At 74.3% G+C, this 229,019-nt stretch carries 195 protein-coding genes, 8 tRNA genes, 2 pseudogenes and 1 riboswitch (2 of these 206 only partly in view); of the genes and pseudogenes, 98 read left to right on the forward strand and 107 right to left on the reverse strand.

The window, feature by feature from the left end:
* Positions 1-809: the 3' portion of an anti-sigma-D factor RsdA gene (locus NLX85_RS26865; RefSeq protein ID WP_254339701.1), read on the forward strand. It extends 31 nt beyond the left edge of the window; 809 of the gene's 840 nt are visible here — the last part of the coding sequence; its start codon lies beyond the left edge, outside the window; the stop codon is at positions 807-809.
* A 41-nt stretch (positions 810-850) separates the two neighbouring features.
* On the forward strand, positions 851-2,461 hold the full coding sequence (locus NLX85_RS26870) for an ATP-binding protein (protein WP_254339703.1): 1,611 nt from the start codon (positions 851-853) through the stop codon (positions 2,459-2,461).
* Between the two features lie 52 nt (positions 2,462-2,513).
* On the opposite strand, the gene NLX85_RS26875 is transcribed toward NLX85_RS26870, so the two are convergent.
* The 4 genes from NLX85_RS26875 to NLX85_RS26890 all read right to left on the reverse strand — a co-directional run bounded on the left by NLX85_RS26875 (position 2,514) and on the right by NLX85_RS26890 (position 6,488).
* The gene (locus tag NLX85_RS26875; RefSeq protein ID WP_254339705.1) at positions 2,514-3,407 is read right to left on the reverse strand and encodes an SPFH domain-containing protein; all 894 of its coding nucleotides are present in this window, start codon (positions 3,405-3,407) and stop codon (positions 2,514-2,516) included.
* A 155-nt stretch (positions 3,408-3,562) separates the two neighbouring features.
* Entirely contained in the window at positions 3,563-3,988 is a 426-nt protein-coding gene (locus tag NLX85_RS26880; protein WP_254339707.1) for a hypothetical protein, read from the reverse strand.
* A gap of 37 nt (positions 3,989-4,025) precedes the next feature.
* Positions 4,026-5,810 (reverse strand): hypothetical protein, encoded by a 1,785-nt coding sequence (locus tag NLX85_RS26885; protein WP_254339709.1) that lies wholly within the window; start codon positions 5,808-5,810, stop codon positions 4,026-4,028.
* 87 nt (positions 5,811-5,897) lie between these two features.
* The gene (locus NLX85_RS26890; RefSeq protein ID WP_254339711.1) at positions 5,898-6,488 is read right to left on the reverse strand and encodes a TetR/AcrR family transcriptional regulator; all 591 of its coding nucleotides are present in this window, start codon (positions 6,486-6,488) and stop codon (positions 5,898-5,900) included.
* Between the two features lie 69 nt (positions 6,489-6,557).
* Between NLX85_RS26890 and NLX85_RS26895 the strand changes: the two genes are divergently transcribed.
* Positions 6,558-6,956: a nuclear transport factor 2 family protein gene (locus tag NLX85_RS26895; protein WP_254339713.1), complete on the forward strand. Its 399-nt coding sequence runs from the start codon at positions 6,558-6,560 to the stop codon at positions 6,954-6,956.
* Positions 6,957-6,975: 19 nt separating this feature from the next.
* On the opposite strand, the gene NLX85_RS26900 is transcribed toward NLX85_RS26895, so the two are convergent.
* From NLX85_RS26900 to NLX85_RS26960, 13 genes are all read right to left on the reverse strand, one after another.
* Positions 6,976-7,797: a CoA ester lyase gene (locus NLX85_RS26900; protein WP_254339715.1), complete on the reverse strand. Its 822-nt coding sequence runs from the start codon at positions 7,795-7,797 to the stop codon at positions 6,976-6,978.
* Entirely contained in the window at positions 7,797-8,990 is a 1,194-nt protein-coding gene (locus NLX85_RS26905; protein ID WP_254339717.1) for a CaiB/BaiF CoA-transferase family protein, read from the reverse strand. Before NLX85_RS26905 ends, NLX85_RS26900 begins: the two co-directional genes overlap by 1 nt.
* On the reverse strand, positions 8,987-11,134 hold the full coding sequence (locus NLX85_RS26910) for an alpha/beta hydrolase-fold protein (RefSeq protein ID WP_254339718.1): 2,148 nt from the start codon (positions 11,132-11,134) through the stop codon (positions 8,987-8,989). The genes NLX85_RS26905 and NLX85_RS26910 overlap by 4 nt, the downstream gene beginning before the upstream one ends.
* Positions 11,131-13,080: an SUMF1/EgtB/PvdO family nonheme iron enzyme gene (locus NLX85_RS33565; protein WP_254339720.1), complete on the reverse strand. Its 1,950-nt coding sequence runs from the start codon at positions 13,078-13,080 to the stop codon at positions 11,131-11,133. The genes NLX85_RS26910 and NLX85_RS33565 overlap by 4 nt, the downstream gene beginning before the upstream one ends.
* Positions 13,077-14,009, reverse strand: coding sequence for a PfkB family carbohydrate kinase (locus NLX85_RS26920; protein ID WP_254339722.1), 933 nt, complete (start codon positions 14,007-14,009; stop codon positions 13,077-13,079). The genes NLX85_RS33565 and NLX85_RS26920 overlap by 4 nt, the downstream gene beginning before the upstream one ends.
* Positions 14,006-15,385 (reverse strand): ADP-ribosylglycohydrolase family protein, encoded by a 1,380-nt coding sequence (locus NLX85_RS26925; RefSeq protein WP_254339724.1) that lies wholly within the window; start codon positions 15,383-15,385, stop codon positions 14,006-14,008. Before NLX85_RS26925 ends, NLX85_RS26920 begins: the two co-directional genes overlap by 4 nt.
* A complete protein-coding gene (locus tag NLX85_RS26930; RefSeq protein WP_254339732.1) occupies positions 15,382-16,515 on the reverse strand; it encodes an ADP-ribosylglycohydrolase family protein in 1,134 nt (377 codons plus the stop codon). Before NLX85_RS26930 ends, NLX85_RS26925 begins: the two co-directional genes overlap by 4 nt.
* A 2-nt stretch (positions 16,516-16,517) precedes the next feature.
* Positions 16,518-17,813, reverse strand: a complete 1,296-nt coding sequence (locus tag NLX85_RS26935; protein WP_254339734.1) for an ABC transporter substrate-binding protein — start codon at positions 17,811-17,813, stop codon at positions 16,518-16,520.
* Between the two features lie 36 nt (positions 17,814-17,849).
* Positions 17,850-18,689, reverse strand: a complete 840-nt coding sequence (locus NLX85_RS26940) for a carbohydrate ABC transporter permease (RefSeq protein WP_254339735.1) — start codon at positions 18,687-18,689, stop codon at positions 17,850-17,852.
* 1 nt (position 18,690) lies between these two features.
* On the reverse strand, positions 18,691-19,623 hold the full coding sequence (locus NLX85_RS26945; protein WP_254339736.1) for a carbohydrate ABC transporter permease: 933 nt from the start codon (positions 19,621-19,623) through the stop codon (positions 18,691-18,693).
* On the reverse strand, positions 19,620-20,708 hold the full coding sequence (locus NLX85_RS26950) for a LacI family DNA-binding transcriptional regulator (RefSeq protein WP_091306455.1): 1,089 nt from the start codon (positions 20,706-20,708) through the stop codon (positions 19,620-19,622). The genes NLX85_RS26945 and NLX85_RS26950 overlap by 4 nt, the downstream gene beginning before the upstream one ends.
* Before the next feature lie 120 nt (positions 20,709-20,828).
* Entirely contained in the window at positions 20,829-21,269 is a 441-nt protein-coding gene (locus NLX85_RS26955; RefSeq protein WP_254339737.1) for a DUF4395 domain-containing protein, read from the reverse strand.
* 114 nt (positions 21,270-21,383) lie between these two features.
* Entirely contained in the window at positions 21,384-21,830 is a 447-nt protein-coding gene (locus NLX85_RS26960; RefSeq protein WP_254339738.1) for a thioredoxin family protein, read from the reverse strand.
* A gap of 234 nt (positions 21,831-22,064) precedes the next feature.
* On the opposite strand from NLX85_RS26960, the gene NLX85_RS26965 reads away from it, so the two are divergent.
* From NLX85_RS26965 to NLX85_RS27030, 14 genes are all read left to right on the forward strand, one after another.
* Entirely contained in the window at positions 22,065-23,198 is a 1,134-nt protein-coding gene (locus NLX85_RS26965) for an N-acetylmuramoyl-L-alanine amidase (RefSeq protein WP_254339739.1), read from the forward strand.
* A gap of 142 nt (positions 23,199-23,340) precedes the next feature.
* Positions 23,341-23,754: a VOC family protein gene (locus tag NLX85_RS26970; protein ID WP_254339740.1), complete on the forward strand. Its 414-nt coding sequence runs from the start codon at positions 23,341-23,343 to the stop codon at positions 23,752-23,754.
* A gap of 97 nt (positions 23,755-23,851) precedes the next feature.
* The gene (locus tag NLX85_RS26975) at positions 23,852-24,937 is read left to right on the forward strand and encodes an endonuclease/exonuclease/phosphatase family protein (protein WP_254339744.1); all 1,086 of its coding nucleotides are present in this window, start codon (positions 23,852-23,854) and stop codon (positions 24,935-24,937) included.
* Between the two features lie 195 nt (positions 24,938-25,132).
* Positions 25,133-28,324 (forward strand): penicillin acylase family protein, encoded by a 3,192-nt coding sequence (locus NLX85_RS26980; RefSeq protein WP_254339749.1) that lies wholly within the window; start codon positions 25,133-25,135, stop codon positions 28,322-28,324.
* A 60-nt stretch (positions 28,325-28,384) separates the two neighbouring features.
* Complete coding sequence (locus NLX85_RS26985) at positions 28,385-29,134, forward strand: ABC transporter permease (RefSeq protein WP_254339750.1); 750 nt, start codon at positions 28,385-28,387, stop codon at positions 29,132-29,134.
* A gap of 40 nt (positions 29,135-29,174) precedes the next feature.
* Positions 29,175-31,325: a glycogen debranching N-terminal domain-containing protein gene (locus tag NLX85_RS26990; protein ID WP_254339751.1), complete on the forward strand. Its 2,151-nt coding sequence runs from the start codon at positions 29,175-29,177 to the stop codon at positions 31,323-31,325.
* Positions 31,326-31,380: 55 nt separating this feature from the next.
* Positions 31,381-31,875, forward strand: coding sequence for a DUF2231 domain-containing protein (locus NLX85_RS26995; protein ID WP_254339753.1), 495 nt, complete (start codon positions 31,381-31,383; stop codon positions 31,873-31,875).
* A 108-nt stretch (positions 31,876-31,983) separates the two neighbouring features.
* Positions 31,984-32,901 (forward strand): NADP-dependent oxidoreductase, encoded by a 918-nt coding sequence (locus NLX85_RS27000; protein ID WP_254339755.1) that lies wholly within the window; start codon positions 31,984-31,986, stop codon positions 32,899-32,901.
* A 38-nt stretch (positions 32,902-32,939) separates the two neighbouring features.
* Entirely contained in the window at positions 32,940-34,127 is a 1,188-nt protein-coding gene (gene dinB, locus NLX85_RS27005) for a DNA polymerase IV (protein ID WP_254339759.1), read from the forward strand.
* A gap of 21 nt (positions 34,128-34,148) precedes the next feature.
* Positions 34,149-34,544 carry a VOC family protein gene (locus NLX85_RS27010; protein ID WP_254340304.1) on the forward strand — a complete coding sequence of 132 codons (396 nt, stop codon included), beginning with the start codon at positions 34,149-34,151 and terminating at the stop codon, positions 34,542-34,544.
* A 118-nt stretch (positions 34,545-34,662) separates the two neighbouring features.
* Positions 34,663-35,595 carry a hypothetical protein gene (locus NLX85_RS27015; protein ID WP_254339761.1) on the forward strand — a complete coding sequence of 311 codons (933 nt, stop codon included), beginning with the start codon at positions 34,663-34,665 and terminating at the stop codon, positions 35,593-35,595.
* Positions 35,592-36,041 (forward strand): ABA4-like family protein, encoded by a 450-nt coding sequence (locus NLX85_RS27020; protein ID WP_254339762.1) that lies wholly within the window; start codon positions 35,592-35,594, stop codon positions 36,039-36,041. The genes NLX85_RS27015 and NLX85_RS27020 overlap by 4 nt, the downstream gene beginning before the upstream one ends.
* Before the next feature lie 9 nt (positions 36,042-36,050).
* Positions 36,051-37,307 (forward strand): sensor histidine kinase, encoded by a 1,257-nt coding sequence (locus tag NLX85_RS27025; RefSeq protein ID WP_254339764.1) that lies wholly within the window; start codon positions 36,051-36,053, stop codon positions 37,305-37,307.
* Complete coding sequence (locus NLX85_RS27030; RefSeq protein WP_254339766.1) at positions 37,304-37,930, forward strand: response regulator transcription factor; 627 nt, start codon at positions 37,304-37,306, stop codon at positions 37,928-37,930. Before NLX85_RS27025 ends, NLX85_RS27030 begins: the two co-directional genes overlap by 4 nt.
* 13 nt (positions 37,931-37,943) lie before the next feature.
* Here NLX85_RS27030 and NLX85_RS27035 read toward each other — a convergent pair whose 3' ends face one another.
* The 4 genes from NLX85_RS27035 to NLX85_RS27050 form a co-directional block, all read right to left on the reverse strand.
* Positions 37,944-38,657 carry an RraA family protein gene (locus NLX85_RS27035; RefSeq protein ID WP_254339768.1) on the reverse strand — a complete coding sequence of 238 codons (714 nt, stop codon included), beginning with the start codon at positions 38,655-38,657 and terminating at the stop codon, positions 37,944-37,946.
* Positions 38,658-38,775: 118 nt separating this feature from the next.
* Positions 38,776-40,095 carry an FUSC family protein gene (locus tag NLX85_RS27040; protein WP_254339776.1) on the reverse strand — a complete coding sequence of 440 codons (1,320 nt, stop codon included), beginning with the start codon at positions 40,093-40,095 and terminating at the stop codon, positions 38,776-38,778.
* A gap of 79 nt (positions 40,096-40,174) precedes the next feature.
* Complete coding sequence (locus tag NLX85_RS27045) at positions 40,175-40,810, reverse strand: maleylpyruvate isomerase family mycothiol-dependent enzyme (RefSeq protein ID WP_254339778.1); 636 nt, start codon at positions 40,808-40,810, stop codon at positions 40,175-40,177.
* A gap of 49 nt (positions 40,811-40,859) precedes the next feature.
* Positions 40,860-41,612: a dienelactone hydrolase family protein gene (locus NLX85_RS27050; protein WP_254339780.1), complete on the reverse strand. Its 753-nt coding sequence runs from the start codon at positions 41,610-41,612 to the stop codon at positions 40,860-40,862.
* A gap of 127 nt (positions 41,613-41,739) precedes the next feature.
* Here NLX85_RS27050 and NLX85_RS27055 point away from each other — a divergent pair, with 127 nt between their 5' ends.
* The 5 genes from NLX85_RS27055 to NLX85_RS27075 all read left to right on the forward strand — a co-directional run bounded on the left by NLX85_RS27055 (position 41,740) and on the right by NLX85_RS27075 (position 44,658).
* Positions 41,740-42,078 (forward strand): hypothetical protein, encoded by a 339-nt coding sequence (locus NLX85_RS27055; protein WP_254339782.1) that lies wholly within the window; start codon positions 41,740-41,742, stop codon positions 42,076-42,078.
* Between the two features lie 80 nt (positions 42,079-42,158).
* Positions 42,159-42,917 (forward strand): L,D-transpeptidase family protein, encoded by a 759-nt coding sequence (locus NLX85_RS27060; protein WP_254339784.1) that lies wholly within the window; start codon positions 42,159-42,161, stop codon positions 42,915-42,917.
* A 245-nt stretch (positions 42,918-43,162) separates the two neighbouring features.
* Positions 43,163-43,858: a response regulator gene (locus tag NLX85_RS27065; protein ID WP_254339786.1), complete on the forward strand. Its 696-nt coding sequence runs from the start codon at positions 43,163-43,165 to the stop codon at positions 43,856-43,858.
* 118 nt (positions 43,859-43,976) lie between these two features.
* Complete coding sequence (locus NLX85_RS27070) at positions 43,977-44,375, forward strand: DUF2267 domain-containing protein (protein WP_254339788.1); 399 nt, start codon at positions 43,977-43,979, stop codon at positions 44,373-44,375.
* Positions 44,376-44,388: 13 nt separating this feature from the next.
* Positions 44,389-44,658 carry a hypothetical protein gene (locus NLX85_RS27075; protein ID WP_254339790.1) on the forward strand — a complete coding sequence of 90 codons (270 nt, stop codon included), beginning with the start codon at positions 44,389-44,391 and terminating at the stop codon, positions 44,656-44,658.
* Between the two features lie 4 nt (positions 44,659-44,662).
* Here NLX85_RS27075 and NLX85_RS27080 read toward each other — a convergent pair whose 3' ends face one another.
* On the reverse strand, positions 44,663-45,592 hold the full coding sequence (locus NLX85_RS27080) for a diacylglycerol kinase family protein (protein ID WP_254339793.1): 930 nt from the start codon (positions 45,590-45,592) through the stop codon (positions 44,663-44,665).
* Positions 45,593-45,654: 62 nt separating this feature from the next.
* Positions 45,655-46,878 (reverse strand): multidrug effflux MFS transporter, encoded by a 1,224-nt coding sequence (locus NLX85_RS27085; protein ID WP_254340305.1) that lies wholly within the window; start codon positions 46,876-46,878, stop codon positions 45,655-45,657.
* A gap of 167 nt (positions 46,879-47,045) precedes the next feature.
* Between NLX85_RS27085 and NLX85_RS27090 the strand changes: the two genes are divergently transcribed.
* Both NLX85_RS27090 and NLX85_RS27095 read left to right on the forward strand, forming a co-directional pair.
* A complete protein-coding gene (locus NLX85_RS27090) occupies positions 47,046-47,810 on the forward strand; it encodes a DUF427 domain-containing protein (RefSeq protein WP_254339795.1) in 765 nt (254 codons plus the stop codon).
* Between the two features lie 187 nt (positions 47,811-47,997).
* Positions 47,998-48,768 (forward strand): alpha/beta fold hydrolase, encoded by a 771-nt coding sequence (locus NLX85_RS27095; protein WP_254340307.1) that lies wholly within the window; start codon positions 47,998-48,000, stop codon positions 48,766-48,768.
* On the opposite strand, the gene NLX85_RS27100 is transcribed toward NLX85_RS27095, so the two are convergent.
* The 4 genes from NLX85_RS27100 to NLX85_RS27115 form a co-directional block, all read right to left on the reverse strand.
* Complete coding sequence (locus NLX85_RS27100; RefSeq protein ID WP_254339797.1) at positions 48,734-49,936, reverse strand: low temperature requirement protein A; 1,203 nt, start codon at positions 49,934-49,936, stop codon at positions 48,734-48,736. The two genes, NLX85_RS27095 and NLX85_RS27100, sit on opposite strands and share 35 nt — an antisense overlap.
* A 174-nt stretch (positions 49,937-50,110) precedes the next feature.
* Positions 50,111-50,878, reverse strand: a complete 768-nt coding sequence (locus NLX85_RS27105; protein ID WP_254340309.1) for an NAD-dependent deacylase — start codon at positions 50,876-50,878, stop codon at positions 50,111-50,113.
* A 23-nt stretch (positions 50,879-50,901) separates the two neighbouring features.
* Positions 50,902-51,183 carry a DUF1905 domain-containing protein gene (locus NLX85_RS27110; protein ID WP_254340311.1) on the reverse strand — a complete coding sequence of 94 codons (282 nt, stop codon included), beginning with the start codon at positions 51,181-51,183 and terminating at the stop codon, positions 50,902-50,904.
* Between the two features lie 10 nt (positions 51,184-51,193).
* Entirely contained in the window at positions 51,194-51,841 is a 648-nt protein-coding gene (locus tag NLX85_RS27115) for a DUF998 domain-containing protein (RefSeq protein WP_254339799.1), read from the reverse strand.
* Positions 51,842-51,972: 131 nt separating this feature from the next.
* Here NLX85_RS27115 and NLX85_RS27120 point away from each other — a divergent pair, with 131 nt between their 5' ends.
* Both NLX85_RS27120 and NLX85_RS27125 read left to right on the forward strand, forming a co-directional pair.
* Positions 51,973-53,262, forward strand: a complete 1,290-nt coding sequence (locus tag NLX85_RS27120; RefSeq protein WP_254339801.1) for a histidine kinase — start codon at positions 51,973-51,975, stop codon at positions 53,260-53,262.
* The gene (locus NLX85_RS27125; RefSeq protein ID WP_254339802.1) at positions 53,250-53,909 is read left to right on the forward strand and encodes a response regulator transcription factor; all 660 of its coding nucleotides are present in this window, start codon (positions 53,250-53,252) and stop codon (positions 53,907-53,909) included. Before NLX85_RS27120 ends, NLX85_RS27125 begins: the two co-directional genes overlap by 13 nt.
* Before the next feature lie 4 nt (positions 53,910-53,913).
* Here the strand turns inward: NLX85_RS27125 and NLX85_RS27130 are convergent, their stop codons facing one another.
* The 4 genes from NLX85_RS27130 to NLX85_RS27145 form a co-directional block, all read right to left on the reverse strand.
* Entirely contained in the window at positions 53,914-54,336 is a 423-nt protein-coding gene (locus tag NLX85_RS27130; protein WP_254339803.1) for a thioesterase family protein, read from the reverse strand.
* 41 nt (positions 54,337-54,377) lie between these two features.
* On the reverse strand, positions 54,378-55,217 hold the full coding sequence (locus tag NLX85_RS27135; RefSeq protein WP_254339804.1) for an amino acid ABC transporter ATP-binding protein: 840 nt from the start codon (positions 55,215-55,217) through the stop codon (positions 54,378-54,380).
* Positions 55,218-55,221: 4 nt separating this feature from the next.
* On the reverse strand, positions 55,222-56,016 hold the full coding sequence (locus tag NLX85_RS27140; protein WP_148425599.1) for an amino acid ABC transporter permease: 795 nt from the start codon (positions 56,014-56,016) through the stop codon (positions 55,222-55,224).
* A gap of 68 nt (positions 56,017-56,084) precedes the next feature.
* Positions 56,085-56,903, reverse strand: a complete 819-nt coding sequence (locus NLX85_RS27145; protein ID WP_254339805.1) for a basic amino acid ABC transporter substrate-binding protein — start codon at positions 56,901-56,903, stop codon at positions 56,085-56,087.
* 213 nt (positions 56,904-57,116) lie between these two features.
* On the opposite strand from NLX85_RS27145, the gene NLX85_RS27150 reads away from it, so the two are divergent.
* Both NLX85_RS27150 and NLX85_RS27155 read left to right on the forward strand, forming a co-directional pair.
* The gene (locus NLX85_RS27150) at positions 57,117-57,716 is read left to right on the forward strand and encodes a TetR/AcrR family transcriptional regulator (RefSeq protein ID WP_254339806.1); all 600 of its coding nucleotides are present in this window, start codon (positions 57,117-57,119) and stop codon (positions 57,714-57,716) included.
* Positions 57,713-59,341, forward strand: coding sequence for an acyl-CoA dehydrogenase family protein (locus tag NLX85_RS27155; protein ID WP_254339807.1), 1,629 nt, complete (start codon positions 57,713-57,715; stop codon positions 59,339-59,341). The genes NLX85_RS27150 and NLX85_RS27155 overlap by 4 nt, the downstream gene beginning before the upstream one ends.
* Positions 59,342-59,363: 22 nt before the next feature.
* Here the strand turns inward: NLX85_RS27155 and NLX85_RS27160 are convergent, their stop codons facing one another.
* Positions 59,364-59,963: a TetR family transcriptional regulator gene (locus tag NLX85_RS27160; RefSeq protein ID WP_254339809.1), complete on the reverse strand. Its 600-nt coding sequence runs from the start codon at positions 59,961-59,963 to the stop codon at positions 59,364-59,366.
* 139 nt (positions 59,964-60,102) lie between these two features.
* Here NLX85_RS27160 and NLX85_RS27165 point away from each other — a divergent pair, with 139 nt between their 5' ends.
* From NLX85_RS27165 to NLX85_RS27200, 8 genes are read left to right on the forward strand one after another with little or no spacing between them, the layout of a single operon-like run.
* Positions 60,103-60,873, forward strand: coding sequence for an SDR family oxidoreductase (locus NLX85_RS27165; protein ID WP_254339811.1), 771 nt, complete (start codon positions 60,103-60,105; stop codon positions 60,871-60,873).
* Positions 60,873-61,655, forward strand: coding sequence for an SDR family oxidoreductase (locus NLX85_RS27170; protein WP_254339813.1), 783 nt, complete (start codon positions 60,873-60,875; stop codon positions 61,653-61,655). The genes NLX85_RS27165 and NLX85_RS27170 overlap by 1 nt, the downstream gene beginning before the upstream one ends.
* An 11-nt stretch (positions 61,656-61,666) precedes the next feature.
* Positions 61,667-62,674 (forward strand): zinc-binding dehydrogenase, encoded by a 1,008-nt coding sequence (locus NLX85_RS27175; RefSeq protein ID WP_254339815.1) that lies wholly within the window; start codon positions 61,667-61,669, stop codon positions 62,672-62,674.
* Positions 62,671-63,426 (forward strand): 3-oxoacyl-ACP reductase FabG, encoded by a 756-nt coding sequence (gene fabG, locus NLX85_RS27180; protein WP_254339816.1) that lies wholly within the window; start codon positions 62,671-62,673, stop codon positions 63,424-63,426. The genes NLX85_RS27175 and fabG overlap by 4 nt, the downstream gene beginning before the upstream one ends.
* A gap of 17 nt (positions 63,427-63,443) precedes the next feature.
* On the forward strand, positions 63,444-63,896 hold the full coding sequence (locus NLX85_RS27185) for a MaoC family dehydratase (protein ID WP_254339818.1): 453 nt from the start codon (positions 63,444-63,446) through the stop codon (positions 63,894-63,896).
* A complete protein-coding gene (locus tag NLX85_RS27190) occupies positions 63,893-64,921 on the forward strand; it encodes a phosphotransferase (protein WP_254339819.1) in 1,029 nt (342 codons plus the stop codon). The genes NLX85_RS27185 and NLX85_RS27190 overlap by 4 nt, the downstream gene beginning before the upstream one ends.
* The gene (locus NLX85_RS27195; protein WP_254339821.1) at positions 64,921-66,171 is read left to right on the forward strand and encodes an acyl-CoA dehydrogenase family protein; all 1,251 of its coding nucleotides are present in this window, start codon (positions 64,921-64,923) and stop codon (positions 66,169-66,171) included. Before NLX85_RS27190 ends, NLX85_RS27195 begins: the two co-directional genes overlap by 1 nt.
* Before the next feature lie 10 nt (positions 66,172-66,181).
* Positions 66,182-67,426: a MalY/PatB family protein gene (locus NLX85_RS27200; RefSeq protein WP_254339823.1), complete on the forward strand. Its 1,245-nt coding sequence runs from the start codon at positions 66,182-66,184 to the stop codon at positions 67,424-67,426.
* A gap of 159 nt (positions 67,427-67,585) precedes the next feature.
* Here NLX85_RS27200 and NLX85_RS27205 read toward each other — a convergent pair whose 3' ends face one another.
* Positions 67,586-67,948, reverse strand: a complete 363-nt coding sequence (locus NLX85_RS27205; RefSeq protein ID WP_254339825.1) for an STAS domain-containing protein — start codon at positions 67,946-67,948, stop codon at positions 67,586-67,588.
* A 306-nt stretch (positions 67,949-68,254) separates the two neighbouring features.
* Between NLX85_RS27205 and NLX85_RS27210 the strand changes: the two genes are divergently transcribed.
* Positions 68,255-68,959 carry a GAF and ANTAR domain-containing protein gene (locus tag NLX85_RS27210; RefSeq protein ID WP_254339828.1) on the forward strand — a complete coding sequence of 235 codons (705 nt, stop codon included), beginning with the start codon at positions 68,255-68,257 and terminating at the stop codon, positions 68,957-68,959.
* 78 nt (positions 68,960-69,037) lie between these two features.
* Here the strand turns inward: NLX85_RS27210 and NLX85_RS27215 are convergent, their stop codons facing one another.
* Entirely contained in the window at positions 69,038-69,598 is a 561-nt protein-coding gene (locus NLX85_RS27215; RefSeq protein ID WP_254339830.1) for an NADPH-dependent FMN reductase, read from the reverse strand.
* A gap of 138 nt (positions 69,599-69,736) precedes the next feature.
* On the opposite strand from NLX85_RS27215, the gene NLX85_RS27220 reads away from it, so the two are divergent.
* A complete protein-coding gene (locus NLX85_RS27220) occupies positions 69,737-70,201 on the forward strand; it encodes a MarR family winged helix-turn-helix transcriptional regulator (RefSeq protein ID WP_254339832.1) in 465 nt (154 codons plus the stop codon).
* A gap of 81 nt (positions 70,202-70,282) precedes the next feature.
* Here NLX85_RS27220 and NLX85_RS27225 read toward each other — a convergent pair whose 3' ends face one another.
* Positions 70,283-71,320: an LLM class flavin-dependent oxidoreductase gene (locus NLX85_RS27225; protein WP_254339833.1), complete on the reverse strand. Its 1,038-nt coding sequence runs from the start codon at positions 71,318-71,320 to the stop codon at positions 70,283-70,285.
* Positions 71,321-71,356: 36 nt separating this feature from the next.
* Positions 71,357-72,046, reverse strand: coding sequence for an NADPH-dependent F420 reductase (locus NLX85_RS27230; RefSeq protein WP_254339835.1), 690 nt, complete (start codon positions 72,044-72,046; stop codon positions 71,357-71,359).
* Positions 72,047-72,333: 287 nt separating this feature from the next.
* Between NLX85_RS27230 and NLX85_RS27235 the strand changes: the two genes are divergently transcribed.
* Positions 72,334-77,793 (forward strand): carboxyl transferase domain-containing protein, encoded by a 5,460-nt coding sequence (locus NLX85_RS27235; RefSeq protein ID WP_254339843.1) that lies wholly within the window; start codon positions 72,334-72,336, stop codon positions 77,791-77,793.
* 111 nt (positions 77,794-77,904) lie between these two features.
* On the opposite strand, the gene NLX85_RS27240 is transcribed toward NLX85_RS27235, so the two are convergent.
* The 3 genes from NLX85_RS27240 to mmsA are packed head-to-tail and all read right to left on the reverse strand — an operon-like array spanning position 77,905 to position 81,908.
* Positions 77,905-79,011, reverse strand: coding sequence for a sugar-binding protein (locus tag NLX85_RS27240; protein ID WP_254339845.1), 1,107 nt, complete (start codon positions 79,009-79,011; stop codon positions 77,905-77,907).
* 54 nt (positions 79,012-79,065) lie between these two features.
* Positions 79,066-80,364, reverse strand: coding sequence for a multiple monosaccharide ABC transporter permease (mmsB, locus tag NLX85_RS27245; RefSeq protein WP_091306330.1), 1,299 nt, complete (start codon positions 80,362-80,364; stop codon positions 79,066-79,068).
* Positions 80,361-81,908 carry a multiple monosaccharide ABC transporter ATP-binding protein gene (gene mmsA, locus NLX85_RS27250; protein ID WP_254339847.1) on the reverse strand — a complete coding sequence of 516 codons (1,548 nt, stop codon included), beginning with the start codon at positions 81,906-81,908 and terminating at the stop codon, positions 80,361-80,363. The genes mmsB and mmsA overlap by 4 nt, the downstream gene beginning before the upstream one ends.
* A gap of 362 nt (positions 81,909-82,270) precedes the next feature.
* Here mmsA and NLX85_RS27255 point away from each other — a divergent pair, with 362 nt between their 5' ends.
* Together NLX85_RS27255 and NLX85_RS27260 are read left to right on the forward strand one after the other, a co-directional pair.
* Positions 82,271-83,299, forward strand: coding sequence for a LacI family DNA-binding transcriptional regulator (locus tag NLX85_RS27255; RefSeq protein ID WP_254339849.1), 1,029 nt, complete (start codon positions 82,271-82,273; stop codon positions 83,297-83,299).
* A gap of 61 nt (positions 83,300-83,360) precedes the next feature.
* A complete protein-coding gene (locus tag NLX85_RS27260) occupies positions 83,361-84,104 on the forward strand; it encodes an N-acetyltransferase (RefSeq protein ID WP_254339851.1) in 744 nt (247 codons plus the stop codon).
* Between the two features lie 9 nt (positions 84,105-84,113).
* On the opposite strand, the gene NLX85_RS27265 is transcribed toward NLX85_RS27260, so the two are convergent.
* Positions 84,114-84,419: a DUF1330 domain-containing protein gene (locus tag NLX85_RS27265; protein WP_107074760.1), complete on the reverse strand. Its 306-nt coding sequence runs from the start codon at positions 84,417-84,419 to the stop codon at positions 84,114-84,116.
* 62 nt (positions 84,420-84,481) lie between these two features.
* Positions 84,482-85,555, reverse strand: coding sequence for a DUF6081 family protein (locus tag NLX85_RS27270; RefSeq protein WP_254339853.1), 1,074 nt, complete (start codon positions 85,553-85,555; stop codon positions 84,482-84,484).
* 294 nt (positions 85,556-85,849) lie between these two features.
* On the opposite strand from NLX85_RS27270, the gene NLX85_RS27275 reads away from it, so the two are divergent.
* The 3 genes from NLX85_RS27275 (at position 85,850) to NLX85_RS27285 (ending at position 87,798) form a co-directional block, all read left to right on the forward strand.
* Entirely contained in the window at positions 85,850-86,920 is a 1,071-nt protein-coding gene (locus NLX85_RS27275; RefSeq protein ID WP_254339855.1) for a hypothetical protein, read from the forward strand.
* A gap of 56 nt (positions 86,921-86,976) precedes the next feature.
* Positions 86,977-87,309, forward strand: coding sequence for a putative quinol monooxygenase (locus NLX85_RS27280; protein WP_254339857.1), 333 nt, complete (start codon positions 86,977-86,979; stop codon positions 87,307-87,309).
* Positions 87,310-87,438: 129 nt separating this feature from the next.
* Complete coding sequence (locus NLX85_RS27285; protein WP_254339859.1) at positions 87,439-87,798, forward strand: hypothetical protein; 360 nt, start codon at positions 87,439-87,441, stop codon at positions 87,796-87,798.
* Between the two features lie 46 nt (positions 87,799-87,844).
* Here the strand turns inward: NLX85_RS27285 and NLX85_RS27290 are convergent, their stop codons facing one another.
* The 3 genes from NLX85_RS27290 to NLX85_RS27300 form a co-directional block, all read right to left on the reverse strand.
* Positions 87,845-88,684: a S1 family peptidase gene (locus tag NLX85_RS27290; protein ID WP_254339861.1), complete on the reverse strand. Its 840-nt coding sequence runs from the start codon at positions 88,682-88,684 to the stop codon at positions 87,845-87,847.
* 113 nt (positions 88,685-88,797) lie between these two features.
* Complete coding sequence (locus NLX85_RS27295; protein ID WP_254339863.1) at positions 88,798-90,372, reverse strand: Na+/H+ antiporter; 1,575 nt, start codon at positions 90,370-90,372, stop codon at positions 88,798-88,800.
* 76 nt (positions 90,373-90,448) lie between these two features.
* A complete protein-coding gene (locus NLX85_RS27300; RefSeq protein ID WP_254339864.1) occupies positions 90,449-91,069 on the reverse strand; it encodes an L-threonylcarbamoyladenylate synthase in 621 nt (206 codons plus the stop codon).
* Between the two features lie 119 nt (positions 91,070-91,188).
* Here NLX85_RS27300 and NLX85_RS27305 point away from each other — a divergent pair, with 119 nt between their 5' ends.
* Both NLX85_RS27305 and NLX85_RS27310 read left to right on the forward strand, forming a co-directional pair.
* Positions 91,189-91,512, forward strand: a complete 324-nt coding sequence (locus NLX85_RS27305) for a hypothetical protein (protein WP_254339865.1) — start codon at positions 91,189-91,191, stop codon at positions 91,510-91,512.
* A 184-nt stretch (positions 91,513-91,696) separates the two neighbouring features.
* A complete protein-coding gene (locus tag NLX85_RS27310; protein WP_254339867.1) occupies positions 91,697-92,806 on the forward strand; it encodes a glutamate--cysteine ligase in 1,110 nt (369 codons plus the stop codon).
* An 11-nt stretch (positions 92,807-92,817) separates the two neighbouring features.
* Here NLX85_RS27310 and NLX85_RS27315 read toward each other — a convergent pair whose 3' ends face one another.
* Positions 92,818-93,093, reverse strand: a complete 276-nt coding sequence (locus NLX85_RS27315; protein WP_254339869.1) for a YegP family protein — start codon at positions 93,091-93,093, stop codon at positions 92,818-92,820.
* A gap of 44 nt (positions 93,094-93,137) precedes the next feature.
* Positions 93,138-94,922, reverse strand: a complete 1,785-nt coding sequence (locus NLX85_RS27320) for an N-acetylglutaminylglutamine amidotransferase (RefSeq protein ID WP_254339872.1) — start codon at positions 94,920-94,922, stop codon at positions 93,138-93,140.
* A 265-nt stretch (positions 94,923-95,187) separates the two neighbouring features.
* Between NLX85_RS27320 and NLX85_RS27325 the strand changes: the two genes are divergently transcribed.
* Positions 95,188-98,670, forward strand: a complete 3,483-nt coding sequence (locus tag NLX85_RS27325; protein WP_254339879.1) for a glycosyl hydrolase — start codon at positions 95,188-95,190, stop codon at positions 98,668-98,670.
* Between the two features lie 42 nt (positions 98,671-98,712).
* On the opposite strand, the gene NLX85_RS27330 is transcribed toward NLX85_RS27325, so the two are convergent.
* Both NLX85_RS27330 and NLX85_RS27335 read right to left on the reverse strand, forming a co-directional pair.
* Positions 98,713-99,093 (reverse strand): VOC family protein, encoded by a 381-nt coding sequence (locus NLX85_RS27330; protein ID WP_254339881.1) that lies wholly within the window; start codon positions 99,091-99,093, stop codon positions 98,713-98,715.
* A gap of 38 nt (positions 99,094-99,131) precedes the next feature.
* The gene (locus tag NLX85_RS27335; protein WP_254339887.1) at positions 99,132-99,758 is read right to left on the reverse strand and encodes an SGNH/GDSL hydrolase family protein; all 627 of its coding nucleotides are present in this window, start codon (positions 99,756-99,758) and stop codon (positions 99,132-99,134) included.
* 285 nt (positions 99,759-100,043) lie between these two features.
* On the opposite strand from NLX85_RS27335, the gene NLX85_RS27340 reads away from it, so the two are divergent.
* Genes NLX85_RS27340 through NLX85_RS27360 form a run of 5 tightly spaced genes read left to right on the forward strand, consistent with a single transcriptional unit; the run spans position 100,044 to position 103,874 of the window.
* Positions 100,044-101,222, forward strand: a complete 1,179-nt coding sequence (locus NLX85_RS27340) for a sensor histidine kinase KdpD (RefSeq protein WP_254339889.1) — start codon at positions 100,044-100,046, stop codon at positions 101,220-101,222.
* Positions 101,222-101,671 (forward strand): roadblock/LC7 domain-containing protein, encoded by a 450-nt coding sequence (locus NLX85_RS27345; protein WP_254339896.1) that lies wholly within the window; start codon positions 101,222-101,224, stop codon positions 101,669-101,671. Before NLX85_RS27340 ends, NLX85_RS27345 begins: the two co-directional genes overlap by 1 nt.
* Before the next feature lie 20 nt (positions 101,672-101,691).
* Positions 101,692-102,033 (forward strand): DUF742 domain-containing protein, encoded by a 342-nt coding sequence (locus NLX85_RS27350; protein ID WP_148425567.1) that lies wholly within the window; start codon positions 101,692-101,694, stop codon positions 102,031-102,033.
* Entirely contained in the window at positions 102,011-102,616 is a 606-nt protein-coding gene (locus NLX85_RS27355; RefSeq protein WP_254339898.1) for an ATP/GTP-binding protein, read from the forward strand. The genes NLX85_RS27350 and NLX85_RS27355 overlap by 23 nt, the downstream gene beginning before the upstream one ends.
* 19 nt (positions 102,617-102,635) lie before the next feature.
* Positions 102,636-103,874 (forward strand): styrene monooxygenase/indole monooxygenase family protein, encoded by a 1,239-nt coding sequence (locus NLX85_RS27360; protein ID WP_254339900.1) that lies wholly within the window; start codon positions 102,636-102,638, stop codon positions 103,872-103,874.
* A 10-nt stretch (positions 103,875-103,884) separates the two neighbouring features.
* Here NLX85_RS27360 and NLX85_RS27365 read toward each other — a convergent pair whose 3' ends face one another.
* The 5 genes from NLX85_RS27365 to NLX85_RS27385 all read right to left on the reverse strand — a co-directional run bounded on the left by NLX85_RS27365 (position 103,885) and on the right by NLX85_RS27385 (position 111,564).
* The gene (locus NLX85_RS27365) at positions 103,885-104,763 is read right to left on the reverse strand and encodes an SDR family NAD(P)-dependent oxidoreductase (RefSeq protein WP_254339901.1); all 879 of its coding nucleotides are present in this window, start codon (positions 104,761-104,763) and stop codon (positions 103,885-103,887) included.
* Between the two features lie 141 nt (positions 104,764-104,904).
* Complete coding sequence (locus NLX85_RS27370; protein WP_254339902.1) at positions 104,905-107,235, reverse strand: glycogen debranching N-terminal domain-containing protein; 2,331 nt, start codon at positions 107,233-107,235, stop codon at positions 104,905-104,907.
* Positions 107,157-108,179 (reverse strand): nitronate monooxygenase, encoded by a 1,023-nt coding sequence (locus tag NLX85_RS27375; RefSeq protein WP_254340313.1) that lies wholly within the window; start codon positions 108,177-108,179, stop codon positions 107,157-107,159. The genes NLX85_RS27370 and NLX85_RS27375 overlap by 79 nt, the downstream gene beginning before the upstream one ends.
* Before the next feature lie 145 nt (positions 108,180-108,324).
* On the reverse strand, positions 108,325-108,747 hold the full coding sequence (locus NLX85_RS27380; RefSeq protein ID WP_254339903.1) for a glutaredoxin domain-containing protein: 423 nt from the start codon (positions 108,745-108,747) through the stop codon (positions 108,325-108,327).
* A gap of 24 nt (positions 108,748-108,771) precedes the next feature.
* Positions 108,772-111,564: an FAD-binding and (Fe-S)-binding domain-containing protein gene (locus NLX85_RS27385; RefSeq protein WP_254339904.1), complete on the reverse strand. Its 2,793-nt coding sequence runs from the start codon at positions 111,562-111,564 to the stop codon at positions 108,772-108,774.
* 189 nt (positions 111,565-111,753) lie between these two features.
* Here NLX85_RS27385 and NLX85_RS27390 point away from each other — a divergent pair, with 189 nt between their 5' ends.
* A complete protein-coding gene (locus tag NLX85_RS27390; RefSeq protein ID WP_254339909.1) occupies positions 111,754-112,611 on the forward strand; it encodes a trypsin-like serine protease in 858 nt (285 codons plus the stop codon).
* A 62-nt stretch (positions 112,612-112,673) separates the two neighbouring features.
* On the opposite strand, the gene NLX85_RS27395 is transcribed toward NLX85_RS27390, so the two are convergent.
* The 3 genes from NLX85_RS27395 to NLX85_RS27405 are packed head-to-tail and all read right to left on the reverse strand — an operon-like array spanning position 112,674 to position 115,581.
* Positions 112,674-113,771 carry a hypothetical protein gene (locus NLX85_RS27395; protein WP_254339910.1) on the reverse strand — a complete coding sequence of 366 codons (1,098 nt, stop codon included), beginning with the start codon at positions 113,769-113,771 and terminating at the stop codon, positions 112,674-112,676.
* 55 nt (positions 113,772-113,826) lie between these two features.
* Positions 113,827-114,600 carry a nucleotidyltransferase domain-containing protein gene (locus NLX85_RS27400; RefSeq protein WP_254339912.1) on the reverse strand — a complete coding sequence of 258 codons (774 nt, stop codon included), beginning with the start codon at positions 114,598-114,600 and terminating at the stop codon, positions 113,827-113,829.
* 45 nt (positions 114,601-114,645) lie between these two features.
* Positions 114,646-115,581 (reverse strand): diacylglycerol kinase family protein, encoded by a 936-nt coding sequence (locus NLX85_RS27405; RefSeq protein WP_254339914.1) that lies wholly within the window; start codon positions 115,579-115,581, stop codon positions 114,646-114,648.
* Positions 115,582-115,733: 152 nt separating this feature from the next.
* On the opposite strand from NLX85_RS27405, the gene NLX85_RS27410 reads away from it, so the two are divergent.
* Together NLX85_RS27410 and NLX85_RS27415 are read left to right on the forward strand one after the other, a co-directional pair.
* Positions 115,734-117,113: a hypothetical protein gene (locus tag NLX85_RS27410; RefSeq protein ID WP_254339916.1), complete on the forward strand. Its 1,380-nt coding sequence runs from the start codon at positions 115,734-115,736 to the stop codon at positions 117,111-117,113.
* A 141-nt stretch (positions 117,114-117,254) separates the two neighbouring features.
* On the forward strand, positions 117,255-117,941 hold the full coding sequence (locus NLX85_RS27415; protein ID WP_254339918.1) for a hypothetical protein: 687 nt from the start codon (positions 117,255-117,257) through the stop codon (positions 117,939-117,941).
* Positions 117,942-118,000: 59 nt separating this feature from the next.
* Here the strand turns inward: NLX85_RS27415 and NLX85_RS27420 are convergent, their stop codons facing one another.
* Positions 118,001-119,260 (reverse strand): glycoside hydrolase family 6 protein, encoded by a 1,260-nt coding sequence (locus NLX85_RS27420; RefSeq protein WP_254339920.1) that lies wholly within the window; start codon positions 119,258-119,260, stop codon positions 118,001-118,003.
* A 233-nt stretch (positions 119,261-119,493) separates the two neighbouring features.
* Here NLX85_RS27420 and NLX85_RS27425 point away from each other — a divergent pair, with 233 nt between their 5' ends.
* The gene (locus NLX85_RS27425; RefSeq protein ID WP_254339922.1) at positions 119,494-121,812 is read left to right on the forward strand and encodes a transglycosylase domain-containing protein; all 2,319 of its coding nucleotides are present in this window, start codon (positions 119,494-119,496) and stop codon (positions 121,810-121,812) included.
* A 40-nt stretch (positions 121,813-121,852) separates the two neighbouring features.
* The gene (locus NLX85_RS33570; protein WP_254339925.1) at positions 121,853-123,256 is read left to right on the forward strand and encodes a CoA transferase; all 1,404 of its coding nucleotides are present in this window, start codon (positions 121,853-121,855) and stop codon (positions 123,254-123,256) included.
* A gap of 11 nt (positions 123,257-123,267) precedes the next feature.
* Here NLX85_RS33570 and NLX85_RS33200 read toward each other — a convergent pair whose 3' ends face one another.
* The 4 genes from NLX85_RS33200 to NLX85_RS27450 form a co-directional block, all read right to left on the reverse strand.
* Positions 123,268-123,861 carry a TlpA disulfide reductase family protein gene (locus NLX85_RS33200; protein ID WP_254339928.1) on the reverse strand — a complete coding sequence of 198 codons (594 nt, stop codon included), beginning with the start codon at positions 123,859-123,861 and terminating at the stop codon, positions 123,268-123,270.
* Positions 123,858-124,289, reverse strand: coding sequence for a hypothetical protein (locus tag NLX85_RS27440; RefSeq protein WP_254339930.1), 432 nt, complete (start codon positions 124,287-124,289; stop codon positions 123,858-123,860). The genes NLX85_RS33200 and NLX85_RS27440 overlap by 4 nt, the downstream gene beginning before the upstream one ends.
* Positions 124,290-124,425: 136 nt before the next feature.
* A complete protein-coding gene (locus tag NLX85_RS27445) occupies positions 124,426-126,483 on the reverse strand; it encodes a M6 family metalloprotease domain-containing protein (protein ID WP_254339932.1) in 2,058 nt (685 codons plus the stop codon).
* A gap of 161 nt (positions 126,484-126,644) precedes the next feature.
* Positions 126,645-127,547 (reverse strand): dihydrodipicolinate synthase family protein, encoded by a 903-nt coding sequence (locus NLX85_RS27450; RefSeq protein ID WP_254339934.1) that lies wholly within the window; start codon positions 127,545-127,547, stop codon positions 126,645-126,647.
* 183 nt (positions 127,548-127,730) lie between these two features.
* Here NLX85_RS27450 and NLX85_RS27455 point away from each other — a divergent pair, with 183 nt between their 5' ends.
* Complete coding sequence (locus NLX85_RS27455) at positions 127,731-128,957, forward strand: CdaR family transcriptional regulator (protein WP_254339936.1); 1,227 nt, start codon at positions 127,731-127,733, stop codon at positions 128,955-128,957.
* 36 nt (positions 128,958-128,993) lie between these two features.
* On the opposite strand, the gene NLX85_RS27460 is transcribed toward NLX85_RS27455, so the two are convergent.
* From NLX85_RS27460 to NLX85_RS27475, 4 genes are all read right to left on the reverse strand, one after another.
* Positions 128,994-130,910, reverse strand: a complete 1,917-nt coding sequence (locus tag NLX85_RS27460; RefSeq protein WP_254339937.1) for a Xaa-Pro dipeptidyl-peptidase — start codon at positions 130,908-130,910, stop codon at positions 128,994-128,996.
* A gap of 220 nt (positions 130,911-131,130) precedes the next feature.
* Positions 131,131-135,186: a ThuA domain-containing protein gene (locus tag NLX85_RS27465; RefSeq protein ID WP_254339938.1), complete on the reverse strand. Its 4,056-nt coding sequence runs from the start codon at positions 135,184-135,186 to the stop codon at positions 131,131-131,133.
* A gap of 189 nt (positions 135,187-135,375) precedes the next feature.
* Entirely contained in the window at positions 135,376-136,533 is a 1,158-nt protein-coding gene (locus NLX85_RS27470) for a multicopper oxidase domain-containing protein (protein ID WP_254339939.1), read from the reverse strand.
* Between the two features lie 67 nt (positions 136,534-136,600).
* The gene (locus NLX85_RS27475; protein WP_254339940.1) at positions 136,601-139,726 is read right to left on the reverse strand and encodes an OmpL47-type beta-barrel domain-containing protein; all 3,126 of its coding nucleotides are present in this window, start codon (positions 139,724-139,726) and stop codon (positions 136,601-136,603) included.
* Between the two features lie 967 nt (positions 139,727-140,693).
* Here NLX85_RS27475 and NLX85_RS27480 point away from each other — a divergent pair.
* Complete coding sequence (locus tag NLX85_RS27480) at positions 140,694-142,751, forward strand: M4 family metallopeptidase (protein ID WP_254339941.1); 2,058 nt, start codon at positions 140,694-140,696, stop codon at positions 142,749-142,751.
* A gap of 99 nt (positions 142,752-142,850) precedes the next feature.
* On the opposite strand, the gene NLX85_RS27485 is transcribed toward NLX85_RS27480, so the two are convergent.
* The 3 genes from NLX85_RS27485 to NLX85_RS27495 all read right to left on the reverse strand — a co-directional run bounded on the left by NLX85_RS27485 (position 142,851) and on the right by NLX85_RS27495 (position 146,283).
* The gene (locus NLX85_RS27485) at positions 142,851-143,309 is read right to left on the reverse strand and encodes a YbaB/EbfC family nucleoid-associated protein (RefSeq protein WP_254339942.1); all 459 of its coding nucleotides are present in this window, start codon (positions 143,307-143,309) and stop codon (positions 142,851-142,853) included.
* A 168-nt stretch (positions 143,310-143,477) separates the two neighbouring features.
* Entirely contained in the window at positions 143,478-144,134 is a 657-nt protein-coding gene (locus tag NLX85_RS27490; RefSeq protein ID WP_254339944.1) for a transglycosylase family protein, read from the reverse strand.
* Positions 144,134-144,306: riboswitch (cyclic di-AMP (ydaO/yuaA leader) on the reverse strand. Its footprint overlaps the gene before it by 1 nt.
* A gap of 144 nt (positions 144,307-144,450) precedes the next feature.
* Complete coding sequence (locus tag NLX85_RS27495) at positions 144,451-146,283, reverse strand: glycoside hydrolase family 3 protein (protein WP_254339946.1); 1,833 nt, start codon at positions 146,281-146,283, stop codon at positions 144,451-144,453.
* A 165-nt stretch (positions 146,284-146,448) separates the two neighbouring features.
* Here NLX85_RS27495 and NLX85_RS27500 point away from each other — a divergent pair, with 165 nt between their 5' ends.
* The 4 genes from NLX85_RS27500 (at position 146,449) to NLX85_RS27515 (ending at position 149,685) form a co-directional block, all read left to right on the forward strand.
* A complete protein-coding gene (locus NLX85_RS27500) occupies positions 146,449-148,017 on the forward strand; it encodes an LLM class flavin-dependent oxidoreductase (RefSeq protein ID WP_254339947.1) in 1,569 nt (522 codons plus the stop codon).
* Between the two features lie 74 nt (positions 148,018-148,091).
* A complete protein-coding gene (locus NLX85_RS27505; RefSeq protein WP_091306214.1) occupies positions 148,092-148,562 on the forward strand; it encodes a helix-turn-helix domain-containing protein in 471 nt (156 codons plus the stop codon).
* Between the two features lie 34 nt (positions 148,563-148,596).
* On the forward strand, positions 148,597-149,295 hold the full coding sequence (locus tag NLX85_RS27510; RefSeq protein WP_254339949.1) for an SDR family oxidoreductase: 699 nt from the start codon (positions 148,597-148,599) through the stop codon (positions 149,293-149,295).
* 30 nt (positions 149,296-149,325) lie between these two features.
* The gene (locus tag NLX85_RS27515) at positions 149,326-149,685 is read left to right on the forward strand and encodes a hypothetical protein (protein ID WP_254339951.1); all 360 of its coding nucleotides are present in this window, start codon (positions 149,326-149,328) and stop codon (positions 149,683-149,685) included.
* Positions 149,686-149,782: 97 nt separating this feature from the next.
* On the opposite strand, the gene htpG is transcribed toward NLX85_RS27515, so the two are convergent.
* Positions 149,783-151,675 carry a molecular chaperone HtpG gene (htpG, locus tag NLX85_RS27520; protein WP_308210837.1) on the reverse strand — a complete coding sequence of 631 codons (1,893 nt, stop codon included), beginning with the start codon at positions 151,673-151,675 and terminating at the stop codon, positions 149,783-149,785.
* 135 nt (positions 151,676-151,810) lie between these two features.
* Here htpG and NLX85_RS27525 point away from each other — a divergent pair, with 135 nt between their 5' ends.
* From NLX85_RS27525 to NLX85_RS27535, 3 genes are read left to right on the forward strand one after another with little or no spacing between them, the layout of a single operon-like run.
* Positions 151,811-152,539: a FadR/GntR family transcriptional regulator gene (locus NLX85_RS27525; RefSeq protein ID WP_254339953.1), complete on the forward strand. Its 729-nt coding sequence runs from the start codon at positions 151,811-151,813 to the stop codon at positions 152,537-152,539.
* Positions 152,536-153,363 carry a sterol desaturase family protein gene (locus tag NLX85_RS27530; RefSeq protein WP_254339955.1) on the forward strand — a complete coding sequence of 276 codons (828 nt, stop codon included), beginning with the start codon at positions 152,536-152,538 and terminating at the stop codon, positions 153,361-153,363. Before NLX85_RS27525 ends, NLX85_RS27530 begins: the two co-directional genes overlap by 4 nt.
* Complete coding sequence (locus NLX85_RS27535; RefSeq protein WP_254339957.1) at positions 153,360-154,013, forward strand: lysoplasmalogenase; 654 nt, start codon at positions 153,360-153,362, stop codon at positions 154,011-154,013. The genes NLX85_RS27530 and NLX85_RS27535 overlap by 4 nt, the downstream gene beginning before the upstream one ends.
* A gap of 171 nt (positions 154,014-154,184) precedes the next feature.
* Here NLX85_RS27535 and NLX85_RS27540 read toward each other — a convergent pair whose 3' ends face one another.
* The 3 genes from NLX85_RS27540 to NLX85_RS27550 all read right to left on the reverse strand — a co-directional run bounded on the left by NLX85_RS27540 (position 154,185) and on the right by NLX85_RS27550 (position 157,149).
* Positions 154,185-155,627: an MFS transporter gene (locus NLX85_RS27540; protein WP_254339959.1), complete on the reverse strand. Its 1,443-nt coding sequence runs from the start codon at positions 155,625-155,627 to the stop codon at positions 154,185-154,187.
* Positions 155,628-155,682: 55 nt separating this feature from the next.
* Positions 155,683-156,141, reverse strand: coding sequence for a MarR family winged helix-turn-helix transcriptional regulator (locus NLX85_RS27545; protein ID WP_254339961.1), 459 nt, complete (start codon positions 156,139-156,141; stop codon positions 155,683-155,685).
* A gap of 135 nt (positions 156,142-156,276) precedes the next feature.
* Complete coding sequence (locus tag NLX85_RS27550) at positions 156,277-157,149, reverse strand: NAD(P)-dependent oxidoreductase (RefSeq protein WP_254339963.1); 873 nt, start codon at positions 157,147-157,149, stop codon at positions 156,277-156,279.
* 178 nt (positions 157,150-157,327) lie between these two features.
* Between NLX85_RS27550 and NLX85_RS27555 the strand changes: the two genes are divergently transcribed.
* The 4 genes from NLX85_RS27555 to NLX85_RS27570 all read left to right on the forward strand — a co-directional run bounded on the left by NLX85_RS27555 (position 157,328) and on the right by NLX85_RS27570 (position 161,952).
* Positions 157,328-159,481 carry an FUSC family protein gene (locus NLX85_RS27555; RefSeq protein WP_254339970.1) on the forward strand — a complete coding sequence of 718 codons (2,154 nt, stop codon included), beginning with the start codon at positions 157,328-157,330 and terminating at the stop codon, positions 159,479-159,481.
* 62 nt (positions 159,482-159,543) lie between these two features.
* Positions 159,544-160,026, forward strand: coding sequence for an SsrA-binding protein SmpB (gene smpB / locus NLX85_RS27560; RefSeq protein WP_254339972.1), 483 nt, complete (start codon positions 159,544-159,546; stop codon positions 160,024-160,026).
* Positions 160,027-160,102: 76 nt separating this feature from the next.
* The gene (locus NLX85_RS27565) at positions 160,103-160,678 is read left to right on the forward strand and encodes a helix-turn-helix domain-containing protein (protein WP_254339974.1); all 576 of its coding nucleotides are present in this window, start codon (positions 160,103-160,105) and stop codon (positions 160,676-160,678) included.
* A complete protein-coding gene (locus tag NLX85_RS27570) occupies positions 160,675-161,952 on the forward strand; it encodes an MFS transporter (protein ID WP_254339976.1) in 1,278 nt (425 codons plus the stop codon). Before NLX85_RS27565 ends, NLX85_RS27570 begins: the two co-directional genes overlap by 4 nt.
* Positions 161,953-162,162: 210 nt before the next feature.
* Here the strand turns inward: NLX85_RS27570 and NLX85_RS27575 are convergent, their stop codons facing one another.
* The gene (locus NLX85_RS27575; RefSeq protein WP_254339978.1) at positions 162,163-164,808 is read right to left on the reverse strand and encodes a glycoside hydrolase family 3 N-terminal domain-containing protein; all 2,646 of its coding nucleotides are present in this window, start codon (positions 164,806-164,808) and stop codon (positions 162,163-162,165) included.
* A gap of 224 nt (positions 164,809-165,032) precedes the next feature.
* On the opposite strand from NLX85_RS27575, the gene NLX85_RS27580 reads away from it, so the two are divergent.
* The gene (locus NLX85_RS27580) at positions 165,033-166,271 is read left to right on the forward strand and encodes a ricin-type beta-trefoil lectin domain protein (RefSeq protein ID WP_254339980.1); all 1,239 of its coding nucleotides are present in this window, start codon (positions 165,033-165,035) and stop codon (positions 166,269-166,271) included.
* Positions 166,272-166,369: 98 nt separating this feature from the next.
* On the opposite strand, the gene NLX85_RS27585 is transcribed toward NLX85_RS27580, so the two are convergent.
* Entirely contained in the window at positions 166,370-166,828 is a 459-nt protein-coding gene (locus NLX85_RS27585; protein WP_254339982.1) for an Lrp/AsnC family transcriptional regulator, read from the reverse strand.
* 111 nt (positions 166,829-166,939) lie between these two features.
* Between NLX85_RS27585 and NLX85_RS27590 the strand changes: the two genes are divergently transcribed.
* The 5 genes and pseudogenes from NLX85_RS27590 to NLX85_RS27605 all read left to right on the forward strand — a co-directional run bounded on the left by NLX85_RS27590 (position 166,940) and on the right by NLX85_RS27605 (position 170,446).
* Positions 166,940-167,998 carry a Glu/Leu/Phe/Val dehydrogenase dimerization domain-containing protein gene (locus NLX85_RS27590; RefSeq protein WP_254339984.1) on the forward strand — a complete coding sequence of 353 codons (1,059 nt, stop codon included), beginning with the start codon at positions 166,940-166,942 and terminating at the stop codon, positions 167,996-167,998.
* Positions 167,999-168,065: 67 nt separating this feature from the next.
* A pseudogene (locus NLX85_RS33780) lies at positions 168,066-168,461 on the forward strand (DUF2000 domain-containing protein); the annotation flags it as partial.
* A 138-nt stretch (positions 168,462-168,599) separates the two neighbouring features.
* A complete protein-coding gene (locus NLX85_RS33785; RefSeq protein ID WP_374628539.1) occupies positions 168,600-169,049 on the forward strand; it encodes a DinB family protein in 450 nt (149 codons plus the stop codon).
* A 19-nt stretch (positions 169,050-169,068) separates the two neighbouring features.
* On the forward strand, positions 169,069-169,587 hold the full coding sequence (locus NLX85_RS27600; RefSeq protein WP_254339988.1) for a GNAT family N-acetyltransferase: 519 nt from the start codon (positions 169,069-169,071) through the stop codon (positions 169,585-169,587).
* Positions 169,588-169,603: 16 nt separating this feature from the next.
* Positions 169,604-170,446: a PhzF family phenazine biosynthesis protein gene (locus NLX85_RS27605; protein ID WP_254339990.1), complete on the forward strand. Its 843-nt coding sequence runs from the start codon at positions 169,604-169,606 to the stop codon at positions 170,444-170,446.
* A 52-nt stretch (positions 170,447-170,498) separates the two neighbouring features.
* On the opposite strand, the gene NLX85_RS27610 is transcribed toward NLX85_RS27605, so the two are convergent.
* Both NLX85_RS27610 and NLX85_RS27615 read right to left on the reverse strand, forming a co-directional pair.
* The gene (locus NLX85_RS27610; protein WP_254339992.1) at positions 170,499-180,170 is read right to left on the reverse strand and encodes a hypothetical protein; all 9,672 of its coding nucleotides are present in this window, start codon (positions 180,168-180,170) and stop codon (positions 170,499-170,501) included.
* Positions 180,171-180,450: 280 nt separating this feature from the next.
* Positions 180,451-186,246, reverse strand: a complete 5,796-nt coding sequence (locus NLX85_RS27615) for a TIR domain-containing protein (protein WP_254339994.1) — start codon at positions 186,244-186,246, stop codon at positions 180,451-180,453.
* Positions 186,247-186,354: 108 nt separating this feature from the next.
* On the opposite strand from NLX85_RS27615, the gene NLX85_RS27620 reads away from it, so the two are divergent.
* Positions 186,355-187,587, forward strand: coding sequence for an SLC13 family permease (locus tag NLX85_RS27620; RefSeq protein ID WP_254339995.1), 1,233 nt, complete (start codon positions 186,355-186,357; stop codon positions 187,585-187,587).
* Positions 187,588-187,672: 85 nt separating this feature from the next.
* A complete protein-coding gene (locus NLX85_RS27625; protein ID WP_212835500.1) occupies positions 187,673-187,996 on the forward strand; it encodes a nuclear transport factor 2 family protein in 324 nt (107 codons plus the stop codon).
* A 3-nt stretch (positions 187,997-187,999) separates the two neighbouring features.
* Here NLX85_RS27625 and NLX85_RS27630 read toward each other — a convergent pair whose 3' ends face one another.
* Entirely contained in the window at positions 188,000-188,449 is a 450-nt protein-coding gene (locus tag NLX85_RS27630) for a hypothetical protein (protein ID WP_254339997.1), read from the reverse strand.
* Entirely contained in the window at positions 188,442-189,761 is a 1,320-nt protein-coding gene (locus tag NLX85_RS27635) for a molybdopterin-dependent oxidoreductase (protein ID WP_254339999.1), read from the reverse strand. Before NLX85_RS27635 ends, NLX85_RS27630 begins: the two co-directional genes overlap by 8 nt.
* A gap of 181 nt (positions 189,762-189,942) precedes the next feature.
* Here NLX85_RS27635 and NLX85_RS27640 point away from each other — a divergent pair, with 181 nt between their 5' ends.
* Entirely contained in the window at positions 189,943-191,004 is a 1,062-nt protein-coding gene (locus NLX85_RS27640) for an NAD-dependent epimerase/dehydratase family protein (RefSeq protein ID WP_254340001.1), read from the forward strand.
* 138 nt (positions 191,005-191,142) lie between these two features.
* Here NLX85_RS27640 and NLX85_RS27645 read toward each other — a convergent pair whose 3' ends face one another.
* Positions 191,143-191,673, reverse strand: coding sequence for a GNAT family N-acetyltransferase (locus tag NLX85_RS27645; RefSeq protein WP_254340003.1), 531 nt, complete (start codon positions 191,671-191,673; stop codon positions 191,143-191,145).
* A gap of 97 nt (positions 191,674-191,770) precedes the next feature.
* Positions 191,771-193,234 carry a hypothetical protein gene (locus tag NLX85_RS27650; RefSeq protein WP_254340005.1) on the reverse strand — a complete coding sequence of 488 codons (1,464 nt, stop codon included), beginning with the start codon at positions 193,232-193,234 and terminating at the stop codon, positions 191,771-191,773.
* 145 nt (positions 193,235-193,379) lie between these two features.
* Between NLX85_RS27650 and NLX85_RS27655 the strand changes: the two genes are divergently transcribed.
* From NLX85_RS27655 to NLX85_RS27670, 4 genes are all read left to right on the forward strand, one after another.
* The gene (locus NLX85_RS27655; protein WP_254340009.1) at positions 193,380-194,054 is read left to right on the forward strand and encodes a glycosyltransferase family 2 protein; all 675 of its coding nucleotides are present in this window, start codon (positions 193,380-193,382) and stop codon (positions 194,052-194,054) included.
* Positions 194,051-194,836: a DUF2064 domain-containing protein gene (locus tag NLX85_RS27660; protein ID WP_254340011.1), complete on the forward strand. Its 786-nt coding sequence runs from the start codon at positions 194,051-194,053 to the stop codon at positions 194,834-194,836. The genes NLX85_RS27655 and NLX85_RS27660 overlap by 4 nt, the downstream gene beginning before the upstream one ends.
* Entirely contained in the window at positions 194,833-195,462 is a 630-nt protein-coding gene (locus NLX85_RS27665) for a class I SAM-dependent methyltransferase (protein ID WP_254340015.1), read from the forward strand. The genes NLX85_RS27660 and NLX85_RS27665 overlap by 4 nt, the downstream gene beginning before the upstream one ends.
* 63 nt (positions 195,463-195,525) lie before the next feature.
* Positions 195,526-196,425 carry a GNAT family N-acetyltransferase gene (locus NLX85_RS27670; protein WP_254340016.1) on the forward strand — a complete coding sequence of 300 codons (900 nt, stop codon included), beginning with the start codon at positions 195,526-195,528 and terminating at the stop codon, positions 196,423-196,425.
* Between the two features lie 52 nt (positions 196,426-196,477).
* Here NLX85_RS27670 and sigJ read toward each other — a convergent pair whose 3' ends face one another.
* Entirely contained in the window at positions 196,478-197,356 is an 879-nt protein-coding gene (gene sigJ / locus NLX85_RS27675) for an RNA polymerase sigma factor SigJ (RefSeq protein WP_254340018.1), read from the reverse strand.
* A 158-nt stretch (positions 197,357-197,514) separates the two neighbouring features.
* Between sigJ and NLX85_RS27680 the strand changes: the two genes are divergently transcribed.
* Entirely contained in the window at positions 197,515-198,297 is a 783-nt protein-coding gene (locus NLX85_RS27680) for an SDR family oxidoreductase (RefSeq protein WP_254340020.1), read from the forward strand.
* Positions 198,298-198,374: 77 nt separating this feature from the next.
* On the opposite strand, the gene NLX85_RS27685 is transcribed toward NLX85_RS27680, so the two are convergent.
* The 9 genes from NLX85_RS27685 to NLX85_RS27725 form a co-directional block, all read right to left on the reverse strand.
* A complete protein-coding gene (locus tag NLX85_RS27685; protein WP_254340022.1) occupies positions 198,375-199,106 on the reverse strand; it encodes a dienelactone hydrolase family protein in 732 nt (243 codons plus the stop codon).
* A 141-nt stretch (positions 199,107-199,247) separates the two neighbouring features.
* Positions 199,248-199,706: a GNAT family N-acetyltransferase gene (locus NLX85_RS27690; RefSeq protein ID WP_254340024.1), complete on the reverse strand. Its 459-nt coding sequence runs from the start codon at positions 199,704-199,706 to the stop codon at positions 199,248-199,250.
* Positions 199,707-199,757: 51 nt separating this feature from the next.
* Positions 199,758-200,402, reverse strand: a complete 645-nt coding sequence (locus NLX85_RS27695; RefSeq protein WP_254340026.1) for a peptidoglycan DD-metalloendopeptidase family protein — start codon at positions 200,400-200,402, stop codon at positions 199,758-199,760.
* A gap of 16 nt (positions 200,403-200,418) precedes the next feature.
* Entirely contained in the window at positions 200,419-201,315 is an 897-nt protein-coding gene (locus tag NLX85_RS27700; RefSeq protein ID WP_254340028.1) for an inositol monophosphatase family protein, read from the reverse strand.
* A gap of 21 nt (positions 201,316-201,336) precedes the next feature.
* A complete protein-coding gene (locus tag NLX85_RS27705) occupies positions 201,337-201,990 on the reverse strand; it encodes a hypothetical protein (protein ID WP_254340030.1) in 654 nt (217 codons plus the stop codon).
* On the reverse strand, positions 201,987-202,988 hold the full coding sequence (locus NLX85_RS27710; RefSeq protein WP_254340032.1) for an LppA family lipoprotein: 1,002 nt from the start codon (positions 202,986-202,988) through the stop codon (positions 201,987-201,989). The genes NLX85_RS27705 and NLX85_RS27710 overlap by 4 nt, the downstream gene beginning before the upstream one ends.
* 55 nt (positions 202,989-203,043) lie before the next feature.
* The gene (locus NLX85_RS27715; RefSeq protein WP_254340034.1) at positions 203,044-203,835 is read right to left on the reverse strand and encodes a bifunctional 2-polyprenyl-6-hydroxyphenol methylase/3-demethylubiquinol 3-O-methyltransferase UbiG; all 792 of its coding nucleotides are present in this window, start codon (positions 203,833-203,835) and stop codon (positions 203,044-203,046) included.
* 148 nt (positions 203,836-203,983) lie between these two features.
* A complete protein-coding gene (locus NLX85_RS27720; RefSeq protein WP_254340036.1) occupies positions 203,984-204,949 on the reverse strand; it encodes an LpqB family beta-propeller domain-containing protein in 966 nt (321 codons plus the stop codon).
* A 184-nt stretch (positions 204,950-205,133) separates the two neighbouring features.
* Entirely contained in the window at positions 205,134-206,093 is a 960-nt protein-coding gene (locus NLX85_RS27725) for an LpqB family beta-propeller domain-containing protein (protein WP_254340038.1), read from the reverse strand.
* A gap of 135 nt (positions 206,094-206,228) precedes the next feature.
* On the opposite strand from NLX85_RS27725, the gene NLX85_RS27730 reads away from it, so the two are divergent.
* Positions 206,229-206,822: an HD domain-containing protein gene (locus NLX85_RS27730; RefSeq protein WP_254340039.1), complete on the forward strand. Its 594-nt coding sequence runs from the start codon at positions 206,229-206,231 to the stop codon at positions 206,820-206,822.
* Between the two features lie 9 nt (positions 206,823-206,831).
* On the opposite strand, the gene NLX85_RS27735 is transcribed toward NLX85_RS27730, so the two are convergent.
* Positions 206,832-207,827: a DUF5937 family protein gene (locus tag NLX85_RS27735; RefSeq protein ID WP_254340040.1), complete on the reverse strand. Its 996-nt coding sequence runs from the start codon at positions 207,825-207,827 to the stop codon at positions 206,832-206,834.
* Between the two features lie 73 nt (positions 207,828-207,900).
* On the opposite strand from NLX85_RS27735, the gene NLX85_RS27740 reads away from it, so the two are divergent.
* The 5 genes and pseudogenes from NLX85_RS27740 to NLX85_RS27765 all read left to right on the forward strand — a co-directional run bounded on the left by NLX85_RS27740 (position 207,901) and on the right by NLX85_RS27765 (position 212,884).
* Entirely contained in the window at positions 207,901-209,160 is a 1,260-nt protein-coding gene (locus NLX85_RS27740) for an MFS transporter (RefSeq protein WP_254340041.1), read from the forward strand.
* Positions 209,161-209,277: 117 nt separating this feature from the next.
* Positions 209,278-209,832 carry a hypothetical protein gene (locus tag NLX85_RS27745; protein WP_254340042.1) on the forward strand — a complete coding sequence of 185 codons (555 nt, stop codon included), beginning with the start codon at positions 209,278-209,280 and terminating at the stop codon, positions 209,830-209,832.
* Positions 209,833-209,924: 92 nt separating this feature from the next.
* The gene (locus NLX85_RS27750) at positions 209,925-210,605 is read left to right on the forward strand and encodes a response regulator transcription factor (protein ID WP_254340043.1); all 681 of its coding nucleotides are present in this window, start codon (positions 209,925-209,927) and stop codon (positions 210,603-210,605) included.
* Between the two features lie 115 nt (positions 210,606-210,720).
* Positions 210,721-212,003, forward strand: a pseudogene (locus NLX85_RS33790) (ATP-binding protein).
* The gene (locus NLX85_RS27765; protein WP_254340044.1) at positions 211,991-212,884 is read left to right on the forward strand and encodes a Gmad2 immunoglobulin-like domain-containing protein; all 894 of its coding nucleotides are present in this window, start codon (positions 211,991-211,993) and stop codon (positions 212,882-212,884) included. Before NLX85_RS33790 ends, NLX85_RS27765 begins: the two are co-directional and overlap by 13 nt.
* A gap of 29 nt (positions 212,885-212,913) precedes the next feature.
* Here the strand turns inward: NLX85_RS27765 and NLX85_RS27770 are convergent.
* Both NLX85_RS27770 and NLX85_RS27775 read right to left on the reverse strand, forming a co-directional pair.
* Positions 212,914-212,985, reverse strand: a tRNA-Cys gene (locus tag NLX85_RS27770).
* 11 nt (positions 212,986-212,996) lie between these two features.
* Positions 212,997-213,069 (reverse strand) — tRNA-Arg (locus tag NLX85_RS27775).
* Between the two features lie 57 nt (positions 213,070-213,126).
* Here NLX85_RS27775 and NLX85_RS27780 point away from each other — a divergent pair.
* Genes NLX85_RS27780 through NLX85_RS27790 form a run of 3 tightly spaced genes read left to right on the forward strand, consistent with a single transcriptional unit; the run spans position 213,127 to position 213,988 of the window.
* A complete protein-coding gene (locus NLX85_RS27780; RefSeq protein WP_091306103.1) occupies positions 213,127-213,606 on the forward strand; it encodes a DUF2975 domain-containing protein in 480 nt (159 codons plus the stop codon).
* Positions 213,606-213,827, forward strand: coding sequence for a helix-turn-helix transcriptional regulator (locus NLX85_RS27785; RefSeq protein WP_148425500.1), 222 nt, complete (start codon positions 213,606-213,608; stop codon positions 213,825-213,827). Before NLX85_RS27780 ends, NLX85_RS27785 begins: the two co-directional genes overlap by 1 nt.
* Complete coding sequence (locus NLX85_RS27790) at positions 213,824-213,988, forward strand: hypothetical protein (RefSeq protein WP_254340046.1); 165 nt, start codon at positions 213,824-213,826, stop codon at positions 213,986-213,988. The genes NLX85_RS27785 and NLX85_RS27790 overlap by 4 nt, the downstream gene beginning before the upstream one ends.
* A gap of 6 nt (positions 213,989-213,994) precedes the next feature.
* Here NLX85_RS27790 and NLX85_RS27795 read toward each other — a convergent pair.
* From NLX85_RS27795 to NLX85_RS27825, 7 genes are all read right to left on the reverse strand, one after another.
* Positions 213,995-214,067: transfer RNA gene (locus NLX85_RS27795), tRNA-Gln, on the reverse strand.
* A 24-nt stretch (positions 214,068-214,091) separates the two neighbouring features.
* A tRNA-Arg gene (locus NLX85_RS27800) sits at positions 214,092-214,164 on the reverse strand.
* A gap of 42 nt (positions 214,165-214,206) precedes the next feature.
* Positions 214,207-215,406 carry an RtcB family protein gene (locus tag NLX85_RS27805; RefSeq protein WP_254340047.1) on the reverse strand — a complete coding sequence of 400 codons (1,200 nt, stop codon included), beginning with the start codon at positions 215,404-215,406 and terminating at the stop codon, positions 214,207-214,209.
* Positions 215,407-215,436: 30 nt separating this feature from the next.
* Positions 215,437-215,510: transfer RNA gene (locus NLX85_RS27810), tRNA-Gly, on the reverse strand.
* 25 nt (positions 215,511-215,535) lie between these two features.
* Positions 215,536-215,608 (reverse strand) — tRNA-Glu (locus NLX85_RS27815).
* A gap of 28 nt (positions 215,609-215,636) precedes the next feature.
* Positions 215,637-215,709: transfer RNA gene (locus NLX85_RS27820), tRNA-Pro, on the reverse strand.
* Between the two features lie 106 nt (positions 215,710-215,815).
* A tRNA-Trp gene (locus NLX85_RS27825) sits at positions 215,816-215,887 on the reverse strand.
* Between the two features lie 352 nt (positions 215,888-216,239).
* On the opposite strand from NLX85_RS27825, the gene NLX85_RS27830 reads away from it, so the two are divergent.
* Positions 216,240-216,851: a DUF6058 family natural product biosynthesis protein gene (locus NLX85_RS27830; RefSeq protein WP_254340048.1), complete on the forward strand. Its 612-nt coding sequence runs from the start codon at positions 216,240-216,242 to the stop codon at positions 216,849-216,851.
* Here NLX85_RS27830 and NLX85_RS27835 read toward each other — a convergent pair.
* Positions 216,829-218,835 (reverse strand): translation factor GTPase family protein, encoded by a 2,007-nt coding sequence (locus NLX85_RS27835; RefSeq protein ID WP_254340049.1) that lies wholly within the window; start codon positions 218,833-218,835, stop codon positions 216,829-216,831. The genes NLX85_RS27830 and NLX85_RS27835 overlap by 23 nt on opposite strands.
* Positions 218,836-219,136: 301 nt before the next feature.
* Between NLX85_RS27835 and NLX85_RS27840 the strand changes: the two genes are divergently transcribed.
* The gene (locus NLX85_RS27840) at positions 219,137-219,529 is read left to right on the forward strand and encodes a spore photoproduct lyase family protein (RefSeq protein WP_254340050.1); all 393 of its coding nucleotides are present in this window, start codon (positions 219,137-219,139) and stop codon (positions 219,527-219,529) included.
* Here the strand turns inward: NLX85_RS27840 and NLX85_RS27845 are convergent.
* On the reverse strand, positions 219,517-219,909 hold the full coding sequence (locus NLX85_RS27845) for a hypothetical protein (RefSeq protein ID WP_212835468.1): 393 nt from the start codon (positions 219,907-219,909) through the stop codon (positions 219,517-219,519). The genes NLX85_RS27840 and NLX85_RS27845 overlap by 13 nt on opposite strands.
* 164 nt (positions 219,910-220,073) lie before the next feature.
* Here NLX85_RS27845 and NLX85_RS27850 point away from each other — a divergent pair, with 164 nt between their 5' ends.
* Positions 220,074-220,853 (forward strand): alpha/beta hydrolase family protein, encoded by a 780-nt coding sequence (locus NLX85_RS27850; protein WP_254340051.1) that lies wholly within the window; start codon positions 220,074-220,076, stop codon positions 220,851-220,853.
* A 56-nt stretch (positions 220,854-220,909) separates the two neighbouring features.
* On the opposite strand, the gene NLX85_RS27855 is transcribed toward NLX85_RS27850, so the two are convergent.
* Positions 220,910-221,950 carry a zinc-dependent alcohol dehydrogenase family protein gene (locus tag NLX85_RS27855; RefSeq protein ID WP_254340052.1) on the reverse strand — a complete coding sequence of 347 codons (1,041 nt, stop codon included), beginning with the start codon at positions 221,948-221,950 and terminating at the stop codon, positions 220,910-220,912.
* A 106-nt stretch (positions 221,951-222,056) separates the two neighbouring features.
* Positions 222,057-222,563 carry a DinB family protein gene (locus NLX85_RS27860; RefSeq protein ID WP_254340054.1) on the reverse strand — a complete coding sequence of 169 codons (507 nt, stop codon included), beginning with the start codon at positions 222,561-222,563 and terminating at the stop codon, positions 222,057-222,059.
* A gap of 100 nt (positions 222,564-222,663) precedes the next feature.
* Between NLX85_RS27860 and NLX85_RS27865 the strand changes: the two genes are divergently transcribed.
* Positions 222,664-223,701 carry a M36 family metallopeptidase gene (locus NLX85_RS27865; RefSeq protein WP_254340056.1) on the forward strand — a complete coding sequence of 346 codons (1,038 nt, stop codon included), beginning with the start codon at positions 222,664-222,666 and terminating at the stop codon, positions 223,699-223,701.
* A 37-nt stretch (positions 223,702-223,738) separates the two neighbouring features.
* On the opposite strand, the gene NLX85_RS27870 is transcribed toward NLX85_RS27865, so the two are convergent.
* Entirely contained in the window at positions 223,739-224,611 is an 873-nt protein-coding gene (locus NLX85_RS27870; RefSeq protein ID WP_374628508.1) for a M15 family metallopeptidase, read from the reverse strand.
* An 85-nt stretch (positions 224,612-224,696) separates the two neighbouring features.
* Between NLX85_RS27870 and NLX85_RS27875 the strand changes: the two genes are divergently transcribed.
* Positions 224,697-225,722 carry a LacI family DNA-binding transcriptional regulator gene (locus NLX85_RS27875; RefSeq protein WP_254340059.1) on the forward strand — a complete coding sequence of 342 codons (1,026 nt, stop codon included), beginning with the start codon at positions 224,697-224,699 and terminating at the stop codon, positions 225,720-225,722.
* Positions 225,723-225,734: 12 nt separating this feature from the next.
* Here the strand turns inward: NLX85_RS27875 and NLX85_RS27880 are convergent, their stop codons facing one another.
* Positions 225,735-227,021 (reverse strand): D-alanyl-D-alanine carboxypeptidase family protein, encoded by a 1,287-nt coding sequence (locus tag NLX85_RS27880; RefSeq protein ID WP_254340062.1) that lies wholly within the window; start codon positions 227,019-227,021, stop codon positions 225,735-225,737.
* Between the two features lie 98 nt (positions 227,022-227,119).
* Positions 227,120-229,019, reverse strand: the 3' portion of a protein-coding gene (locus tag NLX85_RS27885) for a copper resistance protein CopC (protein ID WP_254340064.1). The gene runs 26 nt beyond the window's last position; the window shows 1,900 of its 1,926 coding nt (coding positions 27-1,926); its start codon lies beyond the right edge, outside the window; the stop codon is at positions 227,120-227,122.

Here is a 229,019-nt window from a genome sequence, read left to right on the forward strand (position 1 = left end):
AGGCGATGGACCTGGGGACCATCGCCCGCGACGACGCGCTGCTCGACGCGCTCGGCCGCGGCGAGCCCGCGCCCGACGGCGACGCGCTCGCCGGGCTGCTCGCCGCGTGGCGGTCCGACCTCGCCGAGGAACCCACCGGGGTACGTCCCGCCGCGCCCGACGTTGTCGAGGAGGCGCCCGCGCGGCGGGCGGCCCGGCGGCCCCGTCCCTGGGCGCTGCGGCTGGCGGCCGCCGCCGTGGTGCTGCTGGCGCTGGTCTCCGGGCTCGGCATCAGCAGTCGCGACGCCGGCCCGGGCAGCCCGCTCTGGTCGCTGACCAAGCTGCTGCACCCGCAGCAGGCCGAGGTGCGCGGCATCGAGGACACGGTCGACCGGGCCCGCGCAGCCCTGGACGCCGGCCGGCTCGACGACGCCGAGGCGCTGATCGCGCGGGCCCGCCGGGACCTGGCCCGGGTCGAGGACCCGGCGGCCGTCGCCCGGCTGGGCGCCGCGCTCGACGTGCTGGCCCGCGACCTGGCGGCGGCCCGTGGGGTCACCGCGCCGCCGAGCGCCGCGCCGGCCGGCTCCGTCCCGGCCACCCCCGCGCCCACCGCCGTCCCGAGCCCCAGCGGAACCGGCACGCCCCGGCCGGACCCCGCCACGTCGGGCGGCTCGCCGAGGCCCGGGACGAGCAGCTCGCCCGACCCGGCCGACAGCCCGCTGCTGCCGCTGCCCCGGCTGCCGCTGCCGTCGGTGTCCGTGTCGGTCTCCGTGCCGGGGCTGCCGCTGCCCGGTCTGCCGCTGCCCACCGGGGGCGGGCTGCTCGACTGAGCGCCGCGCGACGAACCGGACAGTTCCGTTACTGTGCTGCCGTGAGCAGCACTCCAGCGGCGTCCAGGACCGCCACCGCGGAACGCGGGGCGCGGATGACCACGAGCCGCCGGCTGAGCGTCATGATGCTCGGGATGACCGTGCTGGTGCTGGCCGGCGGCGGGGTCGGCGCGGTGGCGCTGTCCCACACCGCCGCGGTCTCCAACCGGCTGGCCGACCGGATCTCCCCGGCCCGCACGGCGGTGAGCCGGCTGGAGAGCGGGCTGCTGGAGCAGGTGGCGGCGGTCCGCGGGTACGTCATCACCGGCGACCCGGAGCTGCTGCGCCCGTACGAGGAGGGGGTGGCCGCCGAGCGCGCGACCGCGCGGCGCGCCCGCGACCTGCTCGCCGACGAGCCGGCGGCCCGGCGTGAGCTGGACGCCGCGCTGGCCCTCGCGGACCGCTGGCGGGCCGAGTACCCGACCCGGCTGATAGCCGCCCGCCGGGCCGGCACCAGCGCGGCGGAGCTGGCCCCGGTGGTACGGCAGGGCCGGCTCGCGTTCGACGCGGCGCAGGCCGCGCTGACCGGCCTGGAGGCCCGGCTGGACCGGGTGCAGGCGGCCGGCCGGGCCGACCTGGACCGGGCCCGCGCGCTGCGGGACCTCCTCTTCGTGGCGATCCTGGCCACCCTGCTGCTGTCCAGCGTCGTCATCTCGGTGCTGGTCCGGACCACGGTGCTGCGCCCGCTGGACCGGCTCGGCGCCTCGGTGCGGCGGGTCGCCGGCGGCGACTTCGAGCACCGCCTCGCCCCGGAGGGTCCGGCCGACATCGCCCGGCTCACCGTCGACGTGGAGACCATGCGGCAGCGGGTGGTCGACGCGCTGAACACCAGCCGCCGGGACCGGGACGCGCTCGAACAGCAGGCCGCCGAGCTGCGCCGGTCCAACGAGGACCTGGAGCAGTTCGCCTACGTGGCCTCGCACGACCTCCAGGAGCCGCTGCGCAAGGTGGCGTCGTTCTGCCAGATGCTGCAACGCCGCTACGCCGACCAGCTCGACGACCGGGCCCGGCAGTACATCGACTACGCGGTCGACGGGGCGACCCGGATGCAGAACCTGATCAACGACCTGCTGGCGTTCTCCCGGATCGGCCGGGTCTACCGCGACGACCGGGAGGTGGACCTGGCCGCGACGTTCGCCCAGGCCGAGTCGAACCTCTCCGAGGCGATCACCGAGGCGGGCGCCGAGATCGCGGCGGACCCGCTCCCGGTGGTGCACGGCGACCCGACGCTGCTCACCATGCTCTGGCAGAACCTGCTCGGCAACGCGGTGAAGTTCCGCAGCCCCGACCGGCCGCCCCGGATCCGGGTGGCGGTCACCGAGGACACGGCCGGCTGGGAGTTCGCCGTGGCGGACAACGGCATCGGCATCGACCCCCGGTACGCCGACAAGATCTTCCTGATCTTCCAGCGGCTGCACCCGCGGGGCGCCTACGACGGCACCGGGATCGGGCTGGCCATCTGCAAGAAGATCGTCGAGTACCACGGCGGCACGCTGCGCCTGGACGACGCGCACGCCGACGGCGCCCGGTTCGTCTTCACCCTGCCGAAGCCGGCCCCGACGGTGAGCGTGCCGGAGCAGGCGGGCGAGCTGACGCCGGTGGCTCCGGGCTGAGCGCTCATCGTTTCCGGCCGGCGGCCGGGTTGTCGGTGTACACGCCTGCGCGTCACCGCGCGGGGCGGCGTCCGTCCCCGTCGGCGGCCGCGGCGACGTTCTCGGTGACCGGTCCGAGGGACGGGGCCTGCTCCGCCGGGCCCTGCCCCGCCTCCCCCGCCGGACGGGCCACCTCGCTCTCCCCGCCGGCGAGCCGGTCGAAGAAGCGCAGCAGCTCGACCGGGAACGGCATGACCAGGGTGCTGTTCTTCTCCGCCGCCACGTCCACCACCGTCTGGAGCAGCCGCAGCTGGTACGCCCCCGGCGTCTTCGCCATGGCCCGGGAGGCGTCGGCGAGCCGCCGGGACGCCTGGTACTCGCCGTCCGCGGCGATCACGCGGGCCCGGCGTTCCCGTTCCGCCTCGGCCTGCCGGGACATCGACCGCTTCATCCCCTCGGGCAGCGACACGTCCTTGACCTCCACCCGCTCGATGAGCAGGCCCCAGGGCTTCTCGGTGGGCGCGTCGATCACCGACTTGAGCTCCGCGTTGATCCGGTCCCGGTCGCGCAGCAGGGTGTCCAGGTCCGCCTTGCCGATCACCGACCGCAGCGCGGTCTGTGCGACCTGGAGCACCGCCGACGGGTAGTCGCGCACGTTGACCAGCACCTTCACCGGGTCGACCACCCGGTAGTAGACGACCGCGTCGACGGTGAGCGTGACGTTGTCGCGGGTGATCACCCCCTGCGCGGGCACCCCGATCACCGTGGTCTGCATGCTCACCCGCACCATCCGGTCGGCGACCGGGACGATGAGCTGGAAGCCGGGCTGGCGGATGCGCTCCAGCACCCGGCCGAAGCGGAACACCACGCCGCGCTGGTACTGCTGCACCAGCCGGATGCTCAGCGAGGCCACGAGCACCACGAGCGCGATGACGATGACCAGCGCGATGACGGCGGCGGCTGCCATGGTCCCCTCGATCCCGGAGGCGCCCGCCTCCCGGCCGCGCGCGTACCCGCTCCCCCGCGCTTCACGCCTGCCGGGTCACGCGCACCCGTCCTCGCAGTCTTGGAGAGTTGCCGCCAGCAGCGAACGGAAACTCGCCAAGATCTCCGTTCCCGGTGTCAGGATCCGGGATTCCTGGCGTAGGACCCGTCGCGGAACTCGAAGACGGTGAGGTCGGTGTCGTACACCTCGCGGAAGTGCCCGCCGTACCCGTCCTCGACGACGTGCGGCGCGATGAGGTCGAGGATGGTGACCAGCTCGCCCAGGTCGTCGTCCAGCCAGTAGTTGCGGCTGTGCAGGCCCCACTGGTACACGTCGCCGGCCGCGGTGAAGCCGACCCGCTGCCGGCGCAACGACGCCACGTCACCGCCCGGCAGGTAGCTGTCCGGGTCCGGCGACAGCAGTGGGTACGGGTGCTCGTCCGCGTTCGGCGTGGCCGGCGGCTGGTCGCGCATCCCGAGGTGCCACCGGAGGGCGTCGAGGACGTCGGGCGGCGTCTCGTCGTCCAGGAAACAGCTGAAGACGACCTCGTAGTGCAGGCTCACCTACCACTTCCCCTTTCCTCGTGGGCGCCCGGCACGGTCAGAAGCGGCGGGCCGGGGGGATGCCGCGCGGTGGGGGCTGGCGCAGCAGCCAAACCGGGTTGCCGGCCCCGATGATCACACCGTCCCGTCCCCGGACCTGCGTCCGCAGGTAGGTGCCCGCACCGGGCGAAACCGGCAGGTCGTGCCAGCCCTGCCGGAGCTGCCGCCACGCGACCTGTCCGGTATTGATCGCCGGGGTGGGGTCGGCGACGCCCGCCAGGTCGACCGTGCCGGTCACCACCTCCAGGGTCGCGCCGGCCGGCAGGTCGGTGGCGCGCAGCCGCACGGTCAGCTCACCGGCGTCGGTGGTCACCACGGCGCCCATCGCGCTGCGGCCGCCGATCTCCAGGTCGAGGGCGCCCCGGTAGCGGGCCAGGTCGGTGAACCAGGCCTGACCGGCCCGCAGCGCCGTTACCAGGTCGTCGCGGCCCGTGGAGGCCGCCCAGACGTATGTGACGTGCCGGTCCCGCCCGGCCCGCCAGTCGGTGCCGTCGTGGTCGTCGGTCACCCCGACCGCGGTGACCGGGACGGCGTTGCGGGCCGCCACGTCGTACGCCCAGAGGTGGTCGTCGACCGGTTCGCGGCCGATCTCGATCAGGTCGGCGCCGAGCGCGTGCCGCTCCACCAGCAGCCGCGCGAGGGACTCGCGGCGTTCCACGTCGAGCGGGTGGTTCCAGCAGACCACCCCGCCGTGGCCGTGCAGGAACTCGACCATCCGCTCGGTGGCCCCGACGTCGTTGTCCCGGTACGGCGGGGACGGGAAGCGCGGCAGCGTCTGGTCGCCGCCGAACCAGTTGAGGTGCCGGACCATCGACACCTCGTAGGCGCGGTGGTGGGTCACGCCCGGGTACGCCCCGGCGTAGCCGCTCAGCACCTCGGCGCGCAGTTCCTCGCCGGCCTGCCCGGCGCGCCGGGCCCGGTCGAAGACCAGCCGGTCGACCACGTACGCGCCGCGCGCGCCGGCCGCGACCTGCACCCCGAGGCGCAGCCCGCGCAGCGAGTTGTCGCCGGCCACCAGGTCCGGCCAGAGCCGCCGCACGTCGGCCAGCAGGTCGAGGGTGTGCCGCCGCCAGGCGCCGGCCGGGGCGGGCACGTCGACGGTGCCGTGCCGGCCGTCGGCGCGGTGCCGGGTGCCGGTCGCCGCGCCGAGGCGGTAGCGGAGCACGAGCTGGCCCGCGGGGCGGCCGGCGCCGGCCGGGTGGTGCGACAGCGCGATCTCGACGATCAGGTTGGCGTCGGGGCCGGCGGTCTCGGGCAGCACGTCGAGGTGCAGGGTGGTGTCGGAGATGTTCCCGGTGTGCGTCCAGTTCCACGCCTTGCCGGCGTACCAGAGGGTGCCGGCGCCGGCGGCGGTGAGCCGCAGCGCGCGGCCCGGGTCGTCGACGGCGTGCGGGGTCGACACGAAGTCGGCGGCGGAGGCGGTGAGCGCGCCCTCGGTGGACTCCTTCCAGGTCCACGCGAGCCCGCCCTCGGCCTCCTCCGGCCCGTCGAAGTGGACGACCCGGCGGTGGTCGTGGGCGGCCACCCGGAAGTCGTGGTCGGTCCACCAGATCACGTCGACGGCGTTGCGCCGGGCCTGGTCGAGGTGGGCGGCGTAGCTGGCGACGCCCTCGCTGAACGAGGCGTGCAGGTGCATGGCCATGCTGATCGGCCGCCGTCCGCGGGCGACCGGCGGCGGGTCGCCGGTGGCGGCCAGGCCCACGGGTACGCCGATCCCGGCAACCGCCAGCCCGCCGGCGGCGGCGAGCAGGCTGCGCCGGTCCAGCCGTGCCCGATCCCCCATGCCGCTCCCCCGCTCCCCTGCCGGCCCGGGCCAGCGTACGGGCGGCGGCAGCGGCTCGGCATCCGGCGATCGTGCCGGTCGGCCCGGTCAGCCGGCGGGCGGCCGCGCGCCGTACAGCCGCAGCACGCCGACCCGCAGCGCGGCGTGCGCCTCGGTGGCGGGCAGCCGGCCGGCGGTGACCTCCGCCCAGGCGGCGTGGCCGAGCGCGATGGTCGCGGCGATGAGCCATCCCGGGGCGGCGTCCCGGTCGAACTCACCGGCCTGCTGTCCGCGAACGATCAGCCGGGTGAGCCGGCCGAAGATCGGCTCGTGCAGCTCGGCGTCGTCGGCGGCGGCGGGCGCGGGGAGCGGTGGGTACCGGTCGAAGGTCCGCCAGCTCACGTCCAGCAGGCGCAGGAGTGCGGCCGGTGCGGGTCCCTCGTCGAGCCGGGCCGCGTCCATCGCGGCGAGGACCTCGTCCGTCATCCGCCGGAACACGGCGGCGACGAGCGCGTCGCGCGTCGGGAAGTGCGCGTAGACGGTCTGCCGGGACAGGCCGGCGGCGGCGGCGACGTCCTCCATGGTGGCCTGCGGCCGTTCCCCGAGCACCTGGATCGCCGCGTCGAGGATCGCAGCCACGCTCCGGCGGGCCTCGGCACGCATCCGGCGGCGCCGCTCCGGGAGATTTTGCTCGGACACGGTTGTCAAGGCTACCAAAGCGCCTTAACCTTGACAGCCACGTCAGAGTTAATGGAATCGGAGGAGCAGATGCACACCGAGGCAGATCCCACTCCCCGCGATGACCTGGCCCACTACCTGCGGTCCTACGTGCAGGAGATGGCCTTCGGCGACGAGGCTCCGGACCTGGTGCTGGACCGCTACCACACATCCGACATCGCCTGGCTCACCGACGGGCTGCACCTCGACCGGGCGCGCCTGATCGCGCACGCGCGCCCGGCCCGCCGCAACGTGACCCGGTGCGACCTCGACGTGCACGACACCCTGGTCTGCGGCGACCGGGTCGCCGCCCGCTACACCATGACCGCGGTGACCCGCGGCCGCACCATCGTCACCGAGATCCACATGTTCGGCCGGCTGGCGCCGGACGGCCGGCTGCGCCGGATCGACCAGCTCACCCGCACCCCGCCCGCCACCGCCCAGCGGTGAGCCGACCGAACCGGCCGGGTCAGGCGGCGTAGCGGGCGGCCAGGTCGACGACCCGGCGGGCGGCCGCCACCATGGCCCGGTCGGCGAACCGGCCGTCGGGCAGCACCACGGTGCCGGAGTCGCGGGTCTGCGCGTCGGCCAGCGCGGCGAGCAGTTCCCGGGCCCGGTCCACCTCCCGATCGGCGGGACGGAACGCGCCGTCGATCACCGGCAGCTGGCGCGGGTGGATGGCGGCCCGCCCGAGGAAGCCGAGCCGCCGGCCGGCCGCACAGGAGGCGGCCAGGCCGTCGAGGTCGGTGACGTCGGCGTACACCGACATGGCCGGCGGCGGCAGGCCGGCCGCGCGGGCCGCGACCACCACCCGCCCGCGGGCCCACAGCAGGCCGTCGTCGTCGGCGACGCCCAGGTCGGAGCGGAGGTCGGCCTCGCCGAGCCCCAGCGAGGCCACCGCCGGGTGGGCGGCCGCGATGGCGTACGCGGACTCCAGCCCGACGGCCGACTCGACCAGCGGGTGCAGCGGGGTGTCGACCCGGGCGGCCACGGCGGCGACGGTCGCCGGGGACTCCACCTTGGGCAGTCGCAGCCCGGCCAGCCCCGGCCGCCCGGCGACGGCGGCCAGGTCGGCGGCGACGTCGGGGCCGGTCAGCTCGTTGACCCGGACCTGCACGGGCAGGGGCTGCGGGTCGGCGAGGAACTCGGCGACGGCCTCCCGGGCGTACGCCTTGCGGCCGGCGACGACGGCGTCCTCCAGGTCGAGGATGACCGCGTCGGCGCCGGCGGCGACCGCCTTGGCGAACCGGTCGGGCCGGTCGCCGGGCACGTAGAGCAGGGTGAGCAGCATCAGATCACCCCGCGCTCCCGCAGCGCGGCCAGTTCGTCGCCGGTCAGCCCGAGCGCGCCGAACACGGCGTCGGTGTCCTGGCCGTGGCGGCGGCCGGCGTGCCGGATCTCGCCCGGGCTGTCCGACATGCGGAACGGCACGTTCTGCATCCGGACCTCCCCCAGTTCCTCGTCGGGGACGGTGACCACGGTGCCGAGCGCCGCGTACTGCGGGTCGGCGAGGATGTCGCGCACGTCGTAGACGGGGGCCACGGCGGCATGGGCCGCCTCGAACGCGGCCACCACCTCGTCGCGGTCCCGCTTCGCCACCCAGCCGCCGACCGCCGCGTCGAGTTCGTCCGCGTGGGCGGCCCGGCCGCTGCCGGTGGCGAACCAGGGCTCGTCGACCAGGTCGGGGCGGCCGACGAGGCGGACCACCCGCTCGGCGATGCTCTGCGCGCTGGTGGACACGGCCACCCACCGCCCGTCGGCGCACCGGTAGGTGTTGCGGGGCGCGTTGTTGTTGGACCGGTTGCCCAGCCGGGGCTGGACGTAGCCGAGCTGGTCGTACCAGGTGATCTGCGGGCCGAGCATCGCCATGATCGGTTCGATGATGGCCAGGTCGACGACCTGGCCCCGGCCGGTGAGGTCGCGGCCGCGCAGGGCCAGCATGACCGCGTACGCGGCGGCGAGCGCGGTGACCGAGTCGGCCAGCCCGAACGGCGGCAGGGTGGGCGGCCCGTCGGGCTCCCCGGTGGCCGCGGCGAAGCCGCTCATCGCCTCGGCGAGGGTGCCGAACCCGGGCCGGGGCGCGTACGGGCCGACCTGCCCGAAGCCGCTGATCCGGGCGATCACCAGCCGCGGGTTGACCGCGTGCAGCTCGTCCGGGCCGAGACCCCAGCGTTCCAGCGTGCCCGGGCGGAAGTTCTCCACCAGCACGTCGGCGTCGGCGAGCAGCCGGCGCAGCAGTTCCGCGCCCTCCGGGTCGGAGAGCTTGAGCGTGACGGTGCGCTTGTTGCGGCCGAGCACCTTCCACCACAGGCCGACGCCGTCCTTGGCGGGGCCGTGGCCCCGGGACGGGTCGGGCTTGGCCGGGTGCTCCACCTTGACCACGTCGGCGCCGAAGTCGCCGAGGAACGCGGCGGCCAGCGGGCCGGCGAAGAGGGTGGCCAGGTCGACGACCTTGACGCCGTGCAGCGGGGCGGTCGTGGTCACGGGGTCCCCTTCGCCGGGTCGACGGCGGCGAGGAACACGTCCCCGTTGCCGAGCGCGGCGCCGCCGTCGGGGGTGCCGGCGGTGCGGCCGCTGACCAGCACCCGGCCGTCCGGCCCGACGGTGGCGTAGACGTTCTCCTCGCCGAACGGGTCGGCCGCGTCGTCGCGGGCGGTGCCGTACTGGGCGACGGCGACCTGCCGGCCCCGGGCGTCCAGACGCAGGGTGAGCACGTCCGCGCCGCCGGCCGGCACGCCGAGGGTGCTGCCGGTGAAGCCGACCACCGCGAGGGTGCCGTCGGCGAGGGCCAGCACGTCGGTGCCGGCGTCCGCGCCACGCCCGCCGGTGACGGTCCGCCAGCGCTGCGCCCCCTTGGTCGTGTACGCCACGGTGAGCACGTCCCCGGCGGTGGCGCCGGTGGCCACCACCTGGCCGGCGCCGGTGACGGTGACCCCGCCGAGCAGGTCGTCGCCCGTGCCGCCGGCGACGGTGAGCCAGTCACGGGCGCCGTCCGGGGTGAACCGGGCGAGCCAGCCGTCGGCGCCGCCGAGCGGCGTGGTCCCGGGCAGCGCGCCGGAGGTGCCGCCGGCCACGTAGACGCCGTTCGCGTCGGCCGCGACGGCGTACGCCTTGTCCTCGCCGGGGCCGCCGAACTGCCGGGTCCAGGCCAGCGTGCCGTCCGGTGCGATCCGGGCGAGCACCGCGTCCTTGTCGCCGGCGCTGGTCCCGCCGAACGCGCCGCTGGTGTAGCCGGCGACGTACGCGCCACCGTCGGGGGCGGCCGTGATCGCGTAGAACCGGTCGGCCTTGGCGGGGTCGCCGGCCTGGGTGAGCCAGGCCCGCTGCCCGGTGGCCGTCAGCTTCGCCACGAACGCGTCGTCGGCGGGGCTGCCCGGGTGCCGGCCGTCGAGGTCGCCGCGGGTGTACCCGGCGGTGAGCACACCGCCGTCGGCCAGGGGCACGGTCCCGTACAGCCGGTCGTTGGCGCTGGTGCCGAACTGGCTGGTCCAGCGGACCGTGCGGTCGGCGGCGAGCCGGGTGACCACGGCGTCGAGGCCGCCCGCGTAGGGCTGGCCGGCGACGGCGCCGGAGGCCGCGTAGCCGAGGGTGACCTCGCCGTCCGGGTGGGCGGCGACCCCGCCGGCCCAGTCGGCGCCGGCGGTGCCGTGCAGCGGGGCGGGCAGCCCGGCCGGCGGGGTGACGCTGAGCGTGGTGGCCAGGTGCTTCAGGCCGTCGACGAACGCGGGCCGCCAGACGTCCCAGTCGTGCCCGCCGTCGAGGACGCGGAACTCGGCGGCGACGCCGTCGGCGCGGCGGACCGTGTTGTAGAGCGTCGCGGCCTCGTAGTCGAGGTCGTGCGCGGCGTCGGCCGGGTCGGGGTTGGCCCACTCGTCGTCACCGACGGCGATGAACATCCGCACCGGCGACTCCGGGTCGAGGCCGGGCAGCAGGGCCGGGTAGTTCAGCCGCTCGTACACCTCGTCGGAGAAGGGTTCGTCGCCGTCGCCGAACGCCCCGAACTCGCGGGCCGAGGAGTCGGCGGGCGGCAGCGGCCGGTAGACGGCGGGACTGAGCACCAGCGCGTTGGCGAAGAGGTCCTGGTGGGCGAGGGCGTACCGCAGCGCGCCGGCACCGCCCATGGAGTAGCCGCCGACGAGCCGGGCGTTGCGGTGCGCGGCGGTGCGGTAGGTGGCGTCGACGTGCGCGACGAGGTCGCGGGTCAGCGCGGTCTCCACCGGCCGGCCCGGACGGTCGGCGCCGGTGTACGCGGAGTCGACGTACCAGTTGCCGCGCTCGCTCCACGGCGCGTCGGGCAGCACGGCGATCACCGGCGGCACCTCGCCGTCGGCGATGAGCCGGTCCAGGTCGCTCTTCACCCGGGTCCACGCCTGCATGGTGTCGCCGCGCCCGTGCAGCAGGTACAGCACCGGGTAGCGGGTGCCGGCCTGCGCCGCGTCGGCGTAGCCGTCCGGCAGGTAGATGGTGTAGTCGATGCCGGCGCCGAGGGCCGGCGAGGGGGCGGTGGCGGTGGTCAGGGTGCCGGACCGCTCCCGGCCGGCGACGGCGGTCTCCGGCGCGAGGCCGGCCAGCCCGACGGCGGTCAGCAGGGCGACCAGGGCGGCGCCGGGGCGCCAGGCTCGTCTCATTCGAGGGCTCCTTCGGGCAGGTCGGCGGCGCAGCGGAAGCCGATCGACGTGGAGCGGCCGAGGCCGGCCCCGGTGAGCAGCAGCTTCACCGACACGTCCGGCGGCTGCGGGCCGCCGTCGAGGTACCAGTCGGAACCCTCCGCCCGGTAGGCGCAGCCGCCCTTGAGGATGACGAAGCGGGTCCGCCCGTCGGAGTGCTCGCTCTCGGTCAGGTTCCAGACGAGGGGCTCCCGCCGGACCAGCAGGCCCGCCTCGGCGGCCACCTGCCACTCGTCCTCGGTGGGCAGGCGCAGCCCGGCCCAGTCGGCGTACGCCCGCGCGTCGGCGAGGTCGACCCCGGTGACCGGGGCGTCGGCGGGGCCCTGCCCGGCCGTGAACCGTTCGGGCCGGACGGGCCGGTAGCCGGTGGCCGCGAGGAAGCGCGCGTACTCGCCGTGGGTGACCTCGTGGGTGTCGATGGCGAACCGGCCGAGCCGGACCTGCCGGCGCAGCGTGCCGGTGTGGTGCAGGCGCGGCGGCAGCGGCTTCCACTCGTCGACGTACGGGGCCTCGCCGTAGAGGCCGGTCTCCCGGACCCGGTGGCGCACGGTCAGCTCGTGCCGGCCACCGTCCACGGTGACCATGCCGTCGGGCAGGGCGGCCAGGGGCGACCACGGGGTGCGGGCGCGCACGGCGGCGCGGGCCGGGAAGGACGGGTCACCGGTCGGCGGTTCGTGCCGGGGCACCGGGGTGTCGGTGGCGACCACGGCGGCGATCGCCCCGGCGGGCAGCGGCCCGCCGACCGCGACCCGGCCGTCCTCGAGTTCGGTGACGGTCAGCTCGGCGCCGGTGACCAGGTCGACGAAGCGCCCCGGCCGGCGGTCGGTGAGCAGCCAGGGGCCGTCGTGGTCGGCGCCGCGGTTGACCACCGTCCACAGCGGCTGGTCGTCGTGGGTCCAGCGGGACGCGTACACCTGGCCGGCGCCGGGGTGGTCGGCGAGCGGGGCCCAGTCCTCGGCGCGCAGCCACGCGGCGTGGCTGGCCTGCACCCGGCGCATGGCCCGCAGCACGGCCCGGTCCCGCTCGTTCCAGCCGACCCAGACGCCGAAGACGCTCTCCCAGACCAGCACGCCGCAGCCGTTGAGCCAGGCCGAGTGCAGCTCGTCGAGGTGGTCGCGGTGCCAGCGACGGGTGTGGTGCAGGACGTGCCGGCGTTCGAACCACTTGGCCCGCAGCACGCCGGGGGTGTCCGAGTCGGCGAACCACTGCGCCCAGGACATGGCGTGGTCGGCGATCCGGGCCAGCGGCACCCGGCTCTCGCCCTCCAGCACCAGGCCGGGGCGGACCGCGTCGAGCGCCTTGCGCAGCTCGCCGGCGCCCTCCTTGAGGGTGTCCAGGAAGACGCCGTCGACGCCGAGCCGGTCGGCCAGCGCCGCGACCTCCTCGGCGTCGGCGCCCGGCTCGCGCCGCGTGCCGGTGTCCCACGGGTTGTAGTCGACGAACACCCGGACGCCGGCGGCCTGGAACGCGCGCACCACCTCGGGCAGTTCGGGCACGTCCCGGTACCAGTCGAACTGGTTGCGCTCGTCCAGCCCGATCACCGGGTACGCGTGCCAGAGCACCACCCCGTCGAAGCCGCCGAAGTCGCGCCGCGCCGCGTCGAGGAACGCCTCGACGGTGAACTCGCCGCGGTGGTGGTCGTAGAGCGTCTCGTCCCAGAGCCAGGCCAGGCAGACGGTGAAGCAGTCTCCGGCTATCTCGTCGTAGTGCGCGCCCGTGTAGCCGAGCCGGGCGCGGGCGTCGGCCCGCCACCGGGTGAGCTGCTCCCGCCACGCCGGCCAGTCGGCGGGGTCGTCGGGTGCCGCGAAGATCTTCGCCTCGTCCAGGGTGGTCAGGTCGGCGTGCGCGCCGAGCGGCACCTCGGTGGGCCGGTCGATCGGCCGGGGCACGTACGGGTTGAAGCTCACTCGACCTCTCCGTAGGTGGCGGCGGACAGCGCGTCGATGGCGGCCCGCTCGGGCAGGGCGGTGGAGGCGCCGGGGCGCTCGGCGCAGGCCGCGCCGGCGGCGCACGCCCAGCGCAGCACGGCCGTGGCGGTGTTCCCGGTGAGGCCGCCACGCTCGGCCAGGGCGACCGCGAGCGCGCCGGTGAACGCGTCACCGGAGGCCGTGGTGTCGACCGCGTCGATCTTCGGGGCGGCCACCTCGATCCGGGCGCCGTCGCGGTCGGCGTAGGCGGCGCCGCGCGCGCCGAGGGTGAGCACCACCCGGGGCACGAGGCCGACCAGGGTGTCGAGCAGCGCCGCCGGCTCGTCGGTGAACACCCCGGCCACGACCGCGGCCTCGTGCTCGTTGACCACCAGCACGTCGACGAGGTCGAGCAGTTCGGGCGGCAGCGGCCGGGCCGGGGCGGCGTTGAGGACCACGGCGGCGCCGCCGGCGCGCGCCCAGCCGGCGGCCCGGGTGACCTCGGCCAGCGGCACCTCCAGTTGCAGCAGCAGCACGCCGGCCCCGGCCACCGCCTCCCGGTCGGCGTCGTGCAGCGTCAGCGCGGCGTTCGCGCCGGGCGCGACCACGATGCAGTTCTCCGCCGCGTGGTCGACGGCGATCAGCGCGACCCCGGACGGCCCGTCGACGGTGCGCAGGCCGCGCAGGTCGACACCGGCGCCGGCCAGGTTGTCCCGCAGCAGCCCGCCGAACCCGTCGCCGCCGACCGCGCCCACGAAGGCGCAGTCCGCGCCGGCCCGGGCGGCGGCGACCGCCTGGTTGGCGCCCTTGCCGCCGGGCACCATCCGGAAGTCGTCGCCGAGCACCGTCTCACCGGGCCGGGGCAGCTGCGGCGCGGTGACCACGAGGTCCAGGTTGGCGCTGCCGACCACCACCACCCGGGCGCTCATGTCCGGTTCCCGTGGGCCAGGGCGAGGGTACGGTCGGCCAACTCGTCGAAGCCGATGCCGTCGAACCCGGCGATGCTGCTGGCAAGCCGGTTGCGCAGCGGCGCGACCCAGCGCCCCGGCAGCCGGGCGGCGCCGGTGAGCGCCCCGGTGACCGCGCCGACGGTGGCGCCGTTGGAGTCGGTGTCCCAGCCGCCGGCGACCACCGCGCAGATGGAGCGTTCCAGGTCGCCCCGCCCGTACGCGAGGGCCGCCGCGACCAGGGCGGCGTTGTTGCGGACGTGCACCCAGTGCAGGTGACCGTGCCGCGCGTAGAGGGTGTCCACGATGCTCTCCCAGTCGTCGCCCCCGGCGCCGAGGGCGCGCGCCTCCCGGACGGCCGCGGTGAACCGGCTGCCCGGGGGCAGCACCGACTCGCCGGCGTCCAGCACCGCGTCCACGTCGCCGGCCACCGGGGCGGCCGCGGCCAGGGCCGCCACCCAGATCGCCCCGTACGCCCCGGCCCGGACGTGGCTGACGGCCGCGTCGCGCCAGGCGGCCTCGGCGGCCCGGTCGGGGCGGCCCGGGTTGGTCCAGCCGTACACGTCGGTGCGGATCTGCGCGCCGATCCACTCCCGGAACGGGTTGTGCCGGCGGGCGGTGTCCGGCGGGGTGAGGCCGAGCAGCAGGTTGCGGTAGGCGACCCGCTCGGCCGTGAAGACCCGCCCGGCGGGCAGCCAGTCCAGCCACGCCTGGGCCACGTCGGCGCTGGTGAAGCCGGGTCCGTGGGTCTCCAGGACGCGCAGCGCCAGCAGCGCGAAGTTGAGGTCGTCGTCCTCGGGCATGCCGGCGATGTTCTCGGCGAGGCTGGTCGGCGCGCTGCGCCGGTTCCACGGCCAGCGGGCGGCCACGTCGGCCGGCAGCCCCCGCGCGGTGAACCAGTCGCGCAGCGGCCACCGGCCCGTGGCGGAGAGGATCTCCCGGATCCCGTGGCGGGGGATCTTCTCCACCGGCTTGCCGAGCAGGCAGCCGGCCGCCCGGCCGAGCCAGGCCCCGTGCAGCCGGTCCCGCTCGACGGTGGTCGGCAGGTCCCAGGCGCCCGGCCAGGTCTTGCGGACCGCGTCGAGGTCGTCGGGCTCGTCCGCGCCGTCGGGGCCGGGCAGCGCGTCGGCGGCGTCGAGCAGGTCGACGGCGAGGGCCCGCAGTTCCGGCGGGGCCGGCACCGGCGAGGCCCCGCTGACCGGGGCCGTGACGTCGCCGCCGGCCGCCGTCCAGCGCTCGGCCAGGGCGGTGACGTCGCGGCCCTCGTCGCGGCTCGCGGCCAGTTCGTGCGGCAGCAGGTCCTCCGGCTGCACCCAGGTCAGCCGGAGCCCGCGGGCCGGTGTCCCGGCAGCGCTCATGCCAGCCCGCCGAACCGCTCGGCGCGCCGGGCGAAGCGCTCCCGGTCGCGGTCGAACACCTCGGTGGCCACCCCGGCGAGGACCCGGGCGGGCTCGACCAGGTCGGTGCGGGACGCCGTGGCGACCACCTCCGACCACTCGGCCGGCACGGCCGCCGCGCCGCCGAGCGCACCGGCGATCGCGCCGGCCATGGTGGCCGTGGAGTCGGCGTCCCGGCCGTAGTTGACCGAGCCGAGCACCGCCGCCCGGTAGTCGCCGCCGGCCACCACGAGCATGCCCAGCGCCACCGGCAGTTCCTCGATGGCGTGCAGCCGGCTCGGGCGGCGGGCGCCCAGGCCGGGGCTGCGGTACTCCTCCCCCACCGTGTCGTAGGGGGCCACGGCGGCGCGCAGCGCCGGGATGGCGGCCTTCCAGTCGTCGTGCCCGCGGGCCTCCTTGACCACGGCGTCGATGGCGGCGCGGGTGCCGTCGCGGGCCAGGTCGAGGGTGGCGGCCACGACGTCGTCGACACTCGCGCCGGGGGCCGCGGCGGCGGCGACCGCGGCGGCGAAGACCGCCGCTGCCTCCCGCCCGTAGCTGTGCTGGTGCGCCCCGGCGATCTCCACGGCCTCGGCGTACGCCCCGGCCGGGTCGCCGGCGTTGACGATGCCGACCGGCGCTATGTACATGGCGGCGCCGCAGTTCACGATGTTGCCCACGCCCGCCTCGCGCGGGTCGGCGTGGGCGTGGTGCAGGCGGGTGACCAACCACCGCTCGGCCGCGGCCAGCCGGTGGAAGGTCACCCCCTCCCGCTCCAGGTCCGGGATGTACACCACCCGCTCGATCAGGTCGGGGACGAGCAGTTCCACCACGTCGTACGCGTCGAGGTGGTCCCGCTTGGCCGCGTACGCCCGGACCAGGGCGTGGGTCATCAACGTGTCGTCGGTGATGTGCCCGTCGCCCTTGTGGTACGGCGCGAGTGGCCGCGCGGTGGCCCAGTCGGCGTGGTACGGGGGGACGATCCCCTCGACCCAGCCGCCGAAGCGGGCGCGGATCTGCTCCGGAAGGGCCGTCTCGGTGGCCCCGCCGAGGGCGTCGCCCACGGCGGCGCCGACCAGGCATCCGACCGACGTGTCGAGCAAGAGTGACATGGTTACCTCAGAACCTGCTTGCCACCGTCGACCAGCTGCGTGCCGAGCTGGTCCAGGGTGATCTTGTTGGCGAAGTACTGCTGGAGGGCCGGGGTGGCGTACTTGGTCTTCCACTCCGGGTAGCCGTCGGCCTTCTGGAACGGGGCGACGGTCAGGTCGGCGGCGCTGTCCGCGGCCACGTCCCAGCCCTGCTTGCCGCCGGTGGCCTTGACCAGCTCCTCGTTGGCCTGCTTGCCGGTGGGCACCAGCCAGTCACCCTTGGCCAGGGTGGCCATGTTGGTCGGGTTGAGGAACCACTCCAGGAACTGCGCGGCCTGCTTCTTGTGCTTGCTGTCCTCGGTGATGGACAGGGTCTGCGGGTTGGCGGCCTGCTTGCTGGAGAGGCCCTTGATCGGCGGGAGGGTCACCCACTCGAAGCCGGCGGGGGCCTGCTCGACCATCTGCTGGCGCAGCGAGACCGAGCCGGGGAGCATGGCGTACTTGCCGCCGAAGAAGCCGGGCAGGGTGTCCGCGCCGCTCATGCCCAGCGCCTCCGGGGAGGCCGACTTGCTGGTGTAGAGCATGTCGTGGATCCGCTTCGGCACCTCCTTCTCCGCGTCGCCGACCTTGACCTCGGTCTTGCCGCCCTCGGTGTAGAAGAACTTGCCGTCGTAGTTCAGCGCCAGGTTCAGCACCCGGTTGGTGGGCGACTTGAGCGCCCAGGCGGCGCCGTACTGGCCGGGCTTGGTGAGCTTCTGGGCGTTGGCCTGGAACTCGTCCCAGGTCCAGCCGCCGTCGGCGGGCGGGACGGCGATGCCGGCGGCGTCGAGCAGCTTCTTGTTGGCGATGACGACCTGCGACTCCAGCAGGAACGGCACGCCGGTGACCTTGCCGTCGAAGGTGGCGGTGTCCCAGACGCCCGGGTCGATCTGGCCCTTGAAGTCGTCGCCGAGCAGCTTGGAGAGGTCGGCCAGGTAGCCCTGCTTGCTGAACTCGCCGATGGCGGAGGCCTCGTAGTGCACGATGTCGGCCACGTCGCCGCCCTCGAACGAGGTGACCAGCTGGTCGTGGATCGAGTTCCAGTCACCCTGGACGTACTCGACCTGGATGTCCGGGTGCTCGCTGTTCCACTTGGCGACCAGGTCCTTGTTGGCCTGGAGCGACTCCTTCTGCCAGGCGAGGCTGAGGAAGCGCAGCTTGGCCGGGCCGGACGAGTTCTCGTCCTCGCCGCCGCCGTCACCGCACGCGGTGAGGGCGCCGAGCCCGACGACCGCGACCGCGGTGGCCGCGGCGAGTCGGCGGAATCTGCTACGGAGCATGGGGGATTCCTCCTTGGTGGTGGTTGGGGGATGTGGTCAGCCCTTGACCGCGCCGGCGAGCGACCCGGACGAGAGGCGGCGTTGCATGACCGCGAAGAAGATCAGGCTGGGCAGGGTGGCCAGCAGCGAACCGGCGGCCAGCGGGCCCAGGCGGGCGGTGCCCTCGATGCCGACGAACCGGGCCAGGGCGACCGGCAGGGTCGCCAGCTCGGGGGTCTTGACCAGCACGAGGGCGAAGAAGAACTCGTTCCAGGCGGAGATGAAGGAGAACAGCGCGGTGGCCACGATGCCCGGCGCGAGCAGCGGGAAGACCACCCGGCGCAGCACCTGGAGCCGGCTGGCGCCGTCGACGCTGGCCGCCTCCTCCAGCTCGCGCGGGATGTTGCGGACGAAGCCCTGGAGCATCCACAGGGCGAACGGCAGCGCCCAGACCACGTAGATCAGCACCAGCCCGGCGTGCGTGTTGGCCAGCCCGACCTGCCGCAGGATCAGGAAGATCGGGATGATCAGCAGCACGAACGGGAAGAGCTGCGACAGCAGCACCCAGCCCAGCGCCACGGTGCCGAGTTTGGTCCGGAACCGCGCGAGGGCGTACGAGGCCGGCAGCGCGACCAGCACCGTGAGCACCGCCGAGGCGAGCGACACCTGGAGGCTGTTCAACGCGGCCCGGCCGAGCTGCTGCTCGGTGAAGGCCTGCACGAAGTTCTGCACGGTGGGGTTGCTCGGGATGAGCGTGGGGTGCAGCCGCACCAGCTCGCGCGGCGGCTTGAACGCGGTGGAGAGCAGCCAGACCAGCGGGAACCCGAGGAAGATCAGGTAGCCGGTCAGCGCGACGTACTGGAGCGTCCGCCCGGTGCGGCTCGGCTTTCCGAACATGTCAGTTCGCCTCCCTCAACCGGCGACGCAGGTAGACCGCGAGCAGCGCGACGATGAGCACGACCATGACGTTGCCGAGGGCGGCGGCGTAGCCGTAGTTGCCGTAGCGGAACGCCTCCTCGTAGGCGAAGAGCATCGGCAGCATGGTCTTGCCGCCCGGCCCGCCCGCGGTGAGCACGTAGACCAGGCCGAACGAGTTGAAGTTCCAGATGAAGTCGAGCGAGGTGATCGCCACGACGACCGGCGCGATGGCGGGCAGCGTGACGTTGCGGAACCGGTGCCACGTGGAGGCCCCGTCCACCGCGGCCGCCTCGTGCAGCTCGCGCGGCACGCCCTGCAATCCGGCCAGGAGGACGACGGTGGTCTGCGGCATGCCGGCCCAGACGCCGACGACGATGACCGCGACCAGCGCGGTGCTGAAGTCGCCGAGCCAGTTGGTGCGCAGCCCGTCGGCGCCGACGCGGTGGAAGAACTCGTTCAGCAGGCCGGCGTCCGGGTGGTAGACCAGCTTCCAGAGGATGCCGACGACCACGGGCGGCATCGCCCAGGGCACCACGGCCAGCACCCGGGCCAGCCCGCGGAAGCGCAGCTGCTGGTTGAGCAGTAGGGCCAGGCCGAGGGCGAGCACGAACTGGAGCACGGTCACCCCGACCGCCCAGAGCAGGCCGATCTTGAACGAGTTCCAGAACAGCTCGTCGCCGAGCAGTTCCCGGTAGTTGGCCAGCCCGGTGAAGCTGATCTCGACGTTGCGCCCGGCCCGGGCGTCGGTGAAGCCGAGCCAGATGCCGCGCAGCAGCGGGAAGACCGACAGCACCACGATGGGCAGCAGCGACGGGAGCAGCAGCAGGTAGATGCCGAGCCGGTCGGAGCGGGACCGGGCCCTGCGGGGCCCGTCGGCGCGGGCGACGTCGGGCCGTTCGGCCAGCGTGGTCATGCCGTCACCTCCGGGGTACGCGGCGCGGGCGCCGGCTCGGCCGGCGCGGGGACGAACGGCGTCGCGGCGCTGGAGGCGCGCACGGCGAGGCTGGGGGCGACCTGCTCGCGGCGCGGCGGCAGGGTCGGGTCGGCGATGCGCTGGAGCAGCAGTTCGGCGGCGCGGCGACCGCGCTCGGCCGAGCCGAGGGAGACGCTGGAGAGCTGGGGGAACATCATCCGGGCCAGCTCGGTGTCGTCCATGCCGACGACCGCCACGTCCTCGGGGACGCGCCGGCCGGCGGCCAGCAGGGCGTGCAGCGCGCCGACGGCGATGAGGTCGTTGGCGCAGACCAGCGCGTCGGGCTCGGCGCGGGCGAGGAGGCGCTCGGTGGCGGCCCGGCCGGGCTCGTACCGGAAGTCGCCGACCTCGACGAGGCGCTCGTCGAGCGCGATGCCGTGCCCGGCGAGGGCGGCCCGGAAGCCGGCGTCGCGGGCCGCGCCGGGCACCGTGTCCAGCGGGCCGTTGACGAAGCCGATCCGCCGCCGCCCCGCCGCGACCAGGTGGTCGACGGCCAGCCCCACGCCGGTACGCGAGTCGGTGCGGACGTTGTCCACGGGCGCGTCGGCGGCGAGCTGGCCGACCACGACCACCGGCACCGGGCTGTCGACCAGCGCGGCGAGGTGGTCGTCGGTGACCCGGATCGGGGAGACGATCATCCCGTCGACGTAGCGGTGGGCCAGCCGGCGCAGCAGGGCGGTCTCGTTGGCGATCTGCCCGCCGGTGGCGTGCACCAGCAGCTGCCGGCCGGACGCGGCCACCACGGACTCGATGGCGCGCATCATCTCGACGTACACCGGGTTGCCGATGTCCTCGACGGCGAGCGCCACGAGGCCGGTGCGCTGCGACTGGAGCGAGCGGGCGATCGCGTTGGGCACGTAGCCCACCTCGGCCGCGGCCTCGCGCACCTTGCGGACGGTCTCCGGGCTGCCGCCGACGCCGTTGAGCACGCGGGAGGCGGAGGCGATGGAGACACCGGCGCGGGCGGCGACGGTGTGGACGGTGGGCCGGCCGTCGGCCGACTCCTGTAAACGTTTACGACCCACGCCCCGCACCTCCGCCTGTCTGCTGTAAACGTTTCCGGGAGTCTGCGCCCGACCCGACGGTCAGGTCAAGGGCTCGTTACGAAAACGTTTCCAACACCGGTGAGCTGGGCGGGGACGTGGTCAGCCCGGGCGGGCCGGGGTCCGCGCCTCTAGGGGGCGGCCGGTGAGGCGGCGGACCGCCAGGTAGCCCTCGCAGCCGAGGCAGAGCCCGAAGGCGGCGTTGAGGAAGGCGGCGGCGAGCGCCGCGGCGGTGGCGACCAGCCCGAGCAGCGGCGCGCCGGCCAGCCAGCCGGCCGCGCCGACCGTGGCGAAGGCCAGGCCGACGAGCTGGGCGAAGCGGACCGGCGCCGCCGGCTCCAGCTCGGCCGGCGGGGCCAGCCGAGGCGCGACCAGGGCGCGGAAGAGCAGACCGTACGGGCCGAGTCGCGGGTGGGCGGCGGTCAGCGCGAAGACGACGGCCTGCGCCAGGACGAGCCAGCCGGAGCCGGTGACCAGGGCGACGGCGAGGACGACGGTGGTGAGGGCGGCGGCGAACCGCGGCCCACGGGGGTCGAGCAGCATGGGGGCTTCCGTTCGGCGGCGAAGGGGTCGGTCAGGCGGCGGCGACCGGCGCACAGAGGCTCGCCGCGAGCCGCCCGTGGTCGACCACCCGCCGCCGGATCAGCCGGACGCCTGTCACGCCCGCGTCCCGGCGGCCAGCGGCGCGAGCACGGCGAGCAGGTCCGCCCGGTCGGGCACGCCGGCGGCCCGCCGGACGATCCGGCCGTCGCCGGCCACCAGCAGCACCGTCGGGGTGCGCCACACGTCCAGCTCGCGGGCCCGGTCGAGATGCTCGTCGACGCCGACCTCCAGGAGGGCCACCCCGTCGAGGCGGCCCGCGACGTCCTCCAGCACCCGGCGGGCGGCCCGGCAGGGCGCGCAGACCGGGGCGGAGAACTGGACCAGGGTGACCACGCCCGGGCGGACGCCCAGAGCGGCCAGCGCGGCCCGGTGCGGCGCGGCGGCGGTCGGGGACACGGCACGCAACCGGCCGTCGCGACGGCGTCGCCACCAGCCGAAGACGGTGGCGGCCGCGAGCACCGCGACGAGCACGAGGACACCGGTCAGGCGGGGCGGCTGCACGGGTCCAGGCTGCCACGACGACCGGCGGCGGGAATCCCACCGTCTCACCCACCGGACGTGACATCGCCTACTCCGGCGGTGGGAATGGAGGGCCGACCGACGGCCCCGCGATCGACAGTCGTCGCATTTGTCCTCTGGCGCGCCGACCGACCCTGGCAATATTCTCCACTTCGCGCGCAGCTTTTGGAGTTCCTTTACACGCCCGCAGACCCGTCGGGCCACCGAGGAGATGCCATGCACTTCGACCACCCCGAGCTGGACCGCCGTACCCTGCTGCGGGCCGGCCTCGGCGCCGCCGCGGTCGCCGTCGTCGGGAGCGAACTCGCCTTCCCGGCCGCCGCGCAGGCCGCGCCGGGCGCGGACCTCGACTGGATCATCAGCTGCGACGAGTGGGGCGCCCGCCCGCCGGCGGACCCGCTGTCGATCAGCGCGATCGCGACCAACAAGATCATCGTGCACCACATGGCGTTCCCGAACAGCACGGACTACTCCGAGGAACACGCCAAGCAGCTCGCCCGCGACTGCCAGGACCTGCACATGGACGTGAACCGGTGGTCGGACACCGGGCAGCACTTCACGGTCAGCCGGGGCGGCCACGTCCTGGAGGGCCGGCACGGCAGCCTGGAGCGGTTGCAGGCCGGCGACCGGCAGATGATCTCGGCGCACTGCCCCGGCGAGAACGGCCGGGCCATCGGCATCGAGAACGAGGGCACCTACGTCACCGACACGCCGCCGCAGGAGCTGCTCGACTCCCTCGTGAAGCTCTGCACGACCATCTGCCAGCAGTACGGGCTGCACGCGCACGACATCTTCGGCCACTGGGACTTCCGGGCCACCCAGTGCCCGGGCGCCACGTTCTACCGCGAGTTCCCGGCGCTGCGCCGGCGGGTCTTCGCGAAGCTCGGCACCGACCTGGGCGACGTGCCGGCCCGCCGCTGGCCGGACATCTGGCGCTTCGTCGGCGGCCCGGTGGTGAAGGTGGCGCAGTACCTGCTCACCTTCCGCGGCTACACCGTCCCGGTCACCGGCGTGTTCGACGCCGCCACCGTGGCGGCCGTGCAGGACTGGCAGGCGCGCAACGGCATCCCGGTCGACATCGACGCCACCCTGACCGCGCCGACCTGGGAGACCCTGGCGCCGGAGCTGGAGAAGGACGCCACCGGCATCCCGGTGCAGGCGGTGCAGTTCATGCTCAACTCCAAGGGCTACGCCGACGTGGCGATCACCGGCGAGTACGACCACCCGACCAAGAAGGCCCTCCAGGACCTGCAGGAACTGCACGGGCTGGACACCAACGGCAAGGTCAGCACCACCACCTGGTGCGCCCTGGTGGGGGGTGTGGTGCGCCAGTCGTTCCAAGAGAGCTGACGGCGCACCGGCGGGGAAGACGGTGGGGGTGGCAACGGCGCCACCCCCACCGTTGCCGTCCACACTCGCCCGTCGCGCCTCGTAGGCCGCGGCCCGTCTCTCTGCGACGATGCCCAGGTCACGACACCGAGGAGGCGAGACGATGACGTCCAGACTGAATCCGTACCTGAGCTTCCGGGACAACGCCCGGGAGGCGATGGAGCACTACCAGCGGGTGTTCGGCGGCGACCTGCGGATGAACACCTTCGGCGAGTTCGGCAACCCGGACCCGCAGTTGGCCGACCGGATCATGCACGCGCAACTGGAGACTCCCAGCGGTTTCACGCTGATGGCCTCCGACACACCGCCCGGGATGGAATCCACCCCGGGCACCAACATGGCGATCAGCCTGAGCGGCGACGACGCGGACGACCTGCGCCGCTGGTGGGAGCAGCTCGCCGAGGGCGGCACCGTCACCATGCCGCTGGAAAAGCAGATGTGGGGCGACGAGTTTGGCATGTGCGTGGACCGGTTCGGCATGTCCTGGATGGTGGACATCGGTCAGCCCCAGGCCTGACCGCCGGGCTGAGGTGACCCGAACGGCGGTGTCCACGCTGGTGTGACCGGCGTTAGCGTACGCGGATCCACGGATCCCGCCGGAGAGGACGACAGTCATGGACGGCAGCCCTCGCGCACACCTTCGACACCTGGCCAGGCTGGCCACCGCGGCCGCCCTCGCGGTGGCCGGCCTGGGGCTCGTCGCCCCGCCGGCACACGCGGAAGCCGGACCCAAGGTCACCGTGCTGACCCGCAACCTCTACCTGGGCGGGGACCTCACGCCGTCGATCGCCGCGCCAACCCTGCCGGCGTTCCTGGCCGCGAACTCCGCGCTGCTGAGCCACGTGGACCTGGTCGACTTCCCGGCCCGGGCGGCGCTCATCGCCGACGAGATCCGCGAGCGCAAGCCCGACCTGGTCGGCCTCCAGGAGGTGGCGCTCTGGCGCACCGGGCCGCTCGGCGACCCGGCCCCGGCCACCGAGGTCCGGTACGACTACCTGGCCCTGCTCATGGCGGAGCTGGCGAAGTCCGGCCACCCGTACGACGTCGTCGTGGCGCAGGACGAGGCGGACCTGGAGGCCCCGGCCGGGGCGCCCCACCTGCGGGACGTCCGGCTCACCATGCGCGACGTGATCCTGGTGCGGCACGGCGGCCGGATCAAGGTGAACGGCACGTCGTCGGGCAACTTCGTCAACAACCTGGTCTTCCCGCTCGCCGCCACCGGCGGCACCGCCACGAGCACCCGCGGCTGGACGGCGGTGGACGCCGCGCTGGGCGGCCGCGCCTTCCGGTTCGTCAACACCCACCTGGAGGCGTTCCACCCCGGCGTACGCCTGCTCCAGGCGCAGGAACTGCTGCGCGGCCCGCTGAGCGTGCCCGGCCGGCTGATCCTCGTCGGCGACCTGAACAGCGGACCCGAACTGCCCGACCCGAACAACCGGCTCGCGTACCTGGCCCTGGTCGCCGGCGGGATGGTCGACACCTGGCCGATCCTGCACCCCGGCGACCCGGGCTACACCTCCGGCCTGGGTGACGACCTGACCGAGCCGGCCGACGACGTCGAGCACCGGATCGACATGGTGCTGGTCCGTGGCCCGGTGGCGCCGGTGTCCAGTGAGGTCTTCGGCAATGAGCGGCAGACCGCCGGCGGCCGGTGGGCGTCGGACCACCTGGGACACCAGGCCGTGCTCGCGCTGCCCTGATCGAGGCGAAACGTCGGCATTCGCGCGTGGTGAACGGCACCTATCCCGAGGCATGGAACGCCATCAATCATTACCCGGAGGTAGACATGAGTCACTCTCACCTCCGGGTATGACGCCCGGGCACGGAGGGCGAGACGTCGGCAAGCGGTAGCCGGGCGTACGACCGGCCCGACTCCGCACCCCGGAGGAATCGCCATGCCCCGTCCCACCACCCGTGCCCGGCTCGCGGCGCTGGCCGCCGCCACCCTCACCGCCGGCGCCCTGACGGTCGTCACACCGTCACCGGCCGCCGCCGCCACCACCTTCACCGCCAACGACTACTGCCTCGGCCAGTGCGCCGACATCCTGCCGCCCGGGGAGAACGGCAACGCCACGCTCGCCGCGATCCTCGCCCACCAGGCGCTCGGCACCCGGCCCGCCCACTCCAGCGACCAGCTCGACGAGTACGCCAACCTGGTCTACGGCTACGCCGGGCTCACCGACGAACAGATCGCGCAGTTCTACAACGACGCCTCGTTCGGCGTGCCCGACGCGCAGGTGGAGAGCACCGTGCGGCCCCGCGCGGACGTCACCATCGTGCGGGACAAGGCGACCGGCGTGCCGCACGTCACCGGCACCACCCGTTCGGGCACCATGTTCGGCGCCGGCTACGCCGGGGCCCAGGACCGGCTCTGGGTGATGGACCTGCTGCGGCACGCCGGTCGCGGCACGCTCACCTCCTTCGCCGGCGGCGCACCGGGCAACCGGGAGCTGGAGCAGAGCATCTGGGCCAACTCGCCGTACACCGAGGCGGACCTCCAGGCCCAGGTCGACGCGCTACGCCAGAAGGGCGCCCGCGGGCAGCAGCTCTACACCGACGTCACCGACTACATCGCCGGCGTCAACGCCTACATCGACCAGTCCATCAGCGCCGACAACTACCCCGGCGAGTACCTCCTGGCCGGCGCCGGCAAGCCCCAGCACTTCACCATGACCGACCTGATCGCCACGGCCGGCGTCATCGGCGGGCTGTTCGGCGGGGGCGGCGGCTCCGAGATCCAGTCCGCCCTGGTCCGGGTGGCCGCCCGGGCCAGGTACGGCGCCACCGAGGGCGACCGGGTCTGGCAGGCGTTCCGGTCCCAGAACGACCCGGAGACGGTGCTCACCCTGCACGACGGGCAGAGCTTCCCGTACGGCGCCACCCCGGCCGGCGCGACCGGGGCGGTGCTGCCCGACGCCGACAGCGTCGTCGCCGAGCCGCTCGCCCACGACCAGACCGGCGGGGCCACCACCGCCCGGACCACCGCCGGCAGCGCCAGCACCGAGCCGCTGCTCAGCGGCCTGGCCGGGCTGCGATCGCACGGCATGTCCAACGCCGTGGTGGTCTCCGGACGGCACACCACCACCGGCAACCCGGTCGCCGTGTTCGGCCCGCAGACCGGCTACTTCGCCCCGCAGCTGCTCATGCTCCAGGAGTTGCAGGGGCCGGGAGTCAGCGCCCGCGGCGCCGCCTTCGCCGGGCTGAACCTCTACGTGCTGCTCGGCCGCGGCCAGGACTACGCGTGGAGCGCCACCTCCGCCTCCCAGGACCTCACCGACACCTACGCCGTGCCGCTGTGCACCACCGACGGCAGCGCACCGACCCTCGCCTCCAACAAGTACCTGTGGCACGGGCAGTGCGTGGCCATGGAGGTCCTCCAGCACACCAACTCCTGGTCGCCGACCCTGGCCGACTCCACCCCGGCCGGCTCCTACACGCTGCGCGCGCTGCGCACGCGGTACGGGCTCGTCGCGTACCGGGGGCTGGTGAACGGGCAGCCCACCGCCTTCACCAAGCTGCGCTCGACCTACCGGCACGAGGCCGACTCCGCGATCGGCTTCCAGGCGTACAACGACCCGGCCGCCATGGGCTCCGCGGCGGCCTTCCAGCAGTCCGCCGCGAGTGTCGGCTACGCGTTCAACTGGTTCTACGTCAACTCGACCGAGGCGGCCTACTTCAACTCCGGGTCGAACCCGGTCCGGCCGTCCACCGCCGACCCCAACCTGCCCACCCGGGCCGAGGCGGCCAACGAGTGGGTCGGCTGGGACGCGGACACCAACACCGCCACCTACACCCCGGCCGCCGCCCACCCGCAGTCGGTGAACCAGGACTACTACGTCAGCTGGAACAACAAGCAGGCAAAGGACTTCGGCGCGGCCGACGGCAACTTCAGCTTCGGCTCCGTGCACCGCGGCCAACTCCTCGACGGCCCGGTGCGCGCCGCGATCGCCCAGCTCAAGCTCGGCCGGGCCGACGTCGTGCGGATCATGGCCGACGCGGCGGTCACCGACCTGCGCGGCCAGCAGGTCCTCGACGACCTGCTGCGGGTGCTCGGCAGCGCCCCGGTCACCGACCCGGCGCTGGCCGACGCCGTGACGAAGCTGCGGGCCTGGCAGCAGGCCGGGGCCCGGCGCGTGGAGACCGCACCCGGGTCCAAGGTCTACCAGCACGCCGACGCCATCCGGATCTTCGACGCCTGGTGGCCGCTGCTGGCCGCCGCGGAGTTCCGGCCCGGCCTCGGCCCCGACCTCTACGCCGCGCTGGTGGACGCCATCGAGGTGAACGAGGCGCCGTCCGGCGGCCAGAACGGCGGCCGCGACGGCACCGCCGTCTGGGCCCTCGCCGGCCAGCCGCACAAGGGCTCCTCGTTCCAGTACGGCTGGTGGGGCTACGTCGACAAGGACATCCGCGCCGTGCTCGGCGACCCGGTGGCCGGCGGTCCGGGCCGGACGTACTGCGGCGGCGGCACCCTCGGCGCCTGCCGGCAGAGCCTGCTCGACACCCTGGCCCAGGCGGCCGCCGCGCCGGCCACCACCGTGTACCCCGGCGACAAGTCCTGCGGGGCGGGCGACCAGTGGTGCGCCGACGCCATCGCCCAGTCCGGGCTCGGCGGCATCACCCACCCGCTGATCGCCTGGCAGAACCGCCCCACCTACCAGCAGGTCGTCTCGTTCCCGGCGCGCCGCGGCGACGACGTCACCAACCTGGCCCAGGGGCGCCCGGCCACCGCGTCGAGCACCCAGTTCCTCACCAGCAACACCCCGGACAAGGCGGTCGACGGCAGCCTCGGCAGCCGCTGGTCCAGCAGCTACAACGACAACCAGTGGATCCGGGTGGACCTCGGCACGGCCCGCACCGTCGGCCGGGTGGTGCTGCGCTGGGAGGCCGCATACGGCAGCGCGTACCGGATCGAGGTTTCCGCGGACGGCAGCGCCTGGCAACCGGTGTTCAGCACGACCGCCGGCAACGGCGGGACGGACAACGTCACCCTCGCCCCGGTCAGCGCCCGCTACGTGCGGGTGTACGGGGTCAAGCGGGCCACCTCGTACGGCTTCTCGCTCTACGAGTTCGAGGTCTACGGGCGGTGACACCGGCGGCCGGCCGGCGGGACCCACCCGCCGGCCGGCCACCCGGCATAAGGTCGTCGGATGGGCGGCGGCGGCACGGTACCGATCGGCGCGGCGCTCGTCGTCGCGCTCACCGCGCTCACCCTGGCCGGCGCCGCCGTGCTGCGGCTCACCGGGCTCGGCCGGGCCCGGACCGTGCTCACCGCGGCGGCCCGGGCCACCGTCCAGCTCGGCGCCGTCTCGCTGGTCATCGTCGCCGTCCTCCGCGCCTGGTGGAGCACCGCGGCGTTCGTACTGCTCATGTACGTCGTCGCCGCCCTCACCGCGCGCCGGCGGATCGGGGCCGGCGGGCCGGCCCGGGTCGCCCCGCTGGCCGTCGCGGCCGGGGTGGCGCCCAGCCTGGCCGTGCTCCTGGCCAGCCGGGCCCTGCCCGCGACCCCGCTGGTGGTGCTGCCCACCGCCGGCATCCTGATCGGCGGGGCGATGACCGCGACCAGCCTGGCCGGCCGGCGTACCCTCGACGAGCTGCGCGCCCGGCACGGCGAGTACGAGGCCGGGTTGGCCCTGGGGCTGCTCCCCCGCGACGCCGCGCTGGAGATCTGCCGCCCGGCCGCCGGGCAGGCCCTCGTCCCGGCGCTCGACCAGACCCGCACGGTCGGGCTCGTCACCCTGCCCGGGGCGTTCGTCGGCGTGCTGCTCGGCGGTGCCGGGCCGGTCCGCGCCGGGGCCACCCAGCTGCTGATCCTGCTCACCCTGCTGGCCGTGGAGGCGGTGGCCATCGCGGTGGCCGTCGAGCTGCTCGTGCGGGACCGGGCCCGCACCGCGCCCTGACCGGGGTGTAGCGGGGGCGCGAAGGGGTAACGGCGGCCCGATGACCTGGGTCCGCAACCTGCGCGTCCGGCCCGACCTGCTCTACGTCGCGAGCGGGTGGAGCACCCTGGTCACCGACGTCCGCGGCCGTATCGTCGGGGCGGACCCGCAGGGCTTCTTCGCCCGCAACACGCGGGTGCTCAGCCGGGAGCGGATCACCCTGGACGGCCGCGAGCCGGTGCCGTTCGCCACCGCAAACGTGGGCGGACACGCCCAGCTCTCCTATGCCGAGCTGGGCGACGGGGAGGCGCTGCCGTCGCGGGCCGCGTACCTGACCGTCGAGCGGTTCGTCGGCCCCGGGCTGCGCAGCCGGTTCACCGTGGTCAGCTACGCCGCGCGGCCGCTGCGGTTCCGGCTGGGGCTGGCGGTCGAGGCGGACTTCGCCGACACCAGCGAGGCCGAGGCGGGCCGCCGGCTCCAGGTCGGCGAGGTGCGCAGCCGGTGGGATCCGGCCGGCGGGGAGCTGCTCCTCACCTACCGGCACGAGGGGCTGGACCGGGCGGTGGCGATCCGGCTGCGCGCCGACGCCCCGGTGGCGTACGCCGACGGCGGGTTCACCGTCGAGCTGGTGGTGCCGCCGGGCGGCCGTGCCGGGGCGGACCTGCTTGTCGAACCGGTCTTCGACGGCACCCGGCTGCCCGCGCCCCCGGCCACCTTCGCCGAGCCCGACGACCCGGCCGCCCGGGCCCGGGCCCGGCTGGACGCCGAGCTGGCCCGGCTGAGCAGCAGCAACTTCGACGTCGCCGCGGCCTGGCGGTGCGCCGTGCGGGACCTGGCCGTGCTGCCGCTCGGCGAGCCGGCCGGCCCGACGGCGCCGATCGCCGGCCTCCCCATCTACCAGGAGATCTTCGGCCGGGACACGATGACCGCCTCCTGGCAGGCGCTGCTGGCCGGCCCTACCATGCTGGCCGACAGCCTCCGGCTCAACGCCGGGCACCTGGGCCGGCGGCTGGACGACTGGCGAGACGAGGAACCCGGCAAGCCGCTGCACGAGGCCCGGGAGGGGCCGGTCTCGCTGCTCGGCCTCAACCCCTACTCCGCCTACTACGGCGACTGGTCCACCGCCCCGGACTTCCTGGTCTTCCTCGGCCAGTACCTGGCGTGGACCGGCGACCTGGACACGGTGCGGGAGCTGCTGCCCACGGCGGGCCGGGCGCTGGAGTGGATCGACCGGTACGGCGACCCGGACGGCGACGGCTTCCTCGACTACCACTGCCGCTCGCCGGGCGGTCTGAAGAACCAGGGCTGGAAGGACTCGGACACGGCGATCGTCGACGAGCGGGGCGAGGTGGTGCCGAACCCGATCGCCAGCAGCGAGCTGCAGGGCTACTGGTACGCCGCGCTGCGGCACGCCGCCGTGGTGTACACCGTCACCGGGCACCCGGCCCGGGGCGCCGCCCTGCTGGCGCGGGCCCGGGGGCTGCGCCGGCGGTTCCACCGGGCGTACTGGCTGCCCGACCGGCGCTGCTACGCCATGGCGCTGGGGCCGGACCGGCGGCCGGTCCGCTCGACCAACTCCAACGACGGTCACCTGCTCGCCACCGGCATCGTGCCCACCCGGGTCGCCGAGAAGGTGGCCGACCGGTTGCTCGCGCCGGACATGTTCAGCGGCTGGGGGGTGCGGACCCTGTCGGCGGAGCATCCGGCCTACAACCCGTTCAGCTACCACCGGGGCAGCGTCTGGCCCGTGGAGGCGGGCACCATCGGCCTGGGGCTGGCCCGGTACGGCTGCTGGCCGCACCTGCACCGGGTGGCCGAGGGCATGGTCGGCGCCGCGGCGCTCTTCGCGGAGCACCGGCTGCCCGAGGTGCTCAGCGGGCTGCCCCGGGACGCCGCCCACCCCCACCCCGGCGTCTACCCGAACTCGTGCTCCCCGCAGGCCTGGTCGGCCAGCGCCGTGGTGGCCCTGGTCCAGGCCCTGCTGGGGCTGCGCCCGGCCGCGCCGCTCCGCGCGGTCCTCGTCGACCCGCACCTGCCCGCGTGGCTGCCCGACCTGCGGCTGGAGGGCGTACGGGTGGGCGGCGCGACGGTGGACCTGACGGTGCGGCGGCGGCGCGGCGGGCGTACCTCGGTGCGGGTGCGCGGCGACCGGCTCGCCGTGGTCCGCCGCCCGCCGCGGCAGGCGATCACCCTGACCCGGCGAGAGGTGTAGTCGGCGCAGGGCGGGGAAACCGGCCGCGCCTGGGGGCCGAGAAGGAAGGATCGGCATGGAGAGTCGCGCGAAGTCGATGGGGCACGCAATCCACCCCATCCTGATCGTGTTTCCGCTCGGACTGCTCGCCACCTCGGTGATCTTCGACATCCTGTACCTGATCACCGACCGGACGGGCTTCCAGGTCTCCGCCGCGTACACCATCGCCGCCGGCGTGATCGGCGGCCTGGTCGCGGCGGTGTTCGGCCTGATCGACTGGCGGGCCATCCCGGCCGGCACCCGCGCCAAGCGGGTCGGGGCGACGCACGGCCTCGGCAACGTGGTGGTGCTGGTGCTGTTCGCGGTGAGCTGGCTGCTGCGCCGCGGGGCGGACAACTGGGACCCGAACGCCGGCGCGCTGGTCTGCAGCTTCGCCGGCATCGTGCTGGCCGGTTTCACCGGCTGGCTGGGCGGCGAACTGGTCGAGCGGCTGGGCGTGAGCGTGAGCGACGGTGCGGGCGTGAACGCGCCGAGTTCGCTGTCCCGCCGGCCGCGCGCCCGCGGCGCCTGACCGCCGGTCCCGATCCCGGCGGGGTGTAGCCGCTCCCCCGCCGGGAAACCCGCCCCGGCCCGGGTGGCCGACGAGGCGCCACCCGGGCTTGCGAGAAGGGACGGGCGGATGCGGGCGATCACTCTCGACCGGGACGGGGCGGCGCCGGCCGCCCGGGACGACCTGGCCCGGCCCAGCCCCGGCCCGGACGAGGTGCTGGTCCGGGTGCGGGCGTCCTCGGTCAACGCCTTCGACCGGAAGGCGGCGGCCGGGATGATGCGCGGGTCGATGGACTACCGGTATCCGGTCGTGCTCGGCAAGGACTTCGCCGGCGAGGTCGAGGCCATCGGCGGCACCAGCCCGTTCCGGGTCGGCGAGGCGGTGTTCGGTGTGCTCATGCGTCGCTACCTGGGCGAGGGCACGTGGGCCGAGTACGTGACCGTCGGCGGCGGGGACGGCATCACGCGCGTCCCCGACGGTGTCGAACTGTCCACGGCGGGCGTGCTGGGGCTGGCCGGTGTCACCGCCCTCGACGCGCTCGACGCGCTGGCCGTCCGCCCGGACGACACGGTGCTGGTTGCCGGGGCGACCGGCGGCGTCGGCGCGCTGGCCGTGCAGTACGCCCGGCTGGCCGGCGCCCGGGTCGTCGCCACGGCCCGTCCCGGCCCGGCCACCGACTTCGTCCGCGACCTGGGCGCCGCCGAGGTGGTCGACTACACCGGCGACCTGACCGGTCAGGTGCGGGCCGTCGCGCCGGACGGCGTCCCGGCCGTGGTGCACCTGGCCGGTGACGGCGCGCCGCTGGCGGGGCTGCTCGCCCCCGGCGGCCGGCTGGCCTCCACCATCGGCTTCGGCCCCGACCAGCACCCGGCGGCCGTCTCGATCTTCGGCCGGCCGGAGCGGGCGACGCTCGACCGGCTCGCCGACGACGTGCTGGCCGGCCGGGTCCGGGTGCCGGTCGACCGCCGCTACGAGCTGGACGAGGTGCCGCAGGCCCTCACCGAGTTCTCCGGCGCCCTGGGCAAACTCGCGGTCAGCATGCCCTGACCGGCCCGTCGTTCGAACATCTGTGCGAACATGTGCTGGTGTCGAGCGAGGCCACCATCCTGCACGCCGACCTGGACGCGTTCTACGCCTCCGTCGAGCAGCGCGACGACCCCCGGCTGCGGGGCCGTCCGGTGATCGTCGGCGGCGGCGTGGTCCTCGCCGCCAGCTACGAGGCGAAGGCCCGCGGCGTGTGCAGCGCCATGGGCGGCCGGCAGGCCCGCCGGCTCTGCCCGGACGCCGTCGTCGTGCCACCCCGGATGGCCGCCTACACGGCCGCCAGCCGGGCGGTGTTCGAGATCTTCCGGCGGACCACCCCGCTGGTCGAGGGGCTCAGCATCGACGAGGCGTTCCTCGACGTGGGCGGCCTGCGCCGGCTCGTCGGCCCGCCCGCCGACATCGCGGCGGAGCTGCGCCGGGAGGTACGCCGCCAGGTCGGCCTGCCGATCACCGTCGGGGTGGCCCGCACCAAGTTCCTCGCCAAGGTCGCCAGCGGGGTGGCCAAGCCGGACGGGCTGCTTGTCGTCGCGCCGGAGGGCGAGCTGGCCTTCCTGCACCCGCTGCCGGTGGAGCGGCTCTGGGGCGTCGGCCCGGTCACCGCCGCGAGGCTGCGCGAGCGGGGCCTGCGCACGGTCGGGCAGGTGGCCCGGCTCGACGAGCCGACCCTGGTGTCGCTGCTCGGCGCCGGGGCCGGCCGCCACCTGCACGCCCTCGCCCACAACCGCGACCCGCGGGCCGTGCAGGTCGGGCGGCGGCGCTCCTCGATGGGCGCCCAGCACGCGCTGGGCCGCGAGCCGCACTCCCCCGCCGAGCTGGACGCCGTGCTGGCCGGGCTGGTCGACCGGGTCACCGGGCGGATGCGCACGGCCCGGCGCACCGGGCGCACGGTGACCCTGCGGCTGCGGTTCGCCGACTACACCCGCGCCACCCGCGCGCACACCCTGGACAAGCCGACCGCGCAGACCGGCCCGCTGCGGGCCGCCGCCCGGTCGCTGCTGCGCACCGCGCTGCCGGAGATCGAGACCCGGGGCATCACGCTGATCGGGGTCGCCGTCGGCAACCTGGACGACGGGCACGTGCAGCTCACCCTGCCGTTCACCCGCGACCCGGGGCCGGCGCTGGACGCCGCCGTGGACGCGGTGCGGGACCGGTTCGGGTCGCGGGCGCTCACCCGCGGGGTGCTGCTGGGCCGCGACCCGGGGTTCGAGATGCCCATGCTGCCCGACTGAACGTAGGCTCCAGCGGTGTCGATGTTCCGCACCCCGCAGGTGATCCTGTTCAGCGAGGACGTGTCCCGGGCCGCCGCCTTCTACGCCGGGCTGGGCTTCACCGAGACCTTCCGGGTGCCGGCCGAGGGTCCGCCGATCCACGTCGACCTGACCCTCGACGGCTACCGCATCGGCATCGCCTCGGTCGCGTCCACCCGCGACGACCACGGCCTCGACCCGGTGCCGAGCGGGCAACGCGCCGCCGTCGTGCTCTGGACCGACGACACCGCGGCCGCGTACGCGACGCTGACCGCCGCGGGCGCCCCGGCGCTCGCCGCCCCGCACGTCTGGCTGGACCGGCTGCTCATCGCCTGGACGGCCGACCCGGACGGCAACCCGGTCCAGCTCGTCCAGCCCCTGCCGGGCGACCGGACGTGAGCGCGGTGACCGGCGCACGGCTCCTCCCTGGGTAGGAGGCGGCGTCTCGGACCTGCGGCCGGCATCGGGGCCGCCGGTCGGGCGCGCCGGTGCGGCCGCGCCACCAGCATCTACAGGCATGACTACCGTGCTGAACCGGGCGGCGCGCTGGCACCGCCCCCTGATGCTCTTCGTCGCGGCGATGGCGGCGCTCACCGTCGTCGCGGCCGTCGGCGTGCTGGCCGACCCCCGGGTGCTCACCGGCGTGCCGATCTGGCTCAAGCCGCTGAAGTTCGCCATCTCGTTCGTGCTCTACGGCACCACCCTCGCCTGGATGCTCACCCTGCTGCCGCGGCGCAGCCGGATCGCCGAGTGGGCGGCCACGGTGATCGTCGCCATGTCGGTGGTCGAGATGGCGATCATCGTCACCCAGGTGGTGCGCGGCACCACGAGCCACTACAACGGCACCACCCCGCTGAACGGCGCGCTGTTCTCGGCGATGGGCGCCGCCATCATGGTGCTGTTCGTCGCCCAGTTGGTCATCGGGATCGTGGCGCTGCTGCGGCCGCCGGCCGACCGGGTCGCCGCGCACGCCGTCCGGCTGGGCCTCGGCCTGTCCCTGCTCGGCATGCTGGTCGCCATCCCCATGGTGACCCGTACGCCCGACTCGGCGGCCGAGGGGATCAGCGGGGCGCACAGCGTCGGCGTGGCGGACGGCGGGCCGGGGCTGCCCCTGGTCGGCTGGAGCACCACCGGCGGCGACCTGCGGATCGGGCACTTCGTCGGGCTGCACGCCCTCCAGGCGCTGCCGCTGCTGGCGATGCTGCTGAACCGCTTCCTCGGCGACCGGCTGGACGAGCGGACCCGGGCCCGGCTGCTGCTCGTCGCCGGCGCGGCGTACGGCGCGGCCACGCTGCTGCTCACCTGGCAGGCGCTGCGCGGGCAGCCGCTGCTGCGGCCGGACGCGCTCACCATGGCCGTCGCGGTCGCCCTGGTGGCGGCGACGGCGACCGCGACCGGCGCCGTGCTGGCCCGGGGGCAGCGCCGCGCGGACGTGGTGGTGGTCGCGTGACCGGGACGCTGTTCACCCTGACCTTCGCGGTCGCCGCGCCGTTCTGGGCGCTGATGATCCTGCTGCCCCGCTGGTCGTGGACCGCCCGGATCGTCGGTTCGCCGCTGATCGTGCTCCCGGTCCTGCTGATCTACGCGGTCCTGGTCCTCCCGGTGCTCGGCCGGGTGCTGCCGGTGGTCACCGCGCCGACCCTGGAGGGCGTCCGCGAGCTGCTGGGCAGCGCGGACGGCGCGACGGCGGCCTGGGCCCACATGATCGGGTTCGACCTGTTCGTCGGCCGCTGGATCTGGCGGGACAGCCGGGACCGGGGCATGCCGGCGCTGCTCGTGGCGCCGGTGCTGCTGCTGACCATCCTGCTCGGACCGCTCGGCCTGGCCGTTCACCTCGGACTGCGGACCCGCTGGGCCCGGCCGGCCGGTCCCCCGGTTCCCAAGCGCACCGCCTAGGCTGGCGGGGTGGGCTGGGTGGGACGCCTGTTCGACGCACGCGACACGCTCGCGCGGATGCTGCTGCTGGACCTCAGCGGCCTCGGCTACCTGGTCTTCGGCGGGGGCCAACACGCCCCGACGACCACGCAGTGGGTGCTGGCCCTGGTCGCGTTCGGCACCGCCCTGGCGTGTCACCGCCGGCCGCTGGTGAACCTGGTGGCGCAGGCCGCGCTCCTGGCGGTCGCCTTCCCGCTGGTCGAGGACACGACGATCAACCAGGTCGGAGCCAGCTGGGCCCTGCTGGAGCTGACCATGTGGGCCGGACGGCCCCGGACCATCTGGCTGGCCGCCGGCCTGCTGGCCGCGGTCGACCTGACCGACTCGATCGGCGATCCCGCCCGGCGGGTGCTCTCCGGTGTCTTCGGCCTGACCGTGGAGGTCGGCCTGCCGCTGCTGCTCGGCCTGGTCATCCGAACCACCCGGGAGCTGGCCCGGCAGGCCGAGGAGCGGGCCGCCGCGGAGCAGCGCCGGCGGGAGTCGGAGAGCCGCGCCGCCCGCGCCGGCGAGCGCAGCGCCATCGCCCGCGAGCTGCACGACGTCGTCGCGCACCACGTCGCGTCGATGGTGCTGCGGGTCGGGGTGGCCCGGCACGTGCTGGCGGACCTGGATCCGCGGGTGAGCGAGGTCTTCGACGACGTGCACGGCACCGGCACGGCCGCCCTGAACGACCTGCGCCGCCTCGTCGCGGTGCTGCGCGACCCCGACGGGGTACGCGGCGACGCCGCGCTGACCGCTATCGAGCCGGCGGCGCTCCCGGCGGCGCTCGACGCGGCGGTGGACCGCGCCCGCCAGGCCGGCATCACCGTGGAGGCCGACGTCGACCCGGCGGTCGGGACGCTGGACGCGGTGCGGGGCCAGGCGGTGCTGCGGCTGACCCAGGAGGCACTGACCAACGTGGCCAAGCACGCCGGCACCGCCGCCCGGGCCCGGCTGGCCGTGGCGGTGGTCGACGGCGCCGTGCACTGGGAGGTCTCGGACGACGGCCGGGGTTCGGTCCCGGCCGCGGTGCCGGTCGGCGGCGGCCACGGCCTCACCGGGATGCGGGAGCGGGTCGAGGTCCTCGGCGGGCGGCTGGAGGCCGGCCCGACCGCCGCCGGCTGGCGGGTCCGCACGGTCCTGCCGACCGGGGGCGTGGCGGGAACGCCCAACTCCCCCGCCCCGACGCCGGAACCGGCGGCGCCCCGCCCGCGCCCGGCCGGCCCGCACGCGCCGGAGCCGGCATGATCCGCGTCCTGCTGGTCGACGACCAGCACCTCATCCGCGCCGGCCTGCGCATGCTCTGCGACGCCCAGCCCGACCTGGAGGTGGTCGGCGAGGCCGACAACGGCCGGGAGGCGATCACCCTCGCCGCGCGGCTGCGGCCCGACGTGGTCGTCATGGACCTGCGGATGCCCGGCGTCGACGGGATCACGGCGACCAGCCGGATCCTCGCCGACCGTCCCGCCACCCGGGTGCTGGTGCTCACCACGTTCGGCGACGACGACCACCTCTACCCCGCGCTGACCGCCGGCGCCTGCGGGTTCCTGCTCAAGGACGCACCCCCCGCCGACCTGCTCGACGGCGTACGCCGGGCGGCCGCCGGGGACAGCCCGTTCAGCCCGGAGGTGCTGCGGCGGCTGGTGCAGCGGGCGGTGCACGCGCGCGCCGGGGCGCCCCGACCGGCGAACGGCCTCACCACGCGCGAGCGGGACGTGCTGGACCTGGTGGCCGAGGGCCTGTCCAACACCGAGATCGCCGACCGGCTGCACATCGGCGTCACCACGGTCAAGACCCACATCACCAGCCTCATGACCAAGACCAGCAGCCCGAACCGGGTCCGGCTGGCCCTGTGGGCCCGCGGCGCCTGAGCGCCGGCCGACCTCACTCCTCGATGGCGCCGCCCACCGCGCGCAGGTGCTCCCGGAACGTCAGCGCCGGGTTCTCGGCCCGGCCCGCCAGGTACGCCCCGAACCCGACCTGTGCCCGCAGCGGCTCACCGGCCCGGATCCGGTCGGCCTGCCGCCGCTCGGTGTCCCGGATGGACTCGGCCAGGTCGAACAGCTCGCCGACCCGGCCGGCCGGCACGAAGAGCACCCCGTCCTCGTCGGCCAGGGCCACGTCGCCGTGGTCGACCGTCCACCGGCCCACACGCGCCGAGGCCAGCGCCTCGGCCGGCCGCGCGTCCAGCCGCTGCGGCCCGGTGGGGGTGGCGCCCAGGCTGAACACCGGCAGCCCCACCGACCGGATGTCGCCGGTGTCCCGGTGCAGCCCCCACACCACGAGGCCGGCCAGGCCGGCGGCCCGCGCCTCCAGCACCACCAGGTCGCCGACGCACGCCTCGTCGGTGCGCCCGTCGTTGTCCACCACCAGCACGTCGCCGGGTGCGGCCCGGTCGATGGCCTCCAGGAAGATGTCGACGCTGCCGACGTGCCGGGCCGGCAGCACCCGGCCGGCCAGCCGCCCGCCGGCCAGCACCGGCCGTACGCCGGCCGGGGCGCAGCGCACCGGGACGGCGGCCCGCAGGCAGGCGTCGGCGACGTGGGCGGTGGTCAGCGCGGCGAACCGCCGGGACAGCTCTGCGCGGTCGATGCTCATGGCCCGACGCTAGCCAGCCGGCCCGACCGTGGGAGGGGCCAGTTCCCGGCCCGTGGCTCCGGTTCGTCGCCGGCGCCGCCGGGGTCAGGCGGGCGGGCGTCCGCGCCGGCCGCCCGGGTCAGGCCGGGCGAGGCGTGCGGGTCGGCGGGCGGTACGGGTCGGGACGGCCGCGGGCGCGCCGGGCCACCCAGGTGCGCCGCCGGGACCGCGGGGTGCGCCGGACCGTCCGGTGCATCTGCGCCCGCAGCGGCGGGCGTCGTTCCGCCTCGCCCGCGCCGGCCGCCCGGCGCACCATGCGGTTGGCGTCGTCCGGGTCGCACCCGGTGGCGCGCAGCAGCTCGCTGTCCGCCGTCCGCAGGTCGGTGATCACGCCGTCGCCGAAGGAACGCACCCCGTGCGCCCAGGCCCGCCCCGCCAGCTCGGCGCTCTCCTGGACCAGCCGTCGGGTGCCGGCCAGGTCCTCGCCGTTTCGGCACTCCCGGCGCATCACGCGGACGGCCGCACCGAGGCGGGTCACGGCGTCGGCCAGCGTCGGCGGGATCGGCTCGCCGTACTGGAGGGCGGTGGCGGAGCGGCGGGCCACCGAGCGGGCGTACAGGATCACCCGCTCCAGGTGTTGCGCGGCGGCGGCGTACCGGTGGAACTGGGCACGGCGGCGCCAGCGGACCGGCGCGAGGGTGACCACCTCCTCGGCCCCGCTGAGCGCCTCGTTGAGCCGCCCCACGTCGGCGTCGAGCCCGCGCATCCGCTCCAGGGACCGGACCGCCGCGTCGGCGTCCCGGGTGGTCAGCGCGCGGGCGACGGCGTCCAGCTCGGTGGTGAGCGTGGTGACGATCGGCTCGGTCGCCCGGTCCAGCACCCGCAGCGGGTTGACCGGCAGCAGCAGCGCCACCACGAGGAGGCCGACCAGACCGCCGACCAGCGCGTCGAAGATCCGGGGCAGCTCCAGGCCGGGCTCGACCGGGGCGAGGGTGGCGATCAGCACGGCGGTGCCGCCGGCCTGGCCGACCAGGGCGCCGCCGCGCCCGGCGACCAGCAGCGCGGTCGCGATGGCCAGGGTGACCACGAGGCCGGTCTGCCAGGACCCGGAGCCGAGCAGGGCGCGCAGCACGTCGCCGACCACGATGCCGAGCCCCACCCCGACCAGCAGTTCGAAGGTACGCCGGGCCCGCTGGCCGATGGCGGTGGCGATGGTGCCGACCGCGGCGGCCGGCGCGAAGACGTGCGCGCCGGGGCCGAGCAGGCGCTGGGCGAGCAGCGCGGCGAGCGCGGCGGCGAGCCCGGACTGGACGGCGACCACCACGGTGACCTCCAGTTGGCGCAGCCGCAGCCGGCCGGCCGCACCCCCCTCGGCGCGGGCGTGGGTCAGCGCCCGCCCGGTCCGCTCGGTGGCCCGGTCCAGGGGCGAGCGGACGGTGTCGGGGCGGTCGTCGGCCATGGCGGCGCTTACCCGGCGCGGCGCGGGTGAATCGTCCGGGTTGCGGCGCGCATGCTCTGCCGGCCGGCTCTGCGCGGCGTCAGCCGGCCCAGCGGCCGGCCAGCACCGTGACGCCGTCGCCCTCCAGTTCCGGCAGGACGACCCGGCGACCGGTCAGCGTCAGCAGCATCGCCTCGCCGGTGCCCCGCACCACCGGCCCGGCCCCGGACGCCCAGCCCAGGTCGGTGGCCTCGAACCGCAGCCCGGCCACCCGGCGCCGGTCGACGAAGCCGACCGCCCGGCCGCCGGCCAGGAAGTCCAGCGAGGTGCGCACCCGGTCGGGGTCCAGGTCGGCGGGGAGGCCGAGCGGCCGGCGGATGTCGAGCCCGTGCACCTGGAGGTCGGTGAGCTGGCCGAAGTATCCGACCACGGGCGGCCGGAACCGGTGCTCCGCGTGTTCGCGCAGGGCGGCGGCCAGCTCGGCGGCGGGTCGCCGGGCCACCTGCTGAGCCAGCCGCGCGTTGGCCACGTGCAGCCGGAAACCGGCGCGCACCACCAGCGACAGGAGCACCCACGGTGACCCGACAAGTGGCGACACCAGGTGCCCGGCGACCTCCCGCACCGTCCACGAGCCGCAGAGGCTCGGAGTGTCCAGTTGCGCCGGAGTGAGCGAGTCGATCAGGTCGGCTGTCCGGCGCCGCTCGGCGGCGATCATCGGCAACAGATCGGTTTCCACGGCGCCATTCTGGCCGTCGGCCGCCACCCCGCCGACGCCCGGGACGGGGTCAGCGCCGGAAGGTGCGGTCGAGCAGGTCGAACAGGGCGGCCCAGTGCCGCTCGGTGGCCCGCTCGTCATACATCGGGGTGTCCGCCTGGGTGTAGCCGTGGCGGGCACCGGTGTAGACCTCCGAGCGGTATGTGACGCCGGCCGCGTCGAGCGCCTTCTCCAGGGTGGCGATCTGCTCGGCGGTCATCGACGGGTCGTGGTCGGCGTGGCCGAAGTACAGCTCGCCGCGGACCGCGCCGACGCCCAGGTGCGGGCTGTCCGGCGCGTCGGTGACCACCCGACCGGCGTGGAAGGCGGCCGCCGCGGCGATCCGGTCCGGGTGCGCCTCGATGGCCCGCAGCGCATTCGTGCCGCCCATGCAGTAGCCGGTGATCACCACCGGGCCAGGCGCGACGCCCGGCTGCGCGGCGAGGAAGTCCAGGTAGGCGTCAGCGTCCCGGGCGATCACGTCCGGGGTCAGCGAGCCGATCATCGGGGAGAGCTTCCCGAACAGCTCGCCGCGCCGGTTCTCGTCGCTCAGGCCGGAGAGGTCGACCAGCGGGGCGCGGCCGAAGCGGTGGAAGAGGTTCGGCACCAGCACGACGTATTCGCGCGCGGCGATCGTCTCGGCCATCTCGGCCATCCGCGGGCGCAGCCCGAACGCGTCCATGAAGACCAGGACCGCCGGGAAGGGCCCGTCCCCGTCGGGTCGGACGAGGAGGGCGTCCGCCACGCCGTCGTCGGTCGGCACGTCCACGGTCGTCGTCTGCATCGGCGGGGCCTCCCTGTGCTTCGCGTTCCAAGGTCACGCTACCCCCGGTTCGGAGGGCCCGGCGCGGCGAGCCCTTCCGGCCGGCCCGCCGACCGGGCATCCTGGGTGGATGGGAGAGGTGCGACCGATGCCCAGTTTCGGGGACCTGTTCACCGACCTGCGCGGCGAGGACCGGACGCTGCGGGTCAGCTACCACCCCGACCGCGGCGCCGTGGTGCTGTCGCTGTGGAACGGCACGCTGTGCCGCGGCTCGTTCCGGATGCCCGCCGACGACGTGGACCGGCTCCTCGCGCTGCTGACCGCCGTCCGGATCGCCGCCGGCGGGGACGACGCGGACGATGCCGGGACGGTCGCCGACGGGAGCACCGCCCCGGTCCTGGAGCCGTCCGTGGAGCGCACCGGCGACGTGTCGGGCACGGCCCGGCGCGTGGTCCTGCCGGCCCTGCCCGCGCCCCGGGTGGCCTGACCGGGTGGAAACCGGACGAAGAGGCACCTCTCTCCGCTTTCCGAACTAGCGTCCGGCTAGGACCTCGGAAGGGAGGGACGATGCGTCCCGTCTCACCACACGTCATCCGCCACCGCCGCCCCGCCGCGCACGCCGCGCTCGGGACGGCCCTCCTCGTCGCCGGCCTGGCCGTACCGGCCGCCCCCGCCTCGGCAGCTCCCGTCGCGGCCGCTCCCGTTTCGGCCGCTCCCGTCGCGGCCTCCGGCGCCGCCGTCACGCTCGCCACCACCGTCCAGCCGATGCTGCGGCAGGGCTCCCGGGGCGCGGCGGTCAGGGCGCTGCAGGCACGGCTCACCGCCCTGCGCTACGACGTGGGCGGGGTCGACGGAATCTTCGGGCCGTCGACGCACCACGCGGTGGTCGCCTTCCAGAAAGTCAACGGGCTGGTCCGGGACGGCATCGTGGGGCCGCGCACGCGGGCGGCGCTCGACCGGCCGGTCGTCCCGAGGCCGAGGTACACCCACCCCGGCTACTCGGTGGAGGCCGACCTCACCCGGCAGGTGCTCTACCTGGCCAGGCGCGGGGTGGTGGTCCGCATCCTCGACGCCTCCAGCGGCAGGGCCAGCACCCCCACACCGACCGGCGACTGGACGGTGGGGCGGCGCATCGACGGCTGGCGGCAGAGCGACCTGGGCCTGCTGTGGCGGCCGAACTACTTCCACCGCGGCTACGCGGTGCACGGCGCGACCTCCGTGCCCACCTATCCGGCCAGCCACGGCTGCGTCCGCGTGCCCGTCCCGGCGATGAACCGGCTGTGGACCACCATCCGAGTCGGCACCCCGGTGCACGTCTACCGCTGACCGTTGCCCCGGCCGCGGCTGCCCGTTGCCGGCCCGCGTGGCGGCCCTGGTGGCGCTGCGCCGTTCCGCCGCCCGTCCACCGGACGGACTGGCAGGGATTGCCCGGCCCAGTGCCACGATTCAGCCCGCTTTCGGGAATTGTCGAAATCAATCGACCGGGAGATCCGTGTCGCGGCTGCATCCAACCCGAGCTTGGTCTATTGATGGTCGTACGGCGAATGTTCGCCGCGCACGGAAGGACCATCATGTCCGAGCCAGTCCTGACGACGCTCATCAAGACGATGCCCGGCCTGCTGTGGGTGGTCTTCGCCGCGACCGTGTTCTTCGTCCTGCGCCGGCCCATAAAGGAGCAGCTCGCTCGGTTGCGTTCGGCCGCCATGCCGTTCGGGACCTTCACTTTTGAGGTGGCGCTCGACCTGGTTGAGCGAGCGGGCGAAAGCCAGGACGGACGGGCCGGCGGCGACGTTCCGTCCCGCGCCGAACGTCGCGCGGTGGCCACCCGGCTGGAACATGCCGCCCTGTTCCTCGACGGCGGTCGGATCCTCTGGGTCGACGACGAGCCCGCCGACAATGCGTCCCTCGTGGACCTCTTCAGGCAGGCCCGTCTGACGGTACGCACAGTGCGCTCGACCGACGCCGCCTTGGCGGAACTCAACGATGGGCAGTTCGACCTGGTCATCACAGACATGGCCCGCCCGGGAGCGCCGCAGGCCGGATTCGATCTGGCAGACCTAATGCCGGCGCGGGGCAAAAAGCCTTTGATCATTCTGTACACCCTTCGCTTCGATCCGTCACGGGGCGTGCACCCGGGCCTGTTCGCTTACACCACCGCCTACGACGATCTGATCCATCTGGTGATCGACGCAATGGAACGAATCAGGTTCGGCGCACCCGATGGCCGATCGCCCCTGCCGCTTCCCCTCGCCAGGCGAGGGCGCTGACCGCTGGACCAGCCGGTCCAGTGGCCGCCCCTCCACCGCCTCCCGGATTGCGGGTCGCTCGTTTGCGGCGGCGGAGCGCGGGAACACGCCTTTCTCCAGCCGAGAGGGAGGCGTCGAGGTGGACCAGGACGAGTTCATCGGCTCGGTGGCGAAACGCTGCGGGATGTCGTCGGAGCAGGCCACCGCCGTCACGCGGGCCACGTTGACCACGCTGGCGGAGCGTATCGACGGCGGGGAGGCCCGGGATCTGGCCGACCGGCTCCCGGAGGCGCTGCGGGCGTACGCGTTCGGCGGCAGCGAGACCAGCGAGCGGTTCGGGCTCGACGTCTTCGTGGAGCGGGTGAGCGGGCGCGCCGACATCGACGTGGACCGGGCCAAGGACGGCGTGACGGCCGTCTTCGACGTGCTCCGCGACGCCGTCGACCCGGCCGGCTACGCGGACGTCGTCGCCCAACTCCCGGCGGAGTACGGCGAGGTGGCCGACCAGACCGCGCCCTTCGTGCAGCGCAGCCAGTGACGGGCGGCGGGCGATGAGCGTCGGCGACGAGGAACCGCTGCGCCGGCCGCCGGAGGCCGACGCGCAGGAGCAGCGGCAGGACGAGACGGTGGTCGGCCCGCCGGACACCATCTCGGACGCGGTGCCCGAGGCGACCGAGGCGGACCTGGCCGAGCAGGGCGTGCTGGTCCCGCCCAGCGACCGCACGGGCCTGGCCGACGCGGTGCGCGACGACCTCACGCCGGCGGACGCCCTGGAGCAGAACCAGGAGATCCCGACCCCGGACGAGGACCGCCGGGACTGACCGCTCAGCGGTCCGGGCTGTCCGCCGCCGCCATCACGCGCAACGCGTTCGGGTCCAGGCCGATGCGCACCGGCGTCTGCCCGTAGGGTTCGCCGTCGACCTCGATCCGCGCGGGCCGGTCGGTCTCCAGCCAGAGCTGGCGGACGGCCAGGAACGGCTTGTCGCCCAGGGTGCGGCGGTGGCCGGCCGCCGCGTTGCGCGCCGTCTCGCGCAGCAGGCCGCGCCGGGTCGGCCCGCCGACCGGGTACGCGACCAGCAGCCGGTCGTCGGCGTTGGCGTCGGCGGTGATCGGGCGGCCGGCGTGGAAACCGCCGTTGGCCACGTACACCTGGTGGGTGTCGAAGGCGTGCTCCCGCCCCTCGGCGCGCACCGTGACCCGCAGCGGCCGGTGCCGGGCCAGCAGCCCCAGCGCGGTCAGCGGGTACGCGAGCCGGCCGACCACCCGCTTCAGCCGCGGCGGCGCGGTCAGCATGATGTCGGCCGACAGCCCGATCCCGACGTGGTTGGTGAACCGGGTGTCGCCCACCAGCCCCAGGTCGACGTCGATGACCTTGCCGTCGGTGAGCAGCCCCACGGCGGCGTCGAGGTCGAGCGGGACGCCGACGGTGCGGGCGAAGTTGTTGGTGGTGCCCAGCGGCAGCAGGCCCAGCGCCATGTCCCGGTGGGCGAGCAGCCGGGCGGCCGTGCCGATGGTGCCGTCGCCGCCACCGGCGACCAGGAGGTCCGGCCCGAGACCGGCGGCCTCGGCGAGCACCCGGTCCAGCTCGCCGGGCCGGTCGACGGGGTACGCGCCGAGCAGCGTGAAGCCGGCCGCGCGCAGTCGGGAGTGGACGGTCTCGTAGAGCCGGCGGCCCCGGCGGGAGTGGGCGTTGACGACAAGCGCCGCCCGCCGCCCGCCCCGGATGGCCGCCCCCAGCTCCTGCTTGGTCCGCACGGTTCCCGACCCTATCCGCCGATCCGCCCCGCGAGCCGGAAACCGCGGGCCGGTGGCGCCGGTCAGTGTGCGGCGACGGCGACCGCGACCGGCTCGACCTCCGCCAGCCGCGCCGGCCGGACCACGGTGAGCAGCACGACCAGGGCCACCGCCATGCCGCCGGCGACCACGGCGGCCATCGCCACGCTGCCGGTGCCGAGCACGCCGACAAGCGGCGCGGCGAGCGCGCCCACACCGAACTGGACGGCGCCCAGCAGCGCGGCGGCGGTGCCGGCCGCCTCCCCGTGCCGCGACAGCGCCAGGGCCGGCGCGTTCGGCATGGCGAGCCCGGCCGCGGCGAGCACCACCCAGAGCGAGGCCAGCACGGCAGCCAGGCCGCCGACGCCGGTGGCGGCGAAGCTCAGCAGCACCAGCCCGGCAGCGGTGCCGACGGCGAGCGCGGTGACCAGGATCCGCTGCGGGGTGTACCGGCGCAGCAGCCGCACGTTGAGCTGGGTGGCGGTGATGAGGCCGACCGCACCGGCGCCGAAGGCCAGCCCGAACTGCTGCTCGTCCAGCCCGTACCGCTGCTGGAAGACGAACGACGACCCGGCCACGTACGCGAAGAGCGCCGCCATGGCGAGCCCGGCGACGAACACGAGCCCGACGAACGTCCGGTCCCGCAGCAGCGCGCGGTAGTCGCGGCCGACGGCGGCGACGCCGCCGTGGCGGCGGCGCTCCGCCGGCAGGGTCTCCCGGAGTCCGACCGCCGCGACCACGACGAGCAGGAGCCCGAAGACGGCGAGGGCCACGAACACGCCCCGCCAGTCCGACCAGCGCAGCAGCCCGGAGCCGAGGGTGGGCGCCAGGATCGGTGCGGCGCCCATCACGAGCATGAGCCGGGAGAAGAGCCGGGCGAACGCGGCGCCGCTGAACAGGTCGCGGACGACGGCCATGGCGACCACCGAGGTGGCCGCGACGCCCAGCCCCTGGAGCACCCGGAGCACGCCGACCACCTGGACGGTCGGGGCGACCACGCAGAGCAGCGAGGCCACGATGTGCAGCGCGATCCCGGCGAGCAGCGGCAGGCGCCGGCCGACGGCATCGGAGAGCGGGCCGATCAGCAGCTGGCCGAGGGCGAGCCCGGCCAGGGTGCCGGTGAGGGTGAGCTGCACGGCCGCCGAGGTGGTCTCCAGGTCGGCGGTGATGGCCGGCAGCGCGGGCAGGTACATGTCGATGGTCAGCGGCCCGATCGCGATCAGCGAACCGAGGACCAGCACGAGGCGCAGCTGCTGCCCGCGGCTCATCAGGTCACCGGGTGTCTCGACGGTCGGGGCGGGTGAGGACTGCGCAGTGGTCACACCTGGCAGCAAATCCCCCGCGGCCGATCTCATTCCCCACCGGGGCGAAGGTGCCCCAGGTCACATCGGATCGTTGAACCATCCGCCGCACGTCCCCAGCGGAAGGAGACACCGTGCCCGACCACCCGCGGCCGGCCGCCGAGGTCGGCCGGATCGAGCCGGCGCCCCGCCGGATCCGCGCCTTCCTGGCCGGTGAGACGGTGCTGGACACGGGCCGGGCGCGGTACGTCTGGGAGTGGCCGCCCTACCCGCAGTACTACGTCCCCGCCGCCGACGTCAGGCAGGACCTGCTGGTCGACGAGGGACGAACCGAGGAGACCGCGCTCGGCGTCGCGCGGCTGCACGGGCTGCGGGTCGGCGAGTTCGCCCGGGCCGCCTGCGCCCGGTGGTACGGCGCCGGCGCGCCGCCCGGGCTGGCCGACACCATCCGGTTCGACTGGGCCGCGCTGGACGCCTGGTTCGAGGAGGACGAGGAGGTCTTCGTCCATCCACGCAACCCGTACGCCCGGGTGGACGCGCTGCGCTCCACCCGCCACGTCCGGGTGGAGCTGGACGGGACGGTGCTGGCCGAGTCGACCTCGCCGGTGCTGGTCTTCGAGACCGGCCTGCCGACCCGCTACTACCTGAGCCGCACCGGCGTGCGCTTCCGGCACCTGGTGCCGTCACGGACCCGGACCGCCTGCCCGTACAAGGGCCGCACCAGCGGCTACTGGTCGGTGCGCGCCGGCGACCGGCTCCACCCGGACCTGGCCTGGTCGTACGACTTCCCCACCGCCGCCCTGCTGCCGATCGCCGGGCTGGTCGCCTTCTACAACGAGAAGGTCGACCTGGTCGTGGACGGGGAACGCCTCCCCCGGCCGCGGACGCACTTCTCCTGACCCGGCGCGGCGGGCAGCGGGCGACGCCACCGTCTGCGTAGGGTGGGGCCGCAGTCCGTGACCTCGCGGCCGCGCCGTCGGGGCCACGTCGCCACCGCCGAACGCGCACGGGAGGAGCGTCAGCGTGACCGCCACTGACTGGACCACGGACGTCGAGGGCACCGGCCGATACGCCGAGGTCAACGGCATCAACCTCTACTACGAGACGCACGGCGCCGGGCACCCGCTGATCCTGCTGCACGGCGGGCTGGGGTCGGGCGAGATGTTCGGGCCCGTGCTGCCCGCGCTGGCCGCGCGGCACCAGGTCATCGCCGTCGACCTCCAGGGTCACGGCCGCACCGCCGACGTCGACCGCCCGCTCGACCTGCGCACGATGGCCGACGACATCGCCGCGCTCATCGATCACCTCGGGCTGGACCGGCCGCACCTGGTGGGCTACTCCCTGGGCGGCGGCGTGGCGCTACGCGCCGCGGTGGCCCACCCGGACAAGCTCGGCCGGCTCGTCGCGGCGTCCGCGCACGTGCGGTCGGACGCCGTCTACCCGGAGATGCGGGCGCAGCAGGGCCAGGTGACCGGGGCCGCCGCGGAGTTCATGAAGGACACCCCGATGTACCAGCTCTACCAGCGGGTGGCGCCGCGCCCGGAGGACTTCCCCCGGCTGCTCGACAAGATCGGCGCGCTCATGGCGGAGGACTTCGACCTGACCGAGGAGGTCAGCGACCTGCGGGTGCCCACGCTGATCGTCGCGGCCGACGCCGACATGGCGCCGCCGAGCCACTACGTGGAGGTGTTCCGGCTGCTCGACGGCGGCCTGCGCGACGGCGGCTGGGGGAACGAGGGCCGACCCAAGGGCGGGCACGCTCTGGCGATCCTGCCCGGGCTCACCCACTACAGCATCTTCACCTCGCCGCTGTTCGCCGCGGTCACGCTCGCCTTCCTCGACGAGCTGGCGGGCTGACGCCGCCCCTCCCCGACGGCTCGTGGAGGTGGTGCCCTCCACGCAGCCGCTCGGCGGCGACGGCGGCGAGCAGGAGCAGCGCGAGCACGCCGAGGGCCGCGGCGGGCGGCAGCAGCACCCCGAGCGGTAGCAGTAGCAGGGTCAGGACGGCCACGGCCGGCTGGGCCGGCGGGACCGGCTGCCCGGTGAGCCGGAGGAACAGCAGCCGTCCGCCCAGGTAGAGCGCGGCGCCGCCGTACAGGGCGACCGAGGCGGACCAGCTCAGGGCGGCGCCCCCGGCGTGCCCGGCGCCGCCGTGCGCGCCGGCCACGTGCGCGAGCACCTGCTCGATGCCGAGCGCCAGGTAGATGACCGCGGTGATCAGCAGCAGGTGGGTCTGGCTGTAGGCGTCCGCGGCGATGCGGTCCCGCCGGTCCCCGGTGGCGGCGGCGAGGACGCGGGCGGCGGCGGGCGCGACCCGGTCGAAGTACAGCCACCAGAGGCAGACGGTGACCGCGAAGCCGACCAGCGCCACGCCGAGAACCGGCGGCGCGGTCACCGCCGACGCGGCGCCGACCCCGGCGGCGACGACCGACTCCCCCAGCGCGATGATCAGGACCAGGCCGTGCCGCTCGGTGAAGTGGCTCGCGCTGCGCAGCGGCCAGGTGCCGCGCCGCGCGTACGACAGGCGTTGCCCGCCGATCTCGATGACGAACGCCGCCACCCACAGCGCCGCGTGCGCCGCCCCGCTCAGCAGCGCGCCGAGCAGCAGCGGCACCCAGCCGGCGACGCTGACCGCCGCGAAGAACCGGATCCGCGCCCGCAGCCCGGGCACACCGGCCGCCGCCCAGTGGTAGAGCGCCAGGTGGATGGCGCGCAGCAGCACGTAGGCGAGCGCGACGAGCAGCGGGCCGTCCAGTCCCGGCCCCGGCGTCCACGCCTCCGGCATGGCCAGCGCGGCCACGAACAGCGCCGCCATCGCGGCCAGGAACCCGCCGCGCACCACCCCGACCTCGGCCCGCGTCTGGTTGCCCAACCAGGTGTACGAGGACCAGGCGAACCAGAGCAGCACGAGCAGGATCAGCCCCTGCCCCATGGTCGTCGGGGTGGCCTCCGGCCCGATCAGCGCCATGATCCGGGTGAGCGCGAAGACGAAGACCAGGTCGAAGAAGATCTCGAACGGGGTCACCCGGCGCCCGGCCGGCGCCGGACCGGGCGGCCGCGGCCACGCCGGACGCCGCCGTTCCCCGTCCCGCCCCACGTTCGTCGCCCCCGTTCACCCGACCGACCGGTCGCCTCCGCCGACGGTAGGCGGGCGCGGCGCAAGCGGTGCGTGGATTCCGGTGATTGGCCCGGCCCTCGGTCACACCCCTGCGGCGTCACCCCACGCGGCCCGCACGAGGGCCGGCAGCACCACGGCCGCCGGTCCGTGCAGGTTCAGCTCGCACACCGCGTCCAGCGGTGTCTCCTCCGGGTTGACCTGGATCACGGTCCCGCCCCGGCGGGCCGCGACCTGCGGGATCTCGGCGGCGGGATACACCAGCCCGGACGTGCCGACGGTGAGCAGCACGTCGCAGCGGTACGCCGCCTCGACGGCGGCCTCGAGGGCCCGCTCGGGCAGCGCCTCGCCGAACCACACCACCCCGGGTCGCACCGGGGCGGCACAGCGCCCGCAGGGGGGCGGTGCCAGCCGCCCGCCCTCCCCCGGCTCCGCCGTGCCGTCGGGCACGGGCGCCGGCTCGGCGCAGGCCGAACAGCGCGGCGCGAACAGGCTGCCGTGCAGGTGGACCGGCGCGGCGCAGCCGGCACGCTCGTGCAGGTCGTCGACGTTCTGGGTGACCACCACCGTCTCCGGGACGCGGGCCGCCAGGGCGGCCACGGCCCGGTGCCCCGGGTTCGGTTCGGCGCGCCGGACGGCGGCCCGCCGCCACTCGTACCAGCCCCAGACCAGCGCGGGGTCGGCACGGAACGCCTCCGGGGTGGCGAGGGTCCGCGGGTCGAACCGCGCCCACAGTCCGGTGCCGGCGTCCCGGAAGGTGGCGATGCCGCTCTCGGCCGACATGCCGGCGCCGGTGAAGACCACCAGCCGCCGCGCCCCGGCGAGCAGCTTCGCCGCCTCCGCCAGATCCATCCGCTCCCGCTCCCGTCGACCGGTCACCGCGCGACGCTCAGGTGGACGTCCACCCGGTCACCCAGCGCGATCCCCTCGGCCCTGCGCACCGCCGTCTTCAGTGGCACGACGTAGCGCCCGTCCCTGGGCCAGAGCGACGTCTGCCAGCCCGTGGCCCCGATCCGCGCGGTCACCGGGATCATGCCCCAGCCGTAGGTCACCGACGCCGAGGCCGCCTCCAGCTCGGCGCAGAGCTCGTCGGGGACGGTGACGAAGTGCCACGGCGCCGGTCCCCGCCAGAACCACACCTCGCCGGTGAACTCCATTTCCACCCGCTCAGGATAGGCGGCGGGCCCGCCCCGCCCGGACCACCCGCGCCCCCACCAGCACCGTCCACAGCAGCAGCGGGAACACCGCCACCCGCTCCATCCCGCCGACCCCGATGCCCACGTCGACCTGCCCGACAAAGAGCAGGACGCCGGCCACCCCGGTCGACCCGAGGAGCAGGCTCGCGGCCCGCATCCCGCCCAGCACCGGCGACCGCCCGGCCAGCGCCGCCGCCAGCATCCCGAGGTTGCCCGGCACGAAGATCAGCAGCGCGGCCAGGAAGTGCCGGTTCTCGTCCACGTCCGCCGGTGCGGCGGCGGCCAGCGCGTACCCGGCGGCGGCGGCGAGCGTGAGCAGCCGCGCCGCGGTGGCGGCCACGCCGCGACCGAGCCCCGGCCAGGTGAGCAGCACCCCCAGTGCGAGCAGGGCCGCGGTGGCGGTCATCGCCCCGTTCATGGCGTCGTGCCAGGGCGAGCAGACCGGGCGTGGGCGCGTGCTGTCCCACAGGCCGCAGGTCACGTTGCCGAGGTCGCTGATGTTGTGGGTGGCCCAGCTGAACGGGGGCTGTCGCCAGGCCAGCCCGACGACGACGTTCGCGGCCAGGAACAGGGGTGCGGCGAGCAGCCAGCAGGCGGCGCCGAGACGGTCACGATCCATCTGCCCAGTCCAGCGTGCGGGAACGGCCGGCGCACGGGGCGTGACGGGCCGGAACGGGGTAGGGCCAGGCATACCCGGGGAGGGGGTCCAGACGGCTGGGCTGCCCGGAACGGCCTGGCTAGCGTGACGACATGACCTTGGACGAACCCCGCCACCTGGCGGAGGCCCTGCGCCGGCGCCGCTACCTGATCTCCGCGTGGCCCTGGCGTGCGCTGGCCTACGCCGTCACCACCGTGCCGTTCGCCGGCGTCCTCGCGGTCGGGTTGTCCGTGGTCGGGGCGCCGCTGCTCGCGGTGGTCAGCGCGGCGCGGCAGGACCGCCCCGTGGCCCTGCCCGTCGTCGTCGGCCTCACCGTCGTCGCCCTGGCCGCGCTGGCCGTCGCTCCACTCGCGAGCGCCCCGCTGGCCGTGGTCGAGCGGTGGCGGCTCGGCGTGGTCGACGGGCGACCACTGCCCGGTCCCCGGGTACGGGGGCTGGCCGCCCGGTACACCACGGCCGACGGCTGGCGGGAGGTGGCGTACGCGGCCTGGCTGGGCGGTGTCGTGCCGCTGGCGTACGCGATGTTCGCCCTGCTCGCCCTGCTCGACGTCGTGCTGGTCGCGGGCCCCTGGCTGGCCGGCGGCGCCGACCGGATCGTGCTGGTCTGGACCACCGTGGACACCCCGGGCGCGGCGGTCCCGTACGCCGTCGCGGGGCTGCTCGCCGTGCCGGGACTGGGCTACCTGGCCGGCGTGCTCGTCGCGGGGCAGGCCGCGGTGGCCCGCCGGCTGCTCGGCGCCCCGCCGGACGGGACGGCGCTGCGCGAGGTCACCCGCTCCCGCGCCCGCCTGGTCGGCGCGTACGAGGCGGAACGCCGCCGGATCGAGCGGGACGTGCACGACGGGGCCCAGCCGCGGCTGACCAGCCTCACCCTCCAGCTGGGGCTGGCCCGGCTCGACGTGCCCGCGGACTCCCCCGCCGCGAAGCCCCTGGCCGTCGCCCACGAGCAGGCCAAGGAGCTGATGGTCACGCTCCGCGGGATCGTGCAGGGCATCCGCCCGCAGCAGCTCACCGAACTCGGCCTGGCCGGGGCCGTGCGCGAGCTGGCCGCCCAGGCCACCGTCCCGGTCACCGTGCGCGCCGAGCTCACCCGGCCGGTGCCGGAGCTGGTCGAGACCACCGCCTGGTACGTGGTGTCCGAGGCGCTGGGCAACGTCGCCCGGCACGCCGGGGCAAGCCGCGCCGAGGTACGCCTCACCCCCTCCGACCGCCGCCTGGTCGTGGAGGTGGCGGACGACGGCCGGGGCGGCGCCGACCCGGCCCGGGGCACCGGGTTGACCGGGCTCGCCGACCGGGTCGCCGCGGTGGACGGGCGGTTGCTGCTGGCCAGCCCGCCCGGTGGCCCTACCCTCGTCCGGGTGGAGTTGCCGTGCCGCCCGTGACCCGGGTCGTGCTCGCCGAGGACGAGGTCCTCCTGCGGGAGGGCCTCGTCGGCCTGCTGACCCGGTTCGGCTTCGCCGTCGTCGCCGCCGTCGGCACGGCGCCCGCCCTGCTCGACGCGGCCCGCACCCACCGGCCGGAGCTGCTGGTGACCGACATCCGGATGCCGCCCGAGCACCGCGACGACGGGCTCCGCGCGGCGGTCACGCTGCGCGCGGAACGGCCCGACCTGGCCGTGGTGGTGCTCAGCCAGCACGTGCAGAGCGGGTACGCGGCCGCGCTGCTCGACAGCGGCGACGGCCGACGGGTCGGCTACCTGCTGAAGGACCGGGTCGCCGACGTCGCCGAGTTCGCCGACACCCTGCGCCGGGTGGCGGCCGGCGGCACCGCGGTCGACCCCGACGTGGTGCGGCACCTGCTGCGCCGCCCCCGGGATCCCCTCGCGGCCCTGTCACCCCGGGAGCGGGAGGTGCTCGCGCTGGTCGCCGAGGGCCACTCCAACGGGGCGATCGCCGCGCGGCTGCACGTCACCGAGGCGGCGGTCGGCAAGCACGTCGGGAACATCCTCACGAAGCTGGACCTGCCGCCGGCCGAGGACACCAACCGCCGGGTGCTGGCCGTGCTCGCCTACCTGCGCGCCGGCCGTTAGCGGCTCAGAGGTTCATGGGCGCGGGGTCGGTGGCCAGCTGGCGGAACCGCACGCGCGGGTCGGGCACCAGCCGCCGGGAGGCCAGGTCCAGCAGGCCGCCCACCCCGGTGATCGTGGCGGCCTGGGTGCCGTCCGGCAGGGTGAGCTCCTGCACGATCTGGAAGGTCTTCCCCTCGCCCCAGCGGAACTCGCAGGACACGTCCACCTCGTCGCCGCCGCGCAGCTCCCGCAGGTAGCGCACGGTGACCTCCAGGGCCACCGGCCCCACCCCGCCGGCGAGGAGCCGGTCCTGTGCGATGCCGGCGGCGCGCAGGCACTCCCACCGGGCGTGCTCGCCGTACTGGAGGTAGACGGCCTGGTTCAGGTGGCCCTGCGTGTCCAGCTCGTAGCCGCGGACGGTGACGCGCACCCGGAACGGATCTGCCATGCGGTCGAGCCTAGACCGGAGTTACGACACCGCCGCGGCGGTCACAGCTGGTGGCGGTCGTCGGCCGGCAGCGCCGGCGCCGCGGGCGGCTCGGCGGTCTCGTCGGGCCGACCGAGCTGCGCGACGTGGGTCGGGTCGAGGACCCGGGAGAGGAACGAGCGGGTCCGCTCGTGCCGCGGCGCGCCCAGCACCTCCTGCGGTGGCCCCTGCTCGACCACCACCCCACCGTCCATGAACACGACCCGGTCGGCGACGTCGCGGGCGAACGCCATCTCGTGGGTCACCACCATCATGGTCATGCCGTCCTCGGCGAGCTTGCGCATGACGGTGAGGACGTCGCCGACCAGCTCGGGGTCGAGCGCGGAGGTCGGCTCGTCGAAGAGCATGAGCTTGGGGTCCATCGACAGCGAGCGGGCGATGGCCGCCCGCTGCTGCTGCCCGCCGGAGAGCTGGGCCGGGAAGGCGGCAGCCTTGTCGCTCAGGCCGACGCGTTCCAGGTTGGCGCGCGCGACCCGCTCGGCCTCGGCGCGTCCGCGCCGGAGCACCCGGCGCTGGGCGACGGTGAGGTTGTCCAGCACGGTCAGGTGCGGGAAGAGGTTGAACGACTGGAAGACCATGCCGATGCCGCGGCGTACCGCGTCGATCTCGACGTCCGGGTCGGTCATCTCGGTGCCGTTCACCCAGATCTTTCCGGCGGTCGGCTCCTCCAGCAGGTTGACGCACCGCAGCAGCGTCGACTTGCCGGACCCGGACGGTCCGATGACGCAGACCACCTCGCCGTGGCCGACCTCGAAGTCGATGCCCTTGAGCACTTCGAGCGGGCCGAAGGACTTGTGCAGGTCGCGGATCTCGACGGCGGGCTGGGACTGGCTGGTCGTCATGGGGTCACCGAGCCTTGGCGTAGCGGAGTTCGAGGCGGCGTACCACCTGGGACAGGGGCAGGGTGATGATCAGGTAGGTGAGGCCGGCCACCAGCAGCGGGGTGGCGTTCACCCGGTCGTTGAGCGTGTCCCGGCCGAACTTGGTCACCTCGATGGTCTGCGCCGTCACGCCGAGCACGTAGGCCAGCGACGAGTCCTTGGTGAGCAGGATCAGCTCGTTGGTGAGCGGTGGGATCACGATCCGGAACGCCTGGGGGATGACGATGGTGCGCATCGCGGTGAAGTGCGACATGCCGAGGGTGCGCGCCGCCTCCATCTGCCCCTTCGGCACGGCCTGGATGCCGGCCCGGATGGTCTCGGCCATGTAGGCCGCCGCGGTCAGCCCGAGACCGATGGTGATCGACCCGAACACGCCGCCCGGGATCTCGCGCTCGGGAAAGGCGATGGGGATGCCGTACCCGACGAGGAAGAGCACCAGCAGCGCGGGCAGACCCCGGAACAGCTCGATGTACGCCGTGGCCACCCAGCGGTAGGGAGCGACCCGGGACAGCCGCATCAGCGCGAGGACGGTGCCGAAGACGAGGCCGAAGGCGAACGCGCCCAGCGTGTAGAGGATCGTGTTGCGCAGCGCGACGGTGATGATCGTCGGGAACATCGACTCGATGATGTCGACGCGGAAGAACGCTTCCCTCAGCCGGCCCCAGTCCGCCGCGAGGATCACCACGGCGATGACGGCCACGAAGGCCAGGTACTGGAGCCAGAGGGACAGCCGCTCCCGTTGGCGGCGTCGCAGCTTCACGGTTCGGCGCTCCTAGGCAGGTGCGGAGGGCGCGCGCGGGGCGCGCGCCCTCCGGCCGGGTGGGTGGCTCAGGCGTTCGGCTTCTTGCCGATCCACTTCTCGTAGATCGTGTCGTAGGTGCCGTCCTGCTTCGCCTTGGCGAGCACCTCGTTGATCTTCTTGAGCAGCTCCGGGTTGCCGTCCTTCTTCACCGAGAAGCCGTACTGCTCACCGGTGTCGAACTCGGCGGTCACCTCGAACCCGCCCGGGTGCTCCTTGATGTACTCGGTCCAGACCGGCAGGTCGTTGATCGCGGCCTCGATCTGGCCGTTGGCCAGGGCCTGCTGCTCGGCGGCGAGGTCCTCGAACTCGACGAGCTGGAGGCCCTTCTCCTTCTCGAACTTCTTGGCGTAGTCGCGGCCGGTGGTCGCGGCCTGGACGCCGACCTTCTTGCCCTTGAGGTCGTCGAGCGACTTGTACGCCTTGCCGGTCTTGACCAGCAGGGCCTGCGTCGCGTCGAAGTAGGGAGCGGAGAAGTTCATGACCTTCTGCCGTTCCTCGGTGATGGTCATGCCGGCGGCGGCCGCGTCGCACTTGCCGGTGTTCAGGTCCTGACCGGACTTGATCCCCTCGAACGGCGTGTCGACGATCTTCTGCTCGACGCCCAGGTCCTTGGCGACCAGGTCCATCACGTCGACGTCGAACCCGACCACCTTGCCGGCGCTGTCCTTGGACTGGAACGGCGCGTACGGCAGGTGGGTGCAGACGGTGAGCTTGCCCTTCTCGACGAGCTTGACCCCGCTCGCCTGGGTCTCGCCCTCGTCCTTCTTGGCGCATCCCGCGGTAGCCGCGAGGGCGGCGATCGCCACGATGACGCCAGCCCTGCGGACCGCGCTGGAGAAAGTCACGGCAGTGTCCCTCCGATCGACCCCGGTGTGACAGGCAGCCAGGGGTGGTGCAAAGACGATGTGCCAGGGGACGGTACCCGATCAGCGGAGGCACACCAAGATCACCGCGGGTGGCCGCGTCCAAGCTGTGACCGATCCGGCCGGTGAATCCGGCACCCGGCACGCAACCGGGCGGCCTTGCCGGCAAGGACTGAACGGTGGTTCACTTCTTGCGTGGCCTACCGGAGCACCGAGCGCGTGCAGGCTCGGCTGAGCGCCTCGCGCGAGCGGATCATCGCCGCCGCGCTGGCGATCATGGCCGCGCACGGCTACGCCGGCTGCTCGGTCGCGGCCGTCGCCGAGCGGGCCGGCGTCGCCACCGGCAGCGTCTACCGCCACTTCCCCACCAAGGCCCACCTGTTCGCCGAGGTGTTCCGCACCGCCTCCCAGCGCGAGGTGGACGCCGTCGCGCGCGCCGCCGCCCTGCGGGCCACCGCCGCCGCGCAGGTGTCCGCCGTCGTCGAGACGTTCTCCGGTCGCGCCCTGCGCTCCCCGCGGCTGGCGTACGCCCTGCTCGCCGAGCCGGTCGACCCGGCGGTCGACGCCGAGCGGCTCACCTTCCGCCGCGCGTACGCCGACCTGATCGCCGGCTACGTCGCGGCCGGCGTGGCGAGCGGCGAGCTGCCCCCGCAGGACCCCGAGCTGACCGCGACCGCGCTGGTCGGCGCCCTGGCCGAGGCCATGGTCGGCCCGCTGGCCGCCGGGGTCGCCGGCCCGGGCACCATCCCCGACCTGATCAGGTTCATCCACCGCGCGCTGGGAGTGTCACCGTGACCACACACGAGGTCGTCAACCAGGTTCCCGCGCTGGCCGGCTACGACGCGGCGGACGACCCGGCACTGCTCGACGGGCTGGCCCGCGAGGACGCCGGCTGGGCCGCCGCGGAGCTGCACGAACTCGGCCGGCTCGGCGGCGCCGCGCCGGCGATCGAGCACGGGCGGCTGGCCAACGAGCACCCGCCGGTCCTGCGCACCCACGACCGCTACGGCCACCGGATCGACGAGGTGGAGTTCCACCCGGCCTGGCACGAGCTGATGGGTACCGCGGTCACCCACGGCCTGCACGCCGCGCCGTGGGCGGACGACCGGCCGGGCGCCCACGTGGCCCGGGCGGCCAAGTTCTACACCTGGCGTCCCGACGCCGGCCACGGCTGCCCGATCTCGATGACCTACGCGGCCGTCCCCGCGCTGCGGCATGCCCCGGACCTGGCCGCGCGGTACGAACCGCTGCTCACCGCGACGGCGTACGACTTCGGGCTGCGCGCGCCGCTGACCAAGCGGGGCCTGCTGGCCGGCATGTCGATGACGGAGAAGCAGGGCGGCTCGGACGTGCGCGCCAACTCCACCGTCGCGCACCCCGACCCGGACGGCACCTACCGGCTCGTCGGGCACAAGTGGTTCACCTCGGCGCCGATGTGCGACATCTTCCTCACCCTCGCCCAGGCGCCGGGCGGGCTGACCTGCTTCCTCGTCCCGCGGGTCCTGCCGGACGGCACGCGCAACCCGATGCGGCTCATGCGCCTCAAGGACAAGCTCGGGAACCGGTCCAACGCCTCGGCCGAGATCGAGTACGAGCACGCGGTCGCCTGGCGCGTCGGGGACGAGGGCCGTGGCGTGCGGACCATCATCGACATGGTCAACCTGACCCGCCTCGACTGCGTCATCGGCGCGGCGGCCGGGATGCGGCAGGGGGTGATCACCGCCGTCCACCACGCCACCCACCGGGGGGCCTTCGGCCGGTACCTGGTCGACCAGCCGCTGATGCGCAACGTGCTCGCCGACCTCGCGGTCGAGTCCGAGGCGGCCACCGTCCTCATGATGCGGCTCGCCGGAGCCACGGACCGGTCCGCGCGCGGCGACGCCGGCGAGACGGCGTTCAAGCGGCTCGCCCTCGCCGTCGGCAAGTACTGGGTGTGCAAGCGCTGGCCGGCCCACGCCGCCGAGGCCCTCGAATGCCTGGGCGGCAACGGCTACGTCGAGGAGTCGGGCATGCCGCGGCTGTTCCGGGAATCGCCGTTGAACTCCATCTGGGAGGGCTCGGGCAACGTCGCCGCGCTGGACGTCCTGCGCGCGGTCGCCAGGGAGCCCCAGGTCATGGAGACGTTCCAGGCGGAGGTGGGCGCCGCGGCCGGCGCCGACCCGCGGCTCGACGCCGCGGCACGCCGGCTGCGGGCCGACCTGTCCGACCGCGACGACCTGGAACTGCGGGCCCGCCGGGTCGTCGAACGGCTCGCCCTGGTCCTGCAGGGCTCGCTGCTGGTGCGGCACGGCCACCCGGCCGTCGCGGACGCGTTCTGCGCCTCCCGTCTCGGCGGCGACCACGGCCAGGCGTTCGGCACCCTGCCGAGCGGTGTCGACTTCGCCGCGATCATCTCCCGCGCCGCACCGAAGGTGGGCTGACCGGACCCGGTCGCGCCCGAGGTCAGCGGGCGCCGACGATGCGCAGCGCCATCTCGGCGTAGCGGGCGGCGATGTACTCGGGGACCAGGTCGCCGCCGTCCCGGTACCACCGGCCCACGTCGACGCCGAGGGAGAGCAGGGCGGCGGCCGCCATCCGCGGGTCCGGGGTCTCGAAGACGCCGGCGGTGACGCCGGCCTCCACGAGCTGCCGGATCGCCTGCTCGATGCGGTGGCGGATCTCCCGGATCTCGGCGAGGTGCGCGGGGCTGAGGGCGGCCAACTCGTAGTTCACCACCCGGGTGGTGGTGTGGTCCCGGGCGTGGGTCACGACGAAGTCGTGGACCACCCGCCGCAGCGCGGCGGCGGGGTCGGTGGACGAGACGACCGCCTCCCGCACCAGCCGCAGCACGTGCTCGTGCCCCGAGCGCGAGATCAGGTAGAGCAGCTCCTCCTTGGACCTGTGGTGCACGTAGAGCGCGGCGGGGCTCAGCCCGGCCGCGGCCGCGATGTCGCGGGTGGTCGTGCCGTGGAAGCCCCGCTCGGCGAAGGCGGTGACGGCCGCCTCGAGCAGCCGGGCGCGGGTCGCGTCGGCGCGGGACTGTTCGGCGCTGTCGGTCACCACGCGTCCACCCTTCCCCTCCTGAGCCTCGGCCGGCATTGATACCACAACCGGCCGGCGGCGACCTGTTGACGACGCCCGCCAGGCTGTCGCACACTCCCTCAGACACATTCTAAGCAAGCGCTTAGTAACTTCGGAGGGGGTGGCCGTGTCGGAGGCCGCGTCGCGCAGATTCGCCGGTCGCACGGCGATCGTCACCGGTGCCAGCCGCGGCATCGGCCTGGCCGTCGCCGAGCGGCTGGTCGCCGACGGCGCCAAGGTCGTCGTCACGGCACGCAAGCGGGAGGCGCTGGACCAGGCGGTCGCCCGGCTGGGCGCCGAGCACGCGATCGGTGTCGCCGGGCACGCCGACGACCCCGACCACCAGGCCGAGGTGGTGGCCCGGGCCGTCGACACCTTCGGCAGCGCGGACTTCCTCATCAACAACACCGGCATCAACCCGGCGTACGGCCCGTTGGTCGACCTGGACCTGGCCGCGGCCCGCAAGGTCTTCGAGGTGAACTGCCTCGCCGCGCTGTCCTGGGTGCAGCAGGTCCACCGGGCCTGGATGGCCGGGCACGGGGGCGCTGTGGTCAACGTCTCCTCGGTGGCCGGCGTCCGGCCGGCGGCCGGCATCGGCTTCTACGGCGCCAGCAAGGCGATGCTCACCCACCTCACCCAGCAGCTCGCCGTCGAGCTGGGCCCGGACATCCGGGTGAACGCCGTCGCCCCGGCCGTGGTGAAGACGGCGTTCGCCACCGCCCTCTACGAGGGCCGCGAGGAGCAGGTCGCGGCCGCGTACCCGCTCAAGCGGCTCGGCGTCCCCACGGACGTCGGCAGCGTCGTCGCGTTCCTGCTCTCCGAGGACGCCGCCTGGATCACCGGTCAACTGCTCGTCGTCGACGGCGGTCTCACCCTGAGCGGAGGTGTCTGATGCCGGTACGGGACAGGGGCGTCGTGGTCACCGGCGCCGGGCACGGTATCGGCCGCGGGCTGGCCACCCGGCTCGCCGCCGAGGGAGCGCGGGTCGTGGTCAACGACCTCGACGGCGACGCGGCCCGGGCGGTGGCCGAGGAGATCGGCGGCCGGGCCGCCCCCGGCGACGCCGCCACCGAACAGGGCGTCGCCGCGCTCGTCGAGACGGCCCGCGGCCACCTCGGTGACATCGACGTCTGGTTCGGCAACGCCGGGATCGACCGGGGGCGCGGGCTGGACGCCGGCGAGGCCGAGTGGGCCGCCAGCCACGAGGTGAACGTCATGGCCCACGTACGGGCCGCGCGACTGCTGGTCCCCACGTGGGTCGAGCGCGGCGCGGGCCGCTTCGTGGTGACCGCGTCCGCGGCCGGGCTGCTCACCACACTCGGAAATCCGGCGTACGCGGTCAGCAAGCACGCCTGCGTGGCGTTCGCCGAGTGGCTGTCGGCGACGTACCGGCATCGCGGGATCGTGGTGCAGGCCGTCTGCCCGCAGGGCGTGCGGACCCGGATGCTCGACGACTCCGGGCCGCTGCGGGACCTGCTCAGCCGCGACGGGGCGCTCACCCCGGAGGACGTGGCCGAGGCGACGTGGCAGGCCCTGCACGACGACCGGTTCCTGGTCCTGCCGCATCCCCGGGTGGCCGACTACTACGCGCACCGCGCCACCGACCCGGACCGCTGGCTGGGCGGCATGAACAGGATCCAGCGACAGCTCGAGGACCAGGGGGCGTTCCGGTGAAGGCATGGCGGGTGACCGAGCTGGGCGAGCCCCGCGACGTGCTGCGGCTCGTCGACGTGCCCGACCCGGAGCCGGGCCCCGGACAGCTCGTGGTCCGGGTGCTGGCGTCGCCGGCCAACTTCCCCGACGTCCTCATGTGCCGCGGCGAGTACCAGGTCCGGCCGGAGCTGCCGTTCACGCCGGGGGTCGAGCTGTGCGGCGAGGTCGTCGCGCTCGGCGCGGGGGTGGCCGGGTTCGCCGCCGGCGACCGGGTGCTCGGCGGCGCGGCGCTGCCGCACGGCGGGTTCGGGGAGTTCGCGCTGCTGGAGGCCGCGACCACGTTCCCCGCGCCCGCGGCGCTCGACGACGCCGAGGCCTCCGCCCTCTACATCGGCTACCAGACCGGCTGGTTCGGCCTGCACCGGCGCGCCGCGCTGCGTGCCGGCGAGACGCTGCTGGTGCACGCGGCGGCCGGCGGCGTCGGCAGCGCGGCCGTCCAGCTCGGCAAGGCGGCCGGCGCCCGGGTGATCGGCGTCGTGGGCGGTCCGGAGAAGGCGGCGGTGGCCCACGCGCTCGGCGCCGACGTGGTGGTGGACCGCCGGGACGAGGACTTCGTCGAGGTGGTCCGCGCCGAGACCGGTGGGCGGGGCGCCGACGTCGTCTACGACCCGGTCGGCGGGGACACCTACCAGCGTTCGACCAAATGCGTGGCCTTCGAGGGCCGGATCCTCGTGGTCGGCTTCGCCGGTGGCCGGATCCAGTCCGCCGCGCTCAACCACGCCCTCGTGAAGAACTACTCGATCGTCGGCCTCCACTGGGGCCTCTACCAGCGCCACGACCCGGCCGCCGTCGCCGAGTGCCATCGCGCCCTCACCGCGCTGGCCGACCGGGGCGCCGTACGGCCCCTGGTCAGCGAGCGCCTCCCGCTCGACGAGGTGGCCGCCGGGGTGCAGCGGCTCGCCGACGGAGCCACCGTCGGCCGGGTGGCGTACGTCCCGACCCACCCCGTCCCCACCCACCGAGGAGTTGACGTCCCATGACCAGCACCCGCACCGCCGTCGTCACCGGAGCGGCCCGTGGCATCGGGGCCGGCGTCGCGAGGCGGCTGGCCCGCGACGGCTTCGCCGTCGCCGTCGTCGACCTGGACGAGGCGGCGGCCCAGCCGGTCGTCGGCGAGATCGAGGCCGCGGGCGGCCGGGCCCTGGCCGTCGGCGCCGACGTCGCCGACGAGCAGGCCGTACGGGCGGCCGTGGACCGGATCGCCGGTGAGCTGGGCGAGCCCACCGTCCTGGTCAACAACGCCGGCATCACCCGGGACAACCTGCTGTTCAAGATGACCGCCGACGACTGGGACGCGGTCGTGAACGTGCACCTGCGGGGCTCGTTCCTGATGACCCGCGCCGTGCAGGGCTACATGACCGGCGCCGGCTGGGGGCGGATCGTCAACCTGTCCAGCACGTCCGCGCTGGGCAACCGCGGCCAGGCCAACTACGCGGCCGCGAAGGCGGGGCTCCAGGGCTTCACCAAGACCCTCGCCCTGGAACTCGGGAAGTTCGGGGTCACGGCGAACGCGATCGCCCCGGGCTTCATCGAGACCGAGATGACCGCCGCCACCGCGGCCCGGCTCGGCGTGCCGTTCGAGGAGTTCAAGCGGGCCGCCGCGGCGCAGATCCCGGTCGCCCGCACCGGCACGCCGGAGGACATCGCGCACGCCGTGTCCTTCTTCGTCAGCGAGGGCGCCGGCTTCGTCAACGGCCAGGTGCTGTACGTCGCCGGCGGGCCGAAGGCCTGAGTGGGAGGGGCGGGACGATGAGGGTCTTCCAGGGCATCGAGGAGCTGGAGCAGGCGGTCGGCACCCACCTCGGGCACTCCGGCTGGCACCGGATCACGCAGCGGCAGATCGACGCCTTCGCCGAGGCGACAGGCGACCACCAGTGGATCCACGTCGACCCGGTGCGGGCCGCCCGCAGCCCGTTCGGCGGGACCATCGCACACGGGTACCTGACGCTGTCGCTGGTGCCCATGCTGGTCTGGCAGGTCTACCGGGTCGAGGGGCTGACCATGGGAGTGAACTACGGCGCCAACAGGCTCCGCTTCCCCGCTCCGGTCCCGGTCGACTCCGAGGTGCGGGCCGGCGTGGAGCTGCTGTCGCTGGCGCCCGGCGGTGGCGGCTACCAGCTGACCGCGAAGGTGACCGTCGAGCTGGCGGGCGGCGGTAAGCCGGCTTGCGTCGTCGAGACCGTCAGCGTCCTGGTCCCGTGACCGCCCCGACGCTCCCGGACCCGCCGGGCCTCGATCTGGCCCGGCTGGCCGGCTGGTTCGCCGCCTCGGTGCCCGGGGCGGCGGGGGTGTCGAGCGCCCGGCTGATCGCCGGCGGGAAGTCCAACCTCACCTACGAGGTCGGTGACGGGCGGACGACCTGGATCGTGCGGCGGCCGCCGCTGGGGCACGTGCTGTCGACCGCGCACGACATGGCCCGGGAGTACCGCGTCATGTCGGCGCTGCACGCCACCGACGTGCCGGTCCCGGCGACCTACGCGCTCTGCGCGGACACCGGCGTGCTCGGCGCGCCGTTCTACGTCATGGAGCGGGTCGCCGGCACGGCGTACCGGCACGCGGCCGAACTCGAACGGCTCGGCCCGGAACGCACCCGGGTGATCTCGACGAGGCTTGTCGACACCCTGGCCACCCTGCACGCGGTCGACCCGGCGGCCGTGGGGCTCGCCGACTTCGGCCGGCCCGAGGGGTTCCTGGCCCGGCAGGTGCGGCGGTGGCGCAGGCAGCTCGACGCGTCGTACTGCCGGGACCTGCCGGCCGCCGACGAGCTGTACGCCCGCCTCGCGGCCGACGTGCCGGCCGATTCGACGCCGGGCATCGTGCACGGCGACTACCGCCTCGACAACGTCCTCGTCGACGACGGCGACCGCCTCGCCGCGGTCATCGACTGGGAGATGGCCACCCTCGGCGACCCGCTCACCGACCTGGCGCTGCTGGTGCTCTACCAGCGCCTGGGCCGGCTCGTGGGCACCGCGGTGGCCGAGGCGTCGTCCGCGCCCGGCTTCCTGACCGAGGACGAGATCCTCGACCGGTACGCGACCGCCCGCGGGCGCGCCCTCCCGCCGCTCGGTTTCCATCTCGGCCTGGCGGCCTTCAAGCTGGCCGTGATCCTCGAGGGCATCCACGTCCGCCACCTGCGCGGCCAGACCGTCGGCGCCGGCTTCGAGCAGGTCGGCGAGGTCACCGAACTGCTGCTCGACGCCGGCCTGACCTACCTGAAGGAGCACTGATGGACTTCGCCCTGGACCCGCGGACCGAGGGGCTGCGCGACAACCTTCTGGACTTCATGGACACCCAGGTCCACCCGGCCGAGCAGGTCTTCCACGAGCAGCTCGGGCAGCTCGACGACCGCTGGGCCTGGGACTCGGCGCCGGTCCTCGCGGAGTTGCGCACCGCGGCGCGCAAGCGGGGGCTGTGGAACCTCTTCCTGCCGGGTGAGCACGGTGCCGGCCTGACCAACCTGCAGTACGCCCCGCTCGCCGAGATCACCGGGCGGAGCCACCTCGCGCCGGCCGCGGTGAACTGCGCCGCGCCGGACACCGGCAACATGGAGGTGCTGGCGATGTTCGGCACCGGCCAGCAGCGCAGGCAGTGGCTGGAACCGTTGCTGGACGGCGAGATCCGGTCCTCGTTCGCCATGACGGAGCCCGACGTGGCCTCGTCGGACGCCACGAACATCGCCACCCGGATCGAGCGGGACGGCGACCACTACGTGATCAACGGCCGGAAGTGGTGGATCACCGGCGCCATGAACCCGAACGCGCGGATCCTCATCGTGATGGGCAAGACCGATCCGCACGCCGAGCGGCACCGCCAGCAGTCCATGGTGCTGGTCCCGCGGGACACCCCGGGCCTGGAGATCACGCGGGGCATGGAGGTGTTCGGGTACGACGACCACGACCACGGCGGGCACGCCGAGCTGGCGTTCCACGACGTACGGGTGCCGGTCGAGAACCTGATCGGCGCCGAGGGCGACGGGTTCGCGATCGCCCAGGCCCGGCTCGGCCCCGGCCGCATCCACCACTGCATGCGCTCCATCGGCCTGGCCGAGCGGGCCGTCGAGCTGATGTGCGCCCGCGCCGAGCAGCGGGTCGCGTTCGGCCGGCCGCTGGCCGAGCAGGGCGTGATCCGGGAGTGGATCGCCGAGTCGCGGGTGCGGATCGAACAGCTGCGCCTGCTGGTGCTCAAGACGGCCTGGCTCATGGACACCGTCGGCAACAAGGGCGCGCACACCGAGATCCAGGCCATCAAGATCGCCACCCCGGCGACCGTCCAGTGGATCCTGGACAAGGCGATCCAGGTGCACGGCGCCGCGGGGCTGTCCCAGGACTTCCCGTTGGCGAGGGCGTACGCCGGCATCCGCACGCTGCGCTTCGCCGACGGACCGGACGAGGTGCACCGCAACGCCCTGGCCCGCCACGAGCTGCGCCGCCAGGCCGCCGCCCGGAGGGGGAACGACAGCGGGAGGGGCACGGCCTAGGGTGGTGGGCATGGCTGGCCCCGCCCCCTCGGCCGACGGCTCCGCGGCCCGGAATCCGCTCACCGTGCTCACGCTGGACGACCTCCGGCAGCGCAGCAGCGTGAAGTGGCGGATGCACCCGCCGGACGTGCTTCCCCTCTGGGTCGCGGAGCAGGACGTGCCCCTGGCCGCGCCGGTGGCCGACGTGCTGCGCCGCGCGGTCGACCTCGGTGACACCGGCTACTCGCACGGCACGGCGTACGCCGAGGCGCTCGGCGAGTTCGCCGCCGGCCGCTGGGACTGGCACGACTTCCGGGTCGAGCGCACCAGCGTCGTTCCCGACGTGATGATGGGCGTCGTCGAGGTGCTCCGGCTGGTGACCGCTCCCGGTGACGCCGTGGTCGTCTGCTCCCCCGTCTACCCGCCCTTCTACGCGTTCGTCGACCACGCCGGTCGGCGGGTGATCGAGGCCCCGCTGGGACCCGACCTGCGGATGGACCCCGCCGCTCTCGACGAGGCGTTCCGCCGGGCCCGGGCCTGCGGCAGCCGGCCGGCGTTCCTGCTGTGCAACCCGCACAACCCGACCGGCGTGGTCCACCGCCGCGACGAGCTGGAGGCGGTCGCCGAGCTGGCCCGCCGGCACGGGGTGCGGGTGGTCTCCGACGAGATCCACGCCCCGCTGGTGCTGCCCGGGGCGCGTTTCACCCCGTACCTCACGGTGTCCGGCGCCGAGGACGCGTTCGCCCTCACCTCCGCCTCCAAGGCGTGGAACCTCGCCGGCCTCAAGGCGGCGCTCGCGGTCGCCGGGCCGGAGGCCGCCGCCGACCTGCGCCGCATGCCCGAAGAGGTCAGCCACGGGCCGAGCCACCTGGGCGTCCTCGCGCACACCGCCGCGTTCCGTGCCGGCGGGCCGTGGCTGGACCTCCTCCTCGACGGCCTCGACGCCAACCGCACCCTGCTGGAGACCCTGCTGGCGAAGCACCTGCCGGCCGTCACCCACAGCCGGCCCGAGGGCACCTACCTCGCCTGGCTGGACTGCACCCGCTTGGGCATCCCCACCGAGCAGCCCGCCGGCGGGCCCGGGGTGGCCAGCGACCTCGCCGGGCCGGCGAAGTGGTTCCTCGACCAGGCGCGGGTCGCCCTCAGCTCGGGGCACGTCTTCGGCACCGGCGGCACCGGATTCGTACGCCTCAACTTCGCCACCTCGCCCGCGATCCTCACCGAGGCCGTCACCCGGATGGGCCGGGCCGTCGACGGGCGCCTCCCCACGGGCTGAGCCCGCGGCCCCCGGCCCGACGGCCGGCGTGGGCGGCCCCGTGGCTGCGGTCACGGGGCCGTTTCGGGCTGATCCACCTCGGGTATCAGCCGCACGCCGGCGGGCAGCGGTCCGATGTGATCGCCGCCCTCCGCGGACGGACGTGGAGGGAAAGGCAGGTCACTCGGTGGTGAATTCGTCCTTGAGGCCGACGATGTCGAGGACCTTGACGGTGATCCGGGAGGGCTCGCGCACCACCAGGGTGCAGCCCGCCGAGGCGACTCGCCGGCGAACCGTCAGCAGCGCGTTGACGCCGGCGGCGCAGAAGAAGGTGACCCCGCTCAGGTCGAGCACCAGAACCGGGGCCGGTCCGCCACCCATCAGCCGGTCCACGAGGGCGACGAGCCGGCCGACGGTCGCCAGGTCGAGCGGGCCCCCGACCAGCACCACCACCGCCGGGCCCTCCCGGGCGAGCGCCAGGGACAGGGTTGGCGGGCGGGCGGTCTCCCGGGCCTCGGAATGCTGCGCGTGGTCGACGGACATGAGCTGCTCCTCCGGTGAGGACGTCAGACCGGGTTGATGCGCGCGCCCACCATCGGCCGCGCGGCACTGGTCCTGGGCTCATGTCCGAACCCACCCCGACAGTAGCCCCGTTCCGTCCGATTGGCACCCCGCCGATCGCGGAAACGTGGGCTCCTCGACAGAAAAGGCACCGGTCACGCTCCCTCGGGGGCGGGCCGGAGCAGTGACGTCGCCTCTGGTGCGACCGAACAGGCACATGGATTACAGGAGGTAGCGGTGGTAGCCGGTGCTGCTGACCCGTCTCTGGCCTCGGCCTACGGCCGACTGTTGGCGCTGCTCGCCGACTCACCGCACGTCGACGTGTTCCTGGACCGGATCGTCCGGGTGGCGGCGGAGGTCGTCGCCCCCGCGGTGGCGTGCGGGCTGACCGTGCGCCGCGACGGCGGCGCCATGACGGTCGCGAGCAGCGGCGACCTCGCGGCGCAGGGCGACGAGATCCAGTACGGGACCGACGAGGGCCCCTGCCTCGCGGCGCTGCGGCAGGGCCAGGTCGTCGAGGTGTTCGACCTGCGCGACGACCAGCGCTGGCGCGGCTACCGCGAACACGCGCTCCGGCTCGGCATCCGCAGTTCGCTGTCGCTGCCGGTGACTGTCGACCGCGAGACGGTCGGCGCGTTGAACCTCTACGCCACCCAGCCGCGCGCCTTCACCGAAACGGCACACCGGCACGCCCTGGCGTTCACCGAACAGGCGTCGGTGGCGCTGACCGTCATTCTCCGGCAGACCGACCAGGCGCTGCTCCAGCAGCAGCTCACCGACGCGATGGCCTCACGCAGCGTCATCGACCAGGCCCTCGGGGTGATCATGGGCCAGCAGCGGTGCACCGCCACAGAGGCGTTCGCCCTGCTCCGGCAGGCGTCCCAGAACCGCAACCGCAAGCTGCGGGACGTGGCCGCGGAGATCATCACCCAGGTCACCGGCGAGTCCCCGCAGCCGGCCCCCGGATTTCAGACGCCCCGCCAGCAGGCCTGAGCGGGGCCACCGCCCCGACGGTACGACGACGGCCGCGGAGGTTCCGCGGCCGTCCTCGGTTTCGGGTCGGGAAGATGTTCAGCGGTCACGCAGCGGGGCGAGCGCGGTGCTCCAGGCCACGACCTGGTCGAGGGTGGCGTTGAGGGCGTCCTGCTGGAACTGGCTGGGCTTGAAGACGCTGAAGTTCTCGAAGTCGGTGAAGAGCGACAGCGCCACCTGGGACCGGACGTCGGCCATCTGCAGCTCGCCGGCGATCAGCCGCAGGTGCTCCACGGCTCGGGTGCCGCCGGCGGAGCCGTAGCTGACGAAACCGACGGCCTTGTTGTTCCACTCCGCGTAGAGGAAGTCGATGGCGTTCTTGAGGGCGCCCGAGGTGGAGTGGTTGTACTCCGGGGTGACCATCACGAACCCGTCGAACGACGCGATGGTGTTGGCCCAGCGCAGCGTGTGCGGCTGGGTGTACTGACCCATCGCCGGCGGGTACGCCTCGTCCAGGTGCGGCAGCTGGTGGTCGAGCAGGTCGATCAGCTCGAACTGCGCGTCGCTGCGCTGCTTGGCGACGTCGAACACCCAGCGGGCGACCGACTCGCCGTTACGGCCCGGGCGGGTGCTGCCGAGGATGATTCCGATCCTGGTCATGTCGTGGAGACCCTTCCAAAGTCCTTGACTGGTCAAGGACACGCTAGCCATTCATTGCTTCGTCAAGCAACTAAGCGTCGCGTGGCGACAGTCACCGTCGGACGTGTGATTGCTCGGTCAAGCAAGTACGATGGGGACATGTCCGCCGTCGCACCGGAATCGCCGCGCCCCCTCAATGCCGAGGAGGAAGCGCTCGTCCGCTCGCTGGGCCGGATCATGCACGTGCTGCCCCGCACGATCGACGCCGACATGGTGGGTGACCACCAACTGCCCCTCACCGAGTACACGGCGCTGATGCACCTCTCCGAGGCGCCGGGCCGGCGGATGCGGATGAGCGAGCTCGCGGCGTCGTGCCAGCTTTCGCTGAGCGGGATGACCCGCACCATCGGTCGGCTGGAGACGCAGGGCCTGGTCGAGCGGGCCAAGTGCGCGGAGGACGCGCGCGGTTGGAACGCCGTCCTCACCGACGCCGGTCTCGCCCGGCTCCAGGAATCGTGGCCGAGTCATCTGGCCAGCGTGCGGCGGCGGTTCCTCGACCACTTCGAGGGCATCGACCTCGTCCAGTTGGCCCGCGCGTTCCAGCGCGTCGGAACGGCCGACTGAGCCCTTCCCCGGCCCCCCGACGGCCGGCCGCCGCCGATCGATCCGGCCGCCCGCGGCGCGGACGGCCGGACCGGGAGCCGGTCAGCTCAGCAGTTCCCGGACGCGCGGGATGACCCGGGTGCCGTAGAGCTCGATGGCGGTCATCAGGGCCCCGTGCGAGAGGCCGCCCATGCCGTACTTCATCTCGAAGCGGTTCGCGCCGAGCACAGGGAGGTTCGCGGCGATCTTCCGAGCGACGGTCTCGGGCGACCCGACGTAGAGCGCCCCGTGCGGCCCGACCTCCCGCAGGAAAGACTCCCGGGTCGGCACGGCGAATCCGCGGGTCCGGGCGACCCGGCGGACGACCTGCTGGTAGCGGGGGAAGAACTCCTCGCGGGCCTGCTCGTCGGTGGCGGCGACATGCCCGGGCGAATGCACGCCGATCGGCAGAGGATCCTTGCCGAGCTGCGTGAGCGCCTGGTGGAAGAGGCGGGAGAAGGGCGCGAAGCGGGCCGGCGACCCGCCGATGATCGCGAGCATCAACGAGTAGTCGTAGCGGGCGGCGCGGATCACCGACTGCGGGTTGCCGCCGACGCCGATCCAGGCCGGGAACGGTCCGGACTCGGTGTGCGGCACGACGTCCTGCTCGTGCAGCGGCGCGCGCACGGTGCCCTTCCAGGTGACCGGCCCGCCCTTGAGCAGCTCGGCGAAGAGCTGCGCCTTCTCCTCGAAGAGCTGCTCGTAGTCGGCCAGGTCGTAGCCGAACAGGGGGAACGAGTCGATGCTCGACCCGCGGCCGAGGATCACCTCCGCCCGGCCGTCGGAGACCGCGTTCAGGGTGGAGTAGCGCTGGAAGACCCGCACCGGGTCGTCGGAGCTGAGCACCGTGACCGCCGAGCCGAGGCGGATCCGGGTCGTGCGGCCGGCGATCGCGCCGAGCACCACGTCGGCGGCGGAGAGCGGGAAGTCGTCGGTGTGGTGCTCACCGATGCCGAAGAAGTCCACGCCCACCTGGTCGGCCAGGACACCCTGCTCGACGATGTCGCGGATGGTCCGGGCGTGGGAGACCGGGCGGTCGTCGGCGTCGTGGGTGACGTCGCCGAACGTGTCCAGGCCGAGCACGAGGGGAAAGGAAGTCACGATGAGCCTCTGTCTCTGTGGTGGGAGCGGGAGCCGCTAGCCGGCCAGCGCCCGCGCGAACTCGGTCCTGCCCAGCGACACCCCGAAGACCGGGCCGCCGGGTTGGAGCAGGCGGCCGGCGCGTAGACCGTCGAGCCGGACGGCGTCGTAGCCGATGCGCTCGATCAGGTCCGCCACGATGCGCAGCGCGGCGCCGTCGTCACCGGCCACACCCAGCGCGCGGCGGTCCGGCGCGCCCGGCGGGCGGCGGTCGTCCTCCAGCTCGTGGTAGCCGATGTGGTTCAGCGTCTTCACGACGGTCGAGCGGGCGAGCCGACGCTGGACGATTTCGCTGCTGCCGTACCGGGGATCGTCGAACATCTCCTGGACGCCGTCGACGGGCGGCCAGTAGTTCATCGTGTCGACCACGAGCCGGTCGGCGAGCAGGGCGGGGTCGAGGCTCGGGAGCCGGTGCAGCGGTATCGCCAGCACGACGATCTCGGCGTCCGCGACGGCGTCGGCCGCCCAGCGGGCCTCGGCGCCGGGGGCAAGCACGTCGGCGATCAGCGCGATGTTCACCGGGTCGCCGGAGGCCGCGATCGTCACCGGGTAACCGGCGGCCGTCGCGACCCGGGCGATCACCGGCCCGGTGTGCCCGGCGCCGAGCACGGCCAGCCGCGGCCGGGACGACAGGGTCGCCGTCGCGGCCGGAGCGGGACCCGCCGTGGCGAGATCGTCGTTTCCCATGCGTGCAACCTCATTTCCTTGACTGGTCAAGCATATCTCGCATGCTTGACCAGTCAAGGAAGCCCCGGTTCGCTGACGGTACTCCCCGGTAGCCGGACCGGGCCCCGCGCGAAGCCGCCCAGCCCTCAGGAGCGCCAAAAAGTTTTGTTCGGTTCCTACAACTCGCGCCGCTCAGGGTTCGGCGGTTACGACATGGCGCCGCCGGCCGGCACGCGGAAAGGTGATCACTGCCGGGGGTTGTCGCCTCGCGGCGCGTACATCGTGGGTCCAACGGAGGGGTCGGTCGGGTGTTCAGCCGTGTCGCCATCGTCAACCGTGGAGAGGCCGCGATGCGGCTCATCCACGCCGTCCGGGAGCTGGCCGCGGAGACCGGGACCCGGATCGAGACCGTCGCCCTGCACACCGACGTCGACCGCGACGCCACGTTCGTGCGCGAGGCGGACGTCGCGTACGACCTCGGGCCGGCGTCCGCGCGCCCGTACCTGAACCTGGCGGCGCTGGAACGCGCGCTGGTGGAGACCCGGGCCGACGCCGCCTGGGTGGGCTGGGGTTTCGTCGCGGAGGATCCGGCGTTCGCCGAGCTGTGCGAGAAGATCGGGGTCACCTTCGTCGGACCGAGCCCCGAGGCCATGCGCCAGCTCGGCGACAAGATCGGCGCCAAGCTGATCGCCGAGGAGGTCGGCGTGCCGGTCGCGCCGTGGAGCCGCGGCGCGGTCGAGACGCTGGACGCCGCCCGGGCGGCGGCGGCCGAGATCGGCTACCCGCTGATGCTGAAGGCCACCGCGGGCGGCGGCGGTCGCGGCATCCGCGTGATCACGAACGAGGCCGAGCTGGACGACGCGTACGAGCGCACCAGCCAGGAGGCGGCGCGGGCGTTCGGCAGCGGGATCGTGTTCCTGGAGCGCCTGGTCACCGGCGCCCGGCACGTCGAGGTCCAGGTGATCGCCGACGGCCAGGGCACCGCGTGGGCGCTCGGCGTCCGGGACTGCTCGGTGCAGCGGCGCAACCAGAAGGTCATCGAGGAGTCGGCGTCGCCGGTGCTCAGCCCGGAGCAGGCCGCCGAGCTCAAGGCGTCGGCCGAGCGACTGGCCGTCGCGGTCGGCTACCGCGGCGCGGCGACCGTCGAGTTCCTCTACCACCCCGGCGACCGGCTGTTCGCCTTCCTCGAGGTCAACACCCGCCTCCAGGTGGAACACCCGATCACCGAGTCCACCACCGGGTTCGACCTGGTCAAGGCGCAGTTGCACGTGGCCGCCGGCGGGCGGCTGCTCGGCGAGCCGCCGGCGGAGCGCGGGCACGCCATCGAGGCCCGGCTGAACGCCGAGGACCCGGACCGCGACTTCGCGCCCTCCCCCGGCCGCATCGCCCGGCTGGACCTGCCCGCCGGGCCCGGCATCCGGGTGGACACCGGCGTCAGTGAGGGCGACACCATCCCCGCCGACTTCGACTCGATGATCGCGAAGATCATCGCCTACGGCCGGGACCGCGACGAGGCGCTCGGCCGGCTGCGCCGGGCCATGGCGAACACCACGGTGGTCATCGAGGGCGGCGCGACGAACAAGAGCTTCGTGCTCGACCTGCTCGACCAGCCCGAGGTGATCGACGCCAGCGCGGACACCGGCTGGATCGACCGGGTCCGCGGCGAGGGCCGGCTCGTCGCGCACCGGCACTCCGCCGTCGCGCTGGCGGCCGCCGCCATCGAGACGTACGAGGAGGAGGAGCGCGTCGAGCGGCAGCGGCTGCTGTCGACGGCGTCCGGCGGCCGCCCGCAGGTGCAGCACTCCAGCGGCCGTCCGCTGGACCTCAAGCTGCGCGGCGTCGCCTACCGGATGCGCGTGGCGCGGGTCGGCGCGCACCGGTTCCGGGTCGGCATCGAGACGGGCGAGGGTGTCCGCACGGCCGACGTGGAGCTGGACCGCTTCGACCGGCACACCGGGCAGATCGTGGTCAACGGCGTCCGGTACCGCGTGCTCACCGACACGTACGGGCCGACCCACCTGGTCGAGGTGGACGGCGTGACGCACCGGGTCAGCCGCGACGAGGGCGGCGTGCTCCGCTCCCCCATGCCCGCACTGGTCGTGGCCACGCCGCTGGCGGTCGGCGCCGAGGTCGAGGCGGGCGCGCCGGTGCTGGTGCTGGAGGCCATGAAGATGGAGACGGTGCTGCGGGCGCCGTTCCGGGCGCGGCTGAAGGAGTGCGCCGTCGCCGTGGGCACCCAGGTGGAGGCCGGCGCGCCGCTGCTGCGGCTGGAGCCGCTCGCCGATGAGGGCGCCGAAGCCGCCGACGATCCGGCCGCGGCCACCGTCGAGCTGGACCTGCCCGCCGGGCCGGTGGAGATTCCGGCGCGGCAGCGCGCCGCCCGTGGCCAGGAGGACCTGCGCGGCCTGCTGCTGGGCTTCGACGTCGACCCGCACGACGACCGCCGGGTGCTCGACGACTACCTCGCGGCCCGGCAGGCGGCCACCGAGGAGGGCCACCGGCCGCTGGCCGCGGAGCTGGAACTCGTCAACGTGTTCGCCGACCTCGCCGAGCTGAGCCGCAACCGGCCGACGGGCGAGGACGGCGACGGCCACGTCCCGAGCGCCCGCGAGTACTTCCACACCTACCTGCAGAGCCTCGACATCGAGCGGGCCGGGCTGCCGGCCGCGTTCCAGGCCAAGCTCGGCAAGGCGCTCGGCCACTACGGGGTCAGCGACCTGGAGCGCTCCCCCGCGCTCGAGGCCGCCGTCTTCCGGATCTTCCTGGCCCAGCAGCGCGCGTCCGCCGACGCCGCGGTCGTCGCGACGCTGCTGCGGTCGTGGCTGCGGGAGCCGCCGCCGGACGAGGCGCTGCGGGAGCCCGCCGGCCTCGCGCTGGAGCGGCTGGTGGCCGCCACGCAGGTCCGCTTCCCGGTGGTCGCCGACCTCGCGCGGGGCGTGGTGTTCGCCTGGTTCGCCCAGCCGCTGCTGCGCCGCAACCGCGCCCGCGTCTACGCCGAGGTCCGCCGGCACCTGCGCCACCTCGACGCGCACCCGGACGCGCCGGACCGCGCCGACCGCGTCGCGGCGATGGTGCGCAGCACCGAGCCGCTGGTGCGGCTGCTCGGCCAGCGGCTCGTGCGCGACCACCTGGACAACGCGGTGATGCTGGAGGTGCTGACCCGGCGCTACTACGGCAACAAGGGACTCACCGGCGTCCACACCCGCGAGGTCGCGGGCTGCACGTTCGTGGTCGCCGGGCGCGCGGACTCGACGGTGGTCTCCGCCGCGGTGCGCTTCGACGCGCTCGGCGGCGCGCTGCGCGGGCTCGCGGAGCTGGCGGGCGGCACGGACGCCGTCGACGCCGACATCTACCTGGCGTGGGAGGACCAGCCGGAGGGCTTCGACGCCATGGCGGCCGCGCTGCACGAGGTCGTCGCCGCGCACCCGTTGCCGCCGCAGGTCCGCCGGGTCACCACCACCGTCGCGGGCCGCGCCGGCGCGGTGATGCACCACCACTTCACCTTCCGGGCGTCGGACACCGGGATGACCGAGGACCGGCTGATCCGCGGCCTGCACCCGTACATCGCGCAGCGGATGCAGCTGGAGCGGTTGAGCAAGTTCGACCTGACCCGGCTGCCGTCGGCGGACGAGGAGGTCTACCTCTTCCAGTGCGTGGCCCGGGAGAACCCGTCGGACCAGCGCCTCGTGGCGTTCGCGCAGGTGCGCGACCTGACCGAGCTGCGCGAGCAGGATGGGCGGCTGGTCGCGCTGCCGACGACCGAGGACACGGTGGCCGCCTGCCTCGACTCGATCCGCCGCGCGCAGTCGCGGCGGCCGTCGAAGTCGCGCTTCCAGACCAACCGCATCGTGATCTACGTCTGGCCGCCGAGCGAACTCACCCGCGAGGAGATGGAGATGATCGCCGGGCGGGTGCGCCCGACGACCGCGGGCGCCGGGCTGGAGGAGATCCTGTTCATCGCGCGGCAGCGCGACCGCAGGACCGGCGAGCTGACCAAGATCGCCGTACGGATCTCCTTCACCGCCACCGGCGGCGCCGAGCTGAGCGTCGGTGAGCCGCCCGTCGAGCCGGTCGAGCCGCTGGACGACTACCGGCTGAAGGTGCTGCGCGCGAGCAGCCGCAACACGGTGTACCCGTACGAGCTGACCGGCCTGCTCGGCGACTTCGTCGAGCACGACCTCGACGAGAAGCACGCGCTGGTGCCGGTCGACCGGCCCCGGGGGCGCAACAGCGCGGCGATCGTCGCGGGCGTGGTCACCACGCCGACCCCGCGGCATCCGCAGGGCGTCACCCGGGTCGTGCTGCTCGGCGACCCCACGAAGTCGCTCGGCGCGCTGTCGGAGCCGGAGTGCCGCCGGGTGATCGCCGCGCTGGACCTGGCCGAGCGGATGGGCGTGCCGCTGGAGTGGTACGCGCTGTCCGCCGGCGCCCGGATCTCGATGACCTCCGGCACGGAGAACATGGACTGGGTGGCGGCCGCGCTCAAGCGGATCGTCGAGTTCACCCAGGACGGCGGGGAGATCAACATCGTCGTGGCCGGCATCAACGTCGGTGCGCAGCCGTACTGGAACGCCGAGGCGACGATGCTCATGCACACCAAGGGCGTCCTGGTGATGACGCCGGACTCGGCCATGGTGCTGACCGGCAAGCAGTCGCTCGACTTCTCCGGCGGCGTGTCGGCCGAGGACAACTTCGGCATCGGCGGCTACGACCGGGTGATGGGCCCGAACGGGCAGGCCCAGTACTGGGCGCCGACCCTGCCCGCCGCGCGCGACGTGCTGATGGCGCACTACGACCACACGTACGTGGCGCCGGGCGAGTCGGCTCCGCGACGGGCGGCGACGACCGACCCCGTCGACCGGGACATCTCGGACTTCCCGCACACCGTGGCGGGCAGCGACTTCACCACGGTCGGCGAGATCTTCTCCGCCACGGCCAACCCCGACCGGAAGAAGCCGTTCGACATCCGGACCGTGATGCGGGCGCTCGCCGACCAGGACCACCCGGTCCTGGAGCGCTGGGCGGGCATGGCCGACGCCGAGACCGCGGTGGTGCAGGACGTGCACCTCGGCGGCATCCCGGTGTGCCTGCTCGGCATCGAGTCCCGGTCGGTGCCCCGCCGCGGCTTCCCGCCCACCGACGGCCCGGACACCTACACGGCCGGCACCCTGTTCCCGCGCTCGTCCAAGAAGGCCGCGCGGGCGATCAACGCGGCCAGCGGCAACCGACCGCTGGTGGTGCTGGCGAACCTGTCCGGCTTCGACGGCTCGCCCGAGTCGATGCGCAAGCTGCAACTGGAGTACGGGGCCGAGATCGGGCGCGCCATCGTGAACTTCCGCGGGCCCATCGTGTTCTGCGTGATCTCGCGCTACCACGGCGGCGCGTTCGTGGTGTTCTCGAAGGCGCTGAACCCCGACATGACCGTGCTGGCGCTGGAGGGCTCGTTCGCCTCGGTGCTGGGCGGGGCTCCGGCCGCCGCCGTGGTCTTCTCCGGCGACGTGACCGCCCGCACGGCGGCCGACCCCCGGGTCCGTGACCTGGAGGCCCGCGTGGCGGCCGCCTCCGGCGCGGACCGCGCCGCGCTGACCGCGGAACTGGACGAGCTCCGCTCGTCGGTGCGCGCGGAGAAGCTGGGCGAGGTGGCCACCGAGTTCGACCGGGTGCACAGCATCCAGCGCGCCGTCGAGGTCGGCTCCGTCGACGCGGTCGTCCGCGCGGCGGAACTCCGCCCCCGGGTCATCGAGGCCATCGAGTCCCACCTGCGGTGACCGCCCGGCGCGGCCGGGAGCGGGCGCTCCCGGCCGCGCCGCGGTCGCGGCCCAGCCGCACGAGGAAGGGCCCCGGAGCGAACTCCGGGGCCCTTCCGTTGTGCGTGGGAATTACTTGGTGAGCGAGGACAGCTTCGGGTCGTTGGCGTACGCCTCGGCCGCGTTGGCCTTGGTGACCGCCACCGGCGGGAGCAGGTAGGTGTCCACGACCTTGACGCCGTTGTTGTACGACTTGGTGTCGTTCACCTCGGGGGCGTTACCGGCCTGCAGGGACTTCACCATGGCGATGGTCTGCTTGACCAGGTTCCGGGTGTCCTTGTTGATCGTCATGTACTGCTCGCCAGCCATGATCGACTTGACCGACTCGACCTCGGAGTCCTGGCCGGTGACGACCGGGATCTTCTTGCCGGCACCCTTGATCGACGTGATGATCGCGCGGGCCAGGGTGTCGTTCGGGGAGAGGACGCCGTCCAGCTCCTTGTTGCCGTAGGTCGAGGTCAGCAGCTGGTCCATGCGGGCCTGGGCGCCCTCGGCCTTCCAGCCCTGGATGGCGGTCTGCTTGACGTCGGTCTGCTTCGAGGCGACGACCACGTTGCCCTTGTCGATCTCCGGCTTGAGCACGCTCATGGCGCCGTTGAAGAAGACACCGGCGTTGTTGTCGTCCGGCGAGCCGGAGAACAGCTCGATGTTGTACGGGCCGTTCGGCTTCTTGGCCTTCATGCCGTCCAGCAGGGCCTGGCCCTGGAGCTGGCCGACCTTGAAGTTGTCGAACGCGACGTAGTAGTCGAGGTCCGCGGTGTTGGTGATCAGGCGGTCGTACGCGATCACCTTCGCGCCGGCGGCGTGCGCGGCGGCGACCTGGGTCGACAGCTGCGCGGCGTCGGTCGCGCCGATGACGATGACCTTCGCGCCCTTGGTCACCATGGCGGTGATCTGGGCCTGCTGGTCGGCGACGGTGGTCGACGCGCCGGCGTACTGGACGTCGCTCTTGAAGCCGGCCTCCTTGAGGCCGTTGGTGAACAGGTCACCGGCGAGGACCCAGTTCTCCGAGGTCTTCGACGGCAGGGCGACGCCGATCAGGGAGTCGGCCGCGAAGCCCTTGGTGTCGCCCTTGGCGCCGCCGGTGTCGCCGTCGCGGCCGGAGCCGCAGGCGGTGGCGGTCAGGGCCAGCGCGGCGATGGCGCCGATGGCCATCGACTTGCCGATCAGTTTACGCATGGCTGGTGGTGCCCTTCTGGAGAGGTGTTACGGGGTGTGAGGCGGGGTGGAACGTCAGCTCGGCACGGCCGTGCGGGCGGTCTCCCGGTCCGCGCCGGGTGGTGCCGTGGGCGGGGCGGGAGTGTCGCGGCGGAACGAGCGGGTGAGGCTGCCGATGACCGAGAACTTGCCCTGCTTCTTGTTGTAGACGTCGAGAGCGACGGCCAGCAGCAGCACCAGGCCCTTGATGATCTGGACCCGGTCGGTGCCGACGCCGAGCAGCTGGAGGCCGTTGTTCAGCACGGCCATGACCAGACCACCGACGATCGAGCCGCTGATGGTGCCGATGCCGCCGGCGACGGCCGCGCCACCGATGAAGACCGCGGCGATCGCGTCCAGCTCCCAGCCGTTGCCGTCCTGCGGCCCGGAGGCCGCCGACCGGGCCACGAAGATCATGCCGGCCAGCGAGGCCAGGACGGCCATGTTCATCATGACGAAGAAGTTGACCCGCTTGAGCTTCACGCCGGAGAGCTCCGCGGCCCGGGAGTTGCCGCCGACGGCGTAGATGTGCCGGCCACCGGCGGTGTTCCGGGTGTAGAAGGAGTAGGCCAGCACCAGCGCCACCAGGATGATGCCGGAGACCGGGAAGCTCGTGCCGACCCGGCCGCTGGCGAACCGCAGCGACGCGAAGACGATCACGCCGACCATGACGGCCATCCGGAGCACCGAGATCCACATCGGGGCCGGCTCGGCGTCCATCTCCCGGCGGGTCTTGCGGGCCTGGAACTCCCGCCACACCACGGCCACACACGCGGCGAGGCCGAGCAGGAGCGTCAGGTTGTTGTAGCCGGTGTTCGGGCCGACCTCGGGCAGGAAGCCCGAGCCGATGACCCGGAAGCCCTCCGGCACCGAGATCGTGTTCGCGTTGCCGATGAACTGGTTGCCGCCCCGGAAGAGCAGCATGCCGGCCAGGGTGACGATGAACGCCGGCACCCCGACGTAGGCGACCCAGAAGCCCTGCCAGGCGCCGATGATCGCGCCGATCACCAGGCCGAACAGGATGGCGGCGGGCCAGGGCAGCGACCACTCGGCCATCGACTTGGCCACCAGGATGCCGGTGAAGGCGGCGATCGAGCCGACCGAGAGGTCGATGTGCCCGGCGACGATCACCATCAGCATGCCGATGGCCAGGATGAGGATGTACGAGTTCTGGTTGAACAGCGCGATCAGGTTGTCCGATCGCAGGGTCAGGCCGTCCGTGAGGATCTGGAACAGGACGACGATCGCCACCAGGGTGAAGATCATCCCGAACTGGCGGGCGTTGGACGTGGTCCCTCCGAAGAGGTTCTTCTGCAGGTCCTTGATTCGGCTCATCGTGTCTGCATCTTCTTCGTCGAGGTCATCTGCTTCATGAGGGTTTCCGGGTCCGCGTCCTGGCGGGCGATCTCGCCGGTGATGGCGCCTTCGAACACGGTGTAGATGCGGTCGCAGAGCCCGATCAGCTCGGGCAGCTCCGAGGAGATGACGACGACGCCCTTCCCCTGGTCGGCGAGCCGCTGGATGATGCCGTAGATCTCGTACTTGGCGCCCACGTCGATGCCGCGGGTCGGCTCGTCGAGGATCAGGAGGTCCGGGTCCGTGAACATCCACTTCGCCAGGACGACCTTCTGCTGGTTGCCGCCCGAGAGCTTGGAGACGCCCTCGTCGACCGTCGGCGCCTTGGTGCGCAGGTCCCGCCGGTAGGACTCGGCCGCCTTGTACTCGGCCACCTCGTCCAGGACGCCGTGGCGCGAGATCTTCGACAGCTTCGCGGCCACCGTGGAGGTCTTGATGTCGTCGAGGAGGTTCAGGCCGAGCGCCTTGCGGTCCTCGCTGACGTACGCGAGCCCGTGGGCGATCGCGTCCGCCACCGACTTCAGGACGATCTCCTTGCCGTCCTTGATGATCGTGCCCGACTCGTACACCCCGTAGGAGCGGCCGAAGACGCTCATGGCCAGCTCGGTGCGGCCCGCGCCCATCAGCCCGGCGAAGCCCACGATCTCGCCGCGCCGGACGGTGAAGCTCTCGTTCTTGCAGACCTGGCGCTCCGCCGAGATCGGGTGGCGGACGTTCCAGTTGCGGACCTCGAAGAAGACCTCGCCGACCTTCGGGGTGTGGTCCGGGAACCGGCTGCTCAGCTCGCGGCCGACCATGCCCCGCACGATCCGGTCCTCGTCGACGCCGTCCGCCTCGACGTTCAGCGTCTCGACGGTCCGGCCGTCGCGCAGGATCGTGATCTGGTCGGCGATCGCCTCGATCTCGTTGAGCTTGTGCGAGATCATGATCGAGGTGATGCCCCGCGACCGGAAACCGCGCAGCAGGTCGAGCAGGTGCTGCGAGTCGGCCTCGTTGAGCGCGGCCGTCGGCTCGTCCAGGATCAGCAGCTTGACGTCCTTGGCGAACGCCTTGGCGATCTCCACCAGCTGCTGCTTGCCGACGCCGATGTCCTTGATCAGGGTGTCCGGGTCCTCCCGCAGGCCGACCCGGGCCATCAGGTCCAGCGCCATCCGGTTCGCGGCCTTCCAGTCGATCGCCCCCCGCTTGCGGGGTTCGTTGCCGAGGAAGATGTTCTCGGCGATCGACATGTCCGGGATGAGCGCGAGCTCCTGGTGGATGATCACGATCCCGGCGTTCTCGCTCGCCCGGATGTCCGAGAAGCGGGTCTCCGCGCCCTGGTAGATGATCTGGCCGTCGTAGCTGCCGTACGGGTAGACGCCGCTGAGCACCTTCATCAGCGTCGACTTGCCGGCGCCGTTCTCACCCACGATTGCGTGGATCTCGCCGGCACGGACCACCAGGTTGACGTCGGCCAGGGCCTTGACGCCGGGGAACTCCTTGGTGATGGAGCGCATCTCCAGGAGGACGGGCAGATCGCTCATCGCTCCCACCACCTTGCCAACGTCATGGCCGCCTCCCGCGATGGGTTATGACCTTCGCTCACTTTTCGTTGTCGTCGGCAACCCAATCTCGCCGGGGGCTGTTCCGCAAGTGCTCAAGTCACTCTTTTTCGTAACAAGTCGGTAATATCGACCGCCACGCTGAGTGACCTTTGCGACGCGCCCCGCTCTTGCCGACAAGCGCCGAGGTGGTGCTACTGATCAACTAATGACATCGTTGACGCGCATCGTATACCGCTGTTTCGCGAACCGCCCTCGTGGCCCGGACCCCCTGGTGAACCGGTGTGACCGGCCACCCACCCGAGCCTTCGACCGGGCCTCGCGCGGGTGTCATAATCGCGGCCATGACCGCTGACCCGAAGGCTGGTCGACCGAGCCTGGCGCAGGTCGCGGCGCTGTCCGGGGTGTCGGTGAAGACCGCCTCCCGGGCCCTGGGCGGCGAGCCCCGGGTGGCCGCGGACACCCGCTCGCGGGTGCGCGACGCCGCCGACCAGCTCGGCTACCGGCTGAACGGGGTGGCCCGCGAGCTACGGCGCGGCGCGAGCACCTCCACGCTGGTCGGCCTGCTCATCGGCGACCTGGCGAACCCGTTCTACTCGCGGCTGGCCGGTGGGCTGGAGCGCGAGCTGCGCATGCGCGGCCTGCAACTGATCACCGCCAGCACCGACGAGGACCCGGAGTGGGAGCGGCGACTCGCCGACGCGCTGCTGGAGCGGCGGGTCCGGGGACTGGTGATCGCCTCGACCGCGACCGAGCACGCCCACTTCGCGGCGGAACACCGCCACGGCATCCCGTTCGTGTTCGTGGACCGGCCGCCGGTCGAGCTGGCCGCGGACACCGTGCTGCTGGACAACCACCACGGCGCCCGGCTGGCCGGCGCCCACCTGGGCGCGCTCGGCCACCGGCGGATCGGGGTCGTCGGCGACCTGTCCCGGCTCAGCACCCACCGGGACCGGCTGGACGGCTTCGCCGAGGCCATGGGCGCGGCCGGCGTGGCGAACTGGGCGGACTACCTGGTGGAGAACGCGCACGACGTCGCCGCCGCCGAACGGGCCGTGCGCGAGCTGCTGGACCGTACGCCCCCTCCGACCGCCCTGTTCACGATGAACAACCGGATCACCCTCGGCGCCCTGCGGGCCCTGCGGGGTCACCCCGCTCCCCCGGCGCTGGTCGGCTTCGACGAGGTGGATCTCGGCGACGTCCTGGGTGTGAGCGTCGTCGCACACGACCCGGAGGACATGGGGCGGCGGGCGGCACGGCTGTTGCTCGACCGGATCGACGGCCACCGCGGGCCGGCCCGGCAGGTGGTGATCCCCACACGACTGCTGGCCCGGGGTTCCGGGGAACGGCCGCCGGGGACGGCCGGCGCCTGACGGCCCCGGCCCCGCCGAAAACGGCGTGCGGCTCCCGCGGGACCGCTCTACCGTGCCCGGCGTGACCCTGGACATCGTGAGCCTCGCGGAGCGCCCCGACCTGGCCCCGCTGCTCGACAGCGACTTCGACGGCGCCTGGCCGCAGTTCATGCTCTGGGACCCGATGGGCTCGGTGTACTACAGCGTCGCCCACGACCTCTACCCGGAGTTCGTCTTCGCCGCGGTCGACCCGGCCGAGCCGGGGCGCGCCGTCGCCCGGGCGTACGCCGTGCCGCTGCGCTGGACGGAGGACGAACTGCCCGACGGCGGGTGGGACCGGGTGATCCAGCGGGCCACCGTCAACCGGCTCACCGGCGCCACCCCGAACCTCGTCTCCGCGCTGGAGATCTGCGTGCGGCCGGACCGGCGCGGCGGCGGCGTGTCCGGGCTGATGCTCGCGGCGATGCGCGAGGCGGCGGCCCGCCAGGGCTTCGACACCCTGGTCGCGCCGGTGCGCCCGAACGGCAAGGCCGCCCTCCCCGACCTGCGGATGACCGAGTACGCGGCGCGGGTCCGCCCCGACGGCCTGCCGGTCGACCCGTGGCTGCGGGTGCACGTGCGGGCCGGCGGCGTGATCGAGCGGGTCGCGCCCCGGTCGATGGTGGTCACCGGCACCCTCGCCGACTGGCGGCGGTGGACGGGGCTGCCGTTCGACACCAGCGGACCGGTGCACGTGCCGGGAGCGCTGGCGCCGGTGCTTGTCGACGTGGCGCACGACCACGCCGCCTACGTCGAGCCGAACGTCTGGGTGCGGCACCGGCTGTAGCGCCGGCGGTCAGGCCGGCCAGGCGTGGCCGATCCCGTCGAGCAGGAGGACCACTCCCTCGGTGGCCGCCTCCCGGTCCCGGGAGATCTCCCGGTATTCCGGCGAGGTGGACCAGCGCTCGAAGTCCTCGCGGTTGTCGAAGGACATGAGCACGGCCTTCTCGTGCGGCCAGCTCCCCTCGACCACCCGGGGGGACCCGTCGGCGGCGAGCAGCCGGCCGCCGTGCCGCGCCAGGACGGGCAGGAAGGCGGCGACGTAGCGGTCGTAGCGCGCCCGGTCGTGGATGGTGATCTGCGCGAGGGCGTAGACGGTCACCGGCCCAGGTTACGGACCGGTACGCGTCCCCGGTGTCCCCCGGCCCGGCAGCACCGGGCGGCCTACCGGCCGACCGTGCGGACCGTGAAGTCGCGGAACGAGCCGACCGCCCCCTGGCCGAAGGCCCGCTCGGCGGGCGCGATGGAGACGCTCCAGGGCGCGTACCGGGGGTCGCAGGCGCCCGGGCCGGTGGCGTCCGGCGGGGTGCACCCGTACTGGAACGGGAACGCGTCGAGCAGGCTGAACAGGCCGTGCGCCATGCTGAACGAGCGGATCCGGCCGGCCAGCGGCTCGCCGGCGCCGAGCGACGGATAGGTGCCGGTGTACGCGGCGCCCTGCCGGTCCAGCGGCACGCCCACCCGGTCGACCCGCGCGACCGTCACGCCGTCGAGCAGGTACGTCACGCTGGCGTGCCCACCGGCCTGCCGGTAGCGGATCGCCACGCGGTGCGGCACGCCCGGCGTGACCGGCACCTCCCGGACGATCTGCGTGTACGCCCGGTCCAGGCCGACCTCCGTGGCGCCCGGACAGTCCGGGCTTGTGGTGTTGCCGGTGACGGTGCTGGGCAGCCGCTCGATCAGCGGGAAGGCGCGGGTGCCGGAGACGAACCAGTCGTAGAGCTGCCCCGTGCAGAAGTCGATCATGTTGAGCACCACGGCCGCCTGCTGCCCCTCCAGCACCGGGCCGGCGTAGGGGCGCGCGGTCGGTTCGGCGACCGCGGCGGAGCCGGGTGGGCCGTACCGGCCGTGCACCACGTGCCCGCCCGTCGCACCGGGCGTGCGGGCGGTGATGTCCACGGAGAACTCCACCGACCCCTGGCGCGGCGCCGGGAAGGTCCGGTTGCTGACGGCCATGTACTTGAGGTGGTCGTAGACGCTGAAGTCCACCCCGGTCTTGAACGGCACGTCGCTGACGGTGAGCACCCCGTCGTCGAGGCTGCGGGTCGCCCCGTCCAACGGGCCGTAGATGTTCGACCACTTCCGCTCGTACTCGGCCAGGTCGGCCGAGTCGTAGTGCACCACGCTCGGCCGCGACCCCGGCGCCGCCACGGCCGGCGAGGCCGTTCCCGGGCAGCCGACCACGACCACGACCATCGCCGCCCCCAGCAGCCGGCGGGGCCCGTCCTGTCTGCGCACGTCGTCCTCCCCGGGGTCGTGGCGGCGCGTCCACTCCACCTCGAACCATCGTCCGAGATCGATGCCGATCGGGCATCCACCGCACGGTGCGGCCCGGCGGCCCGGACGGCGGGCCGTCCCGCCGGGGCGGCGGCACCGGGCCGACGCGGGGCCGCGCCACCGTGGACCGTCGGGCCGGGGATCCTGTGCCACGGCAGCTGTCAACTGCCCGAACTGCCCTGGCCATATCGGCCCTGGCCTGCGGATACTGGACAGAGGGCGGCGGGGCGAACCGCGCCGGTGGGGGGCAGTCAGATGATCGACCAGGAGACCCAGCCCGAGGACACACCCGACACTCCCGCCCCGGCGGCGCCCGCCGGCGGTCCCGGCAGCGGCGGTGGCGCCGGCAGCGGCGGTGCCGCCGGGAGCGGCGGAACTGCCGGGAGCGGCACCGTGCCGGCCGGTGGCGCCGGAAGCGGCGGGAGCGGCGGGTCCGGCGTGCCGGCCGCGGTGTGGCAGGTGCGGGTGCGCACCAAGCTCGACGATCTGCACCAGCAACTGAGCTTCCTTGAGAGCCGTGCCGGCGGGAACCCCGCCCGGGTCGCCGTGCTGCGCGCCCAGTTGTCCGGCGTGGAGGCCGTGCTCGGCCGCAGCGGGGTGGTCGAGTGGCTGCGCGGCGGCAGGCTGGAGTACGCCTGGCAGAGCATCCACTCGGTGGAGCGGGCCATGGTGGAGCTGCGGACGCCGGAGGAGCTGCTCGGCCTGCTGCCGGCGTACCAGGGCGCGGCCGCACAGTTCCTGAAGGCCGACGACAAGGTGCTGACCGCCTTCGACGCGTCGACCGACGTCGGGGCGCCGGCGCTGTTCCAGGCCAAGGTGCGGGCGCTGCTGGTGCAGTACCACGCGGCATCCGACGAGTTCCACGAGTCGGTGCGCCGGTTGCGCAACCGGATGCTGGGGCTGTCCGTCTTCGCGCTGGTCGCCGAGGCGCTGATGGTGCTGGTGCAGTGGCGCAGCCGGGACGTGCAGCTGCTCAAGCCGCCGACCGACGCTGCCGGCGTGCCCGCCTGGCGGCTGCTCTTCTTCGTGCTCATCGCCGGGGCGCTCGGGGCGTTCATCAGCGCCCTGCCCTCGATGATCACCTCGCGCTCCGGCGGCCTGCCCTACAAGCTCCCCTTCCAGCAGGGCCTGCTGAAGCTGGCCATCGGTCCGCTGGTCGCGGTCGTCGGGATCATGCTGGTGATCGGTGGCCTGGTGGAGACCACGGTGAACAGCACCGCCGCCCTGCTGGGGGTCGCCATCGTCTTCGGCGCCGGGCAGCAGGCGGTCACCGCGTTCGCCGACCGCCGGGCGTCGGAGCTGCTCACCCCGGTCACGAAGAGCTGAGCGGGGACGGCGGCGAGCCGCTGCCGAGCCTCGCCGGCCTGGGTAGCCTGAAGCGCATGATCTTCATTACCGCGAAGTTCCGGGTCCGGCCCGAGGACGCCGACCGCTGGCCGCAGATCGCCGCCGAGTTCACGACGGCCACCCGGGCCGAGCCGGGCTGCCTGTGGTTCGACTGGTCCCGCAGCCTCGACGACCCGACGGAGTACGTGCTGGTCGAGGCGTTCCGGGACGACGATGCCGGCGCGGCGCACGTGCGGTCGGCGCACTTCGCCGAGGCGCAGCGCACCCTCCCGCCGCACCTGGCCGAGACGCCCCGGATCGTCAACACGACCGTGCCCGGCGAGGACTGGTCGCGGCTCGGCGAGATGGCCGTCCCCGACGGCAGCTGACGGGCGGGCCGACGCCGGCGTCCACCCTGAAACTTTCCGACAGACACCGGGGCAGGTATTGAAGCTTGTTTGCATCTGCGGCTACCCTCCGGAGAAGTGATCCACTATCCACCTTGGAGGAGTCGGAGCATGCGCAAGCTGATGTCGGCGGTCGGTGCGGGGGCGTTGCTGACGGCGGGGCTGTTCGTCGGCGCCGCACCGGCGCAGGCGGCGGCCTGCACCCTGGTGCAGTCCGAGATCTACAACGGGGCCAACATGATCGCGTGGGCCCGGGGCCTGGAGGGCTGCTCCGGCGACGTCTACTGGGAGATCCAGTCGGGCGACGGCGGCGCCTGGCAGGTCACCGAGAGCGGCACGACGCACTACGACAACCAGACCGTCAGCTACTACGGCGACGTCGAGCTGCCGTGCTACCTGCGGCTGTACGCGAAGTTCGGCACGCAGGAGAAGCTCACCCAGCCGGTGCGCAACTACAACTGCGCCGGCTGACCCGACGGGCCGGGCGGGGATGCCTTCCGCGCCCCGCCCGGCCCGGTCACGGGATGGTGAGGCCGTACGCGGCGAGGATCTCGGTGATCGGCTGGTAGTAGCTGGTGCCACCGCTGGTGCAGTTGCCGCTGCCGCCGGAGAGGATCCCGAGCACCGTGCCGGTCGACGCCACGTAGAGCGGGCCGCCGCTGTCGCCGGGTTCGGCGCAGATGTTGGTGCGGATCAGCCCGTACACGGCGCCCTCGGCGTAGTTGACGGTCTGGTTGAGGCCGGTGACCGAGCCGCATCGCACCCCGGTGGTGGCGCCGCTGCGGCAGACCGCCTGGCCGACGTACGCGTTGCCGGCGCCGTAGACGGTGACCTGGCCGGGATAGGTGTACACGGCGCTCGGGTGGGCCACCGTCCCCGTGTAGCGGACCACGCCGTAGTCGTTGCCGGGGAAGCTGGTGCCGGTCCGGCTGCCCAGCACCGTGGTGCGGGCGCTGTCGGCGTACCAGGTGCCGGCCAGGTTGGTGCAGTGCCCGGCCGTGACGAAGTAGTAGGTACCGCCGCTGCGCACGTTCGCGCCGAGCGAGCAGCGGCCGCCCCCGCCGTAGACGGCCTGGCCGCCGGCGATCAGGGTGCGCAGCCGGCCGGGTTCGTGGCGGAGCACCGCGCCGGCGCGGGTGGCGGTGCGGCGCAGCGTGGCCAGGTCGGCGCCGGTGACGGTGTCGTCGACGGTGAGGGTCAGCCGGCCGTCGGCCGGGTCGACTCCCCAGGCGGTTCCGGGGGTACGCACCGCGGCGAGCCCGGCGGGCCCGGGTTCCGGTGCGGTGCCGGCCCGCGCGGCGGTCGGGACGCCGGCGAGCAGGGCGGTCAGGGCGAGGACGGCGAGCGATCGGCGCATCCGGGATGCCTCCTCCATCGTCGAGGATCGATGCCCGTCCAGCATCCGCCCCGGTCGATCCCCGTTCAACCCTCCCCCGGCGTCCACCTCCCGAGACCCGCGCCCCCTGACGCTCAGTCCTCCGGCTCCGGGCCGAGCAGCCGGATCTCCTCGATGTCGATGGCCGCCTGCAGCTGCCGCAGCACCACGTCGTCGATCTCGTTCCTGTTGCGCAGCCGGGTGATCTCCTGCCGCTTGCGGTCCAGCACGCCGAGGCGCAGCCGTCGGGTCATCTCGCGCTCCTCGTCGGCCTCGTCGCTGCGGGGTGAGCGGACGTCCGCAAGGTGGTCCTGGTAGTCGCTGCGGAGCCGGTCGACGGTGTCCGGGGACGCGCCGAGTTCGGCGGCGACCTCGGGCAGCGCGTCCAGGGCCGCCTCGGTGGCCCGGATCCGGGCCCAGCGCACCTCGTCCTCCCGCTCCCGGTCCCCCATGAGGCAGGCCCAGCTCACCACGGCCGGCAGGGTGGTGCCCTGCACCAGCATGATCAGCACGATCGCCACCACGGTGACGAAGATGATCAGGTCGCGCTCGTGCACGGGGGTCCCGGCGTGCGTGGTGACGGGAACGGCCAGCGCGGCCGCGAGCGAGACCGCGCCCCGGAACCCGGCCCAGCCGGCGGCGGTGCGGACCCGGGCGTCGAAGCGGCGCGCGCGCCGGGACTCCCGGCGGTCCAGGCCCTGCAACCCGGCCACCGACAGGTGCACCCAGATCATCCGGGTGGCGGTCACGACCAGGACGACCAGCACCGCGATGCCGAACGACTCCAGCGGCGAGTGGCTGGTGATGCTGCGCAGCGACCGGGGCACCTGCATGCCCAGCAGCACGAAGAGGCTGCCGTTGATCATGAAGGTGGAGAGGTCCCAGAACGCGTACGCGGTGACCCGGGAGCGGGCCCGGATCACGCGGGGCCCCGCGTAGGAGAGCACGAGGCCGGCGACCACGACCCCGAGCACCCCGCTGGCGTGCACCGCGTCGGCCAGCAGGAAGGCGACGAACGGGGTGAGGATGCTCAGCCCGCCCTCGCGCATCGGGTCGTCGACGTGCTTGCGGATCAGGACGACCGCGCCACCGACGAGCAGGCCCGCGAGGATCCCCCCGAGCGCCTTGCCGACGAACTGGCCGCCCAGCTCCAGCGCGTTGGGCACCGCGCCGCCGGCGATCACCCCGACGGCCACCGAGAACAGCACCAGCGCCGTGCCGTCGTTGACCAGGCTCTCCGTGCGCAGCGTGGTGAGGATGCCGCGGGGCATCCGCTTGGCCAGGCCGGCCACGGCCGCGGCGTCGGTGGGCGCGAGCACCGCGCCGAGCACCCAGGCGGCGGCCGGCTCGACGCCGAGGGCCTGGGCCACGTACGCCACGGCGACCATCGTGAGGATCACCAGCGCGACGGCGAGCAGGGCGATCACCACGAGGTTGGCCCGGATCTCCCGGAGGCTGATGACCAGGCTCTCCCGGTAGAGGATCGCCGGGAGGAAGAGCAGCAGCACCACCTCGGGCTCGAGGATCACGTTGTCGAACGGCGGCAGCAGGCCGAGCCCCGCCCCCATGGCGATGAGCAGCACGGGCGGGGCGACGCTGTACCGGCCGCCGATGGTGGTGCCGATGAGCACGGTGGCGCCGAGCACCGCGATCAGCACGAGTGCGCTCATGCCGTACCCCCGTCACCGTCCGCCGGCTCCCACGGTGCCGCACGGCCGCGCCGCGGCGGGGTGGAACGGACGATCGCTACTCGAAGCGGGACGGATCGGCGGCGCCGCGGCGCAGGATCTCCGGTTCCGGCCCGGACAGGTCGACCACGGTGGTCGGCTCCAGGCCGCAGTCCCCCGCGTCGACCACGGCGTCGACCAGGTGGTCGAGCCGTTCCTTGATCTCCCAGCCCTGGGTCAACGGCTCCTCCTCGCCCGGGAGCAGCAGGGTGCTGGAGAGCAGCGGCTCGCCGAGTTCGGCCAACAGCGCCTGGGTCACCGTGTGCTTCGGCACGCGGACCCCGACGACCCGCCGCCGCGGGTCCTGCAGGCGCCGGGGCACCTCGGCGGTGGCCGGCAGGATGAACGTCCAGCTGCCCGGAATGGCGGCCTTGACCTGGCGGAAGACCGCGTTGCTGAGTTTGACGAACTGGCCGAGCTGGGCGAAGTCGGCGCACACCAGGGTGAACGGGTGCCGCGCGTCGAGGCGGCGGATCTCCCGGATCCGCTCGACGCCGGCCCGGTTGCCCAGCCGGCAGCCGAGGGCGTAGCAGGAGTCCGTCGGGTAGGCGATCACACCGTCGGCGCGGAGCAGGTCCACGAGTTGCCGGAGCACCCGGGGCTGGGGATTGTCCGGGTGCACGTCGTAATACCTGGCCACGTCGACGAGCCTATTCCGCCGGCCGGGCTGAGGCGAGCGGAGAAGATCTCGCGTGACCAGGTTTGGCGTACGGGCGTTCTGGAAACAGAGGGGCGGCTCGAATGAGGGGGGACCTTTCCATGTCCGAAGCCAGCACAGACCGCGCCGACCGTCCGGCCGAGGTGACCGATCCGCTGCTGTGGGACCTGTCCGCCGCCGTGGCCGACGCCCACCAGCCCGACGAGGACCGGATCTGCACCAGCCCGAGCTGCGTCGGCGCGGCCTGGCCCTGCACCGCCTGGAACAACGCCCAGGAGGGGCTGCGCGCGGCCCAGGCTCCGCGTCCCGCGCCGCCGGCCGCCGTCGCGACCGGGGAGCCGGGCCACGGCGACCCGCTGACCGGCTGGTCCACCGATCTGGTGCCGGCCGCCCGTTCGGAGGCTCTCGCCGCCAGCGCCGCCTGACGGCGCCGCCCGAGCGGGGGGTGCCAGGGGAAACGTCCACCCGCACGCCCGGACGCGCCGTACCGTCGAGGTGAGGCGGCCGGCGCGCCCCGCGGTGCGACAGTCGCCGACCTGCCCGCGCGGCACGCCGGCACGCGTCCGACCGCCGCCGCGCCGTGCGCCCGCCGCACCCGGAGGTGAGCCCGTGGCGCCCGACCCGGCGGTCCGCACGCTCGGCGTGGAGGAGGAGTACCTGCTCCTGGATCCGGTGACCGGGCAGAGCCTGCCCGTGGCCGACCGGGTGCTCGCCGCGCTCGCCGGCCCGAGCCGGGAGCAGAGTCGGCAGGAGTTCCGGCACAGCATGGTCGAGATGGTGACGCCCATCTGCACCGACCTGGCCGAGCTGCGGGAGCATCTGGTGGCGCTCCGCCGGGCGGCGGCCGAGGCGGCCGAGGCAGCCGGAGCGCGGCTGGTGGCGGTGGCGGCGACGCCGGTGTGCGAGCCGCACCGGTCGGTGCCGGACAAGGACCGCTACCGGGCCATGTCGCACCGGTTCGGGCCGGTGGCGCACGACCCGGCGGTCTGCGGCTGCCACGTCCACGTCGGGGTGCCCGACCGCGAACTCGCCGTGCAGGTCTGCAACCACCTGCGGCCCTGGCTGCCGGTCGTGCAGGCGCTCACCACCAACTCGCCGCTGCACGACGGGCGCGACACCGGGCACGCGAGCTGGCGCGCCATCCAGTTCGACCGCTGGCCCAGCGTCGGGCCGACCCCGCACTTCGACTCCGCGGACGACTACGACCGCACGGTCCGGGACCTCGTCGACGCCGGCATCATGCTGGACGCCCAGATGGTCTACTGGTACGCCCGCCCGTCCGTCGCCTACCCGACGGTGGAGATCCGGGTGGGCGACGTCTGCCCGACGGTCGACGACACGCTGCTGGTGGCCGCCCTGCTGCGGGCCCTGGTCGCCACGACGGCGGAGGACGTGCGCTCCGGCCGGGCCGCGCCGCGGATCCGGGACTGCCTGGTGGCGGCCGCGCACTGGCGCGCCGCGCACGACGGGGTGGACGGGGACCTGGTCGACCTGCGGGCGGGCGGGTCCCGGCCGGCCTGGGAGCTGGTCGACGACATGGTCGCCGCCGTGACACCCGCGCTGGCCCGCTACGGGGACCTGGACGTGGTGCACCACCAGCTCGACCGGCTGCGCCGCGACGGCAGCGGGGCGACCCGGCAGCGGCGGATCCTGGCGGACACCGGCGGGGACGTCCGGGCGGTCCTGGACGAGCTCGCCGCCCGCACCCTCGACGCCTGAGCCGACGGCGGTCAGACGGGCGGGATGCCGGACCGCCCGATCCGGGCCAGGTCGGGTTCGCCGTCGACCGTCCGGCTGGGCGGCGCGGCGGCCGGCCCGGTCGGCTCGGTCGTCTCGGTCCGGTCCTCGATGGCGGCCCCGCCGACCTCGCGCATCAGGTCCGCCACGACGGCGAGGGCGGTGGCCTTGTCGGCGTACTGCCGGCCGGTGGCGACGACCTGTCCGTCGTCGCCCACCAGCGTGAACCGGTAGCCGCCGGTGTCGCCGGCGGCGATGAGGAACTTCACCCCCGCCCCTTACCCGGGCGGCGCGCGCCGACACCCCGGCCCGGTCAGTCGATGCCGTGGGCCTGCAACCACAGCTCCAGCAGCCCGAGCTGCCAGAGCTTGTTGCTGCCGGCGGCGGCCTGGGCGCGGTCCGGCTCGGCGAGCAGTTCCGCCACGTACTCCGGCCGGAACAGCCCACGCCGCCGGGCGGCCGGCGCGGCGAGGGCCTCGGCGACCATCTCGCGGACCGGGCCGTCGACGTTGCGCAGCGCCGGGACCGGGAAGTAGCCCTTGGGCCGGTCGATGACCTCGGTCGGCAGCACCGACCGGGCCACCTCCTTGAGCACGCCCTTGCCGCCCTGGGCCGTCTTGTGCTCGGGCGGGCAGGCGGCGGCGAGGGTGACGAGGTCCTGGTCCAGGAACGGCGTACGCACCTCCAGCCCCCAGGCCATGCTCATGCTGTCGACCCGCTTGACCGGGTCGTCGGGCAGCATGAGGTGGGTGTCCAGGCGCAGCACGGCGTCCAGCGCCGTCTCGGCGCCGGGTGCGGCCAGGTGCGCCGCCAGCACCTCGCGGCTGGCGTCCCGCGGGCAGGCGTGGGCCGCGCCGACCACCCGTGCCAGCTCGTCGTGCGTACGGTCGAAGAAGGCCTCGGCGAAGGCGTCGGCCACCGCGTCGCGGGGCACGCCCACCAGGGGCTGGTGGTAGCCGTAGCCGGCGAAGACCTCGTCCGCGCCCTGGCCGGACTGGGCCACCTTGACGTGCCGGGCGACCTGCTCGGAGAGCAGGTGGAACGCGACCACGTCGTGGCTGCCCATCGGCTCGGTCATCGCCGTCACGGCACGGCGCACCGCCGGGACGAGATCCTCGTCGCCGAGCCGGATCCGGTGGTGGTCGGTGTCGAAGGCGGCCGCCACGAGATCCGAGTAGTGGAACTCGTCGCCGGGCTCGCCGTCGCGGCCGCTGAAGCCGATGCTGAAGGTCTGCAGGTGGTGCTGGCCGGCCTCGGCGAGCAGCGCCACGATCATGCTGGAGTCGAGGCCCCCGGAGAGCAGCACCCCGACGGGCACGTCGGCCACCAGGCGCCGCCGCACGGCCGTCCGCAGCGCGTCCCCCACGGCCGCCGTCCAGTCCTCGGCGGCCAGGCCGGCGTGCGCGGGGTCGCGGACGTAGTCGGGCTGCCAGTAGACGCGCTCGCGGGACCGGCCGTCGGCCTCGACGATCCGCAGGGTGGCCGGTGGCAGCTTGCGCACTCCGCGCAGGATCGTGCGCGGCGCCGGCACGATCGAGTGCCAGGACAGGTAGTGGTGCAGCGCCACGGGGTCGATGTCGGTGTCCACCTCGCCGGCCCGCAGCAGCGCGGGCAGCGTGGAGGCGAAGCGCAGCCGGCCGGGCGACTCGGCCAGGTAGAGGGGCTTGATGCCGAGCCGGTCGCGGGCCAGCACGAGGCGGTCGCGCCGGTGGTCGACCAGGGCCACCGCAAACATCCCGACGAGGTGCTCGACGAAGCGCTCGCCCCACTGGGCGTACGCCACCAGGATCACCTCGGTGTCCCCGGTGGAGCGGAAGGTGTGGCCGGCGGAGATCAGCTCCTCGCGCAGCTCGGGGTAGTTGTAGACGCAGCCGTTGAAGACCAGCGTCAGCCCCAGGTCCTCGCGGGTCATCGGCTGCGCCGCCGCGTCCGACAGGTCGATCACGGTCAGCCGGCGGTGCCCCAGCGTCACCCAGCCCTCGGGGCGCAGCCCCTCGCCGTCCGGGCCGCGCGAGCGCATGGCCCCGGTCATCCGCTCGACGGCGGCGGTGTCCGGCCGCGACCCGTCGAAGCGGGCCTCCCCACTGATGCCGCACATGGTCGGCGGCCACCCCCGTCGCTCGGTGCCAGTCGGCGGGCCGCGACTACCCGGGCCGGCGTCCGGGAAACCTGATCGCGCTGGTCAGGCGACTCTCGGGCGCTGTGCCGGGGTCGACCGGACGGGTCGAGAGAGCGCTCTCTTTGGACACGAAACATTGACGAGCGCGTAACCGGAACCTAACCTCGCTCCTCAAGAGAGCGCTCTCACGACTGGTCGGACCCCACCCCCGCACCTCCACTCCCCCATTGGTGAAGGGAACCCCATGACACTCTCCCTCCGGGACTTCTCGCCCGGTGATCCTCCACTGGCGAGCCCCGCCCGGCGCACCGGCGGCCGGCGCGCGCTCGCCCTCGCCACCGCGTCCGTCCTCGCGGCCGGCGTGCTCGGCGTCGTCGTGGCCGGCGGCGGCACCGCCACCGCCGGCACGGTCGGCGCGGGCAGCTACACCGAGACGCTGCCGCCCGGCGCCGTCCTGCCCAGGGGCTGCGGCGACATCAGCACCAACCCGCGGCTGTTCACGACCGCCGACGCCCCGAAGGGGGCGATCCCGACCAACGACTGGTGGTCGTCGCTGATCTGGAAGCGCAACAACTGCGCCACCAGCGAGAACATGCAGGCCCACCCGCTGGCCTACCACGCGGAGAACAACGGGCTCGGGCTGTCGTACACCACCACGCCGGCGATCAGCGGCAGCGCCACCGGGGTCGGCGAGTACCACTTCCCGTACACCGAGGACGTCCGGGTCGGCGTGGCCGGGCTCGCCGCGCCGGTCGTCAAGGCCGCCGACTGGACGGACTGGACGGTCACCGCCGACTGGAGCGACGGCACTCGCACCATGCGCGCCACCATCGGGCACGGCCTGCCCTTCAGCTACTACACGGTCAGCGGCGGCGCCGCGCAGCTCACCGCCGCGGCCACGCCCACCGTGTGGACCAACTCCGGCTCGACCATCGGCTTCACGGTCCACGGCCACGACTACGTGGCGTACGCGCCGACCGGCGCGACCTGGAGCGTCAGCGGCGCCGGCATCAGCTCCACCCTGGCCGGCAAGGGCTACTTCTCGGTGGCCGTGCTGCCCGGCGGCGCCGACCGGGCCGCCCTCGCCACCGAGTACGGCCGCTACGCCCACGCGCACGTCACCGGCACGAAGATGACCTACGCGTACGACCCGGCGACCGGCACCGTGCGCACCACGTACGCCGTCACCACCACCCCGCGCGAGGGCACCGAGACCCGGTCGGTGGTGGCGCTCTACCCGCACCAGTGGCGCAGCCTGACCGGCGCCACCCCGATCACCCCGACGTACGTCTCGGCACGCGGCGCCATGCGGGTCCTCACCGGCGTCTCGTCGTTCACCACGAGCATGAGGTACACCGGCGTGCTGCCGGAGGTGCCGGCGGTCGGCGACTCGTCCGGCGCGGACCTGACCACGGTCACCAACTACCTCAACGCCGAACTCGCCAACCCCGAGGGGATCAGCGGCAAGGACACCTACTGGGCCGGCAAGGGCCTCGGGCGGGCCGCCCGGATCGCCGAGATCGCCGACCAGCTCGGCCTCACCGCGGTCCGCGACGCGGCGGTCGCCGCCATGAAGGCCCGGCTGACCAACTGGCTCACCGCGAGCGCCGGCGAGACCGGGCAGCTCTTCCACTACGACCGGAACTGGGGCACGCTGATCGGCTACCCCGCCTCGTACGGCTCCGACGAGGACCTCAACGACCACCACTTCCACTACGGCTACTTCGTGGCCGCCGCCGCCACCGTCGCCAAGTTCGACCCGGCCTGGGCCGACGACACCCGCTACGGCGGCATGGTGGACCTGCTCATCCGCGACGCCAACAACTACGACCGCGCCGACGCCCGCTTCCCCTACCTGCGGGACTTCGACATCTACGCCGGCCACGACTGGGCCTCCGGCCTCGCCCCCTTCTTCGCCGGCAACAACCAGGAGTCCTCCTCGGAGGGGATGAACTTCGCCAACGCCCTGATCCAGTGGGGACAGGCGACCGGTGACACCGCCGTCCGCGACGCCGGTGTCTTCATCTGGACCACCCAGGCCGCGGCCATCGCCGAGTACTGGTTCGACGTGCGCGACGAGAACTTCCCGGCCGCCTTCGGCCACCGGACCGTCGGCATGGTGTGGGGCGACGGCGGTTCCTACTCGACCTGGTTCTCCGCCGCGCCCGAGATGATCCAGGGCATCAACATGCTGCCGATCACCGGCGGTCACCTCTACCTCGGCGACGACCCCGCCTACGTGAAGGCCAACTACAACGAGCTGGTCACCAACAAGGGCGGCCCGCCGACGGTGTGGCAGGACATCCTCTGGGAGTTCCTGGCCCTCGGCGACGGCGACCAGGCGCTGCAGAACCTCCGTGCCAACAGCACGTTCGCCAGCGAGGAAGGGGAGAGCAAGGCCCACACCTTCCACTGGATCCGCAACCTGGCCGCGCTGGGCACCGTGGACCCGACCGTCACCGCGAACCACCCGCTGGCCAAGGTGTTCAAGAAGGGCACCGCCCGCACGTACGTGGCGTCGAACATCACCGCCCAGCCGCTGACCGTGACCTTCTCCGACGGCACGACGCTGGCCGTCCCGGCCGGCCGCACGGCCACCTCGGGCGCGCTCACCTGGAGCGGCGGCAACGCCACCGGCGGCGTCGTCGTCCCCACCGGACCGCCGCCGACCCCGACGGGCACGCCCACGCCCACGCCGACCAGCCCCAGCCCGTCGCCGACCAGCCCGAGCCCGTCGCCGACCACACCGCCCCCGTCGCTCTCTCCCACCCAGTACCTGCTTGCGGGTGGCGCGCTCGGTGGCACGGCCGGCGCGGCCGGCACGGTGTCGGTGGCCGCCGCGAACGGCAACCACGACGGTGTTCCGGCCAACCCGCAGGTGTTCACCGCCACCGGGCTGACCGGCGCGTACAACGGCGGGTCGACCGTGTTCGACCTGGCCGTGGACGCCGGCACCGCGGTCGGCAACGGCGTCCAGGCCCGGGTCTCGTACGACCTGACCGGCGACGGCACCGCCGACCGGGTGGAGACCTACTCCTACTACGCCACCGACCCGGTGACCGGGGTCGAGCACTACCGGCAGACCCAGGGCCTGAAGTCGGCCACCGGAACGCTCGGCGACCTCGTCGACGGCACCGTGAAGGTCGAGGTCTGGAACGCCATCGGCAGCGGGGCCACCACGCTGGGCGTCGGCAACTCCTCCCAGCTCGTGCTCCCGTACACCGGAACCGGTTCGACCACGCCGCCGCCGCCGGGCGGCTTCGCCGCGGACCTGTACCTGACCGGTCAGACGCTGACCGGCGCGGCGGGCGCCGCGGGCGGCGTGCCGGTGCCCGCGGCCAACGGCAGCTGGGTCGGCAGCCCGCACAACCCGCTGGTCTACACGGCCACCGGGGTCACCGCGGCCTACGCCGGCGGGCAGACCCGCTTCGACCTGTTCCTCGACGCCGGCACGACCGTCGGGAACGGCACCCAGGTACGGGTCTCCTACGACCTGACCGGCGACGGCGCCTTCGACCGGATGGAGACGTACCAGTACTTCGCCACCGACCCGGTCACCGGATGGGAGCACTACACCGAGGCCCGCGGGCTCTACTCGGGCGTGGGCACGCTCGGGAACCTGGCGGGCGGGACGGTGAAGGTGGAGGTGTGGAACGCCATCGGCGGCGGCGCCACCACCCTGGGCACCGGCAACCGCTCGAAGCTCACCCTGCCGTACACCGCCTGACCGCTCCGGCGGCGCCCCGGCCACCGCGGCCGGGGCGCCGCGTCAGTCCCACCGGGTGGCGGTCGCGGCGAACAGCTCCGGGTCGCTGGCCACCGGGATCACGCAGAGCAGGTGACCGCCCGGCGCCCGCAGCACGTGGCAGTCGAGCCACCGGGAGACCGGCGTGGCGCCGAGGCGCACCAGCCGCTCCACCTCGGCGGCCACGTCGTCGGTCTCGATGTCCAAGTGGTGCCGGGGCGCGTCGTCCACCGACTGCACCGCGGTCACCAGTCCGGGCACCACGTCCACCAGGCCGGTGAACTGCGGCTCGGTCGGGTCGGTGCGGGTCGGCGCGCCGAGCGCCGCGGACCAGAACCCGACCGCCGGCGCGGCGGCGTCGCGGGGGGCGTCGAGGATCAGGGCGTACAGCCGGGAGCGGTGCATCGGCCGAGCTTAGCCACGATCGGCGTCGATGGGGGGGCTCAGGCCGACGGGCTGACCGCGCGCAGCCACGCCTGGGCGATCAGCGCGTGGCCGAACGGGGTGGGGTGCACCCCGTCCCGGGTCCACACCCGCCCGTCCACACCGGCGGCCTGGAACAGCTCGTCCACCGCCACCAGCGTCGCGCCGAACTCGGCGGCGAGCTCGCGGACCACCTCGACCTTCGGGTCGAGGTCCTCCCGCCACGCGTGCTGCGCGTCGTCCAGCGGGACCACGAACGGCTCGACGAGGACCAGCCGGGCGTCCAGCGGCCGGGTGGCCTCCAGCAGGTGGCGGTAGTCGCGGGCGAAGTCGGCGGCGCTGGTCGGGTCGTCACGGGTGTAGCGCCGCCAGGTGTCGTTGATGCCGATGAGCACCGACACCACCTGCGGGGCGAGGGCCAGGCAGTCGGTCGCCCAGCGGTCCCGCAGGTCGCGTACCCGGTCGCCGCTGATCCCCCGGTTCAGGAAGGTGGCCCGGTGGTGGGGGTGACGGGCGGTGAACCAGGCGGAGGCCATCATGGCGTACCCGGTGCCGAGGTCGTCGGCGCAGGACCGGTCCCGGCCGGCGTCGGTGATGCTGTCGCCGATGAAGAGCACCCGGCCGCCGCGCGGCACCTCCACCGTCATCCGCCCGTCCCCCGCCCGCTCGACGCCGTTCCCATGATCATGCCGCACGCCGCTCGGGCGAATCCCACCGGGCACCCGGCCGACTGACGGCCGATCCGCCGGGAAAAATTCGCCGTCCGGCTGTTGCGTTTCGCGACCGCGGAACGATCACCCAACTGTGGCAGCGCGGCGACCGGTGTGTGAAAACCTCCCCAAGTTGGCCCGCACCGTTGCAATCAGCGCACACCCGGTGGTTGACTGCTGCACCATGCCAGAGCCGAAGATCACGGACAGGCCGGTCTTTTCGTGAGAAGCAGTGACATCATCCGGCGGAGCACCTGGCGGCAGCGGGCGGCACGCTGGTTGGATCCGACGGTCGCCCGGTGGGACGTCTCTCCACCGGAGACACCCGAACCGCCACCGCCGGAGGACGCGGGCCGGGGCCCGTGGCCCGCCATCTGCGAGCAGTTCGCCCTCCGGATCCTCGCCTCGGCGTACCAGATGGGCGCCCACCTGGAGGCCGTCGAGGCCGACGAGCAGGACCCGGAACGGCTGGAGCGGCTCTACCGCATCGACCACGCGAACACCCGGATCCGCCGGCACGCGGAGAACCTCCAGGTGCTGCTGGGCCGGCGGGTCGAAGACGCCGACCCGCAGACCGTCCCCCTCGTGGACGTGGTCCGGGCCGCCGCCTCGGCGGTCGAGCACTACCCCCGCATCCGGGTGGGACACGTGGTCGAACTGGCGGTGGTCGAGTTCGCCGCCGACGACGTGATCCGGGTGCTCACCGAACTGCTGGACAACGCCACCCGGTTCTCCCCGCCCACCGCCCCGGTGACCGTGTCGGCGTTCGTCACCGAGGACGGCGGCGTCCTGCTGCGGGTCGAGGACGCCGGGGTGGGCCTGCACCCCGACCACCTGACCCAGCTCAACGCCCTGCTCAGCGGCCGGCCCACCGCCCCGGTCGCGCTCGACCCCGCGGCCCACCTGGGGCTCGCCGTGGTCGCCCACCTGGCCGTCGCCCAGGGGCTGCGGGTCGCCCTCACCACCCGGCCTGCCGGCGGGACCATCGCGACCGTGGCCGTTCCCGGCGCGCTGCTCTGCGAGATCCCGGCCCCGGGCCTGGACGCCGCGGCGCCCGCGCCGCCACCGGCCTGGCCAACGACCGGGCACCGAACCGACCCCTGGAGTGCGCCGATGGCCACGCCCCACCACGGTGCCGACACCCCGACCGTCCGGCTGGCCACCCTCGACTCGCCGGCCGGCGAGCCGCCGCCCGCCACCAGCCCGCCCACCACCAGCCCGCCCACCACCGGGCTGCCGCGACGGGTGCCCGAGAGCGTCCGTGACCGGGTCGCGGCGCCCCGACCCCCCGCCGACACCGGCGCGGGCTCCCCGCCCGAGGCGTGGCCGGACGAGATGGCCGCCTTCGCGGCCGGCGTCGGCGACGCCCGCACCCCCACCGACGGAGAAGGACGGCAGTGATGAGCCACGCCTACCCGAGAACCGGCGCCGGCAACGGGACGCCCGACTGCGCCTGGCTGATCCGGCAGTTCGTCGAGGACGTGCCCGGGGTCAGCCACGCGATGCTGGTGTCGCTGGACGGCCTGCAACTGGCCGCCTCGCAGGGCGTCGGCCGCGACCTGGGCGACCAGCTCTCCGCGCTGACCGCCGGCCTGCTCAGCATGGCCGACCGCAGCGCCGCGCTGCTGGAGCTGGGCGCCGCCGAGTACCTGACCGTCCGGCTGCCCCGCGGGCACCTGCTGTTCATGCGGGTGGGCGAGTCCGCGGGCCTCGCGGTGGCCGCCGCGCCCGGCTGCGACCTGCGAGTCGTGTCGTACCGGATGACGCAGTTCGTCGGCGCCGTGTGGCACGCCCTCACCCCGGCCGTCCGGCACGAGCTGCACCGCATGACCGCCGCCCAGGCCCGCTGACCGGCCGGAGGAGGAGGATCATGCAGCTCAGGTACTGGAAGGTCCGGCCGTACGTGCTGACCGCCGGCCGCACCCGCACCCGGCAGCCGCTGCTCGTGCACACGCTGGTGTCGGTGCCCTACTACGACGCCGTGTTCGCCGCCGGCCTGCTGCCCGAGGCCCGCTCGCTGTACGAGCAGGCCCGCCGGACGGCGCGTTCGGTGGCCGAACTCTCCGCGGTGTGCGGGATTTCGCTGGGGGTGACCCGGGTCGTCGTCGACGACCTGGCCGCCACCGACCGGCTGCTGGTCCACACCGACCACGACAACGTCGACTTCCGCCTCCTGGAGAGACTGCGCGATGGCCTCCGCAAGCTTGCCTGACAGCCCGCTGCTGACCTCGGCGAAGATCGTCATCGCCGGCGGCTTCGGGGTCGGCAAGACCACCTGCGTCGGCTCCATCTCGGAGATCCCGCCGGTCAACACCGAGGCGTGGATGACGGCGGCCAGCGAGACCGTCGACCGGCTGGACCCCGGCATCGACAAGACGACCACCACCGTGGCCATGGACTTCGGCCGGCTCACCATCGGCCCCGACCTGGTGCTCTACCTGTTCGGCACGCCGGGCCAGCCCCGGTTCTGGCCGATGTGGGACGACCTGTGCCGGGGCGCCGTGGGCGCTCTGGTGCTCGCCGACACCCGCGACCTGGCCGCCTCGTTCCCGGCCGTCAACTACTTCGAGCAGGACAGCGACGTGCCCTTCGTGGTCTGCGTGAACCTCTTCGACGGGGTGCTGCACCACCCGCTCGAGGACGTCCGCGCCGCGCTCACGCTGCCGGCCCGCGTACCCCTGACCGCCTGCGACGCCCGCGACCCGTCGTCGGTGGCGCGGGCGCTGCTGACGGTCGTGGAACACGCCATGTCCCGCACCCCCCGGCCCGCCGCGGGCGCGCTCGCGGCGCGGTAGCTCAACCCCTGGAGGAACCATGCGCAGAATCCTGATCGTCGGGGCCGGACAGTCCGGGCTCCAGCTCGCCCTCAGCCTGCAGTCGGAGGGGTACGACGTCACCGTGATGTCCGCCCGGACCCCCGACGAGATCCGCCGGGGCTGGGTGATGAGCACCCAGGCCATGTTCGGCGCCGCGCTCGCCACCGAACGCCGGTACGGGTTGGACCTGTGGCGGGACCGGGCGCCCCGGATCGACGGGCTGCACGTCTCACTCTCCGCGCCGCCCGGCGAGCGGGCGCTGCGCATCGCGTGCCCGCTGGACGAGCCGGCGCAGAGCACCGACCAGCGGGTCAAGATGGCCGACTGGCTGGAGCTGTTCGAGGTGCGCGGCGGGACGGTGCTCTACCAGACGGTCACCACCAGCGATCTGGACGGCCTGGCCCGGCTCGGCCGCTACGACCTGACCGTGGTGGCCGCCGGCAAGGGCGACCTGGTCGGCGTCTTCGACCGCGACCCGGCCCGCTCCGTGTACGAGGCGCCGCAGCGCGGGCTGGCCGTGGCGTACGTGCACGGGATGGCCCCGGACCCGCTGCTGCCCGTGCCGCACGTCAGCTTCAACGCGGTGCCCGGGCTCGGCGAGCTGTTCGTCATCCCCGCCCTGACCCACTCCGGTCCCTGCGAGATCCTGTTCTGGGAGGCGGTGCCCGGTGGGCCGCTGGACCTGTGGACCGAGCGGCGGGACCCGGCCGAGCACTTGAAGCTCACCCTCGACCTGGCCCGCCGCTACACCCCGTGGATCTACGAGCGATGCGCCGAGGTGGAGCTGACCGACGGGCGGGCCACGCTGTCCGGGCGGTACACCCCGACGGTGCGCCGCCCGGTGGCGGAGCTGCCCTCGGGCGGGCTGGTGCTGGGCATGGCCGACGTGGTGGTGGCCAACGACCCGATCACCGGCCAGGGCAGCAACACCGCGGCGAAGTGCGCGTCCGCGTACCTGGGGTCGATCCTGGAGCACGGCGACCGGCCGTTCGACCGGGACTGGATGGCGCGGACCTTCGAGCGGTTCTGGGCGGAAACCGGCGAGGCCGTCACCGGCTGGACGAACGCCATGCTGCAACCGCTGCCGCCGCACGTGCAGCAGCTGCTCGGCGCGGCCGCCGGCAACCCGGTGGTGGCCCGGCGGTTCGCCAACGGGTTCAGCGACCCGAACGACTTCCGGGACTGGTTCCTCACCCCGGACGCCGCCGAGCGCTACCTGGCCTCGGTCGCCGGCTGACCGCCGCCGGTCAGGCGGTCACGTGGGCGCTGTCGCCGGCCGTGGCGGCGAACGCGGTGCCGCTGACCATCCTGGCGCCGTCCGAGGCGAGGAACACCACGAGCGGCGCGACGTCCTCCGGCTGGACCCAGGGCACCCCCAGCGGGGTCTTCGCGCGCAGCGCCTCGACCGCGCTCCGCTCGTCGTTGGCGGTGTCCCCGGACGGCGTCTTCCCGCCCTCGACGATGGCCTGCGCGTAGCGGTCCTGGTGCCGGGTCAGGGCGGTGTCGACCAGACCGGGGATCACCGCGTTCACGGTGATCCCGTGCGCCCCGAGCTCCAGCGCCGCCGACTTGACCAGGCCGATGAGCCCCCACTTCGACGCCGAGTAGGCCGCTCCGTTCGTGGTGCCGTGCTGGCCCTGCGTGGAGGAGGTGACCACGATCCGCCCGCCGCCGCGGCTGACCAGCAGCGGGGCGAAGACCCGCAGCACGTTCGCGGTGCCGGTGAGGTTGACGTCGATCTGGTCGTGCCAGTCCGGGTCGGCCATCTCCAGCAGGGGCTTGAAGGCCTGGATGCCGGCGTTGGCGAAGAGCACGTCGAGGCCGCCGTGGTCCCGCTCGACCGCCGCGGCCACCGCACGCACCGCGGCGATGTCCCGCTGGTCGGCGACGTGCGCGGACCAGCGCACTCCGGCGGCGGTGACCCGCCGGCCCGTCTCGGCCAGGTCCTCCGGGGTGGCGGGCGGGAAGTCGAGGATCGGGCTCACCGGACCGGCCACGTCGACCCCGGCCACGTCCGCGCCCGCCTCGGCGAGCGCCACGGCGGCGGCCCGGCCGATGCCGCGCGCCGCGCCGGTGACCACGGCGACCCGCCCGGACAGCGGTCGCGCCGCCGGTGCTACGGACATCGGAGCCGCCCCCGTTCCGCCGCCCGTCGACGGCACCCTCTCGCACCGTAGACCCGTCCGGCCTCGCCCCGCCCGGGGATCGACGCCACACCGCCGCCGGCTGCTGCGGATCTTGGGGACGAATGTCGCCGGCGCGACCGGTCAGGGCTCGGCCAGCCGGACGTATCCGGTGGAGCCCACGGCCTCGATGTCCCAGTGCCGACCGAACGCCCGCGCCCCGCTGATCATGATCCGTCCGATCTCCTTGGGGACCTGCGGGTCGACCACCAGCTTGCCGCCTATCGCGTCGAGGCCGAGCATGCACCGGAGGAAGTTCAGCGGCGCACCCGCCGCCCAGGCCTGCGGGCTGCACGCCGTGGGATACTGCACCGGCCAGGTCGAGCGCCCCCGCTGATAGCCGGCGATCGCCTCCGGCAGTCGGAAGCTGAATGCCTTCGCGGCCTCCAACAGCGCCAGGCAGACCCGGTTCGCCTCCTCCCGGTAGCCGTAGCGTGCCATTCCGAGCGCCGCAATGGAGTTGTCGTGCGGCCACACCGTGCCGAGGTGGTATCCGATCGGGTTGTACGCCGCTTCGTCCATCGACAGCGTGCGGATCCCCCAACCGGAGAACATCGAGTCCGCCATCAACTGCCGCACCGCCTGCCCGGCGCGCTCCTCCGGCACGATCCCACTCCACAGCAGGTGTCCCATGTTGGAGGTGATGGAGTCGATCCGATTCTTGTCACCGTCGATCCCGACGGCGTAGTACCCACCCCGCTCCTCGACCCAGAAATCCCGGTTGAACGCGGCCCGGAGCCGCTCGGCGTCCGCCCGCAGGCGGCGTGCCAGGTCAGGATCGTCGAGGGGACCCTCGGACAGCTCAGCCAGGCGCAGTTTCGCGTCGTAGGTGTAGCCCTGGATCTCACATGTGGCGATCGGCAGGACCGGCAACCGGCCGTCGGAGAACCGGACCCCGTCCCACGAGTCACGCCAGCACTGGTTGCCCAGCCCTTCCGGGGACCGGGTCAGGTACTCGACGTAGCCGTCGCCGTCGCGGTCGCCGTACCGGTCGATCCACTCGAGCGCGGCGAGGGCGTTGGGGCGCAGCGACCGGACCAGTTCGTCGTCGTGGGTGAACCGCCAGTACTCGGAGAGCAGGATGAGCCAGAGCTGGGTCGCGTCCGCGGTGCCGTAATACGGGCCGTAGGGCCTCTGCCCGGTCCGGGTCAACTCGCCGTTGCGCACCTCGTGCAGGATCTTGCCCGGCTCCTCGTCGGTGAAGTCATCGACCTTGCGGCCCTGCAACCCGGCGAGCGCCACCAGGGCCCCCTTGGCCAGGCGTGGGCCGCCGAGGAGTGTCTGGTAGGCCGTGATCAGCGTGTCCCGTCCGAAGAAGGTGAGAAACCACGGCAGTCCGGCTGCCGGCAGGGCGACTCGTTGTCCGTTCATTTCGGCTTCCAGGCGCAGTGCGACCAGGTCCGTGAGGGTCTGCTCGACGACCTGCTCGAACAGGTTGCTGTCGCTGCTGAAGCGCCCGACCACCGAGCGCCACCGGGCGGCAGGATCGACGGCGCTGTGCCGGAAGACGTCCTCGAAGTCCCCCCGTACCGGCTCCACCACCCCCATGCCCGGCGGGAGGGAGACCTTCAGATCGACACACCAGTCACCACCGGCCGGAAGTTCGAGCACCCAGACGAAGTCGTCACCGTCCACCCGGTCCGGTACCGGCGACGCATGCACCTCGGTCTGGGCGACGAAGTCGCCGTTCTCGTATCGGAACAGCAGTCGACCGCTGTCCGCTCGATGCCGTCGGGCGATGGCCTCGGCGCGTTCCCGCACACCGGACTTGATCTCCAAGAGGTCGGCGAAATCGCTGCCGACCCCCAGCCGCAGCTCGACACGGACGGGTTCAGTGGCTGAGTAGTGCAGTTCGATCCGTTCATGCACGCCGTCCCCGAGATAGCGGCGTCGGCGGACCGTGAGGGCGTCCGCCGGCAGGTCCGGCAGTTCCGGATTGGCCAGGTAGAACTCCGCCGAGTAGTGGTCGACCGTACCGGAGCGGAGAACCAGCAGCGGTGCTCCGTTCACGGTGAGCATCCACCGGTTCAGCAGCCGGGTGTCGAGATGAACGAGCCCACCGATCGAGCCCACCGGGATGTCACCGACGGGGTCGGAGTACATGAAAGTGGCACCACTGAGCACGGCGATCGAACCCGGGTCGAGTTCGGGCGGAAGATCCCGCTGCCGCGCGCCGTTCCGCTTCGCCGCGGCGAGGTGAGGCGTCGGATCGGCAGGCGTCGGACGGTCGTCGGCCATGCGTTGACCGTAGGAACACAAGTTGTCGCTGGGCATCACCCGCACCGGGTGATTTCCCAAAGGTGCTCGGCAGTCGACAACGCCTTGTTCTGTGTGGGTCAGAGGGTGCGGGTCAGGTCCGTGAGGACGTCGGCGGCCGGGGCGGCCCGGGCTCCGCGCCAGCCGGTGCCGGCCCACAGGTGCAGACGTTCGGCGTCCCCGGCCTGCGCCGCGGCGACCCGCAGCGGCCGGGTCAGGTGGTGCAGCGCGGGGTAGCCCAGCGGGGCCGCCGTCTCGTGCCGGTCGATGAAGTCGTTGCGCAGCCCGCGTGCCGGCCGGCCGGTGAAGGCGCGGGTGACCACCGTCCGGTCCCGCCGCGGGTCGGCCAGCGCGTCACGGTGGGTCTGGCCGGTGCCGCTCTCGTCGGCCCGCAGCAGCACCGTGCCGACCAGCACCCCGACGGCGCCGGCGGCGAGTGCGGCCCGGACGTCGTCGGCGACGCCGACCCCGCCCGCGCCCAGCACGGGCAACCCGGCGCGGCCGGCGATCAGCGCGACCAGTTCGGGCAGCGGGCGGAGCGGCGGCGGGGCGGCCGGGGTGAAGGTGCCCAGATGCCCGCCGGCGGCGCCGCTCTGCGCAACCAGCCCGTCCACCCCGAGGTCGGCCGCGGCCGCCGCCTCGGCCGGGTCGGTCACCGTGACCAGCACCCGGCTGCCGGCCCGCCGCAGGTCGCGGACCACCGGCTCCGGGGGCAGGCCGAACGTGAAGCTGACCACCGGCACCGGGTCGGCGAGCAGCAGGTCCAGCTTCGCCGCCCAGTGGTCGTCGTCCTCGGTGCGCACGGCGGCCGCCAGGTCCAGGCCGTAGGGCGTGCCCTCGGCGGCGATCCGGGTGGCGTAGCGGCGGAACTCCGCCTCCGTCACCGGCACCGGGGTGGGCACGAAGACGTTCACCCCGAACGGCCGGCCGGTGGTGCGCAGGTCGGCGACCTCCGCGGCCAGCGCCTCCGGCGTCTTGTAGCCGGCCGCCAGGAACGCGAACGCCCCGGCCGCGCCCACCGCCGCCGCCAGCCCGGTGGTGGTCGGCCCGCCGGCCATCGGCGCCGCGACGACCGGCACGTCCACCCCGAGCAGTTCCCGCATCCCGTCCACGGCACCAGTCTGCCCGTCCGCCGCCGGCCGCACCCCGGCACCCCGCGCCCTCGCCCGGGAGATCCGCACCGGCCCGGCGAGCCGCAGCGCTCGCGTCGGGCGCGCCGGTTCCGGGAGGCGCCGCCGCGGCGGACCGTCAGGCCGGCAGGCGGTCGCGCAGCCAGGCCGGCTCCGGGTTCACCACGGCCTCGTCGCGCAGCACCACGGTCGGGACGGTCTCGTCGCCTCCGGTGACCGCCCGGACCGCCGCCGCCCCGTCGGGGTCGCGCCAGATGTTCACCCAGTGTGCCCGGCCGGCCCGGCGACCCAGCCGGAGTCGCAGGCGCAGGCAATAGCGGCAGCCGGGCCGCCAGTAGACCACCGGCCGGCCGTCGCGCGCGCTGCGCTCCCGCGCCTCGGCGGCGGGCAGCGACCTGGGGAACGCCAGCGGCGAGAAGAGCACCGCCAGCACCACGAAGACCAGGAACTCGACGGCCCCCACCACCGGGGTGGCCGCGCGGAGCGCGGCGAGCACCCCGACCACCAGCATCAGACCGGCCATCCACCAACTGCGCAGCACGTCGCGGGATGCTACCCGCCGCCGTCAGGCGGTCGCGTCGGCCAGCAGTTCGAGCAGGTGGCGGTACGGCTGCCCGGTGGCCCGGGCCATGCCGATCTCGCAGGTGCGGTTGACCGAGGCGTACCCGTCGAAGGAGCGGGTGGTGACGGCGGCGGCCTCGGCGCGGGTCGCCGACGCGGTCAGCTCGGGATGCAGCAGCCCCCGGTCGCCCGCGAAGCCGCAGCACTGCCAGCCGTCGGGCACCACCACCTCGTCGGCGACGGCGCGGGCCACGGTGAGCAGCGCGTCGTCCAGCCCGAGCCGGGTGGACGAGCAGGTCGGGTGCAACGCGAGGGAGCCGAGCCGGCGGCGCACGGTGAGCCGGGGCAGCAGCTCGGTGGCCGCGTACGCGACGGCGTCGACCACCCGCAGGTCGCCGGCCCCGGCGAGCAGCTTCGCGAAGCCCTCGGTGCAGGAGGCGGCGTCGCTGACCAGCGGCAGCGCGCCGTCGCGGCTGGCCGCGCGCAGCGCCGGCGGCACCCGGTCGCGCACCGCCTCGTAGCCGGCCGTGAGGCCCTTCGAGGACCAGGGCGTGCCGCAGCACATGCTCCCGATCCCCTCGGGCACGAGCAGGCGTACGCCGGCCCGGTCGGCGAGGGTGAGCAGGGCGGCGGCCACGCCGGAGCCGCCCTCGGCGGGCGCGAACAGGGTGCCGAGGCAGGACGGGACGAAGACCGCGTCCGGCTCGTCGGCCGGGCGGGGGCGGCGCGGCCGGCCGCCCCGGGGCAGGTCACGCCGCCACTGCGGGACCCGGTCGGCGCCGAGGACCGCGCGGGCGGCCCGAGTGGCGGCCTCGGGCAGCGCGGGCGGCAGCGCGCCGGCCAGGTCGAGCCCGCGGGCCATGCCCCGGGTGGTGGCGCCCCAGCCGCGCGCGGCGCCCCGCCAGCCGGCCTGCGCCACCCCGCCGGTGCGGTCGGCGCGCAGCCGCCGCACCAGGTCGCCGGTGTTGATCAGGACCGGGCAGGCGGTGGCGCACATGCCGTCCACGGCACACGTGTCCACCGCGTCGTAGTCGTAGGCCTCCTCCAGCTCGCGGGCCAGGGCCGGGTTCCCGTCGGCGCGGGCCGCGGCGATCTCCCGGCGCAGCACGATCCGCTGCCGGGGCGTGGTGGTCAGGTCGCGGCTGGGGCAGACCGGCTCGCAGTAGCCGCACTCGACGCACCGGTCCACCTCCTCCTCCACGGTGGGCACGGTCTTCAGGTGCCGCATGTGGATCTCCGGGTCGTCGCTGAGCAGCACCCCCGGGTTGAGCACGCCGTCCGGGTCGCAGAGCGTCTTGACCTCGCGCATCACCGCGTACAGCTCGTCGCCGAACTGGCGGCGCACGTACGGGGCCATGACCCGGCCGGTGCCGTGCTCGGCCTTGAGCGTGCCGCCGTGGCCGAGGACCAGGTCGACCATCTCCTCCGTGAAGTCGGCGTAGCGCGCCGGGGCCGCGCCGCCGGCGAACCGCTCGTTGAGCATGAAGTGCAGGTTGCCGTCCTTGGCGTGGCCGAAGATGACGCTCTCCTCGTACCGGTGCCGGTCGAAGAGGTCGGCGAGCGCGGCGCAGGTGCCGGCGAGGGCCTCGACCGGGACGGCGATGTCCTCCAGCAGCGCGGTGGTGCCGGACGGGCGCGCGCCGGCCACCGCCGCGTACAGGCCCTTGCGGATGTGCCAGAGCGCGGCGCGGGCGGCGGCCTCGCCGCTGAGCCGGGCCGGGGTGGTCAGCGGCAGGTCGGCCAGGACCAGCCGGGCGGCGGCGACCCGCTCGGCCAGCGCCTCCGGGTCGGACTCCTGCCACTCGACCAGCAGCGCCGCGTGGTCGCGGACCGCCAGGCCGCGCAGCGCGGCGTCCGCCCGCGGGTCCCCCTGCGCCACCCGCAGGGCCGCCGCGTCGAGCAGCTCGATCGCCGCCGGCCCGGCGGCCACCAGCGCCGGCATGGCGGCCATCGCCGCGCCCAGGGTGTCGAAGACCAGCAGGCCGGTCGCGGCGTGCCGGTGCACGGGTACGGTGCGGAACGTCGCCGCCGCGACGAAGGCGAGCGTGCCCTCGCTGCCCACCACCAGCCGGGTCAGCAGGTCGGCGGGGTCGTCGTGGTCGAGGAAGGCGTTCACCCCGTACCCCATGGTGTTCTTCATGGCGTACTGGGCGCGGATCCGGCGCACCGAGTCGGGGTTGCCCCGGACCCGGTCGCGCAGCCACTGCAGGCCGGCGTGCAGCTCCGGCTCGGCGGCGCGCAGCCGGGCGTCGGCGTCCGGGGCGCCGGTGTCGAGCACGGTGCCGCTGGGCAGCACCAGCAGCAGCGACTCCAGCGTCCGGTACGTGTTGAACTCGGTGCCGCAGGTCATCCCGCTGGAGTTGTTGGCGACCACCCCGCCGACCGTGCAGGCGGACTCGCTGGCCGGGTCCGGGCCGAGCTTGCGGCCGTACGGGGCGAGCCGGGCGTTGACCTGCCGCAGCACCACCCCGGGCTGCACCCGCACCCGGCGGCCGTCGTCGAGGACGTCGAGGTCGCGGAAGTGCCGCCGGGTGTCGACCAGCAGCCGGTCGGTGACCGCCTGGCCACTGAGGCTGGTGCCGCCGGAGCGGAAGGTCAGCGGGGTGCCGGTGCGGCGGCTGTGCCGCAGCAGGGCGGCGACCTGGTCGGCGTCGGCCGGCGTGACCACGGCGCTCGGGTGCAGCAGGTAGTGCGACGCGTCGTGGGCCAGCCGGAGCCGGTCCGCGGCCCGGGTGGCCACCCCGCCGGGCACCACCGCCTCCAGTCCGTCCCGCGCGTCGCCGCTCAGTTCGACCATGGTCGCCGCACCTCCCGCGACCCACCCTAGTCAGGAGCGGACGGCGCGCCGCCGACCCCTTGCCCCGACATCGACCTGGGTGGATACTCGCCGCTACAGCGTTCGTCGAGGTCGCACCCCGAACCGACCCCGGCGGCACGGCATGGACGCCGACGCAACCGGCGGCCTTCACCGTCCGAGGAGAAGACCGTGAGAATCCGCCGAAGCCGACTCACTCCCCTGCTCGCCGCGACCGTCGGCCTGGTGGCCGCCGGCGCCTTCGCCGTTCCCGGCGCCGCCTCGGCCGCGCCGAGCTACACCGCCGACCAACTGGCCCGCGCCGACGCCGCCGTCGCCGCCTCCGGCGTGCAGGGCATCGCCTGGCGCGTGGACGCCGGCTCCGGCCGCGTCGTGGTGACCGCGGACGACAGCGTCTCCGCCGCCGAGGTGGCCGCGGTCAAGAAGAGCGCCGGCACCGCGGCGGGCGCCATCCGGGTCGACCGGGCCCGGGGCACCTTCCGCCCGCTGCTGTCGGCCGGCAACGCCATCTACGGCGGCGGATACCGCTGCTCGCTCGGGTTCAACGTGGTGAAGTCGAACGTCTACTACTTCCTCACCGCCGGGCACTGCGGCAACGTCGCCAAGACCTGGTACACCGACTCGGGGCTCAAGACCCTGATCGGCCCGACCATCAGCTCCAGCTTCCCGGGCAACGACTACGCCCTGGTCCGATACGACAACGCCGCGCTCAGCCACCCGGGCGGCTACACCGCCGCGAACGCCGTCGTGGGTGAGTCGGTGAAGCGGACCGGGTCGACCACCGGCACCCACAGCGGCACGGTGACCGCGTTGAACGTGACCGTCCGCTACCAGGGCGGCGGCACGGTCCGGGGCATGATCCAGACCACCGTCTGCGCCGAGCCGGGCGACTCGGGCGGCCCGCTCTACGACGGCACCAAGGCGCTGGGCATCACCTCCGGCGGCAGCGGTGACTGCCGCACCGGCGGCACCACCTTCTACCAGCCGGTCACCGAGGCGGCGAGCGCGTACGGCGTGACCGTCTACTGAGCAACCACGCAGGGGACCCGCACCCGGTCGAGGGTGCGGGTCCTTTGTGCGTGGTGGTCGGGTCAGCCCTGCCGCAGCGCCGGCATGGGCACCGGCACGGCGAGCGCGGTCGCCCCGGCGCCCGCGCCGCCCTCGCAGGTGTTCGGCGGCACGGTGCCGATGCCCCGGGTGGCGGGCCGTTCCGCCGCCCAGAACATGAAGCCCAGCATGCCGGCCGTGCTGCCCGCGCCGTGCGGCGCGACGCTCTGCACGTACGGGGCCGCGGCCTTCTGCACCGAGGTGGCGTAGTCGACGCACTCGGGCAGCGGCTTGCCGCCGTAGGCGAGGTAGACCGCGCCGGTGAACTTGGCCGGGGCGAGCGGGGGCACCGGCGGGCTGTACTGCGCCTTGCCGTCGACGTGCTCCTGCCAGTTCGCCTGGGCGGTGCTCGCCGAGACGGGCCGGGCGGTCACCATGGCGTTGGCGTAGTCGAGGACCGGCGTGTCGGTGCGCAACCAGTCGGCGGTGGCCTTGCGGTTGAGGTCGATCAGCCAGCGGTCGCCGGCGGCCACGTCGATGGTGAGCCGGGCCGGCGCGCGGGCGCCGGTGGCGTCGTACGGGTGGACGGCCCGGTAGGCGTCGATGAAGGACTGGAGGCCCGCCAGGTTCGGGCCGGTGTTCTGCTCGTAGTCGATCTCGATGCCGACGCCCAGCCGGGTGGCCACGGCGGCGGCCCGCTGCCCGAGCAGGGTGGGGTTCTCGGCGAGCGCGGTGTCCCAGTCGTCGGTGTAGGTGATGCCGCCGATGGAGAGCATGACCCGGACGCCGCGGGCGGTGAAGTACTGCACGATCTCGCCGGTCATGCCGCGCGGCACCCCGTCGAGGGTGGTGGCGTCGGTGGTCTGGCGCAGCAGGTCGAGCGGGTTGACGAAGCTCAGCACCACGAGGTTGACCGAGGGGCGGCCGTCGCCGCGGTCGACCAGCCAGTGGTTCTGGCTGTCGAACTGGGCGACCGTGCGGGCCGTGCCCCAGGTGCAGAAGTCGTCGCCGCAGTGCCAGGCGCCGTATATCTGGATCGGGGTGGCCGCCAGCGGCGCCGGCGCGGACGGGGGCGCGGCGACGGCCGGGCCCGTGGTGGCGAGGACGAGCAGGAGTGTGGCCAGGAGTACCGAGCGTCGCATGGGAACCTCCCCGACTTTTCAGTACGCCTTGTTTACAGTAGAGCGACGACCTGCGTCAATGCGTCCCGGCGAGCCGCTCCAGCACCCGCTGCTGGAAGGCGCGGGCCTCGGGTCCGGCCGGCGGCGGGCCGCCCCGGCGGGCCGCGATCGACCGGTGGATCAGCCCGCCGTCCGGGTCGTCGGCCGCGAGCCGCCGTCCGGCGTCCACCTTGCCCAGCCAGACGCCGTCGCGGCAGCGGACCAGGGCGCGGCAGGCGCCGAGCACCGCGTCCTCGGCGCCGGGGGCGGGGGCGTCGCCGGGCGGGGTGGGCAGCGCCAGCCACCAGCGCAGCGCCTCGACCAGCAGCCGCCGCAGGTCCTCCGGCCCGGGGTCGGCGAACACGCCGGCGGCGGGCGGGCCGAGCAGGGCCAGCCCCGACTGGCGCAGGATGCTGCGGTCGAGCGCGTACCAGAACCGCCCGTCGGCGGCGGGCCGGTCGGCCGGGTCCCAGGTGGCCCGGAACGGCATGGTGGCGCCGGTGTTCAGCTCGACCTCGAAACCCGGCTCGGGCGTGCCGGAGCCGGCCACGTCCCGCCGGTAGACCACCAGTTCCAGGCCGCGCGCCGGGCAGGGCAGCGCCTCGTGCCGCAGCCGGTCCACCAGCGCCCGCTTCACCGGCCCGGCGACCGGCCGGACGACCACCAGGGCCACGTCCACGTCACTGCGCCCCGGCTGGTACGCGCCCAGCCCCACCGAGCCGGCCGCATACGCGCCGACGAGGTCGTCGCCGAGCACCGCCCGGGCCCGCCCGACCAGCTCGTCGAGGTAGCGGCGCACGTCGGAGTCCATGCCCGCATCCTGCCCCGTCCGGTTCGGGGCGGCGCGGGCCGGGGGTCACTCCGCCGGGTCGGGGCAGCAGACGGTCAGCGCACCCGGAACCGTCTTCACCTTCAGCTTCTTCGCGGTGCCCCGCGCGCCCCCGTCCAGCTCGTACGTCTTCGGCTCGGCGAAGCGGACGGTCACCTTCCGCCCCCGGGTGATCCGGACGAACGGCGACTCCTCGGAGCGGCCGGCGGCCATCCGACCCAGCGTGCGGGCCCAGTCCACGGCGCCGCTCGCGGTGGAGACACCGATCTCCAGCGCGCCGTCGTCGGGGCGGGCGTCGTCGAAGGCGGGGATGCCGCCGGTGATGGTGCCGACGTTGCCGAAGAGCACGCAGCTCGCCTCGCCGTCGAACCAGTCGGCGCCGTCGACCCTGATCCGGGTCCGTACGCACTCGCCGCGGACGTGCCGCAGCCCGGTCCAGACGTACGCGATCCGGCCGAGCCTGCCCTTGAGCTCGCGGTCGGCGTCGCGGATCAGGTCGCCGTCGAACCCGGCGCCGGCCATCACGGCGAAGTGCTCCCCGTTGAGCCGGCCCAGGTCCAGCTCGCGCCGCCGGCCGTGCAGGGCGATCCGGACCGCCTCGGGCAGGTCGGCGGGGATGCCGAGGTTCGTGGCGAAGAGGTTGGCCGTGCCCGCGGGCAGGATGCCCATCGGCACGTCCGATCCGGCGAGGGTGTCGGCACAGCGCTGCACCATGCCGTCGCCACCCCAGACCAGCACCAGCTCGGCGCCCTTGCCGAGCGCCTTGCGCACCTTCTTCGGCGCCTTGCGGCTCTTCGGCACCTCGTACCAGAGGAGCTGGCCGACCCCGGCGGCGACCAGGTTGGCGCGCAGCTCGTCGAGGCCGCCGCCGAAGGTCTTCTTCCGGTGGGCGACGACCGCGACCACGCCGGCCGGCGGCGCGGAAGTCTCAGTGGCGGGGCGGTCGACAGTGCTCGTGCTCATGACCCCCGGTGGTACCCCGCCGCCGGATTTTCCACTCCTGTCGGATCTGCGACGCGCCCGATTTCGATCAGCGGCGGGCTGTGATCAACCGACTTCGTTCGGTAGAGTGCGGGCGGATCGCCGGCGCTGGCCGGAGATCGGGGGGTGCCGGGATGACTCGACGGGCCGCACGGCTGGTGGGCGTCACGCTGCGCCTCGGCCTGCTGCTCGGCGGGGTCGCCCTGGCCTGGTCCGCCCACGAGGTCGCCACCGGCGCCGCCGCCCACGCCGCCGAGCGCGCGCCCGCCGGGCCGCTGACCGCCGTCGCCGACTTGGTCACCGACACGCTGCACCCGCTCCTCGGGGCCGTCACCACTCCCCCCACGTCCGCCGAGGCCCCCGTCGGCGGGGCCCCGGACGCCACCCGGCCCGCGACACGCGACCACGCCACCGCACCCGCGCCGTGCGACCGCGCCGCCCCGCACACGCCGCGCCAACACGCCACCCGACCCGCGACACGCGACCGCGCCACCGCGCCACGCGAGCGAGCCACCCCGCGCGACCGTGCCGCCCGGCCCGCGCCGCGGCACCGCGCCACGCCGACCCGCGAGCGGTTCCGCCCGCGGCCCGACCAGCCCTCCGCCCCCCGGGCGGAGGGCCGGCGGCCCGCTCCGGCCGCCCGTCCCGGATCGACAGGGGACGGCGCAGGGCGACCGGCTCCCGACGCGGGCACGCCGGCACCGCGGGCACCCCGGCCGGGCCACGGTGGCGCGCTCAACGCGATCGTCGGGCCGGTGCGCGCCGGGGTGCTCACCCCGGTGACCGACGCTCTCCGGCCGGTCACCGACCCGCTGCGCAACGGGGTGCTCGCCCCCGTCGGCGCCGTTCTCGGGCCGGTCACCCGGCCGATCGGTTCCGGCGTGCTCACCCCGGTGGCCGGGGTGCTCGTCCCGGTCACCACACCGCTCGCACCGGTGCTCCGCCCCGTGTGGCGTGGCCTGGAGCCCGTGCGTGAGCCGCTCGGCCCCGTGCTGAAGCCGGTCAAGCCGGTGACCGACCTCCTGGACCCGCCGGCCGACCGGGAGACCACGCCGCCACCCGCCGAGCCCCCGGCGACCGGCATCCCCGGCGCACCCGGCACTCCGCCCCACGCCGACGCCGGCGACCCCGCCCCGGACGTCTCCGCCGGCGACCGCGGCCTCCCGGCCGGCGCCGGCGGGCCCGGCCACCCGCCCGCTGCCGGAGACCCGGTCGCGCCCGGCCCGCACCGGACGACCGTGGACCGCCCGGCGCAGGCCACCGCCGCAACGGGGCCCACGCCGGCCGGCGCCGAGCGGCCGCGCCCGGTGCAATCGGAGCGGGACCGGGTCCCGGCGACGCCGGTCCCGACCGGCAACGGCGGCGCCGGATCGGCCGGAGCGGCCCACGGCGATGCCGCGGTCGCCGGCGCCGCCGCATGGACCCCGCCGGCCCTGACCGGCCACCGCTGCCGCCCGGCCGACGGCCCGGCGCCCGCGTCCCGCTCGACCCGCCCGGGCACCCGGCCCGCCTGACCGGCCCGCTGTGGCGGCCGCCGCCGCCCACCGCCCCGGCTCCCTCCACCGACAGCTGCACGGCCGCTCACGGCCGGCGCCGGCCGACGACCACCCCGGCGCCCTCCACTTGTCGATGACCCTGGTGACCAGGAGTTCTTCATGAGCACAGCTACACCCGTCGTCCGGGCCCGCTGGTGCGACATCGGCCGGATAGCCGATCTCGTCGCCGAGGCCCTCTCCCCCACCGCGCTCGCGGCCTGGCTCGTCCCCGACGCGCAGCGGCGCACCGCCGTGCTCGCCGCCGTGGCCCGGATCTGGACCGAACACGCCATGCTCTTCGGCGACGCGTTCCTGCTGCGGGACGGCACGGCGGCGACCGTCTGGTTCCACCGCTACCGGCCCATCCCGGCGCCCAACCGGTACGCCGACCGCCTCGCCGCGGCCGCCGGCCCCGACGAGGAACAGTTCCTCCGGCTCGACGAGGCGCTCGCCGCCCGGCGACCGGCTGAGGCGCACAACCACCTCGCGCTGCTGGCCGCGCCCGGCCCGGCGGCCGTCCGCCGGGCCGCCGCGGCGCTCATCGGATCGCAGCGCTGGATGGACACCCTGAGCCTCCCGACGTACGCGGAGGCGTTCACCGAGGCCGACCGGGACCTGTTCCGGCGGCACGGGTACGCCGACCGGGAGGCCATCGCCATCGCGGGGCCGGGCGACACCACCACCCACCCGATGTGGCGGCTCTCGCCGTTCTGGGTCGGCCGTTCGGGCGGCAACGGCCGCTGGCCGGCCCGCCGGATCACCAGCCGGACCCGCAACGGCCGGGCCAGCGGGTGGGCGCTGCGCTGATCTGGCGCGCGCGGCCGGGCCGGGGCATTGTTCGAGCCGCCCCGGCCCGGTCCGGCGGGTCAGCGCAGCGGCGGGTTGGCGTACCGGACCAGTTCGAGGGCCTGCTCGTCGAACCAGGCGCCGGCAGCCGGGTCGGCCGTGCCGCCGCGCGCCGGGTCGAGCCCGGTGCCGGTGCCCCGGTCGCACTGCCCGTCGGACTGGCCGGGCGTCTTCACCCAGAGGAACGCGTCGGCCAGCGGGTCACCGGTCGCGGTGGTGGGGCGCACGCCCAGGCCCCGGTCCGGCGGGTTGCACCAGGTCTGCGGGTCCGGCCAGCCCGCGCCGGCCGGCGGGGTCCACGGGCCCTGCCCGTTGCGGCTCGTGTCCACCACGAAGTGGGCGAGCCGGTCGGCCGGCACCTCCCCGACGTTCTCGGCGTACCAGGCGTCGGTGCGGCCCCAGGTGCTGAAGTCGGCCGGGTCGGCCGGGTAGTACTGGCTGGCGCACCAGTCGAAGTGGCCGCGCGCCCACTCGGGACCCGCGGTGCCGTAGTGGACGCACTTGGAGATCCAGTCGCCGTACTTGAGCTGGCGCTCGGTGGTCTCGTAGTTGGAGACGTTGAGGAAGAAGCCGTCGGCCTTGGCGACGCCGGCCTTGACCAACCGGTCGGCGGCGTCTCCGACGCCCAGCCAGGCGCTGTGCGTGCCGTCGAGGTAGACGCTGGTACGCGGCAGCGCGGCGAGCCGGTCGACGGCGTGGTGGAGCATGGCGAACCGGTCGGTGGCGGCGGTGGCCGCGTCGGCCTCGGCCGGGCGGCACCAGTCCTGGGTGCCGTTGATGGTGGTGTACCAGGGGATGATGCCGAGGCCGTCCGGCTCCAGGATGACGGCCACCTCGTGGCCGCCGATGCCCCGGGCGAAGGCGTCGATCCAGGCCTCGTACTCGGCCACCGAGGTGGCGCCGCCGGCCGAGTACTGCGAGCAGTCGCGGAACGGGATGTTGTAGGCCACGAGCACGGGCACGGTCTTCTTGCCGGCCGCGCGGCGCACCTCGGCGTTGACGGTCCGGGTGACCTCGGCGGGGGAGCCGCCGGTCACCCAGACCGCCTGGGGCGTGCGGATCATGGCGCGCAGCCCGGCCGCCTCCTGGTAGCGCCCGGCGGCGGTCAGCTCGGCGATCTGGGTCACCGCCCCGTGGTCCGGTCGGGGGGTGTAGAAGGTGACGCCGTCGCGGAGTTCCGCGCCGGCCGGTGCGGGCGAGAAGGGTACGGCCGCGGCGAGGGTCGCGGCGACGGCGGCGAGACCGGTCACGGCGCGCCGCCGGAAGGGAGTCAGGGCCACGTCATTGCTCCTGAGGGACGGGGGAACGGGCGATGGGAGCGTTCCCGCAGCTCGTCAGAGCCTGCCCGGAGCAGCCGCGACTGTCAATGTCTCCCGGCGGGCCGCCGCATCGCGTCGCGCCGGGCACCACCGCGCGGCACGGCGGGAAGCCTGTGCCGTCGCCGCAGCTCCGCTAGCCTGCGAGCCGGGCAGGGACACGATTCGGCCGAGCAGTCGGAGGGTATCGGGTGCGGATGCTTCAGACCGGTGACAACGACGACGCCGTGGGCGCCGCGACCCCGACCCCGGGGCGGAAGCGCCGGCGACACCGCCTGGCGATCTTCCTGGCGGTGTTCGCGCTGCTGGCCGGCTCCGGCCTGGTGGCCGGTGGCTACTACTTCGACAGCGTGCCGACTCCCACCGACCTCAAACTGCCGGAGTCGACCACCGTCTACTACGCCGACGGCCGCACGCCCATGGCGAAGCTGGGCGCCGAGAACCGGACCATCGTCCCGTACGACCAGATGAACGACTCGGCCAAGCAGGCCATCGTGGCGGCCGAGGACCGCACCTTCTGGACCAACAAGGGGGTGGACTTCAAGGGCGTGCTCCGGGCGGCCTGGGCGAACGTCACCGGCGGGCAGCGGCAGGGTGCCTCCACCCTCACCCAGCAGTACGCGCGGGTCGCCGCCGACCTGCGCGGGGTCACCTACTCGCGGAAGCTGCGCGAGGCGGTCATCGCGTGGAAGCTGGACGACACGTACAGCAAGGACGAGATCCTCGGCTTCTACCTGAACACCGTCCCGTTCGGGCGGGGCGCGTACGGGATCGAGGCGGCCGCGCAGACCTTCTTCGGCAAGACGGTGCGCCGGGACGCCCCGCCGCAGCAGCAGCTCACCCAGGCCGAGGCCATGGTGCTGTGCGCCATGGTGAAGCAGCCGGAGGCGGACCCGGCCGACCCCGAGGGCTCCCCCGGCTACGACCCGCGGCGAAACGCCACGGCGAAGCAGAACTCGATCGACCGCTGGAACTACATCCGTGACGGCATGGTGAAGCTCGGGTACCTCACCGCGGAGCAGGCGGCGAACCTGGCGTACCCGGACTCGGTGCGACCCGTCGACCCCAACGCGGGCCGCTCCGGGCTGGACCGCCCGACCGGCCTGGTGGTCAACCACGTGCTCAGCGAGCTGCGGCAGACCGAGCCGTTCCGCGGCCAGCCCGACGAGGCGATCCGGGACGGCGGCTACAGGATCGTCACCACCATCGACAAGCGGGTGCAGGACGCCGCGGAGGCCGCCGCCGACATCCGGCGGGACACCGCACCGGAGGCGGTCCGCGGCCAGCCGAAGAACTGGCAGGCCGCGCTCGTCGCGGTGGAGCCGGGCACCGGCCGGGTGCTCGGCTACTACGGCGGCGACAAGGGCTCCGGCGCCGACTACGCCGGCTGGTACACCGACGAGAACGGCCAGGCCCGCGGGTTCGGCCAGCACCCGCCGGGCTCCTCGTTCAAGGTGTACGACCTGGCCGCCGCCGTGGAGAACAAGATCTCGGTGAAGCAGCGGTTCGACTCGCCGGACACCAAGGAGTTCCCCGACTCCGGGCGGACCAAGGGCAGCCCGGCCGGTCCGATCCGCAACGCCGAGCACGCGCCCTGCCAGCCGAACTGCGCCCTCTGGGAGGCGACCGTCGCCTCGCTGAACGTCACCTACTTCGAGCTGACCGAGAAGCTCGGCACCGCCAAGGTCATCGACATGGCCAAGCGGGCCGGGGTCGAGTCGATGTGGGAGACCGTCAAGGGCAACCCCCAGCCGCAGCGGGTGGACCTGCGGGACAAGCCCGCCGAGGAGGTGGCCGGGCGGTTCTCCACCGAGGTCGGCATCGGCCAGTACGGCATCAGCGTGCAGGACCACGCCAACGGGATGGCCACCTTCGCGGCCGGCGGCAAGCGCGCCGAGGCGCACTTCGTCCGGTCGGTGACCAAGGGCGACGAGAAGGTGTGGGGCGAGCAGCTCAAGCAGACCGAGCTCGGGCTCGACCAGGAGGCGATCAACCAGCTCGACTGGACGCTGCGCCGGGTCCGGGCGGCCAAGCTGGACAACGACTGGGACTCCGCCGGCAAGACCGGCACCTGGCAGGCCGGGCAGAGCACCACCCAGAACGTGCACACCTGGATGGTCGGCTGGACCGGGGCGCTCGCCTCCGCCGTCTGGCTCGGCACCACCGACGGCAAGCCGCTCCGCACGACGGCCGGCAGCTACGAGGTCTACGGCTCCACCGGGCCCGGGCCGATCTGGCGGCAGTTCATGGAGCAGGCCACCGCGGCGCTGAAGCTCGACCCGGACAAGTACCGGTTCGCCGATCCGGCGTTCCCGGACGACGCCCCGGAGACCCCCGCCCCGACGACCCCACCGGCGACCTCCTCGCCCACCCCGTCGGCGCCGCCGACGCCGAGCCCGACCCCGTCGCGCCCGAGCCCCAGCCCGACCGAGCGGCCGACCTCGCTGCCGACCGTCTCCCCCTCGCTCAGCCCGCTGCCGACCCTGTCTCCGTCGAAGACCCGGCGACCCCGGTGACCGCGGGGCCGCGGCCGGCGGCGGGTGCGATGATCGACCGGTGGTGAACCCGACGACGCAGGCGATCGGATCGGCCTGGGCGGCGCTGGGCGGGGACCCGGCCGCCGCCGCGGCGGTGCGGACGGCCGGGCCGGCCGGGACGCTGCCGGCCCGGCTGCCGGTCACCGACCTGGCCGTGGCCTGCGTCGCCGCCGCCGGGCTGGCCGGCCTGGAGCTGGCCCGGGCCCGCGGGACCGGGACGGACGGCCCGCTCACCGTCGACAGCCGCGCCGTGGCGGTCTCCTTCACCAGCGATCGGCACCTGCGGGTGGAGGGGCGGGCCTTCAGCGGTTTCGCCCCGCTGTCCCGGTTCTGGCCGACCGCCGACGGCTGGGTGCGTACCCATGCCAACTATCCGCACCACCGGCGGCGGCTGCTGACCGCGCTCGACCTCGACCCGGCGCGCCCCGACGACGCCCTGGTGGCGGCGGTGGGCGAGCGGCTCGGCGGCCGCCCGGCGGCCGAGGTCGAACAGCGGGTGACCGCGGCCGGCGGCCTCGCCGTCGCCGCCCGCACACCGGACGAGTGGGACGCCCACCCGCAGGCCGCGGCCGTCGCGGCGGAACCCCTGGTCCGGCTGCGGGCCGACGCCCCGGCACCGGTCCGCCCGGCGCCGCCCGCGCCGCCCGGGCTGCCCGCCACCGGGGTACGCGTGCTCGACCTGACCCGGGTGATCGCCGGCCCGGTGGCCACCCGCTTCCTCGCCCTGCTCGGCGCCGACGTGCTGCGCGTCGACTCCCCCGGGCTGCCCGAGCTGGAGCCGCAGCACCTGGACACCGACGCCGGCAAGCGGTCCACCCTGCTCGACCTGGGCCGGGACGCCGACCGGGCCCGCTTCGCGACGCTGCTCGCCGACGCCGACGTGGTGGTCACCGGCTACCGGCCGGGAGCGCTGGACCGGTGGGGTCTGTCCCCCGAGGCGCTGCGCCGGCACCACCCCGACCTGGTGGTGGCGCGGCTGTCCGCCTGGGGCGGCGGCGGCCCGTGGGCCGGCCGGCGCAGCTTCGACAGCCTGGTGCAGGCCGCCACCGGCATCGCCGAGATCGAGCGGCGGCCGGACGGCGCGCCCGGCGTGCTGCCCGCCCAGGCGCTCGACCACGGCACCGGCTACCTGCTCGCGGCGGCGGTGCTGCGGGCGCTGGCCCGCCGCGCCGTCGACGGGGGCGCGTGGACGGCCGAGCTGTCGCTGGCGCGTACCGCGCGGTGGCTGCGGCAGGAACTGCCGGCCGGGCCGGTCACCGACGCCGCGCCGCCGGACCCCGACCCCTGGTGCGCCGAGCGGGACTCGCCCGCGGGCCGCCTCCGGTACGCGCTGCCGCCGGTCACCCTGCCCGACGGCCGGCCGGACTGGGCGAGCCCGCCGACCCGGTGGGGCGGCGACCCGCCGGCCTGGCCGGCCCGCTGAGCCCGGCCGGTTCAGGGGGCGAGCACGAGCCTGCGCAGCTCGGCGTCGAGGGTGGCCGCGTCCACTCCGCCCGGCCAGCCCCGCAGCAGCGCGCCGCCCTTGGCGACGACGACCACGGCCGGGGGTTCGCGGACCGCGTACGAGCGCCAGATCCCGCCGTCGGCGTCGAGCACGATCGGGTACCCGACCCGGTGCTCCCGCAGGTAGCGCTGGACGTCCTCGGGCTTGTCCTCGGTGGCCACCCCGACGAAGACGACCTCGTCCCGGTGGCGGCGGGCCAGCTCGCCCAGTGCCGCCTGGCGGTCGGCGCAGAGCGCGCACCAGGAGGTGAAGAAGACCAGCACGACCGGGCGGTCGGCCCACAGGTCGGCGAGGGCCACCGGGCTGCCGTCGGTGAGCGCGCCGGTGACGGCCGGCGCGCCGGCCGCCCCGGACGGCGCCGGGCGCAGCGCGAGACCCGCCGGCGCCGGGCCCGGCAGCGCCGCGGCCCCACCGGCGACCGGCTCCGGCCGGGCGGGCGCGTCGTCGCCGCCGGAGCAGGCGGTCGCCGTGAGCGCCGCGGCGAGGGCCACGGCGGCGAGGCGGACGGCGTACCCCCGGATCACGACGGCACCACGGCGACCAGCGCCGGTCCCTCGCTGTCGTTCGGGGTGAGGTCGACCGGCGGGTGGCCGTCCACGACCAGCCGGTAGGCGTCCCGCGCGGCCAGGTCGACCGGCACGGCGAACTCGCAGTACGTCGGCACGCGCGTGACCTCCAGGTCCTCGGCGAAGGTCGCCACCGACCGGCCCGGGGACAGCGCGCCCTCGGCGAGCGTCCGGCCCGCGGCGTCGACCACCTGGAACGGCGCCCGGTTGTGGAAGTGCGTGTAGGGGCCGGTGCCGGCGCACTCGACGCCCGCCGGCCGGATGTTGATGTCCCGGACGAGCACCCGCACGGTCATGGCCGACCGGGCCTCCTCGGCGTCACCGCACGCGGCGAGCGCGCCGGTCAGCAGCGTCGGCAGCAGCAGCGCTGGCAGCAGGCGGCGCATCTGTCCTCCTGGTCGTCGGGGTGGTTCCCGGGGCGGTGCGGCACGCGGGTGTCCGCACCGCCCCGGGATGGATCAGCCGAGCAGGGGCGGTGCGACACGGGATCCGCACCGCCCTGGCCAGCCGAGCAGCGGCGGGTCAGCCGAGCAGCGCCCGGGGTCGTTCGACCCGGCACTGGCTCGTCACGGTCCTGCTCCGGTCGCTCTCCGAGGTGGCCGTGAGGGTCACCAGGGTGGTGGCGGTCGCGCCGGAGCCGGCCCCCACCGAGACGGCGACCGGGGTGCTGGCGCCGAACTCGGCCGTGGCCAGCTCGTTCGGCAGCTCCACCCGCCAGCCCTGGCCGCCGACGGTCGCCGACAGCCGGTAGACGTCCGAGCGCAGGTACGCGCCGGCGTCCTCCGGGTGCGGCTGGCCGCCGGCCGCGTACGTCCCCGTGTTGGTCAGGTCGAACGCGCAGGTGGCGCCCTTGCCGGTGGGCTCGCCGCGGGTCACCAGGTGGCCCTTGGACAGCGCCACCCCGTGCGTGCTCGGCCCGGCGCCGTCCAGCGACCGGACCGCCACCGTGTACGAGAGCACCCCGTCGCCGTCGCGGCGCAGGTTGAGCACGTAGAAGTGCAGCCGGTTGGCCTCGTCCACGTACTCGTACTCGCTGCCGGAGTTGGCCCCGGCGTGGAACAGCGCGTCGGACAGCTGCCGGTAGTCGCCCATGGTGATCTTCTGCGGGGTGCCGTTCGGCTGGTAGAAGTCGACCATGTCGATGTCCTGCGGGTTGGCGTCGACCACCCACACGAACGGTGCGCTGTCGGTGTTCTTGGTCTTGCTGATGAGCACGCCGTCGTCCGGGGTGAACGAGTCCGCGCCCATCCGGTCGACGACCTCGACCGTGTAGTTGTTGTACCGGCCGCCGTCGCAGAGCGGGTCGGCCGTGACGGTGCACGCCGGCGAGCGGTCGGCGTTCATGGCGATGTTGAGCCCGGTCAGCCCGCCGGGTCCGGCGTCCACGGCGCGGGCGGTCACGTCGGCGACCACCATGCCGGAGGTGGCCAGCCCCTCCCGGGAGAGCCGCAGCACGTGCTCCTCACCGAGCAGCCCGATCTTCAGCTTGTCCCGCAGCGTGTGCAGCGAGCCCATCGAGCCGCCGTTGACCGGCGGGATCTGCCAGCGGGTGTGCGGTCCGCCCGGCCCGTTGAACGAGCCGCGCGACATCATGCTCCAGATGCCGGTGTACGCGCGGCGCAACGGTGTGCCGTACGGGTTGTTGTAGTTGTCCCCGATGCTCAGCAGGTGGCTCAGCTCGTGGGCGTACACGCCCATGCCGGAGCTCTCCGCCTGGGTGGACGAGCCGCCGCCGGCGTTCGGCCAGATCGTGGCGGCCGCCTTCCACGAGGTCCACTCGACGTAGCGGGTCTTCGCGTAGTTGGGCAGGGTGGGGTCCGGCGGGCCCCACGCGTCCGGCACGTCCTCCTTGGTCTGGAACATCATCTGGCCGAACTCCTGCCAGGTGGACGACTCGTCCTGGCCGGCCGAGAGGATGAAGACCAGCTCGAAGCTGTCGGCCACCGCGTCGCCGACCGCCGCGCGCCAGGCGCCCAGCCCGTCGGTGCGGATGTTCTTGGCGCACGCCTCCCCGGTCGGGCAGGCGCCGGGGTTGAAGCCGTTGTCGATGCCGTACTGGTAGGACTTAGCCGGCATCTCGTACGGGCCGAAGCCGCTGAGGTCCACCCCGTACCGGCCGTTGGAGTCCTGCATCCAGTACTCGTGCAGGGTGTGTCCGCGGTTCAGGTCACCCGGCTTGTTCAGGAAATCCGTGTAGAACCGCGCGACCTGGTTCCGGGGCACGTTCGCGGCGGTCGCCTGCGGGTTGCCGAACACCGTCGAGCCGGCCGGCTGCGTGATGACGAACGGCTGGTCCACGTAGTCCAGCGTGACCAGCGCGATCTTGAAGTTGCGGACCGAGCCGCGCACGGTCGGGTCGGCCCAGTTCCGGTTCGGCACCTGCCGGTAGTCGTCCCAGGTCATCGTGTCGGGGTTCTGCCAGTGCTGGGGGTCGAGCGGCTGGAACGGGGCGGGCCCGTCCGGCGGGTCGCCCGGTGCGGCGGAGGCCGGCCCGGCGGAGCCGGTCGCGACCAGGACGGTCGTCACGGCGGCGGCCAGGACCGAGCGCCACACCGCACGCCTGGTGGGCAGAAGGTGCATCGAGTCACCTCTCAGGTCGGGGGCGGGAGGGGGCGGGGCGGTCAGGGGGCGCTCGCCGTCCCGCATGATCACGCTCGATCCGACCCTAGGAGCCGGCCGGCGCGGCGGTCACCGTGCAGATGTCGGCAGGTGGACCGGCGACTTCCGACACGTGCAGGACGTCACGCCGTGGGCACCGGCCCGGCGTCGGCCCGCTCGGCCCGCCGCAGGTCCCGGCACAGCCGCTCCTCCAGGTCGGGCGGCAGCGCGCCGCGGGGCGGCCGGCACGGGCCGCCGTACCGGCCGGTGAGCCCCATGGCCAGCTTCACCGCCTGGACCCCCTCGGTGCGGGCGCCCCAGCCGAGCAGGGGATGCAGGCGGGCGTAGAGCGGCAGGGCGGCGGCCAGGTCGCGGGCGGCGCAGAGCCGGTGCAGACGCAGGCAGAGCCGGGGCAGGGCGTTGGGGCTGCGCGCCAGCCATCCGGTCGCCCCGCAGACGGTCAGTTCCAGCAGCACGTCGTCGGCGCCGGCCAGCACGTCCAGGTGCGGGCAGAGGTCACGGACCCGGTGCAGCCGGCGGACGTCGTCCTCCCGCACCGCCACGACGCCGTCGGTCTCGGCGACCCGGGCGAGCAGGTCCGGGGTGAGGTCCACGGTGGATTCGGCCGGATCGCGGCACACCACCACCGGCAGCCCGACGGCGGCCACCTCGCGGTAGTGGGCCACCACCTCGGCCGGACCGCCCGGGTAGCCGACCGGTGGCGGGGCGAGCACCGCCTGCGCCCCGGCGTCGCGCGCCTGCTCGGCCCAGTGCCGCGCCTGCCGGCTGCCGTACCCCCCGACCGCCGGCAGCACCGCGCAGCCCGGCGGCGCCGCCTCCAGGGCGGCGCGGACCACGTCGGCGCGCTCCCCCTCGGACAGGGCCGGATATTCGCCCAGCGGGCCGCACGGGGTCACGCCCCGGCAGCCTGCGTCGCCGAGCCACCGCACGTGCTCCTGGAGCCGGTCGTAGTCGACGGAGAGGTCACCCCGGAACGGCGTGGGGAGGGCGACCACGACGCCCTGCCAGGGCCTGGTTGCGGCCACGACGGTGTTCCCTTCTCGGCGGACCCGGCCCCGCACACGTTAGGGGCGTGCCGGTCCGCGGTCTTCCGACAGATGCCGGAACCACCGCGGCCGTGCCGGGTACGGGTGTCGCGGGGGTATTGCGCGCCCGCCAACATCATCGGAAGGTAGGCCCAGGGTCCTATCCGGGGGAAGCGCATGCGCATGGAGCTGCAACGCATCGTCGACCGGGTCGCGGCGCGGGTGAAGCGCCCGGCACTCATCGAGGACCGGCGCCAGCGCGTCGTCGTCTACAGCGAACACACGGGGTTGATCGACGGGGTCCGCCGCAGCTCGATCCTGCGCCGGCACACCACCCCGGAGGTGATCGCCTGGGCCCGGGAGATCGGCATCATGGACGCCCGGCAGCCGGTGCGTACCCCGGCCCGCCCCGACCTGGACCTGCTCCCCCGGGTCTGCGTGCCGATCCGCCACCAGGACCTGCTGCTGGGCTTCGTCTGGTTCATCGACGCGGTCGACGGAATGACCGACGACGACATCTCGGTGGTGACCGAGGCGATGCCGGACCTGTCGCTGGCCCTCTACCGCGAGAACCTGCTCGGCGAGCTGACCTCGCAGCGGGAGGCGGAGGCCACCCGCACGCTGCTGGTCGAGTCCCCGGAGGCCCGGCGGGAGGCGGTCCGGTCGCTGCTCACCGACGGCGTGGTGGCCCGCGACGGCCAGGTCACCGCGCTTGTCGCCCGGCTCGCGGTGACCCGGGACGACGTCCTGGACGACGCGGCCCGCGTCGCCCTGGAGCACGCGCTGGTCGCCACCCGGCAGTGGGTCGGGTCGCGCGAGACCCTGCACCTGGTGCGGCACGACCACGGGGCGCTGCTGCTGTGCGGCGGGCGGGCCACCGGCCGGGCGGCGGCCGGGGATGCCGCCGGGCACCTGGACCAGGCCCTGCGCGCGGCGACCCGGGGCCTTAAGTCGGTGAGCCGGACGGTGGTCGGGGTCGGCGACGACCGGCCCCGGCTGTACGACAGCCTGCTGTCCTACCAGGAGGCGTTCCAGGCGGCCCGGGTGGGCGTGCAACTGCCCGCCCTGGGCCCGGTCGTGCCCTGGGCCGAGCTGGGCATCTACCGCTTGTTGTCCGGGGTGGACGCCCGGCACCTGGACGTCGCGCGGGTGCACCCGGGGCTGGGCGGGCTGCTCGGCGACGAGGCGCACCAGGTGCTGCTGGAGACCCTGGAGGTCTACCTGGACCTGGCCGGCAACGCCCACGCCACCGCCGAGCGGCTGCGGCTGCACCGGACGACGCTGTACTACCGGCTCCAGCGGGTGGAACTGCTCGCCGGCACCGACCTCAAGGACGGCAACGAGCGGCTCTGCCTGCACCTGGCGCTGAAGCTGGGCCGGCTCACCGGCCGGTACCAGCCGGGCCGGTAGCCGGGGCGGGGCGACGTTGCCCCGCCCCGGACTCTCCTACAGGCCGGCGGCGACCGCCGCGGTCCGGCCGCCGACCACCGGCAGGGTGATCCGGCTGCGGTCGAAGTGGACGGTGATGTGGGCCCGGTTCTGCTTCGCCCGGCTGCTGTAACCGGAGTACGAGCCGAGCAGGACCACGCCGATCTGGTGGCCGGCCTCGAAGACGTAGTCCTCGGGGAGCAGGTTCAGGTCGACGGCGGTCTTCTGCCCGGGCACCAGCGGCGTCGACACCGACGGCGAGTCGAGGTTGAGGCCGTCGATGATCCCCTTGGTGACCAGTTCCTGCGGGTTGGACGCCACGGTCTTCTCGGTCTTCCGGTAGCAGGCGTTCTCGGCGAAGCCGCCCCAGGTCGCCGTCGCGCCCCAGCAGTCCTCCTCGGTCAGCGTCCGGATGCCGTCACCGCTGGTGCTGAACCGCGGGCGGGTGCCGTAGTCGACGAGGAGTCCGGCGAAGCTGGTGTCCTCGCCGTCGACGGTGGCGCTGATCTTCACGACCGGGGTGCCGGAGACGTGCAGCGGCGCGGTCAGCGGGCCGGAGAGGAACACCAGCCGGTTGTCGGTGTTCGCCGCCGGGTCCGACGGGTGCCGGATGGCGTTCGTGGCGGTCATCGTGGGGGTGTCCTGGAAGGTCGCCGACCCGTTGCCGGGGCCGGAGCGGACGGCGAGCCCGCCGACGTTCCCGGCCGCCGGCGCGCGGAGGAACACCTGGGTCGGTCGGGCGTCGGGCAGCGGCCAGGCAGGTGCGGTCTCCCAGACGTCCGGGGCCCGCTCGATGTCGACGGCCGGCTCCCGCATGATCCCGTTGTCGACGCCCTGGAGCCAGTGGTCGAGCCAGCGGTGCAGGGTGTCCACCCAGGCGCCGCGCCGGAAGTCGAACGGGTCGACGTGGCCGGTGCCGGTCAGCCAGAGCTTGCGGGGCACGCCCTGTTCGCCCAGCGCGGCCCACCACTTGCTGAAGTGGTCCGGGCGGACGTTGTCGTCGTTGATGCCGTGCACCACGAAGACGCTGGCGCGGACCCGGTCGGCGTGCGGCACGTAGTCCCGCTCCGCCCAGAAGTCGTTGTAGTCGCCCGTGACGTCGTCGCCGCCCTGCCCGAGGGCGGCCCGCACCGGGGCGCAGTACGCCCGGCGGGCCGGGTTGGTGACCGTGTTCGCGAGGCTGCCCGAGTAGTTGTTCGCCCGGGTGACGAGGCCGTTGCTCCGGGAGTAGTCGTACCAGCTGGAGATCGCCGAGATCGGCACGATGGTGGTCAGCCCCGCCACCCCGTCGGCCGCCGCGGCGTTGGCCAGGGTGCCGTCGTACGACTTGCCGATCATGCCGGTGCGGCCGTTGTGCCAGTCCGCCACGACCTCCCGGCCGGCGGCGTCGACGCCCGGCCGCCGCCCGTTGAGCCAGTCGATGGCCGTCGGCGCGCTGATGTTGTCGGCCCGGCCACCGGTGACCGGGCAGCCGGTCGAGTTGTTGGTGCCGATCATGTCGAGCAGGACCACCGCGTAGCCGCGCGGGACGAAGTAGTTGTCGTAGAACAGGGGCCAGGTGTCGTTCAGCCCGTCGCCGTCGACGTCGGCCTTGCACTCGCCCTCGTTGCCCCGGCAGACCGTCGAGTAGTACGGGCTGGCGTCCATCACCACCGGCACCTTGAGCCCGTTCTCGCTGGCCCGGGGCCGGATCACGTCCATCGCCACGATGTCACGGGCGCCGTCGCCGTCGGTGTCCACGTCCGAGGTGACGAAGACCCGTTCCCGGACCGCGTCGGCGTAGCCGAACACCGGCTGGGTGACCCCGTCCTCGACCACCAGCCGGGCGTGCTCGTCCGCGCCCGGTTCGGCCAGGGCGCCGGTCGCCGGCAGGCCGGTGATCGCGACCGCCAGTGCCACCACGGTGGCCCGCCAGGCATGTCTTCCGCTTCGCATCCGCATGCTCCTTCTCCCCGCGCCGGCCGCCGACCGGCGGCGTACACAGGGGAGACGCCGCCGCGGCGGTCGCCCCGAACCTACGGATCGACGGGTGTGCGGGTCTTCGGACACCTGTGGAAGAAGCCCGCCCCCGGCTCCTACGCCTGTCGCAGGCCGCCCGCCGCAGCACAGGGCGCCGGACACGGGGTGGACCCCGTGCCCGGCGCCGCCGGTGCGACTACAGGTCGCGCACCCGCACGTCGCGGAACTCGATCAGGTCGTTCGTGCCGTGGTTCTGCAACCCGACGAACCCGCTGAGGAACTGCCGCAGGTCGGTCGGCGGGTCACCGGCCCGGGAGGACGCCTTCCCGGGCGTGTTGTCGAACTCGTTGATCACCACGCCGTTGCGGATGATCGTGTAGTGCTGGCCGACCACCCGGACCTCGTAGTCGTTCCAGGTCCCCTTCGGGGTTGCCCCGGCCTTGTCGAGCCCCTGCGGGTCGAAGTTGTAGATCGACCCGGTCTTCTGCGGCTCGCCGGTGGGCCCGTCGTAGATCTGGATCTCGTGACCGCAGTAGATCGCCACCCAGGCCTGGGACGACGCGGCCGAGCCGACCGTTCCGCAGCTGCCGGCAGGTCGCTGGTCCAGGGGGATCCGCGGATCCGGGAACCGGGCGAAGACCCCGCTGTTGGCGTACGTGGTGCCGGCGGAGACGTCGCGGAACTTCAGCCGCAGCGAGAAGTCCGCGAACTCGTCCTTGGCGTACCACAGCATGCCGAGCCCGCCGGAGCTGCGGATGGTCCCGTCCGGCTGCAGATTGAACGACCCTCCGGGCGCCTGCCGCCAGTCGGCGAGGGACGCCGCGGTGCCGTCGAAGAGCGACCGGTAGCCGGCGACCTTGCCGATCGGCGACTGGGCGGCGGCGGTGTTCAGCTTCGTCGCCTCCCGGTTGTCCAGCACGCCGTCGGCGCGCAGGTCGTTCACCACGTCGGCGACGTGGCTGACGAACTGGCCGTGGTTGGTCCAGCTCCGCTCGTCGTCGATCAGGTCGTTGACGGTGCAGCCGCCGCCGACCTGGTGGTTGGCCACCCCGGTGTCGGCGTCCAGCAGCTGGACGGTCGCACGGGTGTCCGGCGCGGGGCAGCCTGTGGTGACGGTGATCTTCGCGGTGGACGTGGTGCCGTCGGCGAATGTCACCTTCAGGGTGGCCTCGAAGGTGCCGTAGCCCGCGTAGGTGTGGGTGGGGTTGGCCTCGTGCGACGGCGCGCTGCCGTCACCGAAGTTCCACTCCCACGCCACGCCGCCGGCCCGGGCCGCCGAGAACGCGATGGTCTTCGGCCTGCTCGGCGAGACGGCCCGCCAGGTGGCGTCGCTCGCCCGGGGCGTCGCCTCGCCGCCGGTGTAGGCGATCCGGATCAGCTTCTGGTTGCTGTGCAGGCTGAAGAAGCCACCCGCGTAGTCCAGCATGTAGAGCGCGCCGTCCGGGCCGAACTTGGCGTCCATCCAGGACTGGAGCTGGTTGCCGCCGGAGCCGCCGCGGATGATCTGGCGCAGGTCCTCGGCGAACGCGGGCGGGGCGTGCTCGTCGACCGTGCCGGGGTCGACGGTGACGGCCACCCGGTTGTTGGCGTTGGACTGGTCGCCGATGAACCACTTGTCGTCCCAGTACGCCGGCCAGGCCACCCCGCTGCCGGTGTCGACCTTTTCCCGCTGGTAGGTCGGGCCGTCCATGATCGCCTGCCCGCCGCCCTTGAGGTACGGCTGGGTGAAGGTCTCCTGCCCGAGCTGGTACGTGGGCAGCCCGCTGCCGTCGGTCCGCTTCGGGTAGACCGGGCCACCGCCCTGCGGCGAGTACCAGATCATGTTGTCCCGGGCCGGCGGGAGGTTCACCAGACCGGTGTTGCGCGGCGAGGTGTTCTTCAGGTTGTCGCAGTCGTACCAGCCGGTCAGCACCGTCGCGTCGGTGCTGCTGCGATCCCGGTACGGCTGCCGGTTGCCCATGCAGTACGGCCAGCCGTGGTTGCCGGCCGAGGTGATGATCGTGGCGGTCTCGTACTTGGCCGGGCCCAGCTCAGGGTCCGGGGCGCCGGCGTCCGGGCCGACCCAGGCCGCGGTCAGCCAGTGGTGGACCGGGTCCCAGGCGATCCGGGCGATGTTGCGCACGCCCATCACGTAGATCTCCGGGCGGGCCTTGCCGCCGCCCTCCTCCTTGCCGGTGAACAGGTTCCCGGCCGGGATGGTGTAGGTGCCGTCGGCCTCCGGGTGGATGCGCAGGATCTTCCCGTTGAGGTCGTTGGTGTTGCCGGCGGTACGCCGGGCGTCCTGGAACGAGGTGCCCTTGAACTCCTGCGTCCAGTTGTTGCCGGAGTAGCCGTTGGAGCCGCCGGAGGAGTTGCTGTCACCGGAGCCGATGTACAGGTTGCCGCTCTCGTCGAACGTCATCCCGCCGCCGGCGTGGCAGCAGCTGTGGATCTGGGTGTCCCAGTGCAGCAGGTCCTTGCGGGTGCCCTGGTCGATGGCCTGCTTCGCGGCGTCGTAGGTGAACCGGGAGACGGTCCGCTGGCCGATCCGCCGGTCCCGGTCGATGGACTCGTGCGGCATCCAGTAGACGTAGACCCAGCCGTTCTCGGTGAACTTCGGGTCGAGGGTGATGCCGACCAGGCCCTCCTCGTTCTTCACCAGTTCGCTGCCGCTGCCCCGGTTGCCCATCACCGCGAGGGTGGTGAGCAGCTTGGGCTGCTTTGTCTTCGGGTCCCACCGGTGGATGGTGCCGCAGCCGAGGCCGACCTTGGGGTCGTCCCAGCTCACCACCGGGCCGCTCGGGCAGGCCGCCTTGCCGATGTAGAACACCCCGCCGTCGGGGGCGACGGTCAGGCCGTGCGGCTCACCGATCTGGTCGAGCTGGCCGGGCTGGTTGGCGGCGGTGAGCCGGTCGACGCGGTAGTTCGCGGCGATGGTGGCCTGGCAGTCACCGCGGACCAGGCCGGCCGACCACTTGATGGCGCCCGCCAGGTGCCCCTGGAACTGCTTGTCGCTGGTCCAGCTCGCCTCGGTGCGTCCCATCCCGGTGTAGAAGGACCGGCCGCCGTCGTAGTCCTGGCACCAGGAGATCGGGTGGAAGGCGCCGTTGCCGCTCAGGCCGGCGTTGTAGGTGCCCTCCTCGACCTGCGCGACGGTGTGCACCCGTCCGGTCGGGCTCGGGTCCCAGTTGATCCACTGGTCGGCGCGGGTCCAGGTCAGCGGCAGGCCCTTGTTGGCCGGGTGCTGCCGGTCGGTGACGTCGACCTTGGCCTGCTGCACGGTGGTGTCCGGCGGCGGCCCGGCGTCCGGGCCGATCAGCCACAGCTCGGCGAGCTGGATCAGCGGCTCCCCGCTGTTCGCCGTGACGTTGAGCCGGTAGTGCTGGTAGGCGGTGGTGTTGGTGAAGCTGAACTGCCTGGTCTGGAACCGCTGCGGGAAGGTCTCGTTGCTGCGGGTGTCCAGGTCGGTCCAGGTGGTGCCGTCCTGGGAGCCCTGCAGGGTCCAGTTCTTGGGGTCACGGCCGGGGAAGTCGTTGGCCGAGGTGAGCGCGTAGCGGCTGACCACCACCGGCTTGGCCAGCTTCGCCGCCAGCCAGCCGGTCGGCGAGAACGTCAGCCACTTGGTGCCGGTCGAGCCGTCGATCGCCTTCGCGGCGGTCTCGTTCGGCGGGTTCTCCGCGCTCGCGGTGGCCGAGACGGGCTTCTCGGCGTTCGGCAGCCCGGCGGCCGGCCGGGTGCCGATCAGGCCGGTGAACCAGGACGAGTCCGGCTGGGCCCGCGCCGCGTCGTGCACGCCGACGAAGCCGCCGCCGTTCTTCACGTACGCCTGGAAGGCCGCCTCCTGCGCGTCGTTGAGAGTGACGCCGTTGGCGGAGAGGAACACCACCGCCCGGTAGCGGGCCAGGTTCCCGAAGCTGAACACCGCCGGGTCGGCGGAGTCGTCCACGGTGAAGCCCTGCTGCTCGCCCAGCTCGCGGATGGTGGCGGTGGCCTTGGTGACCGGGTCGTCCTGCTTGTCCACCGGGCCGTGGAAGACCAGCACCTTCACCGCCGGCGCGGCCTCGGCGGCCGCCGCGGGGGTCGGCATGAGGTTCTGGCCCGGCAGGGCGAGCACGCCGAGCGCCAGGGTGGCGCTCGACGCCAGGGCGCCGAGCCGGCGGCGGGCGCCGGGGCGACGCGGGGCGGTCGGTGGGGGCGGTGTGGTGGTGGCTCCCGTCGGGCCGGCGTCGAGGCCGACCCATCGGGAGAACCGGAAATGGCGTCTGTCGGCCATCTCGACTCCTCCTGTTGTGAGGTTTCCGGGTTCGTCGATTCCGCCGGTGACGTGAGGCGGTCACCGGAGGAAGGGCGTACGCGTCCACCGGCGCCACCCGTGGCGGGCGGCCGGTGCGGCGGTTTCGGAGGTGAAGGTCGTCCGGTGGCTGCCGGTCCTCGGCGCTGAGGGCCGGCAGCCGCGGACCCGTCAGTCGTGCTGGTGCGCGCCGCCGTCGGCGGCGGTCGCCGAGGTGGCCCCGGCGACGCCGTGCTCGTGGTCCATGCCGGGCGGCATGTTCCCGTTCTCGTCCAGGACGTGCAGCATGGTGGACATCCCGGCGTCGGAGTGGAACTGCATGTGGCAGTGCAGCATCCAGTGGCCCGGCCCGACCGAGTCGCCGGCCACCACCTGGGCGCCGAACGAGTCACCCGGGCCGAGCGTCTTGTTGTCGATCACCGGCACCGAGTCGGCGAACGGCTGGCCGTTGTGCACCGTCCCGGTCCGGGTGTCCGCCCAGGAGTGCCCGTGCAGGTGGAAGGTGTGCATGTCGTTGCCGATGCCGACCACCACGAACTCCACCCGCTCGCCCTTGCGGGCGACCAGGCAGGTCGGCCCGGGCTGCGGGTCGACCTCGGTGCAGGTGTCGGTGGCCTCGCCCCGGCGCAGGTTGATGCTCTGCCGGTCACCGAAGGCCACCGTGTAGGTCCGGTCCGGCTTCGGGTCGCCGGGCCGGCGGACCACCAGGCCGCCGAAGAGGCCGGCGGAGAGCCCCTGGGTGCCGTGCGGCCCGCCCACCACGTGGTCGTGGTACCACCAGTAACCGGCGGTGCCCGGCGTCCCGGTCCTGTTGTTGCGCGGCTGGGCGTACCAGGTGTAGGTGCGCGAGCCGCCCGACGGGACGTACGAGCCGCTCTGCACCGTGCCGTCGGAGTCCTGGGTGTACTTGACCCCGTGCACGTGCAGCGAGACGCCGAGCGGGTGGTCCGGGTTGGTCCGCAGCGCCGCGAGGGTGGCCTCGGGCACCTGGTTGTGCAGGGTGATGGCGAGGCACTCGCCCTCCATCATCTCCATGAGCGGGCCCGGGTAGGAGGCCGTCTGCGGGGTGAGGCCGTAGCCGAGCCGGATCTGGGTGCCGTCCTTGGGCAGCTCCACGGCGTACAGCTGGACGGTCCGGTCGGGCTTGACGCAGCCGTCCGGCCGCTCGGCGAACATCCCGCCGCGGGCGGCGGCCAGTCCGCCGGCGCCGACCAGGGTGAGCAGCATCACCGCCGCGACGACAAGCATCCGCCGGCCACCGGTGCGGTGACGCGCGGTCCGGTGCTGCCGGGGCCCGGACTCCTCCTCGGCCAGCCGCCACGCGCTCATCGGGCACCCCGGAGCGGGGTACGGCGGTCGTTGCAGTTCCTTGGCATGGTGATGTCCTTTCGCTCGCTCAGCAGCAGGTGTTCGCGGCGCCGCCCGGACAGCAGGCGGTCAGCGGGGCGATCCGCACGTTCCGGAAGCTGACGATGTCGCCGGTCCCGTGGTTCTGGAGGCCGAGGTAGCCGGTGACGTGCTGCCGCCCGGCGCCGCCCGGGTCGTCCGCCCGGGGCGGATCGAAGACGGCGTCGGCGACGTTGGCGTACTCGTTGATCAGCTCGCCGTTGCGGAACACCGAGTAGTGCTGGCCGACCACGCGGATCTCGTAGTCGTTCCAGGTGCCCTTCGGGGTGACCCCGGCGCCGGCCAGGTCGACCCGGTCGAAGCCGTACACCGAGCCGCTCTTGTACCGGTCGCCGTCGGGCCGGTCGAGGATCTGGAGCTCGTGGCCGTACTTGATGGCCACCCACTCGGGTCGGGACTCGGCCGGATGGTTCCGGACGTCCGGGAAGCGGACGAAGACGCCGCTGTTGGCCCGGCCCTCCCCCGGCGCGTCGTCGCGCCACTGGAGCTTCAGGGAGAAGTCGCCGTACGCGCTGACCGGGTACCAGAGCATGCCCAGGCCCGGCACCGGCCGGCTGGTGATCGAGCCGTCGGCGTTGCGGGCGAACCCGCCGGCGCCGACCTGCTGCCAGCGGCCGAAGGACGCGGCGGAGGAGTCGAGGATCGGCTGGTAGCCGTCCTTGCCCGCCGGCTTGCCGACGCCGGAGCGGGCGGCCGCGCTGACCAGCCGGCCGTGCTCGGTGTGGGAGATGACGCCCAGGTGGTGCAGGTGCTCGGCGACCGCCGTGACGTAGGAGACGAACTCGCCGTGGTTCGGCCAGCTCCGCTCGTCGTCGATGACGGCGTTGATGGTGCAGTCGCCCTGGACCACCCGGTTGGGCACGCCGCTGTCGACGGTGCCGAGCCAGACGGTGGGCCGGGTGTCCTTGACGCACTCGGGCTGCGGCCCGCTGGCGACCACCGTGAAGCTGACGGAGGCGGTGCCGGAGGTGTTGCCGGCCTTGTCGGTCGCCCGGTAGCTCAGCAGGTGCTGGCCCGGCCGGTCGACAGTGACCGGGGCGGTATAGCGGGCGTAGGCCTGGCCGTCGAGGGAGTACTCGATCCGGTCCACCCCCGAGCCGCTGTCGGCGGCGGTCAGGGTGGCGGTGGCGCTGCCCACGTACGCCCCGTTGTCGTCGAGCTGCCCGGTGAGGGCGGCGCTGACGGTCGGCGGGGTGGTGTCCGGGGCGGGCGGGTCGACGACCGTGAACGACGCGGTCTGCGACGACGAGGTGTTGCCGGCCTTGTCGGTCGCCCGGTAGCTGACCGTGTGCTGACCGACCTGGTTGACCGTGACCGGAGCGGTGTACGCGGCGTAGGGCTGCCCGTCGAGGGAGTACTCGACCCGGTCGACGCCGGAGCCGCCGTCGCTCGCGGTCAGGGTGACCGTCGCGCCGCCCACGTACGCCCCGTTGGCGTCCTTCTGACCCGTCACCGTGGCGGTGACCGTCGGCGGCGTGGTGTCCGCCGGGGCCGGCTCGACCACGGTGAACGACACCTGCTGGGCCGACGAGGTGTTCCCCGCCTTGTCGGTCGCCCGGTAGCTCACCGTGTGCTGACCCGCCTGGTTGACCGTCACCGGAGCGCCGTAGACGGTGTAGGTGCCGCCGTCGAGGGAGTACTCCACCTTGTCCACCCCGGACCCTGTGTCGGTGGCGGAGAGGGTGACCGTCGCGCTGCCCACGTACGCGCCGTTGGCGTCCTTCTGGCCGGTGACCGCGCCGGTCACGGTCGGCGGCGTGGTGTCCGCCGGGGTCGGCTCGACCACGGTGAACGACACCTGCTGCGGCGACGACGTGTTGCCGGCCTTGTCGGTGGCCCGGTAGCTCACCGTGTGCTGCCCCGGCTGGTTCACCGGCACCGGGGTGGTGTAGCCGGCGTAGGGCTGCCCGTCGAGGGAGTACTCCACCCGGTCCACGCCGGAGCCGGCGTCGGTGGCGGTCAGGGTGACCGTCGCGCCGCCCACGTACGCCCCGTTCGGGTCCTTCTCCCCGGTCACCGCGGCGGTCACGGTCGGCGGGGTGGTGTCGGCCGGGGCCGGCTCGGCCACGGTGAACGACACCTGCTGCGCCGACGACGTGTTGCCGGCCCGGTCCGTGGCCCGGTAGCTCACCGTGTGCTGACCCGCCTGGTTCACCGTCACCGGAGCGCCGTAGGCGGCGTAGGCGCCGCCGTCGAGCGAGTACTCGACCTTGCCCACCCCGGACTCGGTGTCCGCGGCGGAGAGCGTGACCGTCGCACTGCCCACGTAGGCGCCGTTGGCGTCCTTCTGGCCCGTCACCGAAGCGGTGACCGTCGGCGGGGTGGTGTCCGTCGGCGGCGGTTCGACCACCGTGAACGCGACCTGCTGCGCCGACGACGTGTTGCCCGCCCTGTCCGTGGCGCGATAGCTCAGCGTGTGCTGCCCCGGCTGGTTCACCGTCACCGGCGCCGCGTAGGTGCCGTAGGTGCCGCCGTCCAGGGCGTACTCGACCCGGTCGACGCCGGAGCCGCTGTCGGCGGCGGTCAGGGTCACCGTCGCGCTGCCCACGTACGCCCCGTTGGCGTCCTTCTCCCCGGTCACCGCCGCGGTGACCGTCGGGGCCGTGGTGTCCGAGCCGCCGCCGTCGACGACAAGCAGGCCGTTCATTCCGCCGTGGCCCGGGATGGAGCAGAAGTAGCGGTAGGTGCCCGGGGAGAGCACGACGTCGACCGTCCAACGCCCCCCGTTGGCGTCCGTCGGATCGGCCAGGATGTTCACGTCGACGTCGCTGTTGTACGCGGGGTCGGACGTCTCGAAGGTCAGGGTGTGCTGCATGCCGGTGGTGTTTCCGGTGGCCGCACTGTTCTCGAAGACGAGGGTGGTTGGTCCGGCGACCGCCGTGGTGGGGGCCGAACGGTAGGCGAGGAAGTTGTCCCCGGCCGTCCAGGTCAGCACCTGGGCCTGCAACGGGGCCGCGGCGGCCGCCGCGGCGGAGCGTTCCGGGTCGGTCGGCCGCGCGCTGGCCGGGGACGAGGAGAGGCCGGTGGTCAGCAGCAGCGCCAGTGTCGCGAGGGCGGCCACCGGTCTCCGGAGCCGGCCGGCGGAGCGCCGGTTCCGCGGTGGATGTGCGTTCATGGGTTCCTCTTTCACGGTCCGGGAGCAGCGTGCGTCGGTGGGTCGATCGGCGGAGCTGAGGTGCCGGCGTTGTCCGTGCGGCCCCTCCCCTGGCCGCACGGGATCCCCGGCCGTGGCCGCGGGCCACGGTCGTCCGATGTGGATGGTGGAGCGCCACCGGGCCGACGTCGGTCGTCGGGCACGGCGGTACCGCGGAGCTGATGGGGTTGGTCGGTACGGGCATCGGTCGGCCGGTGAGGCTCGGCCGCCGTGGTGGCGTCGACCCGGGGTGGCCAGGGGGCTGGCCGGTCGTGGGTCCGCGGACGTGTTGCGCCGCCCGGAGGGCCCACCGTCGAGAGCTACCGTGCCGGTAGTTCATCTCGACGAAACATATTGATAGTCAACGACCCTACTGACTTCCTCTCAGCGTGTCCACATCTTTCGTCGGTCCGTTGACTACTTTTCTACAGAGTCGACGAAAGTGGTCGGCGAATTCCTACCGGCGCCCAGACGTCCCCCGGAAGCACCATGTCGATCGCCGACAGGGGGGCCGAACAGATGATCATCCGAGGGCCGAACGGCGGCGGCGGGCGGACCGGGAAGGCACCGGGAGATCACCGTCTCGACGAGCGCCAATGTGCGCCATGAGCGCAGAGCGGCAATCGACGCAGAGCAGACACGCGGTTGTCCACCACGGACAACATTAGGCCTGATCAGGGGCTATTGAAGATCATGGCTTCCTGAATTCGCGGCGACGACGCGGCGGCCGGGAGGCGTCGGTTGCCCGCGTCACCCATTGATCCCGGCCCGGGGCCGTGTGATTGTGCCCCCAGCGAGTCGCCGACCCCGGGGGCTCGCCGACGGTCGATCTGTCGAACCGGGGCCACGCCGGCAGCCTCGGAGACCGACCGTCCCCCGCCTCGCAACACCGCGCCGCCCGTCCCCACCGGGCTCCGTGCGGCGCGCCTAGGAACAGGAGCGAACCCCCTTGAAGCTCTCACCTCGCCTCGTCGCGCTCTCCGGCGCGGCGGCGGCCGGACTGATCGCCGCGGGCACCGCCGCGGCGGTGCAGGCCGCGCCGCCCGGCCCCGCAGCCCCCGACGCCGCACAGGCCCGCGCGGTCGCCGCCGACTCGGCGCGCGCGCTGGTCGCCGACCGGCCCGCCTACCTGCACGCCAGCTCGGACGAAGCGTTCGTGCAGAAGCCGGTCATCTCCTCCGAGGGCACCCAGTACGTGCCCTACGAGCGCACCTACAAGGGCCTGCCCGTGGTCGGCGGTGACTTCGTGCTGGCCACCGACGCGGCAGGCAACCTGAAGTACGCCTCCGTCGCGCAGCAGCAGGCCATCGGCAGCCTCGCCACCACGCCGAAGCTCACCTCGGCGGCCGCGGCGAAGACCGCGCGGGCCCAGCTCAAGACGGTCAGCACCGTCGAGGGCACCAACCTGGTCGTCTACACCCTCGGCGCCAAGCCGGCGCTGGCCTGGGAGACCACGGTGCGCGGCACCGACGCCGAGGGGCCGAGCCGGCTCACCGTCGACGTCGACGCCCTCACCGGGACCGTGCTGCGCAAGCAGGAGCGCATCGTGCACGGCACCGGCACCGGGGCGTGGAACGGGCCCAGCCCGCTGACCCTGAGCACCACCCTGTCGGGCAGCACGTACTCCATGAAGGACCCGACGGTCACCAACCTGAGCTGCCAGGACGCCGCCACCAACACGACGTTCAGCGGCTCGGACGACGTCTGGGGCAACGGCACCGCCACCAACAAGGAGACGGGCTGCGTCGACGCGCTGTTCGCGGCGCAGACCGAGCACAAGATGCTCGCGCAGTGGCTGGGCCGCAACGGCGCCGACGGCAACGGCGGCTACTGGCCGATCCGGGTGGGCCTGAACGACCAGAACGCCTACTACGACGGCACCCAGGTCCAGATCGGCAAGAACACCTCGGGCCAGTGGATCGGCTCGCTCGACGTGGTGGCCCACGAGATCGGCCACGGCATCGACGACCACACCCCGGGCGGCATCTCCGGCGCGGGCACCCAGGAGTTCGTCGCCGACACCTTCGGCGCGGCCACCGAGTGGTTCGCCAACGAGCCGTCCACCTACGACGCTCCCGACTTCCTGGTCGGCGAGAAGGTCAACCTGGTGGGCAGCGGCCCCATCCGCAACATGTACAACCCGTCGGCGCTGGGCGACCCGAACTGCTACTCCAGCAGCATCCCCAGCACCGAGGTGCACGCCGCGGCCGGCCCGGGCAACCACTGGTTCTACCTCCTGGCCAACGGCAGCAGCCCGACCAACGGCCAGCCGGCCAGCTCCACCTGCAACGGCAGCAGCGTGACCGGCCTGGGCATCCAGAAGGCCATGAAGATCATGTACAACGCGATGCTGCTGAAGACCTCGTCCTCGTCGTACCTGAAGTACCGGGTCTGGACGCTGCAGGCGGCGAAGAACCTCTACCCGACCAGCTGCACCGAGTTCAACGCGGTCAAGGCCGCCTGGAACGCGATCAGCGTGCCGGCGCAGACCGGTGAGGCGACCTGCACGGGCAGCACCCCGACGCCGACCACCACGACCACCCCGCCGTCGGGCAGCTGCACCGGCCAGAAGCTGGCCAACCCCGGCTTCGAGTCCGGCAACGTGAGCTGGACCGCCAGCTCCGGCGTCATCACGAACGACACCGCCCAGGCCGCGCACGGCGGCTCCTACAAGGCGTGGCTCGACGGCTACGGCTCGACGCACACCGACACGCTCACGCAGTCGGTGACGATCCCGGCCGGCTGCCGGGCGACGCTGAGCTTCTGGCTGCACATCGACAGCGCGGAGTCGACCACGACCACCGCCTACGACAAGCTGACCGTGAAGGCGGGCAGCACCACCCTGGCCACCTACTCCAACCTCAACAAGGCCACCGGCTACGTGCAGCGGTCCTTCGACATCTCGTCGCTGGCCGGCACCACCGCCACCATCTCCTTCAGCGGCGTGGAGGACAGCTCCCTGCAGACCTCGTTCGTCGTCGACGACACCGCGGTCACCCTGAGCTGATCGCAACGGAGCGGCCGGTCGTCGTCCTCCCGACGGCCGGCCGCTTCGTCGTTCCCGAGGCCGGTCGCCGCCGGACGGGGTTCACCGGCCGGACGGTGGTCAGGCCGGGCGGACCGCGCCGGAGCCGGCGCCGTCGCGGCGGATCCGGGCCGCGACGCCCTCCATCGCCCGGCCGAAGCGCTCCATGTCCCGCGCGGACTGCTCGGGCGGGCCGCCGAGCCGCGCGGCGAGGGCGTCCACGTCCGCCTGGGCCGAGGCGCTGACCCGGGCGTCCAGCTCGGTGAGGGCGGCGTTCACGGCCGAGACCAGGTGCCCGCAGAGGGCCTCCATGGACTCCCCGGCCAACGCGGGGTCGACGGTGACGGACTCCAGCCGGCCACCCTGGACGGCGACGGCACGGACCCGGCCGCCGGCCGCGGCGGCCTCGGCCCGGAGCAGCTCGCCCGGCGCGCCGTCGGGGTGCTCGGCGGCCCGGGACCGCATCGCGGAGAGCGCCTGTTGGGTCCGGGTCAGCAGCTCGTCGAGGCTCGCGGCCGCGGAGAACGGGTCGTTGGTCATATCCGCGCTTTCTTCACGTCTTTCCGAGCACCGTGACGATAGCAACCGCCCCCGACGCGGACTCCGGTGAGCCCGCCCACCCCGGCCGAGGCGAACGCCCGGCCGGGAACCCCGGCCGGGCGTTCGTGGTGCGGTGGACCGGCCCGCGCGGGCCGTTCCGGTGGGGTCTCAGCGCAGGCGCAGCTTCTGGCCCGGGAAGATCAGGCCCGGGTTCGCGCCGACCACGTCCCTGTTGCGCTCGTAGAGGGCGTGCCAACCGCCGGCCACGTTCTTCGCGTCGGCGATCTCGGAGAGGGTGTCCCCGGGCCGGACGAGGTAGCTGCCGGCGCCGCTCGGGCCCGGCGTGCCACGCCGCTCGCCGCGGACGGTCGGCCGGTCGGCGCGCGACTTCCGCTCCGTGGTCGCCTTCTTGGCGGACTTCGTCGAGCCCGCGTCCTTGCTGGTGTACCTCTTGGTGGAGCCGCCCTTCTTGCCGCAGACCGGCCAGGCGCCGATGCCCTGCCCGTCGAGGACCTTCTCGGCGATGGCGATCTGCTCGCTGCGGCTGGCCAGGTCGGCGCGGCTGGCGTACTTCTGGCCGCCGTAGCCGTTCCAGGTGCTCCGGGAGAACTGGAGCCCGCCGTAGTAGCCGTTGCCGGTGTTGATGTGCCAGTTGCCGCCGGACTCGCACTGGGCGACGGCATCCCAGTTGACGCTGGCGGCGCTGGCCGGCGCGGCCGGTCCGAGAAGGGCGGCGGCGCCGGTGGCGGCGCCGACGACGAGCGCCCCGACTGCGGTGCGACGCTGCGCGGTCCGGCGGTGACGGGCGACGATTTCACTTGCCATGTGTGTTTCCTCCACGCCGACGAGGTGAGCTGTCGGGTTCGGGCCGAGGAGCCCGGCCGCCGGTGGCGGCTTCACCCCGAGGTGTCGTGCACCGAGGAACGTGTGGGTCCCCCGCTCCCGCCCGAGGTCCAGGTACCACCGGGCCGGCGGCGGGATTAGGCGTTGCCGGCCCGTGGTGTCCGCGATCGCGAACGGAGTCGACGTTAGGAACGTTTTGCGCCGAACGCCCAGTTCTTGTGAAGTTCTTCACCCGGCCGAGCGAAGGTCGCCCCGTTCGAGTTGCGCACCGTCCGAAGGGGGCTTATTGAGGGGCGGCTCAGTAGGTCAGGCCGTATCCCTGCTGGAAGAGCGGGACCTTGCCGTCGCCGGCGTTGATGGGCTGCTGGCTGACCGAGTTCATCCAGGTCATCGGCAGTTTGCCGGTCGGCGCGTACCCGCCGAAGAGGACGTCGGCGACCCCACCGCCCTCGGTGCCGGGCAGCCAGGAGGCCAGCAGCGCGTTCCACCGTGGCAGCTCGGCGGCGACGTCCAGCGGCCGGCCGCTGACCAGCACCACGATCACCGGCACGCCCGAGTTGCGCAGCGTCGTGATGGTACGCAGGTCGTCGCGGTCCAGGCTCATGCTGCCGGTGCGGTCGCCCTGGCCCTCGGCGTACGGCGTCTCGCCGACCACCGCGATCGCCGCCCGGTATGTCCTGTCGATGCCGGTGCCGCGCTGGTTGTACGTGACCGTCGTGGTCGGACCGGCCGCCGCGCGGATGCCCTGGAGGATGGTGGTGCCCGGGGTGACGGCGCCGGAGGAGCCCTGCCAGGAGATGGTCCACCCGCCGCTCTGGTTGCCGATGTTGTCGGCGTTCTTCCCGGCCACGAAGATCTTGTTGTTGTCCCGGGCCAGCGGGAGCACGCCGCCGTCGTTCTTGAGCAGCACCTGGGACTGCCGCACGGCCTGGCGGGCCAGCGCGCGGTGCGCCGCGCCGCCCACCGTCGGGGTCCAGCTCCGGTCGGTGTACGGCCGCTCGAAGAGGCCCAGCTCGAACTTCTTGGTGAGGATGCGCCGGTTGGCGTCGTCGATCCGGCTCATCGGCACGTGGCCGTTCTGCACCTCGGCCCGCAGGGTGCTGAGGAACGTCTTCCAGGCCGTCGGCACCATCACCATGTCGATGCCGGCGTTGACGGCGGCGCTGACCTCGGCGGCGGTGAACCCGCTGGCGCCGTCGATCTGGTCGATGCCGTTCCAGTCGGACACGACGAAGCCGGAGAAGCCCAACTCCCCCTTGAGGACGTCGGTGATCAGGTAGCGGTGGCCGTGCAGCTTCACCCCGTTCCAGCTGCTGTAGGAGATCATCACCGAGCCGACGCCGCGCTGCACCGCGGCCTGGAACGGGGGCAGGTGGATGGCGCGCAGGTCGGCCTCGCTGAGCTGGGTGTCGCCCTGGTCGTCGCCGCCGGTGGTGCCGCCGTCGCCGAGGTAGTGCTTGGCGGTGGCGAGCACCGACGTCGGCCCGCCCAGGGTGGTGCCCTGGAGGCCGGTGACCAGGGTGGACAGGCTCGCCGGCAGGTCCGGGGTCTCACCGAACGACTCGTAGGTGCGGCCCCACCGGTCGTTGCGGGCCACGCAGAGGCAGGGGGCGAAGTTCCAGTCCACACCGGTGCCGGTGATCTCCTCGGCGACGGCCTGGCCGATCTGCTGGACCAGTGCCGGGTCGCGGGTCGCGCCGAGGCCGATGTTGTGCGGGAAGATGGTCGCCCCGTACACGTTGTTGTGCCCGTGCACGGCGTCGACGCCGTAGATCATCGGGATGCCGAGCGGGGTGGCGAGGGCGGCGCGCTGGAAGCCGTCGTACATGTCGGCCCAGGACGTGGCGGTGTTCGGCGCGGGCGCGGAGCCGCCGCCGGAGAGGACCGAGCCCAGCCGGTACGTGGTGAGGTCGCCCGCGGTGACCGAGCCGCGCTCCGCCTGGGTCATCTGGCCGAGCTTCTCGTCGAGGGTCATCCGGGCGAGCAGGTCGGCGACGCGGGTGGCGACGGGCAGCGTCGGGTCCTGGTACGGCAGGCCGGCCGCGGTGGCCGGGGCGGGCACGGCCAGGGTGACCGCGACGAGCAGGAGGGCGAGGCCGAGCGGACGGGGGCGGTGGTGGTGACGGATCACGGGTCGCTCCTTCCCGGAGGAACGCTGAGGCCGTTCACCGGCACCCTATGCCCGCGAGCATCGACTGTGAACAATCCGTGCCGGTTCCGGAACCGCCGGGCGGGCGGGCGCCGGCGCGGGCTACCGTGGCAGGGTTCGCGCAAGATCGGCTAGAGGCGGCGAGGCATGAGCGACCACGGACACGAGCTGGCCTTCGGCGGCTTCCTCACCCCCTCGGCCGGCCGGCCCGAGCAGGTGGTGGCGCGCGCGAAGCTCTGCGAGCAGGTCGGCCTCGACCTGGTCACCTTCCAGGACCACCCCTACCAGCCGGGGTTCCTGGACACCTGGACGCTGATGTCGTTCGTGGCCGCCGCCACCAGCCGCATCACCCTCGCGGGGAACGTGCTCAACCTGCCGCTGCGGCAGCCCGTCGTGCTGGCCCGCAGCGTGGCAAGCCTGGACCTGCTCACCGGCGGCCGGGTCGAGCTGGGCCTCGGCGCCGGCGCCTTCTGGGAGGCCATCGAGGCGGTCGGCGGCCGGCGGCTCTCCCCCGGCGCGGCCGTGGACGCCCTCGACGAGGCGATCCGGGTGATCCGCGAGGTCTGGGACACCGGGCGGCGCGGCATGATCCGCGTCGAGGGCGAGCACTACCGGGTGGTCGGCGCGAAGCGCGGGCCGGCGCCGGCGCACCCGGCGGAGATCTGGGTGGGCGCGTACAAGCCGCGGATGCTGCGGCTGGTCGGGCGCGCGGCGGACGGCTGGCTGCCGTCGCTGGCGTACCTGCCGAAGGGGCCGGCGGAGCTGCCGGCGCTGAACGCGGTGATCGACGAGGCCGCCGCCGAGGCCGGCCGGGACCCCGGCGCGGTGCGGCGGCTGCTCAACGTCACCGGCGCCTTCTCCCGGTCGTCGGGTGGCTTCCTGGACGGCCCGCCCGAGCAGTGGGTGGAGGAGCTGGCCGGGCTCGCCCTGGACCACGGCATCGCCACCTTCGTCCTGGGCAGCGACGAGCCGCGGGCCATCCAGCTCTTCGCCCAGGAGGTGGCGCCCGCGGTCCGCGAGCTGGTCGCCGCGGAGCGGACCACGCCGGGCAGCCGCGCCCGCGCCGTCGAGGAGCAGCAGGCCGCCGTCGGGGCCGGCGGGTCGACCGCGCTCGCGGTCTCCCCCACCCCCGATCCGGGGGTACGGCTCAGCGCGCGCCGGCTCTGGGACGAGTCCACCCGGCCCGCGGCGCCGCCACCCCCGGCCGGGCACGTGTACACGGCCCGGGGGCAGGCCGTCGGCCAGCACCTGGTGGACGTGCACGACCACCTGCGCCAGGAGCTCACCCAGGTGCGTGACCTGCTCGAACAGGTCAAGCGCGGTGCGGTCGCCCCGGACGCCGCGCGGGCCGTGCTGAACGAGATGACCATGCGGCAGAACAACTGGACGCTCGGGGCCTACTGCGCGGCGTACTGCACGGCGGTGACCCAGCACCACGGCCTGGAGGACGCGTCGATCTTCCCGCACCTGCGCCGCGCCGACGCCGGGCTGGCGGCGGTGCTGGACCGCCTCGAGGAGGAGCACGTGGTGATCCACGGCGTGGTGGAGAGCGTCGACCGGGCGCTCGTGGACCTCATCCGGCAGCCGGGCGACTTCACCGAGCTCCAGGGTGCGGTGGACCTGCTCACCGACACCCTGCTGTCGCACCTGTCGTACGAGGAGCGGGAGATCGTCGAGCCGCTCGCCCGGCACGGCTTCTTCGCCGGCCAGCTCTGAGGGCGGTTATTCCCGGGTCCGGCGTGAGATAGCTGGCTTTTGCTTTCCTAAGTCAGCCGGGTAGCGTCGGGCCCATGACGGACTTCCTCGCGCAGCGCGACTCCTGGTCCACCGCCAACTGCTCGATCGCCGGGGCGCTCGAGGTGGTCGGCAACCGCACCACGCTGCTCCTGCTGCGCGAGGCCTCGTTCGGCACCCGGCGCTTCGACGACTTCGCCCGCCGCGTCGGCGTCAGCGAGCCGGTGGCCGCCGCCCGACTCAAGCGCCTCGTCGCCGACGGGCTGCTCGACCGGCGGCCCTACCGGGAGCCCGGGCAGCGCACCCGCGACGAGTACGTGCTCACCGACAAGGGGCGCGACCTGCTGCCGGTGCTCGCCGCCCTGCGCGAGTGGGGCGACGCGTACGCCGTCGAGGAGCCGTCGGTCCGGCTGGCCCACCACGACTGCGGCGCCGCGGTCCACGTGGCCCTGCGCTGCGCGGCCGGCCACGACGTGCCGGCCGACCAGGTGGACCTGCTCCCCGGGCCGGGCCTGCTGCCGTCCTGACCACCCACCCCTTCGCCACCCTCAGGAGCACACCATGAAGATCGCTGGAAGCACCGCCCTCGTCACCGGGGCCAACCGGGGCTTCGGCCGGCACCTCGCCGCCGAACTGCTGGCCCGGGGCGCCACCGTCTACGCCGGCGCCCGCAACCCGGACACCGTCGACCTGCCCGGCGTCACCCCGGTGCGTCTCGACATCACCGACGCCGCGTCGGTGGCGGCCGCCGCCGAGCTGGCCGGCGACGTCACCCTGCTGGTGAACAACGCCGGCGTGAGCACCGGCGCCGACCTGCTCGACGGCGACCTGGCCGAGATCCGGCTGGAGCTGGAGACCCACTACCTCGGCACGCTGTCGGTGGTGCGCGCCTTCGCGCCGACGATCGCGGCCAACGGCGGCGGCACCGTCCTGAACATCCTGTCCGCCCTGTCCTGGATCACGTTCCCGCAGGTGGGGGCGTACGGCGCGGCCAAGGCCGCCGAGTGGTCGATGACCAACGCGCTCCGCGCGCAGCTCGCCGACCGGGGCGTCCGCGTCGCCGGCCTGCACGTCGGCTACATGGACACCGACATGACCGCCCGGGTGACCGCGCCGAAGTCCGACCCCGCGGAGATCGCCCGGCTCGCCGTCGACGGCATCGAGGCCGACCGGTACGAGATCGTCGCCGACGACACCTCCCGCCAGGTCCTCGCCGGCCTGTCCGGCGGCGTCGCCGCCCTCTACCCCGGCCTGCCGTGATCCGCGGCTGACCGGCGGCACAATGACCGGATGCGACAGGGGTACGCCCACCACGCCGTCCTGGCCATGGCGCCGCACGCCGACGACGGCGCTCCCGGCGCCGCCGTCACCGTGGCCCTCTGCGGCCACTGGGACCACGAGCCGCCCTGCCCGGTGGCGGCCCACCACACCGCGACGGAGCGGGTCGGGGACGAGCTGCGTCTGCGCATCCTCTTCGCCACCGAGCCCCACCTCGAACCGCGGGTGCGGCGGGACATCGACCGGGCGTTGGGGCAGGGTGAACTCACCGGCCCGACCGGTGCGACGACCCGGTGGCGGCTGCTCCGCAGCGGGGTGCGCGAGCCGTCGCCCGACGAGGCGGCACACCCGGACCGGCTGATCCGCGGCTGACCGACCGCCGGGACGTGGCAGGACAGCCACGGCCGGCGGTCGGTCCCGTCCGGCCCGCCGGCCGTCGCCACGGGGGCAACGGCCGGCGGGCCCTCGGTCAGAGGCTGCGGGCGAGCCGGTCGGCGAGGATCCGGGTGAACCGGGCCGGGTCGGCCAGTTCCCCGCCCTCGGCGAGCAGTGCCATGCCGTACAGCAGCTCGGCGGTCTCGGTCAGAGCGCTGTTCTCGGCGCCCTGCTCGTGGGCCTTGCGCAGCCCGGTGACGAGCGGGTGGGCCGGGTTCAGCTCCAGGATCCGCTTGACCCGGGGCACCTCCTGCCCCATGGCCCGGTACATCTTCTCCAGCGTCGGCGTCATGTCGTGCGCGTCGCCCACCACGCAGGCCGGCGAGGTGGTGAGCCGGGTGGAGAGCCGGACCTCCTTGACGCTGTCGGCGAGCGCGCCGGTCATCCAGGTGAGCAGGTCGGCGTACTCCTGGCGCTCGGCCTCGGCCCGCTCCTTCTCCTCGTCGGTCTCCAGGTCGACCTGGCCCTTGGCGACCGAGCGCAGCGTCTTCCCGTCGTACGCGCCGACGCGCTCGACCCACACCTCGTCGACCGGGTCGGTGAGGATGAGCACCTCGTAGCCCCTGGCGCGGAACGCCTCCAGGTGCGGGGAGTTCTCGATGGTGGCCCGGTTCTCGCCGGTGGCGTAGTAGATCTCGGTCTGGCCGTCCTTCATCCGCTCGACGTAGTCGCGCAGCGTGGTCAGCTCGGCCGGGTCGTGGGTGCTGGCGGCGCGGACCAGGTCCAGCAGCGCCTCGGTGTTGTCCGGGTCCTCCAGCAGCCCCTCCTTGACCACCGCGCCGAACTCGCCCCAGAAGGTGCGGTACGACTCGGTGGAGAGGTCCTTGAGGGTGGCCAGGACCTTCTTGACCAGGCGGCGGCGCACGGCGCGGATCTGCCGGTCCTGCTGGAGGATCTCCCGGGAGATGTTCAGCGACAGGTCGTGCGCGTCCACCACGCCCTTGACGAAGCGCAGGTAGTTGGGCATCAGCGCGTCGCAGTCGTCCATGATGAACACGCGCTTGACGTAGAGCTGCACGCCCCGGCGGCCCTGCGGGGAGAACAGGTCGAGCGGGGCGTGCGAGGGCAGGAAGAGCAGCGCCTCGTACTCGAAGGTGCCCTCGCCGCGCATGTGGATGGTCTCCAGCGGGTCGGCCCAGTCGTGCGCGACGTGCCGGTAGAACTCCTTGTACTCGGCCTCGTCGACCTCGTCCCTGGCCCGCGCCCAGAGCGCCTTCATCGAGTTGAGGGTCTGCTCCTCGCGGGTGGTGGCGCCGTCCTCGCCCGGCTTCTCCACGGTCATCCGGATCGGCCAGGCGATGAAGTCGGAGTAGCGCTTGACGATCTCGCGGATGGTCCACTCGGCCGTGTAGTCGTGCAGGTTGTCCTCGTCGTCGGCCGGCTTGAGGTGCAGGGTGACGGCGGTGCCCTGCGGCGCGTCGTCGACCGCCTCGATGGAATAGGTGCCCTCGCCGGTGGACTCCCAGCGGGTGCCGCCGGCCTGCCCGGCGCGGCGGGTCAGCAGGGTGACCTTGTCGGCGACCATGAAGGTGGCGTAGAACCCGACGCCGAACTGCCCGATCAGCTCCTGCGAGGCGGCGGCGTCCTTCGTCTCGCGCAGCGTACGCAGCAGCTCGGCCGTTCCGGACTTGGCGATCGTGCCGATGAGCCCGACCACCTCGTCGCGGGACATGCCGATCCCGTTGTCCCGCACGGTCAGCGTGCGGTCGTCCTTGTCGACCTCGATCTCGATGTGCAGGTCGGCGGTGTCGACCTGGAGGTCCTTGTCGACAAGCGACTCCAGGCGCAGCTTGTCCAGCGCGTCGGAGGCGTTCGAGATCAGTTCGCGCAGGAAGACGTCCTTGTTCGAGTAGATCGAGTGCACCATCAGCTGGAGCAGCTGACGGGCCTCGGCCTGGAACTCCAACGTCTCTACCCGGTCGCTCACACCGACTCCCTTCCACTTCGCGGGCCTTCCGGCGGAAAGGATACGAGGCGTGCGCGCGCGGCCACCGGAGGGTGGTCGGTCGGATCTGGTCCAACCAGTTGACGTGTTGATGTGTGCGGGGCCACACTGCTGCCCATGGCCTTCGCCCCGGTCCCCCGCGCCTCGGTCTCCGACCACGTCTTCGGCCAGCTCCGCGACGCCATCGTGAGCGGTCGCTACCAGCCGGAGGAGACGCTGCCCGGCGAGCGCGAGCTGGCCGCCACGTTCGAGGTGAACCGGCACGCGGTCCGGGAGGCCCTGCGCCGGCTCCAGCAACTCGGCCTGGTCCGGGTCAGCCAGGGCGGCGCCACCCGGGTGCTCGACTGGCGGGTGCACGCCGGGCTGGACCTGGCACTGTCGCTGGCGCGCTCCGGTGACGTACTCCCGGTCGAGACGCTGGTCCGCGACATGCTGGAGATGCGGGCCTGCGTCGGGATCGACGCGGCCCGGCTCTGCGCCGAGCGCGGCGACCCGGAGGTCACCGCCGCGCTGGTCCGGGCGGCCGACGAGTACGGCGCGCTCGCCCCCGACCTGGACCGGATGAACGAGGCCAACATCGCGATCTGGTGGCTGATCGTCCGGGGCAGCGGCAACACCGCCTACCTGCTGGCGTTCAACAGCCTGGTGGCCGGCACCTTCGCCGTGGGCGACGTCCCCCCGGACGCCCGGGCCGCCGAACTGCTCGACGTGGCCGGCCACCGCCGGCTCGCCGCCGCCATCGCGGCCGGCCAGGGCACGGCGGCCGCCCGGCACGCCCGGGCCCTGCTGACCGCCCCGGTCACCACCCCCACCACCCCCGCCACCCGAAGGGAAGCCCGAGCATGATCCCCGCCGTGCTCTACGCCGTCCCGGCGTTCCTGCTCCTGATCATCATCGAGGCGGTCTCCTACCGGTTCCTCCCCGACGACGACGAACGCGGCTACGAGCTGCGCGACACCACCACCAGCCTTTCCATGGGGCTCGGCAGCCAGATCATCGGCTTCCCCTGGAAGCTGCTCACCGTCGGCGTCTACGCCGCGCTGTGGACGGTCGCGCCGGTGCACCTCTCCCCCGGCCACTGGTGGACCTGGGTGATCGTCTTCTTCGCCGACGACTTCGCGTACTACTGGTTCCACCGGCTGCACCACGAGGTCCGGGTGCTCTGGGCCAGCCACGTGGTGCACCACTCCAGCGTCTACTACAACCTCTCCACCGCGCTGCGGCAGAGCTGGACGCCGATGACCTCGCTGCCGTTCTGGCTGCCGCTGGCGCTGCTCGGCATCCCGCCGTGGATGATCTTCCTCCAGCAGTCGGTCAGTCTGCTCTACCAGTTCTTCCTGCACACCGAGCGGGTCGGCGTGCTGGCGCGGCCCATCGAGTTCGTCTTCAACACGCCCTCGCACCACCGGGTGCACCACGGCTCGAACGCCGAGTACCTGGACCGCAACTACGGCGGCATCCTCATCGTCTGGGACCGGCTCTTCGGCTCCTTCGAACCCGAGCGGGCCCCGGCCCGGTACGGGCTCACGAAGAACATCCAGACCTTCAACCCGCTGCGGGTGGCCACCCACGAGTTCGCCGCGATCTGGTCCGACGTCCGGCACGCCACCTCGTGGCGGCAGCGGCTCGGCTACCTGTTCGGCCGTCCCGGCTGGCAGCCGGCCCGGTGAGGCGCCCCTGGCTGGCCCTGTTCGGGGTCGTCGCCCTGGTCGAACTGGTGGGGGTCGCGCTCGACTCGACGCCGACGCAGTGGCTGGCCAAGCCGCTGCTGGCGCCGCTGCTGCTGGCGTACCTGTGGGAGCGGCGACGCCGGGTGGACCCGGTGGCCGTGGGCCTGGTCGCCGCCACGGCGGGGGACGTGGCCCTGCTCGTGCCGGGACAGGCCGCGTTCCTCGCGGGCATGGGGTGCTTCCTGGTCACCCAGGTCGCCTTCCTCACCGCCTTCCTGCGCCACCGCCGGCCGCCGGTGGCGGCCCTGGTCGGCTACCTGGTGACCTGGGCCGGGGCGAACGCGCTGCTCTGGGGTTCGCTGGGTGCGCTGCGGCTGCCGGTGCTCGGCTACAGCCTGGCGCTGTCCCTGATGGCCGCCGCCGCGGCCGGGGTGTCCCGGCGCACGGCGGCCGGCGGGGCGCTCTTCCTCGTCTCCGACCTGCTGATCGGCGTGGGCGCGGCGGGCAGCGACTTCCCGGGCCGGGACCTGCTGGTCATGGCCACCTACGCGGCGGCCCTTCTGCTGATCACCACGGGCTGGGTCGCCGCCACCGCGGGACGGCACGCCCGGCCTCCCTCACCCGCCGAGGCCGCGCAACCGGTCTCCTGATCGACCACCGACCGCGGTGAGGCGGTGTCCGGCTCCCGGACACCGCCTCCTGCGCGGCATCTGTGACAGGAGTTCGGCGTTGACGGCCGATCACCTCGTACCGGTGCGGCTCGTGCCTACGTGTCGGCTCTTTTTCGTTCCTGTTCGGCCGCCGCCCTTCCGGCGAGCTGGTCATCGATTTGACCGGCCTGGCTGGGCGCGGGTCGGGGCCGCGGTCGGGTTGGTCTCGGGAGAGCCTTGGCGGGCGAGAGTGAGGCTGGTCAAAGTGGTGATCGCCATCGCAGCTAATCCGACCAGCGCTGCCGTGGTGTAGGCGCCGTCGTTCGGGAAGAGATGGCCGCTGTCGGTGCCGGCGGCCAGGACCAGGCCGCCCATGGCGCTGCCCAGGGAGTACCCGACGCTACGGACGACATAGTTGAAGCTCATGGCGCTCGACGTCTCGCTCTTGGGGGTGACGGCCAGGATGACGCCGGGCATGGCGGCTGAGAAGCTGCCGACACCGAAGCCCAGCACGCCCATTGCTGTGAACAGTTCGGCCAGGTTCGACCGGGCCGCTGCAAACAGGACGAACCCGCCACCGACGACGACGGCGCTGCCGGCCAGGAGCAAGGGGCCCTCGATCCGTTCGCGAACCCGCGGCGTGAGCCTGCCGGCGACGAACCCCAGCACGGAGAACGGGACCAGGACGAGCCCGGCGACGAAGGTGGTCAGCCCGAAGCCGTAGCCGGCGCTGTGCGGCGTCTGCGCGTACCGGGTGATGAGCGTGAGCAGGAGGTACATGCCGATCCCGGCGACGAACATGGCGATGTTCGCCCCGGCGACCGCCGGGTGCCGCATCGCCCGGACATCGACCAGGGGCGTCTTACTGCGCAACTCGGAGGCAGCCCAGACGCAGAGCAGGAGCATGGCAACGATGGCGAGGACCACCGCCACGGCGAGGTGATCGCTCCACAGGCTCGTCTGGCCTGCGAGGAACAGGACGAGGAACAGTCCACCCGCCAGGATCAGCGCGCCCGCCACATCCACGTGAGCGGAGCGGCCTTCGGGAGCTACGGGTATGGAGCGCCACGCGGTCAGCAGCGCGACAGCGGTGACCAACAGACCGAGGCCATAGGCGGCCCGCACGCCGCCGAACTCGGTGAGGAGCGCGGCGAGCGGGTACCCGACGCCGGCCCCGATGATGGAGACCACCGAGATCAGGGCGATCGTGGCCGCGCCGCGCTCCTCGGGGAGGTGGTCGCGGGCCACGCCCATCATCAGCGCCGTCAGACCGAGCCCGACGCCTTGGGCGGCCCTACCGACGAGCAGCCACGCGAACGGCAGTGGTAGCACGGTGAGCGCGCTGCCGGCGACGACGACCGCGAGCGTGGCGAGAATGGTGGCTCGTCGGTGTGGGCCGGCTCCGAGCCGGCCCAGGACGGGCGTGGCGACGGCGCCGCTGAGCAGCGCGATGGTCAGCGTCCACTGTGCGCTGTCGAGTGCGACGTGGAACGTGGTCGCCACGCTGGTGATCAGCGGCGTCCCGAGGCTGGCGACTGCCGCCACGACCAGGGCAATGAACATCAGGGAGGGGACCAGCAGCCGCGCCTCGGAGTGCTCCGGGGCGGTGCTCATCGGTTGGTCCCGGTCGTGACGTGGTCTACGGTGGCCCCGCCGAGTGAGCACCCCGTCATTGCTTCGATCCTTCTCGATCTTCGCTGTCGAGTTCTGCCAGGTGTTGCAGCGCCGGAAGGGCTGCCGCCAAGGCCTCGACCTCGGTGTCAGTGAGTTTGTCGATCAGCCCTGCAAATGCCTGGACGCCCGCCCGGCGCCGCGCCCGGACGTAAGACGTGCCGGCCTCGGTCAGACACACCAACGTGACCCGTTTGTCGGACGGGTCACCTCTCCGCTCGACCAGCCCGGATTCCTCCATCACGCGAACCAGGACAGTCATCGCGGGCTGGGTGACACCGGCAATCGCGGCCAAATCGGTGATCCGTCGTGGGCCAGTCCTGTCCAGGGTGGCCAGGGTGGCAGCGGACGTGAGGCTCATGTCCCGGGGAAGACGCCTCACGGCCCTGGTAGCCAGTCCGTAGAGAACCGACCCGATTGCAGTGGAAGCGCGACGAGTGGCGTCCTGACGGCCCATGCCTGAAGCATAGCGCTTTTATATGAATGCTTTATGCATCTCCCCGGTCTGGGCTCAAACCCGGGTCCGGCACTCAGCGCGGGAAGCCGACCGGAACCGCTCGGGGCGTTCACACCTTGTCGTTCCCGGCCGTGATTAGGCGGTCGCCTCGCGGGCGAGGGCCCGCGTCACCACCGTGAGGTCGTCGCCGCCGAGGCCCTGCTCGACCGCGTGCCGCCACTCGCCGGCCAGCGCCTCGGCGGCCGGGAACCGGCCGGCCGGCACCTCGCGCAGCGCGAGGTCCACGTCCTTGAGCGCCAGGTCCAGGGAGTACTGCGTCGTGTAGTCGTCCCCGGCGATGCGGTCCAGCTTCTCGGCGGCCCAGGGCGACACGAGCGGGCTGCCGCGCAGGGCCCCGTGCACTGTGTCGCGGTCCAGGCCCAGCGCGTCGCCGAGGGCGACCGCCGCGGCGAGCCCCTCGTTCACGAAGGCGAGCAGCAGGTTGTTGACCAGCTTCAGCCGCGACCCGGCGCCGACCGGCCCCACCCAGACGGTCTTCTGCCCGACCGCGTCGAATACGGGCGCCACCCGGTCCCGCACCTGCTCGGGGCCGGAGGCGAGGACGACGAGCCGGCCCTGTTCGGCCGGGCCCCGGCTGCCGGCCACCGGCGCGTCCACCAGGGTCACCCCGGGGCGCTCGGCGCGGACCAGCTCGGCCAGGCGCCCGGTCTCGGTCACCCCGATGGTGCTCATCTGCGCCCAGACCGCGCCGTCCGGCAGGGCGGCCAGCATTCCCTGGTCGACGGCGATGGCCCGCACCGCGGCCGCGTCGGTCACCATGGTCACCACCACGTCGGCACGTCGTGCCGCGTCGGCCGGGTCGGCGGCGACCTCGGCGCCCCGCTCGCCGAGCGCGCGGGCCGGCTCCGGGTGCCGGTTCCACACCACCGTGGTCAGCCCGGCCCGGACCAGGTTCGCCGCCATCGGCGCGCCCATGCCGCCGAGCCCGAGCACCGCCACCCGCGTCATCCGCCGCTCCCCCACCTCGCCTACCGGGCAGCCTAGGCGCGCCGGAGACGGGGAGCATCCCGATCGCGGACACCGGCCCGTCGGTCCATCCGCGGAACGGCGCCGGGCCGGAGCGGATAGAGTCCCGGAGCAGACGGCCCGCCACCCCCTGGGTAGACCTGTCGGGAGCGGTGTGGTCATGCGTCGACGGCCCGGCGAGCAGCTGCGGGACCGGCTGCGCCGCCGGGACCCGGGCTACCGCCTGGTCCGCCGGGCGGCCCGGCTGACGGTCGTCGCCTCGCTCGTCTTCTACGGCTGCCGCTACGGCCTGGGCGACGTCACCCTCGCCACGTACGCCCTCTTCGGCACGGTCGCCACGGGCAGTTTCGCCCAGCTGCCGGGGAGGCCCGCGGAGCGGGCGCGGACCCTGCTGGCGGCCCTTCCGGTGGCCTGGTCGCTCGTGGCGGTCGGCACCGTGCTGGCGGTCAGCACCGCGGCGGCGTCCGCCGGGATGCTCGTCGTCGGGTTCGCCGTGGCGTTCGCCGGGGTCGGCGGCCCGCGCCTGGTCGGGCTGGCCAACGCGCTCCAGCTCTTCTACATCCTGGCCTGCTTCCCGCCGTACCGGCCCGACTCCCTCCCGGCCCGGCTGGCCGGCGTCACGCTGGGCGTCGTCCTGGTCGCGCTCGCCGAGGTGTCGCTCTGGCCGGACCCGGCGCCGGTCGGCTTCCCGCAGTGCCTCGCCGCGGCGGCGGGCGGCCTCGCCGACCTCGCCGACGCGCTGGCGGACGTGCTGGCCGGCCGGCCGGGCGCGGCGGAGGAGGCGGGCCGGCGGCAGGCCCGGGCGGCGGGGCTGGTCGACGGGGTGCGGATGTCACGGCTGCCCGTGACGGCCCGGCCCATCTCGGCCGGTCGCCGCGACCGGGCCTGGCGGGACGCGGCGGCGGCCGTCCAGGAGGTGCTGGCGGTCGCCGAGTCCCTCACGTCCCGGCCGGACCTGCGGGGCAGCGGGGACGCCGACGTGGCGGGTGTGCTCCGGCGGTGCGCGGCGTCGCTCCGCCGCGCCGCCGACGTCGCGGTGCGCCGCCCGGGTGCGGTGGCCGTCGACGAGCCGGAGCGTGCCGCCGCGCTGCCGCCGTCCTGGCGGGCGGCCGGTCCGGTCCGGCTGCGCGTGGACGCGGCGGTCCGCACGCTCGTCGACCAGGTCGGGACGTTCGCGACGGCGGTCCGGATCGCCACCGGCCCGCGGGGACGGCACGGCCCGCGGCCACCCGGGCCGGGTCCCGACCTCTTCTGGTACGCCGGGCGCAGCGCGTGGTCGCTGTACCGGCAGCAGTTCCGGACGCACCTGACCCCGCGGTCGGTGTACCTGGAGGGAGCGGTCCGGCTCGCCGTGGCCCTGGCGGCCGCCCGGGTGATCGCCGGGGTGGTCAACCTGCAACACGGCTTCTGGGTGCTCCTGGCGACGCTCAGCCTGATGCGGGCCTCCGCCTCGGACACCCGGACCACCCTGCGTCCGGCGCTCGTCGGCACCCTCGCCGGGGGCGCGGCCGGCGGCCTGCTGCTGCTCGTCTCGCCCGAACGGCAGGCGTACGCCGCCCTGCTGCCGCTGGCGCTGGTGCTGGCCTTCGGCGTCGGTCCGCTGCTCGGCCTGGGCTGGGCGCAGGCGCTGCTCACCCTGCTGCTCATCGTCGTGTTCGCCCAGCTCGACCCCGCGTCCTGGCAACTGGCCGGCGCCCGGGTGGTGGACGTGGCGGTCGGCGCCGTGGTGGGCGTCCTCGCCGGCCTGCTGCTCTGGCCGCGGGGCAGCGGCGGGGAGCTGCGCCGCAACGCGGGCGCGTACCTCGTGGCGAGCGGGCGGTCCGTCGAGCGGATCGTCGAGGCGCTCGCGGGCACGGCGGACCCGCGTGGCGCGGTCGACGCGGCCCGCCGGGCGGAGGCCCTCGCCACCGCGTCGCTGGTCCAGTACCACGCGGAGCGCCACGACCCCCGGCTGTCGCACGTCGACTGGGACGCGGTGCTGGCGGCCGCGCACCGGGCCAGCCACGGCGGACAGGCACTGCTCGCCGACCGCCGGCCCGGGGCGCTGGCCCCGTGGCCCGGCCCGGCCGCCGCGCTGGCCGCCCGCGCCACCCGGCTGTGCGAGGGCTACGCCGACCTGGGCCGCCAGGTGTCGCGGGGACGGGTCGACCGGCCGCCCGCGCCGGCCGACGCCGCCGGGGACGTCGCCCGGCAGGTGCACGGGCTGGTCCGCGACGGCGAGGACCGGCCGGGCGTGCTGGCCCTGGTGGAGGTCGACGGCTGGCTCGCCGACCTCGACGGGCACCTCCGCCGCGCGGCCGCCACACCGCCGTGACCCCGGCGCGGCCGCCACCGGCGGGTATCCTGCTCGGCGTCGGACCAGCGGGGAGGTGGGGCGTGACCAGGGAGACCGGGCGCAAGCTCGTCGCCTCCAACAAGAAGGCACGGCACGACTACACGATCCTGAAGACGTACGAGGCCGGGATCGTGCTGGCCGGCACCGAGGTGAAGTCGCTGCGCGAGGGGCGGGTGTCGCTGGTCGACGCGTTCGCCCAGGAGCGCGACGGCGAGATCATGCTGTACGGCCTGCACATCGCCGAGTACGGCTTCGGCACCTGGACCAACCACCAGCCCCGACGCACGCGCAAGCTGCTGCTGAACCGGGTCGAGATCGCCCGGATCCTGGAGAAGCTGCGTGACGGCGGGGTCACCCTGGTGCCGCTGTCGATGTACTTCGCCAACGGCTGGGCCAAGGTCGAGCTGGGCCTCGCCCGGGGCCGCCGGTCGTACGACAAGCGCCAGGCGCTCGCCGAGCGCGACGCCAACCGGGAGATCGCCCGCGAGCTGGGCCGTCGCCTCAAGGGCCGCCGCCCCGCGTGAACCCACCCCCGCCCACCCGGCGGCCCCACGTACAAGGCTTCTTGTACATGATGTGTTGTGGGTCTAGGGTGACGGCATGGCGGACGAGCCGAGCACCCTGCACCTGACCGACCCGAGGGCCATGCGGGCCCTGGCCCACCCGACCCGGATCCGGCTCCTCGGCGAGCTGCGCATCCGCGGCCCGCAGACCGTGGGCATGCTCAGCGCCGTCACCGGCGAGGCGGTCGGCTCGGTCAGCTACCACCTGGGCAAGCTGGCCGAGCACGGTTTCGTGCGGGAGGCACCCGAGCTGGCCCGCAACCGCCGGGAGCGGTGGTGGCGGGCCGCGCACGCGCGCACCGACTGGGAACCGGTGGACCTGCTCGACGACCCGGAGCGACGGCTCGCCTCCGACCTGCTGCGCCGGGCCGTCCTCCAGCGCTACGTGGAACGGTTCGAGGCCTACCTCGACGCCGAGGCCACCCTCGACCCGGCGTGGGTCCGCGGCACCACCAGCAGCGACAGCTTCCTGCACCTGACCCCCGACGAGCTGGTGGAGCTGCGCCGCGACCTGTCCGAGCTGGGCGCCCGCTGGCAGGCGCGCAGCAGCCCCGACCGGCCGGACGCGCGGACCGTCACGCTGATCTGGCAGGCGTACCGGGGGCCGCAGTGAGCCGCCGGTGGGGGCCGCTGGCCGGGCTGCTGGCCGCGCACACGGTCTCGCTCACGGGCAACATGCTCACCCTGATCGCGCTGCCGCTGTACGTGCTGGCCGAGACGGGCTCCCCCGCCGCCACCGGGCTGGCCGGCGCGTTCGCCACCGCCCCGGTGGTGCTGGGCGGCGCCTTCGGTGGCGTGCTGGTCGACCGGATCGGCTACCGCCGGGCCAGCGTGCTGGCCGACCTGGTCTCCGGCGTGACGGTCGCCGCCGTACCGCTGCTGCACGCCACGGTGGGGCTGCCGTTCCCGGCGCTGCTCGGCCTGGTCTTCGTGAGCGGACTGCTCGACACTCCAGGCCAGACGGCCCGCATCGCGCTGCTGCCCGAGGCGGCGACCGCCGCCGGTGTGCCGATCGAGCGGGCGATCGGCTGGTTCGAGGCCACCGAACGGGGGTCCCGCCTGATCGGCGCGCCGGTGGCCGGTCTGCTGGTCAGCGCGCTGGGCGCGCTGCCGGTGCTGGCCGTCGACGCGGTGACGTTCGCCGTCTCGGCGCTGGCCGTGGCGGTCCTCGTGCCGGCGAGCCTGCGGCCGTCCGCCGCTGCGGACGCTCCCTCGGCCGGCTACTGGCGGGACTTCGCGGCGGGGCTGCGTTTCCTGGCCCGCGAGCCGCTGCTGCGCGCCATGGTGCTGCTCGTGCTGGTCACCAACCTGTTCGACGCGACCAAGAGCAACGTGCTGATGCCAGTCGTCGCCGCGCGGGACCTCGGCGGCGCGGCGGCGTTCGGCCTGCTCGTCGGCGCCATGGGCGGCGGCGCCCTGGTCGGCTCGCTGGTGTTCAGCGCCATCGGGCACCGGCTGCCCCGCCGCGCCACCTTCGTCACCGCCTTCGCCGTCGCCGGCGCGCCGCCCTTCTGGGCCCTTGCCGCCGCCCCGCCGCTACCGGTGATCGCGGCGGTCTGCGTGGTGTCCGGCCTCGCCGCCGGCGCGATCAACCCGCTCATCGGCGCGGTGAAGCTGGAGCGGGTGCCGGCCACCATGCGGGCCCGGGTGTACGGGGTGATCGGCGCGGGCGCCTGGGCGGCCATGCCGGTGGGCGCGCTCGGCGCCGGGCTGGCCGCCGACCGCTTCGGCACCACCGCGACCCTGGTCGCCGTCGGCGCCGGCTACCTGCTGGTGGTGCTCACCCCGCTGCTCGGCGGCCCGTGGCGGGACCTGCGCCGACCGGCGCCGGCAGAGCAGCCAGAGCCGGCCCGGTCCCCCACGCCCGTCGCGACCGGAGCGGAGTGACCGCGGCCGTGTAGCCGGCCGGAACCGCCGCCGTGTAGTTCTCCGGGCCGGCCGGAACCGCAGCCCCGCAACCGTCGGCCTGGGCCGGGACCGCGAGCGGCCGGCCGGCCCGGAGGTCCGACGCCGGGTCCCCGGACGGGGCTCGGGCTGGAGCGGACGGCACGCCGGTCTCCCCGATGACCGCTCGTCCGGGGAGACCGGCGTGGCGCGTCAGGCGGCGACGCGGGCCAGCAGCGTGAACGCGCGGACCGGGTCGCCGGTGAGCTGGGCGTGGTCGGCGTCGGCGATCAGCGCCGCCCAGTTCGCCGGCGCGCTGCCCCGCACCACGGCGGCCTGGGCGGCGTCCCGGGCCACCCCGAGGATCGCCTCGACCAGCGGGGCGTCCCGGTGGTCGGCGCCGAGCTGCCGCCCGAGCCGGTCCAGCACCCGGGGAGCGTCCCGCAGCGAGCCGTCCGCGTTCCAGTTCGGCCCGGCGAGAGCGGCCCGCACCTGCGGCCGGTCGACGGCGACCGCGGCCAGCCGGTCCCGGCTGGGGTCGGTGCGCAGGCCCCAGCCGAACGGGAACAGCGGCCGGTAGTCGGCGTCGCCCACGTTGACCGGCACCTGCGTCTCGTCCCGCGGCCAGCTCACCGGCAGCCGGCCGGTGAACGGACGGCGGCCGAAGAGCACGTCGGCCACGCCGGCGCCCTCGCTGCCCGGCAGCCAGGAGGCCACCAGGGCGTCGATCTCGCCGAGCTGGTCGGTGAGCACCTGCGGGCGGCCGGAGACCACGAGGACCACGCAGGTCGGCAGCGCCGCGCAGACCTTGTCGACGACCGCCCGGTCGGCGGGCTGGAGCCGGAGCGACTTCTCCTCCTGCTGCGGCGCGCTGCACCAGCCGCACTCGGGCCCGCCGACGTCGCCGTAGCCCTCCGCGTACGGGGTCTCGCCGACCACCACGACGCCGACATCCGCCCCGTCGGTGGGGGCCGAGGCGTCGGCGCTGTACGTGATCCGGGCGCCCGGGGCGACCTGGCGGATGCCGTCCAGGACGGAGGTGCCGGGGACGGCGTCGGCGCCGGAGACGCCCTGCCAGGTGACCGTCCAGCCGCCGGCCTGGTTGCCGAGGTCGTCGGCGTTGCGGCCGGCCACGTAGAGCGCGGCGTCCCGGCGCAGCGGGAGGGCCCGCCCGCTGTTCTTCAGCAGCACCTGGGACTTCGCGACCGCCTCGCGGCCGATTGCCCGGTGTGCCGCGCTGCCGACCTGGTCGACGTTGTCGGCGGAGGCGTACGGGTGCTCGAAGAGGCCCAGCTCGAACTTCTTGGTGAGGATCCGCCGCACCGCGTCGTCGATCCGCGCCATGGGCACCCGCCCGGCGGTCACCTCGGCCAGCAGCAACTGCTCGAACTGCTCGGCGTTGTACGGCTCCATGAACATGTCGGTGCCGGCGTTGACCCCGACCCGGACCTTGTACGCGGTCAGCCCGCCGTTGGTCGGCTCGGCCGGGTCGGGAATCTGGTGGATGCCCTCCCAGTCGGAGACCAGGAAGCCGTCGAAGCCCAGCCGACCCTTGAGCACGTCGGTGATCAGCTCGCGGTGGGCGTGCATCTTGGTCGGGTTGCCGAGCCCGTCCTCGGTCCAGTCCACACTGGAGAAGGAGGGCATGACGCTGCCCACCCGGTGGGCCCGCACGGCCGGCAGGTAGGGGGTGAGGTCCACCCGGGCGAAGTGCTCCCGGTCGGTGACGGTGACTCCCTGGTCGATCGGGTACTTCTGCTCCCACCAGGGCTTGCCCTCGTTGGCGGCGGCGACGGCCTCGTCGTAGTCGGTGTCGCCGTCGCCGGCGTAGTGCTTGGCGGTGGCGAGCACCCGGTCGTCGTCGTCGAGTCGGCCGGGCCGGCCCTGGAGGCCGTCGATGACGGTCTCCATCGACACCACGAGCGCCGGGTCCTCGCCGAAGCTCTCGTAGCTGCGGCCCCACCGCTCGTCCCGGGAGACGCAGAGGCAGGGCGCGAAGTTCCACGGGATGCCGGTGGCGCGTACCTCGGCGGCGGTGGCGTGGCCGACCCGCTCGACAAGCTTCGGGTCGCGGGTGGCGCCGAGCCCGACGTTGTGCGGGAAGACGGTGGCGCCGACGACGTTGCCGTGGCCGTGCACGGCGTCGATGCCGTAGATCAGCGGGATCTGGAGGCGGGTGCCGAGCGCCTGCGCCTGGAGTCCGTTGACCATCTCGACCCAGGCTGCCGGGGTGTTGCTGGCCGGGGTGGAGCCGCCGCCGGAGAGCACCGAGCCGAGCTGCCAGCGGGCGACGGCGGTCGGGTCGTCGACGACCGCCGCCCGCTCGGCCTGCGTCATCTGGCCGATCTTCTCGGCCAGGGTCATCCGGCCCAGCAGGTCGGCGACGCGTCGCCGCACCGGCAGCCGGGGATCGAGGTACGGCAGGCCGTGCGCGGCGACCACGACGGTGGGCCGGGCCGCGACGGTGGCCCCGTCGGCGGCGAGGGTCAGCGGCACCGTCTCGGCGGTCTCCGCCGCGCCGTCCGCGCGCACGGCGACCTCGACCGGGCGGGTGGCTCCGGACGGGGTGCCCGCCGGGAAGGTGAGGGCGCCGGAGGCGGCGGCGTAGTCGACGCCGGGGGTCGCGGTGCCGGCGCCGGTGGCCCAGCGCACGGTGACCGGGGCGGCCAGGGGCCGGCCGTCGGAGGTGGACACCGCGAGGTCCACCGGCACCCGGCTCCCCTCGGCCGCCGCGTACACCGACCGGCCGGCGGTGACGGTGACCGTGCGGGGGTCGGCGGCCGCCGCGGGCAGGGCCGGCAGCAGGGCCACCACGAGGGCGCCGGCCCCGGCGAGGGTCACAGGTCTGGGCAGTCTCATCTCGCGCCTCCCCTGGGACCGGTCGCCCGGCACCCCGTCGGCCCCGGGGCCGCCCACGTCCCGGTTCCGGATCCTCCCGAACCGCATCGCGTTACGTCAATATTTTTCGGCCGGTTCCGGAACCGCGCACCGGACCCGGGAAGCGCTCTCTTGACAGCTCCGCACTTCGTTCATAGCTTCATCGAAGTCTATCTTTATGGTTTGTTTACAGCAGGGAGGCTTCCGTGCGCAGCATCCGCACCCTCGCCGCCGTGGCCCTCGCGGCCGTGGGCCTCACGGCCGCGCTCACCACCGTCACCGGCACCCCCGCCGTGGCCGGGCCCGGCGCCGTGACCTGGTCCGACGACTTCACCGGCCCGGCCGGCGCGGCTCCCGACGGGAGCAAGTGGCGGTACGACACCGGCGGCAGCGGCTGGGGCAACAACGAGCTGGAGTACTACACCAACAGCACCCGCAACGCGGCCCTCGACGGCAACGGCAACCTGGTCATCACCGCCCGCAAGGAGAACCCCGCCGGCTACTCCTGCTGGTACGGCAGCTGCCAGTACACCTCGGCCCGGCTGCTCACCAACGGCACGTTCAGCCAGGCGTACGGCCGTTTCGAGGCGCGCATCAAGATCCCGCGCGGGCAGGGGCTCTGGCCCGCGTTCTGGATGCTCGGCAGCGACATCGCCACCAACCCCTGGCCGAACAGCGGCGAGATCGACATCATGGAGAACGTCGGGAACCAGCCGTCCACCGTGTACGGCACGCTCCACGGCCCCGGCTATTCCGGCGGCAACGGCCTGGGCGGCTCCACCTCGCTGCCGAACGGCCAGGCCCTCGCCGACGCGTTCCACACCTACACCGTCGACTGGGCGCCCGACTCGATCACCTGGTACCTGGACGGTGTGGCGTACTCCCGCAAGACCCCGGCCGACGCGGGCAGCAACCGGTGGGTCTTCGACCACCCGTTCTTCATGATCATGAACGTCGCGGTCGGCGGCAACTGGCCCGGCTCCCCCGACGCCAGCACCACCTTCCCGCAGACCATGACGATCGACTACGTCCGGGTCCAGGCCTGGGACAACGGCGGCGGCTCCACCACCGGCGGTCCGATCACCGGGTACGGCAACAAGTGCGTCGACGTCGCCTCCGCCAGCACCGCCAACGGCACCCCGGTCCAGCTCTGGACCTGCAACGGCACCGCCGCCCAGCGGTGGACCTGGAACGCCGACGGCTCCGTGCGGGCGCTCGGCAAGTGCATGGACGTGGCCGGCGGGTCGACCGCCAACGGCGCGAAGGTGCAGCTCTACGACTGCAACGGCACCGGCGCCCAGCGGTGGACCTTCACGGCCACCGGCGACATCGTGAACCCGCAGTCCAACAAGTGCCTGGACGCCACCGGCGTCAGCTCCGCCGACGGCACCCGCCTGCAGATCTGGGACTGCACCGGCGGCGCGAACCAGAAGTGGCGCCGCTGACCGCGACCGCCCCTGCACAGGAGTGACAGCGGGGCGGACGGCACGGACCCGTCCGCCCCGGTGTCGCCGCGACCGCCGCCGGTCCGTGCGCCGCCGTCCTACCGGTCGAGGGGTTCGATGACCTGTTTGCGGGCGTGCTGATAGATGACCGAGCTGCGGAACCCGACGATCTCGCGGCGTCCGCTGAACTTGTCCATGAGGAAGGCGTGCAGGCTGTCCACGCCGGGCACGGCCACGTGGACCAGGAAGTCGTCGCCGCCCGCCACCACGAACACCGACACCACCTCGGGCAGGCTCATCGCGTACTTCTTGAAGCCGTCGATGACGGTGCGGCTCAGCGGGCGGACCTGCACGTGCAACAGGGCCTGCACGCCGCGGTTGAGGGCGGCGAGGCTGATCTCGGCGTGGTAACCGGTGATCACGCCGCGTTCCCGTAGCGCGCGCACGCGCTCCAGGCAGGTCGACGGCGCGATGCCCACGGCGCGGGCCAGTTCGCGGTTGGTCTGCCGCGCATGTGTCTGGAGATGCTGGATGATCGCCGTATCAAGTTCGTCCACGATCAAAATCGTGGCATATTCTCCGAACGACGTTCGGTGTGACCCGGCGACGGCCGCCCACCTGCCTACTGTCGACCCTGTTCCGGCAGGCGGATGACAGGAGGAGCCATCGTGGTGACGGCCGAGGTCGACAGCGGGTCCATGCACGAACACGTCGTCGTCAGGCGGGGCACCCGGTCCGGCCTGCCGATCATCGTCGCGGTCCACTCCACCGCGCTCGGCCAGGCCATCGGTGGTTGCCGGCTCGCGCACTACCCGCACTGGCGGGACGGCCTCACCGACGCGCTGCGGCTCTCCGCCGCGATGTCGGACAAGTGCGCACTGGCCGGGCTGCCCAACGGTGGCGGCAAGACGGTCGTCGCCCTCCCGCCGGGCCGGACACCGGACGGGGCCACCCGCCGGGCCGTATTGCACGACGTGGGCGATGTCATCGCCGATCTGGCGGGCGCCTACGCCACCGGGCCGGACGTGGGAACCGGACCGGACGACATGGTGACGATCGCCGAGCGGACGCCGTACGCGTTCTGCCGGCCGGTCGACGCCGGCGGCAGCGGCGACTCGTCCGCGCACACCGCTGTCGGGGTGCTCGCCGCGCTGCGCGCGTTGTGCGCCGAGCGGTTCGGTTCGGCCGACCTGTCCGCGCGCAGCTTCGCCGTGCTCGGCCTCGGCCGCGTCGGCGGCCACCTGCTGCGGATGCTCGCCGGCACCGGCGCGACGCTGGTCGCCGGCGACCTCGACGACAGTCGGCGCCCGCTCGCTGACGCCGCCGGCGCCGCCTGGGTCAGCCCCCAGGACTGCCTCACCGCCGACGTGGACGTCCTCGTCCCCGCCGCCCTCGGCGGCGTGCTGACCGTGGACTCGGTGCCGAAGCTGCGCTGCGCCGCGATCGCCGGACCGGCCAACAACCAGCTCGACGCCCCGGCGACCGCGGACCTGCTGCACCAGCGGAGCATCCTCTGGGCGCCGGACATCGTCGTCAGCGCGGGCGGCATCATCCACGCCACCGCCGTCGAACTGCACGGCGAGACCTCCGAGCAGGCCGCCGTCCGGGTCCGCGGCATCGCCGACACCCTCACCGGCGTCCTGCGTACCGCCCGTGCCACCGGCTCGACCCCGGCCGCCGCCGCCCGCTTCCGGGCCTGCCAGCGCATCCGGGACGGCCACCGATGACCCTTACCCGCGCCATGGCCCACGCACCCCGCGCCCTCGACCTCCGACCGATCTGGAGCATCACGGCATGAGCTTGAGCACCAAACTCGTGATCGTCGTCCACGCCGACCTGCCGGCCGCGTTGGCGGCCAACGCCGCGGCGGTGCTCGCGCTCAGCCTCGGCGGACGGCTGCCCCACCCACCGGCCACCGACGCCAAGGACGGATCCGGCGAGCGGCACGCCGGGCTGAACCCCCATCCGGTGCCCATCCTCAGCGCCACCGCGGACCAGCTCCGCGACCTGCACCGCAGGGCTCGCGCCGACGACGATCTGATCACCGTGGGCTTCAACGAGGTCGCCCGGCAGGCCCGGACCTACGACGACTACCTGGCCGCGCTCGCCGCGACGCCCGCCGACGAGATCGACTACGTCGCCGTCGCGGCGTACGGCCCGCGTAACCGGATCACCGCCCTGACGAAGCGACTCCCGCTCTACGCCGCCGACACCCCGGTCACCGCACCGCCGGACCGGACGCACCGTAGGGCAGGGCTGTTCCCCACCCCCGACGACGGCCGGTTCCACACACCCGCCAACGTCGGTGAACGGCAACTGCTGCACGACATGCTCCGAGCCCAGCGTGACACGCTCGCGCTGAAGTGCGCCGGCGTCGAGGAAGCCCTGGCCCGCCGGGCGGTGCCGCCGTCGACGCTGTCGCTTCTCGGTCTCGTCCGACACCTCGCCGACGTGGAGCGCCGCTGGTTCCGCCAGGTCCTGGCCGGGCAGGACGCGCCCCCACGGTTCTCGTCCCGGACCAACCCGGACGGCGACTTCGACGACGCGGTACCCGAGCCCACCGTCATCGCCGCCGCCCACCGGGCCTGGCACGACGAGGTCACCTTCGCCGACACGTTCATCGCCGACGCGCGCGACCTCGACGTCGAAGGTCACGACGCCTGGCGCGGCACCGTCTCGCTGCGCTGGGTTCTGGTGCACCTGATCGAGGAGTACGCCCGCCACAACGGGCACGCCGACCTGCTCCGCGAACGGATCGACGGGACGGTCGGCATGTAGCACTGCCATGATCAGGAGCATGACGCCCCTCACCCCGGACCCCATCCGCACCGAGCGGCTGCTCCTCCTGCCGCTGCTCGTGGAGCACGCCGAGGAGATGGCCGCCGCGCTGGCCGACCCGCGGTTGCACACCTTCATCGGCGGCTCCCCCGCCGACCCGCAGGCGCTGCGCGCCCGCTACGAGCGGCTCGTCGCCGGTTCCCCCGACCCGGCCGTCGCCTGGTGCAACTGGGTGATCCAGCTTGCCGACCAGGAATGCCTGGTGGGCACGGTCCAGGCGACCGTCAGCGGCCCGGCCGACGAGCGCCTCGCGGAGATCGCCTGGGTGGTGGGAACCCCCTGGCAGGGGCGGGGCATCGCCACCGAGGCGACCCGCGCGCTGATCGGCTGGCTGGGGCAACGACGAGTGGGCCTGGTGATCGCCCACATCCATCCGGAGCACCGGGCGTCCGCCGCCGTCGCCACCGCCGCCGGCCTGGCGCCCACCGACGTCGTGCACGAGGGCGAGATCAGGTGGACGGGGCCCGCCGGCGGCTGACGCGTACGGTGGCGCCATGACGGAAGTCCTGCGGTACGCCGCCTTCACCACCGACCCGGCGGCGGGCAACCCCGCCGGCGTGGTCCTCGACGCGGGTCGGCTCACCGACCCGGAGATGCAGGCCATCGCCGCCGACGTCGGATACTCCGAGACGGCGTTCCTCACCGCCACCGGGCCCGGCGAGTACGACGTGCGCTACTTCAGCCCGCAGGCCGAGGTGCCGTTCTGCGGCCACGCGACCATCGCCTCCGCGGTGGCCGTCGCCGAGCGCGGCGGCACCGGCGAGCTGATCTTCCGGACCCCGGCCGGAACGGTTCCGGTGGCGACCGCCCGGGACGCCGACGGACGGCCCACCGCGACCCTGACCAGCGTGGCCCCCTCCGACGCGCCGGTGGCGGAGGAGGACCTCGCCGAGGCGCTCGCCGCCCTGGGCTGGGCCACGGCGGACCTCGATCCGGCGCTGCCGCCCCGCGTCGCGTACGCCGGGGCCCACCACCTGATCCTGGGCGCGGCGACCCGGGAGCGGCTGGCCGCCCTCGACTACGACTTCGACCGGCTGCGCGACCTCATGCTGCGGCGGGACTGGACGACCGTGGCGCTGGTGTGGCGCGCCTCCGGCACCCGGTTCGACGTCCGCAACCCGTTCCCGGTCGGCGGTGTCGTCGAGGACCCGGCGACCGGGGCGGCCGCCGCCGCGCTCGGCGGCTACCTGCGTACCCACGACCTGGTCGCGCCGCCGACCACGCTGCGCCTCCATCAGGGCGCGGACCTGGGCCGGCCGGGCCTGCTGGTGGTCGACGTGCCGGCCGGCACGGGCGGGATACGGGTGACCGGCACCGCGGTGGTCATGCCGGGCTGAACACGCCGGGGCCCGGCTCCCCTCGCGGAGAGCCGGGCCCCGGACGCCTCGCTCAGTCGGTGCAGGACGGTGTGTCGAAGTGCCCCGGGGTGCTCGGGAACGCCGCCCCGGCCCCCTGGTCGGGGTTGTCCCGCGGGTACACGTAGGACAGCTCCAGGAAGGCCGACGTGCCCGCCGTGGTCACGTCGCTCGCGCTGCGACCGGCGCCGTTCGCCCAGGCCAGCCGGGTCAGGAAGTCCTGCATGGCCGGGCTGTGCTGGCGGACGTCGTTGAACCCGCCGTACGCCGCGTTGCAGTGGGTGAACAGGTTGTACGCGCCGTTCCAGTCGAACAGCCGGTCACCGTTGTTCGGCCCGTTCTGCGTCACGTCGCCCTGGAGCACGTCCCGGTCCCAGCCGCCGTAGATCCAGTCGGTGCCGTGGTGGTGCTGGTTGTCGGCGTCCGTGGCGTTGTCCAGGTTGGTCGCCTCGAACCAGCGGCACGGGTCGACCGTGCCGGCCGCCAGGTCCACCGGCCAGGCCCCCGCCGCGCAGTTGTCCGGGTAGGAGCCGCGCGGCCGGAAGTCCAACAGGTCGGATCCGAGCACCGCGGTGACCGCCGGGCCGCTGGTGGCCCCGGCGCCGCCGAACAGGTGGTCGACGTACTGGTCCTGGTCGCCCCGGGCGGCGGCGCTGAACACGCCGTTCACCAGGCACTGCGGGTTGGCCGCGTCGAGCGCCGGGTCGCAGCCCTTGCCGCCCCAGAGCACGTCCGAGCCCTCGTCGCCGAACACCTCGTCGCCGCCGCTGTCGCCGTTGGCCACGTCGTCGCCGAAGCCGCCGTGGATGTTGTCCGCGCCGGCCCCACCCCGGATGAGGTCGCCCGCCCCGGCGGTCAGCCCGGCGTACGGCATGGGCGCCGAGGTGGCGCTGCCGATCCAGGCGTCCCCGTCGGTGTCGTGCAGCAGGTCCACCCGGCGGTCGTAGCCGCCGGCCCGGAACCCGGTGAACGTCTCCTGCGGCACCGAGGAGAGCGTCGCCGTGAAGCCCAGCGCCGCCACGTCGTCGGCGTTCAGGTACTGGTTCACCACGCCGCCCCGGTCGCCGAGGATGGCGTCCCGGCCGTCCTCGCCGTACAGGCTGTCCGCGCCCAGCTCACCGAAGAGGTCGTCGTCGCCGGCGCCGCCCCGGATCTGGTCGTCGCCGTCCTGACCCCACGCCCCGTCGTTGCCGGCGTCCCCGTAGAGCTGGTCGTTGCCGTAGGCGCCGGCCGGCTCGCAGGTGGACTGGGCGGTGGTGCAGAACCGGGTGGACGGGCCGGGCAGCGCCGGGTCGTGCGTCCGGGCCACCGTGGCGTCGGCCGGCACCGCGCCGGTCGGGTAACGCTCGGTGTAGACCCGCTCGGCCGCCTTGCCGTCGACAGTGGTCACCGTGCGCAGCAGCGAGCCGTTGTCGCCGAGGAGCACGTCGTCGGCGCCGTTGCCCTCGACCACGTCCCCGGTGTCCCGGAACCCGGCGGCCGCGCTGCCGCCGATCAGGTCGTCCTGCCCGGCCGGCGCGCCGGCGCCGACCAGGTCGGCCGGGGCCGCCGGGTCACCCGGCCAGCCCGGGTCGGGCAGCGCGGAGACCGTGGTCCGGCCCGCCGCGCCGAGGGCGCTGTCGCCGCGCAGCGTGTCCGCGCCGCCGTTGCCCTCCAGGTAGTCACCGTTTCCGTCGCCGGTCAGGGCGTCGTCGCCGTCCTGACCCCAGAGGGTGTCGACGCCGTCGCCGCCGCTGATCCGGTCCGCGCCGAACCGGTTGGGGCTGACCGCCGCCCGGTCCAGCAGCACCACGATCCGCGGGCCGAACGCGGTGCCGTCCGCCCCGAGCCGGACCGTCACGGCCGTGGGCTGCTCGCCGGGCAGCGGGCGGAGCACGGCGCCGTTGTCCCCGATGACCGCGTCGGAGCCGGGTCCGCCGAAGACGGCGTCCGCGGTGTCCGGCTGGCCCGTCGTGGCCGCCCCGGTCCCGTCGTACGCGGTGCTGGAGCCGCCGACCAGGTCGTCGTCGCCGGCGTCGCCCTCGACCCAGTCGGAGCCGGGGCCGCCCTCGGCGAAGTCCGCGCCCGCGTCGGCGTGCACCCGGTCCGGGCCGCCCTGGCCGAAGATGACGTCGTCGGCGTCGCCACCGGAGATCAGGTCACCGCCGCTGGTGCCGGCCGCCGGGGTGAACCCGAGGTCGAGCAGGGTGACCTTGCGCGACGGCACGGTCCGGGCCTGGGTGACCCGGGTCGCGTCGGCAGTGGCCGGCGTGAACCGGGCGTTGTCCCCGGCGATCAGGTCGGCGTCGCCGTCACCGAAGAGCTGGTCACCGGCGTCCGGGCGGCCGGTGCCGGCGGCGGGCTCCTGTGCGGAGCCGCCGACGATCTCGTCCTTCCCGAGGCCACCGTGGACCAGGTCGGCGCCGTTGTTGCCCTCCAGCTGGTCGTCCCCGCCGTCGCCGTCGACCCGGTCGTCGCCGAGCCCGCCGTACGCGATGTCGCCCTGCGGCCCGCCGGAGATCACGTCCCCGGCGCCGGCGCCCGCCACGTCCCCGGCCAGATCCAGCGGGTACGGCCCGACGTCGCCGATGCGCGGGGTGCCGTTGTCCCCGACGATGCGGTCCACGCCGTCCTCGCCGTAGACGAAGTCCCGGCCGTCGGCCACGCCGGCCACCCGTCCGCCGCCGTAGAGCACGTCGTCGTCCGGGCCGCCGAGGACCTGGTCGCCACCCTCGTTGCCCTCGGCGGTGTCCACGCCGGTGCCGCCGTACAGGCCGTCGTCGCCGGTGTTGCCGAAGAGCAGGTCGATCCCGTCGTCGCCGTGCAGCTGGTCGACGCCCGGACCGCCCCAGGCCCGGTCGGCGCCGCCGCCCAGGTGCAGGGTGTCGTCGCCGAGCTGGCCGCAGGCCCGGTCGTCGCCGGCGCCGAGGTCGGCCCGGTCGTTCCCGCTGCCGGCGGTGACCACCTCGACCCCGGCGCCGCCGAGGATGAGGTCGGCCGAGCCCTGGTCGGTGGGGGCCGGCTGGTCGCCGGCGAGGCTGGCGTCGGCGCAGGTCTCGGCGGTCAGCCGCTTGTCGCCGAAGACCGTCGCCCCGCCGTCGCCGCCGACCACGTGGTCGCTGCCCAGGCCGCCGACGAGCAGCTTGGTCTGCGACTCGGTGCCGGCCGGCAGCGGCTGGTGGACGACCTGGCGGGCCGGGCCGTAGCCGTCGGTGCCGTCCGGGTCGCCGACGGTGGACGGCTCGGCGATCACGTAGTCCTCGTCCGGGCCGCCGAACAGCTCGTCGGTGCCGTAGCCGCCGACCAGCACGTCGTCGCCGCCGTAGCCGTACAGGTGACCGGTCTGCCCGTTGGCCGAGTGGGACACCACCAGGTCGGTGCCGGCGCTGCCGTGCACGGTGTCCTGGCCGGCGCCGGTGTCGACCTTGTTGGTCAGCCCGGCGTCGCCGCTGCCGGCGGCGTCCGGGTCGGCCGGGACGGCGCTGCCGGCGGTGTGGATGGTGTCGTCGCCCTTGCCGCCGTTGAGGATGTCCGCACCGGGGCCGCCGACCAGGAGGTTCTTCCCGTTCGGCCGGTCGTCGAGGACCACGCCGACCACGTCGTCGCCGCCGTTGCCGTAGACGGTGCTGGCGCCGTGCCCGACGGTGACGTGGTCGTCCGCGCCGCCGGTCTCCTCGGTCGGGTCCTTCAGCTTGGTCCAGTCGACCAGGCCGTCGAGACTCTTGTCCCCGACCGAGGTGTGCACGGTCGTGGCGCCGGCGCGGTCGACCGCGCCGAGGTCGCCGTCACCGGCCACCACGTCGTTGCCGTCGCCGGTGGTGACGGTGTCCTTGCCGGCGCCGCCGGCCACCCGGCTGACCTGGCCGGCCGCCTCGGCGGTGACGATCACGTCGTCGCCGCCGCGCCCGTCCACCCAGGCCGGGCCGGTGCCCGTGCGGATCTGGTCCCGGCCGTCGGAGCCCAGGACCACGGCCGCCTTGTCGAACGCGGAGGTCTTCGTGCCGTCGCCACTCGTGTCACCGTCGCCGAGCAGCAGCACCGACAGGGAGACCTTGTCCGCGTCGGCGACCTGGTAGCCCCGCCCGTCGACGACCACCCGGGTCAGGTTCGGGTCGAGGAACTCCTGCTTGCGCCCCAGCGCCTCGACCGCGAAGCCGTCGAAGTCGGGGTCGGTGTCGGCGAAGTGCACCGCGTACACCTTCACCACGTCACCGGCGTAGGTGCCGGCGCCGTTGTCCCACGCCTTGTCCCCGCGCTGCTCCTTCTTGCCGAACCTGCCGGCGAAGACCACCAGGGTGTCCCCGGTCGTGCCGCCCAGCTCGGGTGGCTTCGGTGTGCAGTCGGGTTGCGCGCGGAAGTCCAGCAGGGTGGCGTCGACAAGGGTGAAGTCGAAGGTCTTGGAGAACAGGAACAGGTCGATGGTGATGTAGACCTTGAGGAACACCGACAGCTGCCCGCTGGTGGTGAACAGGCAGACCGGGTTCACCAGCAGCGCCTGGAGGAACTCGCTGGTGCGGAACTTCCCGTCGTTGTTCGGGTCGTTCCAGCTGAACCCGACGGTCAGCCGGATGCCGCCCTGGATGCCCGCCTTGACGATGAGGACGCTGACCTCGGCCCCCGCGGCGATCTCACCGCGCAGGGTCACCACCGGGACGGGCTTGCCGCTGCTGTCGGTGGTCTTGAAGTAGAGGCCGTCGAGGAGGCTGATCGCGTCGAGGTCGGTGCCGTCGGTGGCGGCCTCCACGGCGTGCCGGATGCCGGCGGTGTCCAGGCCGGCGATGAACCGGGCGGTCACCGAGGCGCTGCCGGAGAGGGTGACCAGCACCGGCGGCGGCGCGTACACCGGGCCGAAGGACTGCCGCCAGCTGAACCCGAGCGACAGCGGCCCGGAGTCGAAGCTGACCAGCTCGACGTCCTGCCCCATGAGCAGCCCGAACAGCGAGCCCGGGTTGTCGAAGATGGGGAAGCTGAAGCCGGTCTTCTGGGCGTTGGACTTCCCGTCGGAGCCCGGGGCGAAGAGCTTCTCCCCGTCGTTCCCGGCGGCGGTGTCCACGGCCGTCTTCACCTCGGCGGCGGTCTTCGCCTTGGTGAACGGGTCGTCCCGCTTGATGAGGCTCTCCGCGGACGCGGGCGACGCCTCGGTGGTGAGCGCCCTGGCCGGGTCGACCAGGAACTGGCCGAGCGGGATCGAGCAGCCGTCACCCTCGTCGCAGTCCGGTATCCGGTTCACGAAGGTGACCACGGCGCGGACGGTGTCGACGAAGTCGAGCTTCGGCCCGCCGGTCAGGGTGCTGAACGTCTTGGCCAGCCAGACCAGGGTGATGTCCGGTCCGCCGGTGGCCTTCGACAGGTCCGACAGCACCGGGATCGGCGCGTACAGGGTGTCGATGACGGGCTGGAGCGGGCCGGTGACCGCCTTGAGCTTGTCCACCACCGGCTTGAGGATCTTGCTGAAGAAGGCGCCGGCATCCAGCGCGATGTCGGTGAACGTCACCTGGAGCGGGGTGGTGACCCCGCCGCCGGTCGGGCTCAGCCCGCCCTGCTTGTGCTCCAGGCCCCACTTGAGGCCGAAGCGGGCGCTGACGCCGGGCAGCGCGGAGCCGACCTCGTCACCGGTGTTCACCGCCGCCGCCAGCTTCCAGTCGATGTTCACCTGCGCGGTGAGATCGGTGGCGAGCAGCGAGCCCAGGTCGGCGAACTCGGCCAGGGTGAGCTTGGCGTCCGGGTCGGCGGCGCAGTCCGCGGCCACCCCCGGGTCGAAGCAGCTCTTCTCCCCCGCCGCGCCCTTCAGGTCCACCCCGAAGTACGCCCGCACCAGCGGCGCCGTGCCCTGCTTGGTCGCCTTCACCTGGATGAAGGCGAGCTGGGCGGCCAGGTCGCCGGTCATGTCGAAGTTGGCGCCGATCTGCACCTCGGGCGCGGTGTCCCCGTCGTGGGTGGGGACGTAGAAGCCCTCGTCCCGGTCGAGCACCAGGTCCAGGTGCAGCTTCCAGCCCAGCTTGGCCTGGATGCCGTCGGGGGCGCCCTTCTTCGCCTTCAGCGACAGGCCGGGGATGCCCAGGTCGAGCGGCACGTTGACGCCGAGGCACGTGTCGCTGTCGCTCGCGTTCTTGCAGCCGTCCGCGGCCGACGGGGCGCCGCGCGAGGCGGTCAGCTTGATCCGGATGGACTGGAAGTCCTCCGGCTGGCACGGGGTGGCCACCCCGGTGCGGCAGCCGACCACCGCGCTCACGCCCGGGTCGAGGTCGGCCAGCACGTCGTTGAGGGCGGTCTGCATGCCGGCGCTGTCCAGCGTGGCGTTGGCCAGCACCGGGCCGATCGCCGCCTTGACGTCCTCCCGCAGTTGGGCCACGAAGCGCTGGCCCTGTTGCAGGTCGTCGCCGACCAGTGGCAGCTTGCCGTCGAAGCTGGCCAGTCGGAGCGCCTCCTCCACCTTGGCCAGGTAGCCGTCGATGCCGACGTTGAAGTCGGTCAGCTTCAGCGAGAGGTTGGCGAAGCAGGAGGTGAGGTCCGGGGTCTGCGCGTGCGGCGCCAGGTCCAGCCCCATGGTGAAGGTGAGCAGGTTGGTGGCGTCGGCGGGTTCGCAGTTGTTGACGAACAGCGGCGCCCGGGCGCAGAGCGGGGTGGTCGCGCCGCCGACCCCGCCGCCACAGTCCACGCCGGCGGTGGTGAACGTCGGCGTCAGGCCGAGCAGGTCGGTGACCGGCCCGTCGGCGGCGAGCCCGCCCAGGCCCACGCTGAGGTCGGCCTTGACGGTGGCGAAGTCGGGGTCCTTGCCGAGGTCGAGCGCGAGCGGGCCGACCCGCGCGGCCAGCGCCGCGTCGTTCACCCCGCCCTTGACGGTGACCTTGGCCGAGGAGCTCTTGTCCAGCAGGGGCGCGGCGTTGAGCTTCAGCGGCAGCAGCAGGCCCAGCTTGGCCTGGGCGTCCACGTCCAGGGCGAAGGTGCCGGAGCTGTCCAGGCTGACCAGGTCCCGGGCGCCGTCCCAGGCGAAGGCGAGCGGCCCGGCGGTGCGGACGTTGCGCTTCCAGTCCAGCCCGACCCGCAGGTACGGGCCACCGGCCCGCTCGTCCAGGGTGAACTGGATCCCGCTGTCCGCCCCGATCGCCTTGTTGAGCTGGTCGAGGGCGTCCTGGAGGGTGTCCGGGGGCGCGGCGAGGAGCTTGTCCAGCGCGTCGGCCAGCTCGGGGCGCAGCGCGTACGCCGTGCCGTCCTCCGGCTTGGGCGTGCCGGCCGCGTCGACCCGCAGGGTCTGGCCGTCCACCCGGTCCAACACCCGGTACGCCTTGCTGCCGATCACGACGGTCCGGCCGGCCAGCCGCGGGTCGAAGGCCGCGTCGCCGCTGCGGTTGCCGTCCTTGAGCATGAAGTTGGCCCCGTCGGCGGTGAACGTCACGCCCTTGCCGACGCCGCTCTCGTCGGCGCCGAGCAGCTCCCGGGCCGAGCGGCCGAGCAGCGGGATCTCGGTGTTCAACGGCCCGCTGCCGCCGCCCGGCTGGGTGAGCGCGGCGTTGACCAGCCGCAGCGCCTCGATCACGACGGCGAACAGGGCCTTCGGGTCGTCCGGGTTGAAGTCGACGGCGAAGATGCCGTCGAGGCTGCTGGTGTCCACCACCGGCTGCTCGCCGGCCTTCCAGCTGACGTCCACGCCGACGCCGTCGCCGAGGGCGCCGGTGGCGCCCGGGACGCTGACCGTGACCCGCCCGGTGGTCTTCACGGAGGAGGAGACGGCGAGCAGGTTGCCCGGCTCGGTCTGCAACCGGCGGAACAGCTCGCCGAGGCTGACGTCCTGCGCCTGCTTGAAGCTGACCTGGAGCATCCGCTGCCCGGCCGCGGCCGGCCCGACGGCGAGGTTGCCGCCGAGCTTGACCTTGAGGAAGCCGGCGGTGGCGAAGAAGTCGACCCCGGTGGCGATCGGGAAATCCGCCGCGAACAGCGGCGTGGCCGGGTCGGTGCGCAGCAGCACCCGGTCCGCGTTGGCGGCCGGGCTGCCGAGGTCGTCGCGCAGGTCGAGCACGAGCGTGACGGCGGCGCTGTAGCGCGGCTTCACGGTGGCGAAGGTGGCCTGGGCGTTGGCCGCCCGGAGGCCGACCTTCTTGTCCCCGCCGGCCGGCTCGGTGAGCGCGCCGGCCAGCTCGACCGCGCCGATGTTCGGGCTGGAGCCGCTGATCACCCAGACGCTGTCCGGGTCGGGCTGGCCGCCGATCCAGTTCTCCTGGAGGGTGACCGTGGTGGCGGTGTTCGCCGCGATGGTGCCGGCCGAGGTGCCGGCGACCACCCGCTGGCCGACCAGCTCACCGGGGGTGAACCGGTTCCCGTCGACGCTGAAGCCCTTGGCCGTGAAGGTCGCGCCGCGGCCGGAGACCGAGGCGGCGCCCGGGTCCAGCGGCACGGCCACGGTGGACTCGCGCTCCAGCTTCACCCGGAAGACCAGCTTCTCGCCGGCGAAGGAGAGGTTGTCGACCGGCAGCCCTTCGGCGGCGAGCAGCTTGACCAGCTCCTGGATGGAGCTGAACTTCGGCTGGCCGGCCTTGGCCGGGTCGTCGGTGGCCGGGTTGAACTCCGGGTCGTCCGGCTTGGGGTGCACGTACTTCTTGAGGAACCCGGCGAGCTTCTCGTTGACCTTGACCGCGTCGGCGAAGGTGCCGCGCAGGAAGGGCAGGCTCAGGTTGCCGGCCGGCCCGCTCTGCTGCACCCCGCTCAGCAGGGTGGCGAGCTGGGCCAGCCCGGAGGCCAGGTCCAGGGGGCTCATGTTGCGGAACTTGGCGATGGTCTCGTCGAGCCCGGTGGTGGTGACGGTCGGGCTGCCCACGCTGACGTCGTTCCAGTCGACCTTGACGGTGGCGGCGACGGCGGGCAGGTCGAAGGGGGCGCCGGCGGTTGCCGCGCCGAGGTTGACCTGGCCGTGCACGGAGCCGGGGCCCGGCTCGCTCTCGGTGTCGGAGATCCGGCCGCCGCCGGCGTTGTCCAGGGCGACCTGGACCAGCCCGGCCAGGGAGCCGGCCGCGCCGAGCTCACCGGTCCCGGCGCCGGCGCCGGTGTCGAAGGCGAGCCGGCCGTCGCCGTTCGGGTCGGTGACGGTGGCCTTCACGTGGGTGCGGGCGGTGAGGGTGCTGCCGGCCGTGAGCGTGACGCCGAGGATGCCGACCGAGGCGGTGGCCTGGTCCAGGTCGGCGCGGAGCGTCGCCGCGGCGTCGATGTCGAGGCGCGGGGCGTCCCCGTCGCGGACCAGGTAGGTCTCCCCCGCGGCGGTGTGCCGGGCCCGCAGGTGCAGGGTTGCCCAGCCGGTGACGTCGACCGCCTGGGCCACGGTCACCCCGCCGACCGCCAGGTCCCTGGCGGTGACCTGCCGCTTGGCGGTGACCACCACGTCGAGCAGGTGGTCGCCGCCGCTGGTGGTGACCGCGCTGGTCAGCCGGGTGCCGCCGCCGAGGTCCACATCGTCCTTGGTCAGGCCGCCGGCGAGGGCGTCGGACGCCTTCCGGGCGAGCTTGTCGGTGTCCACCAGGGCGCCCGGGCTGACGCCGAGCAGCGGCAGCGGCTGGCCGAGCAGGCCGACCCGCGACAGGCCGCCCTCCGCCCAGGTGGCGGTCCTCGACATGAGGGTCTTGAGCGCGCTTTCCCACGCCTCGTCCGCGTGGGCCGGCGCCGCCGTCCACGCCAGGGCGAGCGCGGCGGTCACCACCGCCGCGGTCAGTCCGGCGAGCAGCCGCCGTAGAGCCACCATGAGCCACCTCTTCCTCGATGGCCGTCACCGACGGCGCTGGTCCCGCGCCAGCACATCGATCGCGGAGGAGACCCACAACTTCTGTGTCGAGATCGTGACAGAGCGTCAGACTGATCGGTCGACGTCACTACGCCGGGAGTCCTGATCGGACTGAGCGGTCAGCCAGATCGGCACACCGGCACGGCCGGACCCCGGCGAGCCGTGTAACAAAACGCCGGGCGCCGACGCTGATGAAGGCCGCTCCGCACGGGCGGCCGGGCCCCCACGGCGGCGGGCCGGGTCAGAACGGGGCGTCCACGGCCAGCCGCCGCACCTGGGTCAGGTACGGGTCCAGCTCACCCACCTCGAACCGGCAGGTGCCGATGACGTGCCAGAACTGGCCGCCCGGGTCACCGTCCAGCTTGTACCGGCCGTCCGGGCTCACCGCCGCCCAGCCGTCGGGCAGGCCGATCAGGGTGGTCCGCAGCTGGGCGTGCTCCGGGTCGGCGACGTCCCACAGCCGTACGGTGCCGTCGTCGCCGGCGCTGGCCAGCAGGCTGCTGTCGGGGCTGAACGCCACCGACCAGACCCGCCGGGTGTGTGCCGCCAGGGTGCCGTGCAGCCGGCCGGTCCCCGGGTCCCAGAGGCGGATGACGAGGTCGTCGCCGGCCGTGGCGAGCAGGTTGCCGTTGGGGCTGAACGCGCACGACCAGAGCCGGCCGGTGTGCTCGGTGAGCACCGTGCGCCGCTCGCCGGTGAGCGCGTCCCAGACCACGGCCACGCCGTCGTTGCTGGCGCTGGCGAGCAGCGTCCCGTCGGTGTTGAAGGACACCGCGTACACCCGGTCGGTGTGGTGTTCGAGGGTGAGCCGGCAGGTCGCGGTGGCCGCGTCCCAGAGCCGGACGAGCTGGTCGTCGCAGCCGGTGGCGATGGTCTCGCCGTCCGGGCTGAACGCCATGGCGCGCACCCGGCCCCGGTGCGGGGTGAGCGTGGCGAAGTGCCGGCCGGTACGCCGGTACCACAGCCGCACGGTGTCGTCGTCGTTCGCGGTGGCGAGGGCGTCGCCGTCGGGGCTGAACGCGGTCGCCCACACGTGGTCGGTGTCCACGTTGAGCTCCCGCTCGTCGACGCCGGTGTCGGTGTTCCACAGGTGCACGCCGCCGTCGCCGCTCGGCGCGGCGACCAGCGACTCGCCCGGGCAGAAGACGGCCGACAGCAGCCGGTCGGCCGGGCTTGCGAGCTGCCGGACCAGCCGGCCGGTGCGCGGCTCCCAGAGCCGCACCACACCGTCGTTGCCGCAGGCCGCGAGGACCTCCCCGTCGTCCCGGAAGGACAGCGCGGTGACCCGCCGGCCGTGGCCGCGCAGGGTGTGCTGGAGCTGCCCGGTGCGCACGTCCCACAGGCGGGTGGTGCCGTCGTTGCTGCTTGTCGCCACCTGGGCCTGGTCGGGCCGCCAGACCACCGGCCAGACCGAGCCGCGGTGCCGGGTCAGCTCGTGCCGCGGCTGGCCGTCGGCGGTGTCCCAGAGCTGGATCGCGCCGTCGCTGGCGGCCGTGGCGAGCAGGCTGCCGTCGCGGTTGAACCGGACGCTGTAGATGGCGCCGCGCTGCCGGCCGAGCACCCGCACCGGGCGGCCGGTCTCCACCTCCCAGAGCCGCAGCGCGCCGTGCGTGTCGCCGGTCGCCATGAGCGTGCCGTCGGGGTGGATGTCGAGGGCGTACACGTCGGCCTCGTGCCCGCGCGGCTGGCGCAGCAGCTCGCCGTCGGTGGCCCGGCGGATCCAGACCCGGCCGTGCTGGCCGACCGCGGCCAGCAGGCGGCCGTCCGGGCTGTGCACCACCCGGTAGACCACCTCCGGCTCGCGCACCTCGAAGGCGAGCCGGCCGGAGGGGATGTCCCAGCCCCGGACCACGCCGGCGCTGTCGACCACCACGACCCGCCGGCCGTCCGGGCTGAACGAGGTGCCCCAGATGGGCGCGGCGTGGCCGGGCCACTCGTGCCGCAGCCGGGCCGTGCGGGTGTCGTAGAGCCGGACCACGCCGGCCGCGTCGCCCACCACGAGCCGCCCCCGCTCGCCGTCGGTGAGCAGCGGCCACACCCAGCCGGCGAAGACGTCCTCGATGACGTGCCGCACGTCGCCGTGGTCGGCGTCCCACAGCCGTACGGTGAGGTCCGCCGCCCCGGTCACCAGCTGGTGCGAGGCGGCGTCGAACCGGACCGCGTAGACCCGGCCCCGGTGACCCTGCAGGGTGCGGACCGGCAACCCGGCCGCGGTGTCGCAGATGAGCACACCACCGTCGTCGCTGCCCACCGCGAGCACCGCCCCGTCCGGGCTGTACGCCACCGGCACCGGCAGCCGGCCCACCTCGAAGCCGTACGCCACGCCCACGGCGGGCGGGGCCAGGCCCGGCGCGACCGGACGGCCCGGGGCGACCACGGCGCCGCGCAGCTCCGGCGCGCGCAGCAGCGCCGCGTCGGCGCTCACGTCGATCAGCGCGGTCCGGTGCCACCGGCTGCCGGTGATCCGGGCGCCGCGCAGGTCGGCGCGGAACAGCCGGGCGCCGGCCAGCTCGGCGTCACGCAGGTCCGCCCCGGCGAGGCGGGCCTGGTCCAGGCGGGCGCCGCGCAGCCGGGCGTGCTCCAGCCGTGCCTCGGTGAGATTGGTGGCGACCAGGCGGGTGTCGGTCAGGTCGGCACCCGTCAGGTCCGCCCCGGCGAGTTCCCGGTGCGACAGGTCCTCGCCGCGCAGCACCGCGCCGCGCAGGTCGGCCCGGTCGGGCAGCCGCAGCCGGGCGCTGAGCCGCAGCGCGTTGGCCCGGACCGTCTCCCCGGCCGTCTCGTCACCCAGCACCCGGGCGGTCCAGGCGGTGCACCGGGCCGGGTCGGCGAGGTCGCCGAGGAACTCCACGGTCAGCGCGGACAGCGGGCGGACCGCCAGCGCGGTCGGCTCCTCGCCCCGGTTGAGCTGCGCGGCGATCCCCTCGGCGACCAGCCACTCCATCACCGAGGTGTGGATGAACCCGAACAGCCCGTCGTCGGTGCGGACCAGCAGGCTGCCGGCGCCCACCGCGTGGATCGCCTGCGGCCCGGACAGCCGGGAGTCGGCCAGCCCGGCGAGCTGGCCGGCGGCCTCGGCCAGCTCGGCCAGCCGCAGGTAGGACTCGCCGCTCTCCCAGAGCTGGAAGGCCAGCCGGCTCACCGCGTGCCACAGCTCGGGCCGGCGCAGGCTCACCGGCGCGCCCGGGATCCCCTGGGTGCGCCGCTCCTCGAAGTCCAGCCAGGACTCCAGGATCTCCCGGTAGAGCGCCGCGGCGCTGAACGTGCCACCGGCCCCGGCCACCGCGGCCAGCCGCCCCTCGTCGAGGTTGGCGATGAAGCCGAGCATCCGCGGGTTGCGGGACAGGCCGAGCAGGTCCTTCACCCCGGCCAGCAGGTCGAGCCGCTCGCGGGCGGCCCGCTCGTCCCCGTCGTAGCGGTTGCGCAGGAAGGTCTCGATCTGGCCGGGGGTGAAGTCCTCGATGGCCAGCACCCGGCGGTGCGGCAGCAGGCCCACCCGCTCCCCCAGCGCGGTCAGCACCTGCGAGTTGGTCTTGAAGTGCTGGGTCCGGCTGCTCACCACGATCTTCGCGTGGCCCTCGGCCGCCTGGAGCAGGGTCTCCAGGTGGTCGGCGGCCCGGTCGTAGGTCACCCGGGCGACCAGCTCGTCGAAACCGTCGAAGAGCAGCACGATCCGCCCCTGCCGGAGCATGTAGCGGAACGCCTTGAGGTCGATCACCTGCTCGCCGTGGTTGGCCAGGTGTGCGGCGACGAGGCCGTCGACCGAGTGCGCCTTGTCCAGCGCGCGCAGCTCCACCAGGATCGGGATGAGGTCCGGGGCGGCCGTGGGCAGCCGGCGGGCCACCTCGCGCAGCGCGAAGGTCTTGCCCCGGCCGAAGTCGCCGAGCACCAGCACGAACCGGCCGTCCGGCGCGGAGATCAGCTCCAGCAGCTCGTCCACCACGTCCTCGCGGACCCGCTGGTCGGCGCCGACCAGGTGCCGGTAGCGCTGCGGCACGTACTGGCCGGGCGGGTAGAGCCGGTCGGCCTGCAGCCGGGCGGTCTGCGCGGCCACATATTCGCGCAGGTCGAGCAGGCCCTGGAACTCGGTCAGGTGCAGCAGCCGCACGCCGCGCCGCTGCGCCGCCTCGGCCAGCCCGCGCGGCACCCGGTCGCCGTCGTAGACCAGCTCCGACGGGATGTCCGGGTCGGTGGCGTGCACCCGCCGGGCGAAGTGGTCGACGTCGGCCGGGGTCGGGGTGCCCACGTACGCCCCGACCCGCTGCTGCCGGACCACCCCGTCCGCCCGATAGGTGACGTAGAGGTGCGGCGGGTCGGCCTCGACCCGGCGGAGCAGCACCCGGTCGTGGCGCGCCTCGCAGACCTCGGCCAACCGGTCCAGCAGGCGCTCCAGCGGGGCGGGCGGGGCCACGGCCGGCGCGGCGGCCGGCGGGTCGGTTGCCTCGCCCTGGGTGGGCCCCTCCACCACGGCGGGCCGCCGAGGGTCGGGCACCTGGGCCGGGCCGGCCGCGCCGAACGTCGCCTCGGCGCGCGGCCAGCTCAGGCTGGTCGGCTCACCCACCTCGTGGCGGTCGTCGCGGCCGAGCACCCAGCGGGTCATCCCGCCGGCGTCGAGCCGGAGCACCTGGGCGCGGCCGTCGCGGGAGGCGGTGGCCAGCGGCACCACCGGGTCGACCCGGGCGCCGGGCGCGGCGTCGGCGAGCAGCAGGTTGAGCATCGGGCCGACCAGCCGGTTGAACGAGCCGCGGTCGCGCAGGGACGCCCGGTCGGGCACGGCCACCTCGTCGGCGTACGGGGTGCGCGGGCCGGGGGCGTGCGCCATCGCGCCCAGCCGCAGCCAGCCGGACTGCTGGTAGTGGCGCAGCCGCTGGGCGAACCAGGTGGACTGCGCCTCGCCGAGGAAGCCGTACCGGTCCTCCTCGCGGTGGGTGATCGCGACGGTGGAGTTCAGCCCGGCGACCACCACCCGCAGATCCGGCACCGGGAAGAGGGTCCACGGCTGCTCGCTGTCGAAGATCCGGTCCTCGAGGCCCTGGTAGAGCTCGTCGAACAGGCGCGCGTAGTGCCGCCACTTCGGCCAGTACGGCGGCTGCGGGTCGACGTCGTCGGCCTCGCAGGTGGCGAAGTAGGCCCGGCTCGCGGCCATGGTGACGTCGCGCGGGCCGGGCACGACGACCAGGCGGTGCGGCTCCAGGCCGAGCAGCACCCGCAGCCCGGTGAGGAAGCTCAGCGCGTCGGAGAACTCCCGGGGGCTGCCCGACTCGGTGAGGTTGCCGGCCACCACGAGCAGGTCGGGCCGGGGCACCCCGTCGTTCATCAGCAGCGTGAGGTCGCCCATCAGGTGTTCCTGCAGCTCACCCGGGGTGACCGGGGCACCCGGCTCGATCACCCCGCGGCCGAAGCGCGGCCCGGCCACCTGGAGCACGCTCAGGGCGCCGCGCGCCGTGGGCACGGCCGCCGCCGGCGGGAACGGCGGCGGGTTGATGGGGGTACGCCGGGCGCGGCGCGGGGCCGGCGCACCGGTGGCGGGCGCGGCGAGCACCCCGGGCGGGTCGGCGGGATGGTGCGGGAAGGCCGGCTGCCGCATGGGTTTGGCGCGGCCGTCGAGCGTCTGCCGGATCCGGTCGAGCACCCGCCCCCGCGCCTGCGCCGGATCGCTCACCCCGACCAGGTCGACGTAGGTGATGGTGGCGAGCAAACCGTCGATGGGGCAGTCCTCGACCCGCACGGTGACCAGCTTGTTGCCCGTGCCGTCCGGGTCGGCGCGCAACGCGGCCTGCCATTCCAGCTTGCCGTACGTGGAGTGCAGGTAGCGTTCGGACAGGACCGCCACCACCACCTCGGCCTCGCGGACCCCGCGGTCCATGAAGTCGATGAAGTTGGTGCCGGCCACGAAGTCCCACGCCTGGAGCAGGGTGCGGTAACCCGCCGCCTCGAACTCCCACGCCAGCCAGGTCGCCCAGCGCTCGTCGGCCGGCGAGTAGCTGATGAAGAAGTCGATGGGGCGGTCGGACCGGGTCGGGTGCGCGCCTACAGCCACCCGATCATTATGGCCACCGACGGTCAATCTGTGGACACCCTCGGCAGCCGCTGCGCCGGTCGCGTCAGGCCGGTCCGGGCGGGCGCGGGTGTGCGAGGATCATCCCTCGTGGAGACCGTGGGCGAGCCGCCGTCCGCCGCACCGGACCGGAGCCGCTGGGGCCGACTGCACGTCCTGGACTGGATCGCGCTGGGGCTGGCCGTGGTGGGCGTCCTCTGCGTCCTCACCGGACTGCTCCCCCGCGCCGACGCCGAGGCCACCGTACGCCGGATCGTGCCCATCCTGATCTTCATCGGCACGGTGGTGGTGCTGGCCGAGCTGACCGCGGTGGCCGGGGTCTTCGACGCGCTCGCCGCCCGGGTGGCGATCACCGCCCGGGGCAGCTACCGGGCGCTGTTCTGGCTCTGCGTCGGGTTCGCCTCCGTGACCACGATCGCGCTCAACCTGGACACCACGGCCGTCCTGCTCACCCCGGTGATGATCGCCCTGGCCCGCAAGCTGGGCGTGCCGCCGACCCCGCTGGCCATGACCACGGTCTGGCTGGCCAACACGGCGAGCCTGCTGCTGCCGGTGTCCAACCTGACCAACATCCTGGCCAGCGACCGGATCGACCTGGAGCCGGTGCCGTGGGCGGCCCGGATGTGGTGGCCGCAGCTCGTGGCCATCGTGATCACCATGCTGCTGCTGTGGTGGTGGTACTGGCGGCCGGCCCGCGCCGGCGCCGACCCGTTCGTCCCGCCGCCGCCGCACGTGCCGCCGGACCGGGCGCTCTACCGCACCGCGCTCGCCGCCTGCCTGCTCTTCGTCGCCGGGATCCTGGCCGGGGTCGAGATCGGCGTCGCCTCCGGGGTGGCCGCCGCGATCCTGGTCGCCGGGTTCGCGGTGCGCGCCCGGGGCAGCCTGCGGCTCGCCCTCGTCCCGTGGCGGCTGCTGGTCTTCGTGATCGGGCTGTTCCTGGTGGTCCAGACCATCGGCCGGCACGGCCTGGACACCGTGCTGGGCACGCTGATCGGCGCAGACCCGGGCGCGAAGGGCGCGCTGCGGGCCGGCGGCGCCGGCGCGCTCTTCGCCAACGTGGTCAACAACCTGCCCGCCTACCTGGCCGGCGAGGCGGTCATCGCCACCGGTAACCACACCCAGTTGCTGGCACTGCTGATCGGCACCAACGTCGGCCCGCTCGCCACCCCGTGGGCCTCGCTGGCGACGCTGATCTGGTACGAGCGGTGCCGGGCCGCCGGGGTGGCCGTGCCGCTGGGCCGGTTCGTGGCCACCAGCGCCGCGCTCGCCGTCCTGGCCACCACGGCCACCGTGGCCGCGCTGCTGGTCGGCCCGGGCTCCTGACCCCGGAACGCGCGAACCGGGCGTGTTCGTCGCACCCGCCGGGCAGGATCAGGACGACCGCCACGACCGGCAAGGAGCCCGCACCGTGAACACCGCACCCGACATGATCCGCCGCTACTTCGCGCTCGCCGGCCAGCCGGACCGGGAGGCCTACTTCGCCCTCTTCGCCGACGACGCCGTCGTCGAGGACGAGGGGAAGAGCTACCGGGGCATCCGGGCGATCCGCGAATGGCGCCGCGACACCCCGCTGGTCTCGTACGAGATCACCGACGTCGAGGACGGCCCGGCCGGCACGGTGGTGACCGCCACCATCAGCGGCGACTTCCCCGGCAGCCCGTTCGCCGGGCTCCGCTTCCGGTTCGAGGACTACGACGACGCCCACATCCGCAAGCTGCGCATCGCCCCGTGACCCCTAGCGGCCCCTCCGCGCCAGCCGGCGGACGGCGTAGAGCAGCGCGCTCCCGGCGAACAGCGCCCCGCTGACCGCCAGCCACCGGCCGAGCATGGTCCGGGGCGCCAGGCCGGTCGCCGCCAGATAGGTGCCGTCGCCGAGGCCGAGGATCCCGGGCAGGTAGACCAGGAACAGCAGGCCGGCGCCGAGCGCCGGGACCCGGACGTGGTTCAGCGGCGACGGGGCAACGCCCCGCCCCAGGGCGCGGCGCAGCACCCGGTCGAGCGACGCGTACACCGGGAAGAGCACCAGGTCGTGCGCGATCACCGCACCGAGGAACCAGAGCAGCATCCGGCCGGCCGACGCCTCGCCAGCCAGCCGCAGCGCGATCCAGCCGGTGACCGCGAAGCAGCCGCCCAGGAGCAGGAGGTGCCAGGGCGCGGCGCCGTAGGCCCGCCGGAGCTCAGCCATCGAACACGATCTCCGCCACCCACTTCGTGCAGTGCACCCCGGGCAGCGCCGGCACGATGATCCGCGCCGGGTAGCCGTGGTCGGGGCTCAGGTCGACGCCGTTGACCCGCAGGGCGAGCAGCGCGTCCGGGTCGGTCACCTGGCCGCCGTGCAGGACGGCCTCGCGGAACAGGCCGGCGCGCTCCAGCGACCGCACCCGCGCGGTGACCGGACCGGCCGCCCCGACCAGGGCGGCGAGGTCGCGCAGCCGGACGCCGGTCCAGGTCTGGGACGTGGACCAGCCCTCGACGCAGGCGATCGGCAGGACGGCCGTGTGTTGCGCCAGGGCGAGCAGCCGGGCCCGGTCCAGGGTGAGCGTGCGGTTCCCGGAGCGCAGGGTGAGCCGCCAGCCGGGCCCGGTCTGCTCCGGGGTCACGCCGGCCGCGGCGACGCTGCGGTTGACCGGGAAGCCGGTCGGCCCGTCGTCGACGCGCCGGCCGCGCGGCAGGAGCAGCGCGGTGCGGCGCAGCGCGTCGACGCTCTGCCCGACGGTCAGCGCCGCCAGCAGCAGCGCCCCGCCGCCGACCAGGGCCAGCACCCCGCGCCGGCTCATCGTCGCGGGCCCGGGCCGCCGCGCCACCAGGCCGTCGGGATCCGCCGGCTCCGGCCGGGTCCGCTCCACCGGGGTACGCGCGAAGCCGGGCCCGCGCAGCGCGGTGACCATCCGGGGCAGCTTGATCGCCACGTGGGTGACAAGCGCGGCCGTGAAGATCCAGGCGCCGTACCAGTGCGCGGTGTAGAAGTCGAAGCCGAACAGGTACGCGTACTGGATGTTCAGCAGCCCGGTGATCGTCTGGAAGAGGATCCCGCCGACCAGCAGCAGCAGTGACAGCCGCTCCAGCAACTGGGCGGCCGAGCGGGCCGGCGGCCAGTCGAAGAGCTTGGGCACCACCGACCAGAGCTTGCCCAGCACCACCGGCACCAGCACGATCCCGAGCGTCACGTGCAGCCCCTGGGTGAGGCGGAACAGCCAGGCGGGCCGGGTCGGCCAGTCGAAGACGGGCGGGTGCAGCCAGCCCACGTCCCGGGGGAACGCCTGGTCGAGGCGGGGCCCGTAGGCGATCCAGTCGAGCAGCCCGGTGACGATCACCAGGGGCAGGGTGGCCAGCAGCACGGCGCCGAGCACCGAGGTGAGCCAGGGTCCGCGGACCGGGCTGCGCCAGGCCCGGTCGGCGGCGTCGACCCCGGGCGGGCGGTGCCGGGCCAGCCCGCGCCACAGCGCCGCCGGGGCGGCCGACGGCGTGTCGTCCGGTGGGGGCGGGCTGGCGGGCACGTCTTCTCCTCCTGGTCCGCGCGGTCGCTGCCGGGGTCTTCAGCAGGACGCTAGACGCCGCGCCCGCCCACCGGACCGGTTTGCCGCATTACCGAACCCTTACCGCCGCCGTCTCTTACAGACCGCTGACGTCCACCGCGAACCGCCCGAACCGGGCCAGGCGGTGCCCTAGCCTGGCCGCATGCGGGTACTGGTCACCGGCGCGGCCGGCTTCATCGGATCGCAGATCGCCGACCTGCTGGCGGCCGAGGGCCACGAGCCGGTCTGCCTGGACGCGCTGCTGCCGCAGGCGCACGGCGGCGCGCTGCCGGAGTGGTCCCGGCCGCACGACCCGGTGGTCGGCGACGTCCGCGACGCCGAGCTGCTGGACCGGCTGCTGTCCGGGGTGGACGCGGTCTGCCACCAGGCGGCCATGGTGGGGCACGGGCTGGACCCGTCCGACGCCCCGGACTACGCCGGCCACAACGACCACGGCACGGCGGTGCTGCTCGCCGCCATGCACCGGGCCGGCGTGTCCCGGCTGGTGCTGGCCAGCTCGATGGTGGTCTACGGGGAGGGGCGCTACACCTGCGCCCGGCACAGCGTGATGCGCCCCGCCCCGCGCCGGCCCGCCGACCTCGCCGCCGGCCGGTACGACCCGACCTGCCCGGCCTGCGGCGGCACCCTCGACCCGGCCCTGGTCCCCGAGGACGCCCCGCTGGAGCCGCGCAGCACCTACGCGGCCAGCAAACTCGCCCAGGAGCACTACGCCGCGGCCTGGGCCCGGCAGACCGGGGGCGGGGTGTGGGCGCTGCGCTACCACAACGTCTACGGTCCCCGGATGCCGCGCGACACCCCGTACGCCGGGGTCGCCTCGCTGTTCCGCTCGGCGCTCGCCGACGGCCGGCCGCCCCGGGTGTACGAGGACGGCCGGCAGCGCCGGGACTTCGTGCACGTCACCGACGTGGCCCGGGCCAACCTGCTGGCGCTCAGCGCGCCCGCCCCGGACGGGCTGGTTCCGGTGAACGTCTGCTCCGGCGAGCCGCACACCGTCGGCGACCTGGCGGCCGCCCTGGCCCGGGCGATGGGCGGCCCCGAGCCGGAGGTGGTCGGCGGGGCGCGGGCGGCCGACGTCCGGCACGTGGTGGCCGACCCGACCCGGGCCCGCGACCTGCTCGGCTACACCGCCCGGGTCGCCTTCACCGAGGGCGTCACCGCCTTCGCCACCGACCCCCTCCGCGAGCCCGCCGCCCTGCCCGCCTGACCCGACCCGACTCGGGTCGGTGGGCGGGGTCGGCCTGACCTGTCGCCGCCAGCTTCATGATCGCCGCAGTGCGGGCCGTGGATCCCGGGGCTCGTGAGCGCAGGGCACGGCTTCAGGCGCTGCGGTGGGCGATGGACCTCAGGCGGTTGGCGATGACGGCTTCACCACCTGGAACATGGCGTGATCCTGCCATCGGCCGGCGATGTTGAGGTATTCCGGCGCCGTGCCGAACCGCACGAACCCGTTGCGTTCCAGCACCCGCTGCGATCCGACGTTGTGCAGCAGGGTCTCTGCCTGCACCCGGTGCAGCCCCAACTCCTCGAAGGCCACCCGCACGATCTCGCGCACCGCCCTGGTTGCGAACCCTCGGCCGTTGTGGCTGCCGCTCACCCAGTAGCCCATGGCGCACGACTGGAACGGCCCGCGCACGATGCCGCTGAGCGTGATGCGGCCGATCACGCGACCGGAGTCGTCGAGGATGACGTGGGGCAGCTTCGAACCCTGCTCGTACTGCTGGAGATCGGCTTCGATGACGGCGTGCTGGCCGTCCGCCGTGAAGTAGTCCTCGCTCCGGATCGGCTCCCACGGCGCGAGGAACTCACGGTTGGCGCGGAGCAACTCGGCCAGGGCCGGCGCGTCCTCCGCGTTGAGGAGTCGGGTGATCTTCACCCGACCATCGTCCCAGGCGGCATGTCCCCCTGCTCGCCGGGCTGGACCGGAGGCGCGGCCGTCCGCGCCACCGGCCGATCCGCCGTGACGGCGGGGGTCAGGAGACCGTGAAGAGGAGGTGGTTGACCGCCAGGGCGGTGAGCGCCTGCGCGGCCAGCCACCAGCGGCGGGTCGGCGGCGGCAGGTGCGCCGCGGCGACCAGGAGCCAGACCACGAACGGCAGCCAGATCCGCTCCACCTCGGCCTTGCTCATCCCGGACAGGTCCGCGCCGGCCACCGCCAGGCCGGCGGCGGCCGGCAGCAGCACGGTCGGCCCGAGCGCCGCCACCCGCGCCACCCACCGCCGGCCGAGCCGCACGGCACCGCCGAGCCCGACATCCTGCCGGCCAGGCACCGGGCCACCGGTCAGCCCGCCGGGCGCGGAATCGGGTGACCCCCAGGCGGCCCGGGCGGCGAGCGCCGCGCGGCGCAGCGCCGGCCCGAGCACCGGCCCGGCGGAGAGCAGCAGCGCCGCCAGGTTCGCCCAGACCCAGTACGCGTACGGGCGCTCGGCCGCCCAGCCCTGGTAGTAGCGCTCGACGACCCGGTCGTACCCCTCCCACCAGCGGAAACCGGCCAGGACGAAGAGCGCCGTGACGGCGGCGACGCCGGCCGTCGCGGCGAGCAGCGCGGCCCGGCGGCGGTCGCGGCGCAGCGCCAGCACGGCCAACGCGAGCGCGCCGACCAGCACGAACCCGTACGACAGGTGCAGCGCGAAGCCGAGCAGCACCCCGCCGGCCAGCGCCGCGACCGTCCCGCGTACCGCCAGCAGGGCCAGCCCGGCGGCGACCACGCCGGTGAAGACGGCGTCGCCGGAGGCGCCCAGCCAGACCGCGCCGGGCAGCAGCACCAGGAACGGCAGCACCGCGCGGGCCGCCTCGGCGGCGCCCAGCGCGCGCAGGGTGACCGGCACCGTGACCGCGGCGGTCGCGCCGACCAGCACGCAGCAGAGCGCCGCGGCGGTGCCGCCGCCCAGGCCGATCCGGTCCAGCCAGACGAAGACCAGCAGCGCGCCCGGCGGGTGCCCGGCCGTGTGGGTGGACCACGAGTCGGGCTGGAAGTCGAGGATCCGGTCGGTGAAGCCGGCCAGCATCCGGGGGATGTCGGCGACGCCCGGCACCTCGTGCAGGTACTCCGCCTGCGGGGTGAGCCGCCGGGTCAGGCCGGCCGACCAGCCGTCCACCAGGGCCAGCGACAGCGTCCAGGCCACCGCGGCCAGCCAACCGGCGGCCAGCAGCGCGGCCCAGCGGGCGGTCCGCGCCCAGCGCAGGCCGGGCCCGAGCACGACCACGGCGACCAGCACGGCGAGCGGGGTGCCCCAGCCGGCGTGCGGCCGCCAGGTGGCGTAGAGCGGTGCGGCGTCGGCGTGCAGGCCCGCGCCGCGCCGGTTGAGCACCAGCCCGACGGCGACCGCGGCGACGAGCAGCACCGCCTCGACGGCCAGCGCGATCAGGTCGCCGCGGTGCCCGGGGGCGGCCCGCCGCGGGCCGGGGACGCGGGGCAGGGTGGCTGCGGGTCTCATGACGACCGGACGGTACGGCCCGCCGGGGCACCGGACGGGCGGAACCGCGGTCACGTCACCGGATGGTAAGAAATGCCTGCTCGGTAAGGGTTCCGTAAGCACGATCGGGACCTCGCGGGGCGCCGATCGGCCTAGCGTCGGCGGCATGCCGACACAGATCGACGTGGTGCTGCCGTGCCTGGACGAGGCCGCCGCCCTGCCCGGCGTGCTGACCGCGCTGCCGCCCGGCTACCGGGCGATCGTGGTGGACAACGGCTCCCGGGACGGCTCGCCGGAGGTGGCCGCCCGGCACGGCGCGCGGGTGGTGCGGGAACCCCGCCGCGGCTACGGGGCGGCCGTGCACACCGGCCTCGAACACGCCGAGACCGAGCTGGTGTGCGTGCTCGACGCCGACGGCTCCTTCGACCCGGGCGAGCTGCCCGCCCTGGTCGCCCCGGTGGCGTCCGGCGCCGCCGACCTGGCGGTGGGCCGGCGCCGGCCGGTGTCCGCCGGGGTCTGGCCGTGGCACGCCCGGGCCGGCACGGCGCTGGTCGCCGCGCTGCTGCGGCAGCGGGGGGTGCCGCTGCGGGACCTCAGCCCGATCCGGGTGGCCCGGCGGGACGCCCTGCTGGCGCTCGGGGTCACCGACCGGGCCTTCGGCTACCCCCTCGAACTGATGATCCGGGCCGCCGCGGCGGGCTGGCGGATCCACGAGCGGGACGTCCGCTACGCGCCCCGCGCGGCCGGGACCCGGTCCAAGGTCTCCGGCTCGGTCCGCGGCACGGTCCGCGCCACCCGGGACTTCCTGGCGGTGTTGCGCACCGTGGAGGGCCCGCGGTGACCGTCCTGCTCGTGGTGGCCAAGGCGCCCGTGGCCGGGGCGGTCAAGACCCGGCTCTGCCCGCCCGCCGAGCCCGCGCAGGCGGCCCGGATCGCCGCCGCCGCGCTGCGCGACACCCTCGACGCCGCCGCCGCCACCCCGGGCGTCGTCCCGGTGCTGGCGCTGGCCGGACGGTTCGCCGACGCCGAGGACGGGGCGGACCTGGCCGCCGCGGTCGCCGGCTGGCCGGTGCTGGCGCAGCGCGGCGACGACTTCGCCGACCGGCTCGCGCACGCGCACGCCGACGTGGCCGCCGCGTACCCGGGGCGGCCGGTGCTCCAGATCGGCATGGACACCCCGCAGCTCACCACGGCGGTGCTGGCCGCCGCCGTACGCCGGCTCGGCGCGCCGGCGACCGACGCGGTGCTCGGCCCGGCCGAGGACGGCGGCTGGTGGGCGCTGGGGCTGCGCGACCCCCGGCAGGCGGCGGCGCTGCGCGGGGTGCCCATGTCCACCCCCGACACCGGGCGGCGCACCCGGGCCGCGCTGGCCGGCCGCGGCCTGCGGATCGGGACGCTTCCGGTGCTGCGCGACGTGGACGACTGGACCGACGCGCTCGCGGTGACCGACCTGGCCCCCACCGGCCGGTTCGCCCGGGAGGTCGCCGCCCTGCGGGCCGCGGAGGTCGCCGCCCTGGGGGCCGCGGAGATCGCCGCCCTGCGGGCCGGGGAGGTCGCCGTCGCGCGGCGGGCCCGGGAGGCGGCCGCCCTGCGGCCGGCCCGGCCGATCGGGGGCCGGCGGTGACCGCCGACGGCTTCGGCACCGCGCTGCGCCACCGGGACGCCGACGCGCACTGGCTGGTGCAGGCCGACGGGACCCGCCGCCGGCTGCCGGTGGAGCGGTGGCACGGGCCGGCCGAGCCGGCGACCGCCGCCGTGGTGTCCCGCTGCGCCGGCCCGACGCTGGACCTGGGTTGCGGGCCGGGCCGGCTCACCGTGGCGCTGGCCCGGGCCGGGCTGACCACCGTGGGGGTCGACGTCTCGGCCCGGGCGGTGGCGCTGACCCGGGCCCGGGGCGCCGTCGCGGTCCAGGCCGACCTCTTCGACCGGCTGCCCGCCGAGGGCCGGTGGCGGCACGTCGTGCTGCTGGACGGCAACATCGGCATCGGCGGTGACCCGGCGCGGCTGCTGCGCCGGTGCCGGGAGCTGGTCCGCCCGGACGGCACGGTCCTCGTCGAGCTGGACCCGCCCGGCAGCGGCACCTGGCAGGGTCGGGCGCGCGTGGTGTCCGGGCGGCGCCGGGGACCGAGTTTCGGCTGGGCGCGGCTGGACACCCGGGCCGTGCACGAGCCCGCCGCGACGGCCGGCCTCGTGGTTCGCGAACTCCACCCGGCCGGCCGGCGCTGGTTCGCCGAGCTGGCCGCCGGCTGACACCGCGGTCGGCGCCGGAAATCCGGTACGGCCGCAGCGCGGCGGCGGGCTACCGTGCGGCGCATGAGCGACGCACCGACCCTGCACTTCTGCACCGATCCGGGCGAGTTCCTCGCCGCCGCCGATGACCACCTGGCGGCGAACCCGGTGGTCGGCACGGTCGTGGCCACCGTGGCGCACCGGATGCTGGCCCGGCGCGCCGACGGGGTCCCGCCGCCCGTGGACGACTGGTGGCTGGTGGTCCGCGACGCGTCCGGCGCGGTCGTGGGCGCCGGGATGCGGGCGGCGCCCTTCGCGCCGCGCCCGCCGTTCCTGCTGCCGATGCCCGACGAGGCGGCCGTGGCGCTGGCCCGGTTGTGGCACGAGCGCGGGGAGGAGGTACGCGCCGTCAACGGCGCGCTGCCCGCGGTCCGGCGGTGCGCCGCCGAGGTGACCCGGCTCGGCGGCGGCCGGGTCGAGGTCGCCCAGCACACCCGGCTGCACGAGCTCGGCGAGCTGGTGCCGCCGGCGCGGGTGCCCGGCGCGCTGGCGGTCGCCACCGAGGACGACGTCGACCTGGCCGCCGAGTGGTTCGACGCGTTCATGGCCGACGCCGACGAGCAGGCGGGCCGCCCGCGCGGCGTCAGCGCGCACGAGACCCCCGACCGGGCCGAGCTGCTGCGCCGGATCCGGGGCGGGCGGGTGTGGTTCTGGACCGACGAGGCCGGTCGGCGGGTGCACCTCACCGCCGCCAACCCGCCGTCGTTCGGCGTCGCCCGCATCGGCCCGGTCTACACCCCGCCCGAGCAGCGCGGGCGCGGCTGGGCCAGCAACGCCGTCGCGGAGGTCTCCCGGCTGCTGCGGGCCGAGGGCGCCCGGGTGTGCCTCTTCACCGACCAGGCCAACCCGACCTCGAACCGGATCTACGCCAACCTCGGCTACCGGCCGGTGGTCGACATGGCCAACCTGGTCGTCGTTAGCTGACACCGACCCGGCGGCCGGCCCACGTGGCAGGGCCGGCCCGGTGGGAGCGGGATCAGTGGTCGAGGTCGAGCGCGGCCAGCCGCTCCGGGTCGGCGATCACGTCGATGGCGGCGATCCGCCCGCCGGTGACCGTGAACGCCATCACCGACAGCGGCCGGCCGGCCGCGCTGACCAGCACCCCGGCGGCGCCGTTGACCAGCACCGGGCGGGCGAACGGCGAGAACCGGCCGAACGTGGTGGCCTGCGCGGCCACCACCCGCGCGCCGGTGAGCACCGTGGAGTGCCGGGCCCGGGCCGTCCCGCCGTCGGAGCGGAGCACCACGTCGGGGTGCAGCACGGCGACCAGCCCGTCGAAGTCACCCTCCCGGGCGGCGGCCAGGAACGCGGTGACCACCTCCCGCTGGCGGGTCAGGTCCGGGTCCGGCGCGGGCGCCTGCCCGCGTACCCGGCGGCGGGCCCGGCTGGCGAGCTGCCGCGCGGCGGCCGGCGACCGGTCGACAAGCGCGCCGATCTCCTCGAACGGCACGCCGAACATGTCGTGCAGCACGAACGCGAGCCGCTCGGTCGGGGTGAGGGTGTCCAGGACCACCAGCAGCGCCAACCCGACCGAGTCCGCCAGCACCGCGGCGTGCGCGGGATCGGCGTCCGCCTCGGCGACGTCGACGACCGGGTCGGGCAGGCGTACGTCGAGGGGGTCCTCACGCCGGGTGGCGCGGGCCCGCAGGGTGTTCAGGCAGACCCGGGCGACCACCGTGGTCAGCCAGGCGGCCAGGTTGTCCACCCCGGTGGTGTCGGTCCGGGCCAGCCGCAGCCAGGTCTCCTGCACGGCGTCCTCGGCCTCGCTCAGCGAGCCGAGCATCCGGTACGCCACGGCCCGCAGCTGCGGGCGCTGCTGCTCGAACCGCTCGGCCAGCCAGGTGTCCTCGCCCATGTCCCAGTCCTTCCTCGCGGGTTCCACCTGACCGACCCGGGCCGGCCCGCCGGTGTGACGGCGTGTGGCGCCCGTCACGTCGGTCACACCTGCCGCCCGCCGCGGGTCGAGCCGGTGAAGCCCGAACCGTAACGGACCTGCCAGACACGGAGGACGACATGAACGCACCCATCCTGGTCACCGGCGGCACCGGCACCCTGGGCCGGCTCGTCGTGCCGCTGCTGCGCGACGCCGGCCACCCGGTGCGGGTGCTCAGCCGCCGCGGCGGCCGGCCCGCCGGTGGCGTCGAGCACGTCACCGCCGACCTGCTCACCGGCGCGGGCGTCGACCCGGCGGTACGCGGGGTCGACACCGTGCTGCACCTCGCCGGCGGCCCCAAGGGCGACGACGTGGCCACCCGCCAGCTGGTCGACGCCGCCCGGCGCGCCGACGTGCGGCACCTCGTGTTCATCTCGGTGATCGGGGCGGACCGCGTGCCGCTGGCATGGCTGCGGTCCAAGCGGGACGCCGAACGGTCCGTCGCCGGGTCGGGCGTGCCGTGGACCACGCTGCGCGCCGCCCAGTTCCACGACCTGACGCTGACCATGGTGGAGAAGATGGCGAAGCTGCCGGTGGTCCCGGTCCCCGGCGGGTTGCGCCTCCAGCCGGTCGACGCCCGCGAGGTGGCGGCCCGGATGGTCGAGCTGGCGCTGGGCGCGCCGGCCGGCCTGGTGCCCGACCTGGCCGGCCCGCGGGTGTACGGCCTCGGTGAGCTGGTCACCGGCTACCTGACGGCCGTCGGCCGGCGCCGGCCGCGCCTGCCGGTCCGGCTGCCCGGCAAGGCCGGCCGGGCGTACCGGAACGGGGACAACCTCGCCCGCCCCGGCGCCACCCTCGGCGTCCGCACCTGGGAGGCGTTCCTGGCGGAGCGGCTGCCGGCGGCCGACGTGCGCGGCCGGTGACCCTCGCCTGTTCGCCGGACGCGCCGATCGGGAACGGATCCCGATCGGCGCGTCGCGGACCACGGGCGGAGGGGGTATCAGCCGAGGTGCCGGGCGAAGAACCGCAGCGTGCTGTCCAGCTCGAAGGCCGGGACGTCCCCGTGCTTACCGTTGTTGGCGTGCAGGGTCTTCTCGGCCGAGCCGAGGGCGTCGAAGAGTGCCAGGCCCTGGGACCGCGGCACCCGCTCGTCGTCCCACTGCAGCAGGAACTCCACCGGCACGGTGATCCGTGCGGCGGCCTCCGCTGTCGCCAGCGCCCCGCCCAGGCCGAGCAGCGCCGCGCGGACCCGGGGCTCGGCGGCGACGAACGGCACGCCGAGGCCGCAACCCAACGACACGCCCCAGTAGCCCACCGGTCCGGCGCCGACGTGCCCGAGGTCCTGGACCGCGTCCAGGACGGCCTGCCATTCCGGGACGGTCTGGCGGGCCACGAGCGCCTGGAATTCGGCGATCAGCGGAGCCAGTTCCTCTCCGGCAGCCACACGAGCCTGGTTCTCGGTCGCGATCCGGTCGTACTCTTCCACCTTCGGCCGGTCACCATGGGCGGGCACGTCCACCGCCACGACCGCGAAACCACGCTCCGCCACGAAGCGGCGTGCGCGGTCCACGATGTCGGGGGCCTTCTTGTGCTGGCCGCCGCCGTGTCCCATGAGGATGAGGGGACGCGTGCCGGCGGCGCCGTCCGGCGTCCACAGCACGCCGGGAATCTCGCCGAGGGTGAAGAGCTGTTCGGAGACGCCGTCGGACGACGTCCGGGAGTCGAAGCGCATAGCGTTTCAGCCTTTCGGAATGCCTGCTGCGGGCACTCCCTAGGCCATGCGAGGGAGGGAGCCCCGACCTGTCACAGCGTTGATCGGTCTCACCTCCTCAGGTCGCAGCGGCGCACAGCGACGTCGAACGTATCACGAAGATCATCGGTGACGCGCCGCCAAGGCCGGCTCGCGCACCATGAACACGTCTACCGGATCCTCGTTCTCGACCGTGAAGCCGTGCCGCTCGTACAGCCGCCGGGCCGGGCTCCCCTGCAGCACGTTCAGCCGGACCAGGGTGCCCTCGCGGTCGCACTGCTCCAGCAGCCCGCGCAGCACAGCCGCACCGATGCCGCCACCCTGCAGGTGCGGGGCCAGGTAGAAGTGCTCCAGCCAGTGGGCGTCCCCGGCCGGCCGCAGCGACACGCAGCCGGCGAGCACGCCGCCCACCTCGATCACCCAGGTGTGCGCCGGCCCGAACCCGTCGCGCAGTCGCTGCCGTACCCGCTGTGCGTCGTACCGCCCGAGCCGCTCCAGGTCCGCCCGCAGCACCACCGCCCGCAACTCGGCCACGGCCTCCACGTCCGCCGCCGAGGCCGGTCGGATCTCCCAGTCCCCCATGATCGCCAAACTACCGCCCGAGCTCGTCGGCTCCGTGAGACCGCCCGATGATCATTTGTCGGAGTGGCCGGCGGGACAGTTGCTGCTCGTGAGCGTGACGCTGTACTCGGTGTCGTCGTCGGTGATCCCCGACGGCGAGCCGTCGAACCACGTCTCGACCTTCTCCCGGCCCCGGTGCTGCTCGTAGTGCAGGTGCGGCGCGCCGGAGTTTCCGGTGCTGCCCACCCGCCCGAGCTGCTCGCCCTGAGCGACCCGCTGCCCGGCCCGGACCAGGGGCGGTTCGAGCAGGTGCAGGTACTGCGTCTCCCACCGGCCACCGTGGTCGATCTTCACCCAGTACCCTCCGCCACGGCCGCGCGGACCCTTCGGGTTGTCCGGGGTACGCCCACCCAGCGACCCGTTGATCCCCGCCACGGTGACCGTGCCGGCGTGGGACGCGAGCACCGGCCGCCCCCACTCGTCACCTTCCGTGGGGAACAGGTCGACGTCGAAGTCGTCGTGGCCCGGATAGGTACCCAACCGCCAGGTCTCGCCGCAGGGGACGGGGAGCTGGAACAGCGGGCGCGGACCGGGCGGCCGCAGCAGCGGTACGACGACCACGGCGAGGGCGAGAACAGCGGCGGCCCCGCCGAGCGCAAGAACGACGCGGACGACGCGGCGCCGGTCGCGGGACCTGTCTGACTGGCCGGTCGTCACCGCCCCGAGTATGCCCCTACCAGCCGACGGTGGAGAGGCTGATCGGGGTGAGCTGGCGGACCTGGGGCTCGATCCACTGCGCCGCGGTGACCAGTTTGACCAGCCGGTCGATGGTCTCCGGCGGGCCCGCCACGAAGCTGCGCCGGTCCGCCGGGCAGCCGTACCGGTCGTCGAAGCAGCCGCCGTCGAGGGCGCGGACCACCATGCCGGCCTCGGCGGCGAGCAGCATCCCGGCCGGCAGGTCGACCGCCTCGGGGCGGTAGCCGACGATGCCGTCGATGTCGCCGCGGGCCAGCATCACCCAGGACAGCAGCGGCGCCCACAGTTGCAGCACCCGGCGGGCGGTGGTGTCGAGCACGACCTTCAGCGCGCGGGCGGTGCTGTCGTCCCGGGCCACCTCGTGTCCCTGGGTCCAGGCCAGCACCGGCGCGGTCGGCACCGGGCGGCGGGGCGCGTGCAGGGGGCGGCCGGCCGGCCCGGACTCGTGCACGAAGGCGCCCCGGCCGCGCACGGCGGACCAGGTGCGGCCGGCGACCGGGTCGTGCACCACGCCGAGCACCGGCGAGCCGTGGTCGCAGAGGGCGATCCCCACCACGTACGCGGGCAGCCCGATGGCCACGTTGTTGGTCCCGTCGAGCGGGTCGACCAGCCAGGCCCAGGACGTGTCGGCCGCGTACTCGCCGCCCTCCTCGGCGATCACCCCGTGCTCCGGCCAGCGGGCCCGGATCCGGTCGACGATCAGCCGTTCGGCGGCCAGGTCCAGGTCGGTGACCAGGTCACCGGAGTCGTTCTTGGCCCGGGCGTGCAGCTCCCCCCGGGTGCCCCGGCGCAGCAGCCGCCCGGCCGCCTGGGCCGCCTCCACCGCGAACCGGTGCGCGTCGCGCAGGTCGGGCCCGCCTCTGTTCGGCTCCATGTCCATGGCTCCTCCAGCCAGTCAGCCCCGTGCCACCAGTCGCGCTATCTCCCGCGCCATCCGTGCCGTCTCCGCCGGGTCGCAGCGGTCCCGGCGTACCCGGTGGCTGCGCCCGTCCACCGCGCCGAGGCTCAGGTCGCACACGCCGGGGGTGGTCCGGCCGAGCGCCACGGTCACGGCCGGCTCGCCGGCGTCGACCTCCGAGGTGTGGAAGCCGCCGGCGCGCAGCGCGTACGAGTCGCCGGCGGTGTGCGTCTCCACGGTGGCGGTCACGGCGGTGACCAGCCGGTCGGTGGCCGCCATCTCGTCGACGTCGCCCCGGCTGTGCACCTCGTAGATCCGCCACGCCGGGTCGGCGCGGGCGTCGGTCACCTCGATCAGCTCGTTGCGGACCGTGCCGTGCAGCACGTGGCTGAGCAGGTCCCAGCTGTGCGAGTGCATGGTCGAGGTGGTGGGCCGCAGCGGCGGCGGGTCGGCCGGCCAGGCGTGCACGCAGATCCCGTCCGGGCCGGTGCGTTCCACCGGCAGGCAGGTGAAGCCGAGCGGGTGCCGCACGGCCAGCAGCGGCCGCCGCCCCCCGGCGACGTCGTCGAGGACGTCGAGCACCCAGCCGCGCAGCAACTCCGGCCGGGCGCCCCGGTCGATCTCCCGTTCAAGGTCGGCGTAGCTCATCATGCGTACGGGTTCCTCGCCTGGATGGCCCGGCTCACGATGTCGGCGACCTCGCGGTCACCGTAGGACCGGGGTAGCGGCAGCCCGAGTGTGGTGAACAGCCGGCGGACCTGCTCCACCGAGGGCTCGTCGTCGAGCTTCACCGGCGCGGCGGCCTCGACGGGCACCCGCCGGCTCTGCTCCCGGCTGTACTGCAACTCGATGTTGAACCGGTTGTAGTAGAGCTCCTTGCGGTCGATCCGCAGCGCCGGGGTCTGCGGGTTCTCCTGGGTGATGATGACGCAGGTCGAGGAGAGGTCGTAGCGGAAGGTCGTCATCTGCGCGGAGAGCCGGACCTCGACGGTGAGCAGGCCGGAGCGTTGCAGGTGCCAGCAGGCGGCCAGCACGGTCGCGTACGACTCCTTGCGGGTGCGGTCGACCGTCCACCGCTCCCCCGGCGCGTCGGGGTCGAGGCTGCGCCGGAACCGCGCGTAGCGCTCGCAGACCCCCTCGTCGGTCGGGTCGATGATCTCGACGGCGAAGTGGAGGGTGGCGTTGCGCCGGCGGGCGTGCTCCAGGCATTCCGGCAGGGTGACGGCCCGGGTGAAGGTGCCGGTGCCGCCCTTGAAGTTCCACCGGTCGGTGTGCCGGCGCGCCTCGGCGAGGGCCTGCCCGACCTCGCTGCCGTGCAGCACCCGGACCATGGACACGCTGTCGATCGCCTCGCGGGCCCGGTTCAGCGCTCCCTCGGGGCCGGTGATCTCGTGCATCTGCGGGACCAGCTCGGTGAGCCGGTCACGGGTGTCCCGCATGACCTCCCGCACCTGCTGCTGGGCGGTCTCCCGGCGCAGCCGGTCGCGCAGCACGGCCTGCGCGAGCACCGCGAGGACCAGCAGGATGGCGCTGTTGACCACGTCCTGGCTGACCGTGTTGGTCAGGCCGAGGATGGCCACGGTCACGGCCAGCAGCAGCCCGATGAACGCGTCGAGATTGTTGACGACCCAGGTGAACAGGCGCGCCATGACATCCCCCGGTCGACGACGGAACCTCCATGATAGCCCTTTGTCAATATCACCATCACGCGCTGTTCGGGCGACCCGTACCCCTCGGTGACGGCGCCTCCGCCGTGCGCCGAGCGGCGCAGATCAGCGAGCCGCCGAGCCCCGGCGCGACCCGGGCCAGCAGCCGGGAGGTGACCCACCGTCCACCCGGGAGCCGCCAGCCGACCTCGTTGGACCGGATCGCCAACGGCACGAAGCCGGCCCGGCAGAGCACCCGCCGCAGCAGCGACGCCGTGAACGGCCGGATGTGCAGCCACAGGTAGGGGTGCAGCGGGTCGATCTGGCGGGGCGCCCGGCCGGCGAGGAAGGCCAGCCGGTCCTGCGCCGGCGCCAGGTTCGGGGTGGTCAGCACGAGCAGGCCGCCCGGGGCGAGGACCCGGTGGCACTCCCGCAGCAGCGCGAGCGGGTCGTAGACGTGCTCGATGAGCTCGCCGGTGAGCAGGCCGGCGAAGCTGCCGGCGCGGAAGGGCAGGCCGCGGGTGGCGTCCAGGCAGACCGGCAGGGCCGCGCCGCCGGCGGCCCGCCGGGCCGCGCCGAGCGCGGTCTCGGCCATGTCGGCCACCACGAGCGGGCCGGGCAGCGCCGCCGGGTCGAGCATGCTGCGCGGGCCGCAGCCCAGCTCCAGCACCGGCCGTCCCGGTGGCACCCCGTCGACCATGAGCCGGGCCGCGACCGCCCGGCGGATCCGGTGGTACGGGTCGTCGACGTACCCGTTGACCTGCGCGCCGTCGTGGTAGCTGCGCCGGTTGGCGCGGCGGCCGTGTGCCTGCGCGCTGCGCGACGAGGTCCCGGTCGGCGGCTCGGCCATCGCACCCTCCACTGCGGTCGTCGCCCCCGTCGGCGGCGCCCGTCTCCAGCCTCGCACCGCTCCCGCCCGGCGGCCCGGAAATCCTCCCGGGTACGCCGACGCGGCGGCCGGGATGCCGGCCGCCGCGTCGGGGTGTCGGGATGTCGGGTCAGATGGCGCGGGCCCAGTCCAGCCGGCTGCTGTCGTCGTACTCGTCGCCGGGGATCCACCAGGGCTCGCCGAAGCCGCTGGTCGAGACGATGATGTTGCCGCCGTCCGGAGCCTCGTTGGTCGGCGGTACCGACAGGGCGGCGCAGTAGCGACCGTCGGGCGAGAACACCGGGGACTGGTAGTAGCGGGTCTCGTCGGTGAGCCGCTTGAGGCCGGTGCCGTCGATCCGCACCGAGCCGAGCGCCTGCCCGCCGAGCACCTCCGTGTCGCGGGTCCAGCGGTTGGTGCAGAACACCACCCGCTCGGAGTTGGGCATGAAGACCGGCCCGTGGAAGAGCTCGCCGGCCGCCTCTGGCGTGTAGATCGGCCGGACCTTGCCGGTGGCCACCTCCAGCGTGCGCAGCTGCGGCCCCTCCGAGCGGCTGGTCCAGCGCATGACGATCATGGAGCCGTCCCGGGACCAGTTCGGCTGGGACATGGCGTGTCCCTGGACCAGCACCCGCTTCGCGGCCGTGGCCACGTCGACCGCGACCAGGGTGTCGCGGTCGATGACCAGGGCGATCTGCGTGCCGTCCGGAGACCAGGTCGGTGCGCCGTAGACGACGCCGAACGGGTCGGCGAGCAGCGTCCGGATCTCGCCGGTGACCCGGTCGTACAGCGACACGTAGGGCTCGAGACTGCCGTCGCCGGACCGGGCGTTGTTGATCCAGGCCACGTAGCGGCCGTCGGGCGACGTGGTGGCCTGGTCGCCGTCGTCGAGCAGCCGCTGCGGCGTGGTGCGGCCGGGGTTGACCTGGAGCACGCCCCAGCCGACGCTGACCAGCCACGGCCCGTTGACCACCTCGGTGGTCTCCGCCGCGGCGGCGGGCGCCGCCGCGGCCAGGCCGCCGGCCAGCCCGGTCGCGGTGGCCGCCCCGGCCAGCGCGGCGGCACGCAGCAGGGCTCGGCGATTCAACTCGGTCATGTACACCCCCGTGGTAGACGTCGCTCCACCCTCCTGAAAGGAGGACCGGAACGGGATCAGGCGAGCAGCCGGTCCCCGGTGGCCGTCCGGTCACCGCGCACCGCACCCGGCCGGCAGCGTGGTGATCCGGTCCGGGACACGCCGACGCGGCGGCCGGGCCCGGCCGCCGCGTCGCGGGTCGTGCTCAGATGGCGCGGGCCCAGTCCACCCGCATGCTGTCGTCGTACTCGTCGCCCGGGATCCACCAGGGCTCGCCGAAGCCGCTGGTCGAGACGATGATGTTGCCGCCGTCCGGGTACTCGTTGGTCGGCGGCACCGAGAGGGCCGCGCAGTAGCGCCCGTCCGGTGAGAACACCGGCGACAGGTACATCCGCGGCTCGTCGGTGAGCTTCTTGAGGCCGGTGCCGTCGATCCGCACCGACGCGAGCGAGTCCTCGCCGAGCGGCAGGTCGACGTCGCGGTACCAGCGGTTGGTGCAGAACACCACCCGCTCGGAGTTGGGCATGAAGACCGGCCAGCCGAACCGCTCACCCTCCTCGGGCTGGTAGACCCGCCGCACCCGCCCGGTGGCCAGCTCCAGCATGCGCAACTGGTGGCCCTCGGAGCGGCTGACCCACTGCATGACGATCATGGAGCCGTCCCGGGACCAGTTGGGGCGGTACATCGCGTGCCCCTGGACGAGCACCCGCCGCGCGCCGGTGGCCACGTTCACCGCGACCAGCGTCTCGCGGTCAACGACAAGGGCGACCTCGGTGCCGTCCGGCGACCAGGTGGGCCACTCGTACGAGATGCCGAACGGATCGCTGATCAGCTTCCGGACCTCGCCGGTCACCCGGTCGTACAGCGACAGGCTCGAACCGGTCTCGCCCTCGTAGCGCAGGTCGTTCACGGCCACGTACCGGCCGTCGGGCGAGGTGGTGGCGTCGTAGGCGTGGGTCAGCAGCACCTGCGGCGTGGTGTGGCCCGGGTTGATCTGGAGCAGCCCCGCGCTGCCGGTGACGAGCCACGGCCCGTTGACCACTTCGGTGGTCTCCGCCGCGGCGGCGGGCGCCGCCGCGGTCAGGCCCCCGGCCAGCCCGGTCGCCGTGGCCGCCCCGGCCAGCGCGGCGGCACGCAGCAGGGCACGGCGATTCAACTCGGTCATGAACACCCCCGTGATAGACGTCGGTCCACCCTCCTGAACGGACGCTCACCACGGGATCGGACGAGCGGCCGGTCCGCCGTCGGCCACACGGTCATCCCGCACGGTCACCGCCCCGCGGCCGGTACCCTCGCCCCGGTGACCTCCGACGCGCTGCGCCGCGCCCTCACCGACCCGGGCGACCCGCCGGTGCTCCCCCTGCCCGGTGTCGCCGCCGAACTGCTCGCCGCCCTGGACGCGCCGCCCCGGCTCGCGGCGCACCTGCGGCTGGTGCACGACGTGGCCCGGCAGCTCACCGTGGCGTTCGCCGAGCGCTTCCCGCTGGTGCCGTTCGACCGGCAGGCGGTGCTGTTCGGGGCGGCGATCCACGACCTGGGCAAGGTCGAGCACCCCGGGGAGCTGTCCGGGCCCGGCTCCGCGCACGAGGAGGCGGGCTACCAGCTGCTGCTGCGCTTCGGCGTCCCCGAGGAGCGGGCCCGCTTCGCCGTCACCCACGCCGCCTGGCACGCGCCGGGCGTGCAACTGGAGGACCTGCTGGTCAGCCTCGCCGACAAGGTGTGGAAGGGCGGGCGCGTCACCGACCTGGAGGAGCTGGTGGTGGACCGGCTCGCCGACATCACCGGCCAGCCGGCCTGGCAGGCGTTCCTCGACCTCGACGACGTGCTCGCCGGGCTGGCCGCCGGTGCGGACCATCGGCTCGCCTTCCAGGCCGAGCATCCGCTGCACGGCTGACCTCCGGCCTCAGCCGCCGGCCGGCTCGGGTGCGCCGGCGCCCGCCAGCAGCGCCTCCGCCGAGCTGGTCCGGGCGTACAGCAGGAACCGTCCGGCCCGGTGGGTGCCGACCAGGCCGGCGTCGCGCAGCGCGGTCAGGTGGTGGGAGACCGTGCCGGCGCTGAGGCCGCACCGGCGCGCCAGCTCGGTGGTGGCGGCCGGCACGGCGAGTTCGTGCAACAGCGTGGCCCGCGTACGCCCCAGCACCCGGGCGAGCGCCGCGCTGGCCGGGTCGGCGCTGCGCTCCCAGAGCGTCCCGACCGCGCGGGCCGGATAGCGCAGGAGAGGTTGCGAGGTCCGCTCGGACAGGTTGGACCAGACCCGCGCGCCCCCGAACACCGACGGGACCAGCAGCAGGCCCCGCCCGCCCAGGTCGACCGTCCCGGCGCGGGTCAGGTGGTCGACGTGCAACGTCCCGTCGTCCCAGGAGACGTACGGGTCGATCCGGTTGAGCAGGCCGCGCACGCCGTCGGTCGCCATCCGCCCGGCGCCGACGAGCACCTCGCGTTCCAGCAGGGTCCGCATGCGGGGCCAGTACGGGGCGATCGCCACCTCGACGTAGTCGGCGATCACCTGCGCGAGGCGGGCCAGCCCGGCCGGCGGGTCGGCGTACAGGGCGGCCAGCCGGGGCGGGCGCGGCCCGGGCAGCTCGTCCAGGCCGGCCCGGACCACCTCCGGCGGGGTGGCGGCGAGCACGGCCAGTTCCCAGTCGATGGTGGGCAGGGCGGACGGCGGGGGCGGGCAGACGAAGCTCGGGATCACCACGGTCGGCATCGGCACGAGGTCGGCGAGGAGCCGCCAGTCCACGGTGGACAGCCGGGGCCCTACCTGCCGGTGCCAGAGCTGGTGCGCGGGGAACCAGTCGGGGGTCCGGAGGACCCGCACGCTGGCGACCGCCTCCCACAGCGGCGAGATCGCGAACCGGATCCCGGCCAGGTCCCGTACCCCCACCGCGACACTCAGCACCCGTACCTCCCGACGGATTCGACCTGGCTCAAACTTATCGACCGTGGCGGCGACCGCGGCCAGGCTCCCTGTCATGACCACCACCGTCCCGGCCCCCACCCGCTGGCCCCGCCCCTTCCGCTACGTCTACGCGGCCAGCCTGGCCGACAGCCTGGGCTTCCAGGTGGGCTACCTGGCCGTGCCGGTGCTGGCCGTGTCCGTGCTCGCCGCCACCCCCGGCCAGGTGGGCCTGCTCGCGGCGCTCGGCACCGCCGCCTTCCTGCTGGTCGGGCTGCCCGCCGGGGTCTGGGTGGACCGGTCGCCCCGCCGCACCGTGATGGTCGCCGCCGACCTGGCCCGCGCCGCCCTCTACGCCTCGATCCCGCTGGCCTGGTGGGCGGGCGCGCTGACCCTCGCCCAGCTCTACGCGGTCGTGCTGCTCACCGGCGTCGGCACGGTCTTCGGTGAGGTGGCCGCGCAGAGCTTCCTGCCGGAGCTGGTCGGCCGGGACCGCCTGGTGGCGGCCAACTCGCTGCTCATGACGACGAACGCCACCGTCCAGATCGGCGGCCGGGGATTCGGCGGCCTGCTCGTGCAGTGGCTCGGCGCCCCGCTCGCCCTGGCCCTGAACGCGGTCACCCACCTGCTCTCCGCGCTCGCCCTCACCCGGGTACGCCCCACCGCCACCGTCGGCGCCGGACGGGACCGGCCGGCGGGCGGGTTCGGCCGGCAACTCGCCGAGGGCGTCCGGCACGTGCTGGGCAACCCGCTGCTGCGCCCGCTGGCCGTGTCGCTGGCCGGCATCAACCTCACCGTGAACCTGATGACCACCATGCTGCCGGTCGTCTTCCTGCGCGACCTGGGGTTGGGCGCCGGCGCGCTCGGGCTCTTCCTCGGCGCCGGCGGGGTCGGGGCGCTGCTCGGCGCGGTGACCGCCCGTCCGCTGGCCGCCCGGATCGGGCACGGCCGGGCGCTCTGGGTGCCCGGGCTGCTGGTGGCCCCCGCCGGCGCGCTCGTCGCCCTTGTCGACACCGGAGCGTGGCTGTGGCTGGCCGGCCTCGGCTGGCTGGCGCTGGCCTGGCGGACCGGGATCGGCAACGTGATCGGCGTCAGCCTGCGGCAACGGGTCACCCCGGACGCGCTGCTCGGCCGGATGAACGCCACCTTCCGGTTCCTGCTCACCGGCGCGATCGCGGTCGGCGCCGCGCTGGCCGGCCTGCTCGGCCAGTACGCGGGCCCGCGTACCTCGCTCTGGGTCGGCGCGATCGGCGCCGCGTTCACCTGGCTGCCGCTGTACCGGTCGCCGGTGCGCACGCTGCCCGACCCGGACCGGCTGCCCCCGGCCTCCCGGTGACGCGCGTACCGCTGTTACCCGGCGGTTACGCGGCTGCGAAGCCGCTGTGGCACGGCGCGCCGACCGTCGGGGCAGGGACACCGGATGGGGTCCCGGCACACCGCCAGGGAGGCCACCATGAGACTGAGGAGAACACTGCTGGCGCTGGTCGTCGTGCTCGGCGGGCTGGTCGCCGGCACCGGCGGCGCCACCGCGGCGGCGCCGTACTGCGGGATCACCTGGGGCAGCACGGCCAGGTCGGCCGGCGCCCTGAGCACCGACCCGCTGATCGAGGTCCGCACCGGCCGGCACGACTGCTGGGACCGGGTCGTCTTCGAGTTCGCCGGGCCGGCCAACGGCTACTCCGTCGCCTACGGCGAGACGTACACCGAGGGGCAGGGGCTCGCGTTGAGCCCGTACACCGCCGGGGGCGCGCTGCTGTCGGTGTCGCTGCGGGCGCCCGCGTACGACGACGAGCACGTCGGCACGCTGCCCTACCGGGCCGGTGAGCACGCCGCGACCGTGCTGGGCTACCGCACGCTGCGGGACGTCGTCTTCGGCGGCAGCTTCGAGGGCTACACCACCTTCGCGGTGGGCGTCCGCGCCCGACTGCCGTTCCGGGTCTTCGTGCTCAGCGGCCCCGGCACGCACAGCCGCATCGTGATCGACGTGGCCCACCAGTGGCAGGCGTGACCTTTCCGCAGGTGAGAGGGGCCGACCGGCCCCTCATCACCGTCCGTTGCGCCCACGCCCCGCAGCGTGGCGCCGGACTACCCTGATTGGTCATGGAGGGCCGCGTGCTGGTCGTCGAGGACGACGCCTCCATCCGGGAGGTGACCGCCCTCGGCCTGCGCCGGGCCGGGTTCCGGGTGGACACCGCCGCCGACGGCGCGGCCGCCCTCACCGCGTGGCGGGCCGGCCCGGTCGACCTCATCGTGCTCGACGTGATGCTCCCCCGCCTCGACGGATTCGAGGTGTGCCGGGAGATCCGGCGCACCAGTCAGGTGCCGATCCTCATGCTCACCGCCCGCACCGACACCATCGACGTGGTGGTCGGCCTGGAATGCGGGGCCGACGACTACCTGCGCAAGCCGTTCGACCTGCCGGAGCTGGTCGCCCGGGTGCGCGCCGTGCTCCGCCGGACCGTCGCCCCGGCCCCCGAGACCACCGTGGCCGCCGGCCCGCTGGAGATCGACCCGGCCCGCTTCGTGGCCCGCAAGGACGGCCGGGAGCTGACCCTCACGGCCACCGAGTTCCGGCTGCTGCTGGAGCTGGCCCGGCGCCCCGGCCGGGTGTTCACCCGCGAGCTGCTGCTCGACCGGGTCTGGGGGCACAGCTACCTCGGCGACTCCCGGCTCGTCGACGTCGCGGTGCAGCGCCTGCGCGCCAAGGTGGAGGACGACCCGGGCGCGCCCACCCTGATCCGCACGGTCCGCGGGGCCGGCTACAAGCTCTCGACGGGGTGAGCGCGCCATGGTGGCCGGTAGAGTCGTACCCGGGCGGCTGCGACGCCGGCTCGTCGTGGCCTTCGTCCTGGTCGCGGGCATGTCCGCCGGCGCCCTGGCCACCGGGTCCTACGTCATGCTGCGGCAGGCCCGGTTCGACGGCTCGCTGCAACGCGCCGCGGCCGACGCCCGCTACCAGCTGGTGGTCGCCGCGCAGTTCCTGCCGCTGACCGACGCCCGCCGCGCCGACCTGCTGGCCAGCTTCGAGGAGTCCGGCCGGCACGTCCTGCTGGTCACCGGGGACACCCAGGCGTCCAACCCCCGGTACGCGCCCACCCCCGACCCGGACCTGCGGGCGACCGCCGCCGCCGGGCAGCTCGGCTTCCAGCGCAGCCCCGGCCGGCCGCACCTGCTGGTCGTCGGCGGCCGCATCCCCGGCTCCACCGCCGAGCTGTACGTGGTGACCGTCGAGGACGACCTCGTCGACGCCCTCGACCAGCTCCGCACCGCCTCGGTGATCGGCTGGGCGGCGGTGGTGCTGGTCGCCGCCGGCGTGGGCAACGCCCTCGCCCGCCGCACCCTGGAACCCGTCGGCCGGGCCAGCCGGGCCGCCCGGGCCGTCGCCGAAGGGCTGCTGCACACCCGGCTGCCGGTGCGCGGCCGGGACGAGTTCAGCGCCTGGGCCACCTCCTTCAACGAGATGGCCGAGGCGCTGGAGACCAAGATGGAAGCGCTGTCCCAGGCGCAGGCCCGGGAGCGGCGGTTCACCGCCGACGTGGCGCACGAGCTGCGTACCCCGGTCACCGCCCTGGTGGCGGCGGCCTCGCTGCTCGCCGACCAGCTCGACACCCTGCCCGCCGACGCCCGCCGGGCCGCCGAACTGCTCGTCGCCGACGTGGTCCGGCTGCGCCGGCTGGTCGAGGAGCTGATGGAGATCTCCCGCCTGGACGCCGGGCGGGAGGTGCTCGCCACGCGCCCGGTGGACGCCGGCACGCTGCTGCGCCGGATCGTCGCCGGCCACGGGGACGCCGCCCGGGCCACCGTCACCGGCGACGCCCCGCCGGTGGTGACCGACCCGCGCCGGCTCGAACGGATCCTCACCAACCTGGTGGCCAACGGGGTGGAACACGGCGGCGGCGACCTCCGCGCCGAACTCCGGCACACCGGCGACGAACTCGTCATCGAGGTCGCCGACCGCGGCCCGGCATCCCCGCCGAGCACCTGGCGCACGTCTTCGACAGGTTCTACAAGGTCGACCCCGCCCGCACCGGCCCCGGCAGTGGGCTCGGCCTGGCCATCGCCCACGAGAACGCCCGGCTGCTCGGCGGCCGGCTCGACGTGGCCAGCGAGGTCGGCCACGGCACCCGCTTCCGCCTCACCCTCCCCCTCGACCCCGGGGGCCCGCCATGCGACGCCTGATCCCGCCACTGACCGCGCTGCTGCTGCTCACCGCCGGCTGCGCCCCGCCACGCACCGGCACCCTCGGGCCCGCCCCGGCCGGCCCGTCACCCACCACCGCCACCGCCCCGACCGGCCCGCCCACCGCGCCGACGCCATCCGCGTCGCGCACCCCGACGGCGCGGGCCACGACCGGTGCGCCGACCACCCCCGCGCCGACCGGGCCGGACGGGACGCTTACCGTGCAGCTCTGGTTCGCCCGCAACGGGAAACTCGTGCCCACCCGGCGCGCGTCGCCCGCCACCGTGGCCACGTCCCGGCTGGCCCTCACCGAACTGGCCGCCGGCCCCTCGGTGGTCGAGACCGCCGCCGGCCTGACCACCCTGGTCCCGGACGGCACGCAGGTGACCCGCATCGCCGGCGGGGTGGCGACGCTGCTGCCGCCGGCCGGCTTCGACGCCGGCGGGGCGGCCACCGCGCGGCTGCGCCGGGCCCAGGTGGTCTGGACGCTCACCCAGTTCCCGACCGTGCGGCGGGTCGCCTTCGCCCCGGCCGACGCGGCGACCGGGCGGGAGGACTACGCCGACCTGCTGCCCCCGATCGTGGTGACGGCCCCGGGGATCGGCGACCGGGTCGGCAGCCCGGTCACCGTCACCGGGACGGCCGACGTGTACGAGGCGACGGTGAGCGTCCGGGTGCTGGACGCCGCCGGCCAGGAGATCGGCACGGCGTTCACCACGGCGTCCTGCGGCTCCGGCTGCCGCGGCGGCTACCGGCTCACCGTCCGCTACCGGCGGCCGGCGGCCGGACCGGGCACGATCGAGGTGTACGAGGTGTCGGCGCGCGACGGCTCCCGCGTCAACGTGGTCCGCATCCCGGTCGACATGGCCGCCGGTCGGTGACGCGACCCCCACAGTGGACGGCGGTGTCGAGACCGAACGGGGATTCGGACCCCGGTACGGCGGAGTTGCAGTCCGCTCCCTGGCCACTCGGGCATTCGGTCGGGTCGGTGCGTGCCCCCGGCTGGATTCGAACCAGCGACCTTCGGATCCGGAATCCGACGCGCTCTCCGCTGCGCCACGGGGGCATGGGTTGTCGCGAGAAACCGATTGACTTTCGATAGGTTACGAGCGATAGTCGATGCATGCTCACAGCCCAACGAGCGGTTCTCCCGCTCAGAGTCTTCCTCGCGCTGCTGTTCGGGATCCTGGTCCTGTTCCAGACCATGTCGCTTCCCGGCCAGTTCGCGCACATGGCCCGGGAGGACCCGGACATGGCGTACCTGAGATGGCCGGCGACCGCGGTGACCGTGTTCTGGGTGCTCTGCGTCCAGGTGGTGATCGTGTGCACCTGGAAGCTGCTCACCCTGGTCAAGAACGACCGCATCTTCAGCGAGGCGTCGCTGGGATGGGTCGACGCGATCGTGTGGGCCATCGCCGCCGCGTGGGTGGTGCTGGTCGGCGTGTTCCTCTACGTCGGCTTCAAGGCCGACGACCCGGGCCTGCCGCTCCTGCTGTTCCTGCTGGTCACCGGGGTCACCGCGCTGGGGCTGCTGATGGTGGTGATGCGCGCGCTGCTGCGGCAGGCCACCACGCTCCGGACCGACATGGAAGCGGTGATCTGATGCCCATCGTCGTCCGCATCGACGTCGAGCTGGCCAAACGCAAGATGAGCGTCGGCGAGTTCGCCGAGCGGGTCGGCCTCACCCCGGCCAACGTCGCGGTGCTCAAGAACGGTCGCGCCAAGGCCGTCCGCTTCAGCACCCTGGAAGCCATGTGCCGGGTGCTGGACTGCCAGCCCGGTGACCTGCTCGAATGGGTCGAGGAAGAGGGAGAGAACCGATGAAGTACGTGCTCGGCCTCGTCGCCGTCCTCGCCGTCGCGCTCGGCGTCGCCGGCATCGTCTACGGGGAGGCCGACGACTCGCCCGGCCTCCAGTTGCTGGCCGGCCTGCTGGTCATCGGCGCGATCGCGATCGGCGTGCGGATCGCACGGCGCAGCAGGTAGGTGTCGCTGCGAGCTGAGGATTCGAACCTCAATTCTCCGATCCAGAGTCGGATGTGCTGCCTGGTTGCACCAGCTCGCATGGGGATCCGCGGACCGCGGACCGTGCCCCGACCAGGATTCGAACCTGGGCTCTCCGGTTTCGTAGACCGGCGCGCTCTCCGCTGCGCCACCGGGGCGGACGACCGGCGCCCCGCCCCCTCCCAGGGGCGCCGGTCGGTTCAACCCTTCACACAGACGACCTGCTTGAGGTGGGCGACCACCTCGACCAGGTCCTCCTGCTGGGCCATCACCTGGGTGATGTCCTTGTACGCGCCGGGGATCTCGTCGACCACCCCGGCGTCCTTGCGGCACTCGACGCCCGCCGTCTGCGCCGCCAGGTCGGCGGTGCTGTACGTCCGCTTCGCCTGCCCGCGCGACATCCGCCGCCCGGCCCCGTGCGACGCCGAGCAGTACGCGTCGAGGTTGCCCTTGCCGCGCACGATGTACGACCCGGTGCCCATCGACCCCGGGATGATGCCCAGGTCGCCCCGGCCCGCCCGGATGGCGCCCTTGCGGGTCACCAGCACCTCCACCCCGTCGTAGCTCTCCTCCGCCACATAGTTGTGGTGGCAGGAGATCGGCTCGTCGTGGGCGACCCCCGGGAACTCGTCCCGGACCACCCCGCAGAGCAGGGCGAGCATGACGGCCCGGTTGCGGCGCGCGTACTCCTGCGCCCACCAGAGGTCCCGGCGGTAGGCGTCCATCTCCGGGGTGCCGGCGAGGAACACCGCGAGGTCCCGGTCGGGCAGGTCGACGTTGTGCGGCAGCCCGCGGGCCACCGCCATGTGCCGCTCGGCCAGTTCCTTGCCGATGTTGCGGGAGCCGGAGTGCAGCATCAGCCAGACCCGGCCGTCGTCGGGGCCGCCCTGCTCCAGGCAGACCTCGATGAAGTGGTTGCCGCCGCCGAGGGTGCCCAGCTGGCGCTGCGCCCGGGTCTCCAGCTGCGCCACCTTGCGGTCGAGGGTGCCGAAGCGCCGCCAGAAGTCGGCCCAGCCGCCCTGCTCCAGGCCGCGGACGCGGCGCGGGTCGACGGCGTCGTCGCGCATGGCGAAGCCGACCGGGATGGCCGCCTCGATGGCGCTCCGCAGCGGGCCGAGGTCGTCGGGCAGGTCGGCCGCGGTGAGCGAGGTGCGGACCGCGGACATGCCGCAGCCGATGTCGACGCCGACCGCGGCGGGCGAGACGGCCTGCCGCATGGCGATGACCGAGCCGACCGTGGCGCCCTTGCCGAAGTGCACGTCCGGCATGACGGCGACGCCCTGCACCCAGGGCAGCGCGCCGATGTTGCGCAGCTGCCGGGCCGCCTGCGCCTCGATCGTGTGCGGGTCGGTCCAGACCCGGACCGGCGCCCGGGTGCCGGCCAGCGGGGTGAAACCCATCGTCGTCTCCTCGGTTCAGGGGTGTGTCCGAGCGGCTGGCCGGATTCGAACCGGCGATCTTCACCATGGCAAGGTGACGCGCTGCCTGACTGCGCTACAACCGCGAGTGGTCCCGGGTCGGGACCGGCGTAGGCCGTACGGGACTCGAACCCGTAGCCTCCCGGGTGAGAACCGGGTGAGCTGCCAATTGCTCCAACGGCCCGCGGGACGGCGGGTGCCGTCCGCGTGTGTCCGGGACCGCGGAATCGAACCGCGTGTCTCTCGCGCCCAAGGCGAGCGGGTCAGCCAGCTCCCTCGTCCCGGTTGCCCGGCCGGCGCTTCGCGCGCCGGCCGGGAATCGTGCTCATGCCGACCACTGTGGAGTTGAGAAGATGCGACGTCGCCGGCCGGAGGCCGGGACAGGGTGAGGCAGGGGCGACAGGATTCGAACCTGCAACCGTCGGGTTTGGAATCCGGTGCTCTTCCGTTGAGCTACGCCCCTCGGACCCGGTGACGAGAAAAGCCGCCCGGTCCCTGGTCTCGGGGCGGGCGGCTGCGCGTGTGTGTCGCGCCGGCGCTAGTCGCGCCACCACCCCGGTTGCCACCGCTGCCGTCGGCAGCGACCCTGGCCCGCTTCGCGCGGCAGGGCACCGCCGCGCGGCGCGGGCCGCTCGGCTCGGGTGCGGTTCTGCTGCGACACGGTGAGCTCCTGGGTGGTGGTTCCGGTTGACCTTGGCCCGTTCACGGTACGGGCCGGGCCGGGAGCCCCGCAACGGATATTCGCGAGGATGTTTCGGCCGGCGCCGAACGGTGCCGCCCCTAGCCTCTGGCCAGGCGGACGGAAGGGGCACGGCATGGACTGGCGGCGTCGGGTGGCGGAGCGGTTCCGGGAGGTCAACGGGGAGCATCCGATGACGGCGGCGGACGACGCATACGTCAGCGGGCAGTTCGTCACGCTCGACGCGCTCTGCGCGGGGGCCGGGCGGGACGCGGACGGCGTCCGCCGGTTGATGCTGGACGGCCGGCTGCCGCTGCCGGGCTACCTGCGCTCGGACGGCGCGGAGATGGTCCCGGCGGACCTGTTCGCGCTGGCCGAGCGGGCCGGCGGGGTGGACGCGCTGCCCGCGTGGTTCGTCGGGCACTGGGCGGACCGGGCGCGCGGCGCGGCGGAGTGGGACGCCTACCTCAGCGGCCAGTACGTCTGCCTGCGCTCGGTGTCGCCGGAGTCGATCCGGCGCAAGGACGAGTTGACCGCGGCGATCGGGGCCGCGCCGGCCGAGCCCGACGCCGGGTCGGCGGGCTGGCTCGACCGGCTGCACGCGCTTGTCGACGAGCTGGACGCGCTGGAGCCGGCCTTCACCGGCTACGACCGGCTCCGGTTCGGCGGCCCGACCTCCCGGGACACCTGCGTGGACGCGGTGCGGGCCCGGTATCCGCGGCGGGTCAGCGCGCCGGCCGGCCGGTGACCCGGCGGGCGACGGCGAGCAGGTACTCCTTGCGGTGCAGCGGGTCGTGGTCCCAGCGCGGCCGGCTCGGGACGGGTCCGCGTACCGGCCGGTGGTGGTCGAACTCGGCCTCCAGGGCGCCCTCGCCGCGGGTGAGCCCGGGCAGCCGCTGCTCCAGCGCGTGCACCCGCCCGGCGGGCACCTCCCCCTCGATGAGGTAGGAGGTGCCGCGCAGGGTGCTGCTGCGGGGCGCCGCGCCCAGCCCGGCGAGCACGGGCAGCACCGTGCCCACCACGTCGGCGGGGAGGTCGAGCCGGAACCGGTGCACCGGCTCGTGGACCCGGGTGCCGGCACGGCTCAGCGCGGTCATGAGCACCAGCGGGGTGAGGTGCCGGAAGTCCCCGGCGGTGCTGGACATGCTCTTGTCGAACACGCCGTGCGAATGGCTCTGCCGGGCCCAGTAGCCGCCGTGGGTGAGGGTGACCACGCAGTCGATGACGGCCCAGCCGTGCAGGCCCTGCCCCAGGGTCTCCCGGACGGTCTCCTCGATGGCCTTGAGGAAGGCCAGCGGCATCGAGCCGAGTTCGATGCCCAGCCGGAACTCGACGCCGCCGCCGACCGGCCCGGGCTCGACGCGCAGGCCGACGGTGCCGAGGAACGGGTTGGGGTCCCGGCCGATCCACTCGACGGCGGCGCCGACGCCGACCACCCGCTCCACGCAGACGGTGGTGGTCTCCCGGAAGGTGACCGGGACGCCGTAGTCGTCGGCGAGGGTGGCCTCGATGACCTCCTTCTGCACCTCGCCGTAGAGGGACACGGCGATCTCCTGGCGCCTGTCGTCCTGGCGCAGGTTGATCAGCGGGTCCTGCTCGGCGAGCTGGGTCAGGGCGGCGTGCAGGGCCGGCCGGTCGGCCGGGCGCACCGGTTCGACCACGGTCTCCAGTGTCGGCGGGGCGAAGTGGCGCCGGCCGGCCGGCCGCTCGGGCGGGACGCCGAGCACGTCCCCGACGCGGACGTCGGCCAGGCCGTGCAGCCGGACGATCCGGCCGGCCCCGGCCGCGTCGCCGGGCGTGGCGTCGCCGCCGTCGAAGACGGCGAGGGCGGTGACCCGGGACTCCCGGCCGCCGCCGTGGCGGATCCGGTCGCGGACCCGCAGGGTGCCGGCGAAGATCCGGGCGTATGCGACCTTCTCCCCGGCCGGGCCGCGCTCGACCTTGAAGACGGTGCCGGAGAGCGGGGCGTGGTCGTCGCCCGCGGTGGCGGGGAGCAGCGCGGTGACCGCGTCGATCAGCTCGTCGACCCCGGCACCGGTGACGGCGGAGCCGGCGAGCACCGGGTGCACCCGGGCACGGGCGGTCTGCGCGACGAGCGCCTCCCGCAGCCGGTCCGGGGTGGCCGTTCGCTCGTCGGCCACGTACGCGGCCAGCAGCGCGTCGTCGTGCGCGGAGAGCAGGTCGACCAGGCGGGCCCGGTGGCCGGGGTCCCCGGGCGGGTGCGGGATCCAGCGGGCGGCCGGGGTGCCGGCGGCGTCGACCCGGCCGAGGGCCACGACGTCCGGGGTGAGCCGGTCGGCGATCTGGCGCAGCACCCGGTCCGGGTCCGCGCCGGCCCGGTCCACCTTGTTGACGAAGAACAGGGTGGGGATGCCGAGGCGGTGCAGGGTGCGGGCCAGCAGCCGGGTCTGGGCCTGGACGCCCTCGACGGCCGAGACCACGAGCACCGCGCCGTCGAGCACGCCGAGCACGCGTTCCACCTCGGCGATGAAGTCGGGGTGGCCCGGGGTGTCGATCAGGTTGACGGTGGTGCCGGCGACGGCGAAGGAGACCACGGCGGAGCGGATGGTGATGCCCCGCTGCCGCTCCAGCGCCAGGGTGTCGGTGCGGGTGTTGCCGGCGTCGACGCTGCCGGGCTCGTCGATGACCCCGGCGCAGTGCAGCAGCCGTTCGGTCAGGCTGGTCTTACCGGCGTCGACATGGGCGAGGATGCCGAGATTGAGGGTTTTCACGAAGCGTCATGTCCTCGGGGTAGGCGGTCAGTGCCGTCAGGTGGGACATCGACGCGGCTCGCATTCTCGGGCTCCTCCCCTCGGTGGACGTCGTGGTCGATTGCAGCAACCGGCGCGCGCGCCGGCAACCGATTAACCCGAACGGGTGGGTCGTTGCATCGGCGGCGCAGCGGGTAGACGGCCCGGATGAGTCGGGACGACGACGGTCCGGTGGACGTCGACCAGCCGCTCGCGGTCGGCGTACCGCCGGCGCCGCACGACGCGAGCGGCGAGCGCGTGCCGACCCGGCGGCACGAGCCGGGTGAAGGACCGGGTGCCGGCGCTGCGCCGGCTGGCGCTCGACGGTTACCCGGTGGGGCTGACCCTCGCCCCGATCATGCCGCTGCCGGACTGGCGGCGGCACTACGCCGAGCTGCTGGACCTGGTCGCGGCGGCGGTGGACGGCGTGCCGGCGCTCGACCTGACCGCCGAGCTGATCACGCACCGGTTCACCCCGGGCAGCAGGGAGGTGCTGCTCGGCTGGTATCCGCGTACCCGGTTGGCGATGGACGAGGCGTCGCGCACCCGCAGGCACGGCAGGTTCGGCGCGGTGAAGTACGTCTACCCGCGGGAGACCATGTCGGAGCTGCGGTCCTGGTTCGACCGTGAGGTGGCGGCGCGGCTGCCGGCCTGCCAGGTGCTCTACTGGACCTGAGCCACCGGGTGGCGCTTCATCTCCTCCATGAAGGGGTAGCGCGCGGCCAGCTCGGCGAGCGTGCACCCGGCCCGCCAGGCGGCGGCCACCTGGGCGACCTGGAGCAGGTCGGTGGCGTCGCCGCGGGCCTGGACGTCACCGTCGACCCGCAGGTCGATCATGAAGTAGCGGGCCTGGGCGCCGAGGCTGACGCAGACGACACCCCGGTCGGAGGTCGCCTCGGCGCAGGTGAAGCGGCTGCGGCCCTGCTCGGGGGCGGTCACCCGGCCGATGTCGAGCTGGTGCCGGGCCGCGGTCTGCACGAGGGCGGGAGCCAGGCCGCCCGGCTCGACCAGGTCCGGGTAGAGGCGCACACCCAGTGCCGTCGACACGTCGCTCATGACTGACTCCCACTTCCTTGTGACAGAGACCAGCTGCACGCAGGTTACGGGTGTGTTTCCGGCGCGCCTGGTCATCCTGTCCCCCCTGGACGCCCCACGGCAATAGGAACCGTCGATTCGGCCACCATCGGGCCGGCACCGGGTGCCCGGTACGCTCCCAGCCCATGGCCCGGATCCGGTGTGACTTCTTCTCCACGGCGCTCGGCATGGGCACGTCGATGACCGTGCTGCTGCCCGAGCACGGATCGGCCGGGATCGGCATGCCCGGCGGGGCGACCGCCGCCGACCCGCCGGTGCTCTACCTGCTGCACGGCCTCACCGACGACGACACCATCTGGACCCGGCGCACCTCGATCGAGCGGTACGTCGCCCCGCTGGGCCTCGCCGTCGTGATGCCACAGGTGCAGCGGAGCTTCTACTGCGACGAGGCGCACGGCAACCGGTACTGGACCTTCCTCAGCGAGGAGCTGCCGGAGGTGTGCCGGTCGTACTTCCGCCTCTCCGACCGGCGGGCCGACACGTTCGTGGCCGGCCTGTCCATGGGCGGCTACGGGGCGCTGAAGTGGGCGCTGCGCCGACCGGACCGCTTCGCCGCCGCCGCCAGCCTCTCCGGCGCGCTCGACGTCGCCCGGCGACGCCACCACCCGACGAGCCCCCTGGACCCCGCCGTCTGGCACACCGTCTGGGGCGACCGGGACGTGGCGGGCCCGGAGGACGACACGGTGGCGCTGCTCGAACGGGCCGGCGACGACCTGCCCGACCTCTACGTCGCCTGCGGCACCGAGGACTTCCTCTACGAGGACAACACCCGCTTCGTCGACACGGCACGCCGCCGCGGGCTGCCGGTCACCGTGGACTTCGGCCCCGGCGACCACGACTGGGCGTACTGGGACGCGCGGATCCAGGACGTGCTGGCCTGGCTGCCGCTGCCGGGCAACGGCTGAGCCGGCGCGTCGCGCCTCCGACCGGGGCCGGGGGCGCGACGGGTGACGGTCGGCCGTCATCGACGGGTCAGGACGACCTTGAGGGCGCCGGTCTCGGCCGGCCGGGCGAAGACGTCGTACGCCTCGACGATCTCGTCGAGCCGGTACCGGTGGGTCACCATGTGCGCCGTGTCGAGCTGGCCGGCGACAAGCATGTTCAGCAGCGTCGGCGTGGTGCGGGTGTCGACCAGGCCGGTGGTGATGGTGATGTCGCGGATCCAGAGCCGTTCCAGGTGCAGGGTGGCCGGCTTGCCGTGCACGCCGATGTTGGCCACCCGGCCGCCGGGGCGTACCAGGGTGGTGCAGAGTTCGAAGGTGGCCGGGACGCCGACCGCCTCGACGGCCACGTCGGCGCCGAGCCCGTCGGTGACCGACCGGACGACCTCGAGCGGGTCGTCGTCGGCGAGCACCGTCAGGTCCGCGCCGAACCGCTTGGCCGCGTCGAGCCTGCTCTGCGCCTTGTCGACGGCCACGATGTGGGCCGGCGAGTAGAGCCGGGCGGTCTGGATGGCGGCCAGCCCGATCGGGCCGGCGCCGACCACCACGACGGTGTCGCCGGGGCGCACCCGGCCGTTGAGCACGCCGACCTCGTAGGAGGTGGGCAGGATGTCGGCCAGCAGCACGGCCGCCTCGTCGGGGACCTGCTCGGGCAGCCGGTAGGTGGACAGGTCGGCGAACGGGATGCGGGCGTACTCGGCCTGCACGCCGTCGACGGTGTGGCCGAGGATCCAGCCGCCGCCGCCGAGGCACTGCCCGTAGGCGCCCTCCCGGCAGTAGCGGCAGACGCCGCAGGCGGAGATGCAGGAGGCGAGGACCCGGTCACCCACCTTCAGGCCGGCGACGCCGTCGCCGACCGCGACGACCGTGCCGACCGCCTCGTGGCCGAGCACCCGGCCCGGCTGGACCTCGGGCACGTCGCCACCGAGGATGTGCAGGTCGGTCCCGCAGATGGTGACCGCGTCGACTTGGATGATCGCGTCCCGCGGGTCGACGATCGTGGGGTCCGGGATCTCGGACCAGGACTTCTCGCCCGGCCCGCCGTACACGAGTGCCTTCATGGCTCCTCCTCACACCGTTGTCACCTCCCACGCTTCTCCGTGGCAGGTGCGGCGGGCAGGGCCGGAGGACCCGGCGGCCGGGACCGAGGTCCCGGCCGCGGGCGCGTCACACGCCGACGGTCCCGTCGATGGCCTCGCGGAGGAAGTCGGCGTGGCCGTTGTGCCGGGCGTACTCGTGCATCATGTGCAGCATCACCAGGCGCAGCGAGACGTCCTCGCCCCAGCGGGCCTGGTGGCCGGTGACGTCGAGCGACTCGGCCTCGCGCTCGATGCGGCGGGCGTGCTCGACCTCCCGCTGCCACGCCTCGAACGCCTCCGACCGGCTCGACGCGCTGGCGTCGTACGCCTCCTGGAAGTCCCCGGTCGCCGACCAGATGAGCGGGATGTCCTCGGCGTTGATCACCCGGCGGAACCAGGTCCGCTCGACCTCGGCCATGTGCCGCACGAGGCCGAGCAGGGACAGCGTGGACGGCGGCGACGACTGCCGCCGCAGCTCCTCGTCGGTCAGCCCCTCGCACTTCAGGGCCAGGGTGGCGCGGTGGAAGTCGAGGAACGCGCGCAGCGTCTCCCGCTCCCCGGCCAGCAGCGGCGGCCCGATCCGTTCGGTCTCCACGTGGTTCCTCCTCGCAGGCCGGTGGCCTGCCGTGGTTGCTTGGCAGTGCTCCCGGGGGAGCCTAGTCTCAGCGCATCGATCCGCCTTCGAAGGGATCATGATGCACCCCCACTTCCGACGTTCCGCGCTGGTCGCCTCGGCGGTCACCGCGGCGCTGGCGGCCGGCGGCACGACCGTCCAGGCCGCCGGCGACCCCTACGACCACACCGCCACCGCGACGGTCTTCGCGCCCAACCCCGTCCAGCAGCTCGGCGACCAGTCGCTGACCGACCAGAAGGACGCCGACTACCCGGCGCTGGCCGGGGCGTACCGGTCGGTGGCGCTGACCAACCTGGACGGCTCCGGCACCCTCACCGGGAAGTACGTGGTGGTCAAGAGCAAGACCGGCACCCCGGCCCGCGTGGTCGACGGCGCCTACCCGGCCTGGCACCGGGACGCCGACCAGTTCGAGCAGGTGATGGGCTACCACTGGGTGAACACCGCCCAGGCGTACCTCCAGTCGCTCGGCTTCGGCAGCACGCTGCGGCCGGTCAACCAGCGGCAGATCGAGCTGCGCATCGACCAGTACGGCGGCGACAACTCGTTCTTCCGCGAGGACAAGGCGAACATCACCCTCGGCAAGGGGGGCGTGGACGACGGCGAGGACGCCGAGGTGATCGTCCACGAGTACGGCCACTCGGTCCAGGACGGCCAGGTGCCCGGCTTCGGCACCACGCTGGAGTCCGGCGCGATCGGCGAGGCGTTCGGCGACTACCTGGCGGTCGCGGTGACCAGCTGGGCCACCGGCGTGCCGACGAAGACCCCGGAGGCCTGCGTGGCCGACTGGGACTCGGTCTCCTACACCCGCACCGCCCCGCACTGCCTGCGCCGCCTCGACGGCACCAAGGTCTACCCCGCCGACCTGGTGGGCGAGGTGCACGCCGACGGCGAGATCTGGTCCCGCGCGCTGTGGGACATCCGCACCGCGCTCGGCGACCGCCGGGCCACGACACTGATCGTGGAGGCGCAGTTCGCCTTCACCACGGACGTCACCTTCCGGGACGCGGCGCTGGCCACCGTGGCCGCCGCGCAGCGCCTCTACGGCACCCAGGCCGCAGCCGCGACCCGGGCCGCCTTCGTCGCCCGCGGCATCCTCTGACCGCTGCGGTGGGCGCCGCTCCCCGCCGGGGCGGCGCTCACCGCAGCGACGACCGGGCCACCGGAAAGTCGAAGTACGTGTCCGGGTACGGCTCGTCGACGTACCGGTAGTGCCACCATTCGCGCGGGTAGTTCTCGAAGCCCTGCGCGGTCATGAGCCGCTTGAGCAGCTCCCGGTTGTCCCGGGCCTCGCCGGTGACGCGGGGGTCGGCCGTGTGCGCGCGGGGGTCGAAGCAGTCGAAGCCGGTGCCCATGTCGACGGAGTTGTCCGGGAACCGCCGGCCGGCCGGCGCGGTGCAGGCGACCAGCGGCTGGCCCGGCGCGTACGCCGGCTGGTCGGGGGTGGGCGCCGGGACCAGGGTCAGGTCGAGGGTGCTCCCCCGGCTGTGCGCGGTCGGCGCGCCGATGTAGCCGTCGGCGAAGAGCCGGCTCTTCGGCTCGTCCGGGTAGAACTCCGCCTTCATCCGCTGCTCGCCCGGCAGCTTCGCCCAGGCCACGAACTCGTCCACCGCCCGCTGCGGGCGGTAGCAGTCGTACACCTTGAGGCTGCGGCCCCGGGCCAGGGCGGCGGTCTGCACCCGGTGCAGCGCCTCCGCGGCCCGCCGGGTGAGCAGGCAGAGCGGCTCGGGGTAGCCGGTGATCGGCCGGCCGACGAAGTTGTGCGCGGTGGCGTACCGGATGTCGGTGCGGACGCTCGGGTCGACGGCGGCCAGGTCGACGATGTCGGCCGGGGCGCGGGGGCCGCTCGGGCCGGCCGACGGCGCGGGTGGGGTGGACGGGGCCGGGCGCGGCGCAGGTCGCTGGCACCCGGCGGCGAGCACCGCGGCCAGCACGGCGAGGGCGGCGGCCCCGCGTGTCCCGGTCCTCACCCTGCCGTGTCTACCAGCATCGCGGCGCCGCCGGGCCGGCATCGGCGATGCGGCAAGATTGCCGGTGGGACGGGCCCGCCGTCCCACGATTCGCGGCCGGCACTCCCGGCCGGTGGAGGAGACACGGGTGAACGCGGACGACGAGCCCAGGGTGACCATCACCGCGATCGCGCGGGAGGCCGGGGTCTCCGTGCCCACCGTGTCCCGGGTGCTCAACGGACGCTCGGACGTCGCCCCGGACACCCGGGAACGGGTCGAGGAACTGCTGCGCCACCACGGCTACCGGCGCCGGGGCAGCCGCACGGTGCGCCGGGCGAACCTGGTCGACCTGGTCTTCAACGACCTGGACAGCCCGTGGGCCGTGGAGATCATCCGGGGCGTCGAGGACGTCGGCCACGCCGCCGGGGTGGGCACCGTCGTCTCGGCCATCCACAGCGAGTCGACCTCGACCCGGCAGTGGTTGCAGAACCTGCGGGACCGCGCCTCGGACGGCGTCATCGTGGTGACCTCGCACCTGACCCCGCCGGTGCACGCCCAGCTGCGCCGGCTCAACGTGCCCGTGGTGGTGGTCGACCCGGCCGCCGGGGTGCCGGGCACGGACGTGCCGGCGATCGGGGCGACCAACTGGGCCGGTGGCCTGTCGGCCACCGAGCACCTGCTGGGGTTGGGTCACCGCCGGATCGGTTTCGTGGCCGGCCCGACCCACCTGCTGTGCAGCCGGGCCCGGCTGGACGGCTACCGGGCCGCGCTGGCGACGGCCGGGGTGCCGCTGGACGACCGGCTCGTGCAGCCCGGCGACTTCTACCACGCCTCCGGCTTCGCCGCCGGCGCCGCCCTGTTGGACCTCGACGGCCCGCCGACCGCCATCTTCGCCGCCAGCGACCAGATGGCCTTCGGCGTCTACGAGGCCGTTCGCCGCCGCGGGCTGCGGGTCGCCGACGACGTCAGCATCGTGGGCTTCGACGACCTGCCGGAGGCCCGGTGGGCGTCCCCGCCGCTGACCACCGTCCGGCAACCGCTGGTGGAGATGGGACGGCTCGCCGCCCGCACGGTGCTGCGCCTGGCCCAGGGTGAGGAGATCGAGTCGCCCCGGGTCGAGTTGGCCACCGAGCTGGTGGTGCGCGACAGCACCGCGCGCCCGGCCGCCGGGTAGGCCGGGGCCGGCTCAGTCGTCCTCCGGCGCCGCGCCTCGCGACGCCGTCCCGGGTGGCAGCGCGGCGAGAGCGGCGTGCCGGCGACGCCGGGCCAGCAGCAGGGCTCCCCCGGCCACCAGCACCGCCCCGACCGCCACCGAGGGGCCCGTGCCCGGCCAGGCGCCGGTCGTGGCGCCGGCGCCGCCCAGCCCCGCGCCTCCGGCGAGCGCCGACGCCGCGCCGGTCGGCGACGCCGCGGCCCGGTCCAGTTCGCCGGGGCGGACCAGCCGGCCGACCGCCGCGTCCCGCGGCAGGCCGAAGCCCCAGTCCAGCAGGGCGGCCCCCTGCTGCCAGCCGCGCTGGGTGGTGACCTCCGCGCCGAGCAGGGTCACCACCAGCCGGCGGCCGCCCCGCTCGGCCGCGCCCACGTAGGTGTGCCGGGCCAGGTCGGTGAAGCCGGTCTTGCCGCCGATCGCGCCCGGGTAGTGGTCGAGCAGCATGTTGTCGTTGGAGATCTGGAACGCCTTCGCGCGCAGCGCCGGCTGGGCGGGAATCCGCGCGTCCCGGGTGGCGGCGTACCGGCGGAACGCCGGGTCGGCGAAGCAGGCCCGGGCGATCAACGCCAGGTCGTACGCGCTGGTGAACTGGCCCGGGCCGTCCAGCCCGGACGGGGTGACGGCGTGGGTCTGCAGGGCGCCGAGCCGCCGGGCCTCGGTGTTCATCGCGCGGATGCCGCCGGCTGTCCCGTCCGGCCCGCCGCCCAGCCGGGCCAGAGCGTTGGCGGCCTCGTTGCCGGACTTCAGCAGCAGGCCCAGCCAGATCGTCTCGATCCGGTACCGGCCGCCCGCGACCAGCCCGACCGCCGAGCTGCCCGGCTCGATGGCCAGGTCCTCGGCCGTCACGGTCACCTCGCGGTCCGGCTCCAGCCTCGGCAGCATGGCCGCCGCCAGCAGCAGCTTCTGCACACTCGCCGGTACGCCGTACTCGTGCGGGCCGCAGCCGCCGAGCACGGCGCCGGTGTCCAGGTCGGCGACCACCCAGGAGGTCGCGGTCACGGCCGGCGGCGCGGGCGCGGCCGGCGGCAGGGTCAGGCCCGCGGTGGCCAGGGCAGCGCCGCCGACCGCCCGCGCGACGGGGTCGGCCGCGGGTGGCGGCTGCGGCGGCCGGGTCGCCGGGGCGGGCACGTTCGGGCAGGGCGGCGACCCCGCCGGCAGCCGGCGGGCGGGCGCCCGGGTGCCAGCCGTCGCCGGCGTGGAGAGCATCGACGCCGGGACGAGCAGGGCGGCGGCCAGCACCGCGGACGGTCCCCAGGTCCTCATGGCCGGAGGTTAGCCACGCCGACCCGAACGGGTCACCGACTCGGGGATTCGCCGCATCCCGACGACGGCGCGGAGTAGGCTGCCCGACCCCGCGGTGGTCAGCCGGACCTGACCACCCCCGTGCCGGCCCCGACCGGTTCGCCGGGCGCTCCCGCCGGCGCCCGGGTGTCGGCGGGCGGCGGCTGCTCGCGGTCCGGCCCTCCCGGCCGCCGGCGTCGCCACCACCGGGCCGCGACGAGCACCAGCCCGGCCACCGCGGCCCCGCCGAGGGCCAGCGCCGACCGGTCCAGCAACGGTCGCAGCGGGGCCGCCGAGACGCGTACCGGGGCGGCGGCGCTCTCCCCGGCCGGCACCAGCCAGGGGTGGGTGTCGGTGACCGGGGGCAGACCGTCGCGGAGCACGGTCACGCCCACCCGCCAGGCTCCCGGGGTACGGATGTCGTCCACCGCCACCACCCAGCCGTCGGCGGTCCGGGTCACCGGGTGCACGGCCCGCTCCCCGTTCGGGCCGGTGAGCAGGAGCGACACCCCGGTCACCGGGGCGGGCGCCGGACGCCGGGTGTCTTCGACCGCGATGCTGACGATGTTGCGCCCGGGGCGGTTGGGGCGGACGGCCACGGTGTCGACGAGATCGGCCACCTGGCCGCTCACCTGCGGTTCCGTCCGGGCGCCGCCGGCCACCGGGAAGGCGGGGCCCCGGGCCGGCCCGGCGGCGGCCAGCGCCCCGGCCAGGCCGAGGACGACCGCGAGCGCCGCGGCCTCGGCGAGCAGGCCCCGGCGGGGCAGGTCCGCCCGGCGCAGCCGGCGGGCGGTCCGCAGCCCCAGCAGCCCGGCCAGCCCGGCCATCCCGGCCTTGGCCAGCAGCAGCAACCCGTACGGGGAGCCGAGCAGCGCGTCCACCGTGGCCACCTGGGGACCGGTGAGCAGGAGCCCGGTCAGCACGAGCAGGGTGACGCAGCCGACCGCGAGCGCGGCGAACGCCCGCAGCAGGGCACGGAGCTGGGCGGCGCGCTCCGCCGTGCGCCGGGCCACGGGGAGCAGGGCGGCCGCGGCGGCCAGCACGGCGCCGGCCCAGCCCCCGGCCGCCAGGACGTGCCCGCCGCCGACCAGCGCGGTGCGGACCGGTCCCCCTGCCGGGTGGCCGAGCAGCGCGGTGCCGGCCGCCGCGGCGAGCGCCCCGGCCAGACCGACGGCGACGGCCGCGGGTGTGATCCGCGCGTCGGGCGCCGTGCGGAGCCGGTGGGCGGCGCGAAGCACGACCGCGAGCAGGGCCGCGGTGCCGGCCTCGCGGAGCAGCCAGCGACCGCCGGTGAGCTGGTCGGCCAGCAGCCGCCACCCGCCGGCCGCTCCGGCGAGCTGGATGGCCAGTTGCAGCGGCGCGGCGAGCAACGCGACGGCTCCCCCGTACCCGGACACCACGAGCAACCGGCGGCGGAGCGCGCGGTCCATGGCCGGTCCCGGCGACCGGCGGCGGCCGGCGAGGAGGGTGAGGGCGGCGCCGCCGAGCAGGGCGGCGAGGCCGAGCAGGCCGGCGGCGCGGGCGACGGTCTCCCGGGGGCCGGGGCCGACCGGGCCGGCGGCGCCGGCGGCGGTGACCTGCCGGCCGACGCCGAAGACCAGCGTCCCGCTCGTGATGTGCAGGTCGTCGCTGGACAGCGTGCGCCAGGAGACGTGGTAGGTGTTCGGCGGGAGGGCGGGCAGGCCGGCGACCAGGCTGACCGGCTCCTCGCTGTCGGCGTCCTCGGCGGCGGGCTCCCCGTCCGCGCCGCGCAACGCCAGCCCGGTCACCGCCCAGTGCCGGCCGTCCCCGTCGACCAGGGCGACCCGGGCGGCGGACAGCTGGACGTGTTCGGTGAAGGCCAGGGTCAGCGTCTCGGGCGCCCGGTCGAGCACCGCGCCGTCGGCGGGCGCGCTGCTCGCCAGGTACGCGTGCGCCCGCGCCGGCGCCGGCCCCACCAGCACGGTCAGGCCCACCACGGCGAGGGCGGCCAGGAGGCGG

It is taken from the genome of Micromonospora sp. A3M-1-15 (assembly GCF_024213425.1).
Lineage (GTDB): Bacteria > Actinomycetota > Actinomycetes > Mycobacteriales > Micromonosporaceae > Micromonospora > Micromonospora chersina.

Bases quoted from the DNA above. Each gene is read 5' to 3' on its own strand.
- NLX85_RS26875 (WP_254339705.1), bottom strand. From the start codon at position 3,407: ATGGCAGCCGCCGCCGTCATCGCGCTGGTCATCGTCATCGCGCTCGTG.
- NLX85_RS26885 (WP_254339709.1), bottom strand. From the start codon at position 5,810: ATGGGGGATCGGGCACGGCTGGACCGGCGCAGCCTGCTCGCCGCCGCC.
- NLX85_RS26895 (WP_254339713.1), top strand. From the start codon at position 6,558: ATGCACACCGAGGCAGATCCCACTCCCCGCGATGACCTGGCCCACTAC.
- NLX85_RS26900 (WP_254339715.1), bottom strand. From the start codon at position 7,797: ATGCTGCTCACCCTGCTCTACGTGCCCGGCGACCGGCCCGACCGGTTC.
- NLX85_RS26910 (WP_254339718.1), bottom strand. From the start codon at position 11,134: ATGAGACGAGCCTGGCGCCCCGGCGCCGCCCTGGTCGCCCTGCTGACC.
- NLX85_RS26920 (WP_254339722.1), bottom strand. From the start codon at position 14,009: ATGAGCGCCCGGGTGGTGGTGGTCGGCAGCGCCAACCTGGACCTCGTG.
- NLX85_RS26925 (WP_254339724.1), bottom strand. From the start codon at position 15,385: ATGAGCGCTGCCGGGACACCGGCCCGCGGGCTCCGGCTGACCTGGGTG.
- NLX85_RS26930 (WP_254339732.1), bottom strand. From the start codon at position 16,515: ATGTCACTCTTGCTCGACACGTCGGTCGGATGCCTGGTCGGCGCCGCC.
- NLX85_RS26935 (WP_254339734.1), bottom strand. From the start codon at position 17,813: ATGCTCCGTAGCAGATTCCGCCGACTCGCCGCGGCCACCGCGGTCGCG.
- NLX85_RS26940 (WP_254339735.1), bottom strand. From the start codon at position 18,689: ATGTTCGGAAAGCCGAGCCGCACCGGGCGGACGCTCCAGTACGTCGCG.
- NLX85_RS26945 (WP_254339736.1), bottom strand. From the start codon at position 19,623: ATGACCACGCTGGCCGAACGGCCCGACGTCGCCCGCGCCGACGGGCCC.
- NLX85_RS26955 (WP_254339737.1), bottom strand. From the start codon at position 21,269: ATGCTGCTCGACCCCCGTGGGCCGCGGTTCGCCGCCGCCCTCACCACC.
- NLX85_RS26965 (WP_254339739.1), top strand. From the start codon at position 22,065: ATGCACTTCGACCACCCCGAGCTGGACCGCCGTACCCTGCTGCGGGCC.
- NLX85_RS26970 (WP_254339740.1), top strand. From the start codon at position 23,341: ATGACGTCCAGACTGAATCCGTACCTGAGCTTCCGGGACAACGCCCGG.
- NLX85_RS26975 (WP_254339744.1), top strand. From the start codon at position 23,852: ATGGACGGCAGCCCTCGCGCACACCTTCGACACCTGGCCAGGCTGGCC.
- NLX85_RS26980 (WP_254339749.1), top strand. From the start codon at position 25,133: ATGCCCCGTCCCACCACCCGTGCCCGGCTCGCGGCGCTGGCCGCCGCC.
- NLX85_RS26985 (WP_254339750.1), top strand. From the start codon at position 28,385: ATGGGCGGCGGCGGCACGGTACCGATCGGCGCGGCGCTCGTCGTCGCG.
- NLX85_RS26990 (WP_254339751.1), top strand. From the start codon at position 29,175: ATGACCTGGGTCCGCAACCTGCGCGTCCGGCCCGACCTGCTCTACGTC.
- NLX85_RS26995 (WP_254339753.1), top strand. From the start codon at position 31,381: ATGGAGAGTCGCGCGAAGTCGATGGGGCACGCAATCCACCCCATCCTG.
- NLX85_RS27000 (WP_254339755.1), top strand. From the start codon at position 31,984: ATGCGGGCGATCACTCTCGACCGGGACGGGGCGGCGCCGGCCGCCCGG.
- NLX85_RS27010 (WP_254340304.1), top strand. From the start codon at position 34,149: ATGTTCCGCACCCCGCAGGTGATCCTGTTCAGCGAGGACGTGTCCCGG.
- NLX85_RS27015 (WP_254339761.1), top strand. From the start codon at position 34,663: ATGACTACCGTGCTGAACCGGGCGGCGCGCTGGCACCGCCCCCTGATG.
- NLX85_RS27030 (WP_254339766.1), top strand. From the start codon at position 37,304: ATGATCCGCGTCCTGCTGGTCGACGACCAGCACCTCATCCGCGCCGGC.
- NLX85_RS27035 (WP_254339768.1), bottom strand. From the start codon at position 38,657: ATGAGCATCGACCGCGCAGAGCTGTCCCGGCGGTTCGCCGCGCTGACC.
- NLX85_RS27040 (WP_254339776.1), bottom strand. From the start codon at position 40,095: ATGGCCGACGACCGCCCCGACACCGTCCGCTCGCCCCTGGACCGGGCC.
- NLX85_RS27050 (WP_254339780.1), bottom strand. From the start codon at position 41,612: ATGCAGACGACGACCGTGGACGTGCCGACCGACGACGGCGTGGCGGAC.
- NLX85_RS27055 (WP_254339782.1), top strand. From the start codon at position 41,740: ATGCCCAGTTTCGGGGACCTGTTCACCGACCTGCGCGGCGAGGACCGG.
- NLX85_RS27060 (WP_254339784.1), top strand. From the start codon at position 42,159: ATGCGTCCCGTCTCACCACACGTCATCCGCCACCGCCGCCCCGCCGCG.
- NLX85_RS27065 (WP_254339786.1), top strand. From the start codon at position 43,163: ATGTCCGAGCCAGTCCTGACGACGCTCATCAAGACGATGCCCGGCCTG.
- NLX85_RS27075 (WP_254339790.1), top strand. From the start codon at position 44,389: ATGAGCGTCGGCGACGAGGAACCGCTGCGCCGGCCGCCGGAGGCCGAC.
- NLX85_RS27085 (WP_254340305.1), bottom strand. From the start codon at position 46,878: ATGAGCCGCGGGCAGCAGCTGCGCCTCGTGCTGGTCCTCGGTTCGCTG.
- NLX85_RS27105 (WP_254340309.1), bottom strand. From the start codon at position 50,878: ATGGATCTGGCGGAGGCGGCGAAGCTGCTCGCCGGGGCGCGGCGGCTG.
- NLX85_RS27110 (WP_254340311.1), bottom strand. From the start codon at position 51,183: ATGGAGTTCACCGGCGAGGTGTGGTTCTGGCGGGGACCGGCGCCGTGG.
- NLX85_RS27115 (WP_254339799.1), bottom strand. From the start codon at position 51,841: ATGGATCGTGACCGTCTCGGCGCCGCCTGCTGGCTGCTCGCCGCACCC.
- NLX85_RS27120 (WP_254339801.1), top strand. From the start codon at position 51,973: ATGACCTTGGACGAACCCCGCCACCTGGCGGAGGCCCTGCGCCGGCGC.
- NLX85_RS27130 (WP_254339803.1), bottom strand. From the start codon at position 54,336: ATGGCAGATCCGTTCCGGGTGCGCGTCACCGTCCGCGGCTACGAGCTG.
- NLX85_RS27135 (WP_254339804.1), bottom strand. From the start codon at position 55,217: ATGACGACCAGCCAGTCCCAGCCCGCCGTCGAGATCCGCGACCTGCAC.
- NLX85_RS27170 (WP_254339813.1), top strand. From the start codon at position 60,873: ATGCCGGTACGGGACAGGGGCGTCGTGGTCACCGGCGCCGGGCACGGT.
- fabG (WP_254339816.1), top strand. From the start codon at position 62,671: ATGACCAGCACCCGCACCGCCGTCGTCACCGGAGCGGCCCGTGGCATC.
- NLX85_RS27185 (WP_254339818.1), top strand. From the start codon at position 63,444: ATGAGGGTCTTCCAGGGCATCGAGGAGCTGGAGCAGGCGGTCGGCACC.
- NLX85_RS27195 (WP_254339821.1), top strand. From the start codon at position 64,921: ATGGACTTCGCCCTGGACCCGCGGACCGAGGGGCTGCGCGACAACCTT.
- NLX85_RS27200 (WP_254339823.1), top strand. From the start codon at position 66,182: ATGGCTGGCCCCGCCCCCTCGGCCGACGGCTCCGCGGCCCGGAATCCG.
- NLX85_RS27205 (WP_254339825.1), bottom strand. From the start codon at position 67,948: ATGTCCGTCGACCACGCGCAGCATTCCGAGGCCCGGGAGACCGCCCGC.
- NLX85_RS27215 (WP_254339830.1), bottom strand. From the start codon at position 69,598: ATGACCAGGATCGGAATCATCCTCGGCAGCACCCGCCCGGGCCGTAAC.
- NLX85_RS27220 (WP_254339832.1), top strand. From the start codon at position 69,737: ATGTCCGCCGTCGCACCGGAATCGCCGCGCCCCCTCAATGCCGAGGAG.
- NLX85_RS27230 (WP_254339835.1), bottom strand. From the start codon at position 72,046: ATGGGAAACGACGATCTCGCCACGGCGGGTCCCGCTCCGGCCGCGACG.
- NLX85_RS27240 (WP_254339845.1), bottom strand. From the start codon at position 79,011: ATGCGTAAACTGATCGGCAAGTCGATGGCCATCGGCGCCATCGCCGCG.
- mmsB (WP_091306330.1), bottom strand. From the start codon at position 80,364: ATGAGCCGAATCAAGGACCTGCAGAAGAACCTCTTCGGAGGGACCACG.
- mmsA (WP_254339847.1), bottom strand. From the start codon at position 81,908: ATGAGCGATCTGCCCGTCCTCCTGGAGATGCGCTCCATCACCAAGGAG.
- NLX85_RS27255 (WP_254339849.1), top strand. From the start codon at position 82,271: ATGACCGCTGACCCGAAGGCTGGTCGACCGAGCCTGGCGCAGGTCGCG.
- NLX85_RS27275 (WP_254339855.1), top strand. From the start codon at position 85,850: ATGATCGACCAGGAGACCCAGCCCGAGGACACACCCGACACTCCCGCC.
- NLX85_RS27280 (WP_254339857.1), top strand. From the start codon at position 86,977: ATGATCTTCATTACCGCGAAGTTCCGGGTCCGGCCCGAGGACGCCGAC.
- NLX85_RS27285 (WP_254339859.1), top strand. From the start codon at position 87,439: ATGCGCAAGCTGATGTCGGCGGTCGGTGCGGGGGCGTTGCTGACGGCG.
- NLX85_RS27290 (WP_254339861.1), bottom strand. From the start codon at position 88,684: ATGCGCCGATCGCTCGCCGTCCTCGCCCTGACCGCCCTGCTCGCCGGC.
- NLX85_RS27295 (WP_254339863.1), bottom strand. From the start codon at position 90,372: ATGAGCGCACTCGTGCTGATCGCGGTGCTCGGCGCCACCGTGCTCATC.
- NLX85_RS27305 (WP_254339865.1), top strand. From the start codon at position 91,189: ATGTCCGAAGCCAGCACAGACCGCGCCGACCGTCCGGCCGAGGTGACC.
- NLX85_RS27320 (WP_254339872.1), bottom strand. From the start codon at position 94,922: ATGTGCGGCATCAGTGGGGAGGCCCGCTTCGACGGGTCGCGGCCGGAC.
- NLX85_RS27325 (WP_254339879.1), top strand. From the start codon at position 95,188: ATGACACTCTCCCTCCGGGACTTCTCGCCCGGTGATCCTCCACTGGCG.
- NLX85_RS27330 (WP_254339881.1), bottom strand. From the start codon at position 99,093: ATGCACCGCTCCCGGCTGTACGCCCTGATCCTCGACGCCCCCCGCGAC.
- NLX85_RS27335 (WP_254339887.1), bottom strand. From the start codon at position 99,758: ATGACGGTGGAGGTGCCGCGCGGCGGCCGGGTGCTCTTCATCGGCGAC.
- NLX85_RS27345 (WP_254339896.1), top strand. From the start codon at position 101,222: ATGAGCCACGCCTACCCGAGAACCGGCGCCGGCAACGGGACGCCCGAC.
- NLX85_RS27350 (WP_148425567.1), top strand. From the start codon at position 101,692: ATGCAGCTCAGGTACTGGAAGGTCCGGCCGTACGTGCTGACCGCCGGC.
- NLX85_RS27355 (WP_254339898.1), top strand. From the start codon at position 102,011: ATGGCCTCCGCAAGCTTGCCTGACAGCCCGCTGCTGACCTCGGCGAAG.
- NLX85_RS27360 (WP_254339900.1), top strand. From the start codon at position 102,636: ATGCGCAGAATCCTGATCGTCGGGGCCGGACAGTCCGGGCTCCAGCTC.
- NLX85_RS27365 (WP_254339901.1), bottom strand. From the start codon at position 104,763: ATGTCCGTAGCACCGGCGGCGCGACCGCTGTCCGGGCGGGTCGCCGTG.
- NLX85_RS27375 (WP_254340313.1), bottom strand. From the start codon at position 108,179: ATGCGGGAACTGCTCGGGGTGGACGTGCCGGTCGTCGCGGCGCCGATG.
- NLX85_RS27385 (WP_254339904.1), bottom strand. From the start codon at position 111,564: ATGGTCGAACTGAGCGGCGACGCGCGGGACGGACTGGAGGCGGTGGTG.
- NLX85_RS27395 (WP_254339910.1), bottom strand. From the start codon at position 113,771: ATGCGACGCTCGGTACTCCTGGCCACACTCCTGCTCGTCCTCGCCACC.
- NLX85_RS27400 (WP_254339912.1), bottom strand. From the start codon at position 114,600: ATGGACTCCGACGTGCGCCGCTACCTCGACGAGCTGGTCGGGCGGGCC.
- NLX85_RS27405 (WP_254339914.1), bottom strand. From the start codon at position 115,581: ATGAGCACGAGCACTGTCGACCGCCCCGCCACTGAGACTTCCGCGCCG.
- NLX85_RS27410 (WP_254339916.1), top strand. From the start codon at position 115,734: ATGACTCGACGGGCCGCACGGCTGGTGGGCGTCACGCTGCGCCTCGGC.
- NLX85_RS27415 (WP_254339918.1), top strand. From the start codon at position 117,255: ATGAGCACAGCTACACCCGTCGTCCGGGCCCGCTGGTGCGACATCGGC.
- NLX85_RS27425 (WP_254339922.1), top strand. From the start codon at position 119,494: ATGCTTCAGACCGGTGACAACGACGACGCCGTGGGCGCCGCGACCCCG.
- NLX85_RS27440 (WP_254339930.1), bottom strand. From the start codon at position 124,289: ATGCGCCGCCTGCTGCCAGCGCTGCTGCTGCCGACGCTGCTGACCGGC.
- NLX85_RS27445 (WP_254339932.1), bottom strand. From the start codon at position 126,483: ATGCACCTTCTGCCCACCAGGCGTGCGGTGTGGCGCTCGGTCCTGGCC.
- NLX85_RS27455 (WP_254339936.1), top strand. From the start codon at position 127,731: ATGGAGCTGCAACGCATCGTCGACCGGGTCGCGGCGCGGGTGAAGCGC.
- NLX85_RS27460 (WP_254339937.1), bottom strand. From the start codon at position 130,910: ATGCGAAGCGGAAGACATGCCTGGCGGGCCACCGTGGTGGCACTGGCG.
- NLX85_RS27465 (WP_254339938.1), bottom strand. From the start codon at position 135,186: ATGGCCGACAGACGCCATTTCCGGTTCTCCCGATGGGTCGGCCTCGAC.
- NLX85_RS27470 (WP_254339939.1), bottom strand. From the start codon at position 136,533: ATGAGCGCGTGGCGGCTGGCCGAGGAGGAGTCCGGGCCCCGGCAGCAC.
- NLX85_RS27475 (WP_254339940.1), bottom strand. From the start codon at position 139,726: ATGAACGCACATCCACCGCGGAACCGGCGCTCCGCCGGCCGGCTCCGG.
- NLX85_RS27485 (WP_254339942.1), bottom strand. From the start codon at position 143,309: ATGACCAACGACCCGTTCTCCGCGGCCGCGAGCCTCGACGAGCTGCTG.
- NLX85_RS27490 (WP_254339944.1), bottom strand. From the start codon at position 144,134: ATGGCAAGTGAAATCGTCGCCCGTCACCGCCGGACCGCGCAGCGTCGC.
- NLX85_RS27500 (WP_254339947.1), top strand. From the start codon at position 146,449: ATGAGCGACCACGGACACGAGCTGGCCTTCGGCGGCTTCCTCACCCCC.
- NLX85_RS27505 (WP_091306214.1), top strand. From the start codon at position 148,092: ATGACGGACTTCCTCGCGCAGCGCGACTCCTGGTCCACCGCCAACTGC.
- NLX85_RS27510 (WP_254339949.1), top strand. From the start codon at position 148,597: ATGAAGATCGCTGGAAGCACCGCCCTCGTCACCGGGGCCAACCGGGGC.
- NLX85_RS27515 (WP_254339951.1), top strand. From the start codon at position 149,326: ATGCGACAGGGGTACGCCCACCACGCCGTCCTGGCCATGGCGCCGCAC.
- NLX85_RS27525 (WP_254339953.1), top strand. From the start codon at position 151,811: ATGGCCTTCGCCCCGGTCCCCCGCGCCTCGGTCTCCGACCACGTCTTC.
- NLX85_RS27530 (WP_254339955.1), top strand. From the start codon at position 152,536: ATGATCCCCGCCGTGCTCTACGCCGTCCCGGCGTTCCTGCTCCTGATC.
- NLX85_RS27540 (WP_254339959.1), bottom strand. From the start codon at position 155,627: ATGAGCACCGCCCCGGAGCACTCCGAGGCGCGGCTGCTGGTCCCCTCC.
- NLX85_RS27545 (WP_254339961.1), bottom strand. From the start codon at position 156,141: ATGGGCCGTCAGGACGCCACTCGTCGCGCTTCCACTGCAATCGGGTCG.
- NLX85_RS27550 (WP_254339963.1), bottom strand. From the start codon at position 157,149: ATGACGCGGGTGGCGGTGCTCGGGCTCGGCGGCATGGGCGCGCCGATG.
- NLX85_RS27555 (WP_254339970.1), top strand. From the start codon at position 157,328: ATGCGTCGACGGCCCGGCGAGCAGCTGCGGGACCGGCTGCGCCGCCGG.
- NLX85_RS27565 (WP_254339974.1), top strand. From the start codon at position 160,103: ATGGCGGACGAGCCGAGCACCCTGCACCTGACCGACCCGAGGGCCATG.
- NLX85_RS27575 (WP_254339978.1), bottom strand. From the start codon at position 164,808: ATGAGACTGCCCAGACCTGTGACCCTCGCCGGGGCCGGCGCCCTCGTG.
- NLX85_RS33785 (WP_374628539.1), top strand. From the start codon at position 168,600: ATGCTCCGAGCCCAGCGTGACACGCTCGCGCTGAAGTGCGCCGGCGTC.
- NLX85_RS27600 (WP_254339988.1), top strand. From the start codon at position 169,069: ATGACGCCCCTCACCCCGGACCCCATCCGCACCGAGCGGCTGCTCCTC.
- NLX85_RS27605 (WP_254339990.1), top strand. From the start codon at position 169,604: ATGACGGAAGTCCTGCGGTACGCCGCCTTCACCACCGACCCGGCGGCG.
- NLX85_RS27610 (WP_254339992.1), bottom strand. From the start codon at position 180,170: ATGGTGGCTCTACGGCGGCTGCTCGCCGGACTGACCGCGGCGGTGGTG.
- NLX85_RS27630 (WP_254339997.1), bottom strand. From the start codon at position 188,449: ATGGCTGAGCTCCGGCGGGCCTACGGCGCCGCGCCCTGGCACCTCCTG.
- NLX85_RS27640 (WP_254340001.1), top strand. From the start codon at position 189,943: ATGCGGGTACTGGTCACCGGCGCGGCCGGCTTCATCGGATCGCAGATC.
- NLX85_RS27650 (WP_254340005.1), bottom strand. From the start codon at position 193,234: ATGAGACCCGCAGCCACCCTGCCCCGCGTCCCCGGCCCGCGGCGGGCC.
- NLX85_RS27655 (WP_254340009.1), top strand. From the start codon at position 193,380: ATGCCGACACAGATCGACGTGGTGCTGCCGTGCCTGGACGAGGCCGCC.
- NLX85_RS27670 (WP_254340016.1), top strand. From the start codon at position 195,526: ATGAGCGACGCACCGACCCTGCACTTCTGCACCGATCCGGGCGAGTTC.
- sigJ (WP_254340018.1), bottom strand. From the start codon at position 197,356: ATGGGCGAGGACACCTGGCTGGCCGAGCGGTTCGAGCAGCAGCGCCCG.
- NLX85_RS27680 (WP_254340020.1), top strand. From the start codon at position 197,515: ATGAACGCACCCATCCTGGTCACCGGCGGCACCGGCACCCTGGGCCGG.
- NLX85_RS27685 (WP_254340022.1), bottom strand. From the start codon at position 199,106: ATGCGCTTCGACTCCCGGACGTCGTCCGACGGCGTCTCCGAACAGCTC.
- NLX85_RS27690 (WP_254340024.1), bottom strand. From the start codon at position 199,706: ATGGGGGACTGGGAGATCCGACCGGCCTCGGCGGCGGACGTGGAGGCC.
- NLX85_RS27700 (WP_254340028.1), bottom strand. From the start codon at position 201,315: ATGGAGCCGAACAGAGGCGGGCCCGACCTGCGCGACGCGCACCGGTTC.
- NLX85_RS27705 (WP_254340030.1), bottom strand. From the start codon at position 201,990: ATGATGAGCTACGCCGACCTTGAACGGGAGATCGACCGGGGCGCCCGG.
- NLX85_RS27710 (WP_254340032.1), bottom strand. From the start codon at position 202,988: ATGGCGCGCCTGTTCACCTGGGTCGTCAACAATCTCGACGCGTTCATC.
- NLX85_RS27715 (WP_254340034.1), bottom strand. From the start codon at position 203,835: ATGGCCGAGCCGCCGACCGGGACCTCGTCGCGCAGCGCGCAGGCACAC.
- NLX85_RS27720 (WP_254340036.1), bottom strand. From the start codon at position 204,949: ATGACCGAGTTGAATCGCCGAGCCCTGCTGCGTGCCGCCGCGCTGGCC.
- NLX85_RS27725 (WP_254340038.1), bottom strand. From the start codon at position 206,093: ATGACCGAGTTGAATCGCCGTGCCCTGCTGCGTGCCGCCGCGCTGGCC.
- NLX85_RS27740 (WP_254340041.1), top strand. From the start codon at position 207,901: ATGACCACCACCGTCCCGGCCCCCACCCGCTGGCCCCGCCCCTTCCGC.
- NLX85_RS27745 (WP_254340042.1), top strand. From the start codon at position 209,278: ATGAGACTGAGGAGAACACTGCTGGCGCTGGTCGTCGTGCTCGGCGGG.
- NLX85_RS27750 (WP_254340043.1), top strand. From the start codon at position 209,925: ATGGAGGGCCGCGTGCTGGTCGTCGAGGACGACGCCTCCATCCGGGAG.
- NLX85_RS27765 (WP_254340044.1), top strand. From the start codon at position 211,991: ATGCGACGCCTGATCCCGCCACTGACCGCGCTGCTGCTGCTCACCGCC.
- NLX85_RS27780 (WP_091306103.1), top strand. From the start codon at position 213,127: ATGCTCACAGCCCAACGAGCGGTTCTCCCGCTCAGAGTCTTCCTCGCG.
- NLX85_RS27785 (WP_148425500.1), top strand. From the start codon at position 213,606: ATGCCCATCGTCGTCCGCATCGACGTCGAGCTGGCCAAACGCAAGATG.
- NLX85_RS27790 (WP_254340046.1), top strand. From the start codon at position 213,824: ATGAAGTACGTGCTCGGCCTCGTCGCCGTCCTCGCCGTCGCGCTCGGC.
- NLX85_RS27805 (WP_254340047.1), bottom strand. From the start codon at position 215,406: ATGGGTTTCACCCCGCTGGCCGGCACCCGGGCGCCGGTCCGGGTCTGG.
- NLX85_RS27830 (WP_254340048.1), top strand. From the start codon at position 216,240: ATGGACTGGCGGCGTCGGGTGGCGGAGCGGTTCCGGGAGGTCAACGGG.
- NLX85_RS27845 (WP_212835468.1), bottom strand. From the start codon at position 219,909: ATGAGCGACGTGTCGACGGCACTGGGTGTGCGCCTCTACCCGGACCTG.
- NLX85_RS27850 (WP_254340051.1), top strand. From the start codon at position 220,074: ATGGCCCGGATCCGGTGTGACTTCTTCTCCACGGCGCTCGGCATGGGC.
- NLX85_RS27855 (WP_254340052.1), bottom strand. From the start codon at position 221,950: ATGAAGGCACTCGTGTACGGCGGGCCGGGCGAGAAGTCCTGGTCCGAG.
- NLX85_RS27865 (WP_254340056.1), top strand. From the start codon at position 222,664: ATGCACCCCCACTTCCGACGTTCCGCGCTGGTCGCCTCGGCGGTCACC.
- NLX85_RS27870 (WP_374628508.1), bottom strand. From the start codon at position 224,611: ATGCCGGCCCGGCGGCGCCGCGATGCTGGTAGACACGGCAGGGTGAGG.
- NLX85_RS27880 (WP_254340062.1), bottom strand. From the start codon at position 227,021: ATGAGGACCTGGGGACCGTCCGCGGTGCTGGCCGCCGCCCTGCTCGTC.